This is a genomic window from Metabacillus sp. GQ13 (genome assembly GCF_059758525.1).
Genome location: NZ_JCAXET010000002.1, coordinates 230686 through 400428 on the forward strand (window position 1 = coordinate 230686; position 169743 = coordinate 400428).

The following is a 169743-nucleotide window of genomic DNA, read 5'->3' on the forward strand; positions in this document are numbered from 1 at the left end:
GAAAAGCTTTTGTTCTCTGGATCATATAACTCCCAAAATGTGTCAGCTCCGTCATTGATCATTTCTCCCCAATATCCTTTAAGTTGAGCAATTGCTTGATCTCTTTCACCAACTAAAATAAGGGCTTCCACAAGATAATGATACATATATGGTGTAGTAAGTCCAACTTCAGGTTTCTTTGATAACAAGTGATTAATAAGCTGACGGTTATCATCAGGTTCCAATACTTCAGCATGGACCATCCAAATTTGGGTTGCCCAAGAAATCTGACGCTCTGAACCACTCACAAAAAATCCGCTTTCTTGATCCCAAAGATGTGAGAGTGCTGCGTCTATAGCCTCTTGCAATTGTTTTTCTAATAATGGTAATTTATTGCTCTTGAGAACTTCTGCCATCTTAATAGTTCTTCTCAATGTGTGAATTAAAATAGCTTGTGAAGGGGCTTGTTTATTAAGGTTTTCATGCCAATCTATAAATGACCACCATGTCTCATCGTCCGTGACAATTCCATTCTCATCCAAATGCTCCATTGCTAGCTCAACTTGTCTATAGGCAAGTGGCCATAGCTCTGTTAGCGACTCAAGGTCTTCAGTTGCCTCAAAATAATCAAACAATGTTGTTGTAAATAATAATGAATAGTCAAATAAATAGGTATCATCAGCAATAAGTGAAGGGGCAATAAATAAATTCGCTGCAATTCTACCCATTTCATCTGGTACACCTGCAAATAAATACAAGCATCGTTTTACTAAATCGTTCGTTTGGAAGGTTTCATAATTAGCGAGAGCCTGTAAACGTAAATCACCTAGCCATAAACGACGGTCACGCTTTGGACCATCCTCAAATACCTCTTGCATACAATCCTGTAATGTTTTAATACTTACTTGGTCAATTTTATTTAAAATTGGATCGATATGATTAAGTTCTTTTACTTGAGAGGCATCAGCAGTAGTAACTGTCTGACATTGAACTTGATCAAAAGCTACTCGGTATTTTTGTGATGTATCTAAAACCTCAACCTTCAAATAGCGAAAACTGTAACGACGTGGTAATTCGATTAGACCAGGCATAACATCAATATGTAGCGTTTCTTCCTGAAGCCAGGATGAGCTAATCCAACCATTATATTTAGAGAATGGTTCAGCCATTTCGACAGGCATTTCCCCAAACGTAAATTTGAGATGTAGTGGTGCATCAGGTGGGCTTCCAACCGGTATGACCTTCATTGATAGAAAACCTACTAAATGTGTCCCAAAATCAAGGATAAATTGATCACCTTTTCCGTAATCATGTTCAGCGAGTTTATCTGTGGAATCAAGGACTTCTGTTCCCCAACCATGTATTTTAGTTGAGTCTCCATCGATTTTCACTAAGCTATGTGGTCTTACAGTCTCTTTTATCAATTGAGGTATTAATTGTTCAGCTGTTGAGATAAATTCTTCGTTTCTAACGATCATTTGATTTTCAATTTTTTGAATAGAAGCCATCTCTAAATCCTCCTGTCAAATAATTACGTTTATTTCTTTATAGTACTATTAAAGCGCATTCATAATACCTGAACAATGGTGGTTTTACAGGTATAATTCCTCTTATTACAGGTTTAGCTATAAATGAACTTATGTCACAATTGCCATGGTACTTTGTCGATAATACCATGCTTATTATTTAAATTTGTAAAGTATAATCCTGAGCAAGTGGGACATAGAAGATGAGGAGGATTACAATGAGTCTTATTATTCAGGATGTAAAAATTGAATATAGTAACAATCCGTTAGGGATTGATACATTAGCACCAAGGTTTGATTGGATATTGAATTCTTCAGAACGCTCACAGGTTCAGACAGCCTATCAAATTCTCGTTTCTACAAATGAAGGGAATTTAGCAAATGATGATGCAAATATGTGGGATAGCGGTGTAGTCGACTCAGATCAATCGATTCAAATCGTATATAAAGGGAAAGAATTACAATCGATGGAAAAGTATTTTTGGAAAGTAAGAGTATGGGATAAAAATAAAGTTGCTTCATCTTGGAGTCAAACGGCATACTGGTCAATGGGTTTGTTAGATAAGCGTGAATGGAAGGGTCAATGGATAGGAGCCTCAAAAGAAACACTAGAGCAGAAAAAATGGACGAATTCCGAATTAATGCCAAGCACTTATTTTCGAAAGGAATTTTCTATTAGGAAATCAATTGAATCTGCAACAATGTATATATCAGCATTAGGACTTTATGAACTGCAACTTAATAATCAAAAGGTTGGAGACTCCTACTTTGCTCCTGGTTGGACGGATTATAACAAAAGGGTTCAATACCAAACCTATGATGTTACGGATCTTTTAAAGGATGGAGACAATGCGATTGGTACAATTGTTGGTACAGGTTGGTATTCTGGACATGTAGGAATGTTAGGAACATGTGTTTATGGGGAGCAGCCTTATGTATTAGCATATATGAATATTACGTATAAGGATGGATTTGTTGAACAGTTAATAACAGACCACACATGGAAGGCGACCACAGGTCCAATATTATATTCAGATATTATAAATGGTGAGTATTATGATGCACGTTTAGAAATGCATGATTGGTCTTCCCCAGGATTTAATGATTCTGAATGGCAACAACCATTAATAAAAGAAGGCTATAATGGAGAAATTGTTTCCCAACTTGACCCACCAGTTCGGGTGACGAAACATATGACACCAATTGATATTTCAAAATCACCTTCTCGATCAACTATTTTTGATATGGGCCAAAACATGATTGGTTGGGCAAAATTAACGATTAGTGGTGAAATAGGAACGAAAGTCACGTTAAGGTATGCAGAAATGCTAGAAAGAGATGGAAGCCTGTATACTGAAAACCTCAGAAGGGCAAATCCAGTAGACTACTATATTCTAAGTGGTGACGGTGTTGAAGAATATGAGCCACATTTCACTTATCATGGATTTAGATATGTAGAAGTAATTTGTGAAAATCCAGAGACTATTAGTTCAATAAGCATTGAAGGGAAAGTAGTCCATTCTGATACACCAGAAACAGGTTATTTTGAAACATCAAATGAAATGGTCAACCAGTTATATAGAAACATAACATGGGGGCAACGTGGGAATTTCTTAAGTATACCAACAGATTGCCCACAAAGGGATGAGCGTTTAGGCTGGACTGGTGACGCACAAATTTTCATTAGAACAGCAAGCTTTAATATGGACGTTTCTACGTTCTTCACAAAATATGTTAATGATATGGTAGATGCACAGCTTGATAGTGGTGCCTTTACTGATGTTGTTCCAGATGGTGGCTGGATTGATTTTAAAAGTAGAAAGTATGATAATGGAGAAACGATCTTAAGAGATGTGTCTCATCCACTTGAAAATTGGTTAACAGATGGAAATCCAGGATGGGGCGATGCAGGTGTCGTTATTCCTTGGACGATGTATCAAGTGTATGGTGACAAAATCGTTCTTGTGAAACACTATAATGCAATGTCTAAATGGATTGCCTATCTGGAAACTAACAGTACAGACTTTCTTCGTCCTAATGACACAGTATACGGTGATTGGTTATCAATTGGTGCTGATACACCTAAAGAAGTGTTATCCACAGCGTATTTTGCCTACAGTGTAAAGCTAATGGCAAAGATTGCACATGCTCTAGATAAGAAAGAGGATGAAAGGAAGTACAACAATCTGTTTGAGAATATTAAGTTTGCCTTTAATAATGCTTATATTACACCTGATGGAAAAATTAAGGGAGACACACAAACAGTCTATGTATTAGCATTAAATATGGGGTTAGTTTTAGATGATCAGAAGCAACTAGTTGCTAGCCATTTAGTTGATAATATTAAGAAAAATGATGGTCATTTATCAACAGGGTTTTTAGGAGTGGGCTATCTGTTACCTGTATTATCCGAGAACGGATATATAGATATTGCGTATGATTTGTTAAACAAAGATACATTCCCATCATGGCTATATTCAGTAAAACATGGTGCGACCACAATTTGGGAACGTTGGGATGGCTGGACAGATCATAAGGGGTTCCAGAGTGCACAAATGAATTCGTTTAACCATTATTCGTTAGGCTCCGTTGGAGAATGGATGTACAGATACGTAGCTGGAATAGATGTTGATTCTGACATTCCTGGTTATAAGAAAATAAATATCCAGCCAAGACCTGGCGGTGGTCTAGCCTATGCAAAAGGGGAATACCTTTCCGTACATGGGAAAATTAAGTCTGAGTGGAAAATTGAAAATAATAAGTTTACATTAAAAGTATGTATTCCTGTAAATACAAAAGCAACAATTTTTATGCCTGGTGAGGAACAGAACCTAGATTGTACCGATGTTCAATTAATAGAGACCGCAAATGATGTAACAATTTATCAAGTTGGCTCAGGCGAATATGAATTTATATCTATTTTACGATAGGTTTAAATTTCTATTGGATATAGACCAAATAAAAATTTCTTTCTTTACTATTCCATTTAGTCCATAACATAAAAGAAAAAGCAGTTTTTAACTAGTATCTTTAGGTTGGGCTGTTTTCGTGGTCTTTTCGTTAAATTACTCTGATATCCCTCTGGAGATAGCTTCAATTTAGAGAATAAAAATCCAATAGCCGATTTTTATTCGTACTAGAGCAACAAACTTTTAGAAAAGAGCCTTAGGTTAAAAACTGCTTTTACGATATTTTTGAGGAGGAATCCCTAGCTTTTTTACGAAAAGAGATCGAAAATAATCAGTATTAGAATACCCAACTAAATGACTAATTTCCTTAATCGTGTGATCCGTTGAACGAAGTAAATCACAGCTTCGTTCTATCCTTTTATGTTGTAAATACTCTGTGAACGTTTGGCCCGTGTACTTTTTGAATAAGCGTAAGAAGTGGCGTTCACTTACAATCATTAATTTAGCCATATGCGTTAATGTCAATGATTCGTTCAAATGTTCATTAATGTAAGAGATTATTTCATTAATTGGATAAACAGCAACTTTCGAATTTGTTGCATTAATACGCTGCTCTATACGATATAAATTCACAAGCAGCTCTCTTAGTTTAGATTGTATTACGACTAAGTAACCAGGTTGTTTTTGTTGAAACTCATAATACATTAAGCGAATTAGGTTTAGGAAACTTTCGTGTTGATCTGCTAGATACAAGTGATTGATTGAATTGGTAGATAAAAGCTTTGTACACCAATCTAAAAATGCTGGTTCTGTATGATTGGTTTCTGAAATTAAATTTCGAATCACTTTTGGATCAAAAAGAACATTATAGACCGTAAGCTTTTCTTTTGATTTAGATGATGAAGGACGGAATACATGAGGGACTTCAGTTGGGATGATAAACAGATCACCTTTCTTAACAGAAAGAACATTTTCGTTAAAATAATGAAACCCCATTCCTTCCTCAACAATCGTAATTTCAATGAAGTCATGATAATGATGTGGATTTTCAAAGTCTTCTTGCCATCTGTTTAAATAAATTAATAGATTTTCAGAGAAATAAGTACTACCAATAAATTTGCTTTTTCGTTTCTCCAATACATTTTCCTCCATCTGCTCCTATATATTAAGTGATAGATTTGTTCATTTTTTCTGTTTCATTTTTTCTTTTTGTTTTATATCATATAATAAATAACTATTTTTAGATAGTTGGTTTTTCGATTGTATATTTTTGTTTATGTAAAAGTATGAACCTAATAAAAAATGGCTGTTTTCGCAAAGATTGTTGTTTTTCGTAATAAGTAAATCGTTACGAATTCAGCATATCTTCGTGCTCTTTTCGTTAAATTACTCTGATATACCTCTAGAGATCACTTCAATTTAGATCATAAAAATCCAAAAGCCGATTTTTATACGTACTAAAGCAACAAACTTTTAGAAAAGAGCCTAAAAAATAAACAGTATGAAAAATAGGTTAGGTATTTTTCTTTAATTTATTATATTATATGTAACATTAGGAAAGAGGCAGGTTTTATAATGAAAAATAATCTTCGCAAGTTTGTTTTGAACTTTCGTTTTAGGAAAGTTAGAAGTCGCTTTCTTACTGTTATGATCGCGTTATCTGTCCCTCCAATCTTTATCGTTGGATTCGTTTCTTATAATACTTCTAAAGATACTTTAATAGAAAATCATGTCCAAGCGAATGAAAATCATTTGAAAGCGACGAGTGAGAAGGCTGATTTGTTGTTACGTAATGTTATTAATATGGAAAGATATATTTTATCAAATAGAGATTTACGTCAACAATTAATTGAAAGCGAATTCATTTCGAATGTGGAACAGGAGGCTTTAAAATTAAGCACCTCTAGTCAGCTACAACAAATCATGTCTGAGTATTTGATCGAACAAAAATACATTGATTCAGTCTGTTTATTTGATAATTACTTTCGATCTGTATGTTATGGACGTTCTGATAATGCTGGTCGTTATGAAAGAGAGAATAAGCGCTCAGAAATTATTGAAAGTGAATGGTATCAAAAAAGTGTTGAGGCACAAGGGAAAGAAGTTTTCTTTCACGATAATGTTTTAGAAGACTTAAATTGGAATAAAACCTTTTCATCAGTGAAGTTATTACGAAATCCAATTTCTAATAATTATGAAACACTCGGTTTTTTGATCGTGAATATTAATAAATCGATGTTCTCAGATATGATGAACGCAACAAATAATAATGAATATTTAATTTTAGACTCCTCAACAAAGGAGGCTAAAACTGTGTATGCTTCGGATCCTTCCTATTATGAAAAGCTATCTAGTAAAGATTTATCGGTGATTTTTGAAAAGAAACAAGCGGATGATTATGTGGTTAGCCGGTATACAAATAAGACTACTGGCTGGACGTTTGCCTATTCTATCGAGAAACAGGAATTGTTAAAACAGCCGCACCAAATTAGAGCAGTTACGATATTTATTGGAGTTTTAATTGCGATTAGTGCGGTGATCCTTTCAGTGATTTTGTCAGATACGATTACTCGTCCTCTGCTCCGAATTAAAAGAATGATGGTTAATTGGGCTAAAGGGTCTAGTGAATTTAATGAATCATTCCATGAAGATGAAGTAGGTGAAATCGGTGAAACTTTTAAGCGAATGACAGCAGATAATAAAGATTTAAGTGAACGTTTAGTTCGTTCTCAATTAAAAGAAAGAGAGACTGAGCTAAGAGTTTTACAAGCCCAAATTAATCCTCATTTCCTATATAACACACTGGATTCAATTTATTGGATGGCGATGATTCATAATCACGAAGATATTGGAAAAATGGTTGTCTCTTTATCAGAAAGCTTTAAAATTATTTTAAATAAAGGTAAAGAGATCATTCCTCTTCATAAGGAACTTAAACATATTGAGCATTATATGACGATACAAAATATTAGATATGGTGAGCGGTTCACCTATATTCAAGAAATCGCTCCTGAACTATTGGATCAAGAAATATTAAAGCTTTTACTCCAGCCTCTTGTAGAAAATGCAATCTATCATGGGCTAGAGCCAAAAGTTGGTGAGGGCACGATACGTGTAACAGGTAGCAGAGAGCAAGAATTCATTCTCTTTACAGTAGAAGATGATGGAGTTGGAATCGAAGATATGTCAATGATTGAGAAGGGATATGGTTTAGGGAATGTGCGCGAACGATTAACTATTTATTATGGATCAACTAGTTCACTTACGATTATAAGCGAGGTAAATAAAGGGACTAAAATTGGTATTCGCTTCAATCCTAACGAAGGGAGATGGATGAGAGATGTTTAAAGTCGCTATTTTTGATGATGAATTTATTGTCATTGAAGGTTTAAAAAAAATGATAGATTGGTCTAAGTATGGGATGGAGCTAGTAGGAACGGCAAAGGACGGAAATACAGCTTTATCTCTTTTCCGTTTAGAGCGTCCAGATATTATTTTTACTGATATAAGAATGCCGGGTATAGATGGACTCCAGTTAATTAGCAAGGTCTTAGCAGAAGCTCCAGAGACAAAATGCATTGTATTTAGTGGATTTAATGAATTTGAATATGTAAGAAAAGCAATAAAATTAGGTGTGATTGATTATTTAGAGAAACCGATTACGATTCCGATGATTGAAGAAGCCTTAGAAAAGATCATTCTTCGAATCAAGAAAGAAAAGGAAGTATCAGAGTTACGCACTAGATGGGATGAAAGTCAACAAGATTTGTTACAAAAGGCTACATTAGATTTATTGCTAGAGGGGAAAGAAGCTGAATCTAAATGGAAAGAATGTTTTGGAATAACTGTTGATAACCATGTAATTGGTACAACTGTTATTGCTTATTCAGGTGATAGATCACCGTTACAAGATAGTGATTCTTTTCGTGTTATACCTATTTGGAATGGAACAACCGAAATACTTGTGTTATTCCATTATGATGATAATGCTGAAAGGTTATCAGAGCAATTGATAGCTTGGACTGAACTGGGAAAAGTTACGATTGGATCTGGTCAAACCTATTCGAACCTTACAGATGTAACGAAAAGTTATCGAGAAGCAATGCATGCTTTGAGGTACGGGCAATTTTTAGAGAGTAAAGGGTGGACACGATTTGAAGAGGTAGGGAAAAACAATAAAATCCCTGAGGACCTATCCGCACAAGAGGAAGCTGTATTGTATTATATGCGAACAGGCAATAAGGATGGATTACTTGGACAACTTGATAAGTACATCCATTGGCTTGATTCAAAAAAATTAGATCCTGATATGACAGAAAGTGAAATTCTAAAGCTGGTATACCTTGGAATGGAGGTCGTAAAAGAAACAGGCGAGGAAAATAAGCAAACTGGATACTATCCTCAAAAGGAAATCCGTGAATTAGACACCAGAGAAAAAATGACGACTTGGTTATATAGCCAAATGGAAATGATGATGGAATTAATTAATATCTCTAAAAAGTCAAATAAACATAAAGCTGTTGAAAAAGCTAAGGAATACATGGAAAAGAATTATTATCAAGATATAACACTCCAAGAAGTTGCGGATCTAGTGGGCATGAATCCAAACTATTTTAGTTTATTGTTCAAAGAAGAAATGGGGCTTACCTATATTAAATATTTAACCAAATGCAGAATGGAAAAAGCTAAGGTAATGCTTAAAGAAGGTCAAAAAATATCAGAAGTCAGTGAGAAGGTAGGGTATCTAACTTATAGGCATTTTTCTGAGGTTTTTAAAAAATATACTGGTATGACACCAGGGCAATTTAAAGAATAATAATGAAAAGCTATATTCCCAATGACTGTTGTGTGAGATAAATAACTCTACTTTACTTAATAAGCCCACCGTTGTACGCAATTCCAAAAGCTATTTTTATAAGTCTTAAATAACAAACATTTAGCTAAAAGTTTGTTGATTAAACGATGAACTTCAAAATCTAATAGCGAGTAAATGAATTGTGACACCCGAGATTCAGTTGTTTTTACACAAGATGGTTGGATGTTACTTAGAGTGTGAACGGTTAAAGTTTAACTGTATGTATTAAATTTAGTAAACTTCCTTATGAATATACGGCCGAGTGGTTTGCAGAATCACGCACACATCATTGTGCACTAGCCATAACGATTCATTATTATAGAGGGTTGGAGAATGATTAAATCTGATGCCGGTAACTTTATAAATAACAAGCCAAATAAATTAAAGGAAAATCTCTCCTGTGTTTTTTGTAGGAGAGATTTTTTACCTTGGATGCTGCCACTTTTACCTAAAAACAAGAGGAGTATGTTCTCTCTTGTTTTAAAAAGGTTAATAAAGTAGCTGACATTATTACAGATGAATTAGAAAGATTAATTCATTATAAATTATTTGAAGGATGATAGACATTTTTGATACCTTCAGATTCCCAGTATTGATTAGTCATTTTTTAGAATAATCTGAGAAAAACGGACATCACCTGAAAAATCAAGCGCTTACATTATGGATTAAGAATAGATAGAATTTAGGTAAGGACTTAGTCGTTCTTAAAGAAAAATAATAGTAATAAAGGGGCGAATAGTATGAAGAAAAATGCTTTATTAATTCTATTATCAGTTGTATTAGTATTTTCAATAGTTGGTTGTAGTAGTCAAAATAATGATTCTAGTTCTTCTAGTGATGGTGAAGAGGGAACTAAGACACTAAAATTCATCTCAGAAGACACTGCTGATGAATCGGATGCAAGTGTTGTTATGGGACTTACTGAAGAATATGGAAAGGCAAATATCGAGCTTGAAACAGTATTGCAAGCGAATTTAATGCAAAAAATTCAGTTACTAACAGCCAGTAATGATTTACCTGAATTATTCAAATTTGAATCAAATCAGTTAGGAGACCTAATTGATAACGATCAATTACTTGACTTAGAAAAAACATTTACCGATCTAGGCATTTATGACAAATTAAATCCAGGTGCAGTAAATTTATTAAAAACATTAAGTGGTGATCGTGGCCTTTATACGTTACCTGTTGAATTAAATATAGAAGGATTTTGGTTTAACAAAAAAATGTTCGAAGAAAACAACTTGGAAGTTCCAACAACATGGGATGAAATGCTCGCTGCAAGTGAAGTATTTATGGAAAAAGGAATTCAACCTTTTGCAGTAGCTGGTAAAGAAAAATGGCCAATTACTCGTTTAATTAATGGTTATGTCATGCGTTTATATGGTGCGGATGTTATGGAACGAGTTAACAAAGGTGAGCTAAGCATTACGGATGAAGGTTTTATTAAAGCCGCTACACTTGTTCAAGATATGAACGCAAAAGGATATTTCGGTGAAGGTGTTAATACGATTGATTATGACACAGCAAGTAATACATTCCTTCAAGGAAATGCAGCAATGTACTATATGGGCAGCTGGGCACTTAATGAATTCAATGATGAAAATTTAAATAAAATTGGTGTTGATAATGTAGGTTTTTTCAATATCCCACTTGTAGAAGGGGGTAAAGGTACGTTAGATGAATATTCAATGAATGCGGGTCTAACACTTTCATTCTCGAAAGATAAATATAACGAGGAAGTTGGAGAATGGATGAAGGATGTATTCTCCAACTACGGTGATAAAGCGATAACAGAACGTGGATTAATTTCCGGTTTCAAAGTAGAGAATATGCCTGAAGATGTTAGTGAATTAACAAAAACGACATTAGAAAAAGTTAATGAGATTGAAAATGGTGCACTTTGGTTCGAAGGATATTTTGACCCGAAAACAAAAACAGCATCTGAAGATGGAGCTCAAATCCTAGTTAATGAAGGTATGACTCCAGAAGAATACATGTCTAAATTAGAAGAATCATTAAAAAAAGCATCGAAATAAGAAACAGGAAGGTCCGTTATAGGACCTTCCTGTTACCTTAAAGCTAGTTAGGAGTTGAAAGAGTATGGATAAGATATTAAGAGATCGTAAGGCAATTCTCTTATTGGTTGGACCAGCATTATTAATATACACTGTTATTCTCCTAATCCCTACAGTGTGGTCCGCGATATATACATTTTATGAAGGTTCACCAATTAGCGGCTTTGAATTTGTCGGATTCGACAATTACTTGAATTTATTAAAAGATAGTGATTTCCTATCAAGTTTGTGGCTTTCACTTAAATATATGGTCTTTGTTTCTGCTGGACAGGTATTATTGGGCCTATGTCTAGCACTATTATTTGTATTTTATATTAAGCGATATTCTACTTTAATTCGAACACTTATTTTCTTTCCGGTTGTTCTTCCTGCTGTAGCAGTATCTCAATTGTTCGCAAAACTCTTCGAAATTGCCCCTCAGATGGGCTTAGTAAACAGTTTACTTACTTTTTTACATTTGGAATCATTAGTTCAACCTTGGCTTGGTCAAGGGGATACGGCTTTTTGGGTACTTGTTACAATGGATATTTGGAAATCGTTAGGTTTTTACGCTGTAATTCTTTTTACAGGGTTAGTTGATATACCAGAGGATGTTCTTGAAGCAGCAAAATTGGATGGTGCAAAAGGCTGGAAATTGACACAGTTTATTGTATTGCCTTTGATAAAACCAGTCCTAATTTCGGCAATTGTATTTAGTTTAAATGGGACATTAAAAGTATTTGAATCAGCAGTTGCGTTAACTAATGGTGGTCCAGGAAATAGTACGACTACTTTATCCATTTATATGTATAACAATGCTTTTACGTATAACCAATATGGATATGGAAGTACTATAGCGGTATTTCTATTGCTATTATCGCTTCTAATTACTTTAATAGTTTTCAAATTCGCAAAAAATGACGCGGCTTAACACAAGGAGGGGAATAAAGTGAATCAGTTATCTGGAAAAACAAATAGTATCGGTATGTTACTAGGTAAACTTGCCATATTTTTCTTAGTGCTTTTGGAAGTTTATCCTATTATATGGTTGCTGCTATCTTCGATAAAAGGACCAGATGAATTCAGTTCAAATCCAATGTATGCAATGCCAGAAGGCTTTCATTTCCAAAACTATCTGGATGCATGGAACATTGGGAATATGGGTACGTATTTTAAAAATAGTATTATTGCCACTTTCCCAGCGTTGTTTTTAATTATTTTCTTAGGAGCAGGTGCTGCATTTGCCATCGAAAAAATGAGATGGAAATGGAGTAAAGGTGTAATGTTATTGTTTACAGCAGGAATAATGGTCCCAGTACAAATTGTGCTACTACCATTGTTTACAATCTTTTTTAAAGCTGGACTATTAAATAGTTTATGGTCTCTTATCCTTGTATATACAACGTTTGGACTACCATTAACAATTTTAATGTTTACAAGTTACTTTAAAGCACTACCAAATGAAGTCATTGAGTCGGCTGTTATGGATGGTGCCAGTATTTATCAAATCTTTTTCAAAATAGCTATACCGATCGTCTCAAATGCAATTGTAACTGTTGCATTAGTTCAGTTCTTCTTTGTTTGGAATGATCTCATATTTGCAATGACGTTTATTAGCGACACAGATCTCAGAACCATTCAAACTGGTTTAAATTCCTTTACAGGAGAATACGGCCAAAAGCAATGGGGACCGATCTTTGCATCGATTTCACTAGCAGTTGTTCCAACACTTCTATTGTATTTATTCCTAAATAAACTTGTTATGAAAGGTATGACTAGTGGAGCTGTTAAAGGATAGGAAAAACCTATGATGATGAATTTTATACTATGTAAGAAGTCTTTAAGTCTCTTAAATCTTCTCTTTTAACCGGAAACAATGATTAAAAAATGTATGTAGATAAACTGTAGGTTGTTGGACTTTTTCATAGTATGAAAAGAATTGTAGGAATTGGTTTAGTGGATTGGTTTGTATATCAGAGCAATAGATTACTAGTGTTGTTTTTAAGAAGTAGAGATTAGTTTATATTTTCTATTAAAGCGTCCTATCCTACATTATGTAGACTAGGGCTTTTTATTTTTACCTAAAACAAATTTAGTTTTCAAAAGAATATAGACATGCTTCTAACTGTCTTGATCAAACAATTTTTGGAGAGTCATAATAAATGTTGCCAATCGGATGCCACGAACAAATTTCAATGAAAATACCACTTCATAAAAAGTGGTATAATCCTTAGGAACCCCTATATACCAAGGGTTCCATGTTGCATATTAGGAATTAAATGTCCATATGTATCGATTGTCGTACTAATCTTACTGTGACCAAGTTTTTCTGCAATTAATTTCATAGGCTCATTTTGAGCAATCATTAATGAGGAGTGGGTATGCCGTAAATCAGTTTTTTGGTTGGTTAGGTAATTCTCAATGCTTTGATCAGTGGAGGGTTTGCTGCCCCCAATAATGATCTTTTTATAGGAATATGGGCATTTATGCTTTTAAAGCTGATGGAGGAAAAATGAAATGGAGATTATTGATTTAGAAGATAAAATTGTTGAAATAGTGAATCGGGAAGATCATTAGATTTCTTGTACGAATGACTTGATGTTTAAAATATTCCACGAGCTACGATTACACGCTTGAAAAAAGGAAATCAGAACCTTATGAAACGAGATGGAGAAGTTCACTTAAAGAATAAGATGTGGTTTAAGGAAGCTAGGAAAGGTAATCTTTTTGACGACTTTGTTGAAGTAGAACAAAAGTGGCTGAACTTTCAGCCAAGTCGCGCTACCTATTGACAAAAACAAAAATCAAAGAGTGTAAAAAACGAAATCTCCAATTTCATGAAGAAGCAAAATAAAGAAGAACCGATTAATAAAGCATTGGCGGATGCTTTGGAAAAACTGAAATTCGATAAATAAATGGAACTATTTGTATTCCTCTTTCCATGGAAATTGTCACACAGATTATGTACGCCAAATAAGCGCGTGATGTTCGAGAAAATGGAATAGAAATAAACAAGAGTTGCAGCTTGTTTTACCGAAGCAGCAACTCTTTGTTTTATAAGATGGGATATAGGAAATCCCATCTTATAACTCATTATTTTAATGGTTGTCCTTCAAATGCGTTAACATTTAAAGGTGAAGCGAGGAATTCTTTAGCTTTACCAACGAACGAGGTGAAGTGCTCACTTGAATTATGGCTTTCAACCGCTAGATGATCTTGCCAAACTTCAACCATTGTAAACTCATTTTCTTTTTCTGTAGCTTTGTGAAGATTGTAAGAAACATTTCCACTTTCCGCTCTTGAAGCTGCGATTAGCGGTTGAATCTCCTCTAGAAATGCATCTTGTTTTTCTGGAATAATATTGAATATGGCATGAATGATAATCATTAAACGTCATCCTCTCTTTTGTTAAGCATAATAAACTTAATATATAATTAAAGTAAAAATAACATACTCGGTTGAAATTTAATGAATGGATTCTTTATTACATTACTTCCATTGTGCGACTTTATCAATTGGAAGACGAACTGATTGGTGGCCATTATCTGCTGCTTTACCAATTGAAATTAGCATAACTGGTACGTATCGATCTTTATCTAATCCAAAAGCTTCTGCGATCTGGTCTTTTTCATAGCCACCGATTGGATTTGTATCATAGCCATAAGCACGAGCCGCAAGCATTAGTTGCATGGATACAAGACCACCATCAACTAGAACGACCTCTTTCATCTCTTCACTAGTGATTTTTTCGAAATATCCAGCAAATGAGGCTAATAGGTTTTCTTTTACTTCTAAAGGCATAAGCCCTAAATCTACAGCTTTACCATAGATTTCTTCGCCGTTATCAAAATTGTTCATATCACCAAATACGGCAATTACTGCGGAAGATGTTTCGACTTGATTTTGGTTAAAGCGAGCAAGAGGTGCAAGTGTTGCTTTTCCCTCAGGACTTTCAATTACAAGGAAGCGCCATGGTTGCATATTAACTGAAGAAGGAGCAAGTGTTGCTAAGGTAAGTATTTCCTCCATTTCTTTCCTACTGATTTTTACGGATTTGTCGTAATTTTTTATGGAGCGGCGTCCTGTAACAATTTCTTTGAAATCATTTGTTAATTGTGCTGTAGTAGTCATATTTGATAGTCTCCTCTTTTTAATTTTAGTCGTTTAATTTAAGTAGGTGTTAGACTTGGCTTATATTTTTTTGAATGCGTGTCAGCATATCTGTTAACTCTTGACGTTCTTCTTCTTTAAAATCTTTAAGCATCAAAGTGACAAAACGAGCCTTTTCAGCTTGGTAGAGAATAATTTGTTTGCGACCATGATCTGAAAGACAGACAAGAGTAAATCGATTATCCTCAGGATCTTTGCGTCTTAAAATCATCCCAGTCGCTTCAAGTTGTTTTAAATGCCGGGTAATCGCAGCACCGTCAATGTTAACCTCTTTTTGAAGTGCTGTTTGACTAATTTCATCAACTTGATAAAGCTGATATAAGATATCATGTCTTGATTGACTAATGCCCGTACAACTTTCAAATTTTGAACTTATCTGTTTGTTAAGGCAGTTCATTTTATATAAAATAAAAGATTCATTAGACCATGAATTCGTCAAGAAACACCCTCTTTTCATATTTAGACAAAAAGTAATTGATAGCTCAATAGTTGATGCGTCAATTAATATACTATACCCAAAATAATAAATCAAGTATTTTAGTACTGCAACTTTTGCTTAATGATGATCTAGACCGAAATGTTGCTCTATCTCCTTTTTAATTAGGCAATCTTTTCATGAAAGCTCAGTAAACCTTTTGAGTTTTTAGGCAAGGTATAAGTATGATAATCACCATGTTATAAAAATTGCCCTTAAATAAGGTGGAAAAGTTCATCTGATAGTCGTAGACCAAGACTATTCTTCGATTTATGTGCCATAATACAGAAAGTGACAATCATTCCTAAGGTGTTCAAGTGGTAATATATTAATGGGATTCTGAGGCATCCGATTGGCAACAAACTGAAGATAACTATTGGATATTGGAGAATACTTATAACTTAAAAATGTCCACAAATCCTTGATAAATAGAGGACTTGTAGACACTATCGGTAACAAGAGGTAACGGTAAATAATATATAAGTAGACCTTGACAGGATAGGGACGGGAGTTCGAATTTCTCTCAGATCATTAGAACAGGTACAACAAAGGATTTGAAAGGGTTTTGCAAACTTAGTAAGAACGTGTCGCTGTTAGACCTTCTTTTTACAACTAAAACTACTAACCTTCTTTTGAAAAATGAGAAGGAAGTGGTCTTTTATTTTGATGAAATTTACAATCGAATTTTAAGGTGACAGAGAGTTTCAAAACTATAGTGGTGAAAAGGAAGTTCTCAACGTATAAGTTGTAACAATTAATATAGTAAATACCACTAGTGTTGCATTAATGATTCACGTGTTGAATGATGACCTTTAAAGTGGAAGATTCTCACCTGACTACGACTAGCCTATGTAAATAATGGTGAAAATCAAGAAAAGGCAGCCCGTCTGTCAATTGTAATGACAGACGGACAGCCTTTTCTATGACACCACTTGTTAGGGGGAATCTATGGTTTAGTCGGGAGTCCGTTCGCTTCTCGGATAAGAGAGAAGTAGTCGTCAGCCCTGACGATTTGATATTCTGGTCCAAGAGTTTCAGTAAGAGCCAATACGTCCGTAGGATTCATACCCCAAGCGTTGATACCAAGGGAGATGAACTTCGGTGATTTGCTGTCCCAGTTTTCTTTGAAGTCTGCTAGTATATTTTTTCCGTCCTGAACAGTGGCTATACCACGCAAATACGATATCGGCAGGGTGCCATTCATAATTTCGATACCGACTTTATCTCCCCCGCCTAGGAAAAGGCCAGGAACTTTATAGTCTTTCTCATATGCTGTAGCTTGTGATTCACTGAGCGGGAGGTCCAATGCCACATCCCTGTTCAGAACATAAGGAAACGACATTTTGGATTTCTTCATATATGAATAAGTATCTTTTAGGAAATCAGAAAAATTCTCATCCGGCCAAGCATATGGACTAAAGTACCCAGCTCCTGACGGTCCAGCTACAAGGAGGTCATTTTCCGTTGCAGTTGACTGGAAATGATTAAGGATAGCAGGGGCCGCATCATAAAGCATTGGGCTTGATGTCCAGTTAATCGGTACTTTACCTCGTGCAGGATCATCCCATAGATTTCGCATATGATTTTGGTCGTATTGCAAGTTATCGCCTTCACCAAAGGTATATGTCACATAGATTTTGTTCTCTAGTTTTTGTGTGGCTGGTTTCTTCATCTTCACATTTTTATGTTTTGTTCCTGAGAAGACAGTCATGTTATGAAACCAGTCAGAAGGCAGAACATAGACACCGTGCTTAGACGTTAGATCGATGCCGGCAACTTCACCTTCGAAGTCGTTGTCAAACCATCCTAGATAAGGTGTCCCTGGTTTGACATCTGACAAAATCTTCTCAAAGAGCGCCTTTTCCTCGGGCACGCTAGTAGACAGCCAGAAAACCATAGCTTTGTTCGCAACGGCATAGTCACGTAAATAGCCGAAAGGTTCCTTCTGTTCGGATGATATTGGGCGAACATTGCTTGCGGACACTACGTATTGATGCCACATATCCACAGAGATCGTCAACTGCTTTGTTCCCGCCGGAGGCTTAAATTCATACATGAAGAAATTGCCGTGATCTGCGAACCGGTGATCACTCCCTGGTAAAAACTTGGAACCGTGTTCGTCATAGAGAAAAGGTTCTTCCTCAGGCGTACCAGTTTTGAATTGGGAGATGACCTGCCCATCTGCCTTTACGACCACTTCATGAACAGCTGGTCCCCAGCCATCCTGAGTAAATGCATCGTTGAAGCGTAGATACACGGCCTCATTTCCTAAATAAGAAGACAAATCGAATTCATGCGTTTCCCGATTGCTGTCATCCCGTACTTGTTCCTTCTCTATCGCTATAGTTTGAAACGATTCGTAATTGTCTGATGGAATCGGGATGGATGTGTTTGGACTTAATCCGACTAACATTCTCTTAGTTGTTTTGCTCCAAAGATTCTCATATTGCCATGTATACGCTTCCAACCGATTCTTGAATTTGCCCTGGAAGTCTTCGATCACCTCGAGGTTATACGGTTCAGCGGTCAATTGCTTCGCCAGTTCAGGACCTGAGACAACGGCATTTTTTAGTCCAGCTAGAGTAGTAGCAACGTTGATCGAGTCCGGAATCTTTGGATCGTAGACAACTATACCTTCAATATCGTTCGCATAGGCTTTGAAGACATCCATAGCATCGTCATGAATCTTATAAGGAACCTTCAGATCGTTCAGCCAAGGATCAACTTTATTTTGTTGTACATAAATCCGCGGCTTTTCCCGATTGACAATTCCTTGGAGGGTGGTTAGAAGCAGCTTGATGTCCCCAGGTTCGTCATAAACATTGGCAACATCCAAATGCTTCACTTTCGCAAAGGTGGGGAGTTCCTGATGCTTCGGCCAATTAACAGAGCCATTGAGAGATTGAGAGTCTGGAGAAGCGGATACTCCAAACGATAATGATAGTGTGCATAACAGAACTAGACTTAGAATAGTAAGGTTTCGAATCATAATTTTTCACATCTCCTTTTTATATGTTGTGGTGGAACAGACGCCGTCTCCGTTATTCACCCCTTTCATCAGATACATAGAAGTAAGTCAATGATGTCATTTGATAATACCATATTTGATATATTTGTATATATACTTCGATAGTTTCGACAAAAGTTATCAATAAAAGATATTTTCCTTCCTTTGATAAAGGTTGAAACGTGTGTAAAAATCGCACTACTTCTCATTGGTTGCCTCTGGGTATATTCGTTAAATCTTAATGGGAGTCTCTAATAAAATGACTGTACGTTCTGCGTTAATAAGGGAAATGTTTTTAAAAAATTAAATATCACTCTTCTTGAATTAAATAACATAAATGATATAATGATATAAAGATCGGTAAGGATAGGGGTTAATCAATGCAAAAGAATTCAAGAACACCACTCTATTTGCAAATTCAAGAATATTATAAAAGTTTAATTTCCTCGAAAAAGCTGTCGGAGCACGAAAAAATACCAACTGAGCGAGAGATTATGGAGATGTTTAATGTCAGTCGGATTACTGTTGCAAATGCATTGGCCGCATTAGCGAAGGAAGGTTGGATTTATCGCATTCCTGGAAAAGGAACGTTTGTGCAGGATAGGGTGCAAGGTTTAACCGAAGGTAAAAGTGATGTGATAGATAAAAAAACATTACCGGAGGAACTAGAAGATACTTATTCTCAGAGGATACCAAATCGGAAAATGATTGGTCTAATCATGCCCTCTGTTGAAGACTTTTTTGCGATACGATTAATTGAAAGTATAAACAAGGTTTTAAAACAAACGGATTATTATCTAGTGTTTATGTTGACCCATAATTCCAAAGAAAATGAACGAGAGGCAATTAGGGAGCTGCTTCGAATGCAGGCAGTTGGGTTGCTTATCTTTCCGGTTGATGCTGAAACTTACAATGATGATATTTTAGAGTTGAAGGTAATTGACTTTCCTTTTGTACTAATTGATCGGTATTTGCCAGGAGTGGAAACGAATTATGTTAGTTCTGATAATTTCAGCGGGGCAAAACTGGCTGTTTCTCACTTATGGGATTTAGGACATCGTGATATTGCAATCTGTTCCGATTCTGCATTACCAACGATTACAGTAGAAGACCGAATTAAGGGATATATGGAGGCGCTTAAAGAGAAAGGGACCATGATAAATCCAGCCTTAATTCTTACTGATTTTAGAGTGGATTACGGCAATTTAGATGATGATCACTCATTGTATCAATTTATGGAAAATCGATATGCCACTGCTTATATCACTTTGAATGCAAAGCTTGGTTTATACATTTCGAGACTGGCAAAACATATTGGATTGAGAGTCCCTGAAGATATATCCATTCTTACATTTGATGATCCTTCTTCTGGTTATGATGAATTTGGTGTGTACACTCACATTTCTCAGTCAGAACAGGAAATGGGTCGGGAAGCTGCAAAAATATTAATTCAATTGCTTGATAATCGAAAAGTTAAAACACATTTTGACTACAAAAAGATAAACCTTACTCCGAAATTAATAGTTAAAGAAACGACAGGGGCTTTAAACGATTTCAATAAATGATATATATGTATTAAAAACACCAGATGAAATTCAGGTGTTTTTTTTTGTACTATCTTCGTTATCGATATGAACAGGGTAAAGGAACGGTTAACCCGATGACCGTTCCTTTACCTTCAATACTCTAAGGACGATACTTGTGCGCTTTCCAAACATCATTTTAGTAAAAGATATTCATTTCTAAATGTATTATTGACATAAATGAATTAATAGATATATAATAATATATATCAAATCGATATTAGATAATTCAGAAAAAAATTCCAGAGATTTTAAATTTGGTTTTTACATTCTCACATTCAGTAAGCTTATTCTTGGAATAATACCCTCCATTGTTATGGCATACCACAAGCCCGAAAATTAATAGATTCCCAACTTAGTATAAAACAAATGAGTCCGAGTAAAACAAAACACAATCTGCTCTGATTTGTTTCTCCAAAGTAAAACTAACAATTTCATATTCAAAATATTAGACATACATAATAGCAAGAAGCTTTTCTTATAGAAAACATAAAGTAAGCGAAAAAATGAAAGCGATAACATTGTAAGTGGATTCTTAAAGGAAGTTGAAGCCATAAAACATATAATTTGCTCGATTTAAGGAGGTGAACACTATAAGGTACATATGCTTCCAGGTTATTTAAGTGCTTAAGGGGAATGAAGATTGAGTTATTCTGAGTTATTTTAAAAGTCTGTTAGATGAATGGGGGAGGAAAATTTGTTCCGAAAACTTATATTGTTAACTTTGACATTGGTCTTAGTACTAATGGGTAGTGCGGTCTACGCAAAAAGCCCAAATCCAGAACCAGTGAAAAATGGAAAAATTGATTGGCCAGAGAACCAGGCACTGCCTTCATTTGCAAAAGCAAAGCATCTTGATGTTATTGATCTAAGGGCAAATAGCGGGGATGAGAAGTTGTTATTCACTACACTTCAAGGAAACGTGAATCGCGAAATACCGAGAATCTATTCAATCGAAGTAGACTATGAGGAAGGAAATTATACTTGGTTAAACGATATGGACGTGCCTTATACAATGATTGAAAAACCATGGAATCTCTTAATGAAATATAAGAAAGAGATTGCAGGTATCATCATCTATGATCCTGAAGTAGAAGATTCAATCAATGTCGCAACAACAATGGCAGGAATAAAAAATGCAGTAGTGGCCAGTCCTGAACTTGCTGAGAAACTTACAAATGCACCATACAACCTAAAAGTGATTGAAGACTTCCGTGGGCGTTTCAAAGACGGATTGGAAGCATATAAATGGCAATTTGAGAATCTCTGGTCAAAAACGACTCACCGTATGCTGGTTGGATTGAACCCTAGCAGAAGTGTAGCTTTACCTGAAGACAATTGGACTGACTTTCAAACCATCATTCAGGAGGAAGAACAGATTAGGGATAGCGAAAATCGAGATGTATATGATCTAGATTTGTCGGAGTTCCTTGGAAAAGATGCTGTCTATCTTCGTTTTCAGGATGCTTTTTCGAATGATGGATGGGGTCCAGCAGTGCATGAGGTTACAGTAAAAGCTGATGGGAAAATCATTGCACAGTTTATACCTGGTTCATCAGAAGAAGAGAAGTTTTTATATGATCGTAACCAATCAAGTTCAGATGAACGCTTCGAGGGACATAGGTGGGCAGATAATGGAAATTACTTTGTGTATAAATTTATTCCACCTGCCGGAACCCAAGATCTAGATGTTTCGGTTGATATGTGGAATCAATTCAAAGTATCTGCTTCAAATGTTCAGCCTCAATCGTCAGAAAAGACAGAACCTTATGGCTATCTGAGAGATTATGCTGTTGCCAACCGTGCAATGGTTTTCTGGCTTGAATCAAATGTTCTGGAAGAAAAGGAATTGTTTGAGAGCATCCTTTCAGATGTCGAACCAAATACACCTTATTTAGGATGGTTTGGAAACGATGTGGCTGGAGAGTTTAGCTCAACAGAACTTACTTCAAGGCATAGTGTCTATGTAGTACCTGCCGATTGGTTTAACAATATGACCGTCTTTTCGGGCACGAAGGGAAAATTGAAAAAACAGAAGCCTTTACCAGCACCAGAACTTACTAATAAAATTTACCTTACTTTTACACTTGGAGAAGGCGACAACCTACAGTATAACCAACATAAGTTAAGACAACTTTGGGATGATGAAGGAAGAGGAAGTGTGCCAATTAACTGGTCAGCCAGTCCACTTCTGTATGATGCAGCTCCTTCGATTCTAAGCCATTACCAACATACAGCAACCAAAAACGATCTCTTAATTGCAGGTCCATCTGGTGCAGGTTATATTTATCCAACACCTTGGCCTGATGACACTTTCGAAAAATATGCGAAACTAACAAACAAGTACATGAAACGCACGGGCATGGACATTATATATGCACTTAACCGTGTGGATGAACAGAACGTACCGTTGTCTGAATCAGAAGCTCAGCACTATATCGATTATATCAATCCAAAAGGAGTTTTCCTCAGTTGGGAAAATACCAGTGGAACATCGATATTAAATGGCAAACTCCCGCAGTCGATATTGCGAGGTGCCAGTAGTGTAGGAGAAGCAAAAGAAGCCATTGCAGAATTATCTGCAGAATGGGATGGAAAGTCACCATTATTCATCTCAATGGGAATGTTGTCTTGGTCAGTTACCCCTTCAGATATTGAGGAAATTGCCAATTCATTAGGTACGGAATATGAGGTTGTACGTGGTGATCAGTACTTTGAACTCATTCGAGAAGCCAATGGGTTGTCTAGCAACTAAGATTTACACTCTCTTTAATTGAAAATGATAAAACAGGTGAAGTTCCTCTAAGAAGCGGTAAACAGATGGAGTTAGACTACTTAGAGGTTCACCTGTCTTACATAATACCTAAATTGAATCTAATAAATAGGAGGGATTAACACCTATGGTTATCAGGGATCGAGAAGAAGAGAGAATCGGTTTTCAGGAATCTGCATCATTTAAGCCTTCATTTGATTTACAAACTGATTTTGTCATGGTTTATGGAATTGATAAGTCGATGCCCAAACGAATACAAGAATGGAAAGAAAAAGGCTATGTAGTTCATTTAATGACAGGTGTCGCATGGGGAGAATACCAAGAATATTTGTATGGTAAAATTGACGGTCATCGCCATTGGGATGAGGCACAAAAAAATAAACAGGGCTCTTATATTCAACATGGGAAAGATATTCCTTATATGGTACCTACCATTTCCTATACGAATTTTTTAACAAAAAGAATTAAAACTGCTGTAGACGCTGGAGTCGAGGCGATTCACCTTGAAGAGCCTGAGTATTGGGTTGATGGAGGATATTCTGAAGCGTTTAAAAGAGAATGGCAGATTTATTATAAGGAACCATGGATCCCACCTCATGAATCTGAAGATGGCCAGTATCGTGCTTCACATCTTAAAGCATATTTATATAAGCGTAGTTTAGACCGGTTATGCAGTGAGTTGAAAGAGTATGCATTAGTTAAATATAACCGTTTTATACGATTTTATGTTCCTACTCATAGTCTGATAAATTATACACAATGGAGAATTGTAAGTCCTGAATCGATGCTGATAGATTTACCATCTATCGACGGTTATATTGCGCAAATATGGACCGGAACTTCACGAACTCAAAATGTATATGAAGGTGTTCGAAAGGAACGGACATTTGAAACCGCTTTCTTGGAGTATGGAATGATGCAGGAACTCGTTAGTGGGACAGATCGAAGAATGTGGTTTTTACATGATCCTATTGAAGATAATCCAAGATACACATGGTCTGATTACCGAAAAAATTACTTTAAAACAGTTGTAGCTTCACTTTTACATCCTGATATTTCTCATTATGAAGTTTCTCCATGGCCTTCCAGGATTTTTGAAGGGAAATATCCTAATGAAGAAGGGACAGGTGTTGAAACAATCCCTGAAGACTATGCGACGACCTTGCTGACAGTCATGCATACATTAGGAAACATGAATCAACAGGACATTCGTGTTCACGGAATGTCTGAAAAAATCGGAGTTCTAGTATCTGATTCGATGATGTACCAAAGAAAGAATATTTCTAGTAAAGAAAATGATTCTAATACTCGTTATGATGGGACAAATACGGATTCGGTCAATAACGATCAAGATATTGAACTTTTAAATTTCTCTTCCTTTTATGGATTGACACTCCCACTTTTAAAGAGAGGATTGTGGGTTAGACCAGTTCAGCTAGATAATATACGACGTTTTCCAAATTATCTAAAGGATTATCGCTTATTGATTTTAAGCTATGAATTTCTAAAGCCTGAATATCCCGATTTGCATAATGCACTTGCTCAATGGGTGAAAGAAGGCGGTGTGCTAATCTATGTTGGTGATAACAGTGATCCATACCATAAAGTCAGAGAATGGTGGAATACAGGAAAGCACCAGTACCGTTTCCCAAGTGAACATCTTTTTGAAAGCTTAGGATTAGCTAGTGGAATTGAACAGGGCATATATAAAGTAGACAAAGGAATCCTTGGTTATTTAAAGCTTTCCCCTGACGAATGTGCCAAATCTAAAAAGGGTGCAGATTTGTTAAGAGAAACGATTAATAATAGTTTAGAAAACTATGATCAAGAGATTACTTTAGATGAGAGGAACTATTTTATGCTACAAAGAGGTCCTTATCGAATAGCTGCAGTTTTAGATGAGTCAATTAACCAAGAACCGCTAGAAATAAAAGGGAACTTTGTAGATCTGTTTGATCCATCACTAAAAGTTCTCCATCATATTCAATTAAAACCAGATGAAAACACTCTATTATATGATTTAGACTATAATTCTACAAAACAGGAAGTAAAGGTAATCGCTGCATCTTCAAGGATTGAGGAACTAAATCAGAATGAAAATGGCTTTGAAATGATTGTTAGAGGACCAGAAAAGTTGAAGGCAGTTGCCCGTTTATCCTGTTTTAAAGAGCCGATTGAAGCTAAGTTAGTTATTGGAAATAAAAGTGAGCATATTAGTTGGGAATGGAATGAACAATCACAAACGATTTTACTCAACTATATTCATAGTTCAATAGAAATAACAAGAATACTTGTAAAGTGGTAGTCAATAAAACAAATGACATGCAACAAAGAAACAACGTCTTCTTAAGTCACATTCTTTGGGAGTGGGGTAAAAATGAAGGACCACCTTGATTCAAAATTAGCTTCCGAGAAAGTATATGTAACGGAAAAAAAGCAACAAAACATCTGGTTAAAAGTATGGCAGCATAGAGTGTTCTATCTATTTTTACTTCCAGGAATTGTTTGGTTTGTCATATTCTCATATATTCCGATGTATGGAATAACGATAGCATTCAAAGACTTTAATTTCGTACAGGGAATCCTTGGGAGTCCATGGGCTGGATTTAAATATTTTCAACAGTTTTTTAACTATTATCAATCTGGAGAAATTATTCGTAACACAATAGTTATAAGTTTAATGAAACTCCTAATTGGTTTTCCGATGCCCATTATATTAGCTCTCATGTTAAATGAAATAAAGGCTACGAAATTCAAAAGGACGGTACAAACCATTTCATATCTACCCCATTTTATCTCTTGGGTTGTCGTTGTTACACTTATGCAGCGGATATTAAGCCCATATGGAGGACCGATAAATGAATTGATTGATGTACTAGGACTAGACAAAATTCAGTTTTTAGGGAATATAAATTATTTTTATCAACTAATTATTGGATCTGATATCTGGAAAGGTGTAGGTTGGGGAGCCATTATTTATTTAGCAGCAATTTCAGGAGTGGACCCTCAATTATATGAAGCAGCAAAAATTGATGGAGCAAATCGGTTCAGGCAGATGTGGCATGTGACATTACCATCAATAAGAGGTGTAATGGTTATCTTGTTTATTCTCGCATGTGGCGGGATTATGTCTGCAGGGTATGAGCAATTACTACTATTAAACACTCCATCAACGGCTTCAATAGGGACTGTATTAGATGTTTATGTGATCCAGGCTGGTTTGGAGCAAGGGCGTTTTAGTTATGCGACAGCAGTTGGGTTATTCCAAGGAATCATTGGATTAATTCTAATTATTTCAGCTAATCGAATTAGCAAAAAAGTCAATGGAACATCCTTATGGTAAAGGAGTTGAGACTTAATGAGTGGGAAAAAATGGTCGGTATTTTCTATCACTAATCATTCATTATTAGCACTTTTTGCTTTCTGTACAGTGTATCCCTTTATCTATATTTTAGCTTATTCACTTAGTGATGGAGTGGCGGCAATGAAGTACTCTATTTATTTTCTTCCGAAAGGGTTTACATTTGATAATTATATTCAGATTTTCCAAGATACTAAGTTTCTCGAAGCTTATAAAATTACCATTCTCCGTACAGTGATTGGAACGGCATTACATGTGTTTTTAAGTGCATTATTTGCCTATGCCTTAACAAAGAAATCACTTCCTGGAAGAACGTTCTTTACCTTTTTCATCTTTATACCAACTCTGTTTGGCGGAGGGATGATACCTACTTTTGTTTTGTATAGAGAATTAGGATTAATCAACACAATTTGGGTTTATATCATTCCATTTTTATATAACTTTTTTAATATTATTGTGCTTCGTACCTTTTTTCAGCAACTACCTAATTCATTAGAAGAATCTGCAAAAATAGATGGTTGTGGAGATTTTAAAATTTTCATGAAAATTATTTTACCATTATCTACACCTGTCCTTGCAACAATTGGACTTTTCATTGGTGTATTTCACTGGAATGATTGGTTTACAGGCACCTACTTTGTTACTAACAAAGACTTATTGCCTGTACAGACTTTGCTTAATGATCTTTTGAGTCAATCACTAGCTCAAGCAGATGCAGCAAAGAATGCTTCACAAACAGGGACTTCGGTAGGTCTACAATCAGTAGCGCAAACGACGCCAGAATCATTGCGTATGGCAACTTTAATGGTGGCGACTTTACCAATTTTATTTGTCTATCCATTTTTGCAAAAATACTTTGTTAAAGGCGTCATGATAGGTTCAGTAAAGGGATAGGTCTTCTCAAAAGAGGAGTTTATCATATGAAAGAAAATAGTTCATTTTAGGGGGATAAAGATGAAAAAGAAATTTAGGCTAGTAGTGTCGTTGTTGTTGGTATTTTCACTTACCATTTTAGCTGCTTGTCAGGAAAAAAGTGAGGAAACGAGTACTGATGGTAAGGAGGGTCCTATTACAGTAAAGGTTTTGCATAACTGGGCTGGTTCAGATGGTAATGAACCTAAAGATGTTGAAAATAATCCTGTTGCCAAAAAGATTTTGGAAGAAACAGGAGTGAAAATGGAATTTGACTATCCAAAGGGATTAAGTGAAGTAGAAAAAATCACTCAAATTTTTGCTACTGGAGAATTTCCTGACTTGTATACAGGTCCTGCTTGGGGGAAAGAAAGTGAAACGCTGTTAAAGGCAGCGAATGAAGGGCAGCTTCATGATTTAACCGAGTATTTAGAAAAGTATCCAAATCTTGCAAATCTAGTGAAGCAGGAAAATATGTCAACATCTTTATATGATAGTATTATTAGTCAACAAAAGGGCGGTAAATTTATGCTTCACGCAGGATTTCCAGCTGCTTCTGATGATGCCATTAACTGGTTATATGGATTATACGTTAATAAAGACATCGCAGAAAAGGTAGGAATTGATCCACAATCTGTCCATACACCGGAGGATCTTTATAATTTTCTGGAAGCTGTAAAAGATGAGAATCTTGAGGTTAATGGTAAACCTGTTTTTCCTTTAGGAGCTGGGGGAACTGGTTGGCCTTTAGATATTATGACTGAGATGTTTTTACCTGTTGCGGGATCTTCAAGTTGGAAGATTGATGACAATGGAAATGCTCAATTAAATTTCTTAACAAAAGAATATGAGGATTATATTTTATACATGCAGAAATTACGTAACGATGGATTACTAGATCCAGAGGCGTATACACAAACTGGCGCTATTGCAGAGGAAAAGTTTACACAAGAACGTTATGCGGTAGTTCCAAATCAGTTCCCAGGATTATGGACTGGGTTAGTAAAAGCAGGGCTTCAAGATAAGTTTGTTCCATTAGGACCATTAAATGATTTCAATGGGGATCCTTATCGAACAGAAGTGAATGTAACTGGTTCTCAACTCATTGCAGTTCCAAATTCTGTTTCTAAGGAAAAATTAGATGTAATAATGGAGATGTTAAATTATTTGGCATCTGATGAAGGTTTTCTTTTAACAAACTTTGGTATCGAGGGTGATCATTACGATATGATTGATGGCAATGTTCAAGCTAAAAAGGAATGGGTTGATAAACTAAAAGAGGATCCGAAAGTATTGATTAATGAGGGAATCGGTTCTTCTTACGGTACACTAGCGGGGTTATATCGTACAGTTTCCTTAGCAGGTGGTGCCTTTGGGTATCAATATGATGAAAGATATAAAATAGAAGAAGATTTCAAAAAAATCATGTCCCCAGATGGCATTAAGTCAGTTGAAGGTAAAGATCCTTATAATGTGTTTAAACAACATGAATATTTCGAACAAATCCAGCCTGTTTTTGATACGTTAGGAGAAGTAGTCCTACAAGCTATTCATACAAAAACAGAAGAAGATGCTCTGAAATTAATTGAGGAATCTCGAGAAGCGTTAAAAAATGTAGGTATTGAAGACGTTGCTGATGAACTATCAAAACAAGCAAAAGAAGGAACAGAATTCATGAGATATAGGACATCAAATTAATCGATATCAATACTGAACTAATTTAGGCATAAAGGAGAGCAGTACGCTCTCCTTATCACTCATATGGATAGAATAATAAATTAGAAAATAGGAGATGTTTAAAAATGACTGAAACTTTTAGACCCCCTTCAGTTCCACTAATAACGGTTGATCCGTATTTTAGTGTCTGGTCGGCAGCAGATAATCTTTATGATGATCATAGTGTGCATTGGACAAACAAACGCAACAGCATGGTTGGTATGATTAGGATAGATGGTAAGCCTAGAAGGTTCATGGGTAAAGTAGAGATGGATTCTGATACAGAATACGAAGAACCAGATACTTTGTTTCAAAAAAGTTTAAAAGTTGATCCGTTAACTAGTACGTACATTTTTGAAGGAGACGGTATTGAGCTAGAAGTTAGTTTTACAACACCGTTGCTTCTTGACGAGTTAGATTTATTGTCAAGACCGGCATCATACGTCACCTTCCGTGTTCGTTCTTTAGATGACAAGTCCCATGATGTCAAAATTTATTTTGATGTATCTGGCGAATTGTGTGTGAACACACCGGATCAAAAAATAGCTTGGTCTAGAAAAATGATTAATGACAATATCGTAGCTATGCGCATGGGTACTAAAGAACAGTCAATTCTAAATCGTGTCGGAGATGATACGAGGATTGATTGGGGGTACTGTTATCTAGCAGCACCTCAGACAAGATCCCTAGAAACGGTTATACAATCATATAATGGTAGGAAACATTTTATCGACACTGGACAATTGCAAAAGGATGATGATGTACATCAGCCTAGACCGGCAAAAGAAGATACCCCAGTAATGGCAGCTGTATTAGATATAGGACAGATTCATGAACGTCAATCTTCGAACTATCTTATTTTAGCGTATGATGATATTCAATCAATAGAATACTTTGGAAAGCCTTTGAATGCTTATTGGCGCAGGAATGGGCTAACGTTTGAGGAAATGCTTGAATCTGCAGTAGTTCAATACGAGGAAATTCAGAAAAAATGTGAAACCTTCAACCATAAACTCATCAAAGAAAGCCAAAATGCAGGAGGAGATAAATATAAGGATATGCTGTCACTTGCTTATCGGCAAGCAATTGCCGCACATAAGCTGGTTATAGATGAAAAAGGGGATGTTTTATTTTTATCTAAAGAAAACTTCAGTAATGGATGCGTTGCAACTGTTGATGTCAGTTATCCATCCATCCCTCTGTTCTTATACTATAATCCTGAGTTCGTCAAAGCTATGATGAGACCAATATTCCGATATGCAGCTACCGAAGAGTGGAAATTTAATTTTGCTCCTCATGATGTTGGATGTTATCCGAAAGCAAATGGTCAAGTTTATGGTGGAAATAAATTAGAGAACCAGATGCCAATTGAAGAGTGTGGGAACATGTTGATCATGGCCGCAGCAGTTTGTATCTATGAAAAGGATGCAAGTTTCGCAAAAGAGAACTGGGTACTTTTGACCAAATGGGCGAATTATTTAATAGAAAATGGACTTGATCCAGAAAACCAATTATGTACGGATGACTTTGCTGGGCACTTAGCGCATAATACCAACCTTTCCATCAAAGCAATCCTCGGTATCGGTGCCTATTCGATTATGTGTAATATGCTAGATGAAAAGGATGGAGAAGTTTATTATCAAATGGCAAAAGAGATGGCATCTCAATGGGTAATAATGGCTACTGCCAATGATCATTACAAACTTACATTTGATAGTACGCCAGAGACATGGAGTCTAAAATATAACTTGGTTTGGGATCAACTATTCGGACTTCAACTGTTTCCAGGAGATATAGTAGAACGAGAAATCCCATTTTACATTTCAAAAAAGAACAAGTTTGGAACCCCTCTAGACAATAGGAACACATATACGAAGTCTGATTGGCTCGTTTGGTGTGCAACCATGGCAAAATCCAAGAAAGATTTTGAGCAAATGATCACACCACTTTGGGATTTCTTAAATGAATCTTCAAGTCGTGTTCCTCTTACTGATTGGTATGACACGGTCACTGGCAAGCAGATAAACTTTCAGAACCGATCAGTTGTAGGTGGCCTATTTATTAAATTATTATATTCGTCTAAGTCAATCCGATGACGTTTTTACTTTAAGGTCAAATTTTGGATTGGACTTAATAACCTGCAAAATTACTAATCAATATCAAAACTATATTAATAAATTGCGAGAACAAAAATTTCTTATAGGAGCCATGCGAACATGGGTGTAAATTACGGAACTCAACCTACTGTTAGTCCATCCTCTGAGAAAGACGAAGAAACAACTGACTTCTTTACTTCGTTCGAGGATGGGGACGAACAACTTACATGGGAAAATACTGTAGAAACTGACAGTAAAGGAAATAAAATGGCCTCAGGAGTTACAGGAGGTATTTCATATGAATTGGTACAAGGGAATATCCCTCATTCAATAGAAGATGTTACAACAAATACTGTCAAGCAACCAAAAGAGGACGCTTATTATTTGGTAGACCAAAGTAAGCTACAGAATATGAAAACAGAAATAGGGAACGGTCCGAAAAGTAGTTACACAGGAAAGGTCAATGCAGGCTGGACAGGAGGAAAGGCTTTTCAGTATTCTGGTAGGCATACTCTAGAAGGAAGAGCTTATTCTTATAATAAGGTATTTGACGTAAATATTACTGTTACTTCCAAGTCAAAACTTTCCTATTATATTCATCCGCAGTTTATGGATGAGGAACAAAGGAATTATTCTAGTACCTATGTGTCTATCGATCTTGCATTTACCGATGGAATATATCTTAGTGAACTTGGGGCAAAGGATCAGCACGGCATTGAACTAAATCCCCAGGCACAGGGGGAATCTGATACCTTATATCCGAATCAGTGGAACTACAAATCATCTGCCATCGGAAAAGTGGCCGAAGGAAAAATTATTGATCGAATTTTAGTGGCTTATGATAATAAACAAGGTCCTGGGGTTTTTGAAGGTAGTATAGATGATATTAAAATTGAAGAGGATTCAAAAGGCGAAACATATGAAAGTCCTGTTGATTATGTGAATATTTTAAGAGGGACAAATTCAAATTCAACCTTTTCTAGAGGGAACAACTTCCCTGCTGTGGCCGTACCACACGGGTTTAACTTCTGGACTCCAGTGACAGATGCTAGTTCCACTAGCTGGCTTTACACCTACCAACAAGCGAATAATACAGAAAATTTACCGGAAATCCAGGCATTTTCTCTCAGTCATGAAACAAGCCCATGGATGGGAGATCGTCAGACATTCCAATTCATGCCCTTTGCGTCAGAAAAGCCTAGTGCTAACAGAAATGAACGAGCGCTTCCATTTAAGCATGAAAATGAAATAGCAAAGCCACATTACTATAGTGTTACATTCGAGAATGGTATTCAAACAGAAATAACACCAACAAACCGTGCCGCAATGTTTAAGTTTACGTTTACTGATGAAAAATCAAATCTAATTTTTGACAACGTAGACAATAATGGTGGCTTGTTTTTACAGCCAGATCAAAAGATAATCACCGGCTATACAGATGTAAAAAGCAACCTTTCTGATGGAGCTACTAGGATGTTCGTTTATGCATCCTTTGATAAGAAAGTAACGGACAGCGGGAAGTTAACTGGAGAGAATAGGGATCATGTTGCTGGCTATTTTCGTTTTGATATCGAGGGTGAAGACAAAACAGTCACAATGAAAATTGCTACCTCGCTGATTAGCGTGGAGCAAGCAAAAAAGAATCTTGAACAGGAAATTAAACCGGATTCTACTTTTGAACGTTTGAAGGAAGAGGCAAAAAGATTATGGGAAGAAAAACTGAAAATACTTGAAGTGGAAGGGGCAAGTGAAGACGAGCTTACCACTCTATATTCCAATATGTATCGGTTGTTCTTATATCCTAACATAGGGTATGAAAATACGGGAACAAAAGCAAAACCTGACTATCAGTATGCTAGTCCATTTTCAGAACAAACAAAAGAAAATACATCGACCGAGACGGGTGCCAATATTGTTGAAGGAAAGTGTTATGTCAATAATGGTTTCTGGGATACGTACAGAACGACATGGCCAGCTTATTCCTTATTTACACCATCAATTGCTGGTGAGATGATCGATGGTTTTGTTCAACATTATAAAGATGGTGGCTGGATATCGAGATGGTCTTCGCCGGGCTATGCAAATTTGATGGTTGGCACAAGCTCTGATGTTGCTTTTGCTGATGCTTATTTAAAAGGAGTAACAAATTTTGATGTCAAAGCGTTTTATGAATCTGCTTTAAAGAATGCCTCCGTAGCTAGCGAAAATAAGAGTGTGGGCAGAAAAGGGTTAGCCACATCTATTTTTAATCGTTTTACAAGCACTTCGACTGAAGAAGGGTTGTCATGGGCAATGGATGGTTACATCAATGACTTTGCTATTGCTAATATAGCAAAGGAGCTGGCGAAGCAAACAGATAAGTCGAATCCAGATCATAAACAGTATAGTACGGCTGCAAATTATTATATAGAGCGAGCACAAAACTACGTAGAAATGTTCCATTCTGAAGTGAATTTCTTTATGGGGAAAAAGCCGACAGGTGAATGGAGAATAGATGCTGATAACTTCAATCCTGAGGCCTGGGGCGGTGATTATACTGAGACAAATGCTTGGAATATGGCATTCCACGTACCACATGATGGTCAAGGGTTGGCAAATTTATATGGAGGTAGAGATGGATTGGCGGAAAAACTCGATGCGTTTTTCACTACTCCTGAAACGGCCTCTTACCCAGGGCAGTATGACAGTGTAATTCATGAAATGCTTGAAGCTAGGGAAATAAGGATGGGGATGTACGGGCATAGTAATCAGCCATCCCATCATATTCCTTACATGTATAACTATGCTGGAAAACCAGCGAAAACGCAGGAAATAGTTCGTGAAATATTATCCCGACTTTACCTTGGAAGTGAAATAGGCCAAGGGTATCCAGGTGATGAAGATAACGGAGAGATGTCTGCATGGTATTTGTTTAGCTCCGCAGGATTTTATCCGCTGAAAATGGGCACACCTGAATATGCAATTGGAGCACCTTACTTTAAGAAAATGAAGATCCAACTCGAAAATGGGAAGACAATTATAATAGAAGCTCCAAATGTTAGTAATGAAAATAAATTCGTACAAAACCTAAAAGTAAACGGTAAATCTCATGATAAGTTAACGATAGACCATGAAACGCTGAGTAAAGGTGCAAAATTGGAGTTTAAAATGGGAAGAGAGCCATCTGAGTGGGGAACAGGTGCAGACGCCTTACCTAATTCGATTACTGATATAGCAACAAACGGAACATCTTTGCTACCTACGACAATGTTTGATTTAACGGATGGTAATGATGGGATATCTCATCATTCGGATAAAGATGTGGCGCAAAGACTATTTGACAATACTTCTCAAACCAAACTGTCCATAATTAGTAATAATCTGTGGGTACAATATCGTTTCGATAATGGACCAGTGGAAGTGTTGATGTACACGATAACTTCTGGAGATGATGAAAAACAGGATCCGAAAAGTTGGGTACTAATTGGCTCCAAAGATGGTGAAGATTGGCAAGTTCTCGATAGAAGAGAGAATGAACGTTTTCAATGGCGTAAATTCACCAAACCTTTCACAATTGAGAACTGTGGTGCCTATTCCTTCTACAGAATGGAGGTTAAAGAAAACGGTGGAGCTACATCAACTTCTATGACTCAAATTGAATTACTTGGTTATGGTGATTTACAGAAAAAATTTGTTCAAGTCGGATCGACGTTCAATAGTTATGTAGAATCTGGGGAGATTAACGAAGCGTTTAATAAACAACTGGATGTTAAACTTTCTCAATCGCTGGTACAGTTTCAAAAAGGGCAGCACAAGCAAGCAGTCAAGGGATTAGGAGATTGTTTAAAATATATGAATAAGAAAAAGGCTACGAGCATCTCTGAGAAAGCAAAAGAGCAATTAAATGCTGATATTTATTCGCTGATTGAAGCCGTCACAAAAGTTATAAATGGTCAAAATAATAGAATATGGAAAGGAAGTAAAGAGTGAAATATTGTAGGGATAGTTAACATAGAAACTAATATCACAAGATATTAAAATCTGTTTTATCTTCCTGACATCGATGGATATAAAAAATTTGGAGGTCTTATCATGATAAATGTTGCCCTGTTAAGTAAATGGCATGTACATGCTGATGATTATGCTAGTCAAGCGAATCAAAACGAATACCTAACAATTACAGTTGTATGGGATGAAATTGTAGAGCGCGGAGAAAAATGGGCTAAAAAACTTGGAGTCCGTTTTGAAGATAATTTAATGAAAGTACTAGAGGATCCTGATGTAGATGCAGTAATTGTGGATACACCTACAAATCTTCATAAGGAAATTATTACACTTGCTGCTAAACATAAAAAACATATTTTTACCGAAAAAGTGTTAGCGTTTACACTTCAAGATTGTGAAGAAATTATTTCAGTTGTAAAAGAAAATGAAGTAAAGTTAATGGTCTCTTTACCTCGCTTAACGGAAAGTTATTATTTATATGCTCAAGAAGTACTCGATAAAGGATTGCTGGGCAAACTAACTTCGATTCGCTGTAGAGTAGCTCATAATGGTGCTGTTCCATTTGAGGGGAAGCCGAATGGATGGCTTCCAAAACACTTTTTAAATAAAGAGGAGTGCGGTGGTGGAGCATTAATTGATCTCGGAGCTCATCCGATTTATTTAACAAATCGTTTAGCAGGACCAGCAAAAGCTGTTACAGCAAGATTACAAGATACATTAGGTTATGACGTAGATGACAATGCAGTTGTACTTGTAGAATATGAATCAGGTGTTCTTGGAACAATTGAAACTAGTTTTCTATCGAATGGTTCCCCTTTTCAACTTGAACTATATGGTACACAAGGAACAATGTTAATCGAAGATCAAAACATTCGCTTGAAAAGCACAAAGCTAGGTGAAGGTTGGATTGTCCCTGATCAAATACCAGATGCCCTCCCAATGCCACTCAAACAATGGGTAAATTCTATTATTGGAGATTGTAAACCAACTATTAATGAAGAAGATATCCTTAGTTTAACGTCAATAAATCAGGCTGCTAGTCTATCTAATGAACAAGGTAGAAGAGTTAAAATAACCGAAGTTATTACTATGGAAAAAATATAAATTAAAGAATTGGCCTGTGTGGAAGTTAGCAAAGAAAAAAGATTCATCTTCACTTTTCTTTCTTAGAGGATGTTGACTGTATTCACTATATCATAGTGGGAAAAGGTTAGGGGAATGAATAGAGAATATCAGTATTAAAGCGTCTAATTAATAGCTTTATATATACATGATGTTTGTATATGAGTTTAATAGGAGGGGAAACAAATGAATAAAATTCGCATTGGATTTATCGGTACCGGAGGAATGGCCCAGATACATGGTAATCAGTTGTTAGAAATGGAAAATGTGGAAATTAAGGCGATTGCTGATGTCAGTGTGGAGGCAAGAGAACGGTTTGTAAAGAAATTAGGATTACAGAATATAGAGGGATTTTCTGAGTACTATGACATGCTTGATAAAGTGGAATTAGATGGGGTTGTTATTTGCTCTCCTCATACGTTGCATTTTCAGCAAGCGACAGATGTTTTGAGAAAAGGATTACATGTATTGATAGAGAAGCCGATGACGTGTTCATCTAATGAGGCGAAGCAATTAATTGAAACCGCCGAGCAATCAGGTAAGGTTTTGCAAGTTTCCTATCAACGTCATTTTCAGCCGGAATTTATCTATATTAGAGATGCTATAGCAGGCGGGGAAATTGGTAAGATAACATCGATTACTGCTTCACTGTATCAGCAATGGTGGCAAGGGACCAGTGATTCATGGAGGATGGATCCAAAATTGTCAGGTGGTGGATTTTTGATGGACTCAGGTAGTCATATTATTGATGTGTTACTGTGGACGACTGGACTAACGCCAGTAGAAGTAAAGTCGCAGTTATCACAACAAGGGGCTCCAGTAGAAATAGATACATTCACCTCTATTCGCTTTGAGGAAGGGGCTGTTGCTGGCCTGAACCTTGTTGGTTACTCACCTTCCTGGCATGAAACCTATGTATTTTGCGGTGAGGACGGCGCTATTTTCTATGATAACGATAAAATTGTGTTACATCGATTAGGAGAGGCTCCTATTGTTCCAGAATTACCGAAACAAACAACCAATCAAGACAAAAGTTTTATTAATGCGATACTTGGAAGACATGAAGTAAAGGTACCAGGTGAATTTGCGTTAAAAGTAGTCAAGTTGTCGGAAATGGTTTATGAAGCGGCAGGTTATAAACCTTACTAAATGAAGTATTAGATATTAATGGAGGTGATATTAAATCATGAATTTTAATATTGGAATGAGAATACCGCCAAAGATCGGTGCAGAAGGAATCGATAAAGTAGTGGCTTGGGCAGTACAAGCTGGCTTGGATACACTTGATGTACCCGATTTAACACCTGAAGTAAAAGCAGCTTGTCAAAAGGGTGGTATAGGTATAGGATCTGTTGATGCAACAAATGGTGCTCAGCTATTTAGCTTAGATGAAAAGCATCGCGCTAATGCGGTGAATAAACTTAAAAAGCAGATGTCAAATATATCACAATTAGGTGGACGCGTGTTATTTATGTGTTTGGTCCCGGAAGATCATACGCTGTCACGTAAGGAAGGGTTTTCAATCTGGAAAGAAGTGTTTCCAGAAATTGTCCGTCATGCGGAACAAACGGGTATCTATATTGCCATCGAAGGATGGCCAGGACCAGCACCATATTATCCAACACTAGGATGTACACCGGAAATGTTGAGAGCAATGTTCGAATCAATACCATCTAAACACTTTGGTATGACCTACGATCCATCACATCTCGTACGTTTAGGTATTGATTATGTACGGTTATTAACCGAATTCGGTGAAAGAATTAATCACTGTCATGGTAAGGATACAGAAATTTTACAGGATGAACTTTATGAATGCGGTGTCATTAGGGCGACCTTCGATGAAAAATATCAATTTTCAGAAGGCTCATGGCGATACACAATACCTGGGCATGGTGAAGTGGATTGGGGGAAAATTGCCCTCCGTTTGGAGAGTCTTGGTTACCAGGGACCGATAAGTATTGAATTGGAAGATCACCGTTACTGGGGTTCCGTAGAAGCTGAACAATTAGGAATCGTAAAGGCGCAAGAACATTTAAGACGATACTTTAAATAATATTAGGTGTTTTATAGACATGTTGTTAATGACGGAATAATGGCTCTTTGCGTACTCTTTTCTTTATGTATTGAAAATCATGAATGGCGGTAATTGAATGGTAAAAGGAGGAGGAAAATATGAACGAGAATGTTCGTGTTGGTCTTATAGGCTATGGCTTTGCTGCTAGTACTTTTCATGCTCCGATTATATCAACAATACCGAATATGAAATTAAGTAAGATTGTACAGCGTAAGGGAACAAGCTCAAAGGAGCGTTATCCGTGGGTGGAGGTTGTTGACAATGTGCAGGAACTATATCGAGATGAAGATATTGATCTTATCGTTGTCACAACACCAAGTACTGATCATTTTAATTTTGTAAGAGATGCATTATTGGCGGGAAAACATGTGGTTGTTGAGAAACCTTTCACAACAACCACCGGCAAATCGGATGAATTAATTTCCTTAGCCAAAAAGAAGGGAAAGATGCTCAGTGTCTTTCATAATCGCAGGTGGGATGGAGATTTCCTTACCATACAAAAGGTTATTAACGATGGGACGTTAGGTCGGATTACTGAGGCTGAATTTCGATGGGAGAGCTTCAGCCCAATAGCTAATCCTACAAAATGGAGAGATAGCAGTTCCGTTGGGTCAGGTGTACTTTATGATCTTGGAGTCCATTTCCTCGATCAAGCACTTTGTCTTTTTGGTAAACCAAATACTATTAATGCTAATATCCGTACACTGCGACCAGATACAGAAGCTAATGATTATTTCGATGTAACGTTAGGCTATAAAAATGGCTTAAGCATTTATATAAAATCTTCCATGCTTTCGAGAGAGCAAGGTCCACGTTATACGATTCATGGATCAAAAGGTTCTTTTGTTAAGTACGGAAAAGATCCACAAGAAGAGTTCTTAAAAACAGGTTTAACTCCAGCTACTCCTGGTTGGGGAATAGAATTGAAGAAGTGGTGGGGTAAATTAAACACGTCTATAAACGACCTCCATGTTGTAGGGAGTGTTGAAACAATTCCAGGTTCTTACCAATCATTCTATCAAAATATATATGAACATATTATGGGGCGGGAAGAACTTATAGTTAAACCAGAAGAGGCACGCATGTCTATCTATTTGATAGAATTAGCACTTCAAAGTGATAGGGAGCAGAGAACCCTGGAAGTGACTTAATAAAATAGATTTTCTTTCTTCAACCCGATTATCCTGTGCACGGGGGGACAAATCCTTTGTGCACAGAAAATAGTAATTAAAATTCATCATACTTTAACAATTAGATGACTCTCTAAGCAAGTAAGCCATAGTGCACAATATGAATATGCCTATTATAAGTTTACGATGCTTCACATCTATCAGATACCTATGCTGAATGAGAAATGATAAAACGATTAAGGAGGTGGTAGAACTAGAAAAAGGGTAATTATATAAAACAAAGGAGGAGAAATATGTTTAAAAAACGTAAAGTTGGAATGCTATTCAGCATGATTATATTGACTGTAGCATTTATAGTTCCTAGTCATTCTATATCTGCTGCATCCAATCAAAAGAAGAATGTAGATAGAGCCGTAACTTCTTACGAATCGTTGCAAAAATACTTTTATAAATCTGATGTTATGCTCTACACCGAAGAATATCCACATGTGAGCAACAATCCTTATTCTTATGTATGGCCATATGCACGTGCAATGGCGGCAACAATTGATATGTCCAGCCTTCCAAAAATAGGAGAACAGTACGTTAGTGATAGAAACGATCGTTTAGAAGGACTGGAATTGTATTGGAATAATGAGACCGCTCCGGCAGGATACGACTCATATGTTCGTCCACCTCTTGGGCAAGGTGGAGATAAGTTTTATGATGATAATGATTGGATTGCCTTGAACTTTATTAAGTTGTATGAGATGACAGGTGATAAATTTGCATTAGAACGTGCAAAAGATATATTTAAATTGCAAGTATATGGATGGGATGATGACCCTTCACATCCTTGTAAGGGTGGAATATTCTGGACACAAGCTCCATGGAGCAATGACAGGAATACCATTTCAAATGCACCAGTAGCCCAAATTGGTTTATATTTATATGAGATTACAGGGGAAAAATACTATTTTGATTGGGCTAAAAAAACATATGATTGGGTAAACAGCTGTATGCTCGCACCAAATGGTTTATATTGGGATCATATTGACCTTGATGGCAACATTGAAAAAACACAATGGACTTACAATCAAGGCATGATGATTGGAGCAAATGTACTGTTTTATCAAACAACAGGAGATAAATCATACATTAAACTTGCTGAAGAAATAGCTGATAAATCCCTTCAGTATTTCGGAGATTCTAAATTGTATACACAACCACCAGAGTTTAACGCAATCTACTTTGAAAATCTTCAACTTTTAGAATCTGTTAATCACAATAATAAATATCGAAAATATACTCAATCTTATGCTGATAAGATGTGGGAAACTGTAAGAGACCCAGAAACAGGATTGTTCCAACGAGATAAGAATAAACCTGTACCTTTAATTGAACAGTCAGCAATGATAGAAATTTACGCAAATCTTGCTAAGAAAAATGATAATAAATAGTACAAGGATTAATAAGACACTTACCTAAGAAAATATCCTAGGTAGGTGTTTTTGTATGTTGTTGATCCATTTTCTCCAACTTAACATTCTAAATAAAAGGTTAATAAGTGTAGGGTCATAATGGCTTTACTATAAGATCATGATCTAGTTTAAAATTAAGGACTACACCATCTACTCCTATTGAAAAAAGGATATTTCAACACACTTCGACTCCAACTGCTATCAATAATGGAATGTATAAAGTGATAAGATTGATTAAAATTTGTTAAATGAGAAAATATGTTCATGAACTAATAATAGTAAAAATAAAAAAATGAGAGGATAAAACAGTTCAAAGATGTAAAAAAAACATTAAATGAAGTCAATATAATGGTATAAGAAACGAAAGATAATATGAAATAATGAAAGCGCTAACAACTTTTTGTCCTGAAACGGGAAGGGGGATATATGAGAAGCATTGTTTTTATTTTGGAATGAAAATAGGAATCTTTTTATTCGAATCTTTGTACTTGATGAATGAACGAGAGAGTCTGGTTTTCTAAAAAAGAAAGAATTTAATTAGCTGTATATTTTCACTTTCCTGTTTGACACTATCTACCAGAATCATAGAATTGCAGTATATTCAGTTCGAATGTACATAATCATCTCAGAATAATTAGCGTATTAACTAGTTATTACCTAAAAATAAAAAACTAAAATCGCCCTAAGTGAAACGTTTTTATATCGTTTTATGTCTTGAGCGAAGGGAAAGGAATGATTATTAAAATGGTAAGTAAAAGGGGAAAATTCAAAACGATTATTGGATATTTATGTTTAGCTTCCATGTTGTTGGCTTTCGTTGTCTTTATGGAGACAAATGAAACAAAAGCTGAAGATATCACTAAAACAATTACAATAGATGGGAACAATGTAGATAAATATAATCGATTTAAAGGTTTTGGAACGGTAACAGCTAATAATACTTCTCGTTTAATGTTAGATTACAAAGAAGAGCATCCGAAGGAATATTGGGAAATGATGAATCAGCTGTTTAATACAGAAACTGGGGCTGGTCTATCTCACGTAAAAGTAGAGTTAGGTGCTGATGTAAATTCATCTTCAGGTACTGAGCCTGCGACAATGCGATATGCAGATGAACCAGCAAATGTGCTTAGAGGAGCGGGGTTCCAATTTGCCGCCGATGCCAAATCAATCAACGGAGATATTACAACCGAAATATTACGTTGGGGTGAACCGCGTTGGTCATGGAATGGTGCCGCAAATAAGGATTATGAGAATCGATATCAATGGTATAAACAGACAATCGATGCAGTTTATGATGAGTATGGCTTTAGGTTAGATTATGTAGGGATCTCTCAAAATGAAAAAGCACAAAATAATGGTAAAAATGAAGTTGAATGGCTGAAATACTTTACTTCAAACATTAAAGAAGAGTCAAATTATGACTCAGACTACAAAGATATTAAACTTGTTGCTGCAGATGGCTACCGTGATACAGCAACGATTAGTCGTACACTTCTAGATAATCCAGATTTGATTGATGAAATTGATGTAATCAGTTCCCATTATGGTCTGACTGGTTCAAATGAACTTACTCAATTGCAAAAAAAATTGATAGCAGAAGAAAAACAGCCTAAAGAAATTTGGGTATCTGAGGGAATTGCACCAATGATAAATGCTCGATATCGTCAAAATATGGAGCCGAATTATCAAGGGCTTGGAGGAAAAGCAGGGATTATCGATGTAACATCGCGAATTATTTCAGTTTATTCATGGACAGGTGCAGGTAACAATCCACTTAATGCGGTTTCATTTGATTTTCAACCTTCAGTTGCAGCCTTTTATGAAGGCTCTTCATACAATCCGAAACACTTGATAAGTGCATATGATCCATGGTCTGGTTTTTATGAAATTGATGGTGGGTTACAAGGAGTTCGTCATGTTATGAACTTTGTCGGGTATGATGATCACACCACACCAGAAAATGAGCGGTGGATGTATGTGAAAGATGCAACATATAGTGATGGGGATTTCTTCGATGGCGGTGTAGATGTCGATACGAGTACTCATAATTATCTAACATTAAAAGATCCAGAAACTGATGACTATACAACAGTTTTTGCAAATAATACAAAGGAGACACGTAAATATAAGATTAATACTAAAAATCTAAATGGCAAAGAGAATGTACCAGTCTTTGTTTGGGAAACACGTGGGGCAGAGGAAGGACAAAGTTATGATGCTAATTGGTTTAAAAATGTCAACAAAATCACCCCAAAAGATGGTGAATATGAAGTTGAAGTGAAACCTTATTCAATCGTGACCATGTCAACATTAGATAAAGAATCTAAAGTTAAAGGCTTTGAATATCAATCACAACCAGTTGATGTAACGGAAGACACAATCATGCCATTACCATATACCGATAATTTTGAATATGACAAATATCCTGTAGATAAAAAGGGCAGAGATTATGTTGATCGTCGTGGAGGTACACCTCGTTATACTACAGATCAGATTGGTGCTTTTGAAGTTGTTAAAAAGGCTACCAAACAGCAATCTAGTGAAAGCGAAGTACGTACTGATCTAGAAATTCCAAATGCAAAGGCTCATGGAAATATGTTACAACAGAAAATAACTCATGATCTTATTGGTGCAGATTGGGCAGTTTGGGGAGGGAAAGATGGTTCAGCATCTACCAGTAACCCAAACACAACTCTCGGTGATTACCGTTGGGTGAATTATAAAGTTTCCTATGACTTTTTATTAGATTTGCATACACCGGAAGTTGAGAATAGAAGTAATTATGCTTTAATCGGTGTCAGACAAACAAAAGCAGGAGGACAAGACTCACATGCACCATATAATGCACGAGTTTATTCAGATGGAAGCTATGAAATTCTTAAATTAGGGAACGTTGTAAAAAGTGGGACGATTGAAGATTTCGATAACAAGATTTGGCATAATTTAGCTTTTGAGGCTAAAGAAAATGTATTTACACTGTATCTTGACACAAAAGAAATCGCAACTTATACTGACGTTTCTTCAACTGTAATGACTGGAAGAGTTGCGTTAGGGTCTGGCTACTATGAAACGCTTTTCGATAATTTACGTATAGATCCAATTAAAGGATACACCTATAAATCAGAAAAATATGACAGTGCACAAGGTAAGGTATACGAATCAGAAGATGAAGCTTTGAAGAATACTAATTCCTTGGATCCAATTGGGTATGTTGGTAAATGGGATTATACACAGGCTGGATATGCTCATTTTAACCGAACGCAAATGACTGCAAAATCAAATGTTCCAGTTTGGAACGGAGTAACAGTGGGATTCAATGACTCAACAACGTTACAAGGGACTGTGAACAAAGTATTCTATTCCGGAAACTGGTCATCCAACAGTGTAAATGCATGGGGATCAGATGGTGCTTCCTTTGAGATTGAATTTAAAGGCACTGATATAAGGCTATTTGGTATAACAAATCCATCAAATGGAACAGCAGATGTTTATTTAGATGGAGAACTAGTTAGTGAAGCAAATTATTTGAACAATAGCGAAATTAATCAGGAAGTCTGGTCTGCGGAGAACCTTGAAGATAAGGAACATACACTTAAAGTCATAGCAAAAGACAAGTATATTAGCTTTAGCAAAGCTGAAATAGTGACAACTGACCCTGTATTAGCAGTGAAAAAATTAGCAGCAAATAATATCGTTAAACTATCAGATGAATCACTCATAGGGAATGAAGAAAATACAGTTTATGCATTTAGAAAGAATGTCGCATGGGGATCAAATAATACAAATGCTTGGGCGGATTTTAATGATGATCCGTATATTTTAATTAACTTCACGGGTTCAGGGATTGATTACCTGGCTGGGAGTGGAGAAAAAACACAATATAATTTCGAACTTGATGGTGTAGATGTCGGTAACTTTAGCGTAGATCCCAACACTGGTGTGATGTATTCTGTAAAAGGCCTTGAAGAACAGCCACATACACTAAAAGTATCACTGAAAGATAATGAAAAGAAAGAAACCTTCATGGATTACCGTGGGGTAAATATCTACAGTACACCAATAGCTGAGAGTACGAACAGTAGCATGATCTTCGATTTTAAAGGATCAGGATTCAATTTATTCGGAGCGACTCCGGATGCATTAATTGACGTGTATATTGATAATCAATTAATTGATGAGAATTTCAGGATTTATTCGATAGGAGACAGACAAACATCATATAACATTCGAGGACTAAAAAATACCAAACACACAGCTAAAGTTGTTGTTAAAGGTGGATCTTTTGTTTTGGATGGTATTGATGTTATTACAGGAAAAAATAAAGTTGAAGTAAATAAAGATAAACTGCAGAAATTGTATGATGAAAATAAAGAAAAAAGCCATAAGAACTACAATAAGGAAAGTTGGAAAGTTTTCCATAAGGCACTATTAGGAGCAAAAGCTGTTATAAAAAATCCACAAGTAACTCTTGAAGAGGTAGCTGCTGCACAAACATCCTTACAGATAGCAGTAGAGGGATTAACAGAAAAATAAAGTTCAGTAGACAGTATTAATCTATCGTGGATCATACTAAATCTATGCAAGAAGGATTGGTTGGAGTGCACTACGCTTTATGTACATATTTTTTCGTAAAGAGGTAGTGCACTTATCTAGTTACATAAAAGGGATAGTATCGCAAATTTTTGGGGGAAATCCTTCATTTGAATCAGGTCATTCCAATGAAGTAAAAATATTTTAAGATAGGTAAAAATAAATGATATTCAAAAGAAATATTTCAATTTAATATAATCTATAAAATTGCTTGATGAATGGAGAGGTGACATGGAATCAAATGGTTGGATGGGAGGCTTATATAAAGGATGTGATTGGATTGCTAAATTAGCATATATCAATCTTTTATGGGTGTTTTTTACACTGATAGGCTTTATTATATTGGGAATAGCTCCATCAACAGTAGCTTTGTTCTCGATTGTTCGTAAGTGGATTATGGGAGAGAACAATATTGCGATTTTCTCTTCGTTTTGGTCAATTTATAAACGTGAGTTCAAAAAGGCAAATATATTATCTTTTTCACTATTATTTATTGTCCTTTTTATGTATATCGATTGGGTATTGATCAGTTCAATGCAAGGACTTCTCCACTATTTCCTTTTAGCGTGCTTCATCATCATTTCAATCGTTTTTACAGTGGTCCTAATCTATATATTTCCTGTGTATGTTCATTTTGAAGGCACTATTCTTCATTATTTCAAATCAGCTTTTTTACTGGGGACATCTTTTCCAATCCGCACGTTTATGATGATCCTTGCAGTTGGAACGGGATTATTAATAAGTTTGTTATATCCAGGAATAGCTATTTTATTTTTTGGTAGTGGTTTAAGTTTTGTTCTTATGTATTTTTCTCATTCAATCTTTAAAAGTATAAATCCGGTACTAGACTAATAAGATGAACTTGATAAGTTAGATTAACAAACGATAATAAATAGATTAGTAGATTTCATCTTCCGACTGTGGCAAAAATCAACATCGTATTTGAACGAGTATCATTTCATTGTATGTTACCGTAAAACGGACATTCTATTCTCTCGTAAAAGAGGTACGAGAGAATAGAATGTCTTTTTTATAATTTCTGATTGTTAAATATATATATGCCAACTGCTCATCAAAAGGTAAAAATATTATAAAAGTGGATTTTTCATTTAAAAGATACACATTTTTATAAAGAAAGTAAAAATTATTGCAATTATCATCAAGATACCGTTAAGAGATTGGTGACTATGTTCTATATAATATAACTATATTACAAAGAGAGGTGATGGCCTATGAGTTCAAAGTCAGAAATATCAAGATCCTCAAAGGTTAATTATTCAAAAAGGAAAAAGTCAGCCGTAGAAAAAAGTGAAAAATTAGCAGGTTTTCTATTTGTATCACCAATGCTCATTGGTGTTTCAATCTTAGTATTACTTCCAATCTTCGCAACATTCATATTAAGTTTTGCCGATTGGAAATTCATTCAGAGCATCGATCAATTAAAATGGGTAGGTTTTAGTAATTTTAAAAACTTGCTAGCAGATGAAGTGTTTAGAAAATCTCTATTAAACAATGCAATCTTTTTATTTACAGTACCAATCTGTATGATTATCTCCTTAGTTTTAGCTGTTGTTATTGATAAAAGCGTTTACATGAAGAGTTTCTTTAAAGTTGCGTTTTTCATGCCTTATATTTCAAGCGTTGTGGCAATTGCAGTTGTATGGCAAGTTTTATTTCATCCTTCCGCTGGTCCAATTAATCAAACGTTGATGTCATTAGGAATTGATAATCCTCCCAAGTGGATTGCAGACCCAGAATTTTCCTTACTGTCTGTCATGTTCATTCAAATATGGATTTCTGTAGGGTTCAATTTAATTATCTATATTGCAGGTCTTCAATCGATCCCTAAGGAATTATATGAAGCTGCGGATATGGATGGGGCAAACTCATGGGTCAAGTTTCGTAAAATTACCTTTCCAATGGTTTCACCTACTTCATTTTTTCTGCTAATCACTGGAATTATCTCAACATTTAAAGTGTTTGATTTAATTGCTGTTTTGACAAAAGGTGGTCCATTGCATTCAACAAGTATGCTAGTTTGGCATTTGTATGATACTGCTTTTGTAAACTTAGATATTGGTTATTCATCTGCGATGGCTGTGATCTTATTCCTTATTGTCTTTTTAATCACGATATTCCAATGGATCGGCCAAAAGAAATGGGTTAATTATTGAGGGGAGGAAAATTTATGAAAAAGCCGATAAATGTACAAAAAATGATGATAACGATTATTGTCCTTTTCGTTAGTATTTTGTTTCTATTACCTTTTGCATGGATGTTATCTACTTCGTTTAAAATAGAAGCAGATGTATTTAAATTTCCAATACAATGGATTCCAGAGAGGTGGAATGGATTTAATAACTATAAGGAAGTATGGTTTGGGGAATCTCCATTCTACATCTATTATTGGAATTCTATTAAAGTGGCGGTATTAACAACGCTTGTTTCATGTACTGTATCTGCTTTAGCTGCTTATGGATTTTCTAAAGTGAATTTCCCAGCAGGTAAATGGTTGTTTTTTATTGTTTTGGCAACATACATGGTTCCACCACAAGCGAGTTTAGTCCCTCAGTTTATCTTATACCGTAATATTGGATTATTTGATAGTCACTTAGGACTTATTCTATTAGGTAGTTTTAGTGTGTTAGGTACATTTATGCTTCGTCAATTTTTTATGGGTGTTCATAATGAATATATCGATGCAGCAAAGATGGATGGTGCAGGTCATTGGAGGATATTTTGGTCAATAGCTTTACCTATTGTTCGCCCAGCTGTTGCAACTTACGCTATTTTAAGATTTATTTGGACATGGAATGATTACCAGAATCCTTTAATTTTCTTACGTACAGATGCTCTTTATACAATTCAGCTAGCTATGCAAAAGTTCACTACAATTAATGGAGAATTCTATTCTCTCATAATGGCGGCTGCTGTTTCTGCAATTCTTCCACTACTAATCGTGTTTATTATTGGTCAAAAACAAGTTATTGATGGTATTGCTCTAGGAGGAGTAAAAGGTTAATAATAAGAATATTAAAAAACTAATGTCAAATAATTCTTAATATAGGTAAAAAAAATTCCATTCCATAGAGAAAAGCCTTTGCTATAATTCAACTTGTAAGGGCTTTCTTTTTTGATAGGAAGTGGAAGTTATTAAAAAAAAGGGGGAATAATTATGAAGAAAAAAATTTGGTCAACCATTTTTGCATCTAGTATGTTAATTGGTGCATTAGCAGGATGCTCTGGAGCTGGGGGAGAAAGTGCATCAGGATCAAATGAAGATAAAAGTGGTAAGGCAGATGAGGCAGTTACAATTAAGTTCCATACTCATGGAAATGAAGCTAGCTATAATTGGAAGGAAACAATCGCAGCATTTGAAGAAGAGCACCCTAAAATTGATATAGATTTAGTCGTTCTTAGCGAAAAGGGAGATTCTCAAGAAGCGATTCAAAAGTTAGATTTAGCCGCAGCATCTGGAGAACAATTAGATGTCCTAATGTTTAGTGATCCAGCTAGTTATGCTCAACGTGTAGCTTTAGGGATGGTAGCACCGATTGATGAATTTATTGAAGAAGAAGGATATACCTTAAATGAAGAATATAAGGTAGACACAATATTAAATGATCAATATTATGCTCTTCCTGGAAAATTCAATCCTTGGTACGTTTTATTAAATAAAGATCATTTAGAAGAAGCTGGGCTTGAAGTACCAACGGATTGGACTTGGGATGAATATATGGAATATGCGAAAAAGCTAACAACTGACGAACATTATGGAACATATTTTCACGGTCCGCAAAATGGTAGTTGGATGGAATTTATGAAATTAGCACTTGCCAGTGAAGAAGATAATACTGAATTTGTAAAAGCTGATGGAACGTCAAATATTGAAAATCCATTATTCCGTAAATCATTAGAAATGCGTTTGAAAATGGAAAAGGATGACAAGTCAGCAACGCCATATACCGATATTATGTCACAAAAGCTTCATTATCGTACACAATTCTTTAACCAAGATGCTAGTACTATCCTAATTGGAAGCTGGATGAATACTGAACTTGGAGGCACTGATCAGTTTCCGCTAAACTTTAATGTAGCAGTTGCACCTTATCCAAAGAATGAAGCTGGAGACGAAGGTGGATACACTCCAGTTACAACAGATTTTATGTCTGTTGCTGCAAACTCAGAACATAAGAAAGAAGCCTATACCTTTATCCGCTGGTATACAACAGAAGGGCAAATTGCACAGGGGAAAAACATTCCTTCTTGGAATGGTGTTAGTGAAGATGATTTAGGTTCACTTATTGACGGGATTTTAGAGGGGACAAATAATCCAGAAAAAGTAGACAGAGCTTCATTAATTAATGTATTGAAAAGTGCTAAGTCTTCAAAAATCATTCCGCCAGTTCCCTATCAAGCGGAACTCTATAAAGTTATAAATGAAGAATATGAAAAACTGATTTTTGATGAGCAAGATATTGATGCAACAATAAAAGTCACACAAGAACGAGTTCAAGAAATAATCGATAATAATAAGTAATAGTTTGATATGATAAATGGAGGGGCGTAAGCCGTTTCTGCCCCGATCTTTTTCGTTTAGAGGAGGTTGGTTATGTGGATTCGGATACAGCAAAAGCTGTCGCCCCGATCTTTTCGTTTTAAAGTTATTTTGACATCAGTCATATGTTTAGTAATTCCGGCTATAATAACCTTATTTATTAATAGTTATTTAACAAAAGATGCGATGAAAGAACAAGCTATTTCTAATGCGAATAGAGAGTTAAGATTAGCAGGTGAGTATGTCACAAAATTGCTTGATGATATGCTATATGCTGCAAACTTTGTTCAAATTGATTCGGAAATAAATACAATCTTAAAAAAGAATGCAACAATAAAACAAAAAGATCATAATGTACCTAACGAGGACTACCAAAACTACATGGAACAAAGTAAGGTAGTGAAAACAATTGAAAATATAACATTACTTGGGGAAAAGTCCTATGTCACAATCCTTTTAGAAAACGGGAAATATTATACGAATTATGCTGAAAGTGATTATAATCCAGTAAAATTATTTGAAGAGTCTTGGTTTAAAGGTTTGAAAAAAGTATATGGATATGAAGCCATTTGGATTGGTAGTCAGCCTACTGTTTTTGAGTCTGAAAAAGAGAGTAATCCCTATCAAATCTCGGTAGCGAGAACATTAAGAGACTCTAACTTAAAGATATATGGTTATGTAATTGTCACAATAATGGAAAATGAAATCAAACAAGCCTTTGATAGTATGCCTGGCAATGAGGAAATGATGATAATCGATGATTCTAATAAAATTTTATCACATAGTGATAATGGTAAGATTGGTCATTCTTTTCCTTACTTGGAAAAAATAGAGCAGGGTGATTCCTCTGATATAATAAAAATATCTAATAAGGATTATCTTATTACTGATCATAATATTTCCTATACAGGATGGAAAATTGTCTCATTAAATCCTTATAAACAGGCGATTTATAAAATAAATTCGATTTTTAATAAAGTATTTCTTGCTCAAGTGATTTCATTTATTCTTTTTTTCCTTTTATTAACCTATATACTAAAAACGATGACAAAACCACTCGTCCATTTAGGCAATGTAGCAACAACCGTTCAAAGTGGAAACTTAAAAGTAAGATCAAATATACAAAGTAGAGATGAGATTGGTAGACTGGCAAACTCCTTTGATCAAATGCTCGATAGAATCAACGAGATGATCAAAGAAATAACAGATAATCAAACAAGGAAGCGTAAAGCAGAGTTTGCTATGTTACAAGCCCAAATAAATCCACATTTTTTATTCAATGTATTAAATTCTATCAGAATGAAAGTGTTGAGAAAAGGTGACAAAGAAAGTGCAAATATGATTAGTTCTTTATCAAAATTGTTAAGAATGACAATAGATAAAGATAAAGAGATGATTTCCTTTAAAGAAGAAATTGAGATCGTAAAAGATTATGTCATTTTAATGAATATGCGTCAAAAAGAAAAAGTAGATCTAGAAATAAATGTTTCGTCTACTTCATACATAGAGAAAATCCCACGTTTTATCTTGCAACCAATTATTGAAAATTCAATGATTCATGGTTTAAATCAGAGTTCAGGGATTATCTCGTTAGAAGCGAATGTCGATCGAAATGATTTCGTGATTATTATTAAAGATAATGGGCAGGGAATGAATGAAAGCGCATTAAATAAAACAAGAGAACATCTTATTATTCAAAAAGACTTTACCAGCATACAAAGTAAGATTGGATTCTCAAGTATTGGCTTATCGAATGTATACGAAAGAATGAGAATGACATTTGGTGAATCTTTTAGCATGAGTATTAGTAGCGAAGAAGGAATCGGAACCAAGGTGATTATGCTTGTTTCAAGAGGAGGTAACAGTCCTAATGTTTAAAGTGATGCTAGTTGACGATGATTATCCGGTATTAGAGTTGCTGTCTGAAACAATTGAGTGGGAACAACTTGGTTTAGAACTTCAAAGTGTTCATGAAAATGGTGCTAGTGCACTGCAGTGTGCTTTAAAGGAAATGCCGGATATATTAATTACCGATATCGGAATGCCAAAAATGAATGGAATTGAGTTAACAAGGCACATCAAGGAAAACAATTCAACGATCCAAGTGTGTATCTTAACGTGTCACAATGAATTTGAATTTGCGCAACAGGCTTTAAAACTTAATGTTCAAGATTATTTGTTAAAAGATACTCTTAATCCGGAAGACTTGAGTTCAGTATTAATAAAATTAAAAGAAAATCTTGAAATCGAAAATCAACATAAAATAAAGTCATTTCAGTTAGAAAATATCGTCGGGCGTAATAAAGAATCAATGAAACGAGATTTTCTTAGGAAGACAATATTTCAGCCAATATATAACAAAACTGAATGGTTTAAAGAGGCTAATTCTTTTGGTTTAGATTTAAAAGGACGATCTTTTATTCCTGCTTTATGCTTTATACAAGATTTTCGAAAAGCAATAGAATTTTTTATATCTGAAGATACATTAGTATTTTCGGTTCAAAATGTAATTGGAGAAGTGCTTAGGGAACATGGTGAAAACTCAGTCCATTTTACTTTTGGAATAAAAGAATCATTTGTTTTTTTTCATTATAGCTCAAACGTAAAAATAGACTGCTTTGGCATAGCATATGAATGTATGCACAAAATTCAAAAGGCATTATTAGATAATCTAAATATCGCAGTATCCTTTATTATTGGTGATATATTTGATGACCAACCAGCTTTAAAAAAAGAGTTAGAAGATTTATTGAATTGTACAAATCAACGTTTTTATATGAATATGGGTAGAATTGAAAATAAACAAGTTGAGGGGGAATTATCTGAAAGTTTATACGTCTGGTATGATAAAGCATCGGTAGAGATTAGACAGCTAATCATTGAGAGGGATAGTAAAAAGGTAGTTACTACTGTGACAAGTTGGATAACCACTTTCAAGGAAAAAAAGGTCCCATCAGAAGTTGTAAAAGATTGGATATTAAAACTCTTATTGGATCTAAAGCTGAGACTAAAAACTCTTAATCTTTTTGATGCAAACTATTCAGATGAGGTCCTTCATGAAAAAATTCATTGTATAGATTCATTAAAAGAGTTAAAGAACTGGTTAACAAACTATTTTGAAGCGATTCTATTTGTTGTAGGAGATATAACAACTAAATCACGCCGGAAAGAAGTGATTGAAGCCTGTAATTATGTTTCGGTTAATTTAGAAAAGAAAATAAGTCTTGATGAAGTAGCTAACTACATTTATCTGAATCCTAGTTATTTTAGCCGTTTGTTCAAAAAGGAAGTTGGAGAAACGTTTGTAGAATATGTGACGAAGACGAAAATAACTAGAGCAAAAGAATTACTTGAACAAACGATTGAACCAGTGGGGAAAATTTGTGAAAGCTTAGGCTATGATAATCAAAGTTATTTTATCAAGGTATTTAAAAACATGGTTGGTGTTACGCCAATTGAATTTAGGGGAGATCGACCCTAAAGGGATTGCTATCTTATAGTTCAATAGTTTATTTATTATCGATCAATAGTTCAGAAGAAAGAAAAGGGTGGTTGAATGTCTAACAATATAAAATGGGTAGATGAGGCTTGGCAAAAGGTTAATGAAAAAGTTGAAAGAACGAGTAAATCGATTGGAGCTAATTTTCCACATGCTAGTATTGAAGGCGCTTACCAATTGGAAGAACCCTCTTGGTGGACGGCAGGGTTTTGGCCAGGACAACTTTGGTTAGTATATCGTGATTCGAAAAATGAATCATTAAAACAAATAGCAGAACAGTGTGAAGATAGGCTAGATCAAGTAATAACTGATTATTATAAGCTTGATCATGATATGGGTTTTATGTGGACATTAACAAGTGTTGCGAGATATAAGCTTCAAGGAGAAGAAGAATCAAAAAAACGTGCTCTTTTGGTTGCGAACTTACTAATGGGTAGGTTTAATGCCTCAGGTAATTATATTCGTGCCTGGAATCCATGGTATGAAGGGGAAGATAATTCTGGATGGGCGATTATTGATTGCTTAATGAATTTACCGATCTTATTTTGGGCAACAGAGGTTACGGGGGATCCAAGATTTAGCATTGTTGCAAAAAAACATGGAGAAACCGTTTTAAAGAACTTTATTCGGACAGATGGTTCAGTCCATCATATTATTCGATTTGATCCAGAAACTGGTGAAAAGGTTGAGGCGATTGGAGGGCAAGGATTTGCTTCCAATTCTGCTTGGTCTAGAGGTGCATCATGGGCGGTATATGGATTAACTTTACTGTTTAAATATACAAATGAGGATAAGTATCTACAAGCGGCTAAAAATGTCTCACATTTCTTTATTGCCAATTTACCAGAGGATGGTGTTCCTCATTGGGATTTTAGACTTCCGGAGGGTGTAACGAAATACCGTGATTCATCAGCTGGAGCTATTGCAGCATGTGGACTACTCTTACTAGCTAAATATGTAGCACCGACTGAAGTTGGGATCTATAAAGATGCAGGTGTTAAAATCCTTAAATCCTTATATGAGAATTATGGTGATTGGGAAAATCCAGATCAGGAAGGATTGATCCTCTCAGGGACAAGCCATTATCCAGAAGGGAAAAATATCAATGTACCACTCATCTATGGTGACTACTTTTTTGTAGAAGGTTTGTCTAGCTTAAAAGGTCATAAGGAGCTATTTTGGTAATTAATTGAAAATGAATAGGAAGTAAGTATATCAGTTGCCATCTATAATTTAGATAAAGGAAAATAAATAAATTCAGGATTAGCTGGAATAGGATTACTCTAAATAATTGCAAACTTTGAGGTGAATACTGCGGTATATGAAATCTGATCAAATTAGAAAATTACTAGATAAAAATAAATGTTCCCTTTTATTTTCAAATCAAGAAGAACAGGACAATTGGTTTACTTCAATAAATGAAAAAAACTCTTATCAACCATTACTTGAAGAAATTAGGATAGAAGCAAATAGATTACTAAGTGAACCTGCTCAAGAATTACTATTTTCTACGTTCATTCTTTTTAGAGATACAGGATCACGTCTAGAATATGAAAATATGTATTTTTCTAAAAGAAGGCGACTTAATACCTTTGCTATCATGGCTTTGCTAGAACCAGATCATTCTATTTACTTAGAAGAGTTGCAAAATACAATCTGGTCAATCTGTAATGAGTATACTTGGTGTTTACCAGCACATTTAAAGAATAGACCTGAGATGGAAACGAATATTGATGACTTTCTCCCCAAAAACTTTCAACAATCGTTCTATTCAATCGATCTATTTTCTGCTGAAACAGCATTTACACTGAGTGAAATTTATAAATTAACAGAGAACTTTCTTGATCCATTAATAAAGAAGCGAATGGTTGAAGAAATATATCAAAGGGTCTTATTACCGTTCTACAATCAAGGAAACTTCGAATGGGAAACATCGACGCATAACTGGGCAGCTGTTTGTGCTGGTTCAATCGGATCAGCTGCCATGCATTTAATACAGGATGAAGAGATGCTTTCTATTATTATAGAACGTGTTCTTAATGCAATGGAATATTACTTAAAAGGATTCAACAATGATGGTGCATGTTTGGAAGGGTATGGATATTGGCAATATGGATTTGGTTTTTATATCTATTTTGCTGATTTGCTGAAAGGAAAAACCGCTAATGCTATTGATTTGTTTCACTCAGAAAAAATTCATCAAATTGCTCTTTTTCAACAAAAGTGTTTTATTCATAAGAACAAAGTTGTTAATTTCTCTGATTCAACTCAAGAAGCTGCCGTCTTTCTTGGCATAAGTCACTATTTAAAACGAATGTATCGGGACTTTGAAGTTCCAGAAATTGAACTTCGTGCTCCCTATACTGAAGATCATTGTAGTAGATGGGCTCCGGCGTTTAGAAATTTACTTTGGTTTGATGAGTATGATAAAGGAAATCCTTGGTCAAATGCAACTTATTATCTTAGAGACTCTCAATGGTTTAATTCAAGAAATAATGATTACGTTTTTGCTTGTAAAGGGGGGCATAATGATGAGCCACATAATCATAATGATATTGGTCATTTTCTCCTACAAGCTAATGGTGAATCTTTCTTAAAAGACCTGGGAAGTGGAATGTATTGTGATGGATACTTTGGTCAAGAGCGCTATACATTTTTATGTAATGGTTCACAGGGGCATTCCGTTCCAATTATAAATAATCAATTTCAGGCTGAGGGAGTCTCTCACTTTGCAACAATTACAGAGGTTTCTATAGAGAATGATATTGATAGTTTGGAAATAGACTTAACAAACGCATATTCTCTTAAATCACTTGAAAAGTTAGTTAGAAGATTTACTTGGAAAAAGGATGAGAAGCCAGAATTGATTTTGGCAGATTTTTATCAATTCTTAGTAAAGCCAAATTCAATTGTTGAACGATTTATTACTCCAGTACTTAAAATTACCGAAGTTCCTTTAGGAGTCATATTGGAAGGTAATCAAAAAGTAATAATGGAATATGACCGTGATCAAATAGAATTAATCATCAAGGAGGAAAATTTTATAAATCACTTTGGGGAAAGAGAAGGGCTGTTACTTCTTGATTTTATAGTGAAAGATCCGAAGAAAGTATGTCATATAGAATTTAAATTTAAATTTTTGTAGAGGAATGGATAATGGGAACACAATAAGATAGGAAATTATTGGTTGTGGTGATGTAACAGAAGTAAAAAGTGGTCAAGGAACTCAAAATGCCAAATATTCTAATCTGGTTGCTGTCATTAAGCTAGTCGACATCAGGTACCAAAAAGGTATGTCGATGCTTGGGAGTTAATACAGGACTCTGCTGTGGATACTATTTATATAGCAACACCACCTGCATCTCACTTGGAATATACACTAATGTGTGCGAATGACGAAAAACCAGTTTATGTTGATAAGCCTGAGGCATTGAATTCTGAAGAGTACTTGAAAATGATAGATAGGATAGATACCTGTAAAAAAGAATCTTTGCGAAAACAGCCTTGCTATAAAAAACAGTCGCACAAACTTTCATTTAGTTTGTGCGACTGTTTATGGTCATGGATGATTAATTACCTTGTCCCTCTTCAGTTTGTGAGTTTTGCTCTGTCTTAAATGAATTTCTTTCTTCCATACCTTTACGATCACCCCGGTTACCACCAAACATACCATTTGATTGAGCTTCTGTTACACCGGATTCGTTTAAGTACGTCATCACAGTAGATAATGTAAATTCTATAGATTGTGAGCTCTCTTTATATTCTGCGGCATCATACAATCCGTCTACATTTTCGCCCGTTAAGACGCCACCTGAGCTAAGGGTATAAGTTTGTTCATCTTGTAGATTCGGTGTGCTAATTAAAAGGCTTTGATAGTCCTTTTTAGGGGTGATTGCAAATACTTGTTCGCCACCGCTATCTTCCACGAATACATTTGTTCCTGCTTCTTGGAATTCAGAGAATGTCATCATAATAGCGCTTTGAGTGGAATCTTCAGATATACCTTGCGCCATACCACTACTACCAGCAGCAACTAAAATACCACCTTCAATATTGAAGGACTGATCGTAATCAAGAGAGCCATTCCCAGATGAAGTTGGTCCATAAACCAGAACCGTTCCTCCCGTCATTTTAATAGATGTATTTGAATCTAGTCCGTCACCATTTGCATTTACATATAAGTAGCCACCTGTGATTAATAATTGACCATCTTCAGTTGTTTCTTCAGCAGTGGTCGCTTCTTCAGTTGTATCGGTTCCTTCAGAAGCTCCGGGAACTTTCATAGCCATACCAGGCATTCCAAACTCACTACTACCACCATTAATATTAACTCCATCATCTTCTGCATGAACATGAATGTTACCGTCAGAAATTGTAACATTACTACCTTCAATACCTTCTAAGCTTTTTTCAATATCAATTGTTCCGCCTTTAATCGCTACATCTGCATCACTGTGAATTCCGTCATCCCCAGTAGAAATAAGTACTTTCCCATCAGAAATAGATAGATTTTGATCACTATGAAGTGCATCTTCAAGGGAGTTAATTGTAAATGTTCCACCAGCAATATTCATGTCAGTACCAGCCTTTATCCCTTTTGTACTGACTGTATCCTCTGATTCTGTTTCTTCCGTGGTTGTATCAGTTGGTATTTGGGGTCGTTCACCTTCGTTTGGTCTTTCAGGCATACCTTCTGTTGTTCCTTCTTCACTTGGCATTTGCGGCTTGCTTTCAGTTGTTCCATCTTCAGCACCATCACGGTTAAACATCTCTCCTGGATTACCGGAAGAACCACCAAATTCAGAAGTGCTCTCAATTGTTTCTGGGCTACCGCCACCAGATTCAATGGAATATTCACCGTCTACTACAGTAACTGCCTTCTCAGCTTGAACGCCATCACCTTTTGCTTGAACAGTTAAAGAACCACTTTCCAAAATGATGTTTCCTTTTAATTCGTCCTCATCGTTTGAAGCCTTCACACCATCGCCAGTTGCTACTACTGTAACAGTGGTATCTTTCATAGCTAATAAATCTCGACCGACAATACCATCATCAACAGATGTAACGTCGAGATTAACGCCTGTAAGTTTTAAGTTATCTCGACTTGTAATCCCATCATTGAAATTTCCTTGTACCTTTAATGTTCCAGAGCCGTTGATGGTTAAATCGTCTTTACTAAAAATTGTTGCTTCTGGCTCACTTGTTTCTTCATTTTCATAAACGTATTCTGTTGCATCAGAAAGAACATTCTCTGTATTTTCTTCAAGGGAAAGCACTGTTTTATCCGCTTGCTTTATATAAATAGGTGCACTTGTTGAAGAATGGATCGTCGCACCATTTAAGATGATTCGAACAGTGCCAGCATCTTCTGCATCTACAATAATTTGTCCATCTTCTAACGTTCCTTCCACAACATAAGTTCCGGTTGTTCGAATTAATAGTTGATTACCTTCAACAATCACGCCTTCATTTTCATCCACAGTTGCCGTTGTTTCAGTCAACTGAATAAAGGTGACATCATCATCTTGCCAGTCTGTATAGATATCATCGCTGTCATAAGTAACTAGATTATTTACAAGTTCATCTACTTTTGTACTACTTGTCTTCATATTGTTACTACAACCACTGATGATTAAAGCAGTCATAAACAATACAGGCAAGAACCAATTAACTTTATCATTCATCCTATTAATCATCCTTTTTATAAGTCTCGTAAGTGATCCATTTTGTGATAAGAAAGAGGGTGACTCAAAATGGTCTGACACCTCAAACTTTGGTTTTGAGTCACACTTTGTGTTCAGTTGGATTCGACTTGATTACGCTGTAAAGTTTCCGTCGTAGCTTAGCATGACAGCGGAACGTACGCCTTGAATGTTTGAAATTTCAGTTGCAATTTCCGCATCGTTTTCTTTTACACGAATTTCGTATGTCACTTCAATCTCATAATCTTGAATAATTGATTTAGATTTTAAAGCGAATTTTTTTGTTTTTTCTTTCATAATCCGTTCAATTTCTTCTCCGGCAAAGTTTTCTTCAAATTTTACAACCAATAGATATGGGTTTTCCACTTTAATTTTGTTAGCGAATAAAATAATGACAAGACCTATAAGGACGGTACCTACAATAGCTAATAAAATGAATCCTGCACCACTTAAAATACCAGCAATGACTGACCAGAATAAGTAAACTAAATCCATGGGGTCTTTTATTGGCGTACGGAAACGAACAATTGATAATGCTCCAACCATACCAAGTGATAATAATACGTTTTGACTAATTCCCATAATGACCAAAGCTGTTGCCATTGTCATAATAATTAATGAAATATTGAACGAATGTGAGTAAATAACACCATTAAATGTTTTCTTATATACGACGTAAATAAACAACCCTATTAAAAATGCTACTCCTATTCCAAGTAGTGAATCTATTAATGAAAATGAAGTCGTTTTTTCTACAAAACTTGATTTGAAAATATCTGAAAAATTAGTTGTATCCATTTTTTTCGCTCCTAATATGTTTTTTAACCGTACATTCGACTTAATTGGTATTTTGAAAACGCCTCTTGTCTTGTGTCAGACAGCTGAACTAAATGTTTAATGACACCGGGCAAATATTCATCATATTTAATTTCTAAGATGACTAAATTTGTTTCTAACACATCTACCATTGGTAAATGTTTATTGAACATATCTGTGTTTTGTAAGCTTGATTGTACCTTTAGATCGAATGTGACACGAACATTCCCAAATGGGTACATCCATGCCTCACGTTCATAATCAACCACTGTCTTCGGTTTGATTTGGTGATATTTCATTTCAGAAAATAAATCACGGATAAGTGCTCTCTCGTCTTTTTCCATCCAAAGAATGTCTCCAATACGCATCTTTTCAAATTCCGCACGTGTTATCTTGCATTTCGATTTGAATGTTAGGTTATTTCGCTTACTTTTACGTTCTAGATTGACAATCGCATCGCTTTTCCCGTATATACGAACCCGGAATTTATCACGATTTAAGTACCCTTCCTTTTTCTCGTTCAAAATTTTATTATCAAAATTATCGAAGTATGTTGAACGAATTAAATATTTTCCATTTGTACCTGCATTTGAATCTCTGGTCATAATGTGGAGAAGTTTACTACGTAACACGAGATATTCCGCAACAGATATAGCATGCTTCAGCTCATTACGACCCTTTGGATTAAAAGAGGTTTGAATTGGCATGTTCTTTCCTCCTTTCTTTATTAGAAGTGCCTAGTAGGTTAGTTAATTCCTTTGAACAATACCTAGTTTAAGTGCTGAATGTGTCAGGATGATGTCAAGTAAAGTTATTGTAAATTATAGAAATGGAAAATCTGGAACTGAAAGTCGTAAAAAATTGCACTTGATTGTAATTTAAGTAACGGGCGCTAGTACAAAAAAGGGTGATGGAAAGGAAGATTATATGCTTAGGCTTCCTTTTGATGGCATCCTATCATTACCTAACACCTACGAACAATTTGGAACTTCCTTATTGAGTTAGATATTTTCTATGTTTAATAACAATTTGTTAGTGATGTCATTTGAAATCGAATAGTTAATTAGTTTGATCAACCGAAGATATTAATAGGTATTAAATAGTAAAGGGAAAATGGAGATATAGTTATGAGTAGAAATTCAATAAAAATATAATTTTGAATCTTTGCTAGATGAAAAAAGTTAATACAATATCTAACCTAAAGTTATGTAAAATTCAAAAACTAATAATAGAGGTATATTATTATTAATTTAATGTTTTCATTAAATTTCCATCTGGAAAAACGCCATTTTTTGATGTTGTGTCTAAGTACGCTAAGAAAGATATTGAATCAAACGGAAATAAGATGTTAATAGAATTATTCATAAAAAACAACATATTTCTCTGGGGAAACTGCATTTCATTTATTGAGAATTATGAAATGCTTGATAGTAATCATCTTTAAATGACAAGCAATTTGGTTTATTTCAAAATGGGCATTGAATAATGATAAGAGAAATAGCATTGGGTAGGCTGAATACCTCGGACCATCATGATGGCAAGCATTGATCGTTGCTATATTATTAGTTACATGTTTTTTTAAATTAACACTAATAGTATTAGCTATAGCTGAAGATCAGTTGGCGATAGTTTTTGTCCTTATTTACTGAGATTATTGTAGCAACAAAACCCATGAAATGAACGTACAAATCACACTATCCAGTTCAATAAAGGGGAAATATATATTAATCTATATACTTTGTGAGCTTGATCATACATAGTCAAAATCTATTTGGGAATAATAAGCGCATTCAATCGCCATATAGAAAGGACTTCACGCACATGAATTCTTTAATAGTAGAGATTAAAGATTCAATTGGGGAAGATGATGATTTTTTTATCATTGAACAACATTTTAATGAAATTTTAGTTGTCTTAATTGGACTTAAGAGTCTCGTTGCCTTGCAAAAATCGATGCAATTTATTGACGAACAAATTTTAGTTGGGAGTATGACCAATAAGAGATTACATCAGCAATTAAATAATATTGGGGAGAAAAAAACAGAAGCAAAGGAAATTATTTCATTAATATTAGAAGGAAAGCTGATTGTTTACTTCAATGAAGAAAAGGAATATGTAATTAGCATCGATCCGATTTTAATACCACTCAAAAGATCAATTGAGCAACCGACTAATGAAAATATTTTACAAGGTCCTTTAAATTCCTTTAATGAGGAGTTAAATATAAATATAGGAATCGTTAGAAAACAAATTCTATCTGATAAGTTGCGAGTTAAAAATTATACAGTTGGAACCGAACAAAAAAAGATGCTTTCCCTCCTTTTTTATGAAAATCATATAGATGAAAAACTGGTACAAAAAATCAAAGATCTTATTGAAAGGAATCTTGAAAAGGATTTAGATAATATACAAGATGTAACAAAAATGTTGGGATTAACGCCTTGGAGTCTGATATCACGAATTAATACAACTGAAATTCCTCAAGAAGCTACCCAGTCAATCTTCAAAGGAAGAGTAATATTGTTTATGGATGGTTTTCCATTTGCTCTAATTCTTCCAAGTGTGTTTTGGGACATGATCATTCTTGAAAATGATAGAAATTTACCCATTCCACTAATGGTCTCACTAAGATTCCTCCGGATAATTGGCATTTTAATAGCTTTAATTGCACCAGGGTTATATGTAGCTCTAGTTGCAATTAATCCGGAGGTTTTGCGTATTGAAATAGCATTATCAATTGCCCAAAGTCGTGAAGGTGTGCCATACCCTGCACTTGTGGAAATGCTTTTAATGCTAATTACTCTAGAATTAGTCATGGAGGCTATTGTGAGACTACCGAAAAGTATCGGACCCACAATTACAATGGTAGGGGGAATTATACTTGGGCAAGCTGTTGTTGAAGCGAAGTTAGTAAGTAATCTACTTATCATTATTTTAGCAGCTACGACCATTGCGAATTCTAGTATTGTTGGGTTTCATAATTTGATATCCATTCGCCTTTTAAAGTATATTATCTTAATTTTAGCATCAATATATGGGGTACTAGGTATATTAGTAGGCTTATTTTTTATTTGTGCATATCTTGCAAGTATTAATTCCTTAGGAGTACCTTACCTAAACTTAAAAATTTCAAAGGGGTGATATCTAAAGTGGATAAAAGTTGGCAGATTGTATTAATGTACATTCTAACTCACATGGGTCTTATTTTCTTTTTGTACCCGACAAATATATTCGAAAGTACCACTGAAGGTCACTGGATTCCAATTATGATAGGGATTATCATTCATATTTTCATTGTTACTCTATATATGAAGGGGCTTAGCTTTTTCCCAGGTAAAAATATTATTACAATCTACTCACATGCAGGTAAGGTTTATTCTCTTCTTTTTTTATTACCGATATTTCTTTATTTAATAATGGTCACCATTATTACTGTACGAGCATATTCTGAAGTTATTGTCATTGTATTTTTATCCAAGACTCCTCTTTGGGCGATAATAGCTTTATTACTTTCCATTTCAAGTTATCTAGCGATAAAGGGAGTGGAAGCAATATTTAGGACGGGTTTTTTAATTTCATTTTTATTCTTACCATTAATTATTTTTATTTTTTCAGTAGCATTTCAAAATGTAGATTGGCACTATGTATATCCTATTTGGAATAAAGATTTTTCTTTTATCAAGGAACAATCCTATTTCAAGAGCTTTTTTGCTATTGGTGGTGGTTTTCTATATCTTGGATTTGTACAACCATACCTCTCCTATCAGAGAAAAAAAATGTGGGTTGCATTTATCGTAATTATTCCCTGCTTTATTCTGTCAGTCTATATACCACTCCTTACATTTGGACAAGCTACCACATCAACATTTGTATTCCCATTTGTTATGGTTTTAGATGGAATCAATATAACTTGGTTAATGTTTGATCGTGTGACCATGTTTTTTTTATTAAGTTTAATTACCTTTATTATTCTATTTTTATCATTAGTACTATGGAAATCAGAAAGAATTGTAAACAAGTTCTTTCCCTCTATTAAACCGATGTATCTTGTTTTGCTATTATCATCCTTCATTTTCATCATTTGTTTGTTCATTCCAAACTGGAGTGATATAGAACAACTTTTTAAATGGAACACTATTTTAAGGCTCTATGTGATAATTACAATACCAATTTCGATTTACTGCCTTGGATTTATGTCAAGTAGGAAGGGGGATAATCAGGATGCATAAACGAGTGGCAATCTTTATTTTCATAGTCTTCTTGACTTGTATCTTATGTGGTTGTTGGGAGAATAAGGATATAAATCATAGGTTAATGCCAATAGTACTTGGGGTCACTAAGGTTAATGAAGAATTTAAGGTTTTTTTGAAAATACCTCAACCTTCCAACGGAGAAATAAAAACCAAGGTAGTAATTGGTAAAGGGAAAACTATCAATCAAATCATTGATAATATTAGTGCAAATATGGAAAGTTCTGTTGATTTGCTACATGTCAAGGTGATTATTGTGGATCGGAAATTAGCTGAGGATGGATTAGAAGATCTTATCTCAGGGTTTATGAGATCAAGAGAAGTACCTTCGAAAGCTATGTTTGCTATATGTGATGACAATATTGATGATTTTTTTTCAAGTATGGATCAATTGACTGGAACGGAAGGGACTATATTATTAGATTTTTTCGAGAAAAATGCGGGTTGGGATCCCCAAATTGCATTAACAAGAGTTTGGCAAGTCTACCGAAGTATTCATTCGTATACAAAGGATGTGGCAGTTCCTATGATAAAACGTGGAGATACAACGAAAGTCCAACAAGTCGGTTCAGCCCTGATGAAAAATGGCAAGATGGTTGAAGAAATAAACGCGGATGAAACTTTACTTTACAACGCATTTAATGATGAGAGTTCTCGAGGGAAAATTGAGGTATTGGACGACGCAAGTGTAATGATACTTAGTAATAAGATGAAACATAAAAGAAAATTCATCAATGACAAGCCTTATTTTTATCCAGAAATTAAACTAAAGGTTATGATTTTGGAGACAAATGGAAACCCTTCGGAAGAGCAAATAAAAAAAGAAGTAAATGCATTACTTTTAAAGAGATTCGATGCTATGTTTTCTAAACTCCAGACAAGTGAATCAGATATTATGGGGATTGGCCAGTACTTCAGAAATCAAATTCCCAGAAATAAATTAAAGAATTGGCGATCTGAATATTATCCTCAATTAACCATTCATATGAACATTGATGTTGATATCCAGAACGGCGGAAATTTAAAAACGCCTTCAAAATAAGTTTAAAAATACTGTAAGAATTGATTATTAGAGAGTGCTGATCCACTATTTTTTCATTGTATTAAAAAATAACACATATCATTAGCAATATTACAGCGAAAACAAATTTAGCAGTATCTAATATTAATAAAGCAACAATACTCATGGACGAACAAAAAGAAGCACTGAAAATAACAGAGAATACATTCAGCAAAATTAGAATGACATACAAGGAAATCGTTACTAGTTTTAAAAATACTGCATTAGGGATTGAAACAATTAACAAAAGTCAAAAGGAATTGCTAATCAAACTCATAATATGGCGTTAAAAGCAAAAGAATTTGCTACAAGTACAGTATATCGTTGGCCGGTCAAGAGCAACTTGCCTTGACAGAAATAATGGCACAATCCTCTAAGGATTTATACAAATTGGCAGGTGAATTGAATACGGAAATTAATAAATTTAAAGTGCAATAATGTTATTTTCCCTTGATTTCCCCTCTTTAGGGAATGGAGGATTTTATCTTTGAAATTAATTTTCATTAAGATGAGGCATAAAACGTGACATTATTTTCAATATAAAATTTATGATTATGTTAAAATATAAAAAGTAGATTGATAAGTAAGGATGTGCAAGATGAAAAAACGATACACAATGATTATAAGTATAATGATCTTTGTAGGTGTCATTGCCTTATTGGTATTGGCTAAGGACCATACAGCTGTATCACTTCCAATTCGGTTCTTAATAGCAATTGGTGGTGCACTATTATCTGGAGGTATAGCTTATTTACTTTCAATTGAGAAAAAGGAAGAGAATCAATCATAAAATAGGTAGTGTTAACAAGAGAGAAAGGTCCATTTCAGTTGAAGAAGTGGTCCTTTCTCTCTAAAATAATAAATAATCAAACCATTCCGTGACGTAGAACAGAACGGTTTGATTATTCTAGCAAGGTAACAGGTCATTATTCTGTATCGGGCTGCCTAATAAGTCCCTGAAATGGGAAATGATAGTCTACAATTAGATATTTAATTTGTTTTGTAAACAAATTAAATATAATAAACTAGTAATCATTAATAATACAATTATAGAACAAATTATAATAAGATATGAAAGGGTTTACATAATGAGATTGGAAAGTAGATAATAAGTAGAAACTGGGTAATAAACAAAGAAATGGTTAAAAATATTGGATTTAACAATGCTAAAAAGTATTTTTCAGAACGTTAGGATCACACATTTAAGGAGTGAAGAATAATTAATGGGCATACTAGAGAATTTATTAAAAGATATTCCGTTGCCAAAAATGGCAAAAGTAAAACAGCAATTTGATGATACAAAAATAGAAAATCTCGAACTAGAAATAAAAGAGAAATTACAGTTAGATTCTATTCAAAAAAAGGTTAAGCCAGGTATGGAAATTGCTCTTGCTGTTGGTAGTAGGGGAATGGATCGTCTTGTAGAAATAACAGCATCAACTGTGCAGTTTTTAAAAGATTTAGGGGCAAAGCCATTTATTGTTCCTAGTATGGGAAGCCATGGAGGCGCTACTGCTGAAGGACAGCGTGAAGTGTTGGCGCATCTTGGTGTAACAGAAGAAAGCGTAAAAGCAGAAATTCGCTCATCCATGGAAGTGATCAAGCTTGGAGAATTACCGAATGGTTTACCTGTCTATATTGATAAATATGCTTCACAAGCTGATGGAATCGTTGTCATCAATCGAATAAAACCACATACAGCATTTCGTGGGCCGGTTGAAAGTGGTGTAATGAAAATGATCAGCATTGGCTTAGGAAAGCAAAAAGGTGCTGAAGCAACCCACCAATTAGGATTTAAATATATGGCAGAAAATGTGCCGGCTATGGCTAAGATGATGATGGAAAAAACACCAATTTTATTTGGAGTAGCAACTCTAGAGAATGCATTTGATAAAGTTGTCAGAGTAGAGGTATTAGCGGCAGAAGATATTGAAGAAAAAGAACCAGCACTGCAAGCATTAGCTAAACAACTATTGCCAAAACTTTTCTTTGACCAACTAGATGTGCTTGTGATCGATGAGATTGGAAAAAACATAAGTGGTGACGGAATGGATCCAAATATTACAGGACGATATCCAACCCCCTACGCAAAGGGTGGACCAGAAGTAAATAAGATGGTTGTCCTCGATCTCACTCCACAATCAGAAGGTAATGCCAATGGTGTGGGAACCGCAGACTTTACGACACAACGCTTAGTAGACAAAATGGATCGAGAAGTTACCTATGCAAATGGCTTAACTTCAACAGTTTGTGCGCCTACTAAAATTGCAACAACTCTACCTAATGACAGAGAGGCGATAAAGGCAGCGATTAAAACATGCAATATCTTAGATTTTACAAAGGTAAAAATGGTTCGTATTAAAAATACATTAGAAATAGCTGAAATTGAAGTGTCTGAAGCATTGCTTGACCATATAACTAAACACCCACAAATGGAACAAAGCTCCGACCTTTATGAACTTTTATTTGATGAAACTGGGAATCTAACTTAATAAAAAATTATCTTAGGATGTCGAATTCACTATTATTCTATGAGTATTCTTTTAGAAAAGAGGTAATTACTACATTGATTACAAGGGGGATATAAAAGTGAATAATTTATTTGATTTAACAGGATAAACAGCTGTTGCAATCGGTGGTAATAGTGTATTAGGATCATCAATTGCGAAAGGAATGGCAGCATATGGTGCGGAAATTGCCATTGTGGGCCGAAACCTTGAAAAAGCAAATAAAGTTGTAAAAGAGATTGAAGAGACTGGTGGTATTGCAAAAGCGTTTCAAGCAGATGTTAGTACACGTACATCATTAGAAAATGCTGCTAAAGAAATTGAGGAGTGGTCAGGTGGTTTTGACATTCTTCTTAATGCCCGGGAAAAAACAGTACAACATCGTTTTTTGAACTAGGTGAGGATGAATGGGATGACATTATGGATGTAAATTTAAAAGGGATGATGATTACTTGCCAAATATTCGCAAAGAAAATGATTGAGCAGGAAAGAAAAGGAAGTATAATAAACATATCATCCGTTTCTTCAACAACACCATTGTCAAAAGTATTTACTTATTCAGTTTCAAAAGCAGGTGTTAATAGTATGACACAGTATTTAGCGCGCGAATTTGCTCAACATGGTATTCGTGTAAATGCGATCGTACCTGGCTTCTTCCCAGCTGAACAAAACCGAAAAATTTTAAGTGAAGAAAGAACTGCCTCAATTATGAACCATACACCAATCGATTCGGCAATCCAGATGAATTTCAAGGTTCGGCTGTTTGGTTAGCTTCGAACAATGCTTCAAGCTTTGTAACTGGAACGATGATTCGTGTAGACGGTGACTTTGGAAGTATGATCATCTAAATCAATTATAGAAATAATAGATTTATTAATATTATAAATTTAGATACTAGAGAAAGTATATTTATATTATTGATTTATTATGGAAGAGATATATAAATAGATTTTTAAGAAAGGAGAAGACAATGATGAAGGAAAAATATTTGATGTTAGTGTCGATTCTCCGAGAAATGAACTCAGTCGTTGTCGCTTTCTCCGGCGGAGTAGATAGTACATTTTTATTAAAGGTAGCTGTAGATACATTAGGTACAGATCGAGTTTTAGCAGTAACAGCGGATTCTGAAACATATCCATCAAGTGAACTTAAAGAGGCAAAAGAATTGGCAAAGATCATTGGAGTGAATCACCATGTAATTGAAACATCTGAATTGGCGATTCCAGGTTATACAGAGAACGATCGAAATCGCTGTTACTTTTGTAAAAGTAGTTTATTCGAGCATCTACTTCCTGTAATGGAAAAGCAAGGATTTAATAATATAGTTTACGGAGTTATTGCTGATGATCTGAATGAATTCCGTCCAGGAATGAAAGCAGCTAAGGAGATGGGCATTCACGGTCCGCTTCAAGATGCCAATTTATTTAAAGACGAAATTAGAGAGCTATCCCGTGAATTTGACTTACCGACATGGAACAAACCATCTTTTGCTTGTTTATCCTCAAGAATTGCTTATGGAGAAAAAATAACCATAGAAAAGCTAACAAAGGTAGAGAGAGCAGAAGCTTATTTAAAAACACTTAACATTCGTCAAGTACGAGTTCGAACACATCAAGAAATGGCTAGAATTGAAGTTGAACCAAACGATATGAAAATAGTGTTAGAGAATCATCAGTTAATATCAAAAGAACTTTTAAATTATGGCTATAAATATATTACATTAGATTTAATAGGGTACAAGAGCGGTAGTATGAATAAGGTTCTTTCGTAAAAGAATTAGGCTTTGGGATTTCTCCAAGGCCTTTTCTAATGATTTATCTAGATCTTCAGTTTGCAGATGTTTTGGAAAAGGAGTTTATGTGTAAGAAATCATCAAAGTGCAGCGAGGTGCTACTTGGTCAGCTTTAGTTGCTTTAGAAAGGGATCACTCCTTTAGGATATTAAAAATAATATCCCATTGGGAATGTTGTGACGCCTTATGAAAAAAATCATCAAATTTATTCAAGCGTCTATGGAAAGTATGGACAGCCGCTAAGGATCTGACTAAATATTTTGGATTCATTATTAAGCGATAATATAAGAAATATTACGGAACAAACATGATTGATTAAGGTGAGTGAAAAACAATGTTGGAAGAGATTCTCGATCAAGTCCAAAAAGGTCAATTAAGTGTTGCTGAAGCAAAAGAGAAACTAGCAACCTACGAAAATTTAGGGTTTGCGAAAGTAGACCATCATCGAAAAAATCGTCAAGGTTTTCCTGAAATTATCTATGGTGAAGGCAAGACGGAAGAACAAATTCTTTCGATTATTAAGGCGATAAGAGCAAAAGATAATGATGTCCTAGTCACACGTATTTCAAAAGTAAAAGCCGAGTATATACTCAACGAAAATCCTGAATTTATTTATAATGAAACTGCACAGATCCTATTTTGGAAGGATAATTTAAAGAGTGCTGAAAAAAGTCAAGGATATATTGCGGTTGTTTGTGCAGGAACTTCGGATTTAAAGGTAGCAGAAGAAGCAGCTGTTACAGCAGAAGCATTAGGTTGTGAGGTTCGACGTATTTATGATGTCGGTGTCGCTGGTCTTCATCGATTGCTAGATAATATTGAAGAAATCCAAAATGCTACTGTTTCAGTAATTGTAGCTGGTATGGAAGGGGCTCTACCGAGTGTTGTTGGAGGCCTAGTCTCACATCCAATTATTGCTGTTCCGACAAGTGTTGGATATGGAGCGAATTTTAATGGATTGTCAGCATTACTGACGATGTTAAACTCATGTGCTTCGGGTATAAGTGTCGTAAATATTGATAATGGATTTGGAGCTGCCTATAACGCTGTATTAATTAATAACTTAGCAAATAAAGGGGCTATTAAGTGATGAAGACACTATATTTTGATTGCTTTTCAGGAATAAGCGGAGATATGGTCATCGGAGCTCTTATCGATGCAGGGGCAGATCCGCACTTTTTAGTTGAAGAATTAAAGAAATTGAACATTGAAGAAGAGTATGAATTAAGATGGAATAAAATTGTTAAAAATGGAATCACAAGTACAAAATTTGATGTTTTGTTAACAGATAATGACCATCAAACTGAACACGTACATGAGCATGAGCAAGACCACCAGCACGATCATGTTCATCATCATGACAATAACCACCACCATAATCACGAACATCATCATGAGCATGGACACCAACATGAACACGAACATCACCATAATCACCGTGCTTACCGCGATATTGTGAAATTAATAGAGTTAGCTGGCTTTTCAGAGGAAGTAAAGGAAACATCGTTAAAAATCTTTAAAAAGATAGGTGAAGCTGAAGGTCATATTCATGGTTTACCTTTAGAAAATGTCCATTTTCATGAAGTGGGAGCGGTTGATTCAATTATTGATATCGTCGGAGCTGCGATATTAATTCATCAATTAGAGATAAAGAAAGTAGTATCATCAGCAATCCCAGTAGGTAGCGGGAAAATTCATATCGATCATGGTATCTATCCAATCCCTGCACCTGCCACATTAGAAATATTAAAAGGGATACCTATTGAACAAAGTGATGTGAAATTTGAATTAACCACACCAACAGGAGCAGCAATTATTGCAGTACTTGTAGAAGAGTTTATCACTTTCCCATCAATGAAAGTAAAAACAATCGGCTACGGTGCTGGTACGAAAACATTTAAAGACCGACCAAATGTGCTCCGAGTAGTAATTGGGGAAAAACGAAACTAAACCTTCTGAAGAAATAATAGATAAAGAACCTTTAAATCCCTACCTATATGGTATCAAAAGGTAATTTGAAAGGAGTTTACAAGGTGGTTACATATCATCCTCCTAATAAAGAACATATTGATGATCAGATGGTTAAAATGGAAGTGAATCTTGATGATATATCAGGGGAATGGCTTGGATATGTGATGGATTTGCTTTTCGAATCTGGCGCAAACGATGTATTCTATACACCAATTTATATGAAAAAAAATAGACCTGGAGTATTACTGCAATTACTCTGTTCCCGTAAAAATCTACATATAATGAAAGAAATAGTACTTAATGAAACAACGACACTTGGTATACGTTATTATCCGATTACCGTTTATCGAGCAGAAAGATCTTTTAGAACTGTTTCAACTGAATGGGGACCGGTAACAGTGAAAGAAGGATATTTTGAGGGACAAGTTATTCAACGTTCTCCAGAGTTTGAAGAATGTAAACGTATTGCTAAGGACCATAAGGTCCCCTTGAAAAAAGTATATGAGCAAGTTTGGAAGGGATTAGATAACTAATCAGAAACCTATTTCAGGACATTTTCTACTACTGAAAAATAGTATATAAGAGAATTATTGGAAATAACTTTTTGAAATAAATAAAATGTGGCTGACTAAAAGATCATTAAATATGTTTTTAGTCGGCTTTTATTATAAGGCTGTTTTCGCAAAGATTGTTGTTTTCCGTACAAAGTACTACTGTACACGTTTTAACTATATCTTCGTGCTCTTTTCGCTAAATTACTCTAATATCCCTCTGGAGATAGCTTCAATTTAAAATTCAAAATCCGATTTTTATTCGTACTAGAGCAACAAACTTTTTAAAAAAAGAGCCTATTATAAAGAACAATTAGTAAATGCTCGGTACATAAATGACTCGATGTCAATTTCGTTTTAAGCTATTAATTGAGAATAAACAAGGCAAAGGCATTAGATGTTGGGACAATCAATTTCCTAGGTTGAAAAATGTGCAATCGTGATTATTGTTAGTTATAATATAAAGATCTGATTTTTATATAGAGTGGCTTACTGATCATATACTTTCGCGGATTAGCAGGTGTATGAAGGTTACTACCATTAGGAGTGGAGGTAGGGACTTACTCTTACTCCTAATGGTAGTAAAACTAGGAATTTTATACAGAGTTAAGTGAAAGAAGGTCTTTGACTAAAATAAAGCATAGAGTATTAATGAATTTCGATCCTTCAATGGAAGAATACATAGTATATGTTGGAACTGGTTTTTAAAAAGGATTAGCAAAAAGAGAGTGAACCTTTTTATATAATTTTACAAATCTAAGGTAAATAAAGAATAGAGGATGATAAGCATGGACTTGAATACATTAATTGCACCTGAACACTATAATATTGCTAATGAAATTGATAAACATTTTTCTCAGAAAACTGCGTTGATTTGGGAAAATGAGCAAGGTGAACAAAAGACTATTTCTTATTCTGAGTTAATTAAAAGGGCAAATAAGCTTGCGAATGGTTTGGGTAATTTAGGATTGTCAAAGGGAGACCGAGTTGTCGTAATGACCACAAGGCTTATTGAATCGTATGTCATATACTTAGCATGTTTAAAGATGGGTGTTATTATTAGTCCTTCCTCTGAGCTGCTTAGAGCAAAGGATTTAGGTTATCGTATAAACCACTCAGAGGCTAAAGCAGTTATATCCTATCATCCATATGTATCAGAATTTGAATCAATAAAAGAAGAGACACCTTTTTTGAAATTCAAGATTGCTTTTGGAGCAGAAGTCCCAGACTGGATTTCAATGGAAAATCTTATGTCAGAAGAGGAAGATACATATAATAATGAGGATACACTTAAAAGTGATTATGCTTTTCTTGCATATACATCTGGAACAACTGGTCTTCCAAAAGGGGTTGCACATAGTCATGGCTGGGGATATGCACACTTACGAATAGCTGCTCCAAAATGGCTTAATATCAGTGAGCAAGATATTGTTTGGGCTACTGCAGCACCTGGATGGCAAAAGTGGGTATGGAGTCCGTTTCTTTCAATATTAGGTTCAGGAGCAACAGGGTTTGTCTATAATGGAAGATTCCATCCACATAAAAACTTGCAGCTTCTTCAGGATAATCAAGTTAATGTCTTGTGTTGTACGCCTACAGAATATCGAATGATGGCAAAATCAGATGATATTTCAACGTTTGGTCTCTCAAAATTACATACAGCAGTCTCTGCGGGAGAAGCATTAAACAGGGAAGTTATTGATGTATTTAAACAACATTTTGACATAAAAATCCGCGATGGTTATGGACAGACTGAAAGTACGCTTTTAATTGCTAATTTAAATGTGAATGATGAAAAGGTCGGATCTATGGGTCAACCTTTGTTAAAAGAATATATCGAGATTGTGGACGAAAATGGTTTACCAGTTCCTATAAATGAAGTAGGAACAATAGCCATTCGAAAAGATTTCCCTGCTCTTTTTGAACTCTATTATAAGGATACTGAAAAGACGAAAAATGCCTACTTAGGTGATTACTTTTTAACGGGTGATCGAGCATCAAGGGATAAAGATAATTATTTTTGGTTCCAAGGCAGAAATGATGATGTCATTATTAGCTCAGGTTATACAATTGGGCCATTCGAAGTTGAAGATGCTCTGACAAAACATCGATCAGTTAAAGAATGCGCAGTTGTTGCCTCACCAGATCCTATTAGGGGAAATGTTGTCAAAGCTTTTGTTGTATTAAAAGATGGAGTTGCTCATACAGATGAACTGAAAAAGGAACTCCAACAATTTGCAAAAAACTTAACAGCTCCGTATAAGTATCCTCGAATCATCGAGTTTATCGAGGCACTTCCTAAAACAGATTCTGGGAAAATTCGCCGTGTAGAGTTAAGAAAATAGTTTCTTTTTGAAACCATATAGCAATAAACGATCCCAAAGATTCATGCATAGCATGGATCTTTTTTTCACCTTAAACCTTTGAACGATTCAACTAAAAAGCATTTATTGATGTGTAACTTAATATTAATGGTAATAAGAATGTTATTTTTAAAACTTAAGAAGCTACATATTTTAACTAAATGGATAATGAATATATGGAGGTTCAAATATATGTTCACACACACCGTTCAAACTGGTGATACTCTGTTTTCAATTAGTAAAAGGTATGATACATCTGTCGATTTACTGCGAAGCGTCAATGGACTCGTGGAAACGAACATTGTTCCGGGTCAATCGCTTCTTATCCCCCTTTATGTGTATACGGTTCAACCAGGTGACTCACTCACCATGATTGCTAGAAAAGCATATGTTTCCGTAGAACAATTACGAACGTCAAATTCTCCACTTAATCTAAATAATTTACAACCAGGAATGAAATTAAGTATCCCTGACATCTCGAATTATATAGCAGGGACGTTGACTTATTATGTCGTTCAAAGTCCAGAACGTGACCGTACCTTAATCAATGATTTCGCTCCATATGCATCTTCCATTGCAATGTTTGATTACCACTTTGCAGCGAATGGAGATATTGTCAACGATCTAAACGATTTGGTTGCGATTGAAACGACTTGGAGGAACCGAGTAACACCACTTGTTACCATTACTAATTTGACTTCAGAAGGATTTAGTTCAGACCTTGTTAAGCAAGTACTAAATAACCCCACATCAAGAACAAATTTAGTCAATAATATCTATTATCTAGTAGCTAGAAAAGGATATGGTGGAGTAAATATTGATTTTGAACGTGTAAGGGAAGAAGATCGAGATCTATATACAGGTTTTTTGCGGCAATTAAGGGATCGTTTTAAACCAGCAGGATACGTTTTGACGGTAGCGGTACCAGCAAAAACGAGCGAGGATATTCCTTGGTTAAAAGGATATGATTTTGGAGGTATTGGTTCGGTGGTCAATTTTATGTTTATCATGGCATATGATTGGCATCATGCTGGGAGTGAACCTGGACCTGTTGCTCCGATAACTGAGGTAAGAAAAACAATAGAATTTTCTATCAATCAAGTTCCACGAAGAAAAATAATACTTGGCGTACCTTTATACGGATATGATTGGATCGTTCCACATAGACCAGGTGATATTGCACCCGCTATTTCAAATGAGAATTCAATTAAAACAGCAATGCGATACCAGTCTCCTATACAATATTCAGAGGAATATCAATCTCCCTTTTTTCGGTATCGTGATCAGCAAGGACAACATGAAGTGTGGTTTGAAGATGTCAGGAGCATGAGTGCTAAGATGATGTTAGTTCGACAGTATGGATTACAATCAATTGGAGCTTGGCAATTAACTCTAGGATTCCCCCAAGGACCATGGCTATTAACGAAGTTCTTTACTATAAGGAAGGTCTAAATTAGCAAAATATTAATGTTATGTTTGGGTCGAAAAGATACATCATTAGAAAAATGAAGCCGACTACTCTATTCAAAGAATGAACTGCACCCCAATTGTAAGATCTGTCTAACAATTGGAGTGCAGTTCAGTTCAGAATAATCGGCTTTTTTATATTTTATACTTTTGAATAGCAATTGTGATAAGGTTATTCCATTTGTGATTTGTGCTCGTTCATTATAGAACGACTCAATTGCTTTCATTTTTTATTGATAGATAAGGAGATAGGGGAAACTCTTCTTCTGGTGCTTTTACAGACTGATGTAATTGTTGATAATGGACAGTTGTTCCAGTCAAAATTTATCCTATCTATTCCGTTTCTCTTTAATTCCAATTATCACTCCATAGGTGTTCCCTTTTTATAATAAATAGCCCGGTAATTATGAATAGAGTCTATTAATTAATGGATTTTATGTAATATTTATTTGTTTTGTGGTAAAATCTTTCACATCAAGTTTATGTGATATATTAATAGTTAGTTTATTAGAATGTAAGGGTTTTCTTGAAGGCGGGAGACTATATGTTTTTTTCTTTGCGTAATCGAATTTTTATTATTTTCACGTTATTGTTAACAATTCCATTCCTACTTTTGTCGATCATTATTCCAAGTTGGTTTACGTCGATTATGGAAGAACAAACTAAGAATTCTACTGTTGAAATGATGGATCAGTATTCACTATATATTGATTCAATTACCAGACAAGCAGAGGATCTTGGGAAACAGGTACTTGTAAATCAAACAACCCAACAGTGGTTAAAGGTAGAGGAAGGGCAATCGGGAGCTACAAGGGATCAGCGTTTATTAATGAAAAATCAACTTAAAATGCAGTTATCATCAATGATGATTAACAACTCAAATTCAATGTCAATTTCTGTGTTTCTCAATGACGATGATGGTACTGGTACTTGGGGGAATAATCCTTCTTTAAAGAATATGGAGTGGTTCAAGGATTTTTCAAATAATGATCAACGATGGGTAAAAAAACATATAGATGCTTATCAGCAGCACCAATATATGCGGGAGAGTATGATAAATAGTTATCTAATTCCTCTTTTTGATATGTATACATTAGAATTATCAGGAATTATTAAGGTTAATTTTCCTTCTTCGTTGCTAGAAACAGCATTAAGTAAAATCAAGCTCGGGGACAATGGTCGAGTGTATTTATTAAATAGTGAGGGAGAAAACGTACTGCCGGGGCAGGTGCAGACTCCAAAATATGTACTAAATCAAAGCTTAGATATAATACCGCAGGGAAAACATGATAAAGGTTTAATAGAAATTGACTATAATGGTGAGGATTACCTTGTTTTTTTTCAAAAGTTAAAAATTGGAGATTGGGTTTTATTTACTGAAATTACTAAGTCTGAGTTATTCTCAAAAATTGATCAATTGCAAAAGAACTTGTTCATAACATGTGCATTCATTTTCTTATTAACAATTGTCGTATCTTATTTACTTTCTTCAAATATCGTAAGTCCTCTTGAAAAGCTAACTAGAGCAATGGGCTTTATTGAAAGTGGAGATTTTTTAGGAGCAAAGCGTTTTATACCTTCAATTAAATCAAATAATCATGAAGTTGGTTATTTAATAAAAGTTTTCGATCATACAATTGATCGATTAAACCATTTAATTGAAACAGAGTATGAGGCAAATATACGAAGAAAAGATGCAGAATACAAAGCATTGTTATTACAAATTAATCCGCATTTTATGAATAATACCCTAGAAATAATCGGGGGACTAGCAGTCCAAGGGAAAAATAAAGAGGTAATGAATGTAAGTATTTATTTAGGGCGTATGATGAGGTATTCTCTTAATACTCATAGTGATGTTGTCAAATTAGGTGAAGAAATTAATTATATAAAGAATTTTACTGATATTTTAAAAGTAAGATATGAAGACGCAATCTCTATTGAAATTGATGAGGATCCGGAAACAAAAGACCTTCCAATTATTAAGTTTATCATACAGCCACTCGTTGAAAACGCAGTTAAATATAGTTTCATAGAAAATAAATATGCTGCAATAAAAATCAAGACAGAGAAGAGAAAAGATCAAATCTATATAGTAGTCGAAGATAATGGAGTGGGTATGTCTAATGAAATCATTTCAGACCTATTGAATACAGAGAAAAATAATGAAACAAATAATGTATTGAATAGTTTTGGGAACAGCATTGGTCTGAAAAATGTGCTTGGCCGTCTGAAGTTATATTATGGTCCGAAATTTTCATATGATATACATTCAGAAATGAAAGTAGGCACAAGGATTACATTGTGTATAAAAGTTACTAAGGGGGATATACATGATGAAGGTAATGATCACAGATGATGAGATCCAAATTCGTAAAGGGCTACGAATGAAAGTTGAGTGGGAAGAAGAAGGTTTCCATATTGTTGAAGAGGCTTCAAATGGACAAGAAGCTCTTGATATATTAAAGAAAATTGAGATAGATATTGTTATTACAGACGTGAGAATGCCGATCATGGATGGCATGGAATTTGTTAAGCGGTGTCATATTGAACATTCAAATGTAAAAGTCATCGTTTTATCAGGTTATTCGGATTATGAATATGTAAGGTCCTCTATGATAGAAGGGGTTAAAGACTATTTATTAAAACCTGTAGCTCCTGATGAATTAGTTGACGTTTTAAAAAGAGTTCGGACTGAAATTGAGGTAGAAAAGAAGAATCAAATTGAATCAGATCGGATGAGTCAGCTTGTTCACAGTCAGTTAGAAGAAATGCGAGAACAGTACTTACTGCATTTGGTGAAAGAAGAATGGTCTGAACTCAATATGGCTATTGAGAGACTGCACCAGTTACGGTTGGAGGATTTCACTAACAAAAACATACAGGTTCAGTTTGTGACGGTGGAAATTAGAGGATCGGATGCTTATCCAAATCAATTAAAGGAACTTTGGCTCCCTTTTAGGATGATGTGCAGGGAAATATCAAAACGGCATGAAGGAACGTACACATTTTATGACGCAAGTTATGCAAATATGATGCACTTTATCATTCATCGTGTGGATTCTGAACAGTTCATTCATCCATCCTACTTAGTAAAAGATGTGCAGCGATATGTAAAAGAATTCATGGATTTAGAAACAGTAATAGGGATCGGTAATGTTGTTACTGGTCTTACAGAATTTAAGAATGGTTATATATCGGCTTTACTTTCTTGGAGTCAAAGTCAGTTGGGCTCACATTCACAGGTTATAGAAGGGCCAGTAAACAAAGCCATGCATAATTTTTCGCCTGATTCTGAGAAAAAATTAATTAACTCTATTGAAAATGTGAATTATAAAGCTTTCAAAAATAATATGGATTTGATACTGGGAGAAAAGAATAATCAATCTATTATGACCTTTTCTATTGTTGCTAATAGGGTTTTATTTTTATTAGGTTCTCTTGCAAGAAAATACGATACCGACACTATCGGCATAAATAAAGCGATATGGAATTGCCAACAGAAGATATGGGAACTTAATTCTCATAGCAGTGTCATAGACCAGCTCAATCATTTGGCGAACTCAATTATTAGAAAGGTTCATGAATCCCGTTGTTCATCAAATGGATCGGTAATCGTCGAAAATGTGCGTCGTTATTTGGACAAACATTACGCCAATGAAATTTCGCTGACGGCTTTATCAGAACAGTTTCATATAAATAGTGCCTATTTATCTGAAATGTTTAAAAATCATATCGGTCAAAATTTTAGTGATTATCTTATTAATTTAAGAATGAATAATGCTCAAGTATTATTGAAAGATCAACAACTAAAAATAATCGATGTAGCCTATCTAGTTGGTTTTTCTAACTCGGGTTATTTTAGTACAGTATTTAAAAAATATTATGGTCAGACTCCTGTTGAATTCCGTAAATCACTAAATATAGACCAATAAATGTTGGTGAAGAAAGGGAACCGTATGAAAAAGAGGATAGCTTTCATTATTTTATTAATCATTGTTATCATAGCAACAGGATATACTTTGTCTTTTTTATTCACAGTCTCTAGCGATCAAAATGAAAGGGTTGAGAGAAATAATACTGATAAAGATAAAATACAATTAACTTTTTGGCGGAATTACGGAACAAAGTCAGAAAACAATGCTTATAATGAGTTAATATCAACTTTTGAGTTGTCACACCCATCCCTTGACATTAAAATGGTTTCTATTCCATATGGTGACTACGAATTGAGATTGAGAACTGAAATTGTAGCAGGAAATCCACCAGATATTATGTCTATAGACAGTCCGAACTTGGCACTATATGCAAATTCAGGATCGCTTTTATCAATGGATCAATACATGAGAACCGATGGAAATATCAAGGATATACCTTCTTCTACCCTAGAGGGATTAACTTTTGAAAATGAAATTTTCCTTTCTCCAATCGTAGAATCTGGAGTAGCACTATTTTATAATAGGCGGCTTTTCAAAAAGGCTGGTGTGCCATACCCTTCAAAAGATCCAAATGAACCAATGACTTGGGATGAGGTTTTAAGCATTGCAAAAAAAATAAACAATCCTTCTAAAAATATTTTTGGAATTGACCCAGCTCAGGGGTTTAACGATGGAGAATCCCCAGCTTATTTTAAGCTACCACTTCTGTGGCAATTCGGAGCAGAAGTTTTAAGTCCTGATGCAAAAACAGCAGATGGATATTTAAATTCTGATAAGGCTTTGGAAGCACTGCAATTTTATCAGGATCTTTATCAGAAAGATAGAGTTGCAGCGGTTGAGTTACCACCAGACCCTTTTGTTTCCGGAAATCTTGCTATGACTGTGTTAGGTTCTTGGACATTGGTAGACTATGAAAAGAATTTTCCGGAATTTAAATTAGGAGAAGATTTTGGGATAGCCCCCTTGCCAAGGGCAGTAAGTCAAGTTGCACCAAACGGAGGATGGGCTCTTGGAATCTCGTCAAAGACAAAATATCCTGAGGAAGCGTGGGAATTCATTAAATATGTTACTAGTTTTGAAGGATCAAAAAAGTATGTAGAAGTAACAGGTGATATACCAGCGAGATATTCGGTGGCAAATGAGTTTCCTGACCTTAATAAATACCCTAAAAATATATTTGTACAACAAGCACAAAAACACTCGAAAAACCGACCAATAACACCAGCCTATCCCGTTGTCAGTGATGCGATTAAAAAATTATTTGAGGATGTTGGAATTGGCGGGGAAAATGTAAGGACTGCAGCGGAAGAAGCTGTAGAAAAAATTAATAATGGTTTAACCGATATACAGAGCGATTAAGATGTTACATGCAAACCTCTAGTTTTCTAACTAGGGGTTTTTGTCATTTCAGAAGTTATAAAATTCCCAAAATATTTAAATACTTATAACCAAAGATATTGAAATATTCTTCCTACCGCCTTTGCTATAGTAGAAATCATATAAAGAACTGCAAAACGAAAGGGGAAGCGGATTCTCATCTGTCGATATTGAGTCCTATAGAAAATTGTTAATTAAGGGAGGTTAAGAGATTGCAAGAATTAGTAAACGTAGAAAAAGAAACAGATGTTCAGGTGAACAATAGTATACAAACAAAATCGAAATGGAAAGGTCAATTCGAGTATATAAAAAAGAATTACTTTTTATATTTGCTAATTGCCCCTGCAATTATTTTAACGATACTTTTTAAGTATGTACCGATGTATGGGGCTATTATTGCCTTTAAAGATTTTAGTACGATAAAAGGAATTTTAGGTAGTGAGTGGGTAGGTCTTAAGCATTTTACAGATTTTCTTACATCACCTAACTTTGAAACAATCTTTATGAGCACACTCAAACTTAGTTTGTTTGGTTTAATACTTGGCTTTCCCATCCCAATCCTATTAGCGTTAATGATAAATCAGGTACGTAGAACAGTTATGAAGAAAAATGTACAGCTTATCTTGTATCTTCCAAATTTTATTTCTGTGGTTGTAATTGTCGGGATGTTATTCATTTTTCTATCACCAACAGGACCAATTAATAACATGATTGCCTTTATAACAGGAACACCTGTTATGTTTATGTCCGAACCAGAATATTTTCGGTCAATCTATATCTTATCGGGTATTTGGCAGGGAGCAGGTTGGGCATCGATTGTCTATGTTGCAGCTTTGGCAAATGTAGACCCTGAATTGCATAACGCTGCAACGCTTGATGGGGCAAATATTTTTCAAAGAATTATTCATATTGATTTACCAACACTTAAGCCATTAATGGCGATTCTCTTGATCTTAGGTGCAGGCGGTATTATGGCAATAGGTTTTGAAAAAGCATATTTAATGCAAACCGCAATGAATATACCTACATCTGAAATTCTACCAACTTATGTATATAAAGTAGGATTACAAGCAGGTGATTACGCATATTCCACTGCTGTTGGACTGTTTAATTCGGTTATTAACGTTATCCTGCTAGTTTTTGTGAATTTTGTCGTTAAGAAGTTAAATGAAGGTGAAGGTTTATATTAATAGAAAGGAGTCTTTCAAATGATTAGACATACTCGCATGGATCGCATCATCCTAAATTTAAATAGTATATTCTTATGTTTAGCTGTTTTAGTCATTTTGGTTCCTTTGGTATATGTCGTAATTGCTTCATTCATGGATCCAACAGTGCTATTAAATCAAGGTTTATCATTCAACTTTTCAGATTGGAGTCTTGAGGGATATAAGCGGATTTTATCAGATGATGCGATGGTTAGAGGGTTTCTAAATGCAATGCTTTATTCTGTTGGTTTTGCAATAATAACAGTTGTTGTTTCTGTTTTTGCAGCCTTTCCATTATCAATTAAAGGTTTCGTCGGAAAAAACTTCTTTATGACACTGTTTTTGATTACGATGTTCTTTAGTGGTGGTTTAATTCCAACATATTTAGTTGTAAAGGATTTAGGAATGCTAAACACGGTATGGGCAATTGTACTCCCAGGTTCCGTGAATGTTTGGAATATTATTTTAGCAAGAACTTATTTTAAAGGAATTCCAAATGAATTACATGAAGCAGCAAAAGTGGATGGTGCATCGGATTTACTTATCTTTTTCAAGATTGTGTTACCGCTGTCAAAGCCAATCATATTTGTATTAGCGCTATATGCATTCGTTGGTCAATGGAATTCATACTTTGATGCGATGATTTACCTTGAGGACCCTGACTTGCATCCATTGCAGTTAGTATTACGATCAATTTTAATTCAAAATCAGGCAGAACCAGGGATGATTAGTGATCAGTTAGCGATGGCTGAGCTAGCAAAGGTTTCCGAGATGATCAAATATTCAGCAATAGTTATTTCAAGCCTTCCATTAATTATTATGTATCCATTTTTCCAAAAATACTTTGAAAAAGGTGTCATGGTAGGTTCATTAAAATAATGACCTAATTAGACATAGATTTGTACATGATTACAAGACTATAGGGGGTTTTATTATGAAAAATGTAAAAAAATTCGTGTGTTCTTCTGCTGTTGCCTTTTTGTTACTTTCTGGATGTAGTAGTAAAAATACATCCTCATCTGAGGATTATGAACTTTCTGGTATTTCCTTTCCATTAAAGGAAGAAGCTACATTGAAGTTTATTACACAAAGTTCACCATTAGCCCCAGAAGATCCTAATGAAAAGTTAATTTATCAACGGTTAGAAGAGGAAACCGGGGTCCATATTGAATGGAAAAACTATACAAACGATGTCTTTGTTGAAAAAAGGAACTTAGGGGTTGCGAGTGGTGATCTTCCAGATGCAATAATGGATGCTGGCTACAGTGACTATGATTTACTAAAACTTGCAAAAGATGGTGCGATTATTCCTGTTGAAAATTTAATAGAGAAATATATGCCGAATTTACAAAAGGTATTAGATGCATCACCTGAGTATAAAGCGATGATTACAGCTCCAGATGGACATATTTATTCATTTCCATGGATAGAGGAACTAGGTACAGGAAAAGAAAATATTCATTCAATTGACGATTTTCCTTGGATAAATGTGGAATGGTTAAATAAATTAGGATTAGAAATGCCAAAAACAACAGAGGAGTTAAAACAAGTATTAGCTGCTTTTAAAACTCAAGATCCAAATGGTAATGGGGAAGCCGATGAAATTCCAATGTCTTTTATTATTAACCACGGTGGAGAAGATCCAGCCTTCTTATTTGGCTCCTTTGGTTTAGGTGATAACTGGGATCACACTGTTGTTAGTAATGAGGGGGAAGTATTGTATACAGCTGCTGACGAAGGCTATAAGGAAGCGATTGCATATTTTGCTGATTTATATAAGGAGGGATTAATCGATATTGAGGCATTTGAACATGATTGGAATACGTTTCTTGCAAAAGGAAAGGACCAGCGTTACGGTATGTATTTCACATGGGATAAAGCAAATATTACAGGTATGAATGATAAATATGAGTTAATGCCTCCTCTAGCAGGTCCAGGTGGCCATATTAATGCAACTAGAACAAATGGAATGGGCTTTGATCGAGGGAGAATGGTTATTACAAGTGCCAATAAAAATCTTGAATTAACAGCGAAATGGATTGATCAATTATATGATCCCCTTCAGTCAGTTCAAAACAACTGGGGTACTTATGGGGATAAAGAACAACAAAACATTTTCGAATTTAATGAAGCAGAAAAAATGTTAAAGCATTTGCCGCTGGAAGGAGCAGCTCCAGTTGAATTAAGGCAAAAAACAAGTATCAACGGACCATTAGCCATTTTAGATGAATATTACGGTACTGTTACAACGAAACCTGAAGATGCTGCTTGGAGATTAGATTTAATGAAAGAGGTTATGGTCCCTCATATGACAGCAGAAAATATATATCCAAAAGTATTTTTTTCTATAGAAGAACTTGATAAACTAGCTACGATTGAAGCAGATTTGCTTGCTTATGTTAATAGAAAAAGAGCAGAGTGGATGGTAAGTGGCAAGGTAGAAACAGAATGGGATGAATATTTAACAGAATTAGACCGACTTGGCTTACAAGAATGGTTGGAAATTAAACAAACAGGCTATGATCGAAATCTACAAAATCAATAGATAGATATAAATAAACCTGGGCTGAATTGTTTATCATAGGTACCCTTAAATAGATTAGTAAATTGCAAGATTGAAATAGAATACACACATACTAGTTAGTTAAAATTTAATGGGTGAAAGCTTCCCTAAAAAGGAGAAACGAAAAATGGTACAAAAAATCAAAGAACAGTATCGCCCCCAATTTCATTTTTCACCAAAAGAAAAATGGATGAACGATCCTAACGGAATGGTATTTTTCAAAGATGAATACCATTTGTTTTACCAATACCACCCGTTTGATACGATTTGGGGTCCTATGCATTGGGGACATGCTGTTAGTAAAGATCTAATTCATTGGGAACATCTTCCTATATCATTATATCCTGATGAACACGGAACGATTTTCTCAGGAAGTGCTGTCGTTGATTGGAATAATACATCTGGATTTTTCGATGATCAACCAGGGTTGGTTGCAATATTTACAAGTAATGATACGTATCAAGATTCTGAACGGATACGCCAAAGGCAAAGTTTAGCGTATAGCAAAGACAGTGGAAGGACCTGGGTAAAGTATGAAGGTAATCCTGTACTTGCAGATGTTAATATAACGGATTATCGTGATCCTAAAGTTTTTTGGCATAGCGAGTCAAATAAATGGGTTATGGTATTAGCAACTGGACAATCAGTCACAATTTACAGATCTTCAAACTTAAAAGAATGGGAGTTTGCAAGTGAATTCGGCAATAAAGAAGGTTCACATGATGGTGTTTGGGAATGTCCTGATCTCTTTCAACTACCAGTGGATGATGAAGGGAACAATCAAAAATGGGTCATGTTAGTCAGTATTGGTGATAACCACGATTTTAAAGAAGGTTCAAGAACACAATACTTTATTGGTCAATTTGATGGGGGAATATTTGAAAATGAGAACGATGCAGAAACTGTTTTATGGTTAGATTATGGTAGAGATAATTATGCAGGTGTAAGCTGGTCTGATATCCCTTCTCAAGATGGTAGGAGAATTTACATAGGATGGATGAGCAACTGGCGCTATGCGAATCAAGTTCCAACGAAAGAATGGCGAAGTGCGATGACACTTCCAAGAGAGTTGTCTTTAATATCTAAATTAGAAGAAGTTCGCTTAGTTCAAAAACCAGTATCAGAAATAAGTACTATAAAAAGAGATACTAGTTTCCATGATGAATTTACAATAGAATCGAACAATCAAGTAGCTTTAGTCACGACTAATCATCCAATGGAGATTTGTATTGAGTTTGAAAAGGGAAGTTCAACTGATTTTGGTTTGATCATTCAACATTCTAAGAGTGAAAAAACAATTATTAATTATGACGTTTATAAGGACATGTTATCTGTTGATCGGAATAATTCTGGAGAGAGTAGCTTCTCAACATCTTTTCCAGCAATACAAGAAGCTCCTTTGAAGATGGATAATAATAGGATAAAACTTCTAGTCTTTATTGATACTTCATCAATCGAGGTATTTGCCAATGATGGGGAAATCGCGATTACTAGCTTACTATTTCCAAGTGAGATCTGTCAACAACTTACTTTTTTTTCAAATAAAGGAAGTACTAAAGTCCCAACTTTAACACTAACTGAATTAGATTCAATATGGAATCGTTAAAAGAATACGTAATTCATTGAAGCTCTAATCGAGTATTTGGTTAGAGCTTCATTCTTGACTACGAATGGTTGTGAGTTTAGATCCGGAAGTGATCTCGATTAGGAAGGTGGAAATTAAGTGAATTCATCAATCATTTGCATTGGGGAAGTGCTAATTGATTTTTTCTGTACAGATGTAGATATTAGTTTAATGAATGGTCAGAATTTTGTAAAACAGGCCGGGGGAGCACCTGCAAATGTATGTGCTGCTATAGCGAAATTAGGGGGGAGTTCCCTTTTTTGTGGAAAGGTGGGAAATGATCCGTTTGGCCATTTTCTAAAGAAAACGCTTGATGATTTGAGTGTTGATACATCGATGCTTGTCCTTGATGATGATCATCGAACAACGATAGCATTTGTATCATTAAAAGCAAACGGGGAAAGAGATTTTATTTTTAATCGTGGTGCAGATGCGTTCTTGTCTGAAGCTGAAATTAATGTAGAAAATCGAAAGACATCTCCTATTATTCATTTTGGTTCAGCTACAGCATTATTAGACGATCCTTTTCAAACTACTTATTTAAACCTAATGAAATCTGCAAAGGAAGAAGGGAAGTTTATCTCATTTGATCCTAATTTTAGAATGGACCTATGGAAGGAAAGAACTGAAGATTTTGTTGATTTAGCAAAACAGGGAATTGTCTTGGCAGATTTTATAAAGGTAAGTGATGATGAATTAAAAATAATTACTAGAAAAAATGATGCATTAGAAGGAATAGCGTTTCTACATGAAATTGGTGCAGGAGTAGTCGCTGTTACTTTAGGAAAAGAAGGAACATTAGTATCTAATGGTGAGAATCATGAAGTAGTTCCAAGTATTAAAATTGATGCACTCGATTCAACTGGTGCTGGAGATGCTTTTGTAGGAGCAACACTCTTTCAATTAGCTCAAGAGGAAAATCCAAGAAAAGTAATAAGGAACTTTGAACAGCTCAAAACGTTCATTTCATTTAGTAATAAAGTAGGAGCTCTTGTTTGTACGAAAGTGGGCGCAATTTCTGCGATCCCTCATTTGCAATTATTAATTCCGAAAAGGTAATCACAAATAGGTAAAAGGTATAGACGGGTTTTCCTCCGTCTATACCTCCATTTAATACTCTTAATGTAAGCGTTTAATAATTTCGTTAGGAGGTAGGCCTACATTAAATCGTTATAAAAATAACATAGATTAATAACAATGAGTTATGGTGGAATGCTTCCATGCAAGCAAGCAAGGATAGCACCACATTTAATAGGAGGTATTATATGTTTTTGATGAAGAAAAGGTATGTTCTGACTTTAGTAATAGCGATGATATTCGTAGTAGGATTAGATAGAAACGTCATGGGAAATGTAGTTGAGGAGGATCCAAATATGAATGGAGTAGGAGACGTTGCTTCAGCAGATTACTATTCGGAGAAATACCGCCCACAATACCATTTTTCAACGCCTACGGGTAGACTTGCTGATCCGAACGGACTCATTTACTTCGAAGGTGAATATCATTTGTTCCATCAGAAAATGGGAACGTGGGCACATGCTGTCAGTAAGGATATGCTACATTGGGAGCACCTTCCAATTGCATTAGAGCATGATGAGTTAGGACAAGCGTTATCCGGTACAGTCGTTGTAGATTGGAATGATACAACTGGTTTTTTCGATGGTGAAGCTGGATTAGTAGCAATTTACACGAATACAAACGGTGGCGAAGCCCAAAGTATCGCCTATAGTAAAGATAACGGCCGAACGTGGAAACGATACGATGGAAATCCAGTGATAGAAAATCCGGGTATTAAGGATTTTCGCGACCCAAAAGTGTTCTGGCATGAAGATACAGAAAAATGGGTCATGGTTGTTTCAACCGATAAAAGTGTAACCTTTTATAATTCAGATAATTTGATTGATTGGGAATATCAGAGTCTCTTTGGCGATGGACAAGGCTCACATGTTGCTGTATGGGAATGTCCAGAATTATTCCGTTTACCAGTTGACGGTGATGAAGATAATCAAAAATGGGTGCTTCATGTCAGTGTTGGTGATAATCATATAACTGATGGTTCGACTGCACAATATTTTATTGGGGAATTTGATGGCTATGAATTCAATAATATTAACTCACCTGAAAAAGTCCTAATTACAGATTTTGGTCAAGATTTTTACGCAGCTCAATCATTTAACAATATTCAAGAGGAAGATGGTCGTCGCATTTGGTTGGGTTGGATGGCAAACTGGCGCTACCCATACCAGTCACCAACTGAACCTTGGATGGGCTCAATGTCGATTCCCCGAGAGTTATCTTTAAGAACAATTGAGGATGGTAGCATTCGTTTATTCCAGGAGCCAATTAGTGAAATTGAGAGCCTTCGTGCAACCGAGCATTTAGTTGATGCCTTTACACTGGAGGGAGAACGAGAAATCAGTGATTTTTCTGGAACAACTTACGAATTTGAAGCAATTATCGAATGGGATGAAGTTGAAGAATTTGGTATTCGCCTACGACAATCAGAAGAGGAAGGAACAGTCGTAGGGGTTGATACGAAAAAGCAAACCGTTTTTCTTGATAGATCTAAGGGAGGACTTGATACGTTGATTGATCGCAATGGCGACGTATTTAAGTTCGGAAAACGTTTTGATACAGACTTTCCTACAGAGAGGAAACAGATTAAAATTCGTGGCCTTGTGGATGAATCATCAGTTGAAATCTTTATAAATGAAGGAGAATTTACTTTCACGAATCTAATTTACACGAAACCGACAAATAGCGGAATTGAACTATATACAAAGGGTGGCAGTGTTGATGTTGTCTTACTCGATTTCTTTCATTTACATTCAACCTGGCGTGATGCTCCACCCGAGAGTGAAGTGGAGAGAATTGTTGTTAGCGAAGAGCAGGTAGATTTAGAAGTTGGAGAGTCTGTTGAAATCCAAGCAAACGTAAAGCCAGATTGGCTATCTGAACCAGAGTCGTTTGTGTGGGAGGTAGCTGAACAAGATCATATAGAAATCGATGAAATTGATGGATCAACCGTATCGATAACAGGAGTTAATCCGGGTGAAACTACTGTAACCATTCGTGATTCGAAAAGAAAAAAGTCGAAAGAAATGACCGTTAGTGTCTCAGATGGTAATGGCTCAGACTATATTAATGGCTGGGGAGCTTCCCCAGTGAATGGATCAATGTCGGGAAATTGGGATATCATTGATGATGAAAACGTAACGAGTCTGCTTGGAAATGCTGATAACTGGACCGAGATTTTTAAAGAACAGGTTGTTACAGGTGATTTCAGTGTATCAACTGATATCAAATGGTTAGATCAAGGTAATGAAGGTTACCCAAAATACGGTATTGTTATTACGGATGAAGAAAACACATCTGTGACTTCATTCCTCAATATAAATATTAATCAATTAGAAACCTTTGCGAAATATAGTCAGGAAGATCTCGGTTGGGAGGGTGCTACGTTACCCATAGGGACAAATCTTAGGGAACCACAAACATTAAAGGTTGATAAATCTGGTAATACCTTTACATTTTATTTTAATGACGAGAAAATGTTTGAAAGAACAGTAGAAATGGCTGGTGACATGAGTGTGGGTCTTGTAAATATCAATACTAAAGCAGAATTTACAAATTATTCAATAGAAGAAGGTTCAGGAGAAGAAGGTTCAGGAGAAGAAGGTTCAGGAGAAGAAGGTTCAGGAGAAGAAGGTTCAGGAGAAGAAGGTTCAGGAGAAGAAGGTTCAGGAGAAGAAGGTTCAGGAGAAGAAGGTTTAGGAGAAGAAGGTTCAGGAGAAGAAGGTTCAGGAGAAGAAGATTCAGGAGAAGAAGATTTAGGAGAAGAAGATTCAGGTGATGTCGTTTTAGAAGAGACTGACTTAGAGAAAACCTTGCCTGCCACAGCGACAAATAAATTCAATTTATTATTAATAGGATTTGGTTTCATGCTCATAGGTGTTGTGGCATGGATATTTACTAGAAATCGGTTAAAAGTAAACAGTTAAAGTAGATTTTATTGCTGATAAACAGCTTGTAGATCAGTAAAAAACCATCACCATCCATTGATCTACAAGCTGTCTATACTATTTAGTAGGTAGTATCTTATCTAGTAGTGGTATTGGTTTCTTTGTTCGAATTCATTAAAAGCTCTAAAATGATTGATAATAAAACACCGAATATAAAACCATTCATTAATAAAGGGCGAATGAAGATAGGTAAATCAGCAAAGATATCTGTTTGCAAATTCATTATACCTACACCGATTAAAACGGGAAGGCCAATACGGTAAATAGACTTAGAGTCAAAACTAAAACCTTTTAAACTAGTTAAAGCTGTTCCAAATAGCTGGATATAGGCAACAAACAGTACAGCATTACCAATCGTAATTGGCATCGTTGAAAGCCATGCACCTAAAATTGGAATAAGGCCCAACAAAGTTAAGAGTCCTCCGCCAATAAGAAAAGGTTTACGCTTATACATTTGCGTACTTTCTAAAAAACCAATTGAAGATGTAAATGGTGCATAAGGTACAAGTCCCAAAACTGCTGATACAATTGAGTAGCTACCTGTCAGCACGATTGCGTTTTTGTATTGGCTTTTATCTGGCTTAGTTTGAAAAAGCCTTGAACCAGCTTGAATAGAAACAAACACATTACTTAAATTAATGAACCCTGCTAAAAAGGTGATGAAAATAATTCCCCATTGAAGATTAGGTTCTCCTAGTGGAAATACATCGAATTGGTAGCTAGCTATATTGATCTCTGTTGTATTTGGGAAAAATAATTCATACAGGACCCAGCCAACCATTATTCCGATTAGAATTGAAAAATTTCCAATTATATCAGGAGCCTTAATTTTAAGAATTGTTACAAATGCCACAATAAATAGAGAAAGTAAAGATACTCCTACATCCAATTGCCCAGTGTCGGTATATTTAAACATCCCTTTAAAAAAGATTAAGATAAGTTGAAACGTTAATAAGAATAAATAAACACTCATTACCATAGGCGTGAAAAGTCTTTGTATATATGAAATGCCGTTAAATAACCCAATTAATAGAGTTACCCCACCAGCTAATAAAATCCCTGTTGCGATCCCTCCACCTATTTCGGAAAAGCTCATACCCATAGATGAAGCGGATATAGCTAGATTAAGTAAAAGGCCCCACATCAGTCCAGAGTGACCTTCCATTAGCGGGAAGCGATGGCCGATCCAGCCTTGTAGCATGCAGGCAATTCCAGTGAAAATAAACGAATTACGTAATATTGATGTCACGATATCAGGGCTTAAATCAAATGCTGCACCAATTGAAATTGGAACGACTACTGTATTGGCAAAGATAAAGAAAAGCCACTGAATAGAAGCAAAGGTGGTTGTTAACGATGATGAATGTTTCATAGATTATCCCTCTCTTTTCTAGCCTGAAAATAAAAGTTCCCAAAGTTGTTAAACCTTGACTGTTTCCATTTTATAGGAAGTGAATTAATCAAACTACCTTAGAATTCAGACAAATAACGAATATAAATTCTTTACAATAATAATGGATGAAAGTGTTATTTACAAGCCAGAAGTTATGCCTTTGACCTCCTATAAACCATAATAAAATGTTCAAACAGGTGACTGGTTAAACATAAATAAACAAGTTACTCGACCGCATTGGATAATGTTCGAATAAGTAGGGAAAAATATGTAAGAATAGAATAAATAATCCCTTCTTATAGTTGATTTTGATATGGGAAATACTTTTTCATAGAAAGGAATAGTTCAATATGCCAGAAAAACAAATAGTGATAGACGCGATAATCAATGGGGAAAAATACAAAACAGAAAAACAAGCACCCCGTGAAAATCCAACACATCCAGGTGAGATTGTTGGTTATGCTCCTATCAATACAGTTGAGGACACAATTCGTGCGATTGATGCAGCACATGAACGTTTCCCAAGCTGGGCTGAAACATCGATGGATACTAGAGTGGAAATGATGAGACGTGCGATACAAAAAATTAAAGAAGCTGCTCCTGAAGTATCTTCATTGCTTAGTCGTGAACACGGAAAACCCCTCTATGACTCTGAAGGTGAAATAGCTGTTTCCTTAATGTGGATGGAATTTGCCTGTGATAACGTGAAGGAGGTTTTAAAGAATGATATACAAGAACATGATGCTGGAAAGACCATTATCGCTAGAGATGCGATTGGCGTTGTTTCTGCGATCACCCCTTGGAATTACCCAATCTCTCTCTCAACAATAAAGATTGCCCCTGCCCTTTTAGCTGGTAATACAATGATCGTGAAACCAAGTCCCTTGGCGCCATTAGCCGTAAGTAAAGTCATAGAAATTATCTCAAATGAATTTCCACCAGGTGTTTTAAACCTTGTACATGGTGAAGCAGATGTGGGTGTAGAATTGACTTCAAATCCCAAAATAGCAAAGATTGCTTTTACAGGAGGGACAGAAACAGCGAAACATATTATGAAGTCCGCTTCTGAAACAATCAAACATATGACTTTAGAATTAGGCGGCAATGATGCTGCAATTATTTTAAAAGACTTTGATGTTAATGATGAAAAAGCAATGCGTCGTATTGTTGTTTCAAATTTTCTAACATCTGGGCAAATTTGTATGATAGCTAAGAGAGTTTATGTTGATAAGACAATTTACAAACAATTTGTTGAAAAGTATATTGAGGCAGCGAACAAATGGATTCGCGTTGGAGATCCTTTTGGTAAGAATGTCACGATTGGTCCAGTAAATAATGAAAAACAAGTTAAGTTTGTTCAGAGTTTAATTGATGATGCCGCAAGTCGTGGAGCTGAAGTAATCAAGTTAGGTACGATTCTTGATAATGACTTATTTGAAAAAGGATATTTCATGCAGCCAACTGTAGTTTTAGGTGCAGATTTTAATGATCCGATTGTTACAGAAGAGCAATTTGGACCAACCGTGCCCATTTTACCTTTTGATGATGAGAGGCAAGCAATTGATTTAGTAAATGATAGCATTTATGGATTAACCAGCTCTGTTTGGGGAGAACAGGAGCATGCCGTAAAAGTAGCTAAACATATACAAGCAGGAACAACGATGATTAATACAGCTGCTATTCAAGGTTTAGATGTACGCTTCCCATTTGGTGGGGTAAAACAATCAGGAATAGGCCGTGAATATGGAAAAGAAGGTCTACTTTCTTATGCAGAAACCCATGTCATTAATATGCCAAATAATCTTGATCTACCTTATATTCCTGAGTAATATTTAAGAATATGATAACGTTCAAAATGACTAGGGTTCATAATAGAAAAAGCTACTTCTATCGAACGGAAGAAGTAGCTTTTTGTATTATTAGAGATAATTCAAAAGGAAAAAGAAATATTTTTTCTAATCAATTAGCATTGTTTTTATTTCTAAAACATACAATTAGGACAAGTATAAAAAATTTTCAGGTGTTTTATTTAGGCTCTTTTCTAAAAGTTTGTTGCTCTAGAACGAATAAAAATCGGTTTTTGAATTTTTATATCAAAATGAAGCTATGTTCAAAGGGATATGAGAGTAATTAAACGTAAAGAGCACGAAGATATCCTTAAAACGTGTACATTAGTACTTGGTAGGGAAAACAACAATCTTTGCGAAACAGCCTTTATTTATTTACTGGTTATGGACAATTTTCTTGAATTCTCCAGGTGATATCCCCATTACCTTTTTGAATAATCGAGTAAAATACCTTGTCTCTACACCGATATTTTCGGCTATTTCACTTAACGGAATTTGTTTATCTCTTTCTATTAAATCAATTGCATGGGCAATACGAAGATTTTGCAAATATTGATTTAAGGTTAAACCATAAAATTGATGAAATAATCGATTTAAATGTTGGTGAGAGTATCCTGTCGTTTTTGTTAGCTCTGATAAAAGAATTCTTTGAGTGTAATGCTCCTTTAAAAAGGTGGTAACATACTCGAGAATAACTTCCGATGGTTTCGATTCATTACTGTTTAAACAATCATTGTCGGAAATTGTTGTCTGTTTTCTTAATTCTAACAAAAATGAATAGAGTAGCTCAGAAATCTCCCATAATTCCTCAGGTTTATTAATTTCAGCTAGTTGCCATATTTCCTCAGCTACTGTCCATAATTTTTCAACCTGGTGAATATGTAAAGCATCACCATTTTTGAATTTAAAATTAGATAGCAAAGTTGAAACAGACGCACCCCTAATGGAGAGAAAACCTAAAATCCAAGGTTCTTCGGTTAAAGGGAAATACTCATGGGGAACACCTTCAAAAATGATGAAAGCCTGGTGTTTTTTTACGATCATATCTTGTTTTCCATTTATTCGTATTTTACCACTACCACTAAGAGTAATGAATACTTGGGTAGCGGAAAAACCCTTAGGTCTAATCATTGTGTTTTGCTGATTAGAACCAACGGTATACATTTGCAATGGGATCACTTCCATAGAGAATGGGAACGTAACAAAACGGATTGGTAATTCTTTCATGATTCTTCTTCCCTTCATGTTCAAATTGTCCAATCTTATGTTCAGTAATGCCATTGATGCTTAGACGAAATTAATTCTATTATAAAATTAGGAATCTTACAATTTTATTATAGATGACATAGACAAACCATTAATAATTTTTCATTTATGTAAGCGGATACATTACATAGATATTGATAGATTATAGGAGGTGATAGTCATTGGGTTTGGTTTATATTAAATAAATATTACATTTAAAAGGGGTGCATGTTAAATGAGGAAAAAATACAGCGTTATTTTGGTGTTAGTTCTTATTTTGGCAATGGTTGGATGTAGTAATTCCTCTCAATCTAGTAAAGACGGAGAGGATAGTGATGGCAAGGTTACACTGACCCTCTGGTATTGGAACCGTTCACTCGATGATGATCTGTTAGCGAAAGTGAATAAGGAATTTCCTAATATCACAATTAAGCCGCAAAAAATCGATGGTGGAGAATACAAAACAAAACTACAAACTACATTGGCCGCAGGTTCTGGTGCACCTGATATTGTTGCATTAAACGATTGGGCAAATGAATTTCTACCATATTCCGATCAATTTGTGAATCTCCTAGACCATGGAGCAGATGAATTAAAGGATCAGTATCTTGAATGGAAGTGGAATTATACCTTAACCCCTGATGAAAAAACATTAATTGCATTACCTATTGATACTGGACCAACAGCTTTATTTTATCGAGAAGATTTATTCAAAGAAGCAGGTTTACCTACAAATCCAGAAGAAGTTGCTGCCGAAATTTCTACTTGGGATGATTATATAGCGGCTGGTGAAAAGGTAGAAGCTGCAACAGGTGTAAAGATGTTCGACAGTATCAATAGGGTGTTCACCCAATATATCAGTCAAAGTGATCGTGTATATTTTGACCAATCTGATAACTTTATTGGAGATGGAGGTCAAGTTAAAGAGGCTTGGGACATGGCAATCTCTGTTCATGAAAAAGGCTTAAGTGCAAATTTGGTGGATGGTACTGAATGGAATGCAGGAGTAAATAACGGTGAAATCGCATCATTTATTGGTGCTGTATGGACAAAGAAAATTTTGGAGGATGCTGCTCCAGATACAGCAGGTAAATGGCGTGTTGCTCGAGCTCCAGGTGGAGACGGAAATAATGGAGGCTCATTTATCGGAATTACAAAGGCATCGAAACATCCTAAAGAAGCATATGAAGTCATTAAATGGTTAATGAGTCCCGAAAATCAATTACAAGCCTACACTTCAATGGATTTATTTCCATCAACTCCAACAGTTTATAGTGATGAAAAGATGAGTAATGAAGAAGAGTTTTTCGGGAAACAAAATACGACTGAAGTGTTTAGCCAAGCAGCTGAAAATGTAAAACCTCGTTACTTCGGTCCTAAATATAGCACAGTTAATGGTCTATTTCTTGATCAATTAACAAATGTTGCGAATCAGGATCTTGATCCGGATAAGGCATGGGATGAGGTCATTAAGCAAGTGGAATCCGAACTTTCTCGCTAACATTTTTAATAGGGGAAGGTACTTTGATTAATTGGGATCGGGTACTTTTCCCTTAAAAGCTCTAAAGTCAGAGGAGGGTCTTAATGAATAAGGTTGCTAGTCCAAATAAAGGAACAAACGTTGACCGTTTGCATACAGCAGATAAAAGAAGTTTGTGGAAAGAGATCTATAAAAATCGAGCTCTTTATTTGTTTATTTCGCCTTTTTACCTCTTATTTTTAATTTTCGGGTTGTTTCCTATCTTCTTCTCCTTGTACTTGGCATTTCATAAATGGGGTGGTCTTGGTGAAATGGAGTTTGTTGGTTTGAAGCAATTTGGCTATTTGTTATCAGATACCATCTTTTGGCAATCTGTTGGTAATACTTTTGTTATTTGGTTTTTTTCCACTATACCTATGTTGTTTGGTGCATTGATTATTGCTTTTCTCCTCAACACTCCACTACTGAAATTTAAAGGTTTTTATCGTACTGCCTTTTTTGTTACGAATGTTACTTCAATAGTAGCAGTCACAATTATTTTTAAATCAATCTTTGGGAACAACTTTGGGCTCTTAAACTATTTATTAACAACGATTGGCTTTGAACCAGTTCAATGGTTAAACTCAGGTATTTTGATTAAATTGGTCATCGCATCAATGGTTATTTGGCGGTGGACTGGTTATAATGCGATTATTTATTTAGCAGGATTACAAAGCATTCCCAACACTTTATATGAAGCAGCAAGAATGGACGGCGCTAATCTTGTACAGATGTTCTTTCATATAACAATTCCACTCCTAAGACCTATCATTCTCTTTACTGTTCTAATGACGACAATTGGTTCCATGCAGCTATTTACCGAACCACAAGTTTTATTAGGAAACTCTGGTGGTGTAGGTGGGGCTGGTTCAACGATTACATTGTATATGTATAAGCAGGCTTTTGTAGAGAGGCAATATGGGTATGCATCAGTCGTATCTTGGGCATTATTCGTGATTATTGCACTGTTTTCACTACTTAATTGGAAAATTGTCCAAAAAACTGGGAGTAAGTAAAAGTATGAGAGGTGATTGTGAATGGATGGAAAATATTCAAGTTTGAAAAAGGGAATGTTGCATTTTCTTTTATTAATAGGTGTATTTATTTCAATTTTTCCGTTTTATTGGTTAGCTGTCATGTCGACTAATAAGACCGGTGACATTCTAAGATTTCCACCCAAGTTAGTCTTTGGCGGAGAGTTTTTCACAAATATTAATAATGTATTACAAAATGTAGATTTCTTTCAGGCATTTTTTAACACAGTTTTTGTTTCCACTACCTCCGCTGTAGCGATTTTATTCTTTTGTTCACTTGCAGGATTTACATTTGCGAAATTTCAATTTCCAGGAAAGAAATTTCTCTTTGCTTCATTATTAATCACAATGATGATACCATCACAACTTTCATTTGTTCCATCCTACATTATGATTTCGAAGATTGGTTGGGTGGATAGCTTTCAGGCACTTATTGTTCCTGGTTTGGCAAATGCCTTTGGGATCTTTTGGGTCAAACAGTATTCCGAGGAAGCGATACATGATAGTTTGCTAGATGCAGGGAGATTAGATGGCTGTAATCATTTTAGACTGTATTGGAACATAGGTTTACCAATTTTGAGACCTGCACTAGCCTTTTTGGGAATATTTTCGTTTATAAGTATTTGGAATGATTATCTATGGCCATTAGTTGTCTTAAATGATCCGGCAAAATATACCTTGCAAGTGACCTTATCTCAATTAAATGGAATATACGACACAGACTACGGCATGATTATGGCAGGTACGCTATTAGCAACACTACCGTTAATTATCTTATTTTTGTTGGTTAGTCGTCAATTTATTTCTGGAATAGCAGCAGGTGCGGTTAAGGATTAACTATTTTATATTGAAAGGGGGGATGCAGTTTAGCATAAAAAGTACATTGAGATAGTTACATAAAATATATCTGATTAAACGCCCAGACAAATACACACTTTAGATTATTAGGAGGAGATTTATTTGACAGTAAAAATTGGATTTATCGGTACTGGTGGAATAGCGAAGGCACACTTAAGTAATTTAGCTAAAATAAAAAATACGGAGGTCATTGCATTTTTTGATATTAATATAGAAAAAGCACAAAAAGAAGCAAATGGTTGGACAAATGCAAAGGCTTACAATAATATGAACGACATGTTAGATGATCGCAAGCTTGATGCTGTTTATATATGTGTACCACCAATGGCTCATGGGGAAGCAGAGAAAGCAGTAATCGATCGCGGGATTCCATTTTTAGTTGAAAAACCGCTAGGACTTGATATGCAACCTACAGAAATATTAAAGGATATCGAAGAAAAGAAGATTATTACAGCGGTTGGTTATCATTGGCGTTATCAACAAGCAACTAGAAGAGCAAAAGATTTATTGAGTGAGAGAAAACTAGGGATGGCTTTAGGTTATTGGATGGGTGGTATGCCAATGGTGCCTTGGTGGAGACTACAAAATGGTTCTGGTGGTCAATTTGTGGAGCAAACGACTCATATTGTTGATTTATTACGTTATCTTTGTGGAGAAGTTGTTGAAGTTTATGCGGCATATAGTCAAAGGGTCATGCATGAAAAAGTTAAAGGGACAACAGTTGATGATGTTGGAACAGTAACAATGAAATTAGAAAATGGTAGCATTGCGACGATTTCAAATACGTGTATGTCACCCGTTGGACATAAAGTAGGTTTAGATCTATATACAGACCAGGGTGTATTAGAAATTAATAGTGCAGGAATAAAGGATATTAAGCGAGAATCTATTAAAGAGTATAAGGAAACTGTTAGTCCGTATCTTGTCGAGGATGAAGCATTTATACAGGCAGTTATGACAGGTGATTCATCGACTATTTTATCTGATTATCGTGATGCCTTGAAGACGCATTATGTCACAATAGCTGCAAATAGATCTGCAGAAATTAGTAAACCAATTAGTTTGAAGGAGATGTCACATTCATGAAATATTCACTTTGCATAGGAGCATATAAGGGGCAGGATGTTGTTTATCATCTTGAGAAAATAAGAGAACATGGATTTCATGGACTGGAATATTATAACTGGTGGGACTTGGACATCAAACAACTTGCGAAAGAACAAGAAAGAATTGGTGTCGGAATTATTGCGACTTGCACTAAATCTTTTAACCTAGTAGACGAAACGAAACGATCAGACTACATAGATGGTTTAAAGCAAACAATCGATGCATGTAAGGTACTTGGAACAAAAGCAATCATTACGCAAACTGGAAATGTAATTGATGGCGTATCACGCGAAACCCAACGACAAGCTATGATCGAAACGTTAAAGCAATGCGCCCCTCTTTGCGAGGAAGCAGGGATTATTTTAGAGGTTGAACCATTAAATGGGCTTGTTGATCATAAAGGTCATTTCCTACAATACTCTGATGAGTCAGTATCTGTCATTGATCAAGTTAACAGTCCAAATGTTAAATTAGTGTTTGATGTGTACCATCAACAAATAACGGAAGGTAATGTCATCAGAAATGCAACAAACTATCTTGATCGAATCAATCATTATCATATTGCTGATAACCCTGGTAGGAAGCAGCCGGGTACAGGCGAGTTGAATTATCTCAACATTTTAAATGCTGTAAAAGAAACAGGATATGATGGATTTGTTGGTCTAGAATGTGGTTATACCATTAATACAGATAAGGCATTAGATGAGTTTAAGTCTACTATTCTGAGAAAAGTGGAGTCACTTCCTGTATAAATGAGGTCAATTATTAGTCCAATAATCGAAACGAAATAAGCTTATGTTTATGAAAACAACGTCTAGTAGATGTAAATGGGAGGTAAGATATGAACACGATTACCATTCAAGGCTTAAACAAACCGGTAACAACGCTTATCCAAGGATCAGATTATTTTAGCCCCAGTGTCTATGAAAAAGTTTGTCATGTATTGGACCGTTATATTGCAATAGGTGGAAATACGATTGATACAGCACATATTTATAGCGGTGGTGAAAGTGAGGTCGCCATTGGCAATTGGTTAAAAGACAGGGATAATCGTGACGAAGTCATCATTCTGACAAAAGGAGCCCATCATGACCACACTGGTCCACGTGTAAATCCTGAAGCCATTTCCAATGATTTATTCGAAAGTTTAATGCGTCTTGGAACGGATTATATCGATTTATATGCTTTGCATCGAGATGATCCCTCTGTACCTGTTAGTGTGATTATTGATGCATTAAATGAACATATTTCTGCGGGAAGAATAAAGGCTATCGGGTGTTCAAACTGGACTATTGCTCGTATCCAAGAAGCAAATGAATACGCAGCAGCTAACGGACTAGTAGGCTTTACCTTTAATAGTCCAAATCTTAGTTTAGCTAAAGCAAGAGAACCCTTTTGGTCTGGATGTGTCTCTGCTTATGCCGCAGATTGTGCTTGGCATCAAGAAACCCAGCTTCCGCTTCTTTCTTGGTCCTCGCAGGCAAGAGGCTTCTTTACAGGACGATTTACAAGGGAAGACCTAAGCAATGAAGATTTAGTACGTGTATTCTACAGTGACGAGAATTGGGAACGACTTCGCCGAGCAGAGGAGATAGGTAAGGAAAAGGGAGCAAGCACTATTGAGATAGCACTTGCCTATGTGTTAAATCAACCTTTTCCAACTTGTGCACTAATTGGCGCTCAAAACGAAGAAGAATTACTCTCTTGTTATAAAGGATCTACTATTAAGTTGACAGTAGAAGAACGCAACTGGTTAGAATATGTTTAACAGTGCGAAAAATTTATAGGAAACGGAAAAAGGAGTTTGGAAGATTCCAAGCTCTATTTCGTTTGTTTAGTCACAATAATAGCAAATAGTCATACGTTTGATCTCTGTAGAAAAGGTTTGTAATTTTTTTAAAAAAGCAGTAACATTTTGTTGAAAATGTAGTTTGTATAGCGTTTTCAGTTGAAAAAACACTATTTATTTATATGTATTCGACGTTGTCCGCTTAAGTACTTTGCCATTTTTTAAAAGATTGGATTTCGTAATAAGTAGTGATGTACTATTCGCTTAATAAAGTAGTTTTTAAGTGAATTAAATAGGAGGAATGTTTCATGGTACATAAAATCATAGTAGTTGGTTGCGGTGGTATGTCAAATACATGGTTAGATTATGTTGAATCACGGGAAAATGCTGAGGTTGTTGCACTTGTTGATATACATATAGAAACAGCCAAGGCTATGGCTCAAAAACGTCAATTAAAAGTTCCTGTATTTACTGAACTTTCAGAAGCTTTAGGGAATATAGATGCAAATCTTGTTTTAGACATTACAATTCCTTCAAGTCATAAATACGTTGTAACAACTGCTCTAGAAGCTGGTTGCAATGTTTTTGGTGAAAAACCGATGACCGAGAGTATGACGGAAGCAAAAGAGTTATTAGCAATCTCAGAAAATACGGGAAAGAAATACGCTGTTATGCAAAATCGCCGCTATCTTAAACAAATTCGGGCTTTCCGAGACTTTTTAGATACGGGTAAAGTAGGGACAATAGGTTCCTTACATGCTGATTTTTTCTTAGGAGCCCATTTTGATGGATTTAGAACCGTAATGGATAGTCCTTTAATTTTAGATATGGCCATTCATACCTTTGATCAAGCACGCCTTATTTCTGGTGCTGATCCAGTTTCAGTTTATTGTCATGAATATAATCCAAAGGGATCCTGGTATAAAGGAAATGCATCGTCAATTTGTATTTTTGAAATGAGTGATGGATCTGTATTCACTTATAGAGGTTCATGGAGTGCTGAAGGATTTCATACCTCATGGGAAAGTAGCTGGCGTGCGATTGGCGAGAAGGGATCAGTCCTTTGGGATGGAGATCACCCACCTATTTGTGAAGTAATCGATGATACGAAAGAAAAAGGGTTTATTAATCCTTTTAAAAGAATGGAAGTACCTTGTGAATGGTCCGGGAAAGAGGGGCATTGGGGCTGCTTAGATGAAATGTTTACCTCGATTGAACAGAATAGAATAGCTGAAACGGATAGCAGTGATAACATTAAAAGTATGGCAATGGTATTTGGAGCAATTGAAAGTGCGAGGACGGGTAAGAAAATAAACATAGAGATTTAATTCTTTAGTATCATAAAAAGTGTAGATTTATCCAAAAAGTAAAGTATGTATCAATATAAGATATACACCCCATTTCATTTCACGTTTTTCTCAATTATGTTACTTATTTATTGTTAATTCGTTTTCAATATCATTTTATCTAAGCTGTGAGGCTCCAGACAGCATTAACAAAAGAAAGATATTCCCTAGGTTCCCCTTACAAGTATACATTTTTATCATTTCAAGAAACTATAGAAATATATACTTGCAGTTAGTATAATTAATATGAATTTTATAATGATACTATTTAAGGGTGAGAAAAAATTAAAAACGAGCCGCTATATCAACAAATAAAAAATAAAATTAAAGATCAAATTAAAACAGGTAAACTCCGTGTTGGTGATCGTGTTCCCTCTGAAAAAGAATTAACTGAGCAATTTCATGTTAGTCAAATTACCACCAAAAATGCACTATCTGGACTTGCAGAAGAAGGAATTGTAGAAAGAGTAAAAGGGAAAGGGACTTTTGTTTGTGAAAGTAATTTAACAGGTTCCACAAGTCAATACAACAAATCAAAAGGAATCATTGGCTTCATTCTCCCAAGTATGAAAACGAAGATTGAACAGGAGTTTGTCAATTATATTGAAAAGTATGTTTCTAAAAATGGGTATAACTTATTGGTGAAAATAACGAGAGAGTCTCAATTTGAAGAAGCGGATGCAATAGAGATGTTTAGGGAAATGGGAGTTAAGGGAATGATTATTTTTCCAACTGAAAAGGAAACGTACAATGAATCGGTACTTCGATTATCATTAGATAAATTCCCGTTTGTTTTAATCGATAGATATATGGAGAATATATTAACTTATAGCGTAACTTCGGAAAATGAGGCTGGAACATTTGAAGCAGTTTCTTATTTATTGGATAAAGGACATGAAAATATAGGACTAGTGTCACCAATTATTACTAATACTGTAACGATTGAGAGAACTAAAGGGTTTGAGACTGCCTTTTCAAGAAGAGAAATTACAATTAATAAGAATCTGTGGTTGACCTTAAAATTTAATGACATTTCTCGGAATAAAACACCTAAACTTATTAAAGAATTCATCGTGAATAAGCCTGAGATGACTGTGGTTTTAACGATGAATGCTGAATTAGCGCAGTATACTTATTTAGCAATTAATTCAATTTTCAAGGAAACAAATCGATCCATTGAGATACTAACTTTTGACCCTCCTGGGATTTCAGGGATTTCTTACGTCCATCAGAACATTAATGAATGTAGTAAACAAACCGTTCATTTATTGTTGGAACAAATTGAAGGGAAATATGAACCGAAAAGAATTTTTGTACCAGTAAAACTAAGAACCAGCGAAAATGAGCAATCCTTAGAAGGTGTAGTATATTAATAATTTCAATTAGCTTAAAACTCATATAAAGGGCAGTTAAGTAAATTACTGCCTTGTATATGGGCTTTTTGTATTTTATCAATTTTAATAATTACTCTTGTTCTGATATAAAAAATATAATTTATACTAAATATAGTATGATATTAATGGTGCAAACATTATAGACTTGTAAGTGTAAGCGCTTTTAATAATAAAAAGTCCCTAAAATTATATTGTTTTAATGAGAAAGAAATTTAGTTGAAGTGAATTTTCATAACTTATTATAAAAGGTATATTTTATACTATAATTAGTATATAAATATGCATTTAATTTCTATAAAATTCTAAATGTAAACACATTCATAATTGTGATTGAAATAACTAATAGTGAAAGTTTCTAAGATAAGGAGATAGATTAAATGACAAATCTAATAATACCTAGAAGTGAATATCCACGACCGCAATTTGAACGAGCAGAATGGCTAAATTTAAACGGTGAGTGGAATTTCAAATTTGATAAAGACAATAAAGGTGAAAAGGAACAATGGTACAAAGATACAAAACTTGATAAAAAGATTATTGTTCCTTTCTCATATGAAACAAAAGCGAGCGGAATCGGAGAGGAGACATTTTGTGCAAATGTTTGGTATCAAAAGTCTGTAACTATCCCTAGTGAGTATCACAATAAGGAGGTAGTACTACATTTTCAGGCAGCAGATTATGTAACAAAGCTATGGGTGAATGGAACATTTGTTGGTGAACATAAAGGTGGGCAAATTGCTTTTTCTTTTAAAATTACTGACTACATAAACGATTCGAATGAATGTAACATTGTAGTGAAAAGCGAAGATAGCCAAAGCTGTTTTCAACCACGTGGAAAACAAAGATGGCTTGATGAAAGTTATGAATGTTGGTACATCCAAACAACAGGAATTTGGCAAACAGTTTGGCTTGAGTTTGTAAACGAAGTGATTGTGAAAGCAGTTAAAATAATCCCAGATATTGATACGGAATCAGTGGAGTTTTCTTACGAATTTTCAGGGGGAATTGATCAACACCTAGTTGTAAAAACATCTATATCTTTTCAAGGGGAGCCGATCAAAACATTTGATCTAACAGTTAACCGTCCAAATCATACAATTAAAATAAATATTGCCAGTGAATTTCATCATTGGAGAGTTGTTCATTGGAGTCCACAAGCTCCTAATTTGTATGATGTTGAATTTACTTTATACAAGGATGGAAAACTCATTGACAAAGTACAATCATATTTTGGTATGAGAAAGATTTCAATAGAAAATGGCAACGTACTCCTAAATAATATTCCGCTCTATCAAAGACTTGTTTTAGATCAAGGGTATTGGGAGGAATCGCATTTAACACCGCCTACTGAAGGAGCAATCATCGAGGACATTGAAAAGACATTAGAAATGGGCTTTAACGGGGTTAGAAAACATATGAAAGTTGAAGATCAAAGATTCCTTTATTGGGCTGATAAAAAGGGTCTTCTCGTTTGGTCTGAAATGGCTGCAACCTATGAGTTTTCAGATGAAGCTGTACAAAACTTTACAGAAGAGTGGATCGAAGTCGTTAAACAACAATATAATCACCCTAGCATTATAACTTGGACACCATTTAATGAATCATGGGGTGTAAAGAATATCTATTCCGATCGAAAGCAACAAAAATTCACTGAGGGTATCTACCATCTTACAAAAGCAATTGATAGTATGAGGCCTGTTATTGTTAATGATGGTTGGGAGCATACAGTATCAGATATTATCACTCTGCATGATTATGTTGAATATGGTGAAGAATTCTTATCCCGTTATGAAAATAAAGAGAAAGTTGTAACCAATGATATTGCTTTCAACAATTTCAAACACGCGATGGCACAAGGATATAGTTATAATGGCCAACCAATCATTATAAGTGAGTACGGTGGTATTGCATTCAATTCAAAAAAAGGATGGGGATATGGAAATCAAGTTGGAAGTGAGGCAGATTTCTTACATCGCTATGAATCTATCACACAAGCTATAAAAGATATACCATATATAAGTGGCTTCTGTTACACACAAATAACCGACGTTCAGCAGGAAATCAATGGTCTACTAACAGAAGATAGGAAACCAAAGGTCGAGCTTAAGAAAATTAAAGAGATAAATTGTAAGTAAGAGTCCATAACAAAAAGGAGTATTTTATGACGTTTAGAGAAGAGTACCCACGTCCACAGTTAAAGAGAAATAATTGGCTAAATTTAAATGGAGAATGGGATTTTGAGTATGATGATCAAAATATAGGATTAGAAGAAAATTGGTTTGATAGAAGCAAAGTGTTTAAACGGAAAATTAATGTTCCCTTTGCTTATCAAACAGAACTTAGTGGAATTGACGATCCTACTTTCCATGATTGGGTGTGGTACCGTAGGGAATTTGAAATTCCAAAGTTGATGAATGGGAAGCGAATGATACTTCACTTTGGTGCCGTTGACTACCGAGCACGGGTATATATGAATGAAAAACTAGTAGGCTCTCATGAAGGTGGACACACTCCCTTTTCATTCGATATAACAAGCTATTTACAAGGAGAGAAGCAATCTCTAGTAGTAAGAGTTGAAGATCCCTCTACAGATGAAACAATTCCAAGAGGAAAACAATATTGGTTGGAAAAATCAGACGCGATCTGGTATACACGGACAACTGGTATATGGCAAACAGTATGGTTGGAAGCAGTGAGCAATACGCATCTAAATAAGGTTAGATTCACACCCGATATAGATAAAGGTGATATTGATATTGATTTTGAAATTTCTGGGGACTATCTAAATAAGGATGTTGAAATCGATATTACCTTTAATGGAATAAGTGTTGCAAATGAAAAAGTGAAAATAAATGAAAAGTATACAAAACGAACGATTAATCTTTATAATCGAAAAATTTTTAGAACTGGATTCCACCATGTAGGGTGGAATTGGACACCAGAAAAACCAAATTTATTTGATGTTGATATTCGAGTGATAGAAGAGGATACGATTCATGATGAAATAACTTCTTACTTCGGTATGAGGAAAATCCATACTGAAAATGGAATGGTTTATTTGAACAACAAACCATATTATCAAAAATTAGTACTTGATCAAGGGTATTGGCCACAAGGTTTATTAACTGCTCCAACAGATCAAGATTTAAAGAAAGATATCGAATTATCGAAAGAGATGGGCTTTAATGGTTGTCGGAAGCATCAGAAAGTGGAAGATCCTCGCTTCCTTTATTGGGCAGATAAATTAGGGTTCTTAGTATGGGGAGAATGTGCAGCTTCACCTACATTTAGCGAGGATGCTGTTTCTCGTTTAACAAATGAATGGATTGAAATCATTGATCGTGACTATAATCATCCTTGCATTGTAACGTGGGTTCCTTTAAATGAAAGTTGGGGAGTTCCACTTATTTCAAATAATGATCAACAAAAGCATCATTCGTTAGCAATGTATCATTTAATCCATTCACTTGACACAACCAGATTAGTGATTTCAAATGATGGTTGGGAATTAACGAAAACGGATATATGTGCCATCCATAATTATAATCATGGACAAAAGGATGAAATTGAAAAATACAATGAATTTCGGAATTCTCTTCAAACTACTGATGATTTACTTCATTCACGACCGGCAGGAAGAAGGATCTATACTAAGGGATATGAACACTGCGGTGAGCCTATACTTTTAACTGAGTTTGGTGGAATTGGTTATAAAGTTGGAGGTGATAATGGCTGGGGTTATACATCAGTTACCAATGAGGAAGATTATTTAGAGGATTATGAACGAGTTATGAAAGCTGTATATGAATCTAGTGCAATATATGGTTTCTGTTATACACAATTAACAGATGTAGAACAGGAAATAAATGGTATATTGACATATGATCGAAAACCGAAATGTGAACTGGAAAAGATACGCGAAATCAATGATATGTGGCATATAGCCGTTGTAAAGTAATCTTAAAAGATCCTATAGTTAGTTGTTTTAGTGAGAGTTGTGAAATCTCTTTTGACCGAAATCTATGGATTTCAGTCAAAAGATTTATATAAAAATAAAATAGTAGATATGGTAGTTCCCATCAATGAAAACGCTTAATTTAGAAGGGGGATGATAGGTATATAATAGTAGGCTTAGAGCTGATTGTAAATAATAACTCAGGGGGTTAAAAAAATGAAGAAAAAATCACTATTAATGTTCTCAATACTATTTGTGTTCGTAATGGCTTTATCAGGATGTAGTTCATCTAGCTCTGGTTCAGCTAAAAATGAAATCTTATATTGGAATCCTTTCACAGGTCCAGATGGTGAAAATATGAAACAAATTGTTAATGAATATAATAAGACAGATCCAGAGTTTAAGGTTAAAAACGTGTCGATTGGTGCAGATGATATGTATACGAAAATTCCAACCGTTGTTAATTCAGGGAAAGGAATTCCAGATCTGACAATTGTACATGCTGAAAGAATTAAACAGTTTGTGGAAAATGATTTGTTATCTACATTTGATGATAAATTAGCTGATTATCCAGAAATAAAAGCAGATAACTATGTACCAGCTGGATGGAATATTGGAGATATTGATAGTAGTAGGTATAGTGTTCCACTAGATGTGCACAGTTTTGTTATGTATTATAACGAAGAATTGCTTGAAAAATATGCGCCAAATGCTCTCGACGATAATGTTATTACATTTGATGAAATTAGAAAAGCTGGAGAAATATCTCAAAAAGAAGGCATTACAGGTATTGGATTAACATGGACTCGACCAATTTTCTTATCGATTTACAATCAACTTGGTGGAGATATTTCTAGTGATGGTGAAACACCAACTCTAAACACTCCGGAAGCTAAAGAAGCTCTTGAATTATTAAAAGGTTTAGTTGATGACAAAATTGCTAACAAAGATGGAGAAGATCCTGGTCAATTATTTCAATCTGGTAAAGCAATTTTTTATCCAGAAGGGATATGGATGCAAAATAGTTTAAATGAGGCCAAAAAATTAAAATGGGGCTTAACTAGTTTTCCACAAGTTTCTCCTGATAAAATCGTAAATTGGACGTCTTCACATCAATTCGTTATGTTTAATGACGAAAACCAGGATGAAGAGAAAACAAAAGGAATAATGGATTTTCTTGACTTTGTAAGAGAAAATTCCCTTCCTTGGGCAAAAGCAGGACAAAACCCAGCAGCTTTAGCAACATTAGCTGAGTCTGAATTCAAAGAAATGCCACAATCATTTTTAGTTGAAGATCCTGAATTACAAAAATCTCTTAAAATCTTTGATTACAAGTATAATGGCTTTGTAGTTGAAGAGATTGACAAATTAGTCGGTGATGCAATGTTTGGGAAATTAGATATTGATAAAGGACTTGAAACGGCTCAAAAAGCTGTTGAAGATAAAATAGCCGCAAATAATAAAAAATAGGATTACATAAATATATTTTTTATTAGTAATGGTTATTAAAAAACTAAGGGAATTCCTAATTTGATAAAGGGATTCTCTCTATTCGATAACTATAGAATAGGAGTTAAATACTATGATAAATACCGGAGAGAACAAGGAGGTAAATATGACCTCAACAATAGTGGGAACCTCAGGGAAAAAACGATTGAATTTATCTCCATATCTATACATTGGTCCACATTTAATTTTATTTAGCATCTTTTTTCTATTACCTACATTATATGGTATTTATATTTCCTTTACTAATTGGGATCTAATTGGAGATCCAGAATTCGTAGGATTAGCAAATTATACGGAACTTTTATTTAATGAAAAGTCTACCTTTTATGATCAACTTCGTATTGGTTTAGGAAATACATTTAAATTTGTGCTTTTTACTGTTCCGGCATGTATTGCCGTTCCTTTACTATTAGCTGCAGGTCTTAATACTAAACCAAGGGGTTTGAAATTTTTCCAGGCATTATTTTACATGCCAACGTTGTTTTCGGTTTCTGCTGTAATGATTGTGTTTTCGATGCTTTTCCATGTTTCCTTCGGACCAATCAATCATTATCTTAATGTAGATACAAACTGGGTATCTATGCAACCTTACGCATGGATTACATTGGTTTTAGTAACCGTTTGGTGGACAATTGGTGCAAATATGATTATTTATCAGGCTGCTCTTAACGGAATATCAAAGGATTTATATGAAGCTGCTTCAATAGATGGAGCAAATAGTGTCCAAAAGTTCTTTAGAATTACACTTCCAAGTATAAGAGCTCAAATACTATATACGGTCGTAATTACGACCATTGCACAATTTAACGTATATGGGCAAACACTAATGTTAACAAAGGGTGGGCCGTCTAGTTCTACTACAGTATTATTAATGTACATTCAAGAGAATGCGTTTGGGTCAGGTATTTCTATAGCTGGTATTGGTTCAGCGATGGCAGTTATTTTAGGATTATGTATTATGGTCGTTTCTGCAATTCAATTCTTCTTTTTAAGACAACGTGATTAGGAGGTGTTTAACTTGAAGAAAAAACCTGTATCTAAAGTTATTTCTATCATCTTTTTACTATTTATGGCGTTCATATGGGTCATTCCATTGTTGTATACAATAGTAACAACGTTTAAGAGTGAAGTGGATATTCAATCAAACGGCTTTACCATTTTACCGATTAATTGGGTAATTAGTAATTATCAAGATGTCCTATTTGAAAACTCAAGTGCACCTGTTGCAAAGTGGTTTTTGAATTCACTTATTATTTCGGTGTCACAAACGGTAATAGTTTTAGTAATTGTTTCATTAGCGGGTTTCGGTTATTCCAGAATGAAATTCAAAGGCAGAGATGCTATCTTTATCTTTTTAATGGCAACAATGATGTTCCCAGCAGTTGTCAATCTGATCCCACTATATAAAATAATTGATACATTAGGTTGGGTAAATAATTATTTGGCAGCAATTGTTCCAGGTACAGCTGCAGTGTTTAATATTTTCTTAGTAAAACAATTTATGCAAGGTATTCCGAAGGATTTTGATGAATCGGCAAGAGTGGATGGTGCTTCGGATTTTCAAATTTTCACTAAATTGATATTGCCACTTATTAAACCTGTGTTAACTGTTGTAGCATTGTTTACATTTACTGGATCTTGGAATGACTTCCTATGGCCTTCTATCGTGTTTAATGATGTTGAAATGATGCCAATTACCCCTGGACTACAACTACTTCAAGGTATGTATGCACTTGATATTGCTCATGCATTAACTGGTGCTCTCATTGCTATTGTTCCGACATTTATTCTGTATTTATTTACACAGAAATACTTTATGGAATCACTTTCATTGTCTTCAGGTGTTAAGGGTTAATAGAATGTATGATTATTTATCGTCATAGTTATCAAAAAAGAATAGGAGGTCTAATGATGAATAGAAAGCTAGAGAGAAGATTAGTAATAATCGGTTCCGTATGGCAGATAGTCTCAGGGCTCCTTACCATTTTTGTTTATGCATCTTTTATTAAAAAAGAGGGATTAAATGCCTCATATAACTCTCTTGCAAAATTAGAAGCAGTCCAATCAATTTTTGGCAGTATGTACATGTTTTCAGTAACCTTTGGCATGTTATTTGTTATATTAGGCATTTTAAACTTATATTTAGCTAAAACATTGAAAGATGATAAAGCAGAAATTAAGAAACCTATATGGTTTATGTTTTTAGGTTTATCTTCGTATTTAGTGATGGATGTTTTGGGTTCACTAATGTTTCTATCTTCAGGAATTCTAGCATTAGCTAAGAATAAACCAATATCAAAGTTGGGAAACTATCAGTTCCAAAATCAGTAAGTAAAAGGACAGTATGAAAGATAACCCCACATTCATTAAAAGAATCAATAGTATAACCAAAGTAAAGACTACTTCCCTTTATTAGGTTAGCTATTGATTTTTATTTTCTATTTTTACTGAAATAACCGGGTATATCTTTGTGTCTAATGTATAAGGAGAAAAGTCCGCATTAAATATCTAGTATTAAATTAACTATTTGTATGTCGTCCCATTAAATGCGAGCGTTTACAAAAAAGAGGAAATTTAGAATGATAGTTTAATAGTTTTCAAAGTGTTTGAAGCTCACTAAAAAGGAGAGGATTTTTCTTGAAAGAATTAATATCAATAGCAATAGCTGTAAGCCTGTTTTTATCAATCCCTTTATCAACATTTGCATATCATAACCCATTTAATTTATCAGATTCTTGGGAGTGGGATACGGGAGTGTTTTATGGAGAAGGAGATCCCTATATTTTAAAACATAACGGTATTTACTATCTATATGTAAGTACAGTAGATGACAAGAGTGGTGTAAAAGCTTGGAAGTCAGAGGATTTAGTGAATTGGGAATATGGTGGATTAGTTACTAAGGAACCAACAACAAAGGCTGCCTATGCACCTGAGGTTGTCTATTGGAACGGTGATTTTTATATGTATACATCCCCAGGAGGAAATGGTCATTATGTGTATAAAAGTTCTAATCCACTGGGACCATTTGTGAAACAAACGGAAAACCTTGGAATGGGTATCGATGGACATGTGTTTATTGATGATGACGGTAAATGGTATTTCTACAGTACTGGTGATCAGAGAATTGATGCCCGACCGATGACTGACCCATATACATTTGGTCAATTATCAAATACTGGAGCACAAATGAATGGTTGGACAGAAGGAGCAACCATCCTAAAAAGAAATAATCAGTACTATATGACCTATACCGGTAATCATGTGTGGAACAAAGCATACCGTGTTGATTATGCTAGCAGTGATTCTCCTATATCTGGATTTTCTAAGAATTTATCTGAAAACCCTATCTTAATTAATACAGAGGGTTCGAATGTAGGGGTAGGTCATAATTCAGTTGTCCGAGGACCAGATCTTGACTCTGAGTATATGGTTTACCATAGTCATGCAAATCCAGGAAGATACATGAATCTTGATCGAATTGCTTGGAATGGAGATAAAATGCTGGTTCTTGGACCAACAACTACTTCTCAGCCTAACCCAGATTTACCTGACTTCAGTGATCGATTCTCCCAATCATCCATTGAAGATTGGGAGAATATAAGTGGAGGAAACTGGACCGTTGCCTCAGACATGTCAGGCTGGCTTCAGCAAACAACAAAGGGTGATACGAATTGGTACAAACAAATTACATCAGATAGCACCTCCGCAGTCTACACAGCTGAATTTAATATGAAGACAATCAATCAAGGTAGTAGTAGTAATCCACGCTTTGGTGCTGTGTTCTCCTATACGGATGAAGATAACTATGGAATGGCTGTACTTAGTCCAAAGAAGAATCAACTTGAAACCTTCTTCCGTGTAAATGGAGTGGATCAAGCATGGGAAACGTCTGATCTTCCAGAAGACTATGACTATAGGAAGCTCCATCAAATTAGGGTAGAAAAGAATGATTCAGATTTTAAGATTTTTGTTGACGGGATGCTAAAGCAAACTAGAGAAATTAACGATCTTAATGAGGGGAAAATCGGATACACAACATCAGATATCCATGCAGCATTTGGTTATACAGCTTTCAGCAATAAAGTAGATGGAAGTAATGTGTATGATGCGTACAAGCCTTTACCAGGAAAGATTGAGGCTGTTCATTATAATACAGGTGGCGAAGGTGTAGGCTATCATGACACAACAAAGGAGAATATAAGCGGACAATATAGACAAGATGCCGTTGATATTAAAGAGAATTCAGAAGGCGGAAATCATGTAATTTTGAATGAAAAAGGTGAATGGCTAAACTACAATGTAAATGTTGCCGAAGATGGCAAATACAATATGGATTTAAGAGTGTCAGCATCAAATGATGATACCCAAGTAAAAGTAGTATTAGATGACTCTGTTGATTTGACAGGAGTCATAAAAATACCTAAAACAGATGAGTGGAAAACACTTTCAATTGAGGGGATCGATTTACCCAAAGGACAACATACCATAAAGGTGATCGTAGAGAATGGAACATTTGAATTTTCTAATATGAACGTCCAAGAGAACAAAGAAGTTGATGTGTTATTATCTGATTTCAATGATGGTACTAGTAATGAGTGGGAGGAAATAGAAGGGTTTTGGACAGTTAATACAAATAAGTCCAATACATTTGATGCATACAAACCAATACCAGGTTCAATAGATGCTGCCTACTATATTACTGGTGGAGAAGGGGTAGCTTACCATGAAACAACACCTGAAAATATTGGTGGCGCCTTAAGAGGAGATTCAGTTGATATCCGTGATAATCCAAAAGGTGGTACTGCGGTTGGTTGGAACCAAACAGGTGAATGGTTTAAATACAATGTATCTGTAAAAGAAACAGGTCTTTATAATGTCCAGCTTAACGCAGCGACTACATTCAAGGATGCAAAGGTCCGTTTATGGTTAGATGATGAGACTGATTTGACAGGAGTTCTGGATGTACCTAGTACTGATGATTGGAATGATTGGCAGCCTGTTATTAAAAATGGAATCACATTGCCAGAGGGAAATCACACGATTAAAGTTGAAATAGTAGAAGGCGAATTTGATTTTACTAGATTAGACTTCACATCCTTTGATATTCATAAGCAATTGCCGGGTATTATTGAAGCAGCAGAATACAATCTTGGCGGAGAGGGTGTTGGCTATCATGATAGAACCCCGGAAAATATTGGTAGAAAATACAGAGATGATTCGGTAGATATCCGAGTAAATTCGGAAGGTGGCTACGCTGTTAGTTCGAATCAAACAGGTGAATGGCTGAAATATGATGTAGACGTTCTTGAAGAAGGTACATATGGACTAGATATAGTTGCTTCTTCAGTCCAAGATGGAGGGAAAATAAAACTCATCTTAGATGACGAGATTGATTTAACAGGAGAAATAGACATTCCAAATACGGGTGGTTTGAATAATTGGCAAAATGTTTCATTACAGGATATTTCATTACCAGCAGGAAAGCACACATTAAAAGTAGTTATCGTAGAAGGAGAATTTGATTTATCAAGACTTACACTGCACGGGTTTGATCAACATAAGAAGCTGCCTGGAAAAATCATGGCTGCTGATTATATAACAGGTGGCGAGGGTGTTGGTTATCATGATAATTCTGCTGAAAATATTGGTGGCGAATATCGAAGAGATGCGGTAGATATCCGTGTTAATCCCGAAGGAGGCTATAATGTTGGCTGGAATCAAGCAGGTGAATGGTTGAAATATAATGTAGATATTGAACAAAATGAGCACTATAAACTAGATTTAAGAGTCACAACTGATTTGGAAGGAAGTCAAATTAGATTATGGCTTGATGACACTGTTGATTTAACAGGAATTATCGATGTTCCTAGGACAGGTGGATGGGATAACTGGGCAAGTGTCATTAAAGAAGATATTTCTTTACCAGCTGGGAAACATACAATTAAGGTGGAAATGGTAAAAGGGGAATTTGACTTTAGAAGTATTGATTTATCATTAGATGATGAAGAAAAAGAACAGATTACCGAAGGAGAATACAGTACAGCACCAGGCACTTTTGCCAAATCTGTCATTGGAGATAGTAAGTGGAAAGACTACATGATTGAAACAGATATCAATATTGGAGCTGGAACCGGTGATGGAGGTCTAATCTTCAGAGTGAATAATCCAGCTAATGGCATAGAGCTAGGGCAAAATAATCCTTATTTTATGCAAGGTTATGTTGCATATATCAATAAGGACGGAGTTCACTTAGGGAAATCAAATTATAATTGGACATATTTAGAAGGTGCAGAAATAAGCAAGCCATTAAATAAATGGCAGCATATGAAAGTTACGGTAAAAGGAACAAATATAAAAGTATTTGTTGGAGATATGGTTAACCCTTTAATTGATTATACAGATAACAGTAGTACTGCATTTACACATGGGAAAGTAGGGCTTAGATCACAATATAATTATACGAAATTTGATAATTTTCTTGTGAAACCTTTAGAACCAAGTCATTCGTCAATACAAAAATTGCTTGATTTGTATAATACATCTGGGAATATTGAGCACAGTCTTTATGAAAAATTAACCAATAAGCTGGATCAGTCGAAGCATCATTTGGACAAAGGTAAAAATGACCAATCGATTAAACATTTAAATGACTTTAGAAAGTTTCTTGAAAAGGATAAGGAAGCTAATCTATCTAGAAAAGCAAAGAAAGTACTGGATGAAGATTCTTTGATATTACAGAGTATAATAGAAGATAAAAAGTAAGACAAAAAAATAATAATAGGTAGTACATATGTAGCTACCTATTATTATTGAGTCTGTATTAAGTGGAAAACCATTTAATTATTATTATAAAGAGAATTTATTTCATTTTAAAAGTTAACTCTGATAAGGAGGAATATTATGGAGACACAGAATAAAGACAACAATCGTGATTGGGAAAAATCTACGTTTATGAATCCTATTCTTGAAAGTGGGCCCGATCCATATATTCATAAACATATAGACGGAAACTATTACTTTACAATTACCTTAAGAAATTGCATAGCTCTATGGAAGAGTTCGACGATCACAGGAATTTCTAAAGCAAAGAAAACGATAATTTGGATTCCTCCAGCAGAAGGTCCGTATAGCTACAATATTTGGGCACCGGAAATCCATTATATAAATGAAAAATGGTACATTTATTTTACTGCTAATGATGGTGGAGGAGATGACACACGGAGGATCTGTGTATTGGAAAGTTCCTCATCAGATCCATTACTTGATGAATGGAATTTCAAAGGTGCTGTGAATACTGAGTTACCAGGTTTAGACGGAACAGTCCTTCAGCATAAAAATGAATTATATTTCCTATATTCAGGATACGGACATTTTCCCGACTACGGATCTGCTCTTTATATAGCAAAAATGGATAATCCATGGACACTGAATGGAGAAAACGTATTAATATCAGCTCCGACAGAAGAGTGGGAAAAACAAGGGGGAATGGCCATTAATGAAGGTCCAATTTTTCTTAAAAGAAGCGGGAAAATATTCCTGGTGTTTTCTGCAAGTGCAACATGGTCAGATGATTATTGTTTAGGAATGCTAACAGCAAGTGACACAGATAATTTAATGGATCCTACTTCTTGGGTAAAAAATCCAAAACCAGTTTTTGTTAAGAATGTAAAGAATCGAGCCTTTTCCCCTGGTCATAATTGCTTTACTCAATCTCCAGATGGAACGGAGGATTTAATCGTTTACCATGCCTTTTCTTTTTCAGAGGATGAAGGCGATCATCGATTGGGACATCTTCGCAACCCTAGAATTCAAAAATTCAGCTGGAATCAAAATGGAACACCTAATTTTGGAACACCACTTCCGGCTTATACACCTATGCTCAAACCTTCAGGAGAATTGTAGGAATCTAGGAGAAGTTCTTTAAGGTTTAGCATGAGGTTAGTATATAATGAAGTAAATATTATGTGTTTCCTTTTATAATAGTAAATCCTTAATATATACATTTATCTTTTTTAAAAATAGACCATACACCTTGATAATATTGTCAATCACATTGAAATAAATGTTTTCGTAAGGATGTTGTTTATGGAAAAGCACCTATACGTATGTAGTATGTATCGTGCTTTTTTCGCTTTAAACTATTTCATTTTCTTTGAAAATAGCCTTGCTGACTAGAGGAAAAGACTCAATGTGATTTTTTAGGTACTAAACAACAATCGTTTAAAAAGGGCTATAATTAGGAGGTTTCGAGTGTGAATACAAAGAATAGAACGATCATTTACTGGTCGTTATTAAAATGTAACGAATGGGAAATGTTTATTGCTGCGACATCGAAGGGCTTATGCTACGTAGGTTCAGAAAATAGTTCGATTGATGAAATATCAGCATGGGCAGAAAAGCAGAAACCTGGAAGTATTCTTGTTGAAAATGAAGAAAAACTTCAACCTTATGCCAAGGAACTGATCGAATATTTAGAGAGAAGAAGGACAAATTTCACCTTTACCATGGATTATATGGGGACACCTTTCCAACTTGCTGTATGGAGGGCACTTTGTGAAATCCCTTATGCTCAAACAAGAGTTTATTCAGATATCGCAAACACGATAAATAAACCATCTGCAGTGCGTGCAGTGGGAGCTGCAATTGGTGCAAATCCAGTGCTAATTACTATCCCTTGTCATCGTATAATTGGCAAGAATGGCTCACTTACTGGTTACCGTGGTGGATTGGGGATGAAGACGAAACTATTAGGTTTGGAGAAGGAAGATTTAGTCAGGAATTTAGAAAAGGAACCTTCATGAAAAGTGAATGGTTCTATAAAAATCCAAAGACAATATTAAATAAAGGTACAGGATTTCTATCGGGTTACAGTCATTCGTTAAACCCCTATACAGGGTGTTCCTTTGGTTGTTCCTATTGTTATGTCCGGCAAATGCCAGTATCCCTCTTTCGAGATGGGGAATGGGGAGATTGGGTGGATATAAAAAATGGAGCAGCTGATTTGTTAAGAAAAGAACTCCGTAGGGCTAAAGCAAAAGGGAAGGTAACTATTTTCATGTCCTCGAGCACAGATCCTTATCAGCCTATCGAACATAAGGAAAAAGTGACCAGATCATTGCTAGCAGTAATGGTAGAAGATCCACCAGATTTTTTATTAGTGCAGACGAGAAGTCCACTTGTTCGACGTGATATCGATTTGCTTAAACAATTAAAGGAGAAGGTAAGAGTAAGCATGACAGTTGAAACTGATTCAGAGACAATCAGAAAGCACTTTACTCCTGATGCACCTCCCATTCAGGCTAGGTTAAAGACACTTGAGTTATTAAAGCAAGCAGGTATACCGTCTCAAGTAGCCATTGCCCCAGTATTACCTAGTGGTGAACACTTTCCAGGTAAACTTCATGCTGTTGTTGATCGTGTTTGCATCGATGATTATTATATGGGTGATGGTAGTGGCGGAAATCGGACGAAACGACTAGGTATTTATAAAAAGTACCAAACGCTTGGTTTAGAAGAATGGTATGGTCCGCATGCGTATAAAAAAATATATGAGAGATTGTCTCATGTTTTTCCAAAAAATCAAATTTATGTGAGTCAGCAAGGATTCGAACCTTAATAGTGAGTGTTCAAAAAGGAGGACAAAAAGAGCGGAGAAGTTCAAGGAGTTGCAAGCTGACGCCGAAATTCGACAGCTATTTTTCCCGGACTTTTTGAACTTCCTCTAATAGTATAAAACGAAAAGGGATGACTAAGGTGAGTAGTAAAACGAATGCAATGAGAATCGTAGATCGACATAAATGTGAATACAATATTTTGAGCTATGAGACAGCTGATGGGAAGATAAATGGATTGGAAGTTGCTGAAAAAATAAACAGATCAAAAGAAATGGTTTATAAAACGTTAGTAGCTTATCGAGAACACAATCTTTATATCTTTGTCATTCCGGTAGCTGAAGAACTTGATTTGAAAAGGGCAGCAAAAGCGACAAGTGAGAAAAAGCTAGAAATGTTCCCTGTGAGAAACCTTCAGAAATGGACAGGTTATATTCGCGGTGGGTGCTCGCCAATAGGCATGAAAAAGAACTATCCAACCTACATTGACAGTAGTGCCAAGGATTTAAAGACAATTATTGTTAGTGCCGGGAGGATAGGTTCACAGTTAGAAATTGACCCTAAGGACCTTGCAGACATTGTAGATGCAAAGTTTATTCATTTAATAAAAAATGAGGATGAACCAAAGTGACCTTTGATGCATCCTCATTTTATTTATCGTCTTTAACCGATTAACGAGATAATGATCATTAATGCAAAGAGTATTGTAAGGTGATTTAGTGAAAATATAAACATTAACTTTGCCCACTTCGCATCATCAAGCTTTTTAAAGCCCCAAATACCAAGAATCATCCATATAAAGGTTAGTCCAAACATACTAAAAGTAATGATTTTACTGAATGGTAGAAATAGTAGTGAAGCGCATTGTAGCAGGATTAGGTATAAAAGGGATTGAACCTTTGTTCGGTGAACCCCCTTTATAACAGGAAGCATTGGTACGCCCGCAGCTTTGTATTCTTCCATTCGTCTAAGTGCAATTGCATAAAAATGAGGAGGCTGCCACAAAAACATAAAAACAAATAATCCTATAGCAACAGGGTGTAGAAGATCAGATGAAATAGCAGCCCAGCCAATAAGTGGAGGCATTGCACCAGAAAGACTACCTACCTCGGTATTATAAATCGTTGTCCGTTTAGTCCAGATTGTATAGGGAAATACATACAAGAAAAATCCGAGAAAGCCCATGAAAGCAGCCATTTTTGACACGATTAATAATAGTGATATTCCAATCGCAACCAGTATAATACCTAGCCATAACGCAAATATTGGATGAATAGACCCATCAACAGTAGGACGATCTTTTGTTCTCTTCATTAAGGAATCAATATCGCGGTCATAATAGTTATTTATAGCCCCAGACCCACCAACTATTAAGGATGTCCCAATTAAGGAGACCAGTATAATGGGAAGTTTTTCAAAAAAGCTGAAGTCATATATATATAATGCAAAACAAAGTCCTGCAAACATCCCCATCAGATTAGATTTAATAATTCCAGTTTTTATAATTAATCGTAACATTTTCCATGAATAATAGTGTTTCATGGAAAATGAATCTTTAATAATCACTTCTGTGTCCTTCACAATCATTCTCCTCAGTTTATTACAATTTCAAGGTTTATTTTAAAAAGGATCCATGAAATCATAGAATTAATAAATTTACTCCAGTGACATGTAAAATCCCACTTGTATTTGTAAGCCAAGTAGGAAATTTAATTTTATACTTCATTCAATTGTAAGTCTAGGTTTTGATTCTTTAATTTTGTCGTGATAAAAGTAATTCTCCTCTTTATTATGAGGGGAAAATAGTGATATTGTCCTTTATATTGTAAAGTACACATTATTGTCAAAAAGCTATTGCAATTTAGGTACATTTTAGCTAGAGCTATTTTAATAGATAGCATTCTAGTCTTATACTTTAATTATTAATCAACCGTTTCTGATTCATTATACGTTTTTTTTCTAGTCATGTAAGGGGAATGTTTTTCACTTAGGCTCTTTTCTAAAAGTTTGTTGCTCTAGTATTATGTAAATTCAAGCAATCTCCAGAGGAATATCAGAGAAATTTTGCGAAAAGAGCACGAAGATATACTTACAACGTGTACATTAGTACTTTGTACGGAAAACATCAATCTTTGCGAAACAGCCTTCACTTATCATCGTTATAAGATACGTTCTGATTAATATTCCAAGATATAAATTCTTTTCCAATATTGTTGACAAATTGTGAAGAAACTTCGTCTAATTTTCGAAACTTATCTAAATTGAATCAAAAAGTAGGTTTCTGATGTTCCGTTTTTCATACCATTTGGTAGTATATGTAGGTGATTACTTACATTGTTATTTAAATCGTATAATATGATTCGAAATTTTGGTTAGAAAGGATGGTGAACAAAGATGTTCAGAAAAATGAAACCATATTTAATTCTAATTACAGGATTACTATTTCTATTTGTATTAAGTGGTTGTAGCGAACTGATTGTCCTAGATCCGAAAGGGCCAGTTGCTGAAAAACAACGTGATCTTATTATGCTATCAATCTATTTTATGCTTGTTGTTGTTGTTATTGTTTATGTCTTGTTTACCTTTATTGTTGTGAAATATCGTGATCATAAAAATAGAAGCGATAAAGATTATGAGCCAGAAATGCACGGAAGTACCAAGTTGGAAATTATTTGGACGATTATTCCGATTATCATTGTTACTGCTTTATCAATACCAACAGTTAATGCCCTTTATGAATTAAAGGAACCTCCAAAGGATACAGCTCATAAAGATCCTATTGTTATTCATGCTACCTCCGCTGATTGGAAATGGATATTTAGTTATCCTGAGGAAAACATTGAAACAGTGAATTATCTAAATGTACCTGAGGATCATCCGATACTTTTCAAAGTTACTTCTGCTGATTCAATGACATCATTTTGGGTTCCGCAAATAGGTGGCCAGGTATATGGTATGCCAGGAATGGTCAATGATCTCTATCTTCAGGCAGATGAGCCAGGGGTGTATGATGGTAGAAATTCCAACTTTACAGGCGAGCAAATGGCTGATCATGAATTTGACTTTGTTGCCTTAAAGGAAGAAGAATATGAAGAATGGGTGAAAGAAACACAAGAAAATGCGCCAAAATTAATCGAAGAAACTTACGAAAAATTAATGTTACCTGGAACAGTCGATGAAATGACATTTTCATCAACACACCTAGATATTGTTGATCATGGTATGGATTCAGGAGAATATGCGCTACAGATTAGAGAGAAATATGGGGTTATCGAAAAATCTCATGATAATAAAGAGTCAGATAAAGTAGAGTCAGATTCAGACAATGAATCGAACACTCATCATCATCATCATTAAGAGGGGAGGAACAGCAGATGGTAGATTTTATAAAAGATAATTTAATTCTCAATGATCCAATGTTACTCGGGGCGAATATATCGATTCTTTTAACGATGATTGGAATCATATTTGTCCTAACATATTTTAAAAAGTGGAAGTGGCTTTGGACTGAGTGGCTAACAACGGTCGATCATAAGAAAATTGGAATTATGTATATTATTGCGGCAATTTTGATGCTTTTCCGTGGTGGCGTGGACGCTTTGTTAATGAGAGCACAATTAACTGTGCCAAATTCCGATTTATTGTCATCACAGCATTATAATGAAATTTTCTCAACACATGGCACAATCATGATTATCTTTATGGCAATGCCATTCTTAATCGGATTAATGAATGTCGTAGTTCCTTTACAAATAGGTGCACGCGATGTTGCATTCCCATATTTAAATGCTTTGAGTTTTTGGTCCTTTTTCTTTGGTGCGATCCTCTTTAATATTTCATTTGTATTTGGTGGGTCACCAGACGCAGGGTGGACCAACTATGCTCCACTAGCAATTGAAGGAAGTCCTGGACCAGGGATAAACTATTATTTACTTGGTTTACAAGTATCAGGAATAGGGACACTTTTAACAGGTATTAATTTAATTGTAACGATTGTTAAAATGCGTGCGCCTGGTATGACATTGCTAAAAATGCCAATGTTTTCATGGACCACACTGATTACATCTTTTATTATTGTTTTTGCTTTTCCAGTATTGACAGTCACATTAGCCTTAATGACATTTGACCGATTATTCGGAAGTCATTTCTTCACGATGGCAGATGGAGGGATGCCGATGCTCTGGGCAAACTTGTTCTGGATCTGGGGCCATCCTGAAGTTTATATTGTTGTATTACCAGCGTTCGGTATTTTCTCGGAGGTTATAGCAACTTTTTCCAAAAAGACTTTATTTGGCTATAAATCTATGATTATATCACTAGTAGCTATATCAGGGTTAAGCTTCTTGGTTTGGGTTCATCACTTCTTTACAATGGGTGGAAGTGCAGCAGTCAACTCTATCTTCTCAATCACAACGATGGCGATTGCGATCCCGACAGGTATAAAAATCTTTAACTGGTTAGCAACTCTTTATAAGAGTAAGATACAATTCACAACAGCTATGATGTGGTCACTTGGATTTATTCCTACATTTATCATTGGTGGAGTAACAGGTGTTATGCTTGGAATGGCAGCAGCGGATTTCCAATATCATAATTCATATTTCCTTGTTGCTCACTTCCATTACACGTTAATAGCCGGTGTTGTCTTTGCATGTTTCTCAGGCTTAGTGTTCTGGTATCCAAAAATGTTTGGCCATAAAATGAATGAACGACTTGGTAAATGGACATTTTGGTTCTTTACCATTGGATTCAATGTCTGTTTCTTGCCGCAGTTCTTATTAGGATTTGCTGGGATGCCAAGACGTGTTTATACGTATGGACCAGAGGATGGCTGGACTGGGTTAAACGTAATATCAACAATTGGCGCTATAGGTATGGGGATTGGCTTTATCATCTTCGTTTATAACGTTTACTATAGCTTCCGTTACTCTAAAAGAGAAACAACAGGAGATGCATGGAACGGTCGTACACTTGAGTGGGCAACGACTACAGCCATTCCTCCGCATTATAATTTCGCGATTGTACCTGAAGTGAAAGAGCTAGATGCTTTTTGGCATATGAAGCAAGAGCGTAAAGCAGGTAAGATAGAAGAAAAGGTCGAGTATAAAGAAATCCATATGCCTAGTTATTCAGGTAGACCAATTATCATGTCTGCTTTCTTCTTTGTAGCAGGCTTCGCATTAGTCTTTGAAATTTGGTGGATGGCCATATTAGGTGGTATTGGCGTATTAGCTTGCCTGGCTCTTCGTTCTCTTAGCTCAAATAAAGAAGATGAGGGCTTCCATGTAACAATTGAAGAAATAAAAAATAATGAACAACAAAATAAGGAGGCGTGATTTATGGCACATGTAAATGATCATATAAGTCCTAACACGCCCTTGGAATATCAGTCTGAGATTGGTCGACTGAATATATTTGGTTTTTGGATTTTCTTGGGTGCAGAGGTGGCCTTATTTGCAACGATCTTCGCGACATACTTTGTTCTTAATGGATCAACAGCCGGTGGACCAATGCCAACTGAACTGTTTGAATTAAAAGGTGTACTCATTATGACGTTGCTCTTGTTAACAAGTAGTTTCACTTGTGGGTTAGCGATTCATGAAATGAGAAGAAATAATGTAAAAGCTATGATTGTTTGGTTGATGATAACCTTATTATTCGGCTTAGGCTTTTTATATATGGAAATTAATGAGTTCATTCACTATGTACACGAAGGTGCTACACTTGGGACGAATGCCTTCTGGTCTGGATTCTACTTCTTGACCGGTACCCATGGACTTCACGTTTCTCTTGGGATAGGTTGGATGATCTTGATTATCGTTCAAGTATTTAAAAAAGGTTTAACCCCAGATACAGCTAAAAAAGTCTTTATATCCAGTCTATACTGGCACTTTTTAGACTTTGTATGGATCTTCGTATTCACTGGTGTTTACCTATTAGGGTTGGTGGGATAAATGACAAAAAAAGTAGAAAACCATAATCATTTTCCATGGTCACATGTAATTGGATACCTGCTTTCTATTGCTTTAACATTTTTGGCGGTATGGTTGGGAATGTATACGGATCTACCGTTAAAGACAATTATCATTATCGTATTTAGCCTTGCGTTTGTTCAAGCAGCTATTCAACTATTTATGTTCATGCATGTTGCAGAAGGTGACAGTAGCATTTGGCAAATTGGGAAAATGATCTCTGCTGCTTTTATTGCACTTGTCATTGTTGTTGGTACTGTTTGGGTTATGACATCTATGCATTAGATGTAGTTTAAGCATGAGTAAGGGGTAATCCCTACTCATGCTTTTTCTTATGTTTAAGGATCTTTTGTAAAGGGTTTGTTGCTATAGCATGATAAAAAAATAATATTGGATTTTTATACTGGAAATAGAAGTTATTTTCAAAGTGAAGAACAAAGTAATATAGCTAATAGAGCACGAAGTTGCAAAAGATAATCAATAGGTACTGTGACTATTACTATATCTTTCATAATAGATTTTGCTGCTGTCATACAAACATGCTTGTATTGGTTAAATATTATTTAATTCTATATTGTGCAAACTATTGATTTATGATATATTTTATTTGCAAGATTAGTGCAAACGATTTCCTAAACTAATTTCACAGATTAATAGGTTGGTTTTTAGATAATTACGATTATTTTCATAAAAATAGGCTTGTAATCGGGTAAAATCGTCTATAACTAATTAATTTATTTGTATTTCTGTCTAATGATGTGCAATCGTTTTCCTAACCAACGAATTATTTTTAAAAAAATGGGGGTTTTATAATGGGTAGTAAAAAGGTATTTTTAGGGCTTTTCTCAATTATGTTTCTTGTAAGCGTTGTATTATCAGCTTGTTCTTCTTCAAGTGAAGACAGCACAGGCGGTTCAGGATCTGAAGAGCAAGTTACATTAGATGTTTTTCAATTTAAGGTAGAGTTTAAAGATCAATTTGAAGCTGTAGCAGAACAGTATCAAGAAGCAAATCCAAATGTAAAGATTAACATTCAAACTGTTGGTGGTGGAGAAGATTACGGTGCAGCATTACGTTCGAAATATGCATCAGGTGATGAACCAACAATTTTTAATATCGGTGGACCTACAGATGTAATTGATTGGGAAGATAGCTTAGCAGATTTATCAGATACAAAAGCAGCTGGTTTGGCACTTGAAGGTACACTTGATGGTGTCACAAAAGATGGTAAAGCACTAGGATTACCTTTTAACCAAGAAGGATATGGATTAATTTACAATACTGAAATCTTTGAAGAGGCAGGAATTAATCCTGATGATATTAAAGATATGGCTTCTTTAGAGGAAGCAGTAAGTACATTAGATCAGAAAAAGGGAGACCTTGGTCTTGACGCTGTATTCGCTTTTCCAGCTAAAGAAACATGGGTAACTGGTCAACATTTAGCAAATGCATTTATTGCACCTGAATTTGAAGGGAATGTAACGACAGCGTTTGAATCTAAAACGGTTAGTTTCGAATATAGCGATGCAATGAAAAACTTCGTTGATCTACAAAATAAATATTCAGTACAACCTACTATAAGCCTTGATTACTCTCAACAAGTTGAAGAGTTATTCTCTACTGGTAGAGTTGCGATTATTCAACAAGGTAACTGGGTGTATGGCTCTATTGCAGGTATTGATGAAGATTTAGCTAACAATAAAGTTGATTTCTTGCCAATACCAGTACCAGGATATAAAGAAGATTCAATCCCAGTTGGCGTTCCAATGTACTGGGCTGTAAACAAAAACAAAGATGAAAAAGTTGTGGAAGAAGCTAAAAAATTCTTAGATTGGTTATATACATCTGACGAAGGTAAAGAAGTTGTCTTAAATGACTTTAAATTCGTTCCAGCATATGAGGGCTATGATGCCTCGAAAATTACAGATCCACTTTCAAAATCAGTTTACGAATATTCTGAAGCAGGGAAAACAATTGGTTGGACCTTTAGTGGATACCCATTAAACTGGGCTCAAAACGTTTTGGGTGCAAATATACAAAAGTATCTAAGTGATGAAGCGAGTTGGGATGAAATAATCGAAGAATCAAAATCAGCTTGGGAAGAAACTAGAGCTGAAGAATAAAAGGGCTAACTAAGACAAAGTAGCAATTAAAGCTACTTTGTCTTTTGAGAAGGCTCTTTTCTAAAAGTTTGTTACTCTAGGACTAATAAAAATCGACTTTTGGATTTTTATTATGTAAATTCAAGCAATCTCCAGAGGGGTATCAGAGTCATTTAGCGAAAAGAGCACGGTGATAAGCTTAAAACGTGTACATGTGTACTTTGTATGGAAAGCAACAATCTTTGCAAAAACAGCCTTTGAGAAATATACTACAAATTTTAATATACTAATATACTTAGTTGTTGTGGCCTAGCATTATATGGGTCTAGGCCACTCCATAATAGAAAGCAAAGCTTGCCTTCTATTATGGAGTGGCTTATTAACCCAATTAAAAGGCTTAATCATTTTTAAAAAATACGACTCTGTTTATAACATGGAGGGAAATACATGCGCACAAAGGATTTGGCCTACTGGCTATTTTTAGCTCCAGTTTTACTAGCATTACTATTAGTCATTATCATACCATTAATGATTGGAGCTTATTATTCATTTACAGATTGGAACGGAATTAAAGTAGATTCATTTGTAGGATTTGAAAACTATATTGACTCTTTTAAAGATAAAGAATTCATCGCTTCATTATGGTTTACTGTAAAATTTTCAGTTGTATCTGTCATTCTCACAAATGTCATTGGCCTTTCACTAGCATTAATTGTTACAGCAAAAATTAAATCTAGTAAGTTGTTAAGAACAGTATTTTTTATGCCCAACTTAATTGGAGGGTTAATTCTAGGCTTTATTTGGCAATTTATATTCATTAAAGTGTTTTCTGGAATCGGTGAAACATTTGGTATTGAAGGTCTTAAAGGATGGCTTTCAACGACAGAAACTGGTTTCTGGGGTTTAGTTATCTTAATGAGCTGGCAAATGTCAGGTTATATCATGATTATTTATATTGCATATTTAGAGGGATTACCTAGTGAATTACTAGAAGCTTCTGAAATAGATGGAGCTGGACCTTTCCAACGCTTCCGTTATATTATTTTCCCACTTGTTGCACCTGCATTTACAGTAAGTATGTTTTTAACTTTATCTAACTCATTTAAATTATATGATCAAAACCTATCACTAACATCTGGTGGCCCATATAATTCGACGCAAATGGTGGCAATGGAAATTTTTAAAACAGCATTCGCAGAAACGGATATGGCGTATGCCCAAGCAAAGGCGGTTATTTTCTTTATAATTGTTGCAGCGATTTCCTTAACGCAGGTTTATATCAACAAGAAGAGGGAGGTTGAAATGTAATGCGTAGAAATAAGCATCTTCCTATAGAGATTTTAGGAATTATGTTAGCGGTTATATGGCTTGCACCTTTTTATCTAATGATTGTAAATTCACTTAAAACAAAAAGGGAAATTTTCACGAACGTCCTTCGATTACCTGAGGAGTTTACCTTTGATAACTATTTAGAGGCATTTGAGCAGTTAGATTTTATCCAAACTTTCTTCAACTCTTTGGTTATTACTGTGATCAGTGTGCTAATCATTATTGTTTTCTCTTCAATGGCTGCATATGCGTTATCACGGAACAAAAGTAAGGTGAGTACAATCCTGTTTATGGTTTTTGTAGCAGCGATGTTAATACCTTTCCAATCTGTTATGATTCCACTTATAACTGTTTTCGGTCAAGCTGATATGCTAAATCGAGTAGGTTTGATCGTAATGTATCTTGGGTTTGGAAGTAGTTTATCGATTTTTCTATTCCATGGAACGTTAAGTGGGATATCAAAATCATTAGATGAGGCAGCAATAATTGATGGGTGTAATAAATTCCAGGTTTTCTGGTATATTATCTTCCCAATATTAAAGCCAATCACAGTTACTGTTGCGATTTTGAACATCATTTATATTTGGAATGATTACTTATTACCTTCATTAGTAATCAATCAAGAAGGTTTACAAACGATTCCATTAAAAATGTTCTTCTTTTTTGGTGAGTATACAAAACAATGGCATTTAGCATTAGCAGGATTAACAATTGCGATTATCCCAGTAATCATTGTTTATTTCATTGCACAACGAGAAATTATTAAAGGTATTTCTGAAGGTGCGGTAAAATAGGATTAATGATACGGTTTAGAATTTAGAAACCATTCCGTCATTATTGAATGATAAGGCGAATATCTTAAATTTCTTAATAATTAAAGTGGTATTAGCGAAGTCCATCATTAAGAATGAGAAAATTTATCTTGTATGATGCAGGAAAGGGTGTTATTTATGAGGAAGAAAGATAAATCTCGTTTTGTGAACACCCTGGAAAGGTAAGGAGGCAGCAATGATTGTTACAATAAAAGATGTTGCAAAAAAGGCAAATGTAGCACCTTCAACGGTGTCAAGGGTTATTGCAAATAGCCCTAGAATAAGTGAACAAACAAAAAAACGTGTCCGAGAAGTCATGGAGGAATTGGGGTATTATCCTAATTTTCAAGCGCGTAGCTTAGCTGCAAAAAGCACTCAAACGATCGGTGTGATTATGCCCAATTCTGCTTACCATGCTTTTCAAAATCCCTTTTTTCCTGAGGTATTAAGAGGAATTAGTTCCAATGCACATACTAATAAATATGGAATCTATTTGTCGACTGGTTCCACTGAAGAGGAAATATATAATGAAGTAACTTCGATGGTACAAGGAAGACGTGTAGATGGAGTCATTTTGCTCTATTCACGTATTAACGATAAAACAATGAAATTTTTACAAGAAACAGACTTTCCATTTACTGTTGTAGGAAGACCAGAGCAAAATGAGGAACGGATTACCTATGTTGATAATGACAACATTTATATAACAAAACAAGTAACAAATTATTTAATAGAATTAGGTCATCGAAACATTGCCTTTGTAGGGGGAAGTCTTGACTTTGTTGTAACGATAGATCGGTTAAATGGCTACAAATTAGCATTAAACGAGGCTGAAATTCCTTTTAATAAGCAATATATGGTACATGAGGAATTTATTAAAGATAATGGTCGGGAAGCGATCGAATCACTTATGGCATTGGATTCACCTCCAACAGCGCTAGTAACACAGGATGATTTAATTGCATATGAAATGATTGGGCATCTAGAAGATATGGGCATTCAAGTACCAAAAGATATCTCTATCGTTAGTTTTAATAATCTTATGTTATCAGAACATTCGAAGCCCCCAATTACATCAGTTGATATATGTATCTATCAACTTGGATTTGAAGCAACAAATTGTTTAATTGAAAAAATAAAGATACCAGATACATTACCTAAAAGGATAACAATACCAACTAAATTTATCGAGCGTAAATCTTGTGAACAAATGCAGCAATCGAATAGGTGATATTCAGTAAATAGAAAACCAGACATGAGCCATGATTATTTACATTCACTTCAATCAAGTCATATCACTACAGAAAATTAACGTAAAAAAGTGAGGAATCAACATGAAAAAATTATGGTGGAAAGAGGCTGTAGCTTATCAAGTTTATCCTAGAAGTTTTATGGATTCAAACGGTGATGGGATAGGGGATCTTCCAGGAATGATTTCTAAATTAGATTATATAAAAGATTTAGGAATTGATGTTATTTGGATTTGTCCAATGTACAAATCACCAAATGATGATAATGGTTATGATATAAGTGATTATCAAGATATTATTGCTGATTTCGGAACGATGGCTGATTTTAATCGATTATTGGAAGAGGTACATAGTCGAGGAATGAAGTTAATTATTGATCTAGTGATTAATCATACAAGTGATGAACACCCTTGGTTTGTTGAATCTCGGTCATCAAAGGATAATCCAAAACGGGATTGGTATATTTGGCGCGATGGTAACGACGGTAAAGAACCAAATAACTGGGAAAGTATTTTTAGTGGTTCTGCATGGCAGTATGATGAGAACTCAAAACAGTATTATCTACACATTTTTTCAGGTAAACAGCCAGATTTAAATTGGGAAAATCCGGATGTGCGAAACTCTTTATACGACATGGTTAATTGGTGGCTTGACAAGGGAATCGATGGCTTCCGTGTTGATGCAATTAGTCATATAAATAAGGAAGCAGGATTAGCGGATATGCCTAATGAAAAAGGACTGAAATATGTACCTTCTTTTGATAAGCATATGAATGTTGATGGCATCCATAAGTATCTTCAGGAACTCAAAGAGGAAACCTTTTCGAAGTACGATATCATGACTGTTGGAGAGGCAAACGGTGTGAAGGCGGAAAATCATGAGGATCTTGATCAATGGGTAGGAGAAGATAACGGTAAATTTAATATGGTATTCCAGTTTGAGCATCTATCTTTATGGGATGCTGGAAAAAAGAAAAAGTTAGACATCGTAGAGCTAAAAGAGGTATTAACCAAATGGCAAAAGGGCTTAGAAAATAAAGGCTGGAATGCCCTATTCATTGAAAACCATGATCAACCGCGTCGGGTGTCAACATGGGGAAATGACAAAGAATATTGGTATGAAAGTGCCACTGCACTAGGGGCAATGTATTTCCTTATGCAAGGGACACCATTTATTTACCAAGGTCAAGAAATTGGAATGACAAATGTGAAATTTGAAAATATCGATGATTATAATGATGTTGCTACTAAAAATCTTTACCATTACCAGCGGGAAGCAGGAGTAGCACATAACGAGATAATGGATGTCATTTGGGCTTCCAGTCGAGATAATTCGCGGACCCCAATGCAATGGTCTTCAGATAGAAATGCTGGTTTCACAACAGGAATACCATGGATTGGTGTCAATGAAAATTACCAGGAAATAAATGTTGCAAAACAACAACAGGATGAAGGTTCAATTCTTCACTTCTATAAAAAAATGATCCAGTTAAAGAAAGAAAACTTAGTTTTCACATATGGAAAGTATGACCTTATTCTAAATGATCATACGCAAATTTATGCTTACACACGGACAATGGAAAATGACAAAGTTTTGATCCTATCGAATCTATCTGATAGCTCAGCATCCTTCGAAGAGTCTCCTAATTTCTCCTTCCGCTCAGAAGACTTATTATTAGCTAATTATCAGGTGTTTGAGCATGGAGCGCTTAAGAAGATTACATTAAATCCTTATGAAACTAGAGTTTATCGAATACATGTTTGATTGAACAGGCATATTACATTTTTGTAATATGCCTGTTTTTTGTCTTGTTTTCATTTCTATGATTATTTAAATAAAGTTTCTAAGAAGATTTTCCTGACATTTGATAGTAAATAAGACTTCTCTATTCAATCTCTAGACCACCATTTATCGGAAAAGTTCATTAAAGTTCATGTCCATTTATGGCTATGATAAGATAAAAGAACGAAAGATGGAGGGAGTCATCGTATGCAGCAACATGATTTTACGAACGGGAAGATTATGAGGCAAATCTGGATCTTCTCGTTACCTATTATGCTGACAAATCTATTACAGGTATCCTATCAATTTATCGATAGTCTTTGGGTTGGTAACCTTCTTGGTGCAAATGCATTAGGAGCAATAGCTGTTTCTAGTACAGTCATTTTTACAATTCTATCATTTATTATCGGACTAAATAATGCGACATTAACGATCCTTTCACAGCAGAAGGGGAGAGGGAATAACAAAGGATTAAAAAGCTTTATCAATGCATTTGTCGTTCTTCTATCGTTTTTTTCTGTTTTATTAGGAGTAATAGGATTCATCTTTTCCAAGAGCATATTAATTTTTCTTGGTACACCGGAATCGATGGTTCCTGAAGCGACTATTTATCTACAAATTAATTTTATTGGAATATTGTTTTTATTTGGTTACAATTTTATTGGAACCGTTCTTAGAGCGCTTGGTGATAGTAAAACACCAATTCGGTATGTCATGATTGCCGTTTTATTAAATGCCGTTTTGGATCCGATTTTTCTATATGGTTTTGATTTAGGCATTGAGGGTGCAGCCATTGCAACTATTTTGTCGCAAGGTATTGCGTTCATCTATGGGATTTATGATTCTATTAAACGAGCACTAATTCCGTTTATCTTACCTAAAGTACCAAGGAAAGATGAGGTTTTTACGATTTTAAAGCTAGGGATCCCATCAGGCTTACAAATGACGGTTATCTCCGCAGGTGTAATGGCTATTATGAGTGTTGTAAACTCCTATGGAAATGATGTAGTGGCAGGTTTTGGTGCTGCTCAAAGGATTGATAGTGTGATTATGCTGCCAGCTATGGCTCTTGGTACAGCAGTTAATAGTATGGCAGGACAAAACATTGGAGCGAATAAATGGGATCGAGTTCATCAAATTGCGAAATACGGTGTTCTGTTCAATTTATTTATCATGGTAATTATTAGTATGTTTGTTGTCGTATTCGCTGAATTAGCAATTAGTCTTTTCATTCATGAAAAAGAAGCGGTACATTATGGGATGCGTTACTTACAGATTATTGCACTCTTCTATCCATTTCTTGGTATTAACTTTATTTTAAATGGAATTGTCCGAGCAGCAGGTGCCATGTTCCAAGTGTTAATGTTAAATGTGATTTCCTTTTGGATTCTTCGTTATCCATTATCCTATCTCTTTTCGAAATGGTTTGGGGAAAATGGGATTGCGATAGGTATGGGACTTAGTTTCGTAGTTAGTAGTGTGATCGCTTTTAGTTATTATAAGTACGGAAAATGGGATAGAATCAAAGTAGCAAAAACAAATGAAAATTAATTTCACATTATTTGCACTTTTTCTATATATAATAGACTTATAGTCTTGACAGTATGATAAATACTAGGCATAATAATAAAAAAATCGGAGAACGTTAACGGAGGATTAGTACGCGTACCTTTTGGTTACAGAGAGTGAAGTTTATCAGCTGTAAGACTTCATAACATAAAAGCCGCAGAACCTACCACCCTTAGTCTTATGTAAACATAGGCGTGTTCCTCACGTTACGAGGATCAAGTGGGATGTGAATGGCGACCAGAGAATTAACGTTTTTGAAACTTTATTCTTTAGGTAGTATTATTTATATCCAAACAAGGTGGTACCACGGAATAGAGCTCTTTTCGTCCTTATTATTAGGATGAAAGGGGCTTTTTTTTAGTAGAACGCTAATTTTTCTCCCCTATCTTAATTCTATGGCTAGCCAGGCATTTGTAAAACTTAATGGAGGATAGAAATCATGGATAAAAAACGGATTGTTGTCAAGATAGGAAGTAGTTCCTTAACAGACTCAAAAGGACAAATAGATAATGTGAAGTTGTTAGACCATGTACAGGCAGTGGCAGCTTTACGTAAAGCAGGTCATGAAGTATTGCTTGTTTCATCAGGTGCTGTCGCAGCGGGTTTTTCTAGGTTAGGTTACCCAGCTCGACCATCCACCTTGAAGGGAAAACAAGCAGCTGCGGCAGTAGGTCAAAGTCTTCTTATTCAATCATATATTGAGCAATTCAGTCATTTTGATATCATACCAGCTCAAATACTCCTTACGCGAAACGACTTCTCGAAACAAGGACGTTATAAAAATGCCTATGCAACAATTACTGAGCTCTTAGACCGTGGAATATTACCAATTATTAATGAAAATGACTCTGTATCAGTTGAGGAGCTTACATTTGGTGACAATGACATGCTTTCTGCACTTGTAAGCGGGCTAGTACACGCTGGTCAGCTTATAATTTTAACAGATATTAATGGTTTGTATGATGCAAATCCCAGAATGAATCCATTAGCAAAAAGGATAGACTTCTTGTCAGATGTAACTGAAGAAATGCTCCAAGCTGCAGGGGGAGCGGGGACTAAGGTAGGGACAGGAGGGATGAAATCAAAAGTAATGGCAGCAAAAACGGCCATAACCCTAGGTGTTCAGGTCTTCATTGGTTTAGGTAAAGGTAGTGAAAAGCTAGTAGATATTATCCAGGGTAATGGAAATGGTACCTATATTGGAAAAGACGGGTTAGCTGCGATACCAAATAGTAGACAATGGATTGCTTTCCATTCAGAGGTGTCTGGGAAAGTTTTTGTAGACCAGGGGGCTGAGGATGCCCTGCTTTACAAAGGGAAAAGCCTATTACCTGCCGGTGTAATTGAAATTCAAGGTTCATTTAAAAAGTGTGAAGTTGTCGAAGTAATCGGACCGAGTGGTTTACTCGGTAAGGGAGAGGTGCTCTTTTCTTCTGATGAGTTGAAAAAGGTCATGGGGAAACGCAGTGAAGAGTTAAGTAAAGATGAAGTGTTATCATCAATTGTCGTTATACATCGAAATAAATGGGTTAAAGCTTAGGAGGAGAAACCAATGAGTGAGATTTTACAAAAAGGTAAAGCCGCTAAAGAAGCAAGTTATGTGATGGTCGATATATCAACGGAGGAAAAAAACCAAGCTATTGCAAATATTGCAGAACAGCTGTTAGTCGATCGAGGGTATATATTAGAAGAAAATCAAAAGGATCTTGAATCAGGCCGAAAAAATGGCCTATCTGAGAGTGTGCTAGATCGTATTATGTTAAATGAAAAGCGTATTTATGATATGACTCAAGCGATTCGTTTACTAATCGAACTAGAAGATCCAATTGGTGAAATAGTAGAAACAATAAATAAGGATAATGGTCTTCTGATAAAGAAGAGTCGTGTACCAATTGGTGTAATTGGTATGATCTACGAAGCACGACCAAATGTGACGATTGATGCAGCAACACTGACATTAAAAACAGGAAATGCGGTTATTTTAAGAGGAAGTTCTTCTGCGAGCTATACTAATCAAGCACTTGTTCAATCAATTCATAAAGCATTAAGCACTAGCAATGTACCTGTAAACGCTGTTCAATTAATTGAAGATACGAGCAGAGAAACAGCGAAAGAACTTTTCCATTTAAAAGAATTCTTGGACGTATTAATACCACGTGGCGGTAAAAGTCTAATTGACACAGTTGTCAGAGAGGCCACTGTACCAGTCCTAGAAACAGGAGCTGGTAATTGCCATCTATTTATTGATGGTTCGGCTGATTATAAAATGGCAGAAGATATCGTCATTAACGGGAAAACACAGCGACCTTCAGTATGTAACGCAATTGAAACTGTTCTAATTGATGCTAATTGGTTTACCCTATATGGAAAGGATTTGCTTGACGCCTTACATGGCCACGGGGTGGAAATATACGGAGATGAAGTGGTTAGAGCTAGCTATAGCGCGGCGAAGCCTGCCACAGAAGAAGATTGGTCCACAGAGTATCTAGCATTATCGATAAGTGTTAAGATTATTAATAGTGTTGATGAGGCAATTACACATATTAATCATTACGGAACAAATCATTCTGAAGCGATTATTACTAAAGATGAAGCAAATGCTAGCAAGTTTTTGATGAAAGTTGATGCGGCAGCCGTTTATCATAATGCTTCAACACGATTTACAGATGGATCGGAATTCGGATATGGAGCAGAAATTGGGATAAGTACTCAAAAGCTTCATGCAAGAGGTCCAATGGGGTTACCTGCCCTAACATCCACTAAGTTTTTAGTTTATGGAACAGGCCAGATTCGACATTGAATGACTAAAAAAGAATTTTTCACAAGATAAAGTAGCTTGCCAATTCTTATGGTAGGCTTCTTTTTTTTTAAGGTAAGAGGTGACCAAAAATGTTGGACTTAGTAGCTTAGTCCAATGCCGTGATAAAATAAACAGTAAGGATAGACTGATAACTACTAATTTAACTATTGCAAACATATAGGAGGCTTAAATATGGACTGTATAAGCTATTATCCACAAGGTGATTGTGCGATAACAATCAGCTTTGGGAATGAAATCGATAAAGAGATCCATCGGAAGGTAACAGTTTTTACTGATTACGTGAAAACTGAGGCAGTCCCATGGTTGGTTGAGGTCGTACCAAGCTTTGCTTCTGTTACTGTTTACTATGATCCAAATAAAGTTAAGCTGATAACACCTAACAAAACACCTTATGATCAAGTTGAGTCAGAACTTAAATCCAAGCTATTCAATTTGCCATTAACAATTAATGAGCGATCTAAGACAGTGATTATTCCAGTATGCTATGGTGAGGAGTACGGTCCAGATTTAAAAGAAATAGCAGATTATCATCAACTTACAGAACAAGATGTCATTTCTATTCATTCCGGACAAAAATATGTCGTTTATATGATAGGTTTTGTTCCTGGTTTCCCTTATTTGGGTGGGATGTCAAATCAAATTGCAACACCTAGAAAAGCGACCCCTAGTTTAAAACTTCCAGCTGGAAGCGTCGGTATTGGTGGAGAACAAACAGGAATTTATCCGATTGATAGTCCGGGAGGGTGGCATATTATTGGCAGAACACCGTTACAACTTTTTGATAAAGAAGCTACACATCCTAGCTTATTAAAAGCAGGAGATCTTGTGCAATTTAAACCTATTACACCAGAACAATTTCTAAGATGGGAGGTTTAAAGTAACATGTCACTTAAGATAATTGACGAAGGAATGTTAACAACTGTCCAAGATTTAGGGAGAAAAGGCTACCTGCAATATGGGGTGGTTAATTCTGGGGTAATGGATGAAATTGCTACCAGGTTGGCCAATTCTCTTCTGGGGAATGAGGAAAATGATGCTGTTTTAGAGATGACCCTCCTTGGACCAACAATATTATTTGAAAGTAATTATTTGATAGCGATCTGTGGTGCGGATTTATCAGCCAAGATAAATGGAGAATTTGTACCGTTATGGAGACCGATATACGTTAAGAAGGGTAGCATCCTTCATTTTGCGCGTCCCAGAGAGGGATGCCGTGCGTATTTGGCAGTAGCAGGTGGAATAGATGTACCGGTCGTTATGAATAGTCGAAGTACCTATGTGAGAGGTGCGATCGGTGGGTATAAAGGCCGCGAACTACATAAGGGTGATGTCCTTGATCAAAGAGAAATTACAAATAGTCGTACACTAAGCATAATGGAATACCTTGGTAGCCGAATTGGTTTAAAAACATGGCAAACCGTAGATTGGTCGATAAGTTCGAAATTAATACCTAATTATAAAAAGGATCCAAAAATTCGCTTTATAAAGGGTCCTCATTATCACCTTTTTACAAAGAAGTCTAGGGAACAGTTTAATAATGAAGCATACTTAGTCACACCACATTCAGATCGGATGGGATATAGATTGTCATCTATTAGGTTAGCGTTGAGCAAACCATTAGAGCTTTTGTCAGAAGCTGTAACTATGGGGACAATTCAAGTTCCGAGTGACGGCAAACCAATCATTTTGATGTCAGATCGGCAAACGATCGGTGGTTATCCTAAAATTGGCTATGTAGCAAGTGTTGATCTTCCACTTTTAGCTCAGGTTATTCCAGGTGGTAAGCTTAGTTTTGAGGAAGTGACTACTAAGGAAGCTCAAAATCTCCTCATAGATAGAGAACAGCAACTATCAGTAGTAAAAGTAGGAATTTCATTAATGTATAGGGGTTTGAAAAATGCATAAAATTGATTTGAATTGTGATATGGGAGAGAGTTTTGGAAAATATACGATCGGTTCTGATGAACAAATAATTTCGGCTATCACATCAGCTAATATAGCATGTGGATTTCATGCAGGTGATCCAGCTACGATGAGAAAAACAGTAAACTTAGCTATGGAACATTCTGTGTGCATTGGAGCACATCCAGGTTTAGATGACTTAAGTGGATTTGGAAGAAGAAATATAGCAATTACACCACAAGAGGTTTATGATCTTGTTGTTTACCAAATCGGGGCACTTTATGGTTTTGTCGTAGCAGAAGGTGCTGTGTTACAACATGTAAAACCACATGGAGCATTATATAATATGGCAGCGGTAAACAGAGAACTAGCAAATGCAGTCGCTGAAGCAGTGTATAAGATAAATCCTGAGCTTATATTATACGGTTTATCAGGAAGTGAATTGATAAGTGCAGGGAAAAGGCTAGGCTTAAAGACAGCAAACGAAGTATTTGCGGATCGAACGTATCAAATAGATGGAACATTGACACCTCGCTCTAAAGCAAATGCATTAATAAAAGATGAAAAAATGGCAATTGCCCAAGTCCTAAAGATTGTTAAAGATCAGAGGGTAATTACGACTACCGGAGAAGAAGTTCCTATTAGGGCAGACACAATATGTATACATGGTGATGGGGAGCGTTCAGTTGAATTTGCAAGTAAAATAAACAAGACACTTAAGGAACAAGGTGTAAATGTACAAACAATTTAGATGGTGAAATAAGGGAAGTTTAATATTTTATTATAATCTTTAAGCAAGCATGTTTTCATAAGGCTCTTTTCTAAAAGTTTGTTGCTCTAGCACGAATAAAAATCGGCTTTTGGATTTTTATGATATAAATTGAAGCTATCTCCAGAGGGATATTAGAGTAATTTAGCGAAAAGAGCACGAAGATATAGTTAAAACGTGTACATTAGTACTTTGTACGGAAAACAACAATCTTTGCGAAAAAAGCCTTTCATAAAGCCTACTTTGTTTCAACAAGTTTGGATTCACTTCTTATATTTTTATTGTTAAAATCTTAAAATATGAAGGCATTATTGTGCACAGCCGGTTATTTAGCTGCAAAGGAATTTCATAAGAAGATGGAGAAATAAAATCTTTTAAAGCAGTTGTGAAGATTTCAATTGTAAATGGTACAGATTGAAAAACTAGTTAATATTCTTTCTGTTTTATCAGCATGAATATTAACTAGAACTTTTTATGTAAATAATAACTCGAATAAGAGGAAGAACTTTGTCAATAAAACTAGTTTTATTGGTGATATTGTTATTTTTATAGAGTGAATAGTAATTATTTAAAACAAATCGAAAAAGGAAACCGGTTTATATAAAAAATGAGAAAAAAATGAAATAATAGTTGATTTTTCCGAATATTGGTTTTATAATTTGGATTGTAAACGGTTTCTGGTAACTAATAGGCATTTTATTTATAAAATTTAGAAACCGATTTCCTTAATAAAAAGGTTAATAGGTTAATAGTTTTATTAATTGATTTTAGGAGGTGATCGTTACTCTAGATATTGAATCAGTTACTGATGTCATTTTGCTATAACTGTTAAATTTATTGAGAATATAGGGGGAAAATAATCATGAAAAGTATGAAAAAATGGCTTTTATTAGGGGTAACATTGGTCCTTACATTTTCACTAGCTGCTTGTAACTCTGGAGGCAGTGAAGGCGCTTCAAATGATGAAGAAGGTGGAAAAGAAGAAGAAATAGAATTAAACTTTTGGTCATTTGGTGCAACTGGATATGAAGAGTCAATAAAGGAATATGAGAAGGAACATCCAAACGTCAAGATTAAATTTAAAACATCTGAAACTGCTGATCACCATGATGCATTATTTACATCTTTATCAGCTGGTAGTGGAGCACCAGATATAGCATTACTTGAGATTGATCAATTTGACAGATTTAAAGTAGCGCAAGATCGTTTTAACAACTTATATGATCTAGGTGCGAAAGACATCCAAGACCAATACCTTGAGTGGAAATGGGATGGCGGACAAAATAATGAGGGTGACTTCTTATTCGGTCTTCCTACTGATATAGGTCCAAAAGCACTTTATTATCGTACAGATGTTTTTGAAGCTGCAGGTTTACCTACAGACCCTGCTGAAGTAGAAAAGATCATCACTTCTCCAGAAACATTTAAAGAAGTTGCTTTAACTGTTAAAGAGAAAACTGGAAAGCCTTTCATTGATACAATTGAAATGGCTTACAGAGCTTATTTAGATCCAGCGATCGAAACATACTTAAATCCTGAAGGTGAATTAATTGCTGATAAAGAAGGAAGTAATGTTAAAAAAGCATATGATTTTGCTATAGAACTATGGGACGAGGGACTTGTTGGACCTACAGAAATGTGGTCAGCTGAATGGGCAAACGGTGTTAAACAAGGTGATTTCGCTGGTGCATTAGGTGCTGGTTGGTTCTTAGGTTGGTTGAACACAAATGCTCCGGAAGCTGAAGGTAAATTCAAAGTTGCTAATCTTCCTGATGAATTTGCAGCAAACTGGGGTGGTTCATACCTATCAATTCCAAAAGAATCTGAACATGCTCAAGAGGCTTATGATTTCTTAGAATGGTTAATTTCACCTGATAGCCAATTGAAAACATTCCAGAACACTGGTTTATTCCCATCTGCTCCAGCTGTTTATGATATGGAAGCATTTAAGACAAGCGAAGAAGAGTACTTTGGTGGTCAAGTATCTTCAGTAGTATTTGCTGAAGCTGCGCAAGATATTAAAGGAGCACCTTTCAAGGGAGAAAAATACTTCCCAGTACATGAAGAAATTACAAATGCATTACTTAATGTACAAAATGGTGGAGACCCTGAAGAAGAGTGGAAAAAGGCAATAGAAAAATCAAAAGATTTAGTAAGTAGATAATAGTACCATTTGGGTATGGGCTCTTTGTGACTCCATACCCTACTTAATTAACGTAGGAACGGGGAGTGAAAATGAACTCTATAAAGGAAGAAAAAGTAAAGGGAAATATAGTACCTGAAAATGGAAAAGGTAAAAAACAGAAGAACTCATATTCAGAAGAAAAGAAAGATATGATTTCGGGCTATTTGTACATTGCGCCTTTTTTCGTCATTTTCGCTGTTGTTGGACTTTATCCCGCATTATTCAGTATTTATTTAGCATTTCAAAAATGGAATGGATTAAGTCCAATGAGCTTTGTAGGACTCGATAACTTTGTTGTTGTCTTAACGGATACTCTTTTTTGGAAATCAATCTATAACACGATTGTTATAGGGTTAATGGGTACGGCACCTCAATTAGTTGTAGGGATTATTTTAGCCTTCTTATTAAACTTATCGTTTCTCCGATTTAGAAATTTCTTCAGAGTGACGATCTTCATGCCTTATATTACATCTATGGTAGCAGTAGCACTTATCTTTAGTGTTATTTTTAGTAATCACGAATCTTCATTAGCTAATTACATGATGGGGGTATTCGGCTTTGACCCAATAAACTGGCAATCTAGCGAATGGGGTACAAAAATTGCAATATCCATCATGGTGTTTTGGAGATGGGTTGGATATAATACGATTATTTATCTTGCTGGTATTCAAAGTATATCGAATGATTTATATGAAGCGGCAACGATTGATGGAGCTAATAAATTTCAACAGCTTATCTATATTACGATGCCACTATTAAAGCCTTTTATCATTTTAACAGTCTTTTTCTCCACGGTCGGGGCTCTTCAATTATTTGCAGAACCAACTGTATTCTTAGGGAATAATGCTTTTACAAGGGATGAAGCTTTAACAGTTGTTATGTATTTATACCGTGATGCCTTCAAATTACAGTCATTTGGTACGGCTTCTGCAACTGCGATCATCTTATTGTTTATTATTATTCTATTTTCTGCCATCAATACATTACTTACAGCAGGTTATGGTAAGAAAAGAAAGGAGAAAATCTAATGCAAGAGGTTGGTGCGAAAAAGAATTCATTTAGCAAAATATTCATGTATATATTTTTATTAGTTGCATCATTGTTTTCACTATTTCCATTTTATTGGATGTTTGTAATGGCGACTCGACCTAGTACGGCGTATAACTCTATACCACCGACAATAACACCTGGTAATTTGTTAGTTGAAAATTTCCAAAAGGTCTTAGAGCAAATTGATTTCTTTGGATCAATGTGGAATACAATCATCCTTTGTGTGTCCGTTACTGTTGTCGTGCTATTAATAAGTTCGTTGGCGGGATTTGCATTTGCAAAATTTAAATTTCCTGGGAAAAACATCTTTTTTGTGGGTATCTTACTGACAATGGTTATTCCACCACAATTAGGACTCATCCCTCAATACTACTTAATATCTAAAGCTGGTTTATTAGATACATTGCAGGGGGTTGCGATCTTATCCTTCTTAAATCCATTGGGTATCTTCCTAATGAGACAATATGTCAGTGGTTCAGTGCCAGATGAATTAGTCGAAGCTGCGAAATTAGACGGTTGCTCTAACTTTAGAATTTACCGTAGCATCGTGCTACCGATTATTTTACCTGCATTTGCGACATTAGGTATTATCGTCTTTACTGCAGTATGGGGAGAATTCTTATGGCAATTTACTGTCCTAAGAGATCCTGAGATGTATACAATTCAAGTAGCGTTAGCTTCATTAAGTACTTCATTTAAAGTTGACTTCGGTATGATTTTATCAGGTGTTTTCTGGGCAACAGTACCATTGATTGTCATATTCTTATTCTTTAATAGATTATTTATCTCTAGTATTACTGAAGGTGCGGTTAAGTAATAAGTAAAAACACTCTCTTAAGATTGAATCAATTTAGAATTATTAGTAATCTAACAGAAGGTAAACAAATTTATTAAGAAGGCGTAGATGGGATAAAAATGAACCTTACAATAAAAGACATAGCAAAAATGGCAGGAGTATCCCCAGCAACTGTATCAAAAATAATTAATAACTATAGTGGTATTAGTGATAAAACGAAGAAAAAAGTAATGGATATCATCGGTGAGACAGGTTATCAACCAACTTTTTCCGCTAAATCACTAGCTACTAAAAAGTCCAATTTAATTGGTTTGATATATGCCGGAAAAGTAAATGTCGACTTTACACATCCGTTTTTTAATGAGGTCGTTACTTCATTTAAAAAGGCAATCGGTCTGTTAGGTTACGATATTATTATGTTTTCAAATGAACGTTTTTATCAAGATAATGGTAGTTACTTAGCTAGGTGTAGGCATTTTCAAGTAGACGGATGCCTAATTATTGCTGGTGAAGAAATAGAAGATGCTATTTACGAACTAGTCGATAACGGTATCCCGTGTATGGGAATCGATTTAGAAATAACGGGTTCAAAATCAAGCTTTGTTATGACTGATAATGTTAATCTTGCTACTAAAGTTGTACAACACCTCTATTTACATTCGATACGAGATATAGGTTTTATTGGTGGGAAGAGGGATTCGGCCATTGCGATGTTTCGTGAGCAAGGTTTTTTAAAGGCTATGAATCAATTAGGACTTGAGGTTAATCAAGATTGGGTAAAGTACGGTGATTTTCATGAAGAAAGCGGATATGAGGTTATGAAGTTAATACTAAAGAGTGAACCTTATCCACAAGCCATTTTTGCTGCCTCAGATTTGATGGCATTTGGAGCAATAAGGGCAATTAAAGAAATTGGATTAAGTGTTCCTCATGATATCCGTATAATTGGCTGTGATGATATCGATGCATGTCGTTATAGTTCACCGACGTTAACAACTATAAAACAAGACAAGGATCGCCTTGGAAAACTAGCTGCCAATATGTTAAACGATTTAATAAATGATAGTCCTCAATTGAAGCCTATATTTATCGATTCAGAATTAATTATAAGAGAATCTTGTGGTAGTACGGCAGCTTTTAAATAGAGGCACTTTTCTAAAAGAATATAGTTAATTGATGTAACCTCCAAATAGATACAAGTAAAAAAGATATATGCGAAAGAAAGCATGAAGCTAGCCTTATCTGGATAGTAAAGGAATGTACGAAAAAATAACATACTTTAGTTGCTTAGGTACAAAAAAGAGATAAGTGAAATGATGGAGGATAAAGTTATGGCAATAATAGAATTTCCAAAAGATATGAGATGGGGAGCTGCTACTGCTGCATATCAAATAGAAGGTGCAGCAAATGAAGGTGGGCGAGGACCATCTATTTGGGACACATTTTCACATACACCAGGCAAAGTGAGAAATGGTGATAATGGTGATGTTGCCTGTGATAGCTACCATCGATATCAAGAGGATATTAAATTAATGAAAGAGTTAGGAATAGATGTATATCGTTTTTCAGTGTCATGGCCACGTATTTTCCCATCTGGAACAGGGGAAGTAAATCAAGAGGGGTTACAATTCTACCATAATTTTGTGGATGCTTTATTAGAAAATGGTATTGAACCAATGTGTACTCTTTATCATTGGGATCTTCCTCAAGCCCTTCAAGAAGACGATGGATGGAACAATCGTTTTACGGTAGATGCTTTTGCAAATTATGCTGAGCTAATGTTTAAGGAATTTAATGGGAAAATAAAAAAATGGATCACAATCAATGAGCCTTGGTGTGTAGCATTTCTATCTAATTTCATCGGTGCACATGCGCCAGGTAATCAAGATCTTCAACTAGCTACAACCATTTCACACCATTTATTACTTGCTCATGGAAAAGCAGTAACTCGTTTTAGAGAATTAGGTGTTGACGGAGAAATTGGTTATGCACCTAATTTAGAATGGGTTGAACCTTTTAGCGATAAGCAAGAAGATATTGATGCTTGTAATAGAGGAATGGGCTTTTTTATTGAATGGTTTTTTGATCCAGTTTATAAAGGTAGTTATCCAAAATTTATGGTTGAGTGGTTTGAGAACAAAGGTGTAACACTTGCTATTGAAGACGGTGATATGGAATCGATTCATCAGCCAATCGATTTTGTCGGGATAAATTATTATACTGGTAGTGTTGGAAGATATAAAAAAGATGAAGATTTATTTGATTTAGAAAAAATCGATATTGGCTATGAAAAAACTGATTTTGATTGGAATATTTATCCTGAAGGATTTTATAAGGCATTAACCAAGATAAAGGATCAATATGGTTCGATTCCAATTTATATAACTGAAAATGGTGCTTGCTATAATGATGGTGTAGAAAACGGTAGAGTAAAAGATCAACGCAGGATTGACTATTTAAAACAGCATTTAACTTCTTTGAAAAGAAGTATGGACTCAGGTGTTAATATAAAAGGTTATTTAACCTGGTCATTACTCGACAACTTTGAATGGGCTGAAGGATACGGCAAACGATTTGGCATCATCCATGTCGATTTCAATACGTTGGAGAGAACAAAAAAGGATAGCTATTATTGGTATAAACAAACGATTAAGAATGGCTGGTTTGATATGTTTTACTAAGGAATAAATCCCTTATGAAGGATAAATCTTCATAAGGGATGATACTTTCGGATTTTAGTCTTTGAATTTGCATTAAGTTAAGTCAATTTTTTGTGTACTATTTTACTTTATAAAGAAAGCGGTTACATCTATATGTAGGTAAAATGGAAATAGGGGAGACATTTTTAATGGGGCTAGACAAACGGAATAATCAATTTTCAAAGATAAAGGGAAAAAACAGGAAACAAATGAATGAAACTAAGAAGAGTGATCGCATAAAAGTTACTGTTGGAAAAAAGATATTTCATGTTTTTGCAATTATTTTTCTATTGATTGCTGGAATTAGTGGATATACATTATATGGTATGAGCAACATAAATAAAAAGTCAATAGAAATTGAAGAAGTATGGCTTCCTACTGTCCATAATTTAGGGGAAATGCGATTTTATGTAGAACAAGTTGTAGCCTATCAATTGTTCTATGCGAATGCAAAATCGATTGGAGAAATGGATGATTTTGAAGGACGTTTGGAATCAATATTTGAAGAATTAGATAAATTATTTGTAAAGTATGAATCAGGTTCGCTCACTGATGAGGAGAAGCAGGTTTACAAAAACTTTCAAATAGAATGGGATTCATATTTGCAGGTACACGAAGAGGTACTTGTTTTATCTAGGAATGTTGAACTAGAAGCTGCAAGTGAAATGATTAAAAATTCACGTAAACAAATTGAAGTAGTTGAAAGTTATTTGAACGACCTTGTTGAAATAAATCAAAAACGTGCTAGTGCAGCAGGTGAAGCTGGAAATGAAATTGTCTCAGAGACAATTACTTTGTCAATCGTATTGCTTGTTTTTGCATTAGTAGCTTCAATAATTATGGGTATCATCTTAACTAGAAATATTTCACGTCCGCTCTCAGTCATTTCTCGAAGTGTAAAACAAGTTGCTGAGGGCAATTTAACCACCGAACCAATCATCATAAAAAACAAGGATGAAATTGGCACTCTAGCTACGGATTTTAATGTAATGTCCGAAAAATTAAAAACATTGATCTTAAAAGTTATTGAGAATTCCCAATTAGTTGCAGCTACATCTGAAGAACTCTCAGCTAGTTCAGATCAAACAAAGAAGGCAACAGAACAGATTTCGATTTCGATTCAAGAGGTATCAACTGGAACTGAGAATCAAGTATCAAGCACTACACATGCAAGCTCAGTTGGTATGGCAATTTCAAAAGAGATGGAAGAGGTCTATTCTGTCATCCTCAGAGTTGCAGACTTAACCGAGATCGCAGATCAACACACAACCTTAGGGCAAAAAATCGTCACGAACACAATCGCTCAAATGAGTGATGTTCAAACCAAAGTACAACTAACTTCTAAAGCAGTCAATTCCTTAGGTGAGAAATCAAAAGAAATTGGCCAAATTGTATTATTAATTACTGATATAGCGAATCAAACGAATCTTCTTGCACTTAATGCAGCAATAGAAGCATCACGTGCAGGTGAACAAGGACGTGGTTTTGCTGTTGTTGCCAATGAGGTGCGCAAGCTTGCAGAGCAATCAGGACTGGCTGCCAATGACATTAAAAACATAGTGACGCAAATTCAAGAAGAAGCTGTAAATTCAGTTAACACGATGGCAAAAGGTGCTAGTGCTGTTGATATAGGACTTTCAATGGTGAATAAAACAGGTGAAACATTCAATGAAATCTTACAAATGATAGAAGAAGTCGCATCACAATCTCAAAATGCTACGATAATTATCGAGCAGGTCAAAACGAGTTTAAGTCAAATGGTAAAAATTGTAGAAGACATCGCTAATATATCGGTTCAAACAGCAGGGAACTCAGAAGAAGTTGCAGCCTCAGCTGAAGAGCAGAACGCATCAATGGAGGAAATAGCATTATCTTCTGATGCATTAAGTCAAAAGGCATTAGACTTACAAAGTCATGTTCAAAGGTTTAAAGTATAAAGTATATAGTTTGTAAATCACTCATTACTATCAATAGCATGCCTCCGTATTTAACTACTTACTCAAACATTTCGGAGGTGTGAGAATTTCTATTCAGAAGTATCTTCTCGCTCCTCTAGGACAATTAAAGGATCGAAACACTTAATGGCGCTAAAGTCTGCGGGGTTTATTATCAGACCTTCATCTGTTACTGTTACAAATTCTACCTCATAAATTTCTCCTGGACGAATGCTATTTATACTGTCATCCCATAGCCTTTTATTTGGCCGTAACAAACGTAAAGTAATACACCCTGTTACACTGTCTAACTTGATTACCTTAAAAAAGATCGTTACAAAGCAGTTTTTATTACCTATTTTCCCCCATGTGAAAAAGGGATCTCCCCTTTTAGTTTGTAAAATGAATGGAATGGTCATACATGCTGGTGGATCAATAAGTTTACATGACTTACGAAGGTACTCTGCTTTGTCCTGTGAACATTTGATTTTCTCTAGTGCCCTCCAAATACAGGAATTGGAAAATTCATTCCTCTCATTTATGTTTTCGACCACTTTTAACCCACCTTTTTGGATTTATTTATACTAAGAACCTGTAAAAACATACGCAAAATATAGGGGAATAAAAATTATGCAATATCGCAGCTTATATAAAACAGTCTATGGGGACAATAGTGATATGTACCCGGCATTTACCTAATCTAAAGGCACATTTTTACATAGTGAACTTCACTCTCCTCCAAAAGGTATGTCAACATTACTGTCTTCGTGTTGCCTTTAGTCCATTGAGGAGTGTTCTAGTTCATATGGAGCTGACCGTGCACTTGCTCTTATATTCAGCAATACATAGAATAGATTTGTCTGTATATGTGAATATTAAAAAAACAGGTACATGTTTAGACGTTAAAACAGTATTGTAAATTGAAATAAAGGTTCATCACTAGAATAAAATGAATAGGAAGCATTAATATGACGTCAAAAACAGAAGCACTATTATGGAGTATTGCACTTCCAGGATTTGCACAATTACTAAATAAAAAAATTGTAAAAGGGTTAGTTTTTATTTTTCTAGAGTTCCTTATTAATGTAAACAGTCATTTTAATTTAGGAATTAGAGCTAGCTTCCTTGGTGAAATTGAGCAAGCCATACAAATTATAGATTTCCAATGGTTAATGTTTTATCCCTGTGTCTATATGTTTGCGATGTGGGATGCTTTTAAGGATGCAGAAGGGGAATCATCTCCGTATTCATTTCTTCCATTTGTTTTTGGGGCATATTTTGTAACAGTTGGCCTAATGTACTCAACTGTTTTTAAAATAAATGGAGTGCTATTGGGACCGATTTGGTTACCGATTCTTTCGTTAATTCCTGGATTGTTATTGGGCTATTTAATATGGGCCTTGATATTCTGGTTCAAGAGGGGGAAGAAAAGTGGAAAGAGAATGAAAAAATAAATCGTCAGTAGGTTTCGATAGAATGATCTTTAATAATTTATCCAATATACCCTAATAAAACCAATCCCTTTATCGTATTATTATTTGAAGGAAATTGGTTTTTTTTGATCTATTTAGGGAAAACATTCATTAATGTTTATTAAATATACTAACCATTTGCTTTAGTTGGAGTTTGATTAACTCATTCCCTTTAGCTTCTTTTTATAGGATAATTGGTATATCGATCGATTGGGATAAGAGTTGAGGGTTTTATCAGTGTGTCACAACTTGAATGAAATTTCTTTTTGGTGTTTAGGAAACTTTTAATTTACTATACTGTGGATAAGCAAGTGATATCAAAGCACCAGCAGTCCGACGGCAAGGGAGAGCGACTGATAAAGGCTTTTGTGCTTTTATTCTTATAATAAGTTTTACGTTTACATAATCGTTTGTAATGATCGCAGGGAGGAAAATATGATAAATGAAAACCAGCTAGTTCATAAAACATTTTATGAGACTTTTTTAACAAATACTAATCAGACACTACCTGCCCAAGTTCTTGGTCAAGTCTATTTTGAGGAACAAAATAAAGAGGATAGTTTTGATTTATCCTATATTCGTTTTGCGCAAGGGGAACTTTATTTTCAATATCAGGATTTTGAAGCAGCTATTTTTAAATGGGAAAACATTAAAAATGAGCTAGAACCATGGGCAATTAAGAATATAGGAGATGCTTATTACGAACTTGGAATTCTTTCAACAGCTGAGGATAAATATACTTCTATAGAAGTGGAAGATAGTACCTTGAATGTAGAAGTGAGTCTTCGTCTATTTTCACTTTATAATGAAAGAAATAAGCTGGATGATGCTTATAAAACAATTAGTAACGCAATACATATCAATCCGGATTATCCTCTCGTAACCAAGATTGCTAGAGAGTTTTATGAAGAAAATAATGATTATGAACAGGCAGTTAAGCTTGCAGTTAAAGAATCAATTCGTACGGAACGAGAAGAATGGTTTTTAATCCTCATCACTTATGTAAAAGAAGGATATACTAGCCAGTTTCCACCGGAGTTTTTTGCTGAAGCGCTCCTCACTTTTTATGAAGTTAGTAAACCAGAATTTACGCAATTTATTGAAGCTCTATGGATTAGCTACAAGAATAAAGAGTCCTATTTACCGTGGTTAAGAACAGTAAATGATTTGTTTTTTTCAGTTGATGTCGAAAGTGATGATCACTGGGAACAAACAGTTGAAATATTTGAGCGCTCATTTTTCGAATTAACAAATGGATCATATTATTTAAATGACCTTCATGATGTTGTCCCTAACTTATTAGCTAATTGGCTAAAGCTCTCCAGTCTAGATGATGGTTTATTGCCATCAGCCACTGTCCTAGCATGGAATGAAATTTTTCCGGGTACCGTTCTCCCTGATGCTATTTATAAAGCAGAATCGATTATTTTTGATGCGGAAAATGGACAGGGTGGTTTAGAAACTGCTCTTCAGCTTTTTAACACGATAAGTGGGTGGGCAGGTAATCATTCAATAGAGGTTGGTTATAAAGTAAAGTGGTGGTTAGATGAGCTGACCAATCCGCAGATTCAAAATCACTTTTTACTGGCAGGGAAGTCAGGAAGCGGTAAAACTACATTTATCCATTCATTATTAGGTGACCAAATTTTCAAAGGAACTACTTCAGATTTTGTGATTCTTCATGATGATGACGAGATAGTAATGAACCAAATTACAAATTCTGGTCAACAATCAATCAATAGTCACCGTGAATTGGTTGAAGCTATGCAAGATGATAATATTAACCTTTATCAAGTTAATCGACCATGTATTCTATTACACGAGCACAAGTGTGCAGTCATTGATACACCGCCAATCAATGGTAATGAAGAAAAAAGAAATGAATTATTTGATGCCTTGCTTCTAGCGGATGGTCTGCTGTACATCCTGGATGGAGCAACTCCATTTACAGAAAATGAATACGATGCTCTTTGTCAAATAAAGAAGTTTGCACCAGACTTAAAGGTTCACTTTATCTTAAACAAAGTAGATTTAGTTGCTAGTGATGCTGATACGGAAGAACGTACTTCAGAAATAAAGTCACAAATTTCAGCGATCTTTTCTGATGCAGAAATCTTACCATACTCATCATTACATCCATTTAGTCAGCAATACAACAAGTTAAATTCTTATTTATCGACACAGTTCCCTTATAATATGAAGGAAAAACAAGATAAACGTACAGCGAAGATATTGACTTTAATACGTAAGATGCTGACTAGTTTACTTCAGAAACGAGTAGAGATGGAAAAAGGTTTAGTTGACTCGATTCAATGGAATGAAGAGCTATTAGGACGTCTAAATGGATTTAAACATAAATTATCTGATCTTAACCAAGAAAAAGCAGTAGCTATTTTAACAGCATACAGACAACTGATCAAAGAGAGCAAAGAAGAACTTAAGTTAACAATTCCTAAGCTAATAAAAGAGAGTTCAGAACTTATTAAAGAGGATAGTGATTTTAAACAAATTCATATTACTTTAAATGAAAGCATGAATGTTAAAGTACAAGAGTATATTGAACAAAATTTGCTCCCTACAGTATGTGACCGATTAGAAAATTGGATCTTACTATCCAATGATGAATTGTTAGACAGCCAATCCTATTTATTAGAGATGAAGGATAGTTTTAATGAAATCTACCAACGAGAAAAACTCTTTCTAAATTGTGAGTTTACAATTTTAGAAGATTGGCGTCGAGATATTCAGCGGATGACAGGAAGAATTCATTATGAAAAAGAAAATATTATGCTTAAAAACAAACCGGCACAACTATTGTTAAAAAGTGCAGGTAAACTATTTGGTGCCGTGAATCAAAATAAGCAAATGCTCGTGAACCAATATAAAAAATATATAGATAATGAATCGTATAACGAAGTTACGAGTTCAATTTCAACCAAATTATTCCTTCCTTTTGAATTATTTGAAAAGGGTATAAAACAAGATATTTCATCATTCTTTAATGACCCTATTCTAGAAGTAAATCATACAATTCTTGAAACGGAAACGATTATTGAAAATGAAAAGCAGGGGTTAAGCGATATGAAAGCGAGCCCTGAAGTATTTTATGATCCTTTGAAATTATTTGAGGTGAATTTACTTCAGCAGGAATTTATTCTTCAAGCAAAAAAGGAATATAGTCGTAGCCGATAGGAGAAGGGCTGAATTTTTACGGGAGATAAAATCTCTTGTGAAAGTTCAGTCTTTTTTTTATAGATACGGCTATATCATTTTTGCGCAGTTTGGTGAAAACATCTTAAAATACTATTTTTTAATCTTAAAGAGTATAATTGGGGTAAATTGTAGATGACTTGATCAAGGAGACTAACTATAGATGAGAAAAGATTATCAACCTATTATGAAACGAATGATGATTGGATTATTGATCTTGGTGATTTTGGCCTTTATTCCAACTCCATTTTATCTTTATCAACCAGGTCCGATTGAGGATCTGGAGCCAAAGGTTACTGTGAAAGGTGGACATAAAAATGAACAGGGTAGCTTTAATTTAACGACTGTTTTATCCGTAAAAGCTGTCAATCCTTATATATTAGCCTACGGACTAATAGCACCCCACACAGAAATAATGAAGACAGAAGATGTAAAAGGTGATTTATCTGATAAAGAATATACAACCTTATTAAATTTCATGATGAAGGATTCACAACAGAATGCATTAGTTGCGGGTTTTAGTGAAGCAGGTGAATCTGTGGATATTGACTATCATGGAATTTTTGTCAGATCAATTTTACCTGATTCGCCGGCAAAAAAGTTACTAAACGTAGGTGACTTGATTACTAGTATTGACGGGGAAAAAATGACAGAAGTTGCCGATTTTATCTCCTACATAGAAGAAAATAAAATGGTTGGTGACACTGTAAATTTAACAATTAAACGTGACGATATAGAAATAGTGAGAGAAGTTGAAATGATTTCCTTGGATGACTCTTCAAATAGGGTAGGGATCGGAATTTCCCCTGATGAAGGATTCACTGCTAAGGTTTCAAAAGAGGTTAAAATTAATAGTGAAGATATCGGTGGTCCATCCGCAGGACTTATGTTTTCATTAGAAATCTATAATCAACTGACACCAGAAGATTTGACAAAAGGGTTTAAAATTGCGGGAACTGGGACGATTGACCATAACGGTAATGTCGGTCAAATTGGTGGAATTGAACATAAAATTACTGCAGCTCATAAAGAAGGTGCAGATGTCTTTTTTACTCCCAAAGACATAACTGCCATTGATATGAATGAGAAAAGTGTTAAGTCAGAAGTCAAAGAAAATAATTATCACATAGATGTTGTTCCAGTTGCTACGCTAGCAGAAGCAATTGATTATTTAAAAAATGTAAAAGTGAATAAATAGAGAGTTTAGATCATTTAAAAGTGAAAAAATACGTTTAGTAATTTAAAATGTTGGGTAAAAAATAGAATACCGTATCCCCCAGATACAACCTATATGAAAAATCAGAAAACCTCTGTAAAGGAGGTTTTTCTGCGTTTGTTGCAATAGAGTGTGGTGAATTCTATTTAGATGATTAACAGGTGGATTAATACTTCGAAAAACGGGGGTCAATCCACATCCACGCAACAAATCATTACTCATTCTTAAATAATTTAATCCATAAAATAGCGTTCAAAGAATCATCTTTGAACGCTATTACCAACTATAGTAAAGACAAATAGAAATTTAATTTGTAAACATTCGCCGTACGCATCAGATTATTTCGAAACATCTTGTTCAACAGAAAGAGGTTCAGGTTTTGCACATGTGCTTTTCATTTTATAATGTGCATGATTGTCGGATGAATCATGGAAGGCATGCATTGCTTCTAGAACATGGTAGGTTAATTCTCCGTTTGCCCGGTAAGTACTGCTTCCATTTAAAATTGATTTTGCCATATCTGCAACGCCCAAGCCTCTACTATTTTGGGCGTAACCATATGATAGTGGAACCTCGATAAATTCCTTTTCATCACGTTTTCTAATGCGGACAGGACCTCCAAATGTATTTGGATCCGGAACAAGTAAAGTACCTTCGCTTCCGTAGATTTCCATAGGTGGAAGAGTTGTCCCGCCGAAAGCATCAAAGCTAGTTGTAATTGTCCCAATTGCTCCTGATGAGAAATCTATGATTCCTGATATATGCGTAGGGGTAGAGACTGGTATCTTCGTGCCTTTCTTTGGTTCGCTTGTGACAGTTCTTTCTGAGTAGCTTATGCGTGTACTACCAGCTATACGATCGATTGGTCCTAGTAGTGATACTAGAGCAGTTAAGTAATAGGGTCCCATATCAAACATTGGACCACCACCAATGTCATAATAAAAGCCAGGGTCTGGATGCCAATGTTCATGACCACGATTGATCATGAATGCAGATGCACCGATCGGTTGACCAATCTCTCCTTGTTCGATTAGATGGATTGCTGTTTGAATACCAGCACCTAAAAAGGTATCAGGTGCACTTCCAACTAAGAGATTATGTTTTTTTGCCGTTTCTAGAATTTGTTGACCTTCTTCACGAGAAACAGCAAGCGGTTTTTCTGTGTAGACATGCTTTCCGGCTTCAAGTGCTTGGATACAAACAGTTGCATGTGCTTTTGGAATGGTTAGATTAATGATTAATTCAATTTCAGAATCTTCAAGTAGCTCTTGTACTGAACAGGCTTTAGGTAAGCCATATTTCGTTGCTTGAGCTTGTGCACGCTGTTCATCTAAATCAGCACATGCAACAAGTTCTAGATGATCAAAGTTTCTGCAATTTTCCATGTAGATTGAACTAATATTTCCACAACCTACGATACCAATTTTAAGTTTTTTCAAAGTGGAATCCTCCTGTTTTCACTGAGTTAATCGCATGTTTTAGCGTAAGTAGTAGTTGTTAATGAATATAAGTTTAATAGCAGCTATCTTCATCTCAAGCGGCTTGAATAATGTCATTCTATTAAGTTTTTAACAAATTTTATTTGTTTCTTTCTTGTTCACCCTATATTACGACGTTCTTTATTGACTATCTCCCATACCTGAGTAGACACGGTCATGTTCATTACTAGCGATTGCCAATTTTTCCGCACGAGTTTTTCCATCTGCTGCCCATAAGAATCCACGACGCATCATAAGTGAAACCTCAGGCATCGAGATAATATTTGCTTGATGTCCTAAAGCATTATAAAATACATTTCCTTTGCCCCAACGTTTTGTCCAAACGACAGGCATATCAACAGCTTTGTTTGCAGCATGTGGACCATCAACTACCGGGAAACGTGTCGTTGCTAACACTTCTACTGCTGGGTCAACATGAAGATAATATTGCTCACTCATTACTTTAAAATCTGAGAATCCTTCTAATAGAGGACTTGTTGAATGTTTTATATTCACCATATATTCAACTCCGTCATTACCGGGATGTGCAACCCAATTTCCACCAGTCATAAATTGCCAGTCAACGTTGTTTCGGAAGGAGTCACACATACCACCGTGACAACCAGCCAATCCTACACCGTTCATAACAGCTTCCGTAATATTCAAAACATACTTCTTCTCGATCTCACCCATTGTCCAGTGAGGAACGATTAAATCTAAAGATTTAAGCTTCTCAGGGTCTGAATAGGCTTCAAGTGAATGAGAAACCTCGACGTTGAAGTTTTCTTCCTCCAGAATTCCTTTAAAAATATTTGCGATTTGCTCTGGCTCATGACCATCCCAGCCACCCCATACAATCAATGCTTGTTTATTCATTTTAAGACACTCCTTTTTATAATGAGATAAATAGTAGATTAACTGTTTTAGTGAAGGTTATATGTTTTTATTAGTTTAGTATCTAGCCCCAGTCGTGATCGGCTCGGTGGAAAAAAACTAAACTTTATTTTCCTAAGGCATAAGCCCATCCATACAGAAAGCTCAAGAGCAACACAACCCTCCAGCCGGATCGCCTTATGCTTTATCTTTCTTAAATGCTGTTTTCGCACAGATTGTTGTTTTTCGTAATAAGTAAATCGTTACGAATTCAGTATATCTTCGTGCTCTTTTCGTTAAATTACTCTGATATACCTCTAGAGATCACTTCAATTTAGATCATAAAAATCCAAAAGCCGATTTTTATACGTACTAGAGCAACAAACTTTTAGAAAAGAGCCTTCTTAAACATCAGATATTTTAATCCACTGTCGTTTTGCTATTGATAAATCAACCGCTTCCAAAACTTCTTGACATTTAACGCCATCGCGGAAATTTGGTACAGGCTGACGATCTTCACGGAAAGCTTCCATTAGCTCAACCATTTCATGAATGAATGTGTGCTCATAACCGATAGTATGTCCTGGAGGCCACCAATTTTCTGCAAAGGCATGAGCTGGATCGGTTGCAAGCACTCGACGGAATCCTTGGACATCATCACGATCATCATTAAAATAAACCTGTAATTCATTCATTCTTTCAAAGTCGAATTTGACACTACCTTTACTACCGTTTATTTCAAAAGAGTTCGTACAGCGATGTCCAGAAGCGTATCGTGTTGCTTCAAAACTACCTAAGGCACCATTTTGAAAACGTGCTAAAAATAAAGTTGCATCATCTACTGTCACTTCACCCTTTTCTGCATTTTCACTACCAGTTGCAGATAGTCCTGTCATATTTGTAGGGATCGGTCGTTCTTTAATAAATGTATCACTCATTCCTATAACCTCATCTATGTCACCAATTAGATAGTGAGACATATCAATAAGATGCGCTCCTAAATCTCCATGAGAACCAGATCCTGCAATTTCCTTTTGTAATCTCCATGCTAGTGGGAAGTTAGGGTCAACAAGCCAATCCTGTAAAAACCAACCACGGAAATGATAAATATCTCCTAATTTACCCTCATCAATAAGTTTTTTTGCTAGCATGACGGCAGGAGCGAAGCGGTAATTAAAGCCAACCATATGTTTTACTCCTGCAGCTTCAACGACTTCAAGCATTTCTCTTGAGTCCTCTAGTGTAAGCGCTAACGGTTTTTCGCAGAAAATATGCTTGCCTGCTTGTGCTGCAGCAATTGTAATTTCTTTATGTACGTCACTTGGTGCATTTATATCAATTAGATCAATGTCTTCTCTTTGAAGGAGATGTTTCCAGTCAGTCGTATATTCTTCCCACCCAAATTGTTTTGCGGCTTCAGCTACAGCATTAGGATTTCGACCACAAATTACTTTCATCTCAGGGATTAATGTATTTGGGAAAAAGAGAGGAAGGTCTCGATAAGCATGACTATGTGCTTTACCCATAAATTTGTACCCGATCATACCAACTTTGATTGATTCCATTAATTATCCCCATTTCTAGTATTATTTTTTTGTAGCATTCTCAAAGACTTGGGTTTTCATTAACTCTCTAACTAATTATTTTGCTAATCCTTTTCTCATGAATTTACTTATCGTAAAGTAGTAGAAGACGCTCTTTCCATAAACTTCACGGCTAGTCGTTCGCTGATGACACTGTTATCGGTTTCATAATCATTAGATATGAGTTGGATAACTCTTTCGGCTGCTAAATAACCCATTTCGAAAAGTGGTACTTTAACTGTACTAAGTGGTGGAGATGTCATTCTAGTTATTTCTGAATCATCATACCCGATTAATGCATAGTCACGCCCAGCTTGAAAGCCCTGTATATTCAAGGCCTGCATCAACCCTATAGCCATTCGATCATTTGCAGCATAAACAGCATGAATATCCTTTAGTAAAGGGGCAATAACATTAGCAACTTGAAAACCACTTTTCCTGCTGTAGTTTCCTCGAAAAATGAATTCTTCTTTTGGTTCCTTACCTGCTTGAATAAGAGCTTCCATATATCCCTGCAAACGTTCCGTGCTATTAGAAAATTCATGTGGTCCATTTAAAAAGATAACTTTTTCATGCCCCTTATTTAATAGTGATTTAACGGCTGTTAAACTACCACTAAAATGATCTGCATCAATAGAATGAAAGGAAGCTTCGGTAAAGGTCTGGTTAAGTAGACAATAAGGTAAATTCAATTGATGGAGTTGTCCTAGTGCTTCAATTTCACCAGGGATATTCTTAGATCCGAGAATGAGACATCCATCAACCCTTTGGGAGCGAAAAAGTTGAACATAGTCTCTTGGCTCATTGGGCGATTGGAATAGCAAGAGTAAACCGTATCCCATATCTCCAAGCTTTGCACCAATGCCACTTACTAGCTCTGAAAAATAGTGTGTAGACATCAAATTAACTTTCGGCAAATAAGGAACAATCACCCCAATATTATTGCTTTTCCCTCGTGCAAAGCTTTGGGCAATTGCATTTGGTAGATAATTTAACTCTTCTGCTGCACTTATTACCTTTTGTTTTGTTTCCTCACGTAATGGACCAATGTTATTAAAAACTCGGGAAACTGTAGCTTCTGAAACTCCAGCCAATTTCGCAACATCTTTCCTATTAGCTAATGTATTCACCTCCATTCAAAATATGTACACGCGTACATTTTCTCTTGTTTTGAATGCGTTGTCAATTGAAAATTCAATAATTTAGGCTCTTTTCAAAAAGTTTCATACTCACTATAATTTAATTGATCATCTTAAAAGATAGGTAAATACGTTCTTTATTTTTTCCGTTCTTATTTTTATAATAAGGTAGGCGTAATATGAATTGATGATGTTTTCTAGGTTAAACTATGTAAAGATCTCAATGTAATGTAACAGAAACATGAAATGAAGGGTTGTAAGCAGAAACATGAATAGTAGCGAGAAGAAATGGGGATTGTATTTAGCAATCTTTTTAATGGTTTTACTTATTGTGGTAATGGTGCCAACAGGTTCTAATGAGCTTTCAGTTCATTCTTCGGGTTCACATCCAACTGTTTTTATAGCAGGGGATTCAACCGTCCAGACATATGATGAACGGTGGAAACCAAAAGCAGGTTGGGGACAAATGATACCTGGGAACTTCAACTTAGACATACGTTTTAAAAATTATGCAATAAGTGGAAGAAGCTCAAAGTCATTCATTAATGAAGGCAGATTAGATCAGATATTAAGTAAAATAGAATCAAATGATTACCTACTCATACAATTTGGTCATAACGATGCAAAAAAACACCGATCAGATTTATATACAACAGTTCCAGAGTATAAACAGTATTTAGAGAAATATATTACTGGTGCTCGAATGCATGGGGCAACACCAATACTTATTACACCGATGGGACGTCGAGAATATATAGAAGAAACAGAAAAATTCACGATCAGTTTTCCTAACTATGTGCAAGGAATGAAGGAAGTTGCTGAAGAAATGGATGTAGCTTTAATTGATTTAAGTTCGATGAGTGTTGCTCTATATGACAAAAAAGGTCCAGGTGGGACGTTATCAATGTTCCTACATACAAAACCAGGTGAATATAAAGCATTTCCAGAAGGGGTAAACGATGATACCCATTTTCAAGAGTACGGTGCCAAACAAATGGCCCGTTTGGTGACAAATGGAGTTAAGGAACTTGATAATACTCTATCATCGTATGTGAAAGATTTAGAATATAAACACTCTAAGTAAGTGACAAATCAAGTAGAAACAAAATTTTTTTGAGTTAAGGTTTACATGTCGGTAGAAGGGGTATTAAAACAGTGACAGTATCTCCCCTGATACTTCCTATATGAAAAACAAGAAAGCCCCCATAGTAATGGGGGCTTTCCATTTCATTTAAAAAAACTCAATATATATGACGATAGGACTAATTATCATAATAGTATTGCAATTTAAAATAGACCGTTTTATACTTATAAATGTAATCGGTTACATTGTAATTGAATGACATAATGGATAGTCATCAAGAGGGAGTATAGTAAACATGGTAAAAATGATTGATGTGGCGAAGGTAGCAAATGTCTCATCTGCTACTGTTTCAAGGGTTTTGCGAAATCCTGAGACAGTAAAAGAAACTACTAGAAAGAAAGTGCTCGATGTCATTCAGGAACTTAATTATCAACCAAATATCCTAGCACGTAATTTACGTAGAAATGAAACCAATACCATTCTTGTAGTAGTACCTAATATCTTGAATACTGTTTTTTCAGGTATTATTGAAGGGATTGAAGCGGAAGCAGCAGGAAATGGATATCGAGTTCTTTTGGCGAATACAAATAATAATGTAGAAAATGAATTTGGATTAATTGAGCTCTTAAAACAAAAACAAACAGATGGTATGATTTTGTTTTCAGCAAAGATGGAGTCACAAGTACTGCTTGATTTAAGTGAAAACTACCCAATCGTTCTTACAACAGCATATATTGATGGATTAAAGGTACCTACTGTTTCAATTGATAATATTAGTAGTAGCCGCCGAGCTGTTGAACATTTAATCAAACTAGGACACACAAGAATTGCGCATATTTCTGGTCCTATTGAATTTTCGAGCTCAAGGGATCGTTACAAAGGATATCAACAGGCAATGATACATAATGATTTAGAGATTGATAGTTTACTTGTTCAAGAAGGGGACTTTTCTTTAGAATCAGGATATAACCAGATGATGAAGTTTCTAGCAATGGAAAACCCACCATCTGCTATTTTTTCAGCTAATGATGAAATGGCTATGGGAGTGGTAAAGGCAGCTAAAGAACATGGAATACAAGTACCTGATGAGATAGCAGTTGTTGGTTTTGATAATATCAGTTTTTCATCTATTTTCGAACCATCATTAACGACAATTTCACAACCGTTGTATAAAATGGGGCAGCTTTCAATGAAACTACTCATGCAGCAAATTAAAGGGGTGCCTCTAGACAAAACACAATATATTTTAGATAGTGAGTTAATTGTTCGAGAATCATGTGGTGATATTGTAAAGCAGTAACTAACTACTGTTTTGCGACATTTATTGTAATCGATTACATTACAAGGAGGTGATCCCTACTTAAATCGACAGTTTTGTTGGATTTTTTGAAATCGATTACATTTTAAAAGGGTAATTACTATTCACGTTTGTGACTCAACTAGAAAAAACAAATACTAAGAAAGCAACAATTAACTAAGAATCAGGGGGATGAAGATGAAGAAGTTAATTTCAATTTTGAGTATTTTTTCTATCTTATTTTTGGCTGCATGTGGACTAAATGGAGGAAGTTCATCCAATCAATCATCTGGAGAAACTAAGGATGACAAGGTAACGTCTGGTGATGAGAAGAAGGTACTAGAATACTGGTACATTGATACAGGTGAAAAAGAGAAAGTTTATTTAGAAGCCGTTGATCGATTTAAGGAAAAACATCCAGATGTTGAAGTGAAAACTCTTCAAGTTCCAAATGATGCTTATAAACAAAAGCTTTCGGTTGCGATGTCCGGGGACGAAGCTCCAGATGTTTTTCACAGTTGGGGCGGTGGATGGCTGAAAAACTTTGCTGATGAGGATAAAATTTTAGATCTTACTGATGTAACAGATAAAACACATTTTAATGAGCTTGCCCTTGATAATTCAACGTATGATGAAAAAGTATATGGCCTTCCTTTAAGTTTATCGATTGATGTTGTTTTTTATAATAAAGAAATTTTTGATAAGTTTGACTTAACAGCACCAAAGACTTATGAAGATTGGTTAACAGTTATAGATACATTAAATGAAAATGATGTAATTCCAATTGCCTTAGCAAATCAAACAAAATGGCCAGGTGCATATTTCTTAATGAACTTTGCAAGTCGAATTGCTGGACCTGAGTTATTTGAAAGTGCCTTAAATCGAGAAGGAAGAAGCTTCGATGATCCTGCATACGTTCAAGCTGGTGAGTATCTTCAGGAGTTAGTTGAAAAGGATGCATTCAATCCTGGATTTAATGGAGTTCCTTATGATGAGGGACAAGGAAGACAATTACTCTATTCTGGTCAAGCTGCCATGATGGATATGACAATATCCTTCTTGAATAACGTGAGACAGGAAAAGCCTGAGTTTGAAGAAAAACTTGATTTCTTCTTATTCCCAACTGTTCCAGGTGGAAAAGGAGATCAAACACATGTGGGTGCTGCAACTGGTCCAGTATGGTCTGTATCAAAATCAAGCGAACAGTCTGAACTAGCGATTGACTTGATTAATGAGTTAACTAGCACAGAAACAGCGCAAAACTATACTGACCGTACAGGTACACTTACAGCAGTTAAGGATATTGTGCCAGCAGATGAATTTACAAAACGGTTTTACGATGTTGTAAAAAATGCAACTCATTTACAGATGCCATATGATCAAACACTGCCACCAGAACTTGCAGAATTGCATAAGGATACAACCCAGGCAATCTTCGGGTTAGATATGACACCTGAAGAGGCAGCACAGTCGATGGAAGCGAAAGCAAAAGAGGAATTAGAGTAAATATATAAAGGGGGAAGGAAAGCTTCCCTCATTTAACTATCTATCTATGATGAAGGTAGGTGTCTACAGTCCTCTTACTTCAAACAATAAGGAGGGTATGGTGTGGAAACACAAACAGAAGTAGCTAAATCAAGAATAGGTGTAAAAACAGTTTCCAGAATGAAAAACAAAAAAATGAGGAGTGCAATTACAATTGGACTATTTGTTGCTCCAGCACTAATTGTTTATTCCATCTATGTGTTATTTCCGATTATATCTACTTTCATGTACAGCTTTTACGAGTGGGATGGCATGGGTGTTGGAGAATTTGTAGGAATGCAGAATTACATAAACCTTTTTAAAGATGCAGTATTTTTGACAGCTTTAAAAAATAATACTTGGGTTGTATTAACATCCGTTTTTGCACAAATTCCTTTAGGGTTAATCATGGCCCTTATGTTGTTTGCTCCAATTAAAGGAATTAAGTTCTTCAGTAGTATTTACTTTTTTCCATTCCTTATTTCCACAGTTGCGGTGGGTTTATTGTGGGTTTTAATGTATGACCCTATTAATGGAATCATTAATCAGGTTATTAATTTGTTTGGATTTGAAAATGTACCTTGGTTAAGTGAAGCAAATACTGCATTATTTGCAGTATTGATGGTAATTGTATGGCAGTTTGCCCCATTCTATATGATTCTTTTTAAGGCAGCGATTGTTGGTATACCAGAAGAATTATATGAAGCAGCTGATATAGATGGAGCAAATTCGGTTACTAAGTTTTTCCGTATTACCCTTCCGTTATTAATGCCAACCATTGTCAGTTCATCCATTTTGGCAGTTGTAGGCTCATTAAAGTCCTTTGATATTTTTTATATTATGACAGCTGGAGGGCCAAACCACGGTACAGAGCTTTTAGGTACGTATATGTTTAAACAAGCATTTATTAATTTCAATATGGGATATGCAAGTGCCATTGCTTTTTTGATGTTTTTCTTGGCACTCTCAGTAACAATCCTGATACAACTAATGGATTATATTCGTAAAAAGAGAGGAGCTTACGTATGAGTGGATTTAAAAAAATACCTCTTTATGTGGTAGCTATTTTACTGCTAATCTATACAGGATTCCCCTTTGTATATATGATTTCAACAGCTTTACGAACACAGAGTAATTTTTTTGAGAATCCATTTGCTTTGTTTTCTTCTATTAACTTTGAAAACTTCCAATCTGTTTTTGAAATGGGATTAACAAGCTATTTTCTAAATAGTATGTGGGTCTCGACTGTTGCGGTGTTTGCGGTGATGATCATCGCCTCATTAGCAAGCTATCCATTAAGTAGAATGAAATTTAAAATGAATAAAGTTTTGTTTTTATTGTTTATCTCTGGGATGATGCTACCAATTCATGCAACATTAATACCGATTTTTAAGCTTTCACAAAGTATGGGAGTCTTTGATACATTTTGGGCGTTATTAGGTCCTTATATTGCCTTTGCATTACCAATTTCAGTGTTCATTTTGACTCAATTCATGCAAGACATCCCTAAGTCGCTAGAGGAAGCAGCTAAAATGGATGGATGTAATCATTTTGGGATCTTTTGGAGAGTCATCCTCCCAATGATGACACCTGCTTTAATGACTGTATTAATCTATAACTTTATCCATCTATGGAATGAATTTATTTTCGCTCTTGTTTTAATATCTAGTCCCGAGAAAATGACTTTGCCACTAGGACTTCAGGATTTTAAAGGGGAATTCTCCGTCAATATTCCTGGACTGATGGCTGCTTTAACCTTAGCGAGTTTACCAATACTGGTGGTATACCTGTTTTCACAAGATAAAGTAGTAAAGGGTCTCGCAGGTGGAGCAGTGAAAGAATAGTTCACAATGAATAAATAGTCTACCATTTTCACAAAAAAATGAATAAGAACCTACTATATATTTAAGGAGACATGATACATGCATAAAATGAAAGTTGGGGTTATAGGTTGTGGAAGTATTGCGAGAAAACGTCATTTAATTGAATATTGGGCAAATAAAAGTGCAGAAATTACTGCAGTTTGTGATATTGATGAAAGGCGAGCAAATGACATGGCTGAAAAATACGGTGCGAAAGCTTTTACATGCTTTGAAGATTTACTGAAACTAGAAGAAATTGATGCTATCAGTATTTGTTTGCCTAATGACCTTCATGCGCCTGTATCAATCGCTGCCTTGAATGCAGGGAAACATGTGCTTTGTGAAAAGCCAATGGCGACATCGTTAGAGGAAGCAGAAGAAATGATAAACATAGCCGAGAAAAATAAAAAAACATTAATGATTGCTCACAACCAACGATTTGTTACTTCCCATCAAAAAGCAAAACAATTAATTGATAGTGGAGAGCTAGGTAAAGTCTATAGCTTTCGTACATCTTTTGGTCATCCAGGCCCTGAAGGATGGAGTATTGATGGTAGAGCAAGTTGGTTTTTTAATAAAGAACAAGCTGTAATAGGAGCTCTAGGAGATCTTGGTGTACATAAATCAGATCTAATTCGTTACTTGTTAGGAGAAGTTTCAGAAGTAGGCGCATTTGTAGAAACAAGTGCAAAGGATGATACAGAAGTAGATGACAATGCGGTAGTGATCTTAAAGATGGAGTCAGGTGTAATCGGGACAATTGCTGCAAGCTGGTCATATATAGCCAGCGATAATTCGACAGTTATATATGGTGAAAATGCTATCTTAAGATTAGAAGATGACCCTGACTATTCACTTGTCGTTCAGTATAAAAATGGCGAGGTTGTAAAATATGAGCTCGATAAGATTCAAACAAATGATCCAGGAGGACAATCCAATTCCCGTGTTATCGATCATTTCATTGAGTCGATTTTAGCGAATATTGCCCCACTCATAACAGGGGAAGAAGGAAAGAAATCCCTAGAAGTTATTTTAGCTGCACTAGATTCAATGGAATCGAAACGAATCATGAATTTGAGTGCTTTACCTGTACGAAGTTGATTCGTTATAATTACATAAAATCTAGGCAGGTGCATGAATCAGTCATGCGCCTGTTTTTATTAATGTTGGAAATGGTTTCGAAAGGTTATTTTTTGTTTTATAGTCAATACATGAGTGAGTATAGATGATATTGGATAGAATTTGGACAATTAAATAAGAGAGATGGACAATAAAAGGAACATTTTTGCCAATAAAACCTCAAAGTCAGATACGTTATGTTTTTCCACTTCTGGTCAAATGAGCCTCCCTTTGAAAAATCTTAAGAAATTCTTCATTTTTCCCCTACCTTTAAATTAAGAACTCATGCTTATACTAAGAGTAATCCAAGAATCATCATCATGATATACTTTGGAAAGGAGGAGAGAGCGATGAATAATTACGTAGTATTAGTTGTTGATGACGATAAAGAAATCCGAGATGGAATTGAAATATATTTGAAAAATGAAGGAATGACAGTGTTAACTGCTCAGGATGGTGTGGAAGCAATAGAACGGCTGAATGAGAAAGAAGTCCATTTAATTCTTTTGGATATTATGATGCCGAGATTAGATGGTATCGCCACGACCTTTAAAATAAGAGAGAAGAAAAATATTCCGATTATTATTTTAAGCGCTAAAAGTGAGGATACAGATAAAATCTTAGGGTTACAAGTTGGTGCGGATGATTATGTGACAAAGCCTTTTAACCCGCTAGAACTTATTGCAAGGGTGAAATCTCAGCTAAGAAGATATGTGAAGCTAGGCCCTTTTGAAGGAATAAACAAAACGATTGATTTAAACGGTCTGACCATTGATCAATTAGCCAAGGCTGTAGCTGTTAATGGCGAAGCAGTAAAATTAACACCGATTGAATATAAAATTGTTGAATTGCTTATGGTAAACGCTGGTCGAGTGTTCTCTATCTCTGAAATTTACGAAAAGGTCTGGAAAGAACCTTGCTACAATGCCGATAATACCGTAGCTGTACATATTCGTAAGATTAGAGAGAAAATTGAAATCGACCCTAAAAATCCAAGATATTTAAAGGTGGTATGGGGCATTGGATACAAAATGGAAAAATAGAATAATTATTATTACTTGGCTTGTCTTATTTACATTCGGATTAAGTGGGCTATTGACTGCACTTGAAAATAATCATGAATATGTAAAACAGTCATATTTTAAAACAACTTATTATGAAGATAACGTATCACAACTTCTAGACTATATTGATGCTTATGAAATTTCTTACCAATCAAAAGAAGACTTAAAAAAGTCCCTTACAGTTACAAAAGATGAGATTGAAGAATACCGTTATCGCTATGGTGATCTTACAGAGCAAGTAACGAGTATAGAAGAGCAATATCGATCTAGAATTGATGAAGCAGTAGCAAATGATAAACAGAGTATAGCGGATGTATATATTAAAGAAAGAAATAGTAAAATTGAAGACATCACGAAAAACTTTGAAAGTGATGAATATACTGAAGACAAAGTGTTAAAGGAAAAAGAAAAAAAGATAGACGAATATTCAAAACAATTAGAGGCTTATCGAAATGATTATGAACAATCATATAAAGAAGCGTTTGTTTTTTTTCTTCAAAATACAACGACAAAAGAAGTTTATACTAATTTACCAATAGATGATAAGAAATCATTAAATAATTATATAAATAAAGATAATACGCTATTTTTACAAGAATACCCGACTAAAGGTCAAGATTATTTAAGAATTCAGGAACACTCCCTTGTCCCTGAATATGAGAATCTCCTTGAATTAAAACCTGATTCAAACAGTTTATACGAAGGTAAAATAGCCGTTTTAAAAGATGCAAATAATTCTAATTTTATCATTGAAAGTTATCAAGATTATAATACCAAGCGTGTTATTTTTTGGGTGTATACATTAACTGCGCTTTTATCCTTAGTTAGCAGTCTAATATTAGGGAAGAAAATAAAAATCCTTAACAGAATTAAATCGAATAAATGGAGTGAATTATACAATAAGGTCCCAATCGATGCGGCTCTGGTTTTATTTGTAATATCCTTCCTATTTACGATAATTTTACTAGATGATGCTCCATATCATTATTCCTTTTATCTAAGAGATATACTGGAAAATTCGATAAGGTTAATTTTAGTTGTTGGTTTCACACTTCTTCAAGGTATTTACTTGTATCCGAGGTTAAAGGAACTGCCTCAAAATAAAGGGGTCTGGAAACGCACTTGGCTCGGCTTATTTATAAATATGATAAGAGATGCCTTCCTAAATCGAACGATTGGAACACAAGTTTTCCTTATTTTATCTATTGTATTTGCGTTAGGTGTAGGGACATTACTTATTATCGTTCAACCTTTTTTCCTACTTCTCTATATTCCTGCATTCTTTCTTATAGGGTTACCATTATTTCTACTAATCATAAAAAAGGTTGGATCCTTTAACAAAATAATAAAAAACGCCAGTGCCTTAGCAAATGGAAATTTTGAACCTGACTTAAAAATTAAGGGGAATTCCGTATTAGCAAGACTTGCAGAGGATATTAATGTCATGAAACATGGCGTAAAAACTTCGCTTAATGCACAAGCAAAAAGCGAACGATTAAAAACGGAATTAATTACAAATGTAAGCCATGATTTACGGACACCTTTAACATCGATCATAACTTATTCTGAATTGTTAAAAAGTCCGGAATTAGCTGAAGATGAACGCAACTCTTATATAGAAATAATTGATCGTAAATCAAAACGCTTAAAAGTGTTAATTGATGATTTATTTGAAGCATCAAAGATGGCAAGTGGGAATATTGAATTAACAAAGGCAAAAGTAGATATTGTACAGCTACTCCAACAATCTTTAGCTGAATATGACCAAGAAATCCAAACTGCACAAGTACAATTTCGTGTGGCAAATACCGAAACGGCACTATATGCATTTGTAGATGGTCAAAAGCTATGGCGGGTTTTTGATAATTTGATCGGGAATATCATTAAGTACTCTTTAGAACAGACACGTGCTTATATTAATCTTAAAGAAGAAAATGGCCATGTGATCCTTACCTTTAAAAATGTTTCTAAGTATGAGCTTAGTGGTGATGGTGAAGAACTATTTGAACGCTTTAAGAGGGGTGACACATCACGCCATACAGAGGGTTCAGGACTTGGGCTAGCTATAGCGAAATCAATCGTTGATTTGCATAATGGTACGTTAGACATTGAGGTAGATGGAGATCTCTTCAAGGTAACGGTTGTATTAGAAAAGATGAGCGCAGAATAATGAAAACACCCTGATGGAAT

Annotated in this window: 120 protein-coding genes and 2 pseudogenes (1 of these 122 only partly in view); 104 read left to right on the forward strand and 18 right to left on the reverse strand. The window is 35.2% G+C overall.

What is annotated here, in order from left to right:
* Positions 1 to 1487, reverse strand: partial view of an alpha-L-rhamnosidase-related protein gene (locus tag AC6CHR_RS03310; RefSeq protein WP_498247059.1) — the 5' portion only. It extends 85 nt beyond the left edge of the window; the window shows 1487 of its 1572 coding nt (coding positions 1-1487); its start codon is at positions 1485 to 1487; the stop codon falls past the left edge of the window.
* A 236-nt stretch (positions 1488 to 1723) separates the two neighbouring features.
* Here AC6CHR_RS03310 and AC6CHR_RS03315 point away from each other — a divergent pair, with 236 nt between their 5' ends.
* Entirely contained in the window at positions 1724 to 4435 is a 2712-nt protein-coding gene (locus AC6CHR_RS03315; RefSeq protein ID WP_498247060.1) for a family 78 glycoside hydrolase catalytic domain, read from the forward strand.
* A 240-nt stretch (positions 4436 to 4675) separates the two neighbouring features.
* On the opposite strand, the gene AC6CHR_RS03320 is transcribed toward AC6CHR_RS03315, so the two are convergent.
* Positions 4676 to 5551 carry a helix-turn-helix domain-containing protein gene (locus AC6CHR_RS03320; RefSeq protein WP_498247062.1) on the reverse strand — a complete coding sequence of 292 codons (876 nt, stop codon included), beginning with the start codon at positions 5549 to 5551 and terminating at the stop codon, positions 4676 to 4678.
* 438 nt (positions 5552 to 5989) lie between these two features.
* Here AC6CHR_RS03320 and AC6CHR_RS03325 point away from each other — a divergent pair, with 438 nt between their 5' ends.
* The 5 genes from AC6CHR_RS03325 (at position 5990) to AC6CHR_RS03345 (ending at position 13124) form a co-directional block, all read left to right on the forward strand.
* The gene (locus tag AC6CHR_RS03325; protein WP_498247063.1) at positions 5990 to 7762 is read left to right on the forward strand and encodes a sensor histidine kinase; all 1773 of its coding nucleotides are present in this window, start codon (positions 5990 to 5992) and stop codon (positions 7760 to 7762) included.
* Complete coding sequence (locus AC6CHR_RS03330) at positions 7755 to 9230, forward strand: response regulator (protein WP_498247064.1); 1476 nt, start codon at positions 7755 to 7757, stop codon at positions 9228 to 9230. Before AC6CHR_RS03325 ends, AC6CHR_RS03330 begins: the two co-directional genes overlap by 8 nt.
* 779 nt (positions 9231 to 10009) lie before the next feature.
* The gene (locus tag AC6CHR_RS03335; protein ID WP_498247065.1) at positions 10010 to 11308 is read left to right on the forward strand and encodes an ABC transporter substrate-binding protein; all 1299 of its coding nucleotides are present in this window, start codon (positions 10010 to 10012) and stop codon (positions 11306 to 11308) included.
* A gap of 64 nt (positions 11309 to 11372) precedes the next feature.
* Entirely contained in the window at positions 11373 to 12257 is an 885-nt protein-coding gene (locus tag AC6CHR_RS03340; RefSeq protein WP_498247066.1) for a carbohydrate ABC transporter permease, read from the forward strand.
* A gap of 18 nt (positions 12258 to 12275) precedes the next feature.
* Positions 12276 to 13124 carry a carbohydrate ABC transporter permease gene (locus AC6CHR_RS03345; RefSeq protein WP_498247067.1) on the forward strand — a complete coding sequence of 283 codons (849 nt, stop codon included), beginning with the start codon at positions 12276 to 12278 and terminating at the stop codon, positions 13122 to 13124.
* Positions 13125 to 13566: 442 nt separating this feature from the next.
* Here AC6CHR_RS03345 and AC6CHR_RS03350 read toward each other — a convergent pair whose 3' ends face one another.
* Entirely contained in the window at positions 13567 to 13692 is a 126-nt protein-coding gene (locus tag AC6CHR_RS03350; protein ID WP_498247068.1) for a hypothetical protein, read from the reverse strand.
* 151 nt (positions 13693 to 13843) lie between these two features.
* Here AC6CHR_RS03350 and AC6CHR_RS03355 point away from each other — a divergent pair.
* Positions 13844 to 14117 (forward strand): annotated as a pseudogene (locus AC6CHR_RS03355) (class I SAM-dependent DNA methyltransferase); the annotation flags it as partial.
* A gap of 302 nt (positions 14118 to 14419) precedes the next feature.
* Here AC6CHR_RS03355 and AC6CHR_RS03360 read toward each other — a convergent pair.
* The 4 genes from AC6CHR_RS03360 to AC6CHR_RS03375 form a co-directional block, all read right to left on the reverse strand.
* Entirely contained in the window at positions 14420 to 14713 is a 294-nt protein-coding gene (locus AC6CHR_RS03360) for a putative quinol monooxygenase (RefSeq protein WP_498247069.1), read from the reverse strand.
* A gap of 102 nt (positions 14714 to 14815) precedes the next feature.
* Positions 14816 to 15457 carry a nitroreductase family protein gene (locus tag AC6CHR_RS03365; RefSeq protein WP_498247070.1) on the reverse strand — a complete coding sequence of 214 codons (642 nt, stop codon included), beginning with the start codon at positions 15455 to 15457 and terminating at the stop codon, positions 14816 to 14818.
* A 49-nt stretch (positions 15458 to 15506) separates the two neighbouring features.
* The gene (locus AC6CHR_RS03370) at positions 15507 to 15935 is read right to left on the reverse strand and encodes a MarR family winged helix-turn-helix transcriptional regulator (protein ID WP_498247071.1); all 429 of its coding nucleotides are present in this window, start codon (positions 15933 to 15935) and stop codon (positions 15507 to 15509) included.
* Positions 15936 to 16917: 982 nt separating this feature from the next.
* Positions 16918 to 18960 carry a GxGYxYP domain-containing protein gene (locus AC6CHR_RS03375; protein ID WP_498247072.1) on the reverse strand — a complete coding sequence of 681 codons (2043 nt, stop codon included), beginning with the start codon at positions 18958 to 18960 and terminating at the stop codon, positions 16918 to 16920.
* A 398-nt stretch (positions 18961 to 19358) separates the two neighbouring features.
* On the opposite strand from AC6CHR_RS03375, the gene AC6CHR_RS03380 reads away from it, so the two are divergent.
* The 23 genes from AC6CHR_RS03380 to AC6CHR_RS03490 all read left to right on the forward strand — a co-directional run bounded on the left by AC6CHR_RS03380 (position 19359) and on the right by AC6CHR_RS03490 (position 57458).
* Positions 19359 to 20543 carry a GntR family transcriptional regulator gene (locus AC6CHR_RS03380; protein ID WP_498247073.1) on the forward strand — a complete coding sequence of 395 codons (1185 nt, stop codon included), beginning with the start codon at positions 19359 to 19361 and terminating at the stop codon, positions 20541 to 20543.
* Positions 20544 to 21258: 715 nt separating this feature from the next.
* Positions 21259 to 23316, forward strand: coding sequence for a GxGYxYP domain-containing protein (locus AC6CHR_RS03385; RefSeq protein WP_498247075.1), 2058 nt, complete (start codon positions 21259 to 21261; stop codon positions 23314 to 23316).
* Between the two features lie 145 nt (positions 23317 to 23461).
* On the forward strand, positions 23462 to 25639 hold the full coding sequence (locus AC6CHR_RS03390; protein ID WP_498247076.1) for a hypothetical protein: 2178 nt from the start codon (positions 23462 to 23464) through the stop codon (positions 25637 to 25639).
* 72 nt (positions 25640 to 25711) lie between these two features.
* Positions 25712 to 26677: an ABC transporter permease gene (locus AC6CHR_RS03395; protein ID WP_498247077.1), complete on the forward strand. Its 966-nt coding sequence runs from the start codon at positions 25712 to 25714 to the stop codon at positions 26675 to 26677.
* A gap of 15 nt (positions 26678 to 26692) precedes the next feature.
* Complete coding sequence (locus AC6CHR_RS03400; RefSeq protein WP_498247078.1) at positions 26693 to 27589, forward strand: carbohydrate ABC transporter permease; 897 nt, start codon at positions 26693 to 26695, stop codon at positions 27587 to 27589.
* A gap of 60 nt (positions 27590 to 27649) precedes the next feature.
* The gene (locus AC6CHR_RS03405) at positions 27650 to 29305 is read left to right on the forward strand and encodes an extracellular solute-binding protein (protein ID WP_498247079.1); all 1656 of its coding nucleotides are present in this window, start codon (positions 27650 to 27652) and stop codon (positions 29303 to 29305) included.
* Between the two features lie 104 nt (positions 29306 to 29409).
* The gene (locus tag AC6CHR_RS03410; RefSeq protein ID WP_498247080.1) at positions 29410 to 31419 is read left to right on the forward strand and encodes a glutaminase family protein; all 2010 of its coding nucleotides are present in this window, start codon (positions 29410 to 29412) and stop codon (positions 31417 to 31419) included.
* A gap of 120 nt (positions 31420 to 31539) precedes the next feature.
* Complete coding sequence (locus tag AC6CHR_RS03415; RefSeq protein WP_498247081.1) at positions 31540 to 35388, forward strand: GH92 family glycosyl hydrolase; 3849 nt, start codon at positions 31540 to 31542, stop codon at positions 35386 to 35388.
* Between the two features lie 102 nt (positions 35389 to 35490).
* Positions 35491 to 36507 (forward strand): Gfo/Idh/MocA family protein, encoded by a 1017-nt coding sequence (locus AC6CHR_RS03420; protein WP_498247082.1) that lies wholly within the window; start codon positions 35491 to 35493, stop codon positions 36505 to 36507.
* Positions 36508 to 36711: 204 nt separating this feature from the next.
* Positions 36712 to 37674 carry a Gfo/Idh/MocA family protein gene (locus AC6CHR_RS03425; RefSeq protein WP_498247083.1) on the forward strand — a complete coding sequence of 321 codons (963 nt, stop codon included), beginning with the start codon at positions 36712 to 36714 and terminating at the stop codon, positions 37672 to 37674.
* A gap of 37 nt (positions 37675 to 37711) precedes the next feature.
* Positions 37712 to 38581 (forward strand): sugar phosphate isomerase/epimerase family protein, encoded by an 870-nt coding sequence (locus AC6CHR_RS03430; RefSeq protein ID WP_498247085.1) that lies wholly within the window; start codon positions 37712 to 37714, stop codon positions 38579 to 38581.
* Positions 38582 to 38700: 119 nt separating this feature from the next.
* The gene (locus tag AC6CHR_RS03435) at positions 38701 to 39753 is read left to right on the forward strand and encodes an oxidoreductase (protein ID WP_498247086.1); all 1053 of its coding nucleotides are present in this window, start codon (positions 38701 to 38703) and stop codon (positions 39751 to 39753) included.
* Between the two features lie 272 nt (positions 39754 to 40025).
* Positions 40026 to 41171 (forward strand): glycoside hydrolase family 76 protein, encoded by a 1146-nt coding sequence (locus AC6CHR_RS03440; RefSeq protein WP_498247087.1) that lies wholly within the window; start codon positions 40026 to 40028, stop codon positions 41169 to 41171.
* Positions 41172 to 41906: 735 nt separating this feature from the next.
* A complete protein-coding gene (locus AC6CHR_RS03445; RefSeq protein ID WP_498247088.1) occupies positions 41907 to 45728 on the forward strand; it encodes a glycoside hydrolase family 30 protein in 3822 nt (1273 codons plus the stop codon).
* A 288-nt stretch (positions 45729 to 46016) separates the two neighbouring features.
* On the forward strand, positions 46017 to 46637 hold the full coding sequence (locus tag AC6CHR_RS03450) for a YesL family protein (protein ID WP_498247089.1): 621 nt from the start codon (positions 46017 to 46019) through the stop codon (positions 46635 to 46637).
* A 380-nt stretch (positions 46638 to 47017) separates the two neighbouring features.
* The gene (locus tag AC6CHR_RS03455) at positions 47018 to 47959 is read left to right on the forward strand and encodes a carbohydrate ABC transporter permease (RefSeq protein ID WP_498247090.1); all 942 of its coding nucleotides are present in this window, start codon (positions 47018 to 47020) and stop codon (positions 47957 to 47959) included.
* A gap of 14 nt (positions 47960 to 47973) precedes the next feature.
* Complete coding sequence (locus tag AC6CHR_RS03460; RefSeq protein ID WP_498247091.1) at positions 47974 to 48807, forward strand: carbohydrate ABC transporter permease; 834 nt, start codon at positions 47974 to 47976, stop codon at positions 48805 to 48807.
* Between the two features lie 153 nt (positions 48808 to 48960).
* Positions 48961 to 50325, forward strand: coding sequence for an ABC transporter substrate-binding protein (locus AC6CHR_RS03465; protein ID WP_498247092.1), 1365 nt, complete (start codon positions 48961 to 48963; stop codon positions 50323 to 50325).
* Between the two features lie 72 nt (positions 50326 to 50397).
* On the forward strand, positions 50398 to 52221 hold the full coding sequence (locus AC6CHR_RS03470) for a sensor histidine kinase (protein ID WP_498247093.1): 1824 nt from the start codon (positions 50398 to 50400) through the stop codon (positions 52219 to 52221).
* Positions 52214 to 53824, forward strand: coding sequence for a response regulator transcription factor (locus AC6CHR_RS03475; RefSeq protein WP_498247094.1), 1611 nt, complete (start codon positions 52214 to 52216; stop codon positions 53822 to 53824). The genes AC6CHR_RS03470 and AC6CHR_RS03475 overlap by 8 nt, the downstream gene beginning before the upstream one ends.
* Positions 53825 to 53899: 75 nt before the next feature.
* The gene (locus AC6CHR_RS03480) at positions 53900 to 55027 is read left to right on the forward strand and encodes a glycoside hydrolase family 88 protein (protein ID WP_498247095.1); all 1128 of its coding nucleotides are present in this window, start codon (positions 53900 to 53902) and stop codon (positions 55025 to 55027) included.
* A 136-nt stretch (positions 55028 to 55163) separates the two neighbouring features.
* Positions 55164 to 56987 (forward strand): heparinase II/III family protein, encoded by a 1824-nt coding sequence (locus AC6CHR_RS03485; protein WP_498247096.1) that lies wholly within the window; start codon positions 55164 to 55166, stop codon positions 56985 to 56987.
* Positions 56988 to 57170: 183 nt separating this feature from the next.
* A complete protein-coding gene (locus AC6CHR_RS03490) occupies positions 57171 to 57458 on the forward strand; it encodes a Gfo/Idh/MocA family oxidoreductase (RefSeq protein ID WP_498247097.1) in 288 nt (95 codons plus the stop codon).
* Here the strand turns inward: AC6CHR_RS03490 and AC6CHR_RS03495 are convergent.
* The 3 genes from AC6CHR_RS03495 to AC6CHR_RS03505 all read right to left on the reverse strand — a co-directional run bounded on the left by AC6CHR_RS03495 (position 57412) and on the right by AC6CHR_RS03505 (position 61067).
* Complete coding sequence (locus tag AC6CHR_RS03495; protein ID WP_498247098.1) at positions 57412 to 59526, reverse strand: carbohydrate-binding domain-containing protein; 2115 nt, start codon at positions 59524 to 59526, stop codon at positions 57412 to 57414. The two genes, AC6CHR_RS03490 and AC6CHR_RS03495, sit on opposite strands and share 47 nt — an antisense overlap.
* Positions 59527 to 59658: 132 nt before the next feature.
* A complete protein-coding gene (locus AC6CHR_RS03500) occupies positions 59659 to 60342 on the reverse strand; it encodes a DUF4956 domain-containing protein (protein WP_498247099.1) in 684 nt (227 codons plus the stop codon).
* A gap of 23 nt (positions 60343 to 60365) precedes the next feature.
* Positions 60366 to 61067, reverse strand: a complete 702-nt coding sequence (locus tag AC6CHR_RS03505) for a polyphosphate polymerase domain-containing protein (protein ID WP_498247100.1) — start codon at positions 61065 to 61067, stop codon at positions 60366 to 60368.
* Positions 61068 to 62181: 1114 nt separating this feature from the next.
* On the opposite strand from AC6CHR_RS03505, the gene AC6CHR_RS03510 reads away from it, so the two are divergent.
* The 22 genes and pseudogenes from AC6CHR_RS03510 (at position 62182) to AC6CHR_RS03615 (ending at position 91032) form a co-directional block, all read left to right on the forward strand.
* Positions 62182 to 63501 (forward strand): spore germination protein, encoded by a 1320-nt coding sequence (locus AC6CHR_RS03510; RefSeq protein WP_498247101.1) that lies wholly within the window; start codon positions 62182 to 62184, stop codon positions 63499 to 63501.
* Between the two features lie 8 nt (positions 63502 to 63509).
* On the forward strand, positions 63510 to 64589 hold the full coding sequence (locus tag AC6CHR_RS03515) for a GerAB/ArcD/ProY family transporter (RefSeq protein ID WP_498247102.1): 1080 nt from the start codon (positions 63510 to 63512) through the stop codon (positions 64587 to 64589).
* Entirely contained in the window at positions 64582 to 65652 is a 1071-nt protein-coding gene (locus tag AC6CHR_RS03520) for a Ger(x)C family spore germination protein (RefSeq protein WP_498247103.1), read from the forward strand. Before AC6CHR_RS03515 ends, AC6CHR_RS03520 begins: the two co-directional genes overlap by 8 nt.
* A 143-nt stretch (positions 65653 to 65795) precedes the next feature.
* Positions 65796 to 65960 (forward strand): hypothetical protein, encoded by a 165-nt coding sequence (locus tag AC6CHR_RS03525; RefSeq protein WP_498247104.1) that lies wholly within the window; start codon positions 65796 to 65798, stop codon positions 65958 to 65960.
* 308 nt (positions 65961 to 66268) lie between these two features.
* A complete protein-coding gene (locus AC6CHR_RS03530; RefSeq protein WP_498247105.1) occupies positions 66269 to 66460 on the forward strand; it encodes a hypothetical protein in 192 nt (63 codons plus the stop codon).
* 433 nt (positions 66461 to 66893) lie between these two features.
* Positions 66894 to 68162 (forward strand): nickel pincer cofactor-dependent isomerase, group 22, encoded by a 1269-nt coding sequence (locus tag AC6CHR_RS03535; protein ID WP_498247106.1) that lies wholly within the window; start codon positions 66894 to 66896, stop codon positions 68160 to 68162.
* A 139-nt stretch (positions 68163 to 68301) separates the two neighbouring features.
* A pseudogene (locus tag AC6CHR_RS03540) lies at positions 68302 to 69025 on the forward strand (SDR family oxidoreductase).
* 122 nt (positions 69026 to 69147) lie between these two features.
* Positions 69148 to 69948 carry an ATP-dependent sacrificial sulfur transferase LarE gene (gene larE / locus AC6CHR_RS03545; protein ID WP_498247107.1) on the forward strand — a complete coding sequence of 267 codons (801 nt, stop codon included), beginning with the start codon at positions 69148 to 69150 and terminating at the stop codon, positions 69946 to 69948.
* Between the two features lie 355 nt (positions 69949 to 70303).
* Positions 70304 to 71059 (forward strand): nickel pincer cofactor biosynthesis protein LarB, encoded by a 756-nt coding sequence (gene larB, locus AC6CHR_RS03550; RefSeq protein WP_498247108.1) that lies wholly within the window; start codon positions 70304 to 70306, stop codon positions 71057 to 71059.
* The gene (gene larC / locus AC6CHR_RS03555; protein ID WP_498247109.1) at positions 71059 to 71919 is read left to right on the forward strand and encodes a nickel pincer cofactor biosynthesis protein LarC; all 861 of its coding nucleotides are present in this window, start codon (positions 71059 to 71061) and stop codon (positions 71917 to 71919) included. Before larB ends, larC begins: the two co-directional genes overlap by 1 nt.
* An 83-nt stretch (positions 71920 to 72002) precedes the next feature.
* Complete coding sequence (gene larC2, locus AC6CHR_RS03560; protein WP_498247110.1) at positions 72003 to 72473, forward strand: nickel pincer cofactor biosynthesis protein LarC2; 471 nt, start codon at positions 72003 to 72005, stop codon at positions 72471 to 72473.
* An 806-nt stretch (positions 72474 to 73279) separates the two neighbouring features.
* A complete protein-coding gene (locus AC6CHR_RS03565) occupies positions 73280 to 74836 on the forward strand; it encodes an acetate--CoA ligase (protein ID WP_498247111.1) in 1557 nt (518 codons plus the stop codon).
* Positions 74837 to 75046: 210 nt separating this feature from the next.
* Positions 75047 to 76306 (forward strand): glycoside hydrolase family 18 protein, encoded by a 1260-nt coding sequence (locus AC6CHR_RS03570; RefSeq protein WP_498247112.1) that lies wholly within the window; start codon positions 75047 to 75049, stop codon positions 76304 to 76306.
* Positions 76307 to 76865: 559 nt separating this feature from the next.
* Positions 76866 to 78680, forward strand: a complete 1815-nt coding sequence (locus AC6CHR_RS03575; RefSeq protein WP_498247113.1) for a sensor histidine kinase — start codon at positions 76866 to 76868, stop codon at positions 78678 to 78680.
* A complete protein-coding gene (locus AC6CHR_RS03580; RefSeq protein WP_498247114.1) occupies positions 78658 to 80256 on the forward strand; it encodes a response regulator transcription factor in 1599 nt (532 codons plus the stop codon). Before AC6CHR_RS03575 ends, AC6CHR_RS03580 begins: the two co-directional genes overlap by 23 nt.
* A 24-nt stretch (positions 80257 to 80280) precedes the next feature.
* Positions 80281 to 81618, forward strand: a complete 1338-nt coding sequence (locus AC6CHR_RS03585) for an ABC transporter substrate-binding protein (protein ID WP_498247115.1) — start codon at positions 80281 to 80283, stop codon at positions 81616 to 81618.
* Positions 81619 to 81890: 272 nt separating this feature from the next.
* Positions 81891 to 82826: an ABC transporter permease gene (locus AC6CHR_RS03590; RefSeq protein ID WP_498247194.1), complete on the forward strand. Its 936-nt coding sequence runs from the start codon at positions 81891 to 81893 to the stop codon at positions 82824 to 82826.
* 18 nt (positions 82827 to 82844) lie between these two features.
* Positions 82845 to 83723: a carbohydrate ABC transporter permease gene (locus AC6CHR_RS03595; protein ID WP_498247116.1), complete on the forward strand. Its 879-nt coding sequence runs from the start codon at positions 82845 to 82847 to the stop codon at positions 83721 to 83723.
* Positions 83724 to 83778: 55 nt separating this feature from the next.
* The gene (locus tag AC6CHR_RS03600; RefSeq protein ID WP_498247117.1) at positions 83779 to 85389 is read left to right on the forward strand and encodes an ABC transporter substrate-binding protein; all 1611 of its coding nucleotides are present in this window, start codon (positions 83779 to 83781) and stop codon (positions 85387 to 85389) included.
* 145 nt (positions 85390 to 85534) lie between these two features.
* Positions 85535 to 87013 carry a glycoside hydrolase family 32 protein gene (locus AC6CHR_RS03605; protein WP_498247118.1) on the forward strand — a complete coding sequence of 493 codons (1479 nt, stop codon included), beginning with the start codon at positions 85535 to 85537 and terminating at the stop codon, positions 87011 to 87013.
* 117 nt (positions 87014 to 87130) lie between these two features.
* The gene (locus AC6CHR_RS03610) at positions 87131 to 88090 is read left to right on the forward strand and encodes a carbohydrate kinase family protein (protein WP_498247119.1); all 960 of its coding nucleotides are present in this window, start codon (positions 87131 to 87133) and stop codon (positions 88088 to 88090) included.
* A gap of 206 nt (positions 88091 to 88296) precedes the next feature.
* Positions 88297 to 91032: a GH32 C-terminal domain-containing protein gene (locus AC6CHR_RS03615; RefSeq protein ID WP_498247120.1), complete on the forward strand. Its 2736-nt coding sequence runs from the start codon at positions 88297 to 88299 to the stop codon at positions 91030 to 91032.
* A 97-nt stretch (positions 91033 to 91129) separates the two neighbouring features.
* Here the strand turns inward: AC6CHR_RS03615 and AC6CHR_RS03620 are convergent, their stop codons facing one another.
* Positions 91130 to 92425, reverse strand: a complete 1296-nt coding sequence (locus AC6CHR_RS03620; protein ID WP_498247121.1) for a uracil/xanthine transporter — start codon at positions 92423 to 92425, stop codon at positions 91130 to 91132.
* 371 nt (positions 92426 to 92796) lie between these two features.
* On the opposite strand from AC6CHR_RS03620, the gene AC6CHR_RS03625 reads away from it, so the two are divergent.
* Positions 92797 to 94275 carry an aldehyde dehydrogenase family protein gene (locus AC6CHR_RS03625; RefSeq protein WP_498247122.1) on the forward strand — a complete coding sequence of 493 codons (1479 nt, stop codon included), beginning with the start codon at positions 92797 to 92799 and terminating at the stop codon, positions 94273 to 94275.
* Positions 94276 to 94668: 393 nt separating this feature from the next.
* On the opposite strand, the gene AC6CHR_RS03630 is transcribed toward AC6CHR_RS03625, so the two are convergent.
* Positions 94669 to 95520, reverse strand: coding sequence for a helix-turn-helix domain-containing protein (locus AC6CHR_RS03630; RefSeq protein ID WP_498247123.1), 852 nt, complete (start codon positions 95518 to 95520; stop codon positions 94669 to 94671).
* 253 nt (positions 95521 to 95773) lie between these two features.
* On the opposite strand from AC6CHR_RS03630, the gene AC6CHR_RS03635 reads away from it, so the two are divergent.
* The 19 genes from AC6CHR_RS03635 to ybaK all read left to right on the forward strand — a co-directional run bounded on the left by AC6CHR_RS03635 (position 95774) and on the right by ybaK (position 120291).
* On the forward strand, positions 95774 to 97039 hold the full coding sequence (locus tag AC6CHR_RS03635; RefSeq protein ID WP_498247124.1) for an ABC transporter substrate-binding protein: 1266 nt from the start codon (positions 95774 to 95776) through the stop codon (positions 97037 to 97039).
* 152 nt (positions 97040 to 97191) lie between these two features.
* Complete coding sequence (locus AC6CHR_RS03640; protein WP_498247195.1) at positions 97192 to 98073, forward strand: carbohydrate ABC transporter permease; 882 nt, start codon at positions 97192 to 97194, stop codon at positions 98071 to 98073.
* A gap of 21 nt (positions 98074 to 98094) precedes the next feature.
* The gene (locus tag AC6CHR_RS03645; RefSeq protein ID WP_498247125.1) at positions 98095 to 98928 is read left to right on the forward strand and encodes a carbohydrate ABC transporter permease; all 834 of its coding nucleotides are present in this window, start codon (positions 98095 to 98097) and stop codon (positions 98926 to 98928) included.
* 123 nt (positions 98929 to 99051) lie between these two features.
* Positions 99052 to 100035, forward strand: a complete 984-nt coding sequence (locus AC6CHR_RS03650; RefSeq protein WP_498247126.1) for a Gfo/Idh/MocA family protein — start codon at positions 99052 to 99054, stop codon at positions 100033 to 100035.
* On the forward strand, positions 100032 to 100808 hold the full coding sequence (locus tag AC6CHR_RS03655) for a hydroxypyruvate isomerase family protein (RefSeq protein WP_498247127.1): 777 nt from the start codon (positions 100032 to 100034) through the stop codon (positions 100806 to 100808). Before AC6CHR_RS03650 ends, AC6CHR_RS03655 begins: the two co-directional genes overlap by 4 nt.
* Before the next feature lie 89 nt (positions 100809 to 100897).
* Positions 100898 to 101824 carry an aldo/keto reductase gene (locus AC6CHR_RS03660; RefSeq protein WP_498247128.1) on the forward strand — a complete coding sequence of 309 codons (927 nt, stop codon included), beginning with the start codon at positions 100898 to 100900 and terminating at the stop codon, positions 101822 to 101824.
* A gap of 329 nt (positions 101825 to 102153) precedes the next feature.
* Positions 102154 to 103173 carry a Gfo/Idh/MocA family protein gene (locus AC6CHR_RS03665; protein ID WP_498247129.1) on the forward strand — a complete coding sequence of 340 codons (1020 nt, stop codon included), beginning with the start codon at positions 102154 to 102156 and terminating at the stop codon, positions 103171 to 103173.
* 329 nt (positions 103174 to 103502) lie between these two features.
* Positions 103503 to 104564 carry a GntR family transcriptional regulator gene (locus AC6CHR_RS03670; RefSeq protein WP_498247196.1) on the forward strand — a complete coding sequence of 354 codons (1062 nt, stop codon included), beginning with the start codon at positions 103503 to 103505 and terminating at the stop codon, positions 104562 to 104564.
* Between the two features lie 398 nt (positions 104565 to 104962).
* The gene (locus AC6CHR_RS03675; RefSeq protein ID WP_498247130.1) at positions 104963 to 106720 is read left to right on the forward strand and encodes a glycoside hydrolase family 2 protein; all 1758 of its coding nucleotides are present in this window, start codon (positions 104963 to 104965) and stop codon (positions 106718 to 106720) included.
* A gap of 26 nt (positions 106721 to 106746) precedes the next feature.
* A complete protein-coding gene (locus tag AC6CHR_RS03680; protein WP_498247131.1) occupies positions 106747 to 108543 on the forward strand; it encodes a glycoside hydrolase family 2 protein in 1797 nt (598 codons plus the stop codon).
* Between the two features lie 213 nt (positions 108544 to 108756).
* Positions 108757 to 110010 (forward strand): extracellular solute-binding protein, encoded by a 1254-nt coding sequence (locus AC6CHR_RS03685; protein ID WP_498247132.1) that lies wholly within the window; start codon positions 108757 to 108759, stop codon positions 110008 to 110010.
* Positions 110011 to 110155: 145 nt separating this feature from the next.
* The gene (locus AC6CHR_RS03690; protein WP_498247133.1) at positions 110156 to 111055 is read left to right on the forward strand and encodes a carbohydrate ABC transporter permease; all 900 of its coding nucleotides are present in this window, start codon (positions 110156 to 110158) and stop codon (positions 111053 to 111055) included.
* Positions 111056 to 111058: 3 nt separating this feature from the next.
* Positions 111059 to 111904, forward strand: a complete 846-nt coding sequence (locus tag AC6CHR_RS03695; RefSeq protein WP_498247134.1) for a carbohydrate ABC transporter permease — start codon at positions 111059 to 111061, stop codon at positions 111902 to 111904.
* Between the two features lie 56 nt (positions 111905 to 111960).
* Positions 111961 to 112380 carry a hypothetical protein gene (locus AC6CHR_RS03700; RefSeq protein ID WP_498247135.1) on the forward strand — a complete coding sequence of 140 codons (420 nt, stop codon included), beginning with the start codon at positions 111961 to 111963 and terminating at the stop codon, positions 112378 to 112380.
* Between the two features lie 306 nt (positions 112381 to 112686).
* Positions 112687 to 116811, forward strand: coding sequence for a carbohydrate-binding protein (locus AC6CHR_RS03705; RefSeq protein ID WP_498247136.1), 4125 nt, complete (start codon positions 112687 to 112689; stop codon positions 116809 to 116811).
* Positions 116812 to 116949: 138 nt separating this feature from the next.
* Positions 116950 to 117951, forward strand: a complete 1002-nt coding sequence (locus AC6CHR_RS03710; RefSeq protein ID WP_498247137.1) for a glycoside hydrolase family 43 protein — start codon at positions 116950 to 116952, stop codon at positions 117949 to 117951.
* Positions 117952 to 118301: 350 nt separating this feature from the next.
* Positions 118302 to 118850, forward strand: a complete 549-nt coding sequence (locus AC6CHR_RS03715; protein ID WP_498247138.1) for a methylated-DNA--[protein]-cysteine S-methyltransferase — start codon at positions 118302 to 118304, stop codon at positions 118848 to 118850.
* Positions 118847 to 119665, forward strand: coding sequence for an SPL family radical SAM protein (locus tag AC6CHR_RS03720; protein WP_498247139.1), 819 nt, complete (start codon positions 118847 to 118849; stop codon positions 119663 to 119665). The genes AC6CHR_RS03715 and AC6CHR_RS03720 overlap by 4 nt, the downstream gene beginning before the upstream one ends.
* A 158-nt stretch (positions 119666 to 119823) precedes the next feature.
* Positions 119824 to 120291, forward strand: coding sequence for a Cys-tRNA(Pro) deacylase (gene ybaK / locus AC6CHR_RS03725; protein ID WP_498247197.1), 468 nt, complete (start codon positions 119824 to 119826; stop codon positions 120289 to 120291).
* 32 nt (positions 120292 to 120323) lie between these two features.
* Here the strand turns inward: ybaK and cyoE are convergent, their stop codons facing one another.
* Positions 120324 to 121241: a heme o synthase gene (gene cyoE / locus AC6CHR_RS03730; protein ID WP_498247141.1), complete on the reverse strand. Its 918-nt coding sequence runs from the start codon at positions 121239 to 121241 to the stop codon at positions 120324 to 120326.
* Positions 121242 to 122054: 813 nt separating this feature from the next.
* Here cyoE and qoxA point away from each other — a divergent pair.
* From qoxA to AC6CHR_RS03835, 21 genes are all read left to right on the forward strand, one after another.
* A complete protein-coding gene (gene qoxA, locus AC6CHR_RS03735; RefSeq protein ID WP_498247142.1) occupies positions 122055 to 123017 on the forward strand; it encodes a cytochrome aa3 quinol oxidase subunit II in 963 nt (320 codons plus the stop codon).
* 17 nt (positions 123018 to 123034) lie between these two features.
* Positions 123035 to 124996: a cytochrome aa3 quinol oxidase subunit I gene (gene qoxB, locus AC6CHR_RS03740; protein WP_498247143.1), complete on the forward strand. Its 1962-nt coding sequence runs from the start codon at positions 123035 to 123037 to the stop codon at positions 124994 to 124996.
* Positions 124997 to 124999: 3 nt separating this feature from the next.
* Complete coding sequence (qoxC, locus tag AC6CHR_RS03745; protein ID WP_498247144.1) at positions 125000 to 125614, forward strand: cytochrome aa3 quinol oxidase subunit III; 615 nt, start codon at positions 125000 to 125002, stop codon at positions 125612 to 125614.
* Positions 125615 to 125917 carry a cytochrome aa3 quinol oxidase subunit IV gene (gene qoxD / locus AC6CHR_RS03750; protein WP_498247145.1) on the forward strand — a complete coding sequence of 101 codons (303 nt, stop codon included), beginning with the start codon at positions 125615 to 125617 and terminating at the stop codon, positions 125915 to 125917.
* A gap of 527 nt (positions 125918 to 126444) precedes the next feature.
* On the forward strand, positions 126445 to 127755 hold the full coding sequence (locus AC6CHR_RS03755; protein WP_498247146.1) for an ABC transporter substrate-binding protein: 1311 nt from the start codon (positions 126445 to 126447) through the stop codon (positions 127753 to 127755).
* Positions 127756 to 128181: 426 nt separating this feature from the next.
* Positions 128182 to 129042 (forward strand): carbohydrate ABC transporter permease, encoded by an 861-nt coding sequence (locus AC6CHR_RS03760; protein WP_498247147.1) that lies wholly within the window; start codon positions 128182 to 128184, stop codon positions 129040 to 129042.
* On the forward strand, positions 129042 to 129857 hold the full coding sequence (locus AC6CHR_RS03765; RefSeq protein ID WP_498247148.1) for a carbohydrate ABC transporter permease: 816 nt from the start codon (positions 129042 to 129044) through the stop codon (positions 129855 to 129857). Before AC6CHR_RS03760 ends, AC6CHR_RS03765 begins: the two co-directional genes overlap by 1 nt.
* Before the next feature lie 214 nt (positions 129858 to 130071).
* A complete protein-coding gene (locus AC6CHR_RS03770; RefSeq protein WP_498247149.1) occupies positions 130072 to 131106 on the forward strand; it encodes a LacI family DNA-binding transcriptional regulator in 1035 nt (344 codons plus the stop codon).
* Positions 131107 to 131209: 103 nt separating this feature from the next.
* Positions 131210 to 132889: a glycoside hydrolase family 13 protein gene (locus AC6CHR_RS03775; RefSeq protein WP_498247151.1), complete on the forward strand. Its 1680-nt coding sequence runs from the start codon at positions 131210 to 131212 to the stop codon at positions 132887 to 132889.
* A gap of 225 nt (positions 132890 to 133114) precedes the next feature.
* On the forward strand, positions 133115 to 134458 hold the full coding sequence (locus tag AC6CHR_RS03780; protein ID WP_498247152.1) for an MATE family efflux transporter: 1344 nt from the start codon (positions 133115 to 133117) through the stop codon (positions 134456 to 134458).
* Between the two features lie 457 nt (positions 134459 to 134915).
* A complete protein-coding gene (gene proB / locus AC6CHR_RS03785) occupies positions 134916 to 136016 on the forward strand; it encodes a glutamate 5-kinase (RefSeq protein WP_498247153.1) in 1101 nt (366 codons plus the stop codon).
* Between the two features lie 12 nt (positions 136017 to 136028).
* Positions 136029 to 137276, forward strand: a complete 1248-nt coding sequence (locus AC6CHR_RS03790) for a glutamate-5-semialdehyde dehydrogenase (RefSeq protein WP_498247154.1) — start codon at positions 136029 to 136031, stop codon at positions 137274 to 137276.
* A 192-nt stretch (positions 137277 to 137468) separates the two neighbouring features.
* Entirely contained in the window at positions 137469 to 138173 is a 705-nt protein-coding gene (pxpB, locus tag AC6CHR_RS03795) for a 5-oxoprolinase subunit PxpB (protein ID WP_498247155.1), read from the forward strand.
* Between the two features lie 6 nt (positions 138174 to 138179).
* On the forward strand, positions 138180 to 139202 hold the full coding sequence (locus tag AC6CHR_RS03800) for a 5-oxoprolinase subunit C family protein (RefSeq protein ID WP_498247156.1): 1023 nt from the start codon (positions 138180 to 138182) through the stop codon (positions 139200 to 139202).
* Complete coding sequence (locus tag AC6CHR_RS03805; RefSeq protein WP_498247157.1) at positions 139195 to 139950, forward strand: 5-oxoprolinase subunit PxpA; 756 nt, start codon at positions 139195 to 139197, stop codon at positions 139948 to 139950. The genes AC6CHR_RS03800 and AC6CHR_RS03805 overlap by 8 nt, the downstream gene beginning before the upstream one ends.
* Before the next feature lie 880 nt (positions 139951 to 140830).
* A complete protein-coding gene (locus AC6CHR_RS03810; protein WP_498247158.1) occupies positions 140831 to 142132 on the forward strand; it encodes an ABC transporter substrate-binding protein in 1302 nt (433 codons plus the stop codon).
* Positions 142133 to 142302: 170 nt separating this feature from the next.
* Positions 142303 to 143181 carry a carbohydrate ABC transporter permease gene (locus tag AC6CHR_RS03815; RefSeq protein ID WP_498247199.1) on the forward strand — a complete coding sequence of 293 codons (879 nt, stop codon included), beginning with the start codon at positions 142303 to 142305 and terminating at the stop codon, positions 143179 to 143181.
* Complete coding sequence (locus tag AC6CHR_RS03820) at positions 143181 to 144020, forward strand: carbohydrate ABC transporter permease (RefSeq protein ID WP_498247159.1); 840 nt, start codon at positions 143181 to 143183, stop codon at positions 144018 to 144020. Before AC6CHR_RS03815 ends, AC6CHR_RS03820 begins: the two co-directional genes overlap by 1 nt.
* Positions 144021 to 144118: 98 nt before the next feature.
* On the forward strand, positions 144119 to 145144 hold the full coding sequence (locus AC6CHR_RS03825; protein ID WP_498247160.1) for a LacI family DNA-binding transcriptional regulator: 1026 nt from the start codon (positions 144119 to 144121) through the stop codon (positions 145142 to 145144).
* 186 nt (positions 145145 to 145330) lie between these two features.
* Entirely contained in the window at positions 145331 to 146680 is a 1350-nt protein-coding gene (locus AC6CHR_RS03830) for a GH1 family beta-glucosidase (protein WP_498247161.1), read from the forward strand.
* 143 nt (positions 146681 to 146823) lie between these two features.
* A complete protein-coding gene (locus AC6CHR_RS03835; protein ID WP_498247162.1) occupies positions 146824 to 148635 on the forward strand; it encodes a methyl-accepting chemotaxis protein in 1812 nt (603 codons plus the stop codon).
* A gap of 89 nt (positions 148636 to 148724) precedes the next feature.
* On the opposite strand, the gene AC6CHR_RS03840 is transcribed toward AC6CHR_RS03835, so the two are convergent.
* Positions 148725 to 149186 carry a CotY/CotZ family spore coat protein gene (locus AC6CHR_RS03840; RefSeq protein ID WP_498247163.1) on the reverse strand — a complete coding sequence of 154 codons (462 nt, stop codon included), beginning with the start codon at positions 149184 to 149186 and terminating at the stop codon, positions 148725 to 148727.
* Between the two features lie 414 nt (positions 149187 to 149600).
* On the opposite strand from AC6CHR_RS03840, the gene AC6CHR_RS03845 reads away from it, so the two are divergent.
* The 3 genes from AC6CHR_RS03845 to AC6CHR_RS03855 all read left to right on the forward strand — a co-directional run bounded on the left by AC6CHR_RS03845 (position 149601) and on the right by AC6CHR_RS03855 (position 154512).
* Entirely contained in the window at positions 149601 to 150086 is a 486-nt protein-coding gene (locus AC6CHR_RS03845; protein WP_498247164.1) for a hypothetical protein, read from the forward strand.
* Between the two features lie 453 nt (positions 150087 to 150539).
* Complete coding sequence (locus AC6CHR_RS03850) at positions 150540 to 153296, forward strand: GTPase domain-containing protein (RefSeq protein WP_498247165.1); 2757 nt, start codon at positions 150540 to 150542, stop codon at positions 153294 to 153296.
* 181 nt (positions 153297 to 153477) lie between these two features.
* Positions 153478 to 154512 (forward strand): SepM family pheromone-processing serine protease, encoded by a 1035-nt coding sequence (locus AC6CHR_RS03855; RefSeq protein ID WP_498247166.1) that lies wholly within the window; start codon positions 153478 to 153480, stop codon positions 154510 to 154512.
* Between the two features lie 356 nt (positions 154513 to 154868).
* Here AC6CHR_RS03855 and AC6CHR_RS03860 read toward each other — a convergent pair whose 3' ends face one another.
* From AC6CHR_RS03860 to AC6CHR_RS03875, 4 genes are all read right to left on the reverse strand, one after another.
* Complete coding sequence (locus tag AC6CHR_RS03860) at positions 154869 to 155969, reverse strand: Gfo/Idh/MocA family protein (protein ID WP_498247167.1); 1101 nt, start codon at positions 155967 to 155969, stop codon at positions 154869 to 154871.
* A gap of 180 nt (positions 155970 to 156149) precedes the next feature.
* Positions 156150 to 156884, reverse strand: coding sequence for a ThuA domain-containing protein (locus AC6CHR_RS03865; RefSeq protein ID WP_498247168.1), 735 nt, complete (start codon positions 156882 to 156884; stop codon positions 156150 to 156152).
* Between the two features lie 401 nt (positions 156885 to 157285).
* Complete coding sequence (locus AC6CHR_RS03870; RefSeq protein WP_498247169.1) at positions 157286 to 158446, reverse strand: Gfo/Idh/MocA family protein; 1161 nt, start codon at positions 158444 to 158446, stop codon at positions 157286 to 157288.
* A gap of 107 nt (positions 158447 to 158553) precedes the next feature.
* Positions 158554 to 159600: a LacI family DNA-binding transcriptional regulator gene (locus AC6CHR_RS03875; protein ID WP_498247170.1), complete on the reverse strand. Its 1047-nt coding sequence runs from the start codon at positions 159598 to 159600 to the stop codon at positions 158554 to 158556.
* 271 nt (positions 159601 to 159871) lie between these two features.
* On the opposite strand from AC6CHR_RS03875, the gene AC6CHR_RS03880 reads away from it, so the two are divergent.
* From AC6CHR_RS03880 to AC6CHR_RS03915, 8 genes are all read left to right on the forward strand, one after another.
* Entirely contained in the window at positions 159872 to 160687 is an 816-nt protein-coding gene (locus tag AC6CHR_RS03880; protein WP_498247171.1) for a rhamnogalacturonan acetylesterase, read from the forward strand.
* Between the two features lie 295 nt (positions 160688 to 160982).
* The gene (locus AC6CHR_RS03885) at positions 160983 to 161987 is read left to right on the forward strand and encodes a LacI family DNA-binding transcriptional regulator (RefSeq protein WP_498247172.1); all 1005 of its coding nucleotides are present in this window, start codon (positions 160983 to 160985) and stop codon (positions 161985 to 161987) included.
* A 195-nt stretch (positions 161988 to 162182) separates the two neighbouring features.
* Positions 162183 to 163490 carry an extracellular solute-binding protein gene (locus AC6CHR_RS03890; protein ID WP_498247173.1) on the forward strand — a complete coding sequence of 436 codons (1308 nt, stop codon included), beginning with the start codon at positions 162183 to 162185 and terminating at the stop codon, positions 163488 to 163490.
* Positions 163491 to 163592: 102 nt separating this feature from the next.
* Entirely contained in the window at positions 163593 to 164537 is a 945-nt protein-coding gene (locus AC6CHR_RS03895; protein WP_498247174.1) for a carbohydrate ABC transporter permease, read from the forward strand.
* Entirely contained in the window at positions 164534 to 165352 is an 819-nt protein-coding gene (locus AC6CHR_RS03900) for a carbohydrate ABC transporter permease (protein WP_498247175.1), read from the forward strand. Before AC6CHR_RS03895 ends, AC6CHR_RS03900 begins: the two co-directional genes overlap by 4 nt.
* 78 nt (positions 165353 to 165430) lie before the next feature.
* Positions 165431 to 166471 carry a Gfo/Idh/MocA family protein gene (locus tag AC6CHR_RS03905; protein WP_498247176.1) on the forward strand — a complete coding sequence of 347 codons (1041 nt, stop codon included), beginning with the start codon at positions 165431 to 165433 and terminating at the stop codon, positions 166469 to 166471.
* Positions 166472 to 166839: 368 nt separating this feature from the next.
* Positions 166840 to 167532: a response regulator transcription factor gene (locus AC6CHR_RS03910; RefSeq protein WP_498247178.1), complete on the forward strand. Its 693-nt coding sequence runs from the start codon at positions 166840 to 166842 to the stop codon at positions 167530 to 167532.
* Positions 167510 to 169723 carry a sensor histidine kinase gene (locus AC6CHR_RS03915; protein ID WP_498247179.1) on the forward strand — a complete coding sequence of 738 codons (2214 nt, stop codon included), beginning with the start codon at positions 167510 to 167512 and terminating at the stop codon, positions 169721 to 169723. The genes AC6CHR_RS03910 and AC6CHR_RS03915 overlap by 23 nt, the downstream gene beginning before the upstream one ends.
* The last annotated feature ends 20 nt before the right edge of the window (positions 169724 to 169743 follow it).

What these genes read in the sequence shown, in the direction of transcription:
- AC6CHR_RS03460 (WP_498247091.1), top strand. Translation starts at nt 47,974, where the DNA reads ATGAAAAAGCCGATAAATGTACAAAAAATGATGATAACGATTATTGTC.
- AC6CHR_RS03660 (WP_498247128.1), top strand. Translation starts at nt 100,898, where the DNA reads ATGAACACGATTACCATTCAAGGCTTAAACAAACCGGTAACAACGCTT.
- AC6CHR_RS03855 (WP_498247166.1), top strand. Translation starts at nt 153,478, where the DNA reads ATGAGAAAAGATTATCAACCTATTATGAAACGAATGATGATTGGATTA.
- AC6CHR_RS03815 (WP_498247199.1), top strand. Translation starts at nt 142,303, where the DNA reads ATGATTTCGGGCTATTTGTACATTGCGCCTTTTTTCGTCATTTTCGCT.
- AC6CHR_RS03615 (WP_498247120.1), top strand. Translation starts at nt 88,297, where the DNA reads ATGTTTTTGATGAAGAAAAGGTATGTTCTGACTTTAGTAATAGCGATG.
- AC6CHR_RS03805 (WP_498247157.1), top strand. Translation starts at nt 139,195, where the DNA reads ATGCATAAAATTGATTTGAATTGTGATATGGGAGAGAGTTTTGGAAAA.
- AC6CHR_RS03830 (WP_498247161.1), top strand. Translation starts at nt 145,331, where the DNA reads ATGGCAATAATAGAATTTCCAAAAGATATGAGATGGGGAGCTGCTACT.
- AC6CHR_RS03390 (WP_498247076.1), top strand. Translation starts at nt 23,462, where the DNA reads ATGGTTATCAGGGATCGAGAAGAAGAGAGAATCGGTTTTCAGGAATCT.
- AC6CHR_RS03480 (WP_498247095.1), top strand. Translation starts at nt 53,900, where the DNA reads ATGTCTAACAATATAAAATGGGTAGATGAGGCTTGGCAAAAGGTTAAT.
- AC6CHR_RS03665 (WP_498247129.1), top strand. Translation starts at nt 102,154, where the DNA reads ATGGTACATAAAATCATAGTAGTTGGTTGCGGTGGTATGTCAAATACA.
- AC6CHR_RS03710 (WP_498247137.1), top strand. Translation starts at nt 116,950, where the DNA reads ATGGAGACACAGAATAAAGACAACAATCGTGATTGGGAAAAATCTACG.
- AC6CHR_RS03890 (WP_498247173.1), top strand. Translation starts at nt 162,183, where the DNA reads ATGAAGAAGTTAATTTCAATTTTGAGTATTTTTTCTATCTTATTTTTG.
- AC6CHR_RS03595 (WP_498247116.1), top strand. Translation starts at nt 82,845, where the DNA reads ATGATTAGACATACTCGCATGGATCGCATCATCCTAAATTTAAATAGT.
- AC6CHR_RS03690 (WP_498247133.1), top strand. Translation starts at nt 110,156, where the DNA reads ATGACCTCAACAATAGTGGGAACCTCAGGGAAAAAACGATTGAATTTA.
- AC6CHR_RS03820 (WP_498247159.1), top strand. Translation starts at nt 143,181, where the DNA reads ATGCAAGAGGTTGGTGCGAAAAAGAATTCATTTAGCAAAATATTCATG.
- AC6CHR_RS03430 (WP_498247085.1), top strand. Translation starts at nt 37,712, where the DNA reads ATGAATTTTAATATTGGAATGAGAATACCGCCAAAGATCGGTGCAGAA.
- AC6CHR_RS03485 (WP_498247096.1), top strand. Translation starts at nt 55,164, where the DNA reads ATGAAATCTGATCAAATTAGAAAATTACTAGATAAAAATAAATGTTCC.
- AC6CHR_RS03910 (WP_498247178.1), top strand. Translation starts at nt 166,840, where the DNA reads ATGAATAATTACGTAGTATTAGTTGTTGATGACGATAAAGAAATCCGA.
- AC6CHR_RS03415 (WP_498247081.1), top strand. Translation starts at nt 31,540, where the DNA reads ATGGGTGTAAATTACGGAACTCAACCTACTGTTAGTCCATCCTCTGAG.
- AC6CHR_RS03685 (WP_498247132.1), top strand. Translation starts at nt 108,757, where the DNA reads ATGAAGAAAAAATCACTATTAATGTTCTCAATACTATTTGTGTTCGTA.
- AC6CHR_RS03865 (WP_498247168.1), bottom strand. Translation starts at nt 156,884, where the DNA reads ATGAATAAACAAGCATTGATTGTATGGGGTGGCTGGGATGGTCATGAG.
- AC6CHR_RS03655 (WP_498247127.1), top strand. Translation starts at nt 100,032, where the DNA reads ATGAAATATTCACTTTGCATAGGAGCATATAAGGGGCAGGATGTTGTT.
- AC6CHR_RS03775 (WP_498247151.1), top strand. Translation starts at nt 131,210, where the DNA reads ATGAAAAAATTATGGTGGAAAGAGGCTGTAGCTTATCAAGTTTATCCT.
- AC6CHR_RS03905 (WP_498247176.1), top strand. Translation starts at nt 165,431, where the DNA reads ATGCATAAAATGAAAGTTGGGGTTATAGGTTGTGGAAGTATTGCGAGA.
- AC6CHR_RS03360 (WP_498247069.1), bottom strand. Translation starts at nt 14,713, where the DNA reads ATGATTATCATTCATGCCATATTCAATATTATTCCAGAAAAACAAGAT.
- AC6CHR_RS03440 (WP_498247087.1), top strand. Translation starts at nt 40,026, where the DNA reads ATGTTTAAAAAACGTAAAGTTGGAATGCTATTCAGCATGATTATATTG.
- AC6CHR_RS03475 (WP_498247094.1), top strand. Translation starts at nt 52,214, where the DNA reads ATGTTTAAAGTGATGCTAGTTGACGATGATTATCCGGTATTAGAGTTG.
- AC6CHR_RS03755 (WP_498247146.1), top strand. Translation starts at nt 126,445, where the DNA reads ATGGGTAGTAAAAAGGTATTTTTAGGGCTTTTCTCAATTATGTTTCTT.
- AC6CHR_RS03525 (WP_498247104.1), top strand. Translation starts at nt 65,796, where the DNA reads ATGGACGAACAAAAAGAAGCACTGAAAATAACAGAGAATACATTCAGC.
- AC6CHR_RS03495 (WP_498247098.1), bottom strand. Translation starts at nt 59,526, where the DNA reads ATGAATGATAAAGTTAATTGGTTCTTGCCTGTATTGTTTATGACTGCT.
- AC6CHR_RS03825 (WP_498247160.1), top strand. Translation starts at nt 144,119, where the DNA reads ATGAACCTTACAATAAAAGACATAGCAAAAATGGCAGGAGTATCCCCA.
- AC6CHR_RS03875 (WP_498247170.1), bottom strand. Translation starts at nt 159,600, where the DNA reads ATGGAGGTGAATACATTAGCTAATAGGAAAGATGTTGCGAAATTGGCT.
- AC6CHR_RS03835 (WP_498247162.1), top strand. Translation starts at nt 146,824, where the DNA reads ATGGAAATAGGGGAGACATTTTTAATGGGGCTAGACAAACGGAATAAT.
- larC (WP_498247109.1), top strand. Translation starts at nt 71,059, where the DNA reads ATGAAGACACTATATTTTGATTGCTTTTCAGGAATAAGCGGAGATATG.
- AC6CHR_RS03880 (WP_498247171.1), top strand. Translation starts at nt 159,872, where the DNA reads ATGAATAGTAGCGAGAAGAAATGGGGATTGTATTTAGCAATCTTTTTA.
- AC6CHR_RS03510 (WP_498247101.1), top strand. Translation starts at nt 62,182, where the DNA reads ATGAATTCTTTAATAGTAGAGATTAAAGATTCAATTGGGGAAGATGAT.
- AC6CHR_RS03435 (WP_498247086.1), top strand. Translation starts at nt 38,701, where the DNA reads ATGAACGAGAATGTTCGTGTTGGTCTTATAGGCTATGGCTTTGCTGCT.
- AC6CHR_RS03395 (WP_498247077.1), top strand. Translation starts at nt 25,712, where the DNA reads ATGAAGGACCACCTTGATTCAAAATTAGCTTCCGAGAAAGTATATGTA.
- qoxA (WP_498247142.1), top strand. Translation starts at nt 122,055, where the DNA reads ATGTTCAGAAAAATGAAACCATATTTAATTCTAATTACAGGATTACTA.
- AC6CHR_RS03770 (WP_498247149.1), top strand. Translation starts at nt 130,072, where the DNA reads ATGATTGTTACAATAAAAGATGTTGCAAAAAAGGCAAATGTAGCACCT.
- AC6CHR_RS03465 (WP_498247092.1), top strand. Translation starts at nt 48,961, where the DNA reads ATGAAGAAAAAAATTTGGTCAACCATTTTTGCATCTAGTATGTTAATT.
- AC6CHR_RS03400 (WP_498247078.1), top strand. Translation starts at nt 26,693, where the DNA reads ATGAGTGGGAAAAAATGGTCGGTATTTTCTATCACTAATCATTCATTA.
- AC6CHR_RS03375 (WP_498247072.1), bottom strand. Translation starts at nt 18,960, where the DNA reads ATGATTCGAAACCTTACTATTCTAAGTCTAGTTCTGTTATGCACACTA.
- AC6CHR_RS03420 (WP_498247082.1), top strand. Translation starts at nt 35,491, where the DNA reads ATGATAAATGTTGCCCTGTTAAGTAAATGGCATGTACATGCTGATGAT.
- AC6CHR_RS03605 (WP_498247118.1), top strand. Translation starts at nt 85,535, where the DNA reads ATGGTACAAAAAATCAAAGAACAGTATCGCCCCCAATTTCATTTTTCA.
- AC6CHR_RS03845 (WP_498247164.1), top strand. Translation starts at nt 149,601, where the DNA reads ATGACGTCAAAAACAGAAGCACTATTATGGAGTATTGCACTTCCAGGA.
- AC6CHR_RS03520 (WP_498247103.1), top strand. Translation starts at nt 64,582, where the DNA reads ATGCATAAACGAGTGGCAATCTTTATTTTCATAGTCTTCTTGACTTGT.
- ybaK (WP_498247197.1), top strand. Translation starts at nt 119,824, where the DNA reads ATGAGAATCGTAGATCGACATAAATGTGAATACAATATTTTGAGCTAT.
- AC6CHR_RS03885 (WP_498247172.1), top strand. Translation starts at nt 160,983, where the DNA reads ATGGTAAAAATGATTGATGTGGCGAAGGTAGCAAATGTCTCATCTGCT.
- pxpB (WP_498247155.1), top strand. Translation starts at nt 137,469, where the DNA reads ATGGACTGTATAAGCTATTATCCACAAGGTGATTGTGCGATAACAATC.
- AC6CHR_RS03565 (WP_498247111.1), top strand. Translation starts at nt 73,280, where the DNA reads ATGGACTTGAATACATTAATTGCACCTGAACACTATAATATTGCTAAT.
- AC6CHR_RS03675 (WP_498247130.1), top strand. Translation starts at nt 104,963, where the DNA reads ATGACAAATCTAATAATACCTAGAAGTGAATATCCACGACCGCAATTT.
- larB (WP_498247108.1), top strand. Translation starts at nt 70,304, where the DNA reads ATGTTGGAAGAGATTCTCGATCAAGTCCAAAAAGGTCAATTAAGTGTT.
- AC6CHR_RS03450 (WP_498247089.1), top strand. Translation starts at nt 46,017, where the DNA reads ATGGAATCAAATGGTTGGATGGGAGGCTTATATAAAGGATGTGATTGG.
- AC6CHR_RS03455 (WP_498247090.1), top strand. Translation starts at nt 47,018, where the DNA reads ATGAGTTCAAAGTCAGAAATATCAAGATCCTCAAAGGTTAATTATTCA.
- AC6CHR_RS03850 (WP_498247165.1), top strand. Translation starts at nt 150,540, where the DNA reads ATGATAAATGAAAACCAGCTAGTTCATAAAACATTTTATGAGACTTTT.
- AC6CHR_RS03900 (WP_498247175.1), top strand. Translation starts at nt 164,534, where the DNA reads ATGAGTGGATTTAAAAAAATACCTCTTTATGTGGTAGCTATTTTACTG.
- AC6CHR_RS03600 (WP_498247117.1), top strand. Translation starts at nt 83,779, where the DNA reads ATGAAAAATGTAAAAAAATTCGTGTGTTCTTCTGCTGTTGCCTTTTTG.
- AC6CHR_RS03330 (WP_498247064.1), top strand. Translation starts at nt 7,755, where the DNA reads ATGTTTAAAGTCGCTATTTTTGATGATGAATTTATTGTCATTGAAGGT.
- AC6CHR_RS03790 (WP_498247154.1), top strand. Translation starts at nt 136,029, where the DNA reads ATGAGTGAGATTTTACAAAAAGGTAAAGCCGCTAAAGAAGCAAGTTAT.
- AC6CHR_RS03645 (WP_498247125.1), top strand. Translation starts at nt 98,095, where the DNA reads ATGGATGGAAAATATTCAAGTTTGAAAAAGGGAATGTTGCATTTTCTT.
- AC6CHR_RS03800 (WP_498247156.1), top strand. Translation starts at nt 138,180, where the DNA reads ATGTCACTTAAGATAATTGACGAAGGAATGTTAACAACTGTCCAAGAT.
- AC6CHR_RS03500 (WP_498247099.1), bottom strand. Translation starts at nt 60,342, where the DNA reads ATGGATACAACTAATTTTTCAGATATTTTCAAATCAAGTTTTGTAGAA.
- AC6CHR_RS03570 (WP_498247112.1), top strand. Translation starts at nt 75,047, where the DNA reads ATGTTCACACACACCGTTCAAACTGGTGATACTCTGTTTTCAATTAGT.
- AC6CHR_RS03635 (WP_498247124.1), top strand. Translation starts at nt 95,774, where the DNA reads ATGAGGAAAAAATACAGCGTTATTTTGGTGTTAGTTCTTATTTTGGCA.
- AC6CHR_RS03780 (WP_498247152.1), top strand. Translation starts at nt 133,115, where the DNA reads ATGCAGCAACATGATTTTACGAACGGGAAGATTATGAGGCAAATCTGG.
- AC6CHR_RS03365 (WP_498247070.1), bottom strand. Translation starts at nt 15,457, where the DNA reads ATGACTACTACAGCACAATTAACAAATGATTTCAAAGAAATTGTTACA.
- AC6CHR_RS03630 (WP_498247123.1), bottom strand. Translation starts at nt 95,520, where the DNA reads ATGAAAGAATTACCAATCCGTTTTGTTACGTTCCCATTCTCTATGGAA.
- AC6CHR_RS03410 (WP_498247080.1), top strand. Translation starts at nt 29,410, where the DNA reads ATGACTGAAACTTTTAGACCCCCTTCAGTTCCACTAATAACGGTTGAT.
- AC6CHR_RS03325 (WP_498247063.1), top strand. Translation starts at nt 5,990, where the DNA reads ATGAAAAATAATCTTCGCAAGTTTGTTTTGAACTTTCGTTTTAGGAAA.
- AC6CHR_RS03505 (WP_498247100.1), bottom strand. Translation starts at nt 61,067, where the DNA reads ATGCCAATTCAAACCTCTTTTAATCCAAAGGGTCGTAATGAGCTGAAG.
- AC6CHR_RS03585 (WP_498247115.1), top strand. Translation starts at nt 80,281, where the DNA reads ATGAAAAAGAGGATAGCTTTCATTATTTTATTAATCATTGTTATCATA.
- qoxD (WP_498247145.1), top strand. Translation starts at nt 125,615, where the DNA reads ATGACAAAAAAAGTAGAAAACCATAATCATTTTCCATGGTCACATGTA.
- AC6CHR_RS03625 (WP_498247122.1), top strand. Translation starts at nt 92,797, where the DNA reads ATGCCAGAAAAACAAATAGTGATAGACGCGATAATCAATGGGGAAAAA.
- AC6CHR_RS03620 (WP_498247121.1), bottom strand. Translation starts at nt 92,425, where the DNA reads ATGAAACATTCATCATCGTTAACAACCACCTTTGCTTCTATTCAGTGG.
- AC6CHR_RS03680 (WP_498247131.1), top strand. Translation starts at nt 106,747, where the DNA reads ATGACGTTTAGAGAAGAGTACCCACGTCCACAGTTAAAGAGAAATAAT.
- AC6CHR_RS03335 (WP_498247065.1), top strand. Translation starts at nt 10,010, where the DNA reads ATGAAGAAAAATGCTTTATTAATTCTATTATCAGTTGTATTAGTATTT.
- qoxB (WP_498247143.1), top strand. Translation starts at nt 123,035, where the DNA reads ATGGTAGATTTTATAAAAGATAATTTAATTCTCAATGATCCAATGTTA.
- proB (WP_498247153.1), top strand. Translation starts at nt 134,916, where the DNA reads ATGGATAAAAAACGGATTGTTGTCAAGATAGGAAGTAGTTCCTTAACA.
- AC6CHR_RS03870 (WP_498247169.1), bottom strand. Translation starts at nt 158,446, where the DNA reads ATGGAATCAATCAAAGTTGGTATGATCGGGTACAAATTTATGGGTAAA.
- AC6CHR_RS03470 (WP_498247093.1), top strand. Translation starts at nt 50,398, where the DNA reads ATGTGGATTCGGATACAGCAAAAGCTGTCGCCCCGATCTTTTCGTTTT.
- AC6CHR_RS03535 (WP_498247106.1), top strand. Translation starts at nt 66,894, where the DNA reads ATGGGCATACTAGAGAATTTATTAAAAGATATTCCGTTGCCAAAAATG.
- AC6CHR_RS03760 (WP_498247147.1), top strand. Translation starts at nt 128,182, where the DNA reads ATGCGCACAAAGGATTTGGCCTACTGGCTATTTTTAGCTCCAGTTTTA.
- AC6CHR_RS03575 (WP_498247113.1), top strand. Translation starts at nt 76,866, where the DNA reads ATGTTTTTTTCTTTGCGTAATCGAATTTTTATTATTTTCACGTTATTG.
- AC6CHR_RS03405 (WP_498247079.1), top strand. Translation starts at nt 27,650, where the DNA reads ATGAAAAAGAAATTTAGGCTAGTAGTGTCGTTGTTGTTGGTATTTTCA.
- AC6CHR_RS03340 (WP_498247066.1), top strand. Translation starts at nt 11,373, where the DNA reads ATGGATAAGATATTAAGAGATCGTAAGGCAATTCTCTTATTGGTTGGA.
- AC6CHR_RS03380 (WP_498247073.1), top strand. Translation starts at nt 19,359, where the DNA reads ATGCAAAAGAATTCAAGAACACCACTCTATTTGCAAATTCAAGAATAT.
- AC6CHR_RS03350 (WP_498247068.1), bottom strand. Translation starts at nt 13,692, where the DNA reads ATGATTGCTCAAAATGAGCCTATGAAATTAATTGCAGAAAAACTTGGT.
- AC6CHR_RS03700 (WP_498247135.1), top strand. Translation starts at nt 111,961, where the DNA reads ATGAATAGAAAGCTAGAGAGAAGATTAGTAATAATCGGTTCCGTATGG.
- qoxC (WP_498247144.1), top strand. Translation starts at nt 125,000, where the DNA reads ATGGCACATGTAAATGATCATATAAGTCCTAACACGCCCTTGGAATAT.
- AC6CHR_RS03580 (WP_498247114.1), top strand. Translation starts at nt 78,658, where the DNA reads ATGAAGGTAATGATCACAGATGATGAGATCCAAATTCGTAAAGGGCTA.
- AC6CHR_RS03720 (WP_498247139.1), top strand. Translation starts at nt 118,847, where the DNA reads ATGAAAAGTGAATGGTTCTATAAAAATCCAAAGACAATATTAAATAAA.
- AC6CHR_RS03530 (WP_498247105.1), top strand. Translation starts at nt 66,269, where the DNA reads ATGAAAAAACGATACACAATGATTATAAGTATAATGATCTTTGTAGGT.
- AC6CHR_RS03425 (WP_498247083.1), top strand. Translation starts at nt 36,712, where the DNA reads ATGAATAAAATTCGCATTGGATTTATCGGTACCGGAGGAATGGCCCAG.
- AC6CHR_RS03765 (WP_498247148.1), top strand. Translation starts at nt 129,042, where the DNA reads ATGCGTAGAAATAAGCATCTTCCTATAGAGATTTTAGGAATTATGTTA.
- larE (WP_498247107.1), top strand. Translation starts at nt 69,148, where the DNA reads ATGATGAAGGAAAAATATTTGATGTTAGTGTCGATTCTCCGAGAAATG.
- AC6CHR_RS03315 (WP_498247060.1), top strand. Translation starts at nt 1,724, where the DNA reads ATGAGTCTTATTATTCAGGATGTAAAAATTGAATATAGTAACAATCCG.
- AC6CHR_RS03810 (WP_498247158.1), top strand. Translation starts at nt 140,831, where the DNA reads ATGAAAAGTATGAAAAAATGGCTTTTATTAGGGGTAACATTGGTCCTT.